190 protein-coding genes, 7 tRNA genes and 2 pseudogenes (2 of these 199 cut by a window edge) are annotated in these 230,686 nt (G+C 44.9%); 110 read left to right on the forward strand and 89 right to left on the reverse strand.

Annotated elements, in window-relative coordinates; translation table 11 throughout:
- The 4 genes from CUR83_RS01780 to CUR83_RS01795 all read left to right on the forward strand — a co-directional run.
- On the forward strand, positions 1-320 hold the end of the coding sequence (locus CUR83_RS01780; protein ID WP_284718935.1) for an acetyl-CoA carboxylase carboxyltransferase subunit alpha. 484 nt of this gene lie to the left of the window's left edge; the window shows 320 of its 804 coding nt (coding positions 485-804); its start codon lies off the left edge, out of view; its stop codon occupies positions 318-320.
- 134 nt (positions 321-454) lie between these two features.
- Complete coding sequence (gene tilS / locus CUR83_RS01785; protein ID WP_093067263.1) at positions 455-2,011, forward strand: tRNA lysidine(34) synthetase TilS; 1,557 nt, start codon at positions 455-457, stop codon at positions 2,009-2,011.
- A 323-nt stretch (positions 2,012-2,334) separates the two neighbouring features.
- On the forward strand, positions 2,335-3,168 hold the full coding sequence (gene proC / locus CUR83_RS01790; RefSeq protein WP_186475248.1) for a pyrroline-5-carboxylate reductase: 834 nt from the start codon (positions 2,335-2,337) through the stop codon (positions 3,166-3,168).
- A 151-nt stretch (positions 3,169-3,319) separates the two neighbouring features.
- Positions 3,320-3,880, forward strand: a complete 561-nt coding sequence (locus CUR83_RS01795; RefSeq protein WP_284718936.1) for a YggT family protein — start codon at positions 3,320-3,322, stop codon at positions 3,878-3,880.
- Between the two features lie 131 nt (positions 3,881-4,011).
- Here the strand turns inward: CUR83_RS01795 and CUR83_RS01800 are convergent, their stop codons facing one another.
- On the reverse strand, positions 4,012-4,806 hold the full coding sequence (locus CUR83_RS01800; protein WP_284718937.1) for a hydroxymethylpyrimidine/phosphomethylpyrimidine kinase: 795 nt from the start codon (positions 4,804-4,806) through the stop codon (positions 4,012-4,014).
- A 345-nt stretch (positions 4,807-5,151) separates the two neighbouring features.
- Between CUR83_RS01800 and CUR83_RS01805 the strand changes: the two genes are divergently transcribed.
- The 3 genes from CUR83_RS01805 (at position 5,152) to CUR83_RS01815 (ending at position 6,396) form a co-directional block, all read left to right on the forward strand.
- Positions 5,152-5,241: transfer RNA gene (locus CUR83_RS01805), tRNA-Ser, on the forward strand.
- A 183-nt stretch (positions 5,242-5,424) separates the two neighbouring features.
- Positions 5,425-5,501 (forward strand) — tRNA-Arg (locus CUR83_RS01810).
- 232 nt (positions 5,502-5,733) lie between these two features.
- A complete protein-coding gene (locus CUR83_RS01815; RefSeq protein ID WP_284718938.1) occupies positions 5,734-6,396 on the forward strand; it encodes an RDD family protein in 663 nt (220 codons plus the stop codon).
- A gap of 45 nt (positions 6,397-6,441) precedes the next feature.
- Here CUR83_RS01815 and CUR83_RS01820 read toward each other — a convergent pair whose 3' ends face one another.
- From CUR83_RS01820 to CUR83_RS01870, 11 genes are all read right to left on the reverse strand, one after another.
- Positions 6,442-7,416 (reverse strand): calcium/sodium antiporter, encoded by a 975-nt coding sequence (locus tag CUR83_RS01820; protein ID WP_284718939.1) that lies wholly within the window; start codon positions 7,414-7,416, stop codon positions 6,442-6,444.
- 188 nt (positions 7,417-7,604) lie between these two features.
- Positions 7,605-7,985, reverse strand: a complete 381-nt coding sequence (gene panD, locus CUR83_RS01825) for an aspartate 1-decarboxylase (RefSeq protein ID WP_010196068.1) — start codon at positions 7,983-7,985, stop codon at positions 7,605-7,607.
- A gap of 100 nt (positions 7,986-8,085) precedes the next feature.
- Positions 8,086-8,667, reverse strand: coding sequence for an aminoacyl-tRNA hydrolase (pth, locus tag CUR83_RS01830; protein WP_284718940.1), 582 nt, complete (start codon positions 8,665-8,667; stop codon positions 8,086-8,088).
- 177 nt (positions 8,668-8,844) lie between these two features.
- Complete coding sequence (locus CUR83_RS01835; RefSeq protein ID WP_071002496.1) at positions 8,845-9,534, reverse strand: 50S ribosomal protein L25/general stress protein Ctc; 690 nt, start codon at positions 9,532-9,534, stop codon at positions 8,845-8,847.
- 407 nt (positions 9,535-9,941) lie between these two features.
- Positions 9,942-10,889, reverse strand: a complete 948-nt coding sequence (locus CUR83_RS01840; protein ID WP_057758042.1) for a ribose-phosphate pyrophosphokinase — start codon at positions 10,887-10,889, stop codon at positions 9,942-9,944.
- Between the two features lie 110 nt (positions 10,890-10,999).
- Positions 11,000-11,075, reverse strand: a tRNA-Gln gene (locus CUR83_RS01845).
- Positions 11,076-11,279: 204 nt separating this feature from the next.
- Positions 11,280-11,355 (reverse strand) — tRNA-Gln (locus CUR83_RS01850).
- Positions 11,356-11,522: 167 nt separating this feature from the next.
- Complete coding sequence (locus CUR83_RS01855) at positions 11,523-12,107, reverse strand: hypothetical protein (protein WP_284718941.1); 585 nt, start codon at positions 12,105-12,107, stop codon at positions 11,523-11,525.
- A 1-nt stretch (position 12,108) separates the two neighbouring features.
- Positions 12,109-13,071, reverse strand: coding sequence for a 4-(cytidine 5'-diphospho)-2-C-methyl-D-erythritol kinase (gene ispE, locus CUR83_RS01860; RefSeq protein ID WP_284718942.1), 963 nt, complete (start codon positions 13,069-13,071; stop codon positions 12,109-12,111).
- 90 nt (positions 13,072-13,161) lie between these two features.
- Entirely contained in the window at positions 13,162-13,791 is a 630-nt protein-coding gene (lolB, locus tag CUR83_RS01865; RefSeq protein WP_284718943.1) for a lipoprotein insertase outer membrane protein LolB, read from the reverse strand.
- Between the two features lie 176 nt (positions 13,792-13,967).
- On the reverse strand, positions 13,968-15,905 hold the full coding sequence (locus CUR83_RS01870) for a tetratricopeptide repeat protein (protein WP_284718944.1): 1,938 nt from the start codon (positions 15,903-15,905) through the stop codon (positions 13,968-13,970).
- 550 nt (positions 15,906-16,455) lie between these two features.
- Here CUR83_RS01870 and hemA point away from each other — a divergent pair.
- The 4 genes from hemA to CUR83_RS01890 all read left to right on the forward strand — a co-directional run bounded on the left by hemA (position 16,456) and on the right by CUR83_RS01890 (position 20,645).
- Positions 16,456-17,847, forward strand: coding sequence for a glutamyl-tRNA reductase (gene hemA / locus CUR83_RS01875; RefSeq protein ID WP_284718945.1), 1,392 nt, complete (start codon positions 16,456-16,458; stop codon positions 17,845-17,847).
- A gap of 516 nt (positions 17,848-18,363) precedes the next feature.
- Positions 18,364-19,500: an aminotransferase class V-fold PLP-dependent enzyme gene (locus CUR83_RS01880; RefSeq protein ID WP_284718946.1), complete on the forward strand. Its 1,137-nt coding sequence runs from the start codon at positions 18,364-18,366 to the stop codon at positions 19,498-19,500.
- A 192-nt stretch (positions 19,501-19,692) separates the two neighbouring features.
- Positions 19,693-20,130 carry a YeeE/YedE family protein gene (locus CUR83_RS01885; protein ID WP_071002485.1) on the forward strand — a complete coding sequence of 146 codons (438 nt, stop codon included), beginning with the start codon at positions 19,693-19,695 and terminating at the stop codon, positions 20,128-20,130.
- A gap of 95 nt (positions 20,131-20,225) precedes the next feature.
- Positions 20,226-20,645: a DUF6691 family protein gene (locus CUR83_RS01890; RefSeq protein ID WP_071002483.1), complete on the forward strand. Its 420-nt coding sequence runs from the start codon at positions 20,226-20,228 to the stop codon at positions 20,643-20,645.
- 96 nt (positions 20,646-20,741) lie between these two features.
- On the opposite strand, the gene CUR83_RS01895 is transcribed toward CUR83_RS01890, so the two are convergent.
- Entirely contained in the window at positions 20,742-22,406 is a 1,665-nt protein-coding gene (locus CUR83_RS01895) for an AMP-binding protein (protein ID WP_284718947.1), read from the reverse strand.
- A gap of 407 nt (positions 22,407-22,813) precedes the next feature.
- Here CUR83_RS01895 and CUR83_RS01900 point away from each other — a divergent pair, with 407 nt between their 5' ends.
- Positions 22,814-24,949 carry an NADPH-dependent 2,4-dienoyl-CoA reductase gene (locus CUR83_RS01900; RefSeq protein WP_093067305.1) on the forward strand — a complete coding sequence of 712 codons (2,136 nt, stop codon included), beginning with the start codon at positions 22,814-22,816 and terminating at the stop codon, positions 24,947-24,949.
- Positions 24,950-25,099: 150 nt separating this feature from the next.
- Here CUR83_RS01900 and CUR83_RS01905 read toward each other — a convergent pair whose 3' ends face one another.
- The 3 genes from CUR83_RS01905 to CUR83_RS01915 form a co-directional block, all read right to left on the reverse strand.
- Complete coding sequence (locus CUR83_RS01905) at positions 25,100-25,795, reverse strand: hypothetical protein (RefSeq protein ID WP_186475240.1); 696 nt, start codon at positions 25,793-25,795, stop codon at positions 25,100-25,102.
- Between the two features lie 50 nt (positions 25,796-25,845).
- Entirely contained in the window at positions 25,846-26,853 is a 1,008-nt protein-coding gene (lplA, locus tag CUR83_RS01910; RefSeq protein ID WP_093067311.1) for a lipoate--protein ligase, read from the reverse strand.
- Positions 26,854-27,079: 226 nt separating this feature from the next.
- Positions 27,080-27,334: a hypothetical protein gene (locus CUR83_RS01915; protein WP_071002476.1), complete on the reverse strand. Its 255-nt coding sequence runs from the start codon at positions 27,332-27,334 to the stop codon at positions 27,080-27,082.
- 626 nt (positions 27,335-27,960) lie between these two features.
- Here CUR83_RS01915 and CUR83_RS01920 point away from each other — a divergent pair.
- Both CUR83_RS01920 and nemA read left to right on the forward strand, forming a co-directional pair.
- Positions 27,961-28,890 (forward strand): DMT family transporter, encoded by a 930-nt coding sequence (locus CUR83_RS01920; protein ID WP_071002474.1) that lies wholly within the window; start codon positions 27,961-27,963, stop codon positions 28,888-28,890.
- A 241-nt stretch (positions 28,891-29,131) separates the two neighbouring features.
- Entirely contained in the window at positions 29,132-30,238 is a 1,107-nt protein-coding gene (nemA, locus tag CUR83_RS01925; protein ID WP_071002472.1) for an alkene reductase, read from the forward strand.
- Positions 30,239-30,336: 98 nt separating this feature from the next.
- On the opposite strand, the gene CUR83_RS01930 is transcribed toward nemA, so the two are convergent.
- Positions 30,337-31,353 (reverse strand): pirin family protein, encoded by a 1,017-nt coding sequence (locus CUR83_RS01930; RefSeq protein ID WP_093067314.1) that lies wholly within the window; start codon positions 31,351-31,353, stop codon positions 30,337-30,339.
- A 115-nt stretch (positions 31,354-31,468) separates the two neighbouring features.
- Positions 31,469-32,752: a BaiN/RdsA family NAD(P)/FAD-dependent oxidoreductase gene (locus CUR83_RS01935; RefSeq protein WP_284718948.1), complete on the reverse strand. Its 1,284-nt coding sequence runs from the start codon at positions 32,750-32,752 to the stop codon at positions 31,469-31,471.
- Positions 32,753-33,189: 437 nt separating this feature from the next.
- Between CUR83_RS01935 and acs the strand changes: the two genes are divergently transcribed.
- The 3 genes from acs to pgsA all read left to right on the forward strand — a co-directional run bounded on the left by acs (position 33,190) and on the right by pgsA (position 37,697).
- Complete coding sequence (gene acs, locus CUR83_RS01940) at positions 33,190-35,151, forward strand: acetate--CoA ligase (protein WP_071002467.1); 1,962 nt, start codon at positions 33,190-33,192, stop codon at positions 35,149-35,151.
- Positions 35,152-35,410: 259 nt separating this feature from the next.
- Positions 35,411-36,568 carry an NAD(P)/FAD-dependent oxidoreductase gene (locus CUR83_RS01945; RefSeq protein ID WP_284718949.1) on the forward strand — a complete coding sequence of 386 codons (1,158 nt, stop codon included), beginning with the start codon at positions 35,411-35,413 and terminating at the stop codon, positions 36,566-36,568.
- Positions 36,569-37,016: 448 nt separating this feature from the next.
- On the forward strand, positions 37,017-37,697 hold the full coding sequence (gene pgsA / locus CUR83_RS01950) for a CDP-diacylglycerol--glycerol-3-phosphate 3-phosphatidyltransferase (protein ID WP_071003712.1): 681 nt from the start codon (positions 37,017-37,019) through the stop codon (positions 37,695-37,697).
- 98 nt (positions 37,698-37,795) lie between these two features.
- On the opposite strand, the gene CUR83_RS01955 is transcribed toward pgsA, so the two are convergent.
- Both CUR83_RS01955 and CUR83_RS01960 read right to left on the reverse strand, forming a co-directional pair.
- Positions 37,796-38,290 (reverse strand): pyridoxamine 5'-phosphate oxidase family protein, encoded by a 495-nt coding sequence (locus tag CUR83_RS01955; protein ID WP_071002464.1) that lies wholly within the window; start codon positions 38,288-38,290, stop codon positions 37,796-37,798.
- A 345-nt stretch (positions 38,291-38,635) separates the two neighbouring features.
- Positions 38,636-39,130, reverse strand: a complete 495-nt coding sequence (locus tag CUR83_RS01960) for a pyridoxamine 5'-phosphate oxidase family protein (protein WP_284718950.1) — start codon at positions 39,128-39,130, stop codon at positions 38,636-38,638.
- Positions 39,131-39,601: 471 nt separating this feature from the next.
- Here CUR83_RS01960 and purL point away from each other — a divergent pair, with 471 nt between their 5' ends.
- Positions 39,602-43,603 carry a phosphoribosylformylglycinamidine synthase gene (gene purL / locus CUR83_RS01965; protein WP_284718951.1) on the forward strand — a complete coding sequence of 1,334 codons (4,002 nt, stop codon included), beginning with the start codon at positions 39,602-39,604 and terminating at the stop codon, positions 43,601-43,603.
- Positions 43,604-43,676: 73 nt separating this feature from the next.
- Here the strand turns inward: purL and CUR83_RS01970 are convergent, their stop codons facing one another.
- Both CUR83_RS01970 and CUR83_RS01975 read right to left on the reverse strand, forming a co-directional pair.
- Positions 43,677-44,189, reverse strand: coding sequence for an IS630 family transposase (locus tag CUR83_RS01970; protein ID WP_227517133.1), 513 nt, complete (start codon positions 44,187-44,189; stop codon positions 43,677-43,679).
- Positions 44,170-44,526 (reverse strand): IS630 transposase-related protein, encoded by a 357-nt coding sequence (locus tag CUR83_RS01975; RefSeq protein ID WP_071002712.1) that lies wholly within the window; start codon positions 44,524-44,526, stop codon positions 44,170-44,172. The genes CUR83_RS01970 and CUR83_RS01975 overlap by 20 nt, the downstream gene beginning before the upstream one ends.
- Before the next feature lie 150 nt (positions 44,527-44,676).
- Between CUR83_RS01975 and CUR83_RS01980 the strand changes: the two genes are divergently transcribed.
- The 3 genes from CUR83_RS01980 to CUR83_RS01990 all read left to right on the forward strand — a co-directional run bounded on the left by CUR83_RS01980 (position 44,677) and on the right by CUR83_RS01990 (position 46,154).
- Positions 44,677-45,012 (forward strand): type II toxin-antitoxin system RelE/ParE family toxin, encoded by a 336-nt coding sequence (locus tag CUR83_RS01980; RefSeq protein ID WP_025643795.1) that lies wholly within the window; start codon positions 44,677-44,679, stop codon positions 45,010-45,012.
- On the forward strand, positions 45,002-45,283 hold the full coding sequence (gene nadS / locus CUR83_RS01985; protein WP_058024381.1) for a NadS family protein: 282 nt from the start codon (positions 45,002-45,004) through the stop codon (positions 45,281-45,283). The genes CUR83_RS01980 and nadS overlap by 11 nt, the downstream gene beginning before the upstream one ends.
- Before the next feature lie 475 nt (positions 45,284-45,758).
- Entirely contained in the window at positions 45,759-46,154 is a 396-nt protein-coding gene (locus CUR83_RS01990) for a hypothetical protein (RefSeq protein WP_284718952.1), read from the forward strand.
- Between the two features lie 201 nt (positions 46,155-46,355).
- Here CUR83_RS01990 and CUR83_RS01995 read toward each other — a convergent pair whose 3' ends face one another.
- From CUR83_RS01995 to CUR83_RS02035, 9 genes are all read right to left on the reverse strand, one after another.
- The gene (locus tag CUR83_RS01995) at positions 46,356-46,559 is read right to left on the reverse strand and encodes a hypothetical protein (RefSeq protein ID WP_284718953.1); all 204 of its coding nucleotides are present in this window, start codon (positions 46,557-46,559) and stop codon (positions 46,356-46,358) included.
- A gap of 15 nt (positions 46,560-46,574) precedes the next feature.
- Entirely contained in the window at positions 46,575-47,342 is a 768-nt protein-coding gene (locus CUR83_RS02000) for a type 1 glutamine amidotransferase (protein ID WP_284718954.1), read from the reverse strand.
- 25 nt (positions 47,343-47,367) lie between these two features.
- Positions 47,368-48,114 carry a pyridoxine 5'-phosphate synthase gene (locus tag CUR83_RS02005; RefSeq protein ID WP_284718955.1) on the reverse strand — a complete coding sequence of 249 codons (747 nt, stop codon included), beginning with the start codon at positions 48,112-48,114 and terminating at the stop codon, positions 47,368-47,370.
- A 171-nt stretch (positions 48,115-48,285) separates the two neighbouring features.
- On the reverse strand, positions 48,286-49,173 hold the full coding sequence (locus CUR83_RS02010; RefSeq protein WP_223334953.1) for an N-acetylmuramoyl-L-alanine amidase: 888 nt from the start codon (positions 49,171-49,173) through the stop codon (positions 48,286-48,288).
- 61 nt (positions 49,174-49,234) lie between these two features.
- On the reverse strand, positions 49,235-49,993 hold the full coding sequence (locus CUR83_RS02015) for an MOSC domain-containing protein (RefSeq protein ID WP_284718956.1): 759 nt from the start codon (positions 49,991-49,993) through the stop codon (positions 49,235-49,237).
- Between the two features lie 210 nt (positions 49,994-50,203).
- The gene (gene rsfS / locus CUR83_RS02020) at positions 50,204-50,617 is read right to left on the reverse strand and encodes a ribosome silencing factor (protein ID WP_071002442.1); all 414 of its coding nucleotides are present in this window, start codon (positions 50,615-50,617) and stop codon (positions 50,204-50,206) included.
- 131 nt (positions 50,618-50,748) lie between these two features.
- Complete coding sequence (locus CUR83_RS02025; protein ID WP_212563986.1) at positions 50,749-51,669, reverse strand: nicotinate-nicotinamide nucleotide adenylyltransferase; 921 nt, start codon at positions 51,667-51,669, stop codon at positions 50,749-50,751.
- A gap of 359 nt (positions 51,670-52,028) precedes the next feature.
- The gene (gene pta / locus CUR83_RS02030) at positions 52,029-54,176 is read right to left on the reverse strand and encodes a phosphate acetyltransferase (RefSeq protein WP_284718957.1); all 2,148 of its coding nucleotides are present in this window, start codon (positions 54,174-54,176) and stop codon (positions 52,029-52,031) included.
- A 134-nt stretch (positions 54,177-54,310) separates the two neighbouring features.
- On the reverse strand, positions 54,311-55,543 hold the full coding sequence (locus tag CUR83_RS02035; protein WP_284718958.1) for an acetate/propionate family kinase: 1,233 nt from the start codon (positions 55,541-55,543) through the stop codon (positions 54,311-54,313).
- Between the two features lie 722 nt (positions 55,544-56,265).
- Between CUR83_RS02035 and lptM the strand changes: the two genes are divergently transcribed.
- From lptM to CUR83_RS02055, 4 genes are all read left to right on the forward strand, one after another.
- Entirely contained in the window at positions 56,266-56,580 is a 315-nt protein-coding gene (lptM, locus tag CUR83_RS02040) for an LPS translocon maturation chaperone LptM (RefSeq protein ID WP_284718959.1), read from the forward strand.
- Between the two features lie 46 nt (positions 56,581-56,626).
- Complete coding sequence (gene lysA / locus CUR83_RS02045; RefSeq protein WP_284718960.1) at positions 56,627-58,003, forward strand: diaminopimelate decarboxylase; 1,377 nt, start codon at positions 56,627-56,629, stop codon at positions 58,001-58,003.
- Between the two features lie 213 nt (positions 58,004-58,216).
- Positions 58,217-59,104 (forward strand): diaminopimelate epimerase, encoded by an 888-nt coding sequence (gene dapF / locus CUR83_RS02050; protein WP_284718961.1) that lies wholly within the window; start codon positions 58,217-58,219, stop codon positions 59,102-59,104.
- A gap of 52 nt (positions 59,105-59,156) precedes the next feature.
- Positions 59,157-60,176, forward strand: coding sequence for a tyrosine recombinase XerC (locus CUR83_RS02055; RefSeq protein WP_284718962.1), 1,020 nt, complete (start codon positions 59,157-59,159; stop codon positions 60,174-60,176).
- Between the two features lie 42 nt (positions 60,177-60,218).
- Here CUR83_RS02055 and CUR83_RS02060 read toward each other — a convergent pair whose 3' ends face one another.
- Positions 60,219-61,118 (reverse strand): nitrilase-related carbon-nitrogen hydrolase, encoded by a 900-nt coding sequence (locus CUR83_RS02060; protein ID WP_284718963.1) that lies wholly within the window; start codon positions 61,116-61,118, stop codon positions 60,219-60,221.
- A 298-nt stretch (positions 61,119-61,416) separates the two neighbouring features.
- On the opposite strand from CUR83_RS02060, the gene rpoN reads away from it, so the two are divergent.
- Both rpoN and hpf read left to right on the forward strand, forming a co-directional pair.
- Positions 61,417-63,063 carry an RNA polymerase factor sigma-54 gene (gene rpoN, locus CUR83_RS02065; protein WP_186475211.1) on the forward strand — a complete coding sequence of 549 codons (1,647 nt, stop codon included), beginning with the start codon at positions 61,417-61,419 and terminating at the stop codon, positions 63,061-63,063.
- Between the two features lie 359 nt (positions 63,064-63,422).
- The gene (gene hpf, locus CUR83_RS02070; RefSeq protein WP_071002423.1) at positions 63,423-63,803 is read left to right on the forward strand and encodes a ribosome hibernation-promoting factor, HPF/YfiA family; all 381 of its coding nucleotides are present in this window, start codon (positions 63,423-63,425) and stop codon (positions 63,801-63,803) included.
- Between the two features lie 227 nt (positions 63,804-64,030).
- Here the strand turns inward: hpf and thiS are convergent, their stop codons facing one another.
- The 4 genes from thiS to CUR83_RS02090 form a co-directional block, all read right to left on the reverse strand.
- Positions 64,031-64,231 (reverse strand): sulfur carrier protein ThiS, encoded by a 201-nt coding sequence (thiS, locus tag CUR83_RS02075; RefSeq protein WP_058025626.1) that lies wholly within the window; start codon positions 64,229-64,231, stop codon positions 64,031-64,033.
- A 148-nt stretch (positions 64,232-64,379) separates the two neighbouring features.
- Positions 64,380-64,754, reverse strand: a complete 375-nt coding sequence (locus CUR83_RS02080) for a DUF423 domain-containing protein (protein WP_071002422.1) — start codon at positions 64,752-64,754, stop codon at positions 64,380-64,382.
- Between the two features lie 24 nt (positions 64,755-64,778).
- Positions 64,779-65,642: an RNA polymerase sigma factor RpoH gene (gene rpoH, locus CUR83_RS02085; protein WP_201587611.1), complete on the reverse strand. Its 864-nt coding sequence runs from the start codon at positions 65,640-65,642 to the stop codon at positions 64,779-64,781.
- A gap of 241 nt (positions 65,643-65,883) precedes the next feature.
- A complete protein-coding gene (locus CUR83_RS02090) occupies positions 65,884-66,351 on the reverse strand; it encodes a sulfurtransferase TusA family protein (protein WP_284718964.1) in 468 nt (155 codons plus the stop codon).
- 476 nt (positions 66,352-66,827) lie between these two features.
- On the opposite strand from CUR83_RS02090, the gene CUR83_RS02095 reads away from it, so the two are divergent.
- Complete coding sequence (locus CUR83_RS02095; RefSeq protein WP_284718965.1) at positions 66,828-68,366, forward strand: M48 family metalloprotease; 1,539 nt, start codon at positions 66,828-66,830, stop codon at positions 68,364-68,366.
- Between the two features lie 104 nt (positions 68,367-68,470).
- Here CUR83_RS02095 and CUR83_RS02100 read toward each other — a convergent pair whose 3' ends face one another.
- Both CUR83_RS02100 and rpsU read right to left on the reverse strand, forming a co-directional pair.
- A complete protein-coding gene (locus tag CUR83_RS02100; protein WP_058025631.1) occupies positions 68,471-68,920 on the reverse strand; it encodes a GatB/YqeY domain-containing protein in 450 nt (149 codons plus the stop codon).
- A gap of 206 nt (positions 68,921-69,126) precedes the next feature.
- A complete protein-coding gene (gene rpsU, locus CUR83_RS02105) occupies positions 69,127-69,342 on the reverse strand; it encodes a 30S ribosomal protein S21 (RefSeq protein WP_284718966.1) in 216 nt (71 codons plus the stop codon).
- A 370-nt stretch (positions 69,343-69,712) separates the two neighbouring features.
- Between rpsU and CUR83_RS02110 the strand changes: the two genes are divergently transcribed.
- The 4 genes from CUR83_RS02110 to crcB all read left to right on the forward strand — a co-directional run bounded on the left by CUR83_RS02110 (position 69,713) and on the right by crcB (position 72,358).
- Entirely contained in the window at positions 69,713-70,078 is a 366-nt protein-coding gene (locus CUR83_RS02110) for a hypothetical protein (RefSeq protein WP_284718967.1), read from the forward strand.
- A gap of 89 nt (positions 70,079-70,167) precedes the next feature.
- Positions 70,168-70,671: a c-type cytochrome gene (locus CUR83_RS02115; RefSeq protein WP_284718968.1), complete on the forward strand. Its 504-nt coding sequence runs from the start codon at positions 70,168-70,170 to the stop codon at positions 70,669-70,671.
- Between the two features lie 233 nt (positions 70,672-70,904).
- A complete protein-coding gene (gene tsaD, locus CUR83_RS02120) occupies positions 70,905-71,942 on the forward strand; it encodes a tRNA (adenosine(37)-N6)-threonylcarbamoyltransferase complex transferase subunit TsaD (RefSeq protein ID WP_284718969.1) in 1,038 nt (345 codons plus the stop codon).
- A gap of 44 nt (positions 71,943-71,986) precedes the next feature.
- Positions 71,987-72,358 (forward strand): fluoride efflux transporter CrcB, encoded by a 372-nt coding sequence (gene crcB / locus CUR83_RS02125; protein ID WP_284718970.1) that lies wholly within the window; start codon positions 71,987-71,989, stop codon positions 72,356-72,358.
- 200 nt (positions 72,359-72,558) lie between these two features.
- Here the strand turns inward: crcB and CUR83_RS13425 are convergent.
- The 7 genes and pseudogenes from CUR83_RS13425 to potA all read right to left on the reverse strand — a co-directional run.
- Positions 72,559-72,747 (reverse strand): annotated as a pseudogene (locus CUR83_RS13425) (DUF2247 family protein); the annotation flags it as partial.
- Positions 72,748-72,759: 12 nt separating this feature from the next.
- On the reverse strand, positions 72,760-73,080 hold the full coding sequence (locus tag CUR83_RS02130) for a hypothetical protein (protein ID WP_284718971.1): 321 nt from the start codon (positions 73,078-73,080) through the stop codon (positions 72,760-72,762).
- An 88-nt stretch (positions 73,081-73,168) separates the two neighbouring features.
- On the reverse strand, positions 73,169-73,621 hold the full coding sequence (locus tag CUR83_RS02135) for a PH domain-containing protein (RefSeq protein WP_071002413.1): 453 nt from the start codon (positions 73,619-73,621) through the stop codon (positions 73,169-73,171).
- Between the two features lie 226 nt (positions 73,622-73,847).
- Positions 73,848-74,738, reverse strand: a complete 891-nt coding sequence (locus tag CUR83_RS02140) for a LysR family transcriptional regulator (RefSeq protein WP_284718972.1) — start codon at positions 74,736-74,738, stop codon at positions 73,848-73,850.
- Positions 74,739-74,829: 91 nt separating this feature from the next.
- Positions 74,830-75,618: a spermidine/putrescine ABC transporter permease PotC gene (gene potC / locus CUR83_RS02145; protein ID WP_284718973.1), complete on the reverse strand. Its 789-nt coding sequence runs from the start codon at positions 75,616-75,618 to the stop codon at positions 74,830-74,832.
- Positions 75,618-76,496: a spermidine/putrescine ABC transporter permease PotB gene (potB, locus tag CUR83_RS02150; RefSeq protein ID WP_284718974.1), complete on the reverse strand. Its 879-nt coding sequence runs from the start codon at positions 76,494-76,496 to the stop codon at positions 75,618-75,620. Before potB ends, potC begins: the two co-directional genes overlap by 1 nt.
- Positions 76,496-77,737, reverse strand: coding sequence for a spermidine/putrescine ABC transporter ATP-binding protein PotA (gene potA, locus CUR83_RS02155; RefSeq protein ID WP_284718975.1), 1,242 nt, complete (start codon positions 77,735-77,737; stop codon positions 76,496-76,498). The genes potB and potA overlap by 1 nt, the downstream gene beginning before the upstream one ends.
- Before the next feature lie 431 nt (positions 77,738-78,168).
- On the opposite strand from potA, the gene CUR83_RS02160 reads away from it, so the two are divergent.
- From CUR83_RS02160 to CUR83_RS02170, 3 genes are all read left to right on the forward strand, one after another.
- Positions 78,169-78,807: a carbonic anhydrase gene (locus CUR83_RS02160; RefSeq protein ID WP_058025641.1), complete on the forward strand. Its 639-nt coding sequence runs from the start codon at positions 78,169-78,171 to the stop codon at positions 78,805-78,807.
- Between the two features lie 154 nt (positions 78,808-78,961).
- Complete coding sequence (gloA, locus tag CUR83_RS02165; RefSeq protein ID WP_284718976.1) at positions 78,962-79,519, forward strand: lactoylglutathione lyase; 558 nt, start codon at positions 78,962-78,964, stop codon at positions 79,517-79,519.
- 77 nt (positions 79,520-79,596) lie between these two features.
- Positions 79,597-80,568: a mechanosensitive ion channel family protein gene (locus CUR83_RS02170; RefSeq protein ID WP_284718977.1), complete on the forward strand. Its 972-nt coding sequence runs from the start codon at positions 79,597-79,599 to the stop codon at positions 80,566-80,568.
- A 270-nt stretch (positions 80,569-80,838) separates the two neighbouring features.
- Here the strand turns inward: CUR83_RS02170 and CUR83_RS02175 are convergent, their stop codons facing one another.
- The 3 genes from CUR83_RS02175 to ribA form a co-directional block, all read right to left on the reverse strand.
- On the reverse strand, positions 80,839-81,312 hold the full coding sequence (locus CUR83_RS02175) for a c-type cytochrome (RefSeq protein WP_186475199.1): 474 nt from the start codon (positions 81,310-81,312) through the stop codon (positions 80,839-80,841).
- A 290-nt stretch (positions 81,313-81,602) separates the two neighbouring features.
- Complete coding sequence (gene hemF, locus CUR83_RS02180; protein ID WP_252962664.1) at positions 81,603-82,601, reverse strand: oxygen-dependent coproporphyrinogen oxidase; 999 nt, start codon at positions 82,599-82,601, stop codon at positions 81,603-81,605.
- 7 nt (positions 82,602-82,608) lie between these two features.
- Positions 82,609-83,268, reverse strand: coding sequence for a GTP cyclohydrolase II (ribA, locus tag CUR83_RS02185; RefSeq protein WP_252962663.1), 660 nt, complete (start codon positions 83,266-83,268; stop codon positions 82,609-82,611).
- A gap of 533 nt (positions 83,269-83,801) precedes the next feature.
- Here ribA and dxs point away from each other — a divergent pair.
- Together dxs and CUR83_RS02195 are read left to right on the forward strand one after the other, a co-directional pair.
- Positions 83,802-85,859: a 1-deoxy-D-xylulose-5-phosphate synthase gene (gene dxs, locus CUR83_RS02190; RefSeq protein ID WP_284718978.1), complete on the forward strand. Its 2,058-nt coding sequence runs from the start codon at positions 83,802-83,804 to the stop codon at positions 85,857-85,859.
- Between the two features lie 353 nt (positions 85,860-86,212).
- Positions 86,213-87,040 carry an inositol monophosphatase family protein gene (locus tag CUR83_RS02195; RefSeq protein WP_071003709.1) on the forward strand — a complete coding sequence of 276 codons (828 nt, stop codon included), beginning with the start codon at positions 86,213-86,215 and terminating at the stop codon, positions 87,038-87,040.
- A gap of 57 nt (positions 87,041-87,097) precedes the next feature.
- Here the strand turns inward: CUR83_RS02195 and CUR83_RS02200 are convergent, their stop codons facing one another.
- Both CUR83_RS02200 and CUR83_RS02205 read right to left on the reverse strand, forming a co-directional pair.
- Positions 87,098-88,525, reverse strand: coding sequence for a WS/DGAT/MGAT family O-acyltransferase (locus CUR83_RS02200; RefSeq protein WP_212563973.1), 1,428 nt, complete (start codon positions 88,523-88,525; stop codon positions 87,098-87,100).
- 134 nt (positions 88,526-88,659) lie between these two features.
- Complete coding sequence (locus tag CUR83_RS02205) at positions 88,660-89,442, reverse strand: thiazole synthase (protein ID WP_201587609.1); 783 nt, start codon at positions 89,440-89,442, stop codon at positions 88,660-88,662.
- A gap of 384 nt (positions 89,443-89,826) precedes the next feature.
- Here CUR83_RS02205 and gspE point away from each other — a divergent pair, with 384 nt between their 5' ends.
- Entirely contained in the window at positions 89,827-91,380 is a 1,554-nt protein-coding gene (gene gspE / locus CUR83_RS02210; protein WP_284718979.1) for a type II secretion system ATPase GspE, read from the forward strand.
- 147 nt (positions 91,381-91,527) lie between these two features.
- Here gspE and CUR83_RS02215 read toward each other — a convergent pair whose 3' ends face one another.
- Entirely contained in the window at positions 91,528-92,004 is a 477-nt protein-coding gene (locus CUR83_RS02215; RefSeq protein WP_284718980.1) for a RidA family protein, read from the reverse strand.
- An 87-nt stretch (positions 92,005-92,091) separates the two neighbouring features.
- Positions 92,092-92,820 carry a DUF4442 domain-containing protein gene (locus CUR83_RS02220; RefSeq protein ID WP_212563970.1) on the reverse strand — a complete coding sequence of 243 codons (729 nt, stop codon included), beginning with the start codon at positions 92,818-92,820 and terminating at the stop codon, positions 92,092-92,094.
- 309 nt (positions 92,821-93,129) lie between these two features.
- Between CUR83_RS02220 and CUR83_RS02225 the strand changes: the two genes are divergently transcribed.
- The 22 genes from CUR83_RS02225 (at position 93,130) to CUR83_RS02330 (ending at position 117,501) form a co-directional block, all read left to right on the forward strand.
- Positions 93,130-94,593, forward strand: a complete 1,464-nt coding sequence (locus CUR83_RS02225; protein ID WP_212563969.1) for an McrB family protein — start codon at positions 93,130-93,132, stop codon at positions 94,591-94,593.
- Between the two features lie 12 nt (positions 94,594-94,605).
- Complete coding sequence (locus tag CUR83_RS02230) at positions 94,606-96,156, forward strand: McrC family protein (protein ID WP_284718981.1); 1,551 nt, start codon at positions 94,606-94,608, stop codon at positions 96,154-96,156.
- Between the two features lie 233 nt (positions 96,157-96,389).
- Positions 96,390-96,466 (forward strand) — tRNA-Pro (locus CUR83_RS02235).
- Positions 96,467-96,574: 108 nt separating this feature from the next.
- Positions 96,575-96,651 (forward strand) — tRNA-Arg (locus tag CUR83_RS02240).
- Positions 96,652-96,693: 42 nt separating this feature from the next.
- Positions 96,694-96,769, forward strand: a tRNA-His gene (locus CUR83_RS02245).
- 434 nt (positions 96,770-97,203) lie between these two features.
- Positions 97,204-98,139: an AraC family transcriptional regulator gene (locus tag CUR83_RS02250; RefSeq protein ID WP_212563968.1), complete on the forward strand. Its 936-nt coding sequence runs from the start codon at positions 97,204-97,206 to the stop codon at positions 98,137-98,139.
- A 291-nt stretch (positions 98,140-98,430) separates the two neighbouring features.
- Positions 98,431-99,486, forward strand: a complete 1,056-nt coding sequence (locus CUR83_RS02255; RefSeq protein WP_186475189.1) for a hypothetical protein — start codon at positions 98,431-98,433, stop codon at positions 99,484-99,486.
- A 228-nt stretch (positions 99,487-99,714) separates the two neighbouring features.
- Positions 99,715-100,917 (forward strand): type II secretion system inner membrane protein GspF, encoded by a 1,203-nt coding sequence (gene gspF, locus CUR83_RS02260; protein WP_071002395.1) that lies wholly within the window; start codon positions 99,715-99,717, stop codon positions 100,915-100,917.
- A 558-nt stretch (positions 100,918-101,475) separates the two neighbouring features.
- The gene (gene gspG, locus CUR83_RS02265) at positions 101,476-101,916 is read left to right on the forward strand and encodes a type II secretion system major pseudopilin GspG (RefSeq protein WP_058025683.1); all 441 of its coding nucleotides are present in this window, start codon (positions 101,476-101,478) and stop codon (positions 101,914-101,916) included.
- Positions 101,917-102,157: 241 nt separating this feature from the next.
- Entirely contained in the window at positions 102,158-102,724 is a 567-nt protein-coding gene (locus CUR83_RS02270) for a protein-disulfide reductase DsbD domain-containing protein (RefSeq protein ID WP_212563967.1), read from the forward strand.
- Between the two features lie 53 nt (positions 102,725-102,777).
- On the forward strand, positions 102,778-104,946 hold the full coding sequence (dsbD, locus tag CUR83_RS02275) for a protein-disulfide reductase DsbD (RefSeq protein WP_342213123.1): 2,169 nt from the start codon (positions 102,778-102,780) through the stop codon (positions 104,944-104,946).
- 369 nt (positions 104,947-105,315) lie between these two features.
- Positions 105,316-106,728, forward strand: a complete 1,413-nt coding sequence (locus CUR83_RS02280) for a phospholipase A (RefSeq protein ID WP_284718983.1) — start codon at positions 105,316-105,318, stop codon at positions 106,726-106,728.
- 40 nt (positions 106,729-106,768) lie between these two features.
- Entirely contained in the window at positions 106,769-107,605 is an 837-nt protein-coding gene (locus CUR83_RS02285; RefSeq protein ID WP_284718984.1) for a ComF family protein, read from the forward strand.
- 266 nt (positions 107,606-107,871) lie between these two features.
- Positions 107,872-108,357, forward strand: a complete 486-nt coding sequence (locus CUR83_RS02290) for a pilus assembly FimT family protein (protein ID WP_284718985.1) — start codon at positions 107,872-107,874, stop codon at positions 108,355-108,357.
- The gene (gene pilV, locus CUR83_RS02295; protein ID WP_284719795.1) at positions 108,357-108,932 is read left to right on the forward strand and encodes a type IV pilus modification protein PilV; all 576 of its coding nucleotides are present in this window, start codon (positions 108,357-108,359) and stop codon (positions 108,930-108,932) included. The genes CUR83_RS02290 and pilV overlap by 1 nt, the downstream gene beginning before the upstream one ends.
- Position 108,933: 1 nt before the next feature.
- Positions 108,934-110,061: a PilW family protein gene (locus CUR83_RS02300; RefSeq protein WP_284718986.1), complete on the forward strand. Its 1,128-nt coding sequence runs from the start codon at positions 108,934-108,936 to the stop codon at positions 110,059-110,061.
- Entirely contained in the window at positions 110,061-110,864 is an 804-nt protein-coding gene (locus tag CUR83_RS02305) for a PilX N-terminal domain-containing pilus assembly protein (RefSeq protein ID WP_284718987.1), read from the forward strand. Before CUR83_RS02300 ends, CUR83_RS02305 begins: the two co-directional genes overlap by 1 nt.
- Before the next feature lie 99 nt (positions 110,865-110,963).
- Positions 110,964-115,097: a pilus assembly protein gene (locus CUR83_RS02310; RefSeq protein WP_284718988.1), complete on the forward strand. Its 4,134-nt coding sequence runs from the start codon at positions 110,964-110,966 to the stop codon at positions 115,095-115,097.
- Position 115,098: 1 nt separating this feature from the next.
- Positions 115,099-115,608, forward strand: coding sequence for a type IV pilin protein (locus tag CUR83_RS02315; RefSeq protein ID WP_284718989.1), 510 nt, complete (start codon positions 115,099-115,101; stop codon positions 115,606-115,608).
- Positions 115,602-116,129, forward strand: coding sequence for a type IV pilin protein (locus tag CUR83_RS02320; protein WP_284718990.1), 528 nt, complete (start codon positions 115,602-115,604; stop codon positions 116,127-116,129). The genes CUR83_RS02315 and CUR83_RS02320 overlap by 7 nt, the downstream gene beginning before the upstream one ends.
- A gap of 305 nt (positions 116,130-116,434) precedes the next feature.
- On the forward strand, positions 116,435-116,938 hold the full coding sequence (locus CUR83_RS02325) for a pilin (RefSeq protein WP_284718991.1): 504 nt from the start codon (positions 116,435-116,437) through the stop codon (positions 116,936-116,938).
- Positions 116,939-117,099: 161 nt separating this feature from the next.
- The gene (locus CUR83_RS02330) at positions 117,100-117,501 is read left to right on the forward strand and encodes a prepilin-type N-terminal cleavage/methylation domain-containing protein (protein ID WP_284718992.1); all 402 of its coding nucleotides are present in this window, start codon (positions 117,100-117,102) and stop codon (positions 117,499-117,501) included.
- A gap of 125 nt (positions 117,502-117,626) precedes the next feature.
- Here the strand turns inward: CUR83_RS02330 and fdxA are convergent, their stop codons facing one another.
- A complete protein-coding gene (fdxA, locus tag CUR83_RS02335; RefSeq protein ID WP_131393371.1) occupies positions 117,627-117,950 on the reverse strand; it encodes a ferredoxin FdxA in 324 nt (107 codons plus the stop codon).
- 97 nt (positions 117,951-118,047) lie between these two features.
- Positions 118,048-121,131: a DNA mismatch repair protein MutS gene (gene mutS, locus CUR83_RS02340; protein ID WP_284718993.1), complete on the reverse strand. Its 3,084-nt coding sequence runs from the start codon at positions 121,129-121,131 to the stop codon at positions 118,048-118,050.
- 459 nt (positions 121,132-121,590) lie between these two features.
- Between mutS and secA the strand changes: the two genes are divergently transcribed.
- Together secA and CUR83_RS02350 are read left to right on the forward strand one after the other, a co-directional pair.
- Positions 121,591-124,383, forward strand: a complete 2,793-nt coding sequence (gene secA / locus CUR83_RS02345) for a preprotein translocase subunit SecA (RefSeq protein ID WP_284718994.1) — start codon at positions 121,591-121,593, stop codon at positions 124,381-124,383.
- Positions 124,384-124,615: 232 nt separating this feature from the next.
- Positions 124,616-125,146 (forward strand): hypothetical protein, encoded by a 531-nt coding sequence (locus CUR83_RS02350; RefSeq protein ID WP_284718995.1) that lies wholly within the window; start codon positions 124,616-124,618, stop codon positions 125,144-125,146.
- 98 nt (positions 125,147-125,244) lie between these two features.
- On the opposite strand, the gene CUR83_RS02355 is transcribed toward CUR83_RS02350, so the two are convergent.
- The 5 genes from CUR83_RS02355 to CUR83_RS02375 all read right to left on the reverse strand — a co-directional run bounded on the left by CUR83_RS02355 (position 125,245) and on the right by CUR83_RS02375 (position 131,289).
- Positions 125,245-125,811, reverse strand: coding sequence for a YsnF/AvaK domain-containing protein (locus tag CUR83_RS02355; RefSeq protein ID WP_284718996.1), 567 nt, complete (start codon positions 125,809-125,811; stop codon positions 125,245-125,247).
- Between the two features lie 242 nt (positions 125,812-126,053).
- On the reverse strand, positions 126,054-126,902 hold the full coding sequence (locus CUR83_RS02360; RefSeq protein ID WP_284718997.1) for a PRC and DUF2382 domain-containing protein: 849 nt from the start codon (positions 126,900-126,902) through the stop codon (positions 126,054-126,056).
- A gap of 456 nt (positions 126,903-127,358) precedes the next feature.
- The gene (locus tag CUR83_RS02365) at positions 127,359-128,540 is read right to left on the reverse strand and encodes a thiolase family protein (protein WP_284718998.1); all 1,182 of its coding nucleotides are present in this window, start codon (positions 128,538-128,540) and stop codon (positions 127,359-127,361) included.
- Between the two features lie 149 nt (positions 128,541-128,689).
- Positions 128,690-130,048, reverse strand: a complete 1,359-nt coding sequence (locus tag CUR83_RS02370) for a homoserine dehydrogenase (protein ID WP_240365856.1) — start codon at positions 130,046-130,048, stop codon at positions 128,690-128,692.
- 386 nt (positions 130,049-130,434) lie between these two features.
- Entirely contained in the window at positions 130,435-131,289 is an 855-nt protein-coding gene (locus CUR83_RS02375; protein ID WP_071002378.1) for a DsbC family protein, read from the reverse strand.
- Between the two features lie 420 nt (positions 131,290-131,709).
- Between CUR83_RS02375 and CUR83_RS02380 the strand changes: the two genes are divergently transcribed.
- Positions 131,710-132,639 carry a DUF808 domain-containing protein gene (locus CUR83_RS02380; RefSeq protein ID WP_284718999.1) on the forward strand — a complete coding sequence of 310 codons (930 nt, stop codon included), beginning with the start codon at positions 131,710-131,712 and terminating at the stop codon, positions 132,637-132,639.
- 125 nt (positions 132,640-132,764) lie between these two features.
- On the opposite strand, the gene CUR83_RS02385 is transcribed toward CUR83_RS02380, so the two are convergent.
- Entirely contained in the window at positions 132,765-136,946 is a 4,182-nt protein-coding gene (locus tag CUR83_RS02385) for an Rne/Rng family ribonuclease (protein WP_284719000.1), read from the reverse strand.
- A gap of 1,200 nt (positions 136,947-138,146) precedes the next feature.
- Between CUR83_RS02385 and CUR83_RS02390 the strand changes: the two genes are divergently transcribed.
- On the forward strand, positions 138,147-139,157 hold the full coding sequence (locus tag CUR83_RS02390) for an RluA family pseudouridine synthase (protein WP_284719001.1): 1,011 nt from the start codon (positions 138,147-138,149) through the stop codon (positions 139,155-139,157).
- A 139-nt stretch (positions 139,158-139,296) separates the two neighbouring features.
- Positions 139,297-140,010: an HAD family hydrolase gene (locus CUR83_RS02395; protein ID WP_284719002.1), complete on the forward strand. Its 714-nt coding sequence runs from the start codon at positions 139,297-139,299 to the stop codon at positions 140,008-140,010.
- An 85-nt stretch (positions 140,011-140,095) separates the two neighbouring features.
- Here the strand turns inward: CUR83_RS02395 and yihA are convergent, their stop codons facing one another.
- Complete coding sequence (yihA, locus tag CUR83_RS02400; protein ID WP_284719003.1) at positions 140,096-140,863, reverse strand: ribosome biogenesis GTP-binding protein YihA/YsxC; 768 nt, start codon at positions 140,861-140,863, stop codon at positions 140,096-140,098.
- Between the two features lie 391 nt (positions 140,864-141,254).
- On the opposite strand from yihA, the gene CUR83_RS02405 reads away from it, so the two are divergent.
- From CUR83_RS02405 to CUR83_RS02420, 4 genes are all read left to right on the forward strand, one after another.
- Positions 141,255-141,590, forward strand: a complete 336-nt coding sequence (locus tag CUR83_RS02405; RefSeq protein ID WP_058024226.1) for a c-type cytochrome — start codon at positions 141,255-141,257, stop codon at positions 141,588-141,590.
- Between the two features lie 318 nt (positions 141,591-141,908).
- The gene (locus CUR83_RS02410; RefSeq protein WP_212563949.1) at positions 141,909-142,577 is read left to right on the forward strand and encodes a c-type cytochrome; all 669 of its coding nucleotides are present in this window, start codon (positions 141,909-141,911) and stop codon (positions 142,575-142,577) included.
- 291 nt (positions 142,578-142,868) lie between these two features.
- Entirely contained in the window at positions 142,869-143,999 is a 1,131-nt protein-coding gene (locus tag CUR83_RS02415; protein WP_284719004.1) for a hypothetical protein, read from the forward strand.
- Entirely contained in the window at positions 143,987-144,352 is a 366-nt protein-coding gene (locus CUR83_RS02420; protein WP_284719005.1) for an RnfH family protein, read from the forward strand. The genes CUR83_RS02415 and CUR83_RS02420 overlap by 13 nt, the downstream gene beginning before the upstream one ends.
- A 50-nt stretch (positions 144,353-144,402) precedes the next feature.
- Here the strand turns inward: CUR83_RS02420 and CUR83_RS02425 are convergent, their stop codons facing one another.
- Positions 144,403-144,822: an outer membrane protein assembly factor BamE gene (locus CUR83_RS02425; RefSeq protein WP_284719006.1), complete on the reverse strand. Its 420-nt coding sequence runs from the start codon at positions 144,820-144,822 to the stop codon at positions 144,403-144,405.
- A gap of 327 nt (positions 144,823-145,149) precedes the next feature.
- Here CUR83_RS02425 and fur point away from each other — a divergent pair, with 327 nt between their 5' ends.
- On the forward strand, positions 145,150-145,584 hold the full coding sequence (gene fur, locus CUR83_RS02430) for a ferric iron uptake transcriptional regulator (RefSeq protein WP_284719007.1): 435 nt from the start codon (positions 145,150-145,152) through the stop codon (positions 145,582-145,584).
- Between the two features lie 136 nt (positions 145,585-145,720).
- Here the strand turns inward: fur and CUR83_RS02435 are convergent, their stop codons facing one another.
- Positions 145,721-146,842 carry a PilT/PilU family type 4a pilus ATPase gene (locus CUR83_RS02435; RefSeq protein WP_284719008.1) on the reverse strand — a complete coding sequence of 374 codons (1,122 nt, stop codon included), beginning with the start codon at positions 146,840-146,842 and terminating at the stop codon, positions 145,721-145,723.
- 119 nt (positions 146,843-146,961) lie between these two features.
- The gene (locus tag CUR83_RS02440) at positions 146,962-148,017 is read right to left on the reverse strand and encodes a type IV pilus twitching motility protein PilT (protein ID WP_058024233.1); all 1,056 of its coding nucleotides are present in this window, start codon (positions 148,015-148,017) and stop codon (positions 146,962-146,964) included.
- Positions 148,018-148,383: 366 nt separating this feature from the next.
- On the opposite strand from CUR83_RS02440, the gene CUR83_RS02445 reads away from it, so the two are divergent.
- Positions 148,384-149,112: a YggS family pyridoxal phosphate-dependent enzyme gene (locus tag CUR83_RS02445; protein WP_284719796.1), complete on the forward strand. Its 729-nt coding sequence runs from the start codon at positions 148,384-148,386 to the stop codon at positions 149,110-149,112.
- A 48-nt stretch (positions 149,113-149,160) separates the two neighbouring features.
- Here CUR83_RS02445 and paeA read toward each other — a convergent pair whose 3' ends face one another.
- Both paeA and CUR83_RS02455 read right to left on the reverse strand, forming a co-directional pair.
- Positions 149,161-150,435 (reverse strand): polyamine export protein PaeA, encoded by a 1,275-nt coding sequence (paeA, locus tag CUR83_RS02450; protein ID WP_093067574.1) that lies wholly within the window; start codon positions 150,433-150,435, stop codon positions 149,161-149,163.
- A 488-nt stretch (positions 150,436-150,923) separates the two neighbouring features.
- Positions 150,924-152,615, reverse strand: coding sequence for an NAD+ synthase (locus tag CUR83_RS02455; protein WP_284719009.1), 1,692 nt, complete (start codon positions 152,613-152,615; stop codon positions 150,924-150,926).
- Positions 152,616-153,440: 825 nt separating this feature from the next.
- Between CUR83_RS02455 and CUR83_RS02460 the strand changes: the two genes are divergently transcribed.
- The 3 genes from CUR83_RS02460 (at position 153,441) to epmA (ending at position 156,897) form a co-directional block, all read left to right on the forward strand.
- Entirely contained in the window at positions 153,441-154,598 is a 1,158-nt protein-coding gene (locus CUR83_RS02460) for an AI-2E family transporter (protein WP_058024236.1), read from the forward strand.
- Between the two features lie 77 nt (positions 154,599-154,675).
- Positions 154,676-155,794, forward strand: coding sequence for a 4-phosphoerythronate dehydrogenase (locus CUR83_RS02465; protein ID WP_284719797.1), 1,119 nt, complete (start codon positions 154,676-154,678; stop codon positions 155,792-155,794).
- Between the two features lie 86 nt (positions 155,795-155,880).
- Entirely contained in the window at positions 155,881-156,897 is a 1,017-nt protein-coding gene (gene epmA / locus CUR83_RS02470) for an EF-P lysine aminoacylase EpmA (protein WP_284719010.1), read from the forward strand.
- A 172-nt stretch (positions 156,898-157,069) separates the two neighbouring features.
- On the opposite strand, the gene CUR83_RS02475 is transcribed toward epmA, so the two are convergent.
- From CUR83_RS02475 to CUR83_RS02500, 6 genes are all read right to left on the reverse strand, one after another.
- Positions 157,070-157,711: an NAD(P)H-binding protein gene (locus tag CUR83_RS02475; protein WP_284719011.1), complete on the reverse strand. Its 642-nt coding sequence runs from the start codon at positions 157,709-157,711 to the stop codon at positions 157,070-157,072.
- Positions 157,712-157,942: 231 nt separating this feature from the next.
- A complete protein-coding gene (locus CUR83_RS02480) occupies positions 157,943-158,392 on the reverse strand; it encodes a YaiI/YqxD family protein (protein WP_093067583.1) in 450 nt (149 codons plus the stop codon).
- A complete protein-coding gene (locus CUR83_RS02485) occupies positions 158,392-159,720 on the reverse strand; it encodes a 5-(carboxyamino)imidazole ribonucleotide synthase (RefSeq protein ID WP_284719012.1) in 1,329 nt (442 codons plus the stop codon). The genes CUR83_RS02480 and CUR83_RS02485 overlap by 1 nt, the downstream gene beginning before the upstream one ends.
- Before the next feature lie 197 nt (positions 159,721-159,917).
- Positions 159,918-160,469 carry a 5-(carboxyamino)imidazole ribonucleotide mutase gene (gene purE / locus CUR83_RS02490; protein WP_058024241.1) on the reverse strand — a complete coding sequence of 184 codons (552 nt, stop codon included), beginning with the start codon at positions 160,467-160,469 and terminating at the stop codon, positions 159,918-159,920.
- Between the two features lie 99 nt (positions 160,470-160,568).
- Complete coding sequence (locus CUR83_RS02495; protein ID WP_071002360.1) at positions 160,569-161,534, reverse strand: metallophosphoesterase; 966 nt, start codon at positions 161,532-161,534, stop codon at positions 160,569-160,571.
- A gap of 83 nt (positions 161,535-161,617) precedes the next feature.
- The gene (locus tag CUR83_RS02500) at positions 161,618-162,226 is read right to left on the reverse strand and encodes a rhomboid family intramembrane serine protease (RefSeq protein ID WP_071002359.1); all 609 of its coding nucleotides are present in this window, start codon (positions 162,224-162,226) and stop codon (positions 161,618-161,620) included.
- A gap of 414 nt (positions 162,227-162,640) precedes the next feature.
- Here CUR83_RS02500 and CUR83_RS02505 point away from each other — a divergent pair, with 414 nt between their 5' ends.
- Together CUR83_RS02505 and CUR83_RS02510 are read left to right on the forward strand one after the other, a co-directional pair.
- A complete protein-coding gene (locus tag CUR83_RS02505) occupies positions 162,641-164,275 on the forward strand; it encodes a hypothetical protein (protein WP_284719013.1) in 1,635 nt (544 codons plus the stop codon).
- Positions 164,276-164,757: 482 nt separating this feature from the next.
- Entirely contained in the window at positions 164,758-166,350 is a 1,593-nt protein-coding gene (locus CUR83_RS02510; protein WP_284719014.1) for an OmpA family protein, read from the forward strand.
- Positions 166,351-166,505: 155 nt separating this feature from the next.
- On the opposite strand, the gene nagZ is transcribed toward CUR83_RS02510, so the two are convergent.
- Entirely contained in the window at positions 166,506-167,591 is a 1,086-nt protein-coding gene (nagZ, locus tag CUR83_RS02515; protein ID WP_284719015.1) for a beta-N-acetylhexosaminidase, read from the reverse strand.
- A 525-nt stretch (positions 167,592-168,116) separates the two neighbouring features.
- Here nagZ and CUR83_RS02520 point away from each other — a divergent pair.
- Positions 168,117-170,327, forward strand: a complete 2,211-nt coding sequence (locus CUR83_RS02520) for a carboxy terminal-processing peptidase (RefSeq protein WP_071002355.1) — start codon at positions 168,117-168,119, stop codon at positions 170,325-170,327.
- A gap of 558 nt (positions 170,328-170,885) precedes the next feature.
- On the opposite strand, the gene CUR83_RS02525 is transcribed toward CUR83_RS02520, so the two are convergent.
- A complete protein-coding gene (locus tag CUR83_RS02525) occupies positions 170,886-171,371 on the reverse strand; it encodes an FKBP-type peptidyl-prolyl cis-trans isomerase (RefSeq protein ID WP_071002354.1) in 486 nt (161 codons plus the stop codon).
- 323 nt (positions 171,372-171,694) lie between these two features.
- On the opposite strand from CUR83_RS02525, the gene CUR83_RS02530 reads away from it, so the two are divergent.
- Positions 171,695-173,707 (forward strand): M61 family metallopeptidase, encoded by a 2,013-nt coding sequence (locus tag CUR83_RS02530; protein WP_284719016.1) that lies wholly within the window; start codon positions 171,695-171,697, stop codon positions 173,705-173,707.
- Positions 173,708-173,835: 128 nt separating this feature from the next.
- On the opposite strand, the gene copM is transcribed toward CUR83_RS02530, so the two are convergent.
- Together copM and CUR83_RS02540 are read right to left on the reverse strand one after the other, a co-directional pair.
- On the reverse strand, positions 173,836-174,687 hold the full coding sequence (copM, locus tag CUR83_RS02535) for a CopM family metallochaperone (protein WP_071002352.1): 852 nt from the start codon (positions 174,685-174,687) through the stop codon (positions 173,836-173,838).
- Between the two features lie 287 nt (positions 174,688-174,974).
- Positions 174,975-175,589 carry a pseudouridine synthase gene (locus CUR83_RS02540; RefSeq protein WP_071002351.1) on the reverse strand — a complete coding sequence of 205 codons (615 nt, stop codon included), beginning with the start codon at positions 175,587-175,589 and terminating at the stop codon, positions 174,975-174,977.
- A 617-nt stretch (positions 175,590-176,206) separates the two neighbouring features.
- Between CUR83_RS02540 and icd the strand changes: the two genes are divergently transcribed.
- Positions 176,207-177,466, forward strand: coding sequence for an NADP-dependent isocitrate dehydrogenase (gene icd / locus CUR83_RS02545; protein WP_186475153.1), 1,260 nt, complete (start codon positions 176,207-176,209; stop codon positions 177,464-177,466).
- Positions 177,467-177,725: 259 nt separating this feature from the next.
- On the opposite strand, the gene CUR83_RS02550 is transcribed toward icd, so the two are convergent.
- On the reverse strand, positions 177,726-179,945 hold the full coding sequence (locus tag CUR83_RS02550) for an NADP-dependent isocitrate dehydrogenase (protein ID WP_071002348.1): 2,220 nt from the start codon (positions 179,943-179,945) through the stop codon (positions 177,726-177,728).
- Between the two features lie 620 nt (positions 179,946-180,565).
- Between CUR83_RS02550 and CUR83_RS02555 the strand changes: the two genes are divergently transcribed.
- From CUR83_RS02555 to CUR83_RS02570, 4 genes are all read left to right on the forward strand, one after another.
- Positions 180,566-181,876 (forward strand): GNAT family N-acetyltransferase, encoded by a 1,311-nt coding sequence (locus CUR83_RS02555; protein WP_284719798.1) that lies wholly within the window; start codon positions 180,566-180,568, stop codon positions 181,874-181,876.
- Positions 181,877-181,952: 76 nt separating this feature from the next.
- Positions 181,953-182,456 (forward strand): chorismate--pyruvate lyase family protein, encoded by a 504-nt coding sequence (locus tag CUR83_RS02560; RefSeq protein ID WP_284719017.1) that lies wholly within the window; start codon positions 181,953-181,955, stop codon positions 182,454-182,456.
- 728 nt (positions 182,457-183,184) lie between these two features.
- Entirely contained in the window at positions 183,185-184,441 is a 1,257-nt protein-coding gene (gene glyA / locus CUR83_RS02565) for a serine hydroxymethyltransferase (protein ID WP_093067631.1), read from the forward strand.
- 94 nt (positions 184,442-184,535) lie between these two features.
- A complete protein-coding gene (locus CUR83_RS02570; protein WP_284719018.1) occupies positions 184,536-184,994 on the forward strand; it encodes a hypothetical protein in 459 nt (152 codons plus the stop codon).
- Between the two features lie 175 nt (positions 184,995-185,169).
- Here the strand turns inward: CUR83_RS02570 and CUR83_RS02575 are convergent, their stop codons facing one another.
- The 5 genes and pseudogenes from CUR83_RS02575 to CUR83_RS02595 form a co-directional block, all read right to left on the reverse strand.
- The gene (locus CUR83_RS02575) at positions 185,170-185,868 is read right to left on the reverse strand and encodes a ZIP family metal transporter (protein WP_284719019.1); all 699 of its coding nucleotides are present in this window, start codon (positions 185,866-185,868) and stop codon (positions 185,170-185,172) included.
- 166 nt (positions 185,869-186,034) lie between these two features.
- A pseudogene (locus tag CUR83_RS02580) lies at positions 186,035-186,640 on the reverse strand (sodium/glutamate symporter); the annotation flags it as partial.
- A gap of 33 nt (positions 186,641-186,673) precedes the next feature.
- Positions 186,674-187,078, reverse strand: a complete 405-nt coding sequence (locus CUR83_RS02585) for a barstar family protein (protein WP_252962642.1) — start codon at positions 187,076-187,078, stop codon at positions 186,674-186,676.
- A gap of 1 nt (position 187,079) precedes the next feature.
- Complete coding sequence (locus CUR83_RS02590; protein ID WP_284719020.1) at positions 187,080-187,823, reverse strand: ribonuclease domain-containing protein; 744 nt, start codon at positions 187,821-187,823, stop codon at positions 187,080-187,082.
- A 122-nt stretch (positions 187,824-187,945) separates the two neighbouring features.
- Complete coding sequence (locus tag CUR83_RS02595) at positions 187,946-189,247, reverse strand: glutamate-5-semialdehyde dehydrogenase (RefSeq protein ID WP_071002341.1); 1,302 nt, start codon at positions 189,245-189,247, stop codon at positions 187,946-187,948.
- A 364-nt stretch (positions 189,248-189,611) separates the two neighbouring features.
- Here CUR83_RS02595 and CUR83_RS02600 point away from each other — a divergent pair, with 364 nt between their 5' ends.
- The 10 genes from CUR83_RS02600 to CUR83_RS02645 all read left to right on the forward strand — a co-directional run bounded on the left by CUR83_RS02600 (position 189,612) and on the right by CUR83_RS02645 (position 201,235).
- Positions 189,612-189,917 carry a hypothetical protein gene (locus tag CUR83_RS02600; protein ID WP_071002340.1) on the forward strand — a complete coding sequence of 102 codons (306 nt, stop codon included), beginning with the start codon at positions 189,612-189,614 and terminating at the stop codon, positions 189,915-189,917.
- Positions 189,918-190,255: 338 nt separating this feature from the next.
- Positions 190,256-191,053 carry an ABC transporter ATP-binding protein gene (locus tag CUR83_RS02605; RefSeq protein WP_071002339.1) on the forward strand — a complete coding sequence of 266 codons (798 nt, stop codon included), beginning with the start codon at positions 190,256-190,258 and terminating at the stop codon, positions 191,051-191,053.
- Positions 191,054-191,354: 301 nt separating this feature from the next.
- Positions 191,355-192,155, forward strand: coding sequence for a transporter substrate-binding domain-containing protein (locus CUR83_RS02610; protein ID WP_284719021.1), 801 nt, complete (start codon positions 191,355-191,357; stop codon positions 192,153-192,155).
- 143 nt (positions 192,156-192,298) lie between these two features.
- Positions 192,299-193,204 carry a transporter substrate-binding domain-containing protein gene (locus CUR83_RS02615; RefSeq protein WP_223335337.1) on the forward strand — a complete coding sequence of 302 codons (906 nt, stop codon included), beginning with the start codon at positions 192,299-192,301 and terminating at the stop codon, positions 193,202-193,204.
- Positions 193,205-193,272: 68 nt separating this feature from the next.
- Complete coding sequence (locus CUR83_RS02620) at positions 193,273-194,229, forward strand: ABC transporter substrate-binding protein (RefSeq protein WP_284719022.1); 957 nt, start codon at positions 193,273-193,275, stop codon at positions 194,227-194,229.
- 449 nt (positions 194,230-194,678) lie between these two features.
- A complete protein-coding gene (locus CUR83_RS02625; RefSeq protein ID WP_071002335.1) occupies positions 194,679-195,413 on the forward strand; it encodes an ABC transporter permease in 735 nt (244 codons plus the stop codon).
- Positions 195,414-195,425: 12 nt separating this feature from the next.
- The gene (locus tag CUR83_RS02630; protein ID WP_284719023.1) at positions 195,426-196,151 is read left to right on the forward strand and encodes an ABC transporter permease; all 726 of its coding nucleotides are present in this window, start codon (positions 195,426-195,428) and stop codon (positions 196,149-196,151) included.
- Between the two features lie 192 nt (positions 196,152-196,343).
- A complete protein-coding gene (locus tag CUR83_RS02635) occupies positions 196,344-196,973 on the forward strand; it encodes a fumarylacetoacetate hydrolase family protein (protein ID WP_425301319.1) in 630 nt (209 codons plus the stop codon).
- Positions 196,974-197,256: 283 nt separating this feature from the next.
- The gene (locus CUR83_RS02640) at positions 197,257-199,482 is read left to right on the forward strand and encodes a PhoX family protein (protein WP_284719024.1); all 2,226 of its coding nucleotides are present in this window, start codon (positions 197,257-197,259) and stop codon (positions 199,480-199,482) included.
- A gap of 259 nt (positions 199,483-199,741) precedes the next feature.
- Positions 199,742-201,235 carry an alpha/beta fold hydrolase gene (locus CUR83_RS02645; RefSeq protein WP_083328882.1) on the forward strand — a complete coding sequence of 498 codons (1,494 nt, stop codon included), beginning with the start codon at positions 199,742-199,744 and terminating at the stop codon, positions 201,233-201,235.
- Positions 201,236-201,270: 35 nt separating this feature from the next.
- On the opposite strand, the gene CUR83_RS02650 is transcribed toward CUR83_RS02645, so the two are convergent.
- The 3 genes from CUR83_RS02650 to hslO all read right to left on the reverse strand — a co-directional run bounded on the left by CUR83_RS02650 (position 201,271) and on the right by hslO (position 203,243).
- Positions 201,271-201,702, reverse strand: coding sequence for a hypothetical protein (locus CUR83_RS02650; protein WP_071002332.1), 432 nt, complete (start codon positions 201,700-201,702; stop codon positions 201,271-201,273).
- Positions 201,703-201,936: 234 nt separating this feature from the next.
- The gene (locus tag CUR83_RS02655; RefSeq protein ID WP_071002331.1) at positions 201,937-202,158 is read right to left on the reverse strand and encodes a hypothetical protein; all 222 of its coding nucleotides are present in this window, start codon (positions 202,156-202,158) and stop codon (positions 201,937-201,939) included.
- 104 nt (positions 202,159-202,262) lie between these two features.
- A complete protein-coding gene (gene hslO / locus CUR83_RS02660) occupies positions 202,263-203,243 on the reverse strand; it encodes an Hsp33 family molecular chaperone HslO (RefSeq protein ID WP_284719025.1) in 981 nt (326 codons plus the stop codon).
- A 407-nt stretch (positions 203,244-203,650) separates the two neighbouring features.
- On the opposite strand from hslO, the gene CUR83_RS02665 reads away from it, so the two are divergent.
- From CUR83_RS02665 to CUR83_RS02715, 11 genes are all read left to right on the forward strand, one after another.
- Positions 203,651-204,637 (forward strand): glutamate/aspartate ABC transporter substrate-binding protein, encoded by a 987-nt coding sequence (locus tag CUR83_RS02665; RefSeq protein ID WP_284719026.1) that lies wholly within the window; start codon positions 203,651-203,653, stop codon positions 204,635-204,637.
- 89 nt (positions 204,638-204,726) lie between these two features.
- Positions 204,727-205,473: an amino acid ABC transporter permease gene (locus CUR83_RS02670; protein ID WP_071002328.1), complete on the forward strand. Its 747-nt coding sequence runs from the start codon at positions 204,727-204,729 to the stop codon at positions 205,471-205,473.
- Entirely contained in the window at positions 205,470-206,141 is a 672-nt protein-coding gene (locus CUR83_RS02675) for an ABC transporter permease subunit (RefSeq protein ID WP_284719027.1), read from the forward strand. Before CUR83_RS02670 ends, CUR83_RS02675 begins: the two co-directional genes overlap by 4 nt.
- Before the next feature lie 174 nt (positions 206,142-206,315).
- Positions 206,316-207,047 (forward strand): amino acid ABC transporter ATP-binding protein, encoded by a 732-nt coding sequence (locus CUR83_RS02680; protein ID WP_071003697.1) that lies wholly within the window; start codon positions 206,316-206,318, stop codon positions 207,045-207,047.
- A gap of 330 nt (positions 207,048-207,377) precedes the next feature.
- Positions 207,378-208,637 carry an FAD-dependent oxidoreductase gene (locus CUR83_RS02685; RefSeq protein ID WP_284719028.1) on the forward strand — a complete coding sequence of 420 codons (1,260 nt, stop codon included), beginning with the start codon at positions 207,378-207,380 and terminating at the stop codon, positions 208,635-208,637.
- A 305-nt stretch (positions 208,638-208,942) separates the two neighbouring features.
- Entirely contained in the window at positions 208,943-210,721 is a 1,779-nt protein-coding gene (locus CUR83_RS02690) for an AMP-binding protein (RefSeq protein WP_284719029.1), read from the forward strand.
- A 126-nt stretch (positions 210,722-210,847) separates the two neighbouring features.
- A complete protein-coding gene (locus CUR83_RS02695) occupies positions 210,848-212,458 on the forward strand; it encodes a carboxyl transferase domain-containing protein (RefSeq protein ID WP_071002324.1) in 1,611 nt (536 codons plus the stop codon).
- A 171-nt stretch (positions 212,459-212,629) separates the two neighbouring features.
- Complete coding sequence (locus tag CUR83_RS02700) at positions 212,630-213,448, forward strand: enoyl-CoA hydratase/isomerase family protein (protein ID WP_240365886.1); 819 nt, start codon at positions 212,630-212,632, stop codon at positions 213,446-213,448.
- Positions 213,449-213,518: 70 nt separating this feature from the next.
- Positions 213,519-215,636 carry an acetyl/propionyl/methylcrotonyl-CoA carboxylase subunit alpha gene (locus tag CUR83_RS02705; protein ID WP_252962637.1) on the forward strand — a complete coding sequence of 706 codons (2,118 nt, stop codon included), beginning with the start codon at positions 213,519-213,521 and terminating at the stop codon, positions 215,634-215,636.
- Positions 215,637-215,651: 15 nt separating this feature from the next.
- Positions 215,652-216,572: a hydroxymethylglutaryl-CoA lyase gene (locus CUR83_RS02710; RefSeq protein ID WP_284719030.1), complete on the forward strand. Its 921-nt coding sequence runs from the start codon at positions 215,652-215,654 to the stop codon at positions 216,570-216,572.
- A gap of 148 nt (positions 216,573-216,720) precedes the next feature.
- The gene (locus tag CUR83_RS02715) at positions 216,721-217,908 is read left to right on the forward strand and encodes an isovaleryl-CoA dehydrogenase (RefSeq protein ID WP_284719031.1); all 1,188 of its coding nucleotides are present in this window, start codon (positions 216,721-216,723) and stop codon (positions 217,906-217,908) included.
- A gap of 135 nt (positions 217,909-218,043) precedes the next feature.
- Here the strand turns inward: CUR83_RS02715 and CUR83_RS02720 are convergent, their stop codons facing one another.
- Both CUR83_RS02720 and CUR83_RS02725 read right to left on the reverse strand, forming a co-directional pair.
- Positions 218,044-218,772 (reverse strand): pantothenate kinase, encoded by a 729-nt coding sequence (locus tag CUR83_RS02720; protein WP_071002319.1) that lies wholly within the window; start codon positions 218,770-218,772, stop codon positions 218,044-218,046.
- A 71-nt stretch (positions 218,773-218,843) separates the two neighbouring features.
- Positions 218,844-219,815: a biotin--[acetyl-CoA-carboxylase] ligase gene (locus CUR83_RS02725; protein WP_071002318.1), complete on the reverse strand. Its 972-nt coding sequence runs from the start codon at positions 219,813-219,815 to the stop codon at positions 218,844-218,846.
- Between the two features lie 458 nt (positions 219,816-220,273).
- Between CUR83_RS02725 and CUR83_RS02730 the strand changes: the two genes are divergently transcribed.
- Positions 220,274-221,077: a sulfite exporter TauE/SafE family protein gene (locus tag CUR83_RS02730; protein WP_284719799.1), complete on the forward strand. Its 804-nt coding sequence runs from the start codon at positions 220,274-220,276 to the stop codon at positions 221,075-221,077.
- A gap of 148 nt (positions 221,078-221,225) precedes the next feature.
- On the opposite strand, the gene CUR83_RS02735 is transcribed toward CUR83_RS02730, so the two are convergent.
- Together CUR83_RS02735 and CUR83_RS02740 are read right to left on the reverse strand one after the other, a co-directional pair.
- Positions 221,226-221,798 (reverse strand): IS630 family transposase, encoded by a 573-nt coding sequence (locus tag CUR83_RS02735; protein WP_156770979.1) that lies wholly within the window; start codon positions 221,796-221,798, stop codon positions 221,226-221,228.
- A complete protein-coding gene (locus CUR83_RS02740; RefSeq protein WP_071002316.1) occupies positions 221,746-222,075 on the reverse strand; it encodes an IS630 transposase-related protein in 330 nt (109 codons plus the stop codon). Before CUR83_RS02740 ends, CUR83_RS02735 begins: the two co-directional genes overlap by 53 nt.
- Positions 222,076-222,131: 56 nt before the next feature.
- On the opposite strand from CUR83_RS02740, the gene CUR83_RS02745 reads away from it, so the two are divergent.
- The 5 genes from CUR83_RS02745 to ligA all read left to right on the forward strand — a co-directional run.
- Positions 222,132-223,007 (forward strand): STM4504/CBY_0614 family protein, encoded by an 876-nt coding sequence (locus CUR83_RS02745; RefSeq protein WP_071002315.1) that lies wholly within the window; start codon positions 222,132-222,134, stop codon positions 223,005-223,007.
- A 12-nt stretch (positions 223,008-223,019) separates the two neighbouring features.
- Entirely contained in the window at positions 223,020-223,961 is a 942-nt protein-coding gene (locus CUR83_RS02750) for a hypothetical protein (RefSeq protein ID WP_284719032.1), read from the forward strand.
- 66 nt (positions 223,962-224,027) lie between these two features.
- Entirely contained in the window at positions 224,028-227,951 is a 3,924-nt protein-coding gene (locus tag CUR83_RS02755; RefSeq protein WP_284719033.1) for an AAA family ATPase, read from the forward strand.
- 214 nt (positions 227,952-228,165) lie between these two features.
- Positions 228,166-229,182 carry a cell division protein ZipA gene (locus CUR83_RS02760; protein ID WP_284719034.1) on the forward strand — a complete coding sequence of 339 codons (1,017 nt, stop codon included), beginning with the start codon at positions 228,166-228,168 and terminating at the stop codon, positions 229,180-229,182.
- Positions 229,183-229,480: 298 nt separating this feature from the next.
- Positions 229,481-230,686, forward strand: partial view of an NAD-dependent DNA ligase LigA gene (gene ligA, locus CUR83_RS02765; protein WP_284719035.1) — the 5' portion only. 909 nt of this gene lie beyond the right edge of the window; the window shows 1,206 of its 2,115 coding nt (coding positions 1-1,206); it begins with the start codon at positions 229,481-229,483; its stop codon lies off the right edge, out of view.

The following is a 230,686-nucleotide window of genomic DNA, read 5'->3' on the forward strand; positions in this document are numbered from 1 at the left end:
ACATGCTGCAAAACAGCATCTATTCGGTCATTTCTCCTGAAGGCTGTGCATCTATCTTATGGAAAACCGCTGAAAAAGCACCAGACGCTAGTGAAGCACTGAAATTAAATGCCATCAACCTTTACCAGCTAGGTTTGGTTGATGCCGTCATCGATGAAGGTGAGGGCGCACATGTGCAGCCACAACCCGTTATGGAAGCTCTAAAATCACTGATCACTGAGCAGCTCGATGAAATCAGAGATTTGGATCCTCAAGAGCGTTGTGAGCTCCGCTACGAAAAATTAAAGACGTTTAACTCAGAAGTGATGCTGCCTGCTTAATGCAAAGCATGTGTTAAGCTTTTCATATTCGAGACTGAGTCTTAATGCTAAAATAAAACGTGTCATTCAATGGCGCGTTTTTTTATGTCTATTAATTTGCTCATGAATTTATCTATCTAAAACTAAGGCTGATTATGACCAGCAGTGCCATCCTCACGCATCCTATTAGACCAATCAGTGATTTGCCGATTGATGAGACATTGGCAGATGCATTATTGGGCAGTATAAATGACTATAGGGAGCAGCTGCATGGTCGTCGGCTATGGCTGGCTTGTAGCGGTGGGCGTGATTCATTAGCGCTTGCAGCGTTATGTGTGCAGCTCTATCGGCAAGGCAGATTGCCATGTTTGCCGCAGCTGTTACATGTTGATCATGGTTTGCAAGCGCATAGTCGGCACTGGGCTAAGCACGTCGCTGATTGGGCGCAAGCACAGCAGATACCTTGTCATATCCTAAGAGCACAAGTGACAGGTCATGATGAGCAAGCCGCGCGGCAAGCCCGCTATAACGCCATGCGTGCGCATATCAACCAAGATGATGTACTGCTACTAGGACATCACGCCGACGACCAAGCCGAAACGGTACTGATGCGCTTGATCCAAGGCGCTGGGGTCAATGGTCTATCAGGTATGCAACCATGGCGAGTACAAACGCAGCATGGACGACGCCATGCATTGTGGCGACCTTGGCTCACGGTAAGGCGCGCCACGATTAGTAATTATGCCAAGCGCTTAGCGTTGCCTTATATCGATGACCCGACCAACGAGACGGGTGATAATGTCCGTAGCGGACTGCGCCGCGATATCATGCCTATACTGGCAACTTATAACCCCAATGTCATTGATAATATTGCTCGCAGTGCGCAGCTATTAGGCGATGCGCAAGCCACTGTCAATGTTCAGGCTGAGCAAGATATGCAGCAGACAGCTGATGAAAGCCTACAGCTACCAGCAGCACAGCGCATGCTCAATATCGATACATTGCAAGTATTGCCCATTTATCGCCAGCGGCAACTACTGCATCATTGGCTGGGTCAAGATGAGCCATTACCGCCTGCTAAGCAGCTGGTCGATGACGTATGGAATTTGACTCAGCGCAGCGACCATGATCACCAAACTGAGCTGTTTTGGCAAGCTCGTACGCGCTCCTATGTTGTTCGCCGCTATCGTCAGCAGCTCTATCGTCAAAGCAGTGAATGGTTGTCTTGGTTAAACGTGCCACTAATAGAGCAAGCGCAGCTTTTATCGCGTTTGGATTTGACAACAAATGACTCAGCAGACAGTGATTTTGCACTACTGACTGTTCGTCGCACTGAAGACTATATCTGGCAGTTGCAAGTGTATCCAGATGCGCTGGCAAGATTGATAGAAAGTCATATAGGCGCACTCAATGCAGTATTAAAGATAAAGCCATTAGATCGCAAACAGCGTGTGCAGACGGCATTGGCGACACGTTCACAATCAGGCAAAAAACTGTATCAAACGCTTGGTATTCCATTATGGCTGCGAGAAAGCTTGGTTGTGGTCAGTGTCGTACTCTTAGATAAAGAACACGCTAAAAATGAGATTCCTATCTTATTATTATCGCCTTTTGATAGGTGGATATTGAAAAATGACTTTTCGAGCAATACCAAAAGTCTAGGTAGTGATATCGACGATGTTTTTAAGAATGTTATAAGCGTAGTTGAGTAGATGAAACAAAACTATAGCGGCTATTATATCTTGCAATGAGGCTTTCATAAGTGTGCTGCCCATACCTTGAAGTCTTTTTGAACCGCCTTACGAATAAAAAACATATTTGACACCTCAAAATATTTTATAAAAATTATTTCTCAATCTAACAGCTAAACCATGTCATAGTCGACGTCAGTTGCGTGTTTTAACTAGGTTTAATGCGATTGTAGCTGACAGGAATTTATCAAACGGTTGTAGTGGCAGTATGCTAAACTGAGTGTCGTTTTATATATCAGTATGTTACGTTGAATACTTTTGAATTTTGTGACTAGGAGACAAGTATGTCGGTATTAGATAATAAGAAAATCAGTTTTATTGGTGGCGGAAATATGGCACAAGCGCTTATCAGCGGGCTTGTGGGCTGCGGCATCAAACCAAGTCTAATCACGGTCGCCGATCCTAGCAGCGATATCCGTGAGCAACTAGCCGCTAAAGGTCTAAACACCGTCGATCCAATGGCGGATGCCAAAGCAGCTGTGGTCGGTGCTGATATCGTGGTACTGGCAGTAAAACCACAAATGATGAAAGTGGTGGTTGGTGCTTTTGCTGAGGCATTGGACAATCAGTTGGTCATCTCGGTTGCTGCAGGTCTGTCAACTGACCTATTGTCTAGCATGCTGGGCGGCTATAGTAATATCGTGCGCGCCATGCCAAACACGCCTTCCATGATTCAGATGGGTGCAACCGGTCTCTATGGCACAGATAATATCTCAGCTGAACAAAAAGAGCTGGCAACCGCGGTGATGGAAGCCTCAGGACTGGTCATGTGGGTCGATGATGAAGAACATATGCATGCTGTGACTGCCGTGTCAGGCTCAGCGCCAGCGTATATGTTTTATTTCATCGAATCGATGGTCGATGGCGCAGTGGCATTAGGGCTTGATAAAGAACAAGCCTCAGTACTTGCCATGCAAACCATGCTTGGTGCGGCAAAAATGGCGATGAATAGTGAAGATACGCCTGCTGAGCTGCGCCGTAAAGTGACGTCTCCAAACGGTACCACTCAAGCCGCTGTTGAATCCATGCAAGCCAATGAGATTGGCCGCCAAATCGGTGAAGCCATGCAAGCGTGCTATGATCGTAGCCAAGCGCTTAGTGAAGAGATGAGTAAATAGTTATTGATTAGCAATTAAGTAAGTAACGACCCAAAAAGTAGGTCAGGCTCAACAGCTGACCTGCATTGTATGATGATTCGCATCTGATAATGACAGTTGTCATCCTAAAATCTGTCAACAATGTCCCATTGAGTAGCCCTTCATGAACAACATGTTATTTCAAGTTTTTGATCTGGTCACCACATTCGCTATGATGCTGGTGTTTATTCGTTTTATGCTGCAATTTGCAGGGATGGATGCGCGCAACCCGATGATTGCACCTGCCTATAAAGCGACCCATATCGTCGATGTGTTTGGGCGTATCTTCCCAACGGTCGGACAGGGACGTATTAGCATTGCTGCTATTGTCCTGATGTTTTTGATTCGTCTGATTGATATCTCTGGAAAAGCGGCCTTGACGCATCAAGGGATTGCGCCTGTGCCGCTATTCTTCACGGGTACGATCAGCTTGGTATTAGACTTTTTACGCATGTGTCGTTACCTAGTGATTGGGTCTATTATCGTCAGCTGGATCGTGGTGTTTACCCAATCCCAGCATCCTATTATTGGTATCATCATTCAGCTAGCAGAACCGATTTTGGCACCGTTCCGTCGTATTACGCCAAACTTAGGCATGCTTGATTTATCACCGATGATTGCTTTTTTTGTATTCTATCTGCTTGAGATCTTCATCGGCGGCTTGTCGGCAAACTTTATGCCAATGCTAGGATAATTGGTGTCTCTAAATCACAGAGAATAAATAACGCATCGCATGCCAAAAGGCGCACTATAAAATATAGAGCGCCTTTTTTATGTCTGCTATTGATGAACGTTATTACTTTATGTTGTTACTTTATAAAGACATTAAGAGTGGATAAAGCGATTGGGTATTAATTGCGCCTGAGCATCATCAGGGTGAGGGTCGTCAGCCGCGCGCAATGTCTGGTTAATCCAATTATCTGCGGATTTTACCGCATCAATCAAATCATCTTCCATGGCCAAACGCCCAGCAATAAAGCTGGCAAGCGAACATCCTGAGCCATGAAATTCACCCTCTAAGCGCGGTAAGATGCTCTTATGTACCATCTCGCCCTCTATATATAAATACTGCTCGATATCACCGCTATCAAAATCATGAGAGGTTTTTACCAACACCGCATGAACGCCTTGCGCGCATAGTTTTTTCGCACCACTGTGCAAATCCTGCTCGCCGCTCAGCGCGCGCAGTTCATGCGTATTGGGTGTGATCAAGGTGGCATAGGGTAGCAGCTGCCTAAACGCGCGCACCAGCGTTTTCTCATCGCCCAAACTGCCACCGCTATTGGCGACTAATACAGGGTCTAATACAAACGGGGTATCAGGGCTTATTATTTGCTCAGCAAACAACTGGGTTAGCATGGCGATATTGTCAGTGGTACCAAGCATACCTGACTTGATGGCTTTGACAGGTAAATCGCCAAGCACCGCAGTGGCCTGTGCTTGCACTAAGGAGGCAGCGCACGCCTCAAAGCCAAATACCTGCTGTGAGCTTTGAATCGTGACTGCCGTACAAGCAATGGCAGCATGCGCACCAGATTGACCGATGGCCTCAATGTCCGCTTGTAATCCAGCACCGCCTGAGGGATCCAGTCCAGAAAAACACAGTACGACAGGTCGCATAACCGCTCCTTTTAGGTATTTTATAATCAGTGATAAATACTATAGCCACCTAATGCCAAAAAATCTATCTCAGTCTAGTACCTATAGATTAAGTATAAAGTATCAAAACAAATGAGACTGTTCTGAATCATCAATTTAGCAATGGTATTTTTTTGCAATATGGCGTAATTTTAAGTATTAAAAGGCGAGAAAAGCATTTATATCGATAATTATGAGAAAAGCCTCATTAAATCGGCAGACAACGCTTGCAATTCGTTTTGGCTTTGTTATAATACTCGCCCACGACATAAGACGTATTGCTAGCATCAATACTGTGTTTATTTTTATAAATGTCTTGAATCGTTAGGTGAAGTGGGTGAGTGGCTGAAACCAGTTCCCTGCTAAGGAACCATACGTGTAAGCGTATCGAGGGTTCGAATCCCTCCTTCACCGCCATTTATTCAGTTATTATTAGAGTAGTAACGCAGCATATTGCGTTAAACATTCTTAATAATTAAATCAAAAAATATTTTGTTTTTAGTTAAAAAAGATGTTGACACAAGCGATATTATCTATATAATAGCCAACCTAATTTACTGAGATTGTTTTTAACAAGTCAGTAAATGATGTGCAAAATACGCGCCTGTAGCTCAGTTGGATAGAGCACTTGGCTACGAACTAAGGGGTCGGGAGTTCGAATCTCTCCAGGCGCACCATTTGCATCATCAACTAAATCAATCGCCTGTCTTATGACAATTGGCGATTTTTTTATGTCTGTCATTTTTTTAATCTATCACGGGGCTTGATGGCTTTGTACTGGTGACTTGCTGTCAATCGCTTTGCAACTATAGTCAATATGATTAGACGGCCATCTAGGATAATGTACGATAGACCAGTCATTTACGGTACAATAGCGTTATTATTCACTGCTTGCTATGAGCTCGTACCATGCCAAAAAGTTCCTCTAAACGCCCGTCAAAACCTGTCAATAAATCAAAGCCGCAACCGAGTGCTTTTGCGCAGCAAGATCCTAATGAAGCGCCCACCATTGCCAAACCCATGGTTCGTGTCGTGGCCATTCTGTATGATGGCATGTTGATTTTGGCATTGTTATTTTTGGTGGGTACGATATTGACCGTAGTTGGCACGCTGCTAACGATGGAGACGGGTACCGAGTCTTCACAGGCCCAGTCACTACCGCTTTGGTATCAAAACGCCATTATGACGCCATCATTTGTTCTGACACTGGTGGCATTCTATGGGATATTTTGGCGCCGTGGTGGTCAGACATTGGGGATGCAAACGTGGCGATTGAAAACCATCAATGACGCGGGTCAGTGGCTCACGTGGGGACAGTCGTTTAAGCGTATCTTGGCTGCTTGTCTGATGCCATTACTCTTTGGCATTATCGGTAGTCTTATTGATGGGTCACGCGCCGCCTTATTAGCCAGCGCGTTTCTTGGATTGGTATTCAACTATGTTTTTTGTCTGTTTAACCCTCGTGGTCTCGCAGTACAGGATATGCTATCCAACACCATTACCCTAAAAATGCCAAAAGTGGCACATGAAGGGTTATGGCGTGGTTTTAAAAATCGTAAGAAAAAGTCTTAGGATTATAAAATAGCCAGCAAGGCTCAAAACATACAAAAGTGAAAGTTATATATTAACGCTTTGAATCAGCCATGCAGTATAACCGACAAAGAAAAGCACCAACGTAGCGCCCGACGTACGACCGAACTGGCGCTTTTTTGTAAAGGCAAACACGCACAGTGCAACGAGTAATATCGTCAGTAGCCCCATTGCCATCACATCGCGCGATAAAATCACAGGATCAGCAGAGATAGGGGCAATCACCGTAGCTAGGCCTACGACCGCTAACGTATTAAAAACATTCGAACCAATGATATTACCTAGTGCCATATCGTGTTCGCCTTTACGCGCTGCTGACAAGCTTGATACCAGCTCAGGCAGTGATGTACCAACCGCCACAATCGTCAAGCCAATGATGAGCTCACTCATCCCCCAGAGCGTTGCCAATTCGACCGCTCCCCAAACGATCGCCCGCGAGCTAAGTACCAGCATCAGCATACCGAGCAGTAAGCTACCAAGTCCACGCGCGACGCTTGGCTCTGTCGCATCGGAATCTGCATTATCAATGTCCTCTTCATGCTCATGATAGCCTTCACGAATGCTCAATACGATCTGTAACCCCAATACCGCAATCAACAATACAAGCAATATCAGACCATCCACTTGGCTCAATATGCCATCACGTAGCTGCCAAGCGGCGATGACAGTGATTAGCAGTAGCAGCGGCAGGTCACGCTTTACGATACCTTTACGGATGATGATAGGGCTAATCAGTACGGTTGCACCCAGTACTAAAGCAATATTAATAATATTTGAGCCGTAAGCATTGCCTAAAGCCAGCTCAGGACTGCCTTCTAATGCAGCCAATACTGACACGACCATCTCAGGTGCTGATGTGCCGATGCCCAATATTAATACCCCAATTAAGAAGCTTGGCACACTAAACTTCTTTGCCAGTGCTGTTGCTCCGTCAATAAAAACATCAGCACTCCAAACCAAAATTGCTAACCCAATCAGTATTGCAATCACCGCCAACCACATCGGTATGTTTCCTTATATATGATGAAAAATATGAATTTAATAGAGAAAAATGGCATAAAAAAAGCCGAATCTTGATTTAGATTCAGCTTTCCTCATAGCATCGAGATTTTTAGTAATAATAGCAGGTAATTCAAAAATGTAACTTTGTGTTTATCTTAAATTTACCAAAACCTCACCATCCTGTCATATTAAGCAACTTGTACAGGAATGATATTTGCTGTGTCTTTAACTGTGTTGTCTTCGTTGCAATAGACCAGTTTTGGCTGATACGTCGATGCTTCAACTTCATCGAAATGCGCGTAAGCACAGATGATCACGATGTCGCCTAGGTCTGCCATGTGTGCTGCTGCACCGTTTAGCGAGATAATACCAGAGCCTGCCTCAGCACGGATAGCATAGGTACGAAAGCGCTTGCCATTGGTCACATTATAGATATCGATAGATTCGTTTTCACGTAGACCAGCTAGGTCTAGTAGATCACCATCGATACCGCATGAGCCTTCATAGTGAAGCTCAGCATGGGTAACGCGAGCACGGTGTAATTTGCATTTAAGCATATTAAGTAGCATAGGTTGCTTCCTTAGCGTAACTGATATTAAATAACTAAATCAAAAGGTTAATGGGGACAAACCTACCAAAATAAAAGGCTATTACTATAGAGGTAATATTTTATTCAGGCAATTTAAAGCCATTAATTTGTGAACGTGCTTTTTCGACCTCTCCATCTAGCAATAAGGGGAGCGCGTCAAAAGCCGCCGTCAATGCGCTGTCAATGGCGATTTGCTCATCGGGAGACGCTTTTGAGAGCACATGTCCACTGACTTTAGATTTGTGACCAGGATGGCCGATACCCACACGCAGACGATGAAAGTCATTACCGATATGCGGCGTAATATCACGCAGGCCATTGTGACCACCATGACCGCCGTCGGTTTTGAGTTTGATGCTGCCAGCTGGAATATCGAGCTCATCATGAACAATCAATAACTCGTCGTTTTTGATGCCATAAAAATTTACCATAGGCACGACTGACTGACCAGATTTATTCATAAACGTGAGCGGCATAAGTAAGCGCACATCAGAGCCATGAATGTGCCCACGTCCTGTCACCCCGTGGAATTTTTTGTCAGGGGAGAGCGTGATGTTGAATTGTTGCGCCAAGTGATGGACAAACCAAAATCCGGCATTATGACGCGTAAACATATACTGCTGACCAGGATTACCAAGACCGACAATAAGCTTTATGGCCATAAAAACACCCTGCTTAAATTTGATAAATAAGGATAAGGTTTGAAATGTTGATAGACAGTATATTCTCAAACCTTACTTACAAAAACAGCAGGAGATTTCAAATCGCCTGCTGTCTTCTTAACTAAACGAGTCTGTTACTAAGTAGCACAAAATAAAGTGCTACCTAGACATAATATATTACTCGTCGTCGTTGCTTTCTTCAGCATCAGCGCCGTCGTTTTGCTCAGTTGCTGGTACTTCATCAGCATCAACGTCGTCAGCATCTTCGTCAACTTCTTCAACCGTTGGTGGCTGCATGTTAACGATAGTGCGGTCATGGCCGTCTTCTAGCTCAAGCTCATGAATCACAACGCCTTCAGGAAGTTTGATGTCTGATAGACGGAACAAATCACCGATTTCCATACCAGATACATCTACTTCTAGATATTCAGGTAACTGTGATGGTAAGCAGATAACTTCGATATCAGATACTAGGGTAGATAGTACACCACCAGCAGCAGTACCTGGCGCTTCTTCACGACCAACAAAATGCACAGGAACGTTCATGTGGATTTTTTGACCTTTTACAACGCGCTGGAAGTCAGCATGCATTGGGAAGCCTTTAGCAGGATGACGCTGCAAGTCTTTGATAACGGCTTGATGCTCGGTACCGTCAACATTGATGGTCAAGATGTGTGAAAAGAATGCTTCAAACTCAAGTGCTTTTACTAGCTCGTTGATTTTGATAGAGATCGCTGTTGGCTGCTCACCACCACCATAGATGATAGCAGGAACTAGGTTCTGCTTACGTAGGCGGCGGCTCGCACCTTTACCTTGTAGGTCAGCAGAACGATCAGTAGCGTTTAGTTCAAAATGATTATTGCTCATGGATATAATCCTATAAAAAGAATGATGAAGTGTCTGGTCATAAAAAAGTGGATTTGCGACCAATCCACTAATACGTGATGAGAGCTAATATCTATCGTTGCGTATAAATGACACAACTATCGATGTTAGCCATTTGCTTATAATAATGATTTTTATGGTAATAACTACCACAATAGCCATTCTTATTTAGCATGATCAGCACTTTTAATAATGCCAACCTGATTGAATAAAACAAACGGTCAGCACAGGCGCGCATTATACGGGATTTTGTAGTAATAATAAAGACCTACGCAAAGTACGTACATAAAAATAGCGCCAAGTACTGATACTTGACGCTATTATTTTTATTACTAAATTTTTATTGTCACTATAATACTATTAAAATTTATAGCAATGACTCTCTAGCATTAGGCATCAAACATCGCACTAATAGATTCTTCATTATTAATGCGGCGTAAGCTCTCAGCCAGCATCGGTGCAATGCTTACCTGACGGATTTTGCTACACGCTTTTGCTTCAGCAGATAATGGAATCGTATCGGTCACGACGACTTCGTCTAGCGCAGATTCGCTGATGTTTTTGAGTGCATTACCCGATAGGACAGGGTGAGTGATGTATGCTAAAACGCGGCGTGCCCCATTCTCTTTTAGTGCTTCAGCGGCTTTACATAGCGTACCTGCGGTATCGACCATATCATCAACGATGACGCAATCACGGTCACGGACATCACCGATGATGTGCATGACTTGTGACTCATTGGCACGGGCACGGCGCTTGTCGATAATCGCCATGTCGGTATCGCCTAATTGCTTGGCCATCGCACGGGCACGAACCACACCGCCTACATCAGGTGAAACCACCATGATATTGTCATAATCTTGTTTTTGTAGGTCGTTTAGCAATACTGGCGTACCGTAGATGTTGTCTACAGGAATGTCAAAGAAACCCTGAATCTGATCTGAGTGCAAATCAACCGTCATTACGCGATCAATACTAACGATGTTCAGCATGTCAGCGACGACTTTTGCTGAGATAGGTACACGCGCTGAGCGCGGGCGACGATCCTGACGCGCATAACCAAAATATGGCATCACTGCTGTGATACGGCCCGCACTAGAGCGACGCAAAGCGTCAGCCATCATCATGATTTCCATCAAATTGTCGTTGGTCGGTGCACAAGTCGGCTGCATGATAAACACGTCTTTACCGCGCACGTGCTCTTTGATTTCCACGGCAATTTCGCCATCAGAAAAACGCGTGATGTCAGCTTTACCAAGAGGAATGTGTAGGTGGTCGGCGACGGTTTTCGCAAGTTCTGGATGGGCGTTGCCCGTAAAAATTGCCAAATAAGGCATGACTGAAGTCCTATTTATTGACTCAAGCAGCGACCACTAAGCAGTGTCTAACTGCCCAAATAAAGAAAAGAGTGGTGAAAGTAATTATAGACTACTAAGATAGTAAAAAATGGCAGGGGTAGCTGGACTCGAACCAACGGATGTCAGGATCAAAACCTGATGCCTTACCAACTTGGCTATACCCCTGTAATGTCTAGGCAGGACGAGCGCTGAATGCTAACAAAGTATTAGCTAGGCTTCGCTACCTATCAACCGTCTAAGACGGTGTTCCCTAGCGGTGTTCATTGCGAACTATACCGAAACTGGGATAACGTTGTCAATGACAATAGCATAAGAGGTTGTCTATAAACCGCTTATACTCAATGTATGTCTAACGCTTCTTACTAAAAATGGCAGGGGTAGCTGGACTCGAACCAACGGATGTCAGGATCAAAACCTGATGCCTTACCAACTTGGCTATACCCCTATTGTGGCGACCTATTATAAGTAAATTTTTAGATTTTGCAAGTCATTTGCGCCTTTTTCTGGTATTTATTCGAAACTAAGTGAATTAGCCTGAGTTGCATCGCTACTATTGTAGTGAATAGAGGTCTTTTTATTAAGCCTGTCAATCGTAAGCTAATGCTGTATGAGTTAATTTTGTACGAGAGGATTGACCACTCTACCACTCATAAATATTGCAGGTTCCGTCAAACAAGCTGTATTCTCTGGGTCTTCGATGACAATATCACCTTTTCGTAAATAGTAACTACCTATACGGTCTTTAATTTTGCCACTCGTAAGAACTTCCTCACCCAGTTTAACCTTGGTTCCCTTTAAAGAAATAGAGTTTTCATCCTCAAACAGAATGGCTCTATCTGGATAAAAAATAGGACTAAGATACTTATCATCGTTCTGAACAAAGTATAAGCAGTTATCTTTTATAACGTATTTGCCTTTCAAAACAAAATTGATTTCGCGCATTGAAAGAGCCGGTGCGTAAGTAAATAGTTCAGCAGGTGAACTGGTTTTACGGTGCTGCTCAGGAGTAGATATATTCTGAGAGTTATCTTTTAATTCAATTCTTAGCTGCGATGGTAAAATTACATTATCAGACAAACGCTTGGAATTAGGTTCATCATAAGACTTAGGTAGCGATGTACACCCAGTTAGACTCAATGACAAGCAAACAAAAACCGTACCTATTATTGAGCATTTTTTTAGATATAAAGCATTCACGTTACAAACTCCCCACCACATACCCCGAACAAGGCGCACTTTCAACCCACTTTGCCAATAGCTTTTTATCACTGGCAATACTCGCATTTAAGGGTAAAAACACCGCGCTACCAGAACCAGTCATGCGTGCTGTACCCATTGCTTGCGATTCTAACGCTTGCAAATAATGTAAGGCCTCTGCAACAGCAGGAGCGAGGATGGTGACTACTGGCGTAAAGACATTGTGATAAGGCGTATTCAAATTTTGAACATAATCATTGGATTGATTTTTAATCGTATCAATCGATAGAGGAGCGATATCTCGCTGTAGTTTGGGGTGGGCGAAAAGCTTAGCCGTGTTCACATGGGCGTTTGGGGTTAAGACTAAATATTGCTGGTCAGGTAAATTGATGGCAGTTAATTTTTCACCAATTCCCATGGCAATGGCATCTTGCCCAAAGATAAAGATGGGTACGTCTGCACCTACCTTTGTACCAATTTCTATAAGCTCATCGCAAGTAACGTTAAGCTGCCAAAGCTCATTAAGTACCAGCATAGTTGTTGCGGCATTGGATGAGCCACCGCCCAATCCTGCACCCATGGGCAAATGCTTGTCTAAAGTGACAGTGACTTGTGCCAATTCCCTAGGTAGAGTCTCTGACTGTATGGCAAAAGCGAGCAATGCGCGCGCCGCTTTGAAGATTAAGTTGTCTTCTATATTGGCAGTTATCGCCTCTGCACCAGCTAATACTAATAGCTGATGACAGAGGGTATTGGCATCTGCTTTATTATCAGCCGTTTGTATCACAACATCATCCATGAGTGAAAAATGCAAATAATCGCCCCAATCAAGCAGGCGAAACAGCGTTTGCAAATTATGATAACCGTCAGCACGCTTGCCTGTAATATGCAAAAATAGATTGATTTTTGCAGGGGATAAACGCGTAACAGTAGAGTCAGATGCTTCGGCTATGTTTTCAATCATGTTTTTTCATCATAAGGTACAGTCATAAACGACTATGGTAATGAGCAATAGGGGCTGATTTTTCAGTGGTGATATACTAGTAATGACGGACTAGTGATTAATCGTCATCACAACTTTATTGCCCTGTGGTTGTACAGCGCTGATCTTACTAGGGAGCTTGTCATTCCCTTTATAAGTAAAGCTGGCACTCCAGTCGCCATTGACTGATCTGATCAATCGGTTTTGAGCATCTAGCTGCGGAGCGCTATCTGAAGGCGCGGGGCGACCAGAAATCCAGTAAGGAATTTGCGAGATAGGCGCTTGCCAGCCAGTGGCTTTTTGTAATAGTTCCTCAGGGTCATCAGCGGTCAATGTACCTGTCTTTTCACTGACTAGCGTCGCGGTTTGACCATTGTACTCGATGTTGGTTTTACCAATGCCAAGCGCGCCGATGAGTTCAATAGCAAAACGATCGTTTTCTTGTCCCCATGCATAAAACGCACTACCGCCTTGGGTACCTGAGGTGTCATTAGCAGGTGTGGTCACCCCAATTTTACCCGTGATATTAAAGCTCTCTAGCTTTTTGGGCTGATCTGCGTTTTGAGCTTGCATCGTGGTTGGTTGATTGGTCGCGTTGGCTGTTTTTAGTGACTGACAGCCAGAGGTAATCACCATTGTAGTCGCTATCGCAGTAAGCAAAGCCAGTTTGTTTGGTTTATAAGACATCGTTGATGCTGACATAATGTGCTCTCAAAATGGGAAAATGGACAGGTTAACAAAGATATTAGCTTAAGGGCTATTTGTTGCTCAGTTATGCACGGCTGTTAGCTTCTTATACGTCCCTTGTAATTGATAAGTGCTTTGTAGTATCAAGTCTAATGGCATCACGCTGCAACAGTTATTTTGAAAAACCAATATCAATATAGCTGTATGCTGTCATTGATATTGTGTTGTCCAAAGGAGAAGCGCTGCTGCAAATCTGCGAGTAGTGCTTCGACTTTTTCGTTATTGCCAAGACCCTGATAAGCACGCAGTAATAGAGTGCCTGAGCGCAGAGTTGGGAGCACATCGTAAGGCGTTTGCAGATAATCGATGACTTGCTTATAGTTTTCTTTGGCCAGTGCATTACCCGCCAGTACATTGAGAGCTTGCAGATGAAGGTCATTATCATAGCGTGGGTCGTCATAGCGAATCTGAATAATTGCTGTGGCGAGTGCCAAACCTTGCTCAGAGCTACGCTCGTTGGCCAATAGCAACTGTGCATAACTGAGCTGATAGGATAAATTGGTAGGATCGAGCGCCTGCAAATGATTAAGAAGTGTACGTTTGACGACATAGTCGCTTTTGTCATCTAACAGTTGGACACGGGCAAAGAGTAACATCTCATTATCAGGGTATTTACGAGCGGCCCGCGTCAATAGACGTAAGGCTTCTTCTGATTCATTTTGCTGCCACAAAATATCGGCTTGCATCACAAAGGTGTCAGGGGCGAACACCGTAAAGTCTTTGCGTAGCTTTTCTAAAGTAGCAATGGCGGCGTCGACGTCGTCATTGAGCAATTCATATGCCACCACTTTTCGACGTGCTTCTAATACTAAGTCTTCTTGCATCACGGCATTGAGATAGTATTTGGCTTTATCAAACTGCTGCTGGCGCTCAGCACTGATACCGAGATAGTAATAAGCTTGGTCAAGGTAAGCGGGGTTTTTGGCAAGCATATTGAGTAGATCATCCGCACTCGCATATTCTTCGATATCCAAGCTCACTAGTGCTGCTAACAAGGTAATCTCAGCATCGTCGTTAAAGCGGCTGTGGGCTTCGAGCAATAGTTTCCAAGCTTGCTCGCTTTGTTTTAAGTCTAATAAGTAGCGAATCTCGTACAGGTACAAACTTTTGCTATCAGGATTGCGCAAGCGTGCTTGGCTTATATAGTTGACCACGGTTTCAGAGGTGACGATTTTGCGCAAGATGTCAGCCTTTAGGGTGATAAAAGGCACATAATCAGGCTGGCGCTCTAGCGCACGGTTGATATGCACGATAGCGATTTCGGGCTCATTAAATTGGTAAAGTAAACCAGCTTTTAATACGGACAGTGAAGCATTTTGCTCACTATCTAGTGGCTGCAAAGCGGCAAGCAGCTCGCGTTTGTCATCGTCATTATTGGGATAAATACCGATAAGGATTTCGCTCAAATCTGCACGCGGATCGTAACGCAAGATGCGGTTTAAGGTCTCGCCAGCTAAGATATAGTCGTGTGCCCGTAGTGCCAAATGCGCCACATAAAACCAAGCAGGTACATGATCAGGATTCTGGTCTTGCCATGATTTCGCAAAGGCTAATGAATCCTCAACCCTTTCATTACGCAATGATAGAGTTAGTGCCCTCTCAAATACCGCTGTGGCATCTTCTTTAAAAGATTGTTGCTTATAGATCGTAATCGCACGTTGTTTGTCATCACGATCCGCAGCAAACTCTGCATCTAATAGAGCATATAAACTGGGTTCGTTGAGTTCAGGCTGCCATAGGCTGGCTGGCGCTAGACCATCAATGTTGGTTACGCTATCTGTCCTTTGGCTGTTTTTATGAACAGTCGTGCTGATAGAGGTGCTAGAAGTAGCATTATTATTTGCCCCGTTATCGCTAGTAATGACTGCTGCTGGTGGCGTTTTTGCGGCCAATTCTGTATCAGCATGGCTGGCATGTGTAGGTACGGCAAGGCATAAACAGACGGCCAATGACAACGCTAGCTTATAACGCTGGCACAAACGATCAATAACGACCTGCAATAAAGCGCGGAGGCTAGATTGCTCGTTATAAAGAGGTTGTGCTCTAGATAATGATCCAAAAAACATCATAGATAGTCGTGTTCGCCCATGGTTTACCTACATAACTGAGGCAATTTATTTTAATCATTTCAAATCAAATAGTGGTAAAGAGTACCCATGACAAATATTATAAGAGCAGATGAACAGTATAAACAATAGTATCCGTGTTACTCATATCTGAGCAATCATCATTCTATTGATAGGCTATGACTCATACTTGTTTTAAGCATGAGTTATTTTGCTAGTACTTTTATACAAATAGCTATGCTGACCAGAATACTGTGGAAATATAACAAGTTAGGCGACACTAAGCGAATGATTTATGGCGATCTTAGCGACTATTTGCCAAAACACATCCATTGATTTTATCAATCATATCGGTAGTTGATTTGTTACATTTGCGACCAGATACAGAGATATCGCTATCATAGATGGGTGAGTGTTAATTAACGCCAGCAATAATGATATAATAAGCGGTTTTTAGGGTCTTCCTTTCAGCGCTGTCGTCAAAAACTGTCTTTTAAAAATAATAAGATAGCGTGAGTGAGCAGCTAGGCGTCATGTTTATGGTCTATCGATAATGAGATTAGTGGTCATTGGGGTCAATCACAAAACTGCACCAGTCGCTCTGCGAGAGCGCTTGGCGCTGGTGGGTGACGATGTGAATGTCGCGCTTGAGCAAATAGAATCCTTCACGGATGGCAGTGTGATTGTCTCCACTTGCAATCGAACTGAGATCTACGCGCTTGTGCCCCATACGTTGACCCCGCACCACTCACACTCATCAAGCTCGGCAGTCAATGAGCAGACAGATCACGCCATCTCTCATAATGATTTTAGTAGCAGTGCTCATGTCACATCAAGCATGATCAGCGCTCATATCCTCAAGATTAAGACGTGGCTTGCTGAATTCAAACAGCTGCCACTCGTAGATATCGATCCTTATCTCTATGTGCACCGCGACACGCACGCATTGACCCACTGGCTAAGAGTCGCAGCGGGGCTGGATTCTATGATACTGGGTGAGCCGCAAATACTTGGTCAAATCAAGCGCTCTGTGCATTTGGCACAAGAGCAAAAAGTATTGAGCAATCAGCTCGGTTGGATCGTTGATCAAGTATTTGCCGCTGCCAAACGAGTACGTAACGAGACGCAAGTTGGGGCGCAAGCGGTATCGCTGAGTTTTGCGGCGGCCAAATTGGTCACGCAGATATTTGATGACTTGCCGAGTCGTACGCTATTGGTCGTCGCGGCAGGTGAGATGAATCGCTTGGTTGCCACCCATATCGCAGGACTTGGCGTTGGGCGAGTGATTATTTGTAATCGTAATCCTGAGCGTGCTGAGGCATTGGCGGCTGAGTTACGTAGTCCCAATCGCCGTATAGACGTCAGACCCTTGCAAGATTTGCCGCAAGTATTGGCAGACGCCGATATTGTCAGCAGCTGTAGTGGCAGCATGGATTTATTGATTGATAAAACCATGACCATGCAAGCGCTTAAGCGTCGCCGTTATCAGCCGATGTTGATGATAGATTTGGCCGTACCACGTGATATTGACTCAACCATCAGTCGCATGGATGATGTCTATCTGTATTCTATCGATGATTTGCAGCATGTGATTGCTGGCAATATTGAGCAGCGTCGGCAAGCGGCGGTTGATGCAGAACTTTTAGTCAGTCAATTGGTCGTTGAAATAGATCGTCGCTTCCAAGTTCGTCAAGTGGGTAAAGACATCCAGCAGTATCGTACCTGTACTCAAAATCAAGTAGATAAGCTACTGCATGAGTCCATTGCCAAGCTGCAACAAGAAGATATCAGTCCAGAAGACATTCTCATTGAGCTGTCACGGCGCCTGACTCAAACACTGACGCACGCACCATCCAAGCTCATGCGTAAAGCGGCCCGCGAAGGCGACAGTGATTTGCTAGATTTTGTGGTGTCTGGGCTACAGGATGCCCATCGCGGGCGCTGATGTTCTCACAGCGTCGATCAACGAACACTTACCAATAAAACTCTAATCGCGCAAGCCATATCAGTGCCTGAGCGTATCGTTGTCAACCTCTAGTATCAGTGCTACTATCAAATCTTATGGATGATTTGGGTCAAGACAGTTTGGCTTAACATAGGGTGATGAGACTCGCTCATGTTGTGACTATAACGTGACTAGAAATAGTTTCGCCCCATGTTTATAGCCCTCATTAATGTGTATTAGAATCAGTGCGTTTGCATATCATGAATCTGAAGCATTGATATCAAAACAACACATGACCTCATCATTAAAGACAGTAGCGCTGGGTTAAAGGGTTATCTTGTCTATCCTATATCTTCTTCATTTTTGTTCGATATGAGTATTCGGTTGATACCAATCATCTATGGTACTTAACGATATTAGTATCTATATTATTTCCTATCCCTATATTATGGTATAAAAATAAGGTCCAAAAAATTAAGAAACAGTCATCATCTAATCATATACTAGGAGTGTTCCATGCCTGCATTACGTCAAGATATCGATCCAAACGGCTTATTAGAGTATTCAGTGGTCTACACTGATCGTGCGCTAAACCATATGTCAAAAGCCTTTCAGCAAGTGATGAATGACTTATCTAGTGATCTAAAATCTGTCTACAACGCGGATGCCGTGACGATCGTACCGGGTTCTGGTACTTATGGTATGGAAGCGGTCGCGCGTCAACTGGCAAATGACGAAGATTGCCTCATCATTCGTAATGGTTGGTTTAGTTATCGTTGGACGCAGATTTTAGAGAAGGGCAAAATTGCCAAATCGTCTACCGTACTCACTGCCAATCGTGCAGATGATAGCGAGTCACCAAAACCGTTTGCACCTGTGGATATCGACACGGCGGTAGCTAAAATCAAAGAAGAGCAGCCAGCAGTGGTATTTGCGCCGCACGTCGAGACTTCGTCTGGCATGATTTTGTCAGATGACTATATCAAAGCGTTGAGCGCGGCTGTGCATAGCGTCGGTGGATTGTTGGTTATCGACTGTATCGCGTCAGGCTGTGTCTGGTTAGACATGAAAAACTTGGGTATCGATGTGCTTATCAGCGCCCCGCAAAAAGGCTGGAGCAGTACACCAGGCGCTGGTCTTGTCATGCTAAGCGAGGCGGCGGTCAAAAAAGTAGACAGCACAGAGTCTGATAGCTTCAGTATTGATCTAAAGCAATGGCTAAATATCATGCGCGCTTACGAAAACGGCGGTCATGCCTACCATGCGACAATGCCGACAGACAGCTTACGCCAGTTCCGTGATGCGGTGAATGAAGCCAAAGCGGTTGGTTTTGATAAGCTATGTGAGGCGCAGTGGACGCTTGGCAAACGTATTCGTGAAGTACTAGAAGCCAAAGGCATCGAGAGCGTTGCGGCTGAAGGCTTTCAAGCGCCTGGCGTTGTGGTGTCTTATACCGATCGTGATGATATGCATAAAGGCAGCGCTTTTGCGGCAGCGGGTGTGCAAATCGCCGCTGGCGTACCCTTAAAAGTAGGTGAGCCTGGCAGCTTCAAGACGTTCCGTTTGGGTCTGTTTGGCTTGGACAAGCTGACCGATATCGATGGTACGGTCACGCGTTTTGAGTCCGCACTGGATGAAGTGTTAAGCCAGTAAGTCAATGATTAAGCGTTCTTATAAGTGGATATGCTTTGTAAGAGCACTTTTATCATCATAAAATACTGAGCCGTTATTATCATCATACGTGCTCAGTATTTTTTTACCCTTTTATTATATTTTATAATATAATGTATTTATATAAATCGAATGTTAAGCAAATACTTAATAAACCTAAATGGGTAGTCCGTTATGAGTATACAAATAGACTGGCAAGCATTTACACCGATCTCTTTAGTCGGTGGTCTGATGCTAGGGGTAGCGACAGTTATTTTGCTGCTCGGTATCGGCCGTATAGCGGGTATCAGTGGCATTTTTTCAAGCTTGCTAAAACCCAAGCGTGTAGAGATGTGGCAGATACTGTTTATACTGGGTTTGGTCATATCGCCCGTGCTGTACAGGCTGGCAAGACCGCTACCTAACGTAGAGATTAGCACTTCTTTGCCACTGTTAATTGCCGCAGGGTTACTGGTCGGATTTGGCACGCGTCTTGGCTCAGGCTGTACCAGTGGGCATGGTATTTGTGGTAATGCACGTCTATCTCCACGCTCACTGGCCGCGACCGTCACCTTTATGCTGTTGGGTATTGTGACCGTGTATATCGGTCGTCATGTCCTAGGGCTACTATAAATGCTCAATGGCAGATTGCCATGAGATTGCTAGTAGGACTAAAGCACGCACGACATATGATAGTTAATAGAAGATAATAATAGCGAGATACGACGATGCTAAAAAATATAATCGGATTGCTGGCAGGGTTACTGTTTGGGTTTGGGCTGCTGGTGTCAGGTATGACGGACCCTGTAAAAGTACAAGGGTTCTTGGATGTGTTTGGCGCATGGGATATCTCCCTTGCCCTGGTGATGGGTGGTGGGTTGTTCGTTGCATTTTTTGGTGTGCTGTTGGCCAAGCGTCAAGAGAATAGCTGGATTGGCACGCCCATTGACATGCCAAGCAAAACCGTCATCACCAAACAACTGATTATCGGTGCCATGTTGTTTGGTATCGGCTGGGGGCTGGTGGGTATTTGCCCGGGGCCAGGCATTGTCTTGCTCGGGACGGGTCAGTGGCAAGCGTATGTGTTTATCCCTGCGATGGTCGTAGGAATGCTGGTCTATCAGTGGTTTGAGCCAAAAATTGGCTAATTAAATAATGTGAACATTAAAAAAGGTCAGCCACGTATATGTGATTGACCTTTTTTATGAATGTTAGTTGATGACAGGATTTAATGTATTGTCAGATCACTTAGCACTCGCAGTGACTTTTGACGTTTCGTGCGCCAACGATTTGGCTGCTTGGCGTAGCTCAAACTTTTGTACTTTACCCGTACTGGTTTTTGGGATTTCGGCAAAGACGATATATTTGGGCACTTTAAAGCCTGCCAAGTGCTGACTACAATGCGCTATTACCGTATCGCGTTGCAAGGTGCTGCCCTCATGAATCTCGATAAAGGCGACGGGCACTTCGCCCCATTTATCATGTGGCGCGGCGACGACCGCACAGCTCTCAATGGCAGGGAGCTTGTATAAGACATTTTCGACCTCGATACTAGAGATGTTCTCACCGCCTGAGATGATGATATCCTTGAGTCTGTCCATGATTTTGATATAGCCATCAGGGTATTTGACACCCAAATCCCCCGTGCGGAACCAGCCATCAGTGAAGGCATCTTCAGTGGCTTTGCGGCTTTTTAGATAGCCTTTCATCACCATATTGCCACGTAGTGCCAGCTCACCCATCTCTTCGCCATCGGCGGCGACTGGCTCAGTCGTGCCTTGTTTAAATACCTCAAACGCTGTCATTAAGTGTGAGGTCACGCCTTGACGAGATTTTTTTTGGGCGCGGGTGGCGACATCAAGATCACTCCATTCTTCTTGCTCAGCGCAAACGGTCACTGGCCCATAGACTTCGGTGAGACCGTAGACGTGAGAGATATCAAAGCCCATCGCTTCCATTGCTGCCAGCATGGTTTCAGACGGCGGTGCCCCAGCGACCCAGCCTTTGACGGTATGCGTAATGGCTTCCTTGTACTCGGGTTTGCCGCCAGCAATCATATTATGGACGACGGGCGCAGAGCAGTAATGGGTCACTTGATGTTTGGCAATCAGCTGCAATATCAAATCCGCATCAATCTTACGCAAGCAGACATTGACCCCAGCGCGCTCAGCGATGCTCCACGGGAAGCACCAACCGTTACAATGGAACAGCGGCAACGTCCACAAGTAGGTCGGATGCTTTGGCATATCCCAATCCAAAATATTCGACACCGCATTGAGCGTAGCACCGCGATGATGATAAACGACGCCTTTTGGTTTGCCTGTTGTGCCAGAGGTGTAGTTCAGGGCAATGGCATCCCATTCATCCGCTGGCATCTCCCAATTATCCAAGCTGTCTGAACTGGCAACCAATGCTTCATAGCTCATCTGTCCAAACGGCTCGACATCGATAGCATGATCGGTCGCGTGAATGACAATGAGGTTTGGGAAGGTCTCATCGATAATCTCAGCGTGCTCCGCAAACTCGCTATCCAAGATCAGCACCTTGGCCTCTGAATGCTGCAAACAAAAAGTCAGGGCGTTGATATCAAGGCGCGTGTTCAACGTACAGAGTACGCCGCCTGACATGGGTACGCCAAAGGCGCATTCGACCATCGCTGGCGTGTTTGGCAGCATGACGGCGACCGTATCGTTTTTATCGATACCCAGTTTGCGTAAGCCATCTGCCAGTTGGCGGCAGCGCGTATAAGTCTGTTGCCACGTCTGAGTGAGATTGTTGTGTGCAAGGTCATCATAAATGATCGCAGTCTTATCGGGATAAACCTGAGCGCTACGGATAATAAAATCAATAGGGGTGAGTGGTTGATAATTGGCAGCGTTTTTGCCGAGGCCGGTATGAAAATCTGTCATGATGATAATCCTTTATCATATTTTTATAATTCGTCAATAGGGTAACGCAGCACCTTAATTTAACACAGAAAGAGGTTAGAATAGTCGATGTTTATCGATTAGTCTAATGGGCGGTGAGGAGAGAGTGATAAAATAGTTCTCTGATTATAAAAAAACATTGTCAACACTGGAGCGGGTTTTATCGTAACAACCTAACGATACGCCACCAGCCCGTGTGATAATTGGCACACTTCACGATCGTATTCTGATCGTCACCAAATAGTGCTCACTCATCAGTCGTTTGTCTGCATAGCTAGTGATAATAGCGGTGTGTTACGATACTGATAACGCTAAATCCCGTAGCACCACGATTTCTACAAAGCCATTTTTAAGAAGCCGTCTCAAAAAACATTCATAAGGAAAATGATATGACCGCCAGCCGTTCTGCTAATACGATCGATACCGCCAGCACCAATGAATACTATCCCCATTTATTTGAGCCATTAGATTTGGGTTTTACCACGCTAAAAAACCGCATGGTCATGGGCTCTATGCATACGGGGCTTGAAGACCGTTTTTATAACTACGGTAAGCTGGCGGCGTATTTTGCAGAACGTGCCAAAGGCGGCGTGGCAATGATGATCACTGGCGGCATCTCACCCAATCGCGAAGGTTGGTTGTTGCCTGCTGGCGGCACGATGAATACCAAAGCTGACGTCATCAATCACCAACGCCTCACTCGTGCTGTGCATAAGCATGACAGCAAAATCATCATGCAGATATTGCACAGTGGTCGCTATGGCTATCATCCTTTTGCGGTATCCTCCAGCCCAATCAAATCCCCAATCTCGCCGTTTAAACCGCGCAAGATGAGCATTAAAAACATCGAGCAGACAGTCAAAGATTATGCCCGCTCAGCGCGTCTTGCCAAGCAAGCGGGCTATGATGGTGTCGAAATCATGGGCTCTGAGGGCTACTTACTCAATCAGTTTTTATCGCGCCACGTCAATCAGCGTAGCGATCAATACGGCGGCGATATCAATGGCCGGATGAAGTTTGCCGTCGATGTGGTCAAAGCTGTTCGCGAAGCCGTGGGTGAAGATTTTATTATCCTATTCCGCTTGTCAGTGATTGATTTGGTCAAAGATGGTAACGTTATGGATGAAGTCATCACTGTCGCCAAAGCGCTAGAAGAAGCGGGCGTGACGATCATGAATACGGGCATCGGCTGGCATGAAGCGCGTGTCCCAACGATCGTCACCAGCGTACCACGCGCCGCTTTCGTTGATTTCACTGCTGAGATCAAAAAACACATCAATATCCCAATGATGGCGGCCAACCGCATCAACATGCCAGATACCGCAGAAAAAATCATCGCTGATGGTCAGGCAGATGTGATTCAAATGGCGCGTCCATTCTTGGCGGATGCAAACTGGGTCAACAAAGCCAAAAACGGTCAGACAGACCGCATCAATACCTGTATCGCCTGTAACCAAGCGTGTCTCGACCATACCTTTGAAAACAAACGCTCGACCTGTCTCGTCAATCCGCAAGCGTGCTATGAGACTGAGCTGGTCTACAAAAAAACCAAGAAACCGAAAAAAGTCGCCGTTATCGGTGGCGGGGTCGCTGGTATGTCAGCCGCTCATGTCGCCGCCTTACGTGGTCATGAAGTGACCTTGTTTGAAGCCAAAGATGTGTTGGGTGGACAGTTCAACTACGCCAAAGTCATCCCGGGTAAAGAAGAGTTCTTTGAGACTGTTCGCTACTATATCAACGAGCTTGAGCACTTAGGCGTCGAGATTAAACTCAATACTTTTGTAGATAAAGACATGCTGGAAAAAGCCAAGTTCCATCATGTTATCGTCGCCACTGGCGTTGTACCTAGAAGTCTCGCAGGTAAGCTTGAAGGGGCTGATCTGCCACAAGTCATCAGCTACGCTGAATTGCTCTCTGGTGAAAAAGCCGTGGGCAACACCGTGGCGGTCATCGGTGCTGGCGGTATTGGCTTTGATGTTAGTGAATATCTGACTGCCAATCACGGACAATCGCTGGATGAGATCGGCCCTGAAGGTCTAAAAGATCCAGATTATCGCCCTGAACCTCAGTCCATCAGCGAGTGGCGCGAGGAATGGGGCGTGACCAACGATACCGATTATCAAAGTGATGGCGGACTGGTCAGACCCAAAGCGATTAAGCCCATTCGTCAGGTCTATCTGATGCAGCGTAGCAAAGGCCGTCTGGGTAAAGGCCTCAACAAAACCTCTGGCTGGGTGCATCGTGCGCATATCAAATCGCATGGCGTCATCCAAGTCGCTGGCGTGCAGTACGACAAAATCACTAACGAGGGCATTTGGGTCACCAACGCCCAAGGTCAAAGCCAGCTACTCCGTGTCGATAGCGTCGTCGTCTGTGCTGGTCAAGAGTCAGTCGCCAGTCTGATGCCAAATGTCGGCGATGCGCCAGACGCGCAATACCATCTTATTGGCGGTGCCAAACTGGCAGCTGAGCTGGACGCCAAACGCGCCATTCGTGATGGCGCTGAGGTTGCGGCAGGGATTTAAGGATTATTTAGACTTTTCAAATAATCTATATTTGAAAAAATGAATGTTTTGACAAAGGCTGTTTTTCTTGAGAACAGCCTTTGCTTAAGTACATTAATTTGCTAAAGAAACTAATTCTTGAAATTATTAATGATTCTTTATCTAGCTTGATTAAGGGATATTAAGTATTTTTTTTACTATTTTGTCATATATTAATTCTTTATGTATGATATTGATATCACTTCGATGTATGTCAGCATGTTTTTTCAATACTATTACTGCTTCCAGAGAGACTTCCTTTTTTATACTGAAAAACGATCCCAAAAGAAAATAAAGCCCTAAAAACAGTAATACATACTGATTGTCTACAGAGACATAGATTTTTGATAAGTACTCATATTCTAAGAAATAAGATAGAAAACCTACAATGAAAAAAACCGAGAGCATATAGTAAAAATAAGAATATATTTTATTTAGTGTTTTTAATATAGGGTATGAATATCTATAAATTAAGCAGATATTTTCATTTTCGTAAGTAATATAGTTATTTGCTTTTCTAAAAGTCGATAACTCAATATCGCAAGAATTGTTGGAGATATCAATAATTTTTCTACGATAATATTTACTTATATTTAATTTATAAATCTTGTGGAACACCTCTCTTTCATAGGTAGTAACTAACTGTTCTCTGAGTTTGTTATCAACTTTTTCTGTTTCAAAAGCTTCTTTGAGCTTATCCAAGCTATAGTATCTATTCTCTTGGTAAGATTTACATACCTTTCCTATCTCAAAAAGTATTTTCAATGTTGCCATGATAATTGCGATTGGCCATAAACTGTCTAAAGATTCAAGATTTAAACCTAACATTTCTGACTTCTATGTGATAAAAAATTAAACTATACACTTTTAATCATAAATTAGTAACCTTCCATCTCACTAGTCAGCCACTCAGATACATCGTCTATCTGTGCTGCCAATTCAGGATGTGCTTTGCCCAGCTCAGCAAGCTTGGCATTAATCTCATGCTTATTATATTTCACACCAGTCAATGTCTCTTTGAGCAAATCAATCAGCTCAATATTTAACGCATCAGAGAAGATAACAACCTCCGTAATCACAGCTTGCTTGATATCCAAATGCACATCCATCATGCCCCAATCAAAGCGCGTCTCGATATGATGGCTAAACTCAGGCGTCTTGCCAAAGCGCCAATCCCAGTCCGCCATCTGCTGATAGTAAGCGTTTAGCGCCGGCTGCTTGGCAAGGCTGGCTTCATCCAACTGCTCAACTGGCGCAGTTTCTCCATAATACTCACAAAACGCCTCGATAATCGCCTCAGACAAGGTCTCATGATTGATGGCATCATTGAACGCTACCAAGTTTGCCACGCGCGCACGTACCGATTTGATGCCTTTTGCTTTGAGCTTTAAGGGATGCGGATTGAGATAATCGCCAAGCTTTTGCATATTGGCATTGACTAGCAGTGTCCCGTGATGAAAACTGCGATCGGCGGCGTGTTTGAAGGCGCTGCCTGATATTTTTCGATCGCCCACTTGCATATCATTACGACCAGACTGCTCAGCATCGATACCCAGCTTTTTTAGCGCATTGATGATAATGGTAAAGTTGGCCGTTTGGTCGTACGCGTGTTTTGGGGATAAAAAAGTAAAATTGGTATTGCCCAAGTCATGAAATACCGCACCGCCGCCACTTTGACGCCGCGCCAAAAAGACATCGTCTGCTGCCATCTTATCCGTCTTGCATTCTACCCATGGATTTTGTGAGCGACCAATGACCACGGTCTCAGAGTTGCGCCATAAGAAAAGCGTGTGCGAGTCGGGATTGAGCGTATTAAATATCCAATCCTCGGTGGCAAGATTGAACCAAGGATTGGTCACCGCAGACTTTAAGATGCGCAGTTTCATGATGGATCCTTTTTTAATCGTTTTTATAGGGAAGTGCTACAAATAGATACTGATATTCTTACTGATAAAAGATTGGGGTTCAATGATAGAGTGGTAGGGAGAGTAATTCGATGGAATATGTAAGCAATACTATAACGTAAAAAGTATTAAGTCTTGCTGCTAGTAGTGGAAAAGCTGAGCAATAAGCTCAGCTTTATGATGTATTAAATCTCAATAATATCTCACTCTATTCAGCACAAATCTCCCACTGCGACTTGGTACTAAGATAACACTGCATCACCGCTTTGCCAGACTGCGCATAGGCATCACTGACGATACGCTGATTGCTTGGCAAACGATATCTGATAATGGCTGGCTCATCATTGACGGTGGTCGTCCATCCAGTGATCTCATTACGGTCATTGTAGTTTGCTTGATTAGATGTGGCCATTTTGCCAAGTCCTGGCAGGTTATAAGAGACCTGCCTAAAGCTATAACTCATCGCTGCACCTTCAGCGCCCTCATACTGACAGTTTAGCTTTTTGTGTAATTTGTCATCTATTTTTGTATCGCCAGATACGAGCCAATACCTCTTAGATAGTAAATAGATAGTAAAAAATTAGCAAACAAATATCAATTATTATATTTTTAAGGAAACCTCCTACTGATTAGATGGCATTGCTTATACTTTGATATTATTAAGATTGTCTATCGATGAGTCTTATTGTTAGAAAGCTTCGATATCAAGATAGGTTCTATTCTTATACATACTGATGAGGGTAATGACTCAAGAGTGACTTTGGAGTTTGCCAGTATATAAATAATAAAGCGCTGAAATAGGCTAAAGTAGAAAAATTGTAGGGTAGCAGCGTCTACTGGCTTTTCGCTCGATAAAGTATTTTACCCAGTTATCTAAGATATAGAAAAGCTAGACATCGTGAAATGGCTTTAAATAAGACAGGTTAATCCATAAGAATGTGCGATGACACCTATAAAAAGCAATATACAAGGTGGTTATAGATTTACCATCATAGTGCCTTATTAGCACATTAACCTCCACCACATATCAGACGGTTATGACCGACACGAGTTGGCAAATGCAGTCTACGTGCTTAATAGGATTATCCGATGACCAACCGTGATCTCATCATCTTTGTGACCCTCTCTTTTATGTGGTCACTCTCTTTTGTGTTTTATCGGGTTGGCGTGCCTGAATTTGGTTCGTTGGCATTTGCCAGTTTGCGGGTGATTTTTGCAGGATTGGTCATGCTCGTATTTGTACTGCTAAAAAAGAAAAACAGAGTTGGTATCAAACAGCACTGGAAAATGCTGTCGCTGGTTGGCTTATTCTCTGCCGCATTGCCATTTGTGTTGTTTTCTTTTTCTGCGCAGTCAGTGAATGCAGGCGTACTCGCCGTACTAAACGCTTCCGTACCGATGATGAGCGGCTTTATCGCTCGCGTCTTCTTTAAAGACAGACTGTCCAAAAAACAAGCGCTTGGATTGGTGATTGGGGTAGTTGGGGTGATTATATTGATGAGCGAAAGCTTATTTGGTGGTGGCGATCAGGGTAAAGGCTTGGTCGAGGGATTATTACCGATGGGCTACGCGCTATTCGCTTGTGTGGGTTATGCGCTTGGCGCAAACATCACCAAAAACTACTTATACGATGTCTCGCCAGTTGCGATCACGGCAGGTTCACTCATCATCGGTAGCCTTATCATGCTGCCGGTGACTTTTACAGAGTTCCCTTATGGCAAAGCGATCAGCATAAAGGCATGGGTATCTGTAATATGTATCGGTGTGTTTTCAACCGCCATTGCCCTTATTTTTATGAATCAGTTGATCAAAAATATTGGGCCAACGCGTGCCACGAGTATCACGTTAGTCATTCCAATTTTTGCGATTATTTTGGGCTATCTATTGCTTGGCGAGGCGCTAAATATACAAGCCATCATTGGTTCGATTGTGATATTAATCGGCACATATCTGTCATTAGAGCTATCAATTAAGAAAATGCTAAAGCCAAAAGACAAGGCCCAGATGAACAGTATTTAAGGCTTAGTAAACAGTCTTCGTAGTAAACAAATACGAAGATTTGTATAGGTGAATATTGTTGTATCTGTTTGTAAATATTGCTTGGAATAATGAAATCTATCCCCTATAAATGTAGGCGCTAAACGTAGATTTACTAATGATATTATAAGTTTTTCTAAACAGCATTCGATAATAATCAGTATGAATGATGGTTGCTATAACTAAAGATCATAAATAGCGACAATAACCAATAGGACAGATTATGGCACACGATATTTTATTTGAGCCTGTAAAAATGGGCACACAAACGCTAAAAAACCGCATTATGATGGCTCCACTGACACGTCTGCGTGCCGTTGAGCCAGGCGATGTCCCTATCACATGGGCAGCAGAGTACTACTCGCAGCGTGCAGGGGCGGGCCTTGTCATCACTGAAGCGACGCAAGTATCGTTTCAAGCAAAAGGCTATGCAGGCGCACCAGGGCTACATACTCAAGATCAAGTCACTGCATGGAAAGCCATCGTTGACAATGTCCATGCCAAAGGTGGCAAGATTGTCGTCCAGCTATGGCACACAGGACTTGTCTCACATGAAAGCGTACAACCTGAGCGCCGTGCGCCAATTTCAGCCTCAGATGTCGATGTAGGTATCCGTACCTCATTGCGTGATAGTGACAACCAAGCCATTCGCGCGGATGCCACGCCGCCGCGCCCAGCCAGTCTTGATGAGATTCAGCAAGTGGTTACTGACTTTGCACATGCAACCAAGTGCGCGCAGGAAGCGGGGTTTGATGGTATTGAGATTCATGGCGCGCATGGTTATTTGCTGCATCAGTTTTGGGCCAAGCATACCAATCAGCGTGACGATGAGTACGGTGGCAGCCGCGAAAACCGCGCGCGTCTGACCTTGGACGTGATTGATGCTTGCGCAGAGGCATGGGATGCTGATCACGTGGGTATTCGTATTTCACCACTTGGCACGTTCAACAATGTTGAGGGAGGCTACGAAGAAGACGATAACATTTGGCTGATTGAGCAAATCAACAAGCGTGGTCTAATGTATTTGCATCTGTCAGAGCCAGACTGGGCAGGGGGTACGCCGTATAGCGATGAGTTCCGTCAGCGTGTCCGTGATGCGTTCGATCAGACCATCATCGCGGCGGGAGGCTATGATGCGGACAAAGCAGAAAAAAATATCAAGGCAGGTTATATCGACGCAGTAGCATTCGGTCGTGATTATCTTGCCAATCCTGATCTCGCTGAACGTATTCAAGAGGGTGCACCGCTCAACGAGCAGCATCCAGAGAGCTTCTATGGTGGCAGCACGGTTGGCTACACTGATTATCCGTTTATGGATCAGGCGCAATAGTTTATTTGTCGGTTCTGCTGACTAAATAGCTAAATTATGCTTCATAAAAGCCCTCTGACTATCGGTAGTCAGAGGGCTTTTTTGTGCTTCTATTTTCATTATGTACCAAAATTGCCTGTTTGATAATCACGGAACGTTTGTCGTAGCTCATCTTGGGTATTCATTACAAAGGGGCCGTGACCTGCGATAGGCTCACCGATAGGTTCACCACTTAACAACAGTAGTTTGGCAGGAGTGTGTTCATCGTTATCGGTAGAATAGGTGAGCTCAATAGTATCGGTAGCAGCATCAGATAAAGGTACAGGTTGAGAATCTACAGATGGTTCAATCGGCGCTGCAAACTGAATCAGATTGCCTGCACTGATAGATGTGCCATTGACCAGTACTCGGCCTTCTTGTACGAGAAGCAGGGTATTGTGCGTGCTAGGTACTTCGAGTATCGTTGTGCCTGCGGTATGCAGCGCGATATCCCATAGGTTAATGGGCGTAAAGGTTACCGCATTACCTGTGACGCCATGCCAGTCACCTGCAATGATGGCAACTTGACCGATGACCGTTTGTTTGTCAGCGCTTTGAGCAACAGCATCTTTAGTAAGATTATCTTGAGAGTCGGCATCGCGACTGTCCACCAATTCTATGATAGGCATCTCAGCACGTTTGATAAATTGATATTTAGGATCAGTCAGCTTGTGCGCGCTTGGCAGATTGACCCACATTTGCACCATACTAAACACACCACCGCGCTGCCCAAACGCCTCAGAATGGAACTCTTCGTGTAGAATGCCGCGACCAGCGGTCATCCATTGCACATCGCCTTCCAAAATATCCCCGCGTCCACCGATAGAGTCAGCATGACTGATTTCACCTGAGTACGCGAGGGTGACGGTCTCAAAACCTTTATGAGGGTGTTTGCCAATGCCATGTGGCTGCGTCTGATAATCAGGATTTGGTGCAAATGTCGTCGGCTCGCCATAATCAAATAGTAAAAATGGATCGGTATGACTGTAATTGAAGTCTGGTTGGTCATCGACATAATTGATCAATGTTTTCACAAAGAATCCGTCACCGACCCAATGTGGTGCTTTATCACCATGAATCTGTTTGATTGGACGCATGGATTACCTCATGATTTTATCTAGCATAAGTCATATTAGTTAATATTATACCGCAATTTCATAATAAAATGAACTTATGTCGTGTTTATTTTAAGCTATCAAATGCGACTGCTTCTTAAACGACCTCGCCACTCACAAAGCCACTGGCCCAAGCCCATTGGAAGTTATAACCACCAAGCCAGCCTGTTACATCGAGCACTTCGCCGATGAAATACAAGCCCTCTTGTAGATTGCTTTGCATGGTCTTTGAGGATACCTCATCGGTTTTTACGCCGCCGCGGGTGACCTCGGCCGTGCGATAGCCTTCAGTACCAGACGGCTTGAGCTGCCAGCCGTTGAGGGTAGCGCCAAGCTCACTCAGTCGCTCATCTTTGATATTGGCAAGCTCAGTATCTTTGATATCGTCCCAAAGCTGGGTCTGTAGTGCTGCCAATAGTTTTTTGGGTAGTGCGTTGTCTGTGTTTTCTGCCAATACAGTACGGATCAGTTGGCGTGGGTGTGACTTTTTGCGGGTGAGTAAAATATCGGTGACATCTACATCGGGCAGTAGGTTAATGCTGATCGTCTCACCACTGTGCCAATAGTTCGATAGCTGGAGCATGGCAGGGCCAGAGAGCCCGCGATGGGTAAACAGTACAGGCAGTTTAAAAGAGATACGCTCGTTACTGGCAATGACTGGTAGGCTGATGCCTGCTAAGCTACGAATCAGCTCGCCTGTTTTGTCCGTGAAGGTAAATGGTACGAGACTGGCATCGGTTGCTATCAAGGTATGCCCAAACTGCTGCGCTAGCTCGTAGCCAATGCCGCTTGCGCCCATCGTTGGAATAGACAAACCACCAGTGGCTACCACTAACGACTCACAACGATAGCGCGTCTGTGACGATTGACTCTCGCTTGCGACGTCTTTTTTGCCAAGCTTTTTGCTGGTTATTAGCTCAAACCGTTTTGCTTTATCATGGACAGTCGTCTGTACATGATTGATTTGGGTATTGAGCTTGATTTGCACACCGACAGCCGTACATTCATCAAGGAGCATAGTGAGGATATCTTGGGCAGAATCATCACAAAATAGCTGCCCGTGTTCACGCTCATGGTAGGGAATCTGATGCGCCTCTACCATGCCGATAAACTCCCAGCTTGGATAGCGACTCAGTGCCGACTTACAAAAGTGAGGATTGGCACCGATAAAATGCTCAGGCTCGACGAAGTAATTGGTAAAGTTGCAGCGGCCACCACCTGACATCAAAATCTTTTTGCCTGCTTTATTGGCGTGATCTATGACCAAAACGCGACGACCACGGCGACCGGCGGTGAGCGCACAATACAATCCTGAAGCGCCAGCGCCGACGATGATGACGTCATAGTGAGTAGAGGGGTGTGCATTGTGGTGATTAGTCATTGCGGTCTCGTAAAACAATCATTTAAAAAAAGGTGATAACAAAACCAATTGTATGTGTTAATAATACAGATCGGCGGTGTTGTCTAAAGCAGTATCGGTAGGGTAGCTATTGTCCATATTTCATTTGAGGTTACAAGGATTAAATGTGATATCCGATGAGCTGTGACATGGCATCTGCATATCAAGAGCACTCTTGATTGTGATGTTGCAATAATCCTTACTAATAATTCTTCAATAACCGCTGCTATCAATCACCAAGTATACAGATGTACAGCGAAATTGTTATGATTGACTGATGATGTCTTGCAACCGACACGCTTATTTGTCAAACTATCGCTGAGTGTCACGCATTATGGAAGATGACTCTTATTGCCTGCATGGTTAGTCGTTATAGACGACTTTCTATGTAAGTCATGATAATTAAAAGGACCAATACTATGACCCAGAAATCATTTCCAATCTCAGCCGAGTTTATGGCTGCTGCCAATACCACCCCTGAAAAGTATCTCGAAGACTACAATCAATCTATCGAATCAACCGAAGCAAATGATGCGTTTTGGGCGAAGCGTGCTGAGCTGATCGACTGGATAAAAAAACCGACCAAAGTCAGCAATGTCAATTATGACTTAGACGATTTCAGTATTAAATGGTTTGAAGATGGTGAGCTGAATATCTCCGTCAACTGTCTTGATCGTCACCTCGAAAAAGATCCATACAAGCCAGCTATTATTTGGGAAGGGGATCACCCTTCATTACACAAGATCATTTCTTTTAAAGAATTACATGAAGCAGTCTGTCGTCTGGGCAACTCGCTACGCAAGCTTGGCGTTGGCAAAGGCGATCGGGTCACGTTGTATATGCCGATGATACCAGAAGCCATGGTCTCGATGCTGGCATGTGCGCGTATTGGTGCGGTGCATTCAGTGGTATTTGGTGGGTTTTCTGCTGAGAGTCTAGGCAATCGTTTGATAGACAGCCGCTCAAAAGTCGTTATTACGGCTGATGAAGGTTTACGTGGCGGCAAACACACACCGCTCAAGGCCAATGTCGATCATGCTCTTGAGATGGATGGCACAGACAGTGTCGAAAAAGTCATCGTCGTCCACCGCACAGGCAACTCTATACCGATGAGCGGTCGCCGCGATGTCTGGTATCACAATCTCGTTGATGGGCAATCAGAGATCTGTGAGCCTGAAGTGATGAATGCCGAAGATCCATTATTCCTATTGTATACCTCTGGCTCAACGGGTAAACCCAAAGGCGTTGTGCATACCACAGGGGGTTATATCACTTATGCCTTGTCTACCTTCCGTGATGTCTTTGATGTCAAAGAAGATGACGTTTATTGGTGTACCGCAGATGTGGGCTGGATCACAGGTCATACCTACTCAACATATGCACCGCTCGCCAATGGCACCACGACAGTCATTTTTGAAGGGGTGCCAGAGTATCCAACATGGGCACGTATCGGACACATCATCGACAAGCACGACGTGACCATTTTATACACCGCCCCAACGGCGATTCGAGCAATGATGAAAGAGGGTGATGCCTTTGTACGTGAGTCAGATCGCTCAAGCCTGCGTTTGCTGGGTTCAGTCGGTGAGCCAATCAACCCAGAAGCGTGGGATTGGTACTATCATGTCGTTGGTGACAGCAAGTGTCCCATTGTCGATACGTGGTGGCAAACGGAGACAGGCGGTATTTTGATGGCACCGATTCCGGGAGCGGTCGATCTTAAGCCGGGTGCCGCGATGACGCCGCTGTATGGCATTAAACCTGAAGTCGTCAATGCTGAAGGCGCAATCATGGAAGGCGCTGCCGAAGGTAATTTGGTCATCAGTACTGGTTGGCCTGGGCAAATGCGTACAATCTACAATGACCATCCGCGCTTTTTGAAAACCTATTTTAGCGATTATCCCGGCTATTACTTCACAGGTGATGGTGCGCAGCGTGATGAAGACGGACATTATTGGATCACAGGCCGCGTGGATGACGTGCTAAACGTCTCAGGGCATCGCTTGGGTACGGCAGAGATTGAGAGTGCATTGGTTGCTCATCCGGCTACTGCCGAGGCCGCGATTGTTGGTATGCCGCATGAGATTCGCGGGACAGGTATCTGTGCCTTTATCATTCTAAAGTCTGGCGAAGAAAAAACAGACGATCTAAAAGCGGAGCTAAAACGTCATGTGCGTGCCGAGATTGGGCCGATTGCGACCTTAGATGCTATTTATATGGTGGATGCGCTACCAAAGACTCGCTCAGGAAAGATTATGCGTCGCATCCTGCGTAAGCTGGCAGAAGGTCAGTATGTCGGATTGGGCGACTTATCTACACTGGCCGATAGCTCAGTGATCAATGATTTGGTAGAAGAAGTCAAAGCGAGCCGCGGAGAGTAGTTGCGTTAGCCCGTCTATCGGGCACGCAAACGGTGCTATTTCAACTTTGATATCCGTTCAGCAACGTCAAATAAAAGCCATGTTATTGTGAATAGCATGGCTTTTTTACGCAGACGATATTGATATTGCGGCGTTTTGACGGTTCAATATCAATGGTCAATGAACATTGCTACCCACTAGTTGCCCGCCATATAAGAGATCGTTTTGCCATTTATAGATGGTAGCGACTCATAAATACTCGATAAGGTTTCCTGTCATTATGACTGATCATACTTTGCTCTCAACGGATAAATCCTCACCAAAAATCGCGATCATCGGTGGTGGTCTGACAGGACTGCTAACCGCGACACTACTAGAACGCGCCTCAAATCAGACACACGATCTATCCAATACACCGCAAATCACTATTTTTGAAAAGTCGCGTAGTGTTGGCCGGTTAGCGACGCGCTATCGTACCGACAGTGACACAGGTAAAAACTGGCAATGGGCATTTGGTGCACAGTTCTTTACGGCAAAGACTGATAGTTTTCAGCAGTTTATCGTCCCTTGGCTAGATACTGGGCTGCTACAGCCATGGTGTGCCAACGTGGTCGAGCTCACGCCCGCGAATGATAATGGTCAATCGCCTGATATCCAAAGTAAAGAGCAATGGGATACCGTGCATACGCGCTATATCAGCACACCAAAAATGAGCAGTTGGGGGCGTGAGTTAGCCGCTGGGCTCAGGCACACAAACATAGTGTTTAAGACGCGTGTGGCTCCGCTGGATGAGCATACCACTCACTCAAATAATAAAAAAACTGAGCTATTTGACGAGACAGGGGAGAGCCTCGGTTGGTTTGACTGGGTCATTTGTACTGCACCAAACGGTCAGGCAGTAGAGCTGATGGCAGACAGTGGGTTTAGTCAGCAAGTTAACATCACCCAGCCGCAGATGCAGGCCTGCTATACGTTGATGCTCGGTTGGGACAATGCCCAAGAATTACCTGAAACATTGAACTCTCAAACAGCACCGCAGTGGGATGTTGCTTATTTAAATAGTGAGGTACTCGATAGAATATTTATTGAGCATCATAAACCCGCTCGTGATGAGCTATTACCAAGCATCACCATTCATGCGCGTAATGACTGGTCACAAGTCCACGTCGATGATGATTTGGAGACAGTCAAAGCCGCGTTATTAATGGCAGCGCAGCAAGCCTTAAACTGGGACAAAGATAGTGCTCCAAGCCAAACAGATTGTCATCGCTGGCGCTATGCGGCTACTATAATAGATACAGACACTAAAGAGCTAGGTATCTTAGTCGATGAAACCAGACAGTGGATTGTCAGTGGTGACTGGTGCGCACACGGTAATATCGAAAGCTGCTATCAGGTAGCACAGCAAACCGTTGGGGCGATCTGTAAGAAAAGATAACGGTGCTGTGATGGTCTGTCAGCAGCGCTAGTTTACAAATAAGATTTAAAGATACTTTTTATTATATAGTTAGCTGAATGTAAAACTGTTATGGATTTAAACGCGCTACTGGTATAAATTTTACTTGTGTGCTGCGTTCCCAGAGGCTGCGCAAAATTCATCCCAGTAGCGCTATGACATTTTTGGAGTGTATCAACTATATTTAAGTAGTCAGTGATATACCAAGCTACCTAAGTAATACGCTATTAAATCAATGGTAACGTCTTAGTGTTTTTTACTATTAATCTCGATAAAAGCACTCAATGCTTTCAAGAAATTATATCGATATGACAAGAGACATCATGTTGATACCTTTGATGACTCAATTGCTGCAGAGATGGCATGACGGCTTGCCGGAAAAATGCTAAGCTATCTGCCATTATTATGTCTATATTAAACTGGGTTTGCCATGACTGAGAGCACGCATTTGCATACGCAGGAGCCGTCAAGTTCGCAAAATACTAAAAGTATTTTTAACTTGCCCAACAATCTTACGATTGCTCGTATCTTGATGATTCCGTTGTTTGTTGCGATTGCGTACTGGCCACCTGCTATGGGCATCGGTATGCCTGCAATCTCAGACAACGTCATTGCGCGAGTGGGGATGAGTGAGTTTAGCGATAGCCTATTGCGCCATTTATTATTAACCAGCGTTTTTATTATTGCAGCAATTACCGATTGGCTAGATGGTTACTTTGCTCGTAAGCTGAATGTCATGTCAGCGTTTGGGCGCTTTTTGGACCCAGTTGCTGACAAGCTGATGGTGGCGGCGGCCTTGATCGTTTTGGTGCAATGGCATCCCAATATTATTATGGCAATCGCTGCGATCGTCATCATCTCACGTGAGATCGCTGTATCCGCATTGCGCGAGTGGATGGCAGAGCTTGGCAACCGAACCAGTGTCGCTGTGTCCTATGTGGGCAAATTAAAAACGACCTTTCAGATGATAGCGATTACAGTACTGTTATTAAACTGGGAGTCGCTTGAGACGGTCGGTTATGCGCTGATGGTCGCCGCTGTTATATTGACGCTTTGGTCAATGATGATCTATCTCAAAGCTGCGTGGCCTTATTTGAAGCAAAGCGGCTAATAGTAAGACAAACAATCGTAACCTGCATAAAAAACGCCAGTGGCTCATGCGACTGGCGTTTTTATTTGTCTATTCTTACTGTTTTAAAGATTGAAACATTACAGCTCTATCGAAAAATTCTCACCCAAGCTTTTTTCAATGGCAGTGTCAGTGACTGCCGCCGCCGCCATTTTGACAGCACTAGTGATGGCATTACCATTTGCCCAGTACTCAGCGCCATGTGGGGTGACTTTGATTAGCTGAACGCGTGGGTCCTCTTTGCCTTTTTCAAAATACGCATTGTACATAGGCGACCACAGCTCATCTAACTTGTCTTTATCATCTACCAGCTCGGCTGTACCAGCGATAGACAGATATTGTTTGTTGTCTTGGCTGACATAGGCCAAATTGACTTGTGGATCGTTTTTAATGTTATCGATGGTCTCACAAGGGCTGTGACCGATAAACCAAATTTCTTTGGCACCAATACTGGTCTCGGTGGTATTCATGGGGCATGAGTGGAGATGGTTCTCACTGGTGCGCGTGGTCATCATCGTATATTTGATGTCTTTTACCATTTCTTGGATGGTGTCCATTTGTTGTTGCTTGCTCATCGTAGTTATCCTTTACTATTTAAAATTTGGAGTAAAAATTATTATTCGGTAAGAGTGATCTAGAGTACTGATAAGGTGGTCAATGACGCCTATTAACAGTTATCAATATAGCGATATCACCTAATAGAACGATACAGCTGGTCTGTAATACCCTGTGAAAGTTTGTAATTATCTGCGTGATTTTATTCAGTAGACGATTTATCAATCAAAAAATACTGTCTAAAAACAACCTTACCAAAAATAAGGCAATAAAAAACGCCAATAAACCGAGGCATATTGACGTTTTGGGCGACTCAGTAACCGTAGGCTTATCTGAGCCAAATGAAGTTATATATGGCTTCTAAACTATAACGATATTTCAAACTGCTCGCCGATATCTTCTGCGGTTTTGCCATCTTGTAGGGCTGCTGCTGCCATTTTGAACATATTAATAGTAGAGCTGCCACCTAACCAGCACTCAACGCCATGTGGAACGACCTTGATTAACTGTACGTTTGGATCTTCTTTACCATGTTCAAAAAACGCATTGTAGACTGGTGACCATAATTCTTCTAATTTGTTTTTATCTGTTGGTAACTCAGCATTGGCGCTGACAGAGACATAGTCTTTTTCATCTTTAGAAGCATAAGACAAGCCAACTTTTTGATTGTTCTGAATGTCTTTGACCACATCTGAGGTTTTATCACCGATGAACCAGATCTCTTTACCACCGATACTCGCTTCGCTGGTCGTCATTGGCCAAGCATGTACATCACCTTTACTGTTGACGGTGCTTAACATCGCAAATTTTACATCTTTAATAACGTCTTGAATTTTGTCGATTTGTTCTTGCTTATTCATAGGAATTTCCTTTTTTTTATAGTGATTAGAAAGTTAATTGTTTGTAGTAATCATTTTTATTCAAGGTAGATGTAATTCATCTTTTAAAAACATCGCCTTAACAACTGGAACTAGAATACCGAGTTATGCCTTTGCATTTATATAGGTGCCCAGTAATGCGATGTGAGTGTTTGTAAGGAGTATGAGGGTTAGGTAAAAATTGCGACGCCGAGTGTCGTCACTGTATTTGAATGCTATCTAAACATTCATGGGCTAAACATTCATGGGCTAAACATTCATGGGCTAAACACTCATGATCGGATTATTGAATTGATTGATTGTGTTATTGAGCATGTAGTTAGCAGCGACACCGTATCAGTTATCAGCAATTTATCTTGGTTTAAACCTGCTTATTATAGGTCTTCTTGTTATAATACCCAGACCATTTACTTAGCATGGCAGAGATGCCTTGATCTTACGGATTATGCCTTTATGATGACCATCGCCGGACAACCGTTTCTTACCGATTTTCAGACGCAGCAACTCATCAGTCAGTTCCAGCAAAAAACCAAGCTAAATGTTAGTCAAATAAGTACTCAGCAAGTGTATGTACTCTCACGCGAATTGAGCGGTGAGGAGCACAAAAAATCCTTAGACTTGTTTGGGATCAAAGAAGCGATCGCGCTTACCACGCCACAAGACAACCAACTGCAAGTGATCGTTGCGCCGCGCTTTGGCACCATCTCACCATGGGCGAGTAAAGCCACCGATATATTCAATAACTGTGAAATCAAAATCAACCGTGTTGAGCGTGTCGTGGTTTATACGTTAACCCTCGATGAAAAAACAGACGGTGACGCAGGCGAAAAACTACCAGCAGACGCTGAGCAGTTATTGTTTGACCGTATGACCCAGAGCTTGGTCTATGACTTGAGCGATGTCAGCAAGTTGTTTGATGATCAAGCACCAGCATCACTGAATCATATCGATGTCATCGGACAAGGTCAGTCAGCACTAGAGTCGGCCAATACCGAGTTCGGCTTTGCGTTATCCAGTGAAGATATCGACTATCTGATGAATGCGTATGTCAATGAATTAGGTCGCAATCCAACCGACGTTGAGCTGATGATGTTTGCACAGGCGAACTCAGAGCATTGCCGTCATAAGATATTTAATGCCCAGTGGACCGTTGATGGTGAGGTGCAGCCAAAATCACTATTCCAAATGATCAAAAACACCTATCAGTCGAACCCACAAGGCATCTTATCAGCCTATAAAGATAACGCCGCTGTGATGGCTGGGTCTGATGGCATGCGTTTTTATCCTATCCCAACGGACGCGATGGATGCCAATTCAATCCATCCTTATGGATTTCATCAAGAAGACATCGATATCTTGATGAAAGTTGAGACGCACAATCACCCAACGGCAATTGCTCCGTATTCAGGTGCAGCAACGGGTTCTGGCGGTGAGATTCGTGACGAAGGTGCGACAGGTCGTGGCGGTAAGCCAAAAGCGGGTCTAGCCGGTTTCCACGTGTCGCATCTACATATCCCAGAGCTGTCCGAGAAATGGGAGCAGTCAGGCCAACTGAGCACGCAAGCCTATGGTACGCCAGATCGTATGGCAACCAGCCTTGAGATTATGCTTGATGCCCCATTAGGTAGCGCCAACTTCTCAAACGAGTTTGGTCGTCCAAACCTATGCGGTTACTTCCGCAGCTTTCAGTTAGATACCTCTGCGGCAAAAGACGGTAGCGAGATGCGCGGCTATCATAAGCCCATCATGCTGGCAGGTGGTTACGGCAATATCAAACGCAATCTGATTGAAAAAAATGCGATTAAAAAAGGTGATTTGCTTATCGTCTTGGGTGGCCCTGCGATGCAAATCGGTCTTGGCGGCGGGGCAGCATCGTCAGTCGATAGTGGCGAGCTTGATGAAGGCTTGGACTTTGCTTCAGTCCAGCGCGATAACGCTGAGATGGAGCGTCGCTGTCAGGAAGTCATCGATCGCTGCTGGGCGCTTGCCGGAAACGATGCTGATGTTAGTATTGCCAGTCAAGACGGCAACCCCATCGTCTCTATTCATGATGTCGGCGCAGGCGGTCTGTCTAACGCCATGCCGGAGCTGGTCAATGACCATGAAATGGGCGCGCATCTGAACTTGCGTAAGATCCCATCGTTAGAAGCGGGCATGTCGCCAATGGCCATCTGGTCTAATGAGGCGCAAGAGCGTTATGTGCTGGCGATTCGCCCAGAGAGCAAAGATCAGTTCGATGCGATCTGTGCTCGTGAGCGCTGTCCATATGCCATCTTGGGCGAGGCGACGGATATCCGTCAGCTAATCGTTGATGATGAGCTATTGGACGAGCAACCAGTCGATATGCCGATGCAAGTACTGCTCGGCGGTACACCAAAAATGCAGCGCAGCTTTGAGCGTACTGATAGCACGTTACCAGCATTAGAGCTTGGTGAAGTTAATCTAGCCGAGTCAATTACCGATGTATTGCGTCACCCAACCGTGGCGAGCAAATCATTCTTGATTAGCATTGGTGACCGCTCTATCACCGGTATGGTCGTGCGTGATCAGTATGTGGGTCGCTATCAAGTGCCTGTATCAGATTGTGCGGTGACGGCGTCAGGCTTAGTGGCGCTAGATGGTCAGCCGATGACTGGTGAAGCCATGAGTGTCGGCGAGCGTACGCCTGTTGCCCTTATCAATCCAAAAGCCTCTGCGCGTCTAGCGGTCGGCGAAGCGATTACTAACATCGCGGGCGCGCGTATCGCTCAGTTGTCTGATATCACCATGTCAGCGAACTGGATGGCAGCATGCGGTGATGATGCAGAAGATGCGGCACTATTCGATGCAGTACATGCAATCGGCGAAGAGCTGTGCCCAGCACTCGGTATCGCCATCCCTGTTGGTAAAGACTCGCTATCTATGCGTGCTAACTGGACTGATGAAGAGGGCGCTGACAAATCAGTCGTCTCGCCAATGAGTTTGGTTGTGACTGCGTTTGCCCCTGTCGTTGACGTCGCAAAAACGCTAACCCCTGAGCTAATCAATGGTGACAGCGCGTTCTACCGTATTGACCTATCTAAAGGTAAATTGCGTCTAGGCGGTTCGATCCTTGCGCAAACGCTTAGCCAACTCGGTAACGACTGCCCAGATCTAGCGCAGCCAAGTGATTTGATCGACTTCTTTAACTTTGTGCAAGCGGGCAACGCGCAAGGCGTCATCAGCGCTTATCACGATATCGGTGATGGCGGTCTGCTTGCGACCATCGCAGAGATGCAGTTCACCAGCCGTCAAGGTATCAAGCTGTCATTAGATGATGACAACTTACTCGGTCAACTGTTCAGTGAGGAGCTGGGCGCAGTCATCCAAGTATTGCCAGAAAACGTCGCAGCGCTCATGCAGTTGGCAGAAGAATTTAACGTCAGCGATATGCTCAGCCTTGTTGGTCAAAGCTCAGAAGAAGACAACCTATTAATCCAAACGCCTTTGCACATGGGTGATGACACGCTACGCTTTAGCCGTACTAAATTGCAGCAAGCGTGGACGCAGGTCAGTTATCAAATCGCCCGCCTGCGTGATAATCCAGCATGCGTGCAACAAGAATATGACTTGATTGCCGATACTAATCATAAAGGTCTTATCGCTGCGCCAAACTTCGATCTCAATCAAAAGATCGAGACGCCATATCTGAACAGTCGTGAAGATAAGCCAAGAGTCGCAATCCTCCGCGAGCAAGGTGTCAATGGTCAGACGGAAATGGCAGCAGGCTTTACCCAAGCGGGCTTTGAAGCGGTCGATGTGCACATGAGCGACTTACTAGAAGGCCGTATCAATCTACGTGACTTCGATGGTCTGGTCGCTTGTGGCGGCTTTAGTTACGGTGACGTCCTCGGCGCAGGCTCTGGCTGGGCAAACTCTATCTTGTTCCATGATGAGCTACGCATGCAGTTCGTCCGCTTCTTCGCCCGTCCGAATACGTTCTCACTTGGCGTCTGTAATGGCTGTCAGATGATGGCGCAGCTTAAAGACCTCATTCCAGGTGCAGAAAACTTTCCACGCTTTATCGCAAATGAGTCGGCACGATTCGAAGCGCGTACGGTCAACGTCAAAGTTGAGCGCACCAAGTCCATCTTATTCAAAGGCATGCAAGACAGCATCTTGCCAATCGCTGTGGCGCATGGTGAGGGTCTTGCCACCCTAAACGCTACTGAGATCGATGGTATGGCGAAACATGGTCAGCTCGCCATGCGTTATGTCGATAGTCAAGGTCATCCGACCGAGACGTATCCGCTCAATCCAAACGGTTCGCTCGGCGGTGTCACGGGTCTGTGTAGCACCGATGGTCGCGTCACGATTATGATGCCGCACCCTGAGCGTAACCTAAAAGCGTATAACCATAGCTGGAAACCTGAGCAGTGGGATGAAGATGGTGCATGGATGCGGATGTTCCGTAATGCGCGGGCTTGGTTGCGTTAAGCTTAGATTCAAATCATGTTTAAACCTAGGAAAAGGTGGGCTTTGGCTCACCTTTTTTGTGTTTATGATATAGTCAGTTCAAAATAAAATTGTTATGGCTAGGACAAACATCATAAAACAATTTGGATAAGTCGTTTTCCATCCAGCCTTGGCGTAGAAACTTCACTTGAGCCCATTTCTTTTCGATAGGGTTTAGGTCTGGGCTGTACGGCGGCAACCAAAGAATACGATGCCCGTGCCTGTTTAGTAGCTTTTGAATGCGTTTGCTTTTATGAAATTTGGCGTTATCCATCACAATCACGCATTTTGTTTTAAGACTTGGGATTAGTTTGTGTTTGCACCAGTGATAGAAGACAATGCTGTTGATGTTTGTCTCAAAGTAATCAAGCGCAAACAGCATCTTTTCATACAGAGCACCAATAACGTTGGTTCGCCTTTTACCTTGCCAGTTGTAGCTATCGATACAAGGCTTACCAATCGGTGCATAACCATGAGAGCGAATGGTTTCAGACTCAAAGCCACTTTCATCCATATAAACGATGGGATAGCCTTGCTGCGTAAAGCTATTAAGCTTTCCCTGATACACCGCTCTTTTTATTGGGCAAGCTTTTGGATGCTCTAATGTCTTTTTTTTGACTGATGCCTAGGCGCTTTAGGGCATGATAAATGCCTGTTTTACTACAGTTTAGACGACGGGCTCGCTCATACTGGTAATCATCAGGATGTTCTTTAACATCATTAAGTAGCACGTCATCTGGTATTTTATAGGGTTTGGTTTGCCTGGTTGTTTTGCTATGAACACGCCGCTTCCAGTTTTGTATCGTGGTTGGGCTGAGGTTATAGAATTCAGCTGCCTCGGCAAAGGTCATACCCTCGTCTAAGCTTTTTAGCACTTGTTTGCGAAAATCTAGTGAGTAAGTCATGGTCTTTATAATAACAATTGGGTTTGATAATTAGTTTATAACATTTTTAAGTGGGATTGACTATATTTAGCTTAATTAGATCCAGAAAAAAACATATAGATAAGTACTTCAATGACGTATATAATAAGAGATAAAGATAAAGGATATTGAATGTTACATTTCATCGAAACGCCAATATTTACTAAGCAAGTACTGAAACTATTAGATGATGAAGCTTATAAAGAGCTACAGGAAAATCTAATCAATAATCCAGAACAAGGTGATTTGATTCAAGGTACAGGGGGCGTTCGAAAAACCAGATGGGCACTTAACCAAGGTAAGAGTGGCGGTATTCGGATTATCTATTATTTTGTGAATAGTCAAGGCATATTTTTTATGCTGCTCGCTTATCCTAAGAATAAACAAGCCTCTCTATCAAGCGAAGAGAAGTCTGGTTTATACAAACTGACTCAACAAATTAAAGAGGTGTATAGCCATGAGCAATGAATTTTACGATGATTTATCTACATCACTAAATCAAGCATTGGCGATTGCTAAAGGACAGGCTCAGCCTAGCCGCCAGTTTACCCATGACGTGCCTAGTATTAAGGAAATAAGAACTAAGACAGGGCTATCGCAACAGCAGTTTGCCGATAAACTTAATATCAGTTCGCGTACCTTACAAAATTGGGAGCAAGGTACTAGAAACCCAACAGGGGCTGCCGTCACATTAATGCGCTTATTGAATAAAAAGCCTGAGTTAATTACCGAAGCTTAATTGATCAAAAACAGTCAATCTTATCTTGGTCACGCACTCGGTGGGATTATGGATGTGTGTGAAAGCGATGACGCATGGATGCGTATGTTCCGTAACGCTTGTGCTTGGTTTAGATAGGCTAAGTTGGTTTAGAATATTATTGTAGATAACTGTTTTTTAGAATGAAAAGGTGGGCGTAATGCTCACCTTTTTTGTGTTTGGGTTTTGGTTCTATTGGGAGCTATTTCCCGCCTTCCGCTTGTATCTGCCAGTCTGGGCGTGGCGTTGGCTACGGTTTGGGTCGTCGCTTGCTTCGCGTCGACACCCCAAAACCTAGCCATCACAACTCGCCCAAACCAGCAGGTTACCGCTACAGTCGGGGCTAAAACGCGCTCCTGAATGACCGTTTTATGATAAATTAGTCTAAACTTTAATTTTAGTATTATTGGTGCGCTGGACGCATCCCACGAACTCATTGTTTTCTTTGGAGATTAGAATGGACAACCAATCTGAACCGAATAAAGTCGAAAACAAGCCACACGAAAAATCAGATGATAATTTACCGAAAAAATGTGGCATTGTAGTGCCTATTGCAAGTATGGAAGGCTATCCTGAATCTCATTGGAAAGATGTCAAAAGGATAATAGAGTCTGCTATTAAAGAAGCTAATTTTGAAGCTAGATTGGTGAGTGATGCGGATGATATAGGCGTTATTCACAAACGTATTGTTCAGAACTTATATGATAATCCGATGATAGTTTGCGATATAAGCGGTAGAAATCCAAATGTCATGTTTGAGCTAGGATTACGTCTAGCTTTCGACAAACCAGCAATCATTATAAAAGACGAAATAACACCTTATTCTTTTGATACATCAGCAGGATTAGGCTAATCTATAGAAGAGTTTGACCAGAGCTATTATAGATTACATGAAGATTTTTGAGAAATAAGTGATACTAAAGTAGCTCGAACAGATAGTTAGTCGTATAATTTATTAACTACAATGGGTTATTATGAGTCTGAAGAAAAGTTGATTTATGTTGAATAAATATGCTTCAATCAGAGTTTTGATTCAAAGCATTATGTTATATGATTATTTATCTTCTGACAGCTCTCTACCCTTTCTCTGAGCCTCAGCCATCAACTCCTTTACCCGAGCACTCTCCCTAAGCACACAAGCCTCATATTCAGACAGCGATTCACTTTCTTGTTGTTGCTGATTTTCCTGCTCTTCTTTAGCTTTGGCTTCTAGATACGCTTCAAGTTTTTGTTGTTCATCTTGCTGTGAATGACTCATCACTGACTCCTTATACTATTTATTTGCTGACGATGCTATTCGATTAAACGATGCTATTCGATTAAACATAGTGGCAAGTCTGGCGTTATTTTCTTCGATATATTTATCGCCTAGCGCTAATATCTCATCCGGTGCTTGTACCGTTTCGGGATAGTCTTTCAGTCCACTTTGGATAGCTTTATTACCGTTAGCGACCATGTTAGGTAAGCTCTCTTTGGTGACTTCAAAGTGACATTGCCAAGCGAGTACCCAAGTGCCACGCGCTTTATGTTTTGGCGTTTGATAGATAAAGCCTTGATTTGCCCAAGCCTGCGTCTTGGCAATAATGCTTGCGCCTTTGGGACAGTCAAAACCTTCGCCGCGCCAGTGAAACACCGTAAAGTCTTTGGGTAGATCTTGTAATAATGGATGCGCTTGACCTGCTTCGGTCAATTGCATAGGTAACCAGCCAATCTCTTTGACTCCAGACGGTTTCACCTCAGCGCCCAAACAATGCGCGATGATTTGCGCGCCTAAGCAAATGCCAATGACTGTTTTACCGGCATCAACGGCTTGTTTTATCAGCCGCTTTTCTTTAATGAGCCAAGAATATTTATCCTCATCATGAACGCTCATTGGCCCACCCATCACGATGAGCCAATCAAAGCTATCCAGCGTTGGCAGGTTGTCGTTATCGTAGGAGCGACTAACGGTGATCGGATGATTATGCGCGCGCGCCCACTGTTTGATAAAGCTTAGATCCGCATAATCGGTATGAAATAGCGCGTGAATACGTAAGCTCATAACGTACCTCTTTTATCAAAACGTTCTATCCACAAATCTGCAAATACTGACGCACGACGTTATCCATGCCTTGCTCTAGCGATTCAATAGTAAAGGCATGACCAATCGACACCTCCGCGATATCACCAAGGCTTAGCAAATCGGCTAAATTGTCTAAATTCAAATCGTGTCCGGCGTTGACGCGCATACCGTTTTCGCTAGCGAGGTTAATACAATCGCTAAAGCGTTGCTTGACCTCATCGAAATCAATATTGCCATCGTTCTTACCATTACTGTAGGCGCGCGCCCATTCTTCGGTATACATCTCTATCGTTTGTACGTCGCTAGCGATGACCGCTTTTATTTGCTCGATATCAGGATCGATAAATACCGCGCAGCGTGTGCCAAAGCCTTCAAGCTCATGGCTGAGTTTGGACAGCATGTCGCTGTATTTGATAATATCAAAGCCGTGGTCAGAGGTCAGCTGGTCTTCACTATCGGGTACGAGGGTACATTGATGCGGTTTGACCTCGCGAATGAGTTTTAAAAATTGTTCATTCGGATTGCCTTCGATATTAAATTCAATATCTTGATAATCTTTGAGATACTCACTGATATCATAAACATCTTGATAGCGGATATGACGCTCATCGGGCCGTGGGTGCACGGTAAAGCCTTTAACTCCTAGATCAATCAGCTTTTTTACAAAGTACAATAGATTAGGGTAGTCGGTGCCACGCGAGTTGCGGATTAAGGCGATTTTGTTTAAATTGACACTAAATAGGGTGCTCATAATATGTCCTTTTTCATTGTTGTTATGTCCGATAATAAAACATAGACCTTATGTTATCACGCTTGACTGGTATGAGTTTTCTGGCGTGCTGTGTCTACGCTGACAGAGGCTGCGAAAAATTCATGCCAGTCGCGCCAGTTATCTTTTTAAACTGCCTATATTTGTATCGCTTCAATAAAAATCATCCCGACTAGCATACTTCATATTGAGCGCCTGCAATATCGCATAGGTCTCGATATCCATGATGCCTGTTGGCTTTAGCGGCCGGAAATGCAATTGAAACGCATAGATGACATCGCGGCTGGGCTTGTCCCACTCGTCGCTATTATTGATTTGATAGCCGTATTTGCGAAAAGCTTGCTTGATCTCCTGCACGCTTGGCGTGACCAAGGTACGCCGATTCATAATTTCTTGCTTGTCCGCTTCATTATACCAAGCGCCAATACCGTACTCTTTATACAGTCGCTCCCACGGGAATTTTGCACCGGGGTCGATCTTGCGCGAGGGTGCCATATCTGCATGACCGATGATGTTTTTGGGTGAGATGTCATAGCGTCTAGCGATATCTTGCACCAGTTGGGCAACTTTTTTGATTTGTAACTCATTAAAATCAGCGTAGTGATCGTAAGGGTGATAGTCGAGCGTGTCATCTTTTAGCGCGTCTCGATATTCAGGCTTGATTCCTGCATTGACGATTTCGATGCCAATAGACGTATCATTGAGGATGGTTCGACCTGAAAAGCCACCTTCGCCTGCATGCCACGCGCGCTCAGACTCTGGCACGAGGTTATAGATTTTATCATCGTTCTTGTCCAAGATTAAGTAATGCGCGCTCACATTGCCCGTGGTCAATGTTTTGATTGAGCGCTCATTATCTGAGACTGTGTAGTGTAGGACAATGGTTTTGATACGCTGGCTTTTGCTAGTCGATTGATAGGTCTCGCTATCGATAACGAAGGATTCGGTCGTCGCCATTTGCGCTTTGGGAGTAGTGACACAGGCTATCAAGGGTAGCGATAAAAAGGTCGCTAACGCTAAAGCGGTAAAGTTTTTTGCCATGAATTGCTCGGTATAAAAGATAGGGTTTGATCATTTAACGATACTGATATTAAACTGACGATTATTGGACTGATGATTTTTTCATCTTCTTATTTAAAACCTTTTTCCAACTCGCCTCCAAACACTCAATCGCGAGCCACGGCTCAATCACCTCAGCGTCAAACTTTTCTTTTGAGTTAGACAACTGCCACAGTGTCTCAAGCGTAGCAAACGGATAAGGACGTTCTATCAAGTAGACTGGCAAATCAGCGTTAATGATGCCATCACGCACCACTTGAAAATACCAGCCTGAGATACCTTGCTTGCTGACCCATGCGGCAATATTGGGCACTTTGGTAAATTGGCCGATTTGGTCGTTGATTTTGTAGCACGGGCGGCGTGGTTGGACGATGCGCAGCTGCACGCTACCTTCACCGTTTATTTTGTCGTCGCCATACTGCCCACCATACTGATAAACGTCGCCAATACAGACGTTAGACTCATCCATCTCAGGCAAGCCATTGACGGCTTCAGTGGTAAGGTTTTCTCCGAGCGTACCGATGCGTACTTTTAGGTCAAACTCTGTATTGATTTTTTCATAAGTGGCCGTTGGCAGTTGATGTACGGCTTTGAGCGGGCCGCCATGATGTTTGCGGTCGGCTTGCTCGTCAGTGGTCAATCCCATAAAATTGACAGCGACAGGCGCGGCTATAGGCGCTTTGTCAATGGCACTCATCTCATCACGGGTAAAGGGCATGGCTTTGCCTGCGCGTACGCAGACTAAGTTAGCAACGTGCAAGGGTAGGTTAATCTCAGGGTTTGGGCGGTGAGTAGCAGACATGGACAATCCTTAATGAGCATTGAGATCAAAACAAAAATTGGGCAATGGTGATTGATAAAGATGATAGCAACCTCTGCAGCAATTATCTATTTAATCAGGCATTATCATGACGCGTATCCCCAAATATCGGCACAAAAAAAGACCAAAATAACGTTTCTGGTCTTTTGGTCTCATGCTTTTAGTATGACGCGATTATTGTACTCAATAATCTTATTTGTTCTTGTTGCGACGACCAGCGGTTTTCTTTTCACGCGGTGTGGCGACCAGTTCAGCCAATTGATCCGGTGATGACCATAGGCCTTCTAAGTCATAGAACTCACGCGCTTGCGGGGTCATGATATGAACGACAACCGCGCCCAAGTCAATCAGTGTCCAGTCAGAGTCGATACCCCCTTCACGGCCAAGCGGCATAAAGCCCGCTTGTTTGACTTCAGCGCCGACGCTATCCGCCATCGCGCGTACATGACGTTTTGAGGTACCATCAGCGATGACGATACGCTCGGTGACGTCAGTTAAGTCTTCTACATTCATTACAGTGATGTTCTTTGCTTTCATATCATCTAGCGCGCTTTGTACAATGTTCAAGCACACGGTTAAGCGTTCTTCGGTCATGGTGTTGATCATAAATTTTAATCTCTTCAATCGTAACTATTAAAAATAAAGGGGTAAAACGTCAATTTGTCTGATTCGACTGATCATATGTCGTCAGTCACGTATAGAGACAGGATAGGCAAAATGACATAGATAAGGCGATTTTAACGGAATTGAGCAGCAGAATATAGCTGATGGGCGATAATATAGTGATAAACGGCAGGATTGAGCCATTTAGCTAATGAATTGGGGTGAGTATTGCTCATAATATCATTTATTGCTGCGATAGATGCGACTTGCCTGTCAGGGACGGGCATTTTATTTGTTTCAGTCGCCAATATGTGTAGTTGTTCGCGTATTTGCGTGCTTGATACGGCAGTGATCGGTCGCGTATCTATATAAATGCGTCCTTTCATAGCGCTTTTCAAGTCAGTGCCATCTGTTTCTAAGCTATCTACCAAGCATCGAGCAATTGGAGTGAATAGCTCAATCGGTGAGTCGGTTACATGTGATTGTAAAGGTAGCGGCAGTTGCGATTGCAAGGTTGCTAGATATTGCGAGGTCGATATAGGGTTTTCAAATGATGTCGCCCTGTCAGAAACTCTACCATTAATATGATCGCTATCCTCACGATTAAAGATCCACAGATTGACATAATCAGTGAGTCCTAACCCGTCTTTCCATTTATCCAAACTGCGCGCGCTGTCCATACCCATGATAAATATTAAACAGTCATAAGGGTACTGTTGTCTGAGTGCGCGTACAGTGTCGATTGTATAGACAGGCGGCGCTTGCCATAGCTCAAGCTCATTGACTTGTATCAGTGTGTCTTGTACTGCCAGCTTTAGCATGGCTAAGCGGTGTTTAGGGTCAGTGCTCTGCGTTTTAAATGGCGAGCGCGCATTGGGTAATAATGAAACGTGCAAGGGGCGGTTTTGCTGCTTTGCGATTGGCAACAAGTCCTGATAGGCGTGTAGAGCCACTTCTAGGTGACCATTATGTACCGGATCAAACGAGCCGCCAAGATAGGCACGGATGGCAGGGGCAGAGATCTTTTCGTGAGAGTTATTGCTCGTATTTGGCATAAATAAATGCAAATAAAAGAATGAGGTGCACGCTGTTTTTGGTACCTCTCATTCTTTTATTAGCTAACCTTTTTATATTAACTGAATCATAGCGCTATTGTAGAGGGCGGGCGAGTATCTGTCACCACTATCTATCACCACCTATAGTCAGTGAAAATTAATACCGCTACATTAGGCACTGTTAAATCAATTTTTTTGCTTGCTGTGCTTGCGCAGACAGAGGCTGCAAAAATTGATATTGGCAGTACCGTATCGTTTTTGAGATACTTTGACTATACCACCACAGCACCAATAAAAAACCGACCATCATGATGATAGTCGGTGGTATAACAGACTTTGATTGGCAAATCGTATAGCGATTAAATCAAATCGCTATACGCTTGGATAGCAGTTAGCGCGATGGTATAGACGATATCATCAACGAGTGCGCCACGCGATAAGTCATTGACTGGCTTATTCAAACCTTGCAGCATCGGTCCAACGCTGATGACATTTGCGCTACGCTGCACCGCTTTATACGTGGTGTTACCAGTATTGAGATCAGGGAAAATAAAGACGTTGGCTTGACCTGCGACAGGAGAGTCAGGCGCTTTTTGTTTGCCCACACTCATGACCGAGGCGGCATCATATTGTAGTGGGCCGTCGACTTTGAGGTTCGGCGCACGCTCACGGACGATTTGGGTGGCACGAGCGACTTTTTCGACATCCGCGCCTGCGCCTGATGAGCCCGTAGAATAGCTGATCATCGCGACTTTTGGATCGATACCAAAGGCAGCAGCAGACTGTGCCGATTGAATGGCAATTTCTGCCAACTCTTCAGCATTCGGATCAGGATTGATCGCACAGTCACCATAGACAACCACTTGCTCAGGCAACAGCATAAAGAACACGGACGATACGAGCGAGTACTGCGGCGCGGTTTTGATTAATTGAAATGCTGGGCGTACGGTATTGGCAGTGGTATGAATCGCACCTGAAACCAGACCGTCGACCTCATCTAGCTGTAGCATGATGGTGCCAAGATACACCGTATCTTTTAGATATTCAGCGGCGACGTCTGCGCCAGTCTTGCCTTTACGGCGCTCAACGACAGCAGCGATATATTTGCTCATATCAAGGGTGTCAGGGTCGATGATTTCTAGACCTTCTGGCAACGTCAAATCGCGATTTTTGGCGACTTGTTCGACATCGCTACGCTTAGCTAGCAGTACGCAATCAGCGATACCGCGACTCTGACAGATACAGGCCGCTTCGACGGTACGTGGTTCAGAACCTTCTGGCAATACGATACGTTTTTTAGCGTGCTGTGATTTTTTGACCAACTGATGGCGAAACGCCGATGGGGACAAGCGCGGTTCATGATTACGGCTAAAGTATTCTTTAATCCAGCTCAAATCCAAATGGGCAGCGACATAACGCGCTACTTCTTCAGCGCGATCGGTGTCATCACTTGGAATCTCTGAGCTCATATGGACAAGGCTCTGTACCGTTTGATAGCTGTCACTCTCGACGCTCATGATAGGGATGCCCGTTTTGAGCGCCGACTGCCACAGCTCCGTTACGGTCTCGCCTGGTAGGATACCACCTGTCAAAACCAATCCTGCCAGCGGAATACCATTGATACAGGCCAATCCTGCGGCCAGTAGCAAGTCATCGCGGTCACCAGGGACCACCATCAACGTACCACGTTTGAACACTTGATTGACACGAGCGACTGAGCGCGCCGTTAGACTGATGCGATTGATACGACGTGTTTTTGCTTCACCAACGTTAAGCCAAGTGGCATCAAGCTCGGTGGCAATGTCCCAAGTGCGCGGTACAGACAATGAATCGCTAAAGGGCACCACGCCGATGAGGCGAAACGCGTCGGTATTGAACGAAGGCGATAGACGCTGCACTTCTTGCAAAAAGGTTGGATCTAAGCTGACGACCGCCTCACCCGGAGCGACTGGTTGATTTTCAAAGGTATTAGGCACGTCTTGTACCCGCATCAATATTACGCCTAATGTACGCGCATCCATGACACCGCCGAACTCGCGCGCATGCACATCAAGCTTGTCCGCCAACGCCGCTGGTTGACCGATATCAGCGGCACCAACAAATATGATCTTGGCATCTAAAGCATGGGCAAGCGCACGGTTGATTTGTGAAGCGTAAGAGGTCTCAGTGGTCGGCACCAGACCTTCACAGATGATGACGTCAGGGCCATCATCTATTGTGTGATAATTGGCAATCACTTCTTCCATCAAATCATCAAGGTTGCCATCGCCCAACATCCGCTCGACGTGCTGACGGCTGATCGATTTGGGCGGCTTTAGACCAAAGGCATGCATGGTCAATGCACTTGAGCTGTCTAAGCTGTGCTGCTTATCTAGGGTATCGTCTTGCAAAAACGGCTTCATAAAGCCCGCTTTGATACCGTTATAATCAAAGGCGCGAATCAGTCCAAGCGCGGCTGATGTCACACCGATACCGCGGCTAATGGGAACAAGTAAAATGGTCTGCATAGTGTATCCTACGGTTTATTTTATTATTAAGTTCAATTCATCCTTGGCAGAATGAGTAATGTGCTGAGTATGTACGCCATAGCCTTATAGCAAATGTTAATTATATAGATATGGCGTATCAAACACGCTCACGCTTATATTAAATTCAATGCCTGACGAGTCTCTTGAGCAATACGGCACTCTTCATCAGTTGGGACGACCCATAACTCGATACTGCTGTCATCTGCGTGGAAGCTGCCTTCTTTACCACGAACCAAACTGGCATTTTTGTCAGCATCTATTTTGATACCGAAATGACGCATCACTCCTAGGATTTTGGTACGTGTAATGTCGGAGTTTTCACCGATACCGCCAGTAAAGACAATACCGGTAAACTCTGGTAGCGCACAGCTAAGGCTGCCCAGATATTTACCAGCACGATAGCAGAACATCTCGATAGCGAGCTTGGCATCTTCGTGACCTTCACTGGCTGCTTGCTCGATGGTACGCAAGTCGTTAGACAGTCCTGAAATACCAAGTAGGCCGCTGTCATTATTAAGCATTTTGTCGGTCTCTTCTAAGCTCATACCGAGCTGACGCTTTAGGTGCATGTGCAAGCTAGGATCCACATCGCCACTACGCGTACCCATCATAAGGCCCTCAAGTGGGGTCAGACCCATGCTGGTATCGAGACTTTTGCCATCGTATACTGCGGCGGCTGAGCAACCATTGCCTAGATGTGCTGTTAGCCAGCCATGCGGGCCTTTTGCCTCAGTGATTTGGCTGGTGCGTTCTGAGACATAGGCGTGAGAGGTGCCATGAAAACCATAGCGACGGATTTTATGTTCTTCGTATAGATATTTGGGTAGCGCATAGCGAAAAGCAACGGGCGGCATGGTTTGGTGAAAAGCGGTGTCGAACACCACCACTTGCGGCATATCAGGATAGATCGCCTGAACCGCTTCGATACCCAGTGCGTTTGCAGGGTTGTGTAACGGAGCTAATATTTTGAGACGCTTCACTTCTTCTAACGCATGCTCATCAACGCGAACGGCTTTGGAGTATTCGCGGCCACCATGTACCACCCGGTGTCCAACGGCGATGAAATGGTACTGCTCTAGTAGCTCAAGGATTTTTTGTAGCGCCAGCTTATGGCGACCACCAGGAATAGAGATTTCAAGTTTTTCACCTTTTAAGGTCGTGTGCTTAATACGGGCGGTATCGAGACCTAGGTTTTCGGCAAGACCGGTGATACGAGTAGAGTTGTCATCACTAATCAACGCGTATTTGATGGAAGACGAGCCGCAGTTTAAAACCAAGGTTGGGCTGGTCAGGGTTGATGTTTCAGAGTTCTTATCATCAAAAGTGGTGGTTAGGCTGGCGCTCATACTCTATCCTTAGATTGGTTTTTATAGGTGGGTTTTTGTAGGTCGAAAATCATCATATCGTCAGATTACTATGATAAAAACGACACTGACATCGCATCGTGCTCATATTAAGGTGATGATAGATTGATCGTATTTAACACAAAATTAGCCATATCCATGCTGATCTATCAAACAAGTATATGATCGATCTTAGTCATACTGAGGCTGATGGTTGTATCTTATTACTATATAGCAGTACCGCTGAATCGTAGGCCTGAGCCTTAGCATAGCCGTAAGGCCGCGGTATAATGTAACATATTTTTGTAGCTATACCGCGATAATGGTAAGGTTTAAAATTGGTGTCTATCAAGCGTTCAAAATATTGGTACATCTGTTATAGCTAGTGGCTCTTAGGTACTTTAGCCATTGATTATTGGCTGTTGTAGAGCTGCCTTATGAATATCAAAAATTGTAAGAAATATTGTCCAAATTCCTATCAGACATGTTTTTATGCGCAAATTATCAAGCGATACCGTCAGTAAATTATGATGAAAGCATCAAACCAATCCCCACTATGAGCCAAATTTATTGGCCAATGCTGTTCAGTATGCGTACAGCTTTGTGTCATAATGCTATGATTAAAACTTTGATATTGGCCATTTTTGGGCTGCCTTTTTCGATCTTTATTTATTACGATTTTTAATCGCACTTACACCGCTACACGCTCACAGGTGATCCACTCTATGTCTACTATACTTCGCTCATCAGAAACTGGGCATATCGCCTTATGGAGACTTGCCAGTCGCCGCGCCATTATTACTTTAGTTATTGGCAGTGCGATGATGGTAGGGTTGTCAGGCTGCGGGCAAAAAGGCGCTTTGTACTTACCAAAGTCCAGTAGCCAAACGGTAGAGGGTAGCCCATCTGTACTAAATAGTACGAGCCATCCACAAGATGCCGCTTTTGCTGGTATTGATGATGATACCTATCAAAAAAATGACTATCTAGATGAACAGCAAATACTGCCCGAGCCGAGTACAGATCCTAACGATTATTAATGTTTATTCTTACCCTTGATACCCTGATTATATTAGAGATGTTTATATGAGTCATTCTGAACTACCTGCTGACGTAACCGATGTTGCTACTGGCGAATCTGTCACTATCCAAACTGAGCACGGTCTATATGTTGATCCTAAAGCGTTAAGCGCTCATCTGCCCGCGCTAAGCTATCGCGACGACGCGCTATATATGGAGCAGGTCAGTGTTGATGAGTTGGCAAAACAATATGGTACGCCATGCTATGTCTACTCAAAGCAGGCGATACTGGATGTTTATCAAGCCTATACCGATAGCTTTGCCAGTCTCGATCATCAGGTATGCTACGCGGTAAAAGCAAACTCGAATCTTGCGGTGCTTGGAGTGCTTGCGCAGGCAGGTGCTGGGTTTGACATCGTCTCTCGTGGTGAGCTGATGCGCGTACTGGCTGCAGGTGGCGCAGCGTCGCGCGTTGTATTCTCAGGTGTTGGCAAAACTTATGGAGATATCGAATACGCACTGACCCAAGGTATTGGCTGCTTTAACGTCGAGTCGATCAGTGAGCTGACCTTGATCAACGAGGTAGCGGTAGCACTGAATAAACGCGCGCCAATCTCATTACGCGTCAATCCAAATGTCGATGCCAAGACGCATCCGTATATCTCAACAGGTCTTAAAGACAACAAGTTTGGCATCACTCACGAAGACGCCTTAGCGGTCTATCAGCAAGCGGCGGATTTATCACATATTGATATCGTTGGTATTGATTGTCACATTGGCTCGCAGTTGACGGAAGTCGCGCCGTTTGTCGCCGCACTAGATAAAGTCATTGAGCTGATACATAGCCTGCGCGATCATGGTATTGAGCTGCGTCATATTGATTTGGGTGGCGGTCTAGGCGTGCGTTATATTGATGAGACGCCCGTGTCTATCGATGAGTTTGCCGAGGCTTTATTACCAAAGCTTAGCGAGCTTGGTTTGACCGTATTCTTTGAGCCAGGTCGTAGTATCGTTGCAAATGCTGGTGTGCTATTGACGCAAGTCGATGTACTTAAGCCGACTGAGCATAAGAACTTTGCGATTGTCGATGCTGCGATGAATGACCTGATTCGTCCTGCTTTATATCAAGCTGAAATGGCCGTGATTCCAAGTACATTACCGAGCGATGGTATTGATACAAATGGTACAAAGCCGTGGGACATCGTTGGCGCGATTTGTGAGACAGGGGATTTTTTAGCAAAAGACCGCTTACTGTCATTAGAGGCAGGAGCTGTCTTGGCAGTGACGGGCGCAGGGGCTTATGGCTTTACTATGAGTAGTAATTACAACTCGCGTCCGCGTGCCAGCGAAGTGATGGTATCAGGCAATAACCATCAGCTCATCCGCAAACGTGAAACGGTTGAAGCATTGTATGCTGACGAAATACTGTGGCAGGATAAATAAAGCCGCCAACACGCCAACACTGACACTGTTTTTGCATAATAAATAAAACCCACCGTGATAATAACGGTGGGTTTTTTATGGCAAACTCGAATGGGGTATATCGAGTTTGAGGTATAACAATAAGTTAGTATTTGATAGCGGTGATAATTATGATTGTATCTGACAGCGTGCTAATATAAGCCATACATAAAAATAGGATAGGACATCAAAGATATGCTAATAGAATTTACTAAAATGCATGGGCTGGGCAATGATTTTATGGTTATCGATTTGGTGACCCAGCGCTTAGATTTGAGCAAGGAGTTGGTAGCGTTATTGGGAGATCGCCACCTAGGTATTGGCTTTGATCAACTGCTTGTGGTCGAGCCACCGATGCGCCCCGATGTTGATTTTAGTTACCGTATTTTTAACACCGATGGCACCGAGGTGGAGCAATGCGGCAATGGTGCGCGCTGTTTTGCCCGTTTTGTCCAAGCACGTAAACTGTCATTTAAGCAGCGTCTACGAGTTGAGACGGCGAGCGGCATTATCTCTTTGACCACCGATCGGTTTGGTTGGGTAGAGGTTGATATGGGTAAGCCCAAGTTTGAGCCAAATGAGATTCCCTTTAGCCCAAGAGCCACGACCAAAATCCAAAACACTTATCACCTCGATGTCAATGGCACACCTGTACAGCTATATGTCGCCAATATGGGCAACCCACATGCCGTTATCATAGTTGATGACGTGCTTGACGCTGAGGTTGAGACGTTAGGCAAGGCCATTGAGTCCCATCCAGCGTTCCCAGATCGCGTCAACGTGGGCTTTATGCAAGTGATGAACCAGCGTCATATTCGTCTGCGTGTGTATGAGCGCGGCGTGGGCGAGACGCAAGCTTGCGGCACGGGCGCCTGTGCAGCAGTTGCAGTCGGTATAAGAGAGGGCTGGCTCGATGAAGGCGAAGAAGTGCGCGCGCAGCTCTATGGTGGCAGTTTGATCATCAAGTGGCAGCCTGGCTATTCAGTTATGATGACAGGTCCGACTGCTTTTGTTTATGAAGGAGTCTTTAGTCCAGATGGTTTGATGGCGCAAGCAGGTATTAAGCCAAGTTCTGAAGGCTGATATCTGTCGTTAGAAAAATGATATCAATAACATGGGTGCTTCTGATATGGTTATGTCCACTCATCAAGACGGTCAGACAACGCAAACGGCACCTTGGCTATCAGCTGAGCTGGCGGCGAATATAGAGTCAGATGCCGCGCTACGAGCGTTATTAGCACCTGTCCATCGTTGGCTCAATACGCTGTCTGTGCGTAATCACTCGCCGCATACGCTGACCGCTTATTTTGCTGGCTTAAACCAACTGGCACTGTTCTTACGCGGTAAGCGTCTGACGTGGACGCGTTGTGATAAGCGCCAACTGGCTCAGCATATTAGTCAGCGTCTCGATGAAGACAAGCTTGCGCTTGCTAGCGTTCAGCAAGAGCTGTCAGCGATTCGGCATTTTTATGGTTGGCTCATAGAGGAGGATTTGGCGCGTATCAATCCAACGACCGGCTATCAGCTCAAGCGTAGCCCTAGACCATTACCCTCTATCGCTGATGTGGATTTATTGACGCAGTTACTCGATCAACAAATCCCTGATACGCCAGAGCAGGCGCGCTTGTGGTTGCGTGATAAAGCCATGTTTGAGCTGCTCTATAGTAGTGGTCTACGTGTTGGCGAGTTGGTCGCACTCGATATGGCTGATGTGGACTTGTCTGATTTACGGGTGCGAGTCACTGGTAAGGGTAATAAAACCCGCTTAGTGCCATTAGGCACAAAAGCAGCAGAAGCGATTAAACGCTATCTACCGCATCGCAATCTATGGGTCGAACAGATGGACAGCGCCTTGTTCATTAGCGAAAAACTCGGCACCAGACTATCGACGCGAGCAGTACAGCAGCGTCTAAAAGTTGCGGCGACTCGCGCAGGTATTGCGCAAAACATGTATCCACATCTACTGCGTCATTGCTTTGCCTCACACATGCTGTCAGGTAGTGGTGACTTGCGTGCCGTGCAGGAGATGTTAGGACATAGCGATATCAGTACCACGCAAATTTACACCCACGTTGATTTTGCCAAATTAACACAAGTCTATGATCGCGCCCATCCACGAGCCACCCACACTCAAAATGATGAAAATCCTACCTAATTGAGTAATCTACGGTTTAAGCAATCTATGTTACTTCTTAAGTTATGCCAAACGATGACAATCAAAGATAGGTAATTTCTGTCGACCTTGCACTTGAGCTTGCTTGTCTAATGATGCCATGACGATGGCGTATCCTTTATCTATGTCAGATGTCGTAGACAGATTTAGCTCACTGCTATCATGGCTCGCAATAACGCTGCCATCAAAAGCAGTAATGGTAGTATGTCCCCACGTCTGGCGAGTATTGCCATCTTTATATGCATGATCGCCGCCCTGTGCTGCACCGATCACCATGCACTGACTGTCCAAAGCACGTGCCTGTAACAATAGCGACCAATGCGCCTGTCCCGTTAGATAAGTAAAAGCAGACGGTGCACTTAATATATCAGCACCTGCTTGACGTAAGCGCTGCGCTAAAGCAGGAAAGCGCAAATCAAAACAGACCATCATACCCAACTGATAGACAGCGCCTTCTGACTCAAGAGGCGCAACCACGGTCTGCGTGCCCGGCTCAAACGTCGCCGCTTCATTGTAGCTGCCTTGCTTATCAGCCACGGTCGCGGTAAACAGATGAATCTTATCGTAGCGCGCCACTCGCGTACCATCAGGTGCAAACAATTGACTGACTTGACGCAGCCGACCATCAGGAACGACCATGCCATCAGGCCGATAAGGGCAAGGCAGTGAGCCTGCCAGTAGATATATATTATGAGTGCGGGCATACTCTGCCATCGTCGCTGATAGCGCGTCAAAACGCTCTGCAGTCGCAAACTGCTGACCCATGCTACAGCAGTTTTCAGGTACGACAACGAGTTCAGCACCTTGCGATTTGGCATCAATGAGCGCCGCTTTTATATTCGCTAAATTGCTATCGATGTCTTGCTGGCTGTTCATCTGAATGGCAGCTGTGCTAAATTGAGAGGGCATTGTTGTGTCAGTCATGACAATATTCTCCGTGACGGGTAAGTCTTGATGGCTGCTCATGACAATTTTTTATGACGTTTTTTATTATAAAATGTTGATGACGCTGAACAAACCATTCATAGTTATCGGTTGGTTATTAAGGCAAACATGCTAAATTTGTATCACGAACATACCAATCGTATCTGGATAGGATATAAATTAACGTAGCAAAATTGTGATAAAAAATGCTATCGTCATGTCCTGTTAAGGTGACATTATCGCCTTAATTGGCAAAATAAATACAATATGACCAAGACTGGAGTGTAATAAGCCGCCCATGAGTATGTCATTCGGATTGGCGAGCACGCTAAGCACCTCACAAAAACTGACACCGCAAATGCAGCAAGCCATTAAATTGCTGCAGCTCTCTAGTCTTGAGCTTGCACAAGAGGTTCAAGCCAAACTGGATAGTAATCCGCTGCTTGAACGTATCGAAGAGGATGATGACGAGTACGAGAATAACCGTGACGATAGAGCAGATGAGCTAAGCGAGTCATTAACACTTGATAGCTGGAACCAAAGCAGCAGTGACGCATCTAGCGCAGGATCTGATAACCATACAGACTATGGTGACGATAGCACTGACAGCTGGGAGAAACTGCAGCAATCTCGTATTGATGATGGAGCGATGGATAGTGATAGCAGTTTTGAGACGGATAGCTTCGATGCCAGCAGCTTTGATACAGGTAACTATGCTTCTGCCTCCACAGGTTCTGGTAGCAGTAGAGCGGATGAGGATTTTGATAGTTATCAGGGCGGTACTTCGTCGACTATCCAAGATCACGTACGTTGGCAGCTCAACTTTAAGCGCCTATCAGAAGCGGACACCCTGATTGCAGAGTATTTGATGGACTCTATGGATGACATGGGATTCATACGAATTGATATCGATGAGCTGCTACAGAGCTTTGATACCATGGCCAACTTTTATCAGTGGGATGAACGCGTTGAGTACGACGAGGTCATGGCCGTATTGCGTATGATCCAATCTTGCGATCCGATTGGCGTTGGCGCACGTCATTTGAGTGAGTGCCTAGCGATTCAGTTATCCAAGCTAGACGCCAATACTGCATATCTCAAAGAAGCAAAAGCGTTGCTAACAGCCGGCGAGCTTTTGGTGAGTAACAATATCAAAGCGCTTACTGAACGGACAGGCCTTGCCCCTGAGAACATCACCCCTGCGCTTAACTTACTGCGCACCTTAAACCCTTCACCCGGATTACTCTTTCAGATCAACCAGCCTGATTATACCCAGCAGCCCGACAGTTACGACATTCCAGATGTATTAGTCACACCCATTAGGAGTCGTAAAGCCACTGCCAATACTGAGGCATTAGAAGACGGTTGGCATGTACGCCTCAATCCTGACACCTTGCCGAAGCTGCGAGTAAACCAAGAATATGCCAATTTAGTCAAACGCGGTGATGACAGTCCGGACAACCAATATCTGCGTGAAAACCTCACCGATGCGCGCCTCTTTATCCGCAGTATTGAGGAGCGCAATCAAAACCTATTAAAAGTAGCAACCAGTATTGTGCGTTATCAGCAGGAGTTTTTGCAACACGGTGCAACGGCCATGCAACCACTTATTCTAAAGGCAATCGCAGAAGAAGTAAATCTACACGAGTCCACCGTTTCACGTCTCACGACCAGTAAGACGATTTTGACACCGCAAGGACTATTTTCACTAAAGCACTTTTTTTCTTCTCACGTCAGCAGTTCGGATGGCGATATCTCATCAACGGCCATCAGTGCCATGATTAAAAAGCTCATCGCTGATGAAGATCCCAAAAAACCGCTATCGGATAGCCGTATTCAAAAAGAATTATTGGCAGACGGTATCGATATTGCCAGAAGAACTGTTGCCAAATATCGTGAAGCCATGAATATTGGCTCATCTACTCAGCGCAAACAGAAGTATTAATCGTTTAAATACAGCCATCTGCAACAATTTTGAGTAATCATTGATATTTCTGTGGCAAGATATAAAAAATAAAATTTTTTGATTATATAGAAACATGATGGAAACAACAGCTATTGTTACACTTAATTACAATTTAACGTCTTGCTACTATCCCTCTTTCATGACAAATTAGAGTCATACCAACAACGAAATCTAAGTGCCAATCTATAGTATTTACTTGTAATGAATAAAGGAGACGATAAAAGGATACGTCGAAATCTTACTAGAGGCATTAGATAGATTATTGGTAAGGCAGGATGATAAGAGCAGGAATGCGACTTCATCTGTTGAATGTAAGTTACAAATACAAGGACAATAATATGAATGTTTCTATCAGTGGTCACCATATCAGTGTTACCGAAGCTATGGACACAGCAGTTCGTGAAAAGCTTGAAAAAGTAGAGCGACACTTTGATCAGATACAGAGTATTAAAGTGATATTATCGTTAGACAATAGTGGCGCAAGTGATGGCGGTAAAAAAAGTCATAAAGCTGAAGCAATTATGCGCGTCTCAGGTCAAGAAATGTTTGTCCAAGCCTTAGAAGATGATATGTATAAAGCCATTAATGAGATGGCAGACAAACTTGATAGACAAGTACGTAAGTACAAGACCCGTCAAGAGCGCAAAAAGACTCAGGGTGCTGGGCGTGATGAGCGCTATCAAGACACCACGCCTGCTGAAGCAGTGCCAGCAGCTTAATCATAGGTTTGAATAACGTTGATTAAGTGGGCAATCAGATCATCAAGAGCGTCTGAACGAGCTAAAAAATAAGAAATTTGACAAACAGCTGTTTCATTCATTGGTGATCTATAAAAGAAAAAAGACCTCGAACGTTTGACACGTTGAGGTCTTTTTTAGTACGTCTCTAATGATGCGGTTAAGAGTTCATAATTAATAAAAACTAATGACAGACTGAAATATAAAAATTAGCCTCCGCCCACAGCCTGTACGACTTCTATATTCATACCTTCTACAATACGCAATTGAGCCAGCTCACTCTTTGGTGTTAGCTCACCATCTACTTCAACGGCATAGCGTCCTTGACTGAGTCCAAGTTCATTGATGACTAATTGCACTGTCTGATGAGTGGTTTGTAAGTTTTTACCATTAACACTAATGGTGCTCATATAAAATCCTCCTTAATAATTTGAGATTCCTTGTAGTAACGGTCCTATAAGTATTAGTCGCAATATAGGTGCTTTGAATCTTATAGGCGACTATTTGTATCTATACTCATAATATCAATCAATCTTCGGCAGGTATGAGTAGAATGGATTAATCCATTGAGTTCTCAAGTCGAAATGCAGAGATAGCAAGCCATAACCAACCTGCAATCATAAGAACCCCGCCAATGGGCGTAATCGCGCCAAACCAGCGCGGTGCTCCAAGCGTCATGGCATATAGACTACCGGCAAATATAATAATACCGGTTTGCAATAACCAAGCCGTAGCTTGAGTGGTATATTTTAAGCGTATCAGTAAGCCCACAACTAATAGACCCAGCGCATGTATGAACAAATACAGCGTCGCAGTATGCCACCATTCAAGTTGTTGCACATTTACGACGCCCTTCAAACCATGCGCACCAAATGCACCCAAAGCGACAGCGATGGCCATATTAATCGCGGCAATACCGATCCAATTTAACATGACAACACTCGTCTTTTTTTGATGCTATTGAATATCATCAGGTAAAATCACGCTATCAATGGTCATGGCATCGCGGATTTTGTCCATCGCGTTTTTTTCGATCTGACGGACACGTTCAGCGGATATAGAGTAAACCGCGGCCAGCTCGTGCAAAGTGGATTTTTGCTCAGAGAGCCAGCGCTGCTCGACGATATCACGTGAGCGATCGTCTAATGTCCCCATAGCCGCGATGAGGGCAGACGAGTTATTTTCTTCCCAGTCTTCTTCTTCTAGCTGCTCAGCTGGGTCAATGCCATCTTCCAAAAACAGCTGCGGTGCATAGCGACCGTCATCATCGTCGCTGGATTGCGCTTCAAATGAGGCGTCATAAGAGGTCAGACGCGACTCCATCTCGAGCACTTGCTTGCGCGTGACATTCAAATCTTTGGCAATCGCGTCTGCTTCTTCTAGCGTGAGCTGATTATTGGTTTTCTTTAAACTACGTAAATTAAAGAATAACTTGCGATGTGCTTTGGTGGTCGCGACTTTTACGATACGCCAGTTACGGATGACAAATTCGTGAATTTCAGCTTTGATCCAATGTACGGCAAAAGACACCAAGCGCACGCCTTTATTCGGATCAAACCGTTTGACCGCCTTCATCAATCCAAGATTACCTTCTTGGATTAAATCAGCTTGTGGCAGTCCATAACCTGAGTAGCTACGTGCAATATGAATGACAAAACGCAGATGCGACATCACCAGCAGACGTGCTGCTTCGACATCACCTTCATCATAATAGCGATGGGCAAGTTCTTGCTCTTGTACAGGCGTTAAGATCGGAATTTGATGCACAGTATTGATGTAGGCGCCCAGATTAACCCCCGGCGCTGCCAAATGGGTTGGCATTGCTGGCACCAAATCGCGCGTACTGGTATTGCCTAATGTACTGGCATCATAAGGTGGGCGCTGTGCAGCTGCCTTTAGTGCCGCATCGCGCGCATCGTTTTTTATAGGAGCTGTGCTGTCTTTTTTATTCGCATTCGCAGCATCAGAAGTAGTAGTAGCCATATTCTTGACCTTGGTTAAATAGTTAAGCAAACAGTCAGATAAAAATCTCTATAGTTGTAATTGTAAAGGACAGCAGCGTTTAGTTGCTATCAGTTTTGGTAATGATGAAGTGATATATTGTAGCGAAACGCTGCAATGATGTGCTATTGCCTGACAAATCAGTAACTTCGTTGACGATTAACGCTAAGTAGTCGCTCGTTTGTGTTTGCTGACTCTGACGACAAAACGCTGTGATATCAGCTTGTGAGTTGGGATCCGTCGCGACCACATATAATGAGTCACCAGAGGCTACATCGCGTAACGCAACCTTGGTTTTCAGCAGTGGCATTGGGCATGCAAGCCCGCGTCCGTCGACGAAACGCTTGATATTTAGTAAAGGTTGCTCTTCATCTATTTTCGTCTCAGTACCAACACCTGGGCCATCATTCTCTACTGGCAACAAATCTAACAGATGATTGATCTCTTGCTGTTCTGGATCGGATAAGCTCGCTGATAAGTAAATAGAGTGTGATGCACGTTTGATGGGTAATTGGCTATCAGCGGACATAATACAAACCTTACAAGTATCAGTATTTCGGTTTCTTTATCAAAAAAGGCTCTAACAATTATTTTTGAATATCGTCAATCTATTTACGGCAACCATGAGATTACTATTATTGTGTTTAACCATTATACCAAATAGCCGATGTATAATTGCATTTGAATATAATCAACGCCATGTTCGGTTCATTAGAATCACACAGTCATGTTGCACAATCGTGACGGGTGGCTGAGTGATTGGTAGCTAAGCACATAGTAGAATTGACCTTGTACAAACAAGCTCGTATAGTCAAAAAGACGTCGTCAACAATCTGATAGGATACGAATTTGTACCACGCTAATAGACCGACACGACTTATTAAAGCCGCCAGCCATTCGATGAATAAGCTGTCGGAAAGCTCGCTATCTAAACTATTTGGGCAAACAGATAGCCGCAACTCTGTGGTTTTATCTTTTTCAAATAGGATCAAAATCGGACTGTCAGTGACATTTCTGGTAATTGCTACAAGTGCTCATAGCAAGGATGGTGATGATAGCCAAGCTATGCCATTTGCCAATCATTCATGGCAAACAGTAGAGTCACAATCGTTAGAGCTACCCAATTTGCGCGGGCAAGGACTAAGCTTTGCTGAGCAGTATCAAAATAAAATGCTGGGTGAGTGGTCATTACAGAACATCAATGGTCGGGTCAAAATGGAGCACGACCCTTGGGTGCAAGAAACGGTAAAAGACATGACATGGCGATTGAATGCGCAAGCCCGTCAGCAAGCACCACTTGGCTTAGTTATTCTTGATAATCCCAGCATCAATGCTTTTGCGGCACCTGGTGGAGTCATCGGGATCAATACAGGGACGATATTGGCCGCCAAAAGTATGGATGAGCTGGCAAGTGTCATCGCCCATGAAGTCGCGCACATCAGTCAACGTCACTATGAGCACAGCGCAGACGAGCGCAAAAAAGCCTTACTGATGCAAGTAGGCGGTATGTTGGCTGCGATTGCCGCATCAGCAGTCGATGGTGATGCGGCGGCGGCTGTAATGGCGGGTAGCCAGACAGCTTCTATGAATAGCAGCATGGCTTTTAGCCGTAACAACGAGCGCGAGGCCGACCGAGTAGGGATGCAAATCATGACTCAGGCAGGCTATGACCCTCGGGCAATGCCACGGTTTTTTGCCACGATGAATCAACAAAGCCAGCTCAATCAGGTTGAAAATCGCTTTTTACCAAGCTTTGTGCGCTCGCACCCGCTCAGTGATGAGCGACTGAGTGAGTCGCAGAGCCGTGCTGGGCAGTATCCCACACTGTCATTGAGCCAGCAGCAGCGTCATCAAGCCTTGTTTGATTTGCTCTATTGGCGTGTACAAGCTACTGGCAAACATGCTTCTGAAGTGACGCTCACAACCGCTGCTAAAAATAGTCTGGGTGCCAAACTTGCCTTAGTGAGTTGGTACGGAGAACAGCAGCGCATCAAAGAGGCTAATGAGGTATTGGCACAGATTAATAAACTCCCAAATACGCAGCGTCAAAGCCTAGAACCTTTACTATCGATTACTCATAGCCAGCTTTTAAGTGAACAAGGCAAATGGCAACAAGCTGCAGATATTTTAGAGAGTCAGCAGCGTCTGTATCCTGAGCGCCGTGACTTGCGTCTGTATTTGGCGGAAGCACTGACCAATAGCAATCAGCCATTAAGGGCACAAGCACTGCTAAAACCACTCACAGAGCAACAACCAAGCGATCGCTATGCATGGCAAAGTTTGCAGCTTGCTAATGAAAAGCTCGCTAAAACCGCAACGTCACCACAACTGGCTAATATTGCAACGATCAACGCATTGCGTTATCGCAGTTATGATCAACTTTGGAATGGGCGCTATGAGAGTGCGTTGACATCACTGACGCAGGCCAAGCAATTGACTGAAAACCTGCAAGCCACAGCACAAAGCAATAGTGCGCGCCCATTGCTAGCCAATATCAACGCAGAAATCAAAGCAATAAAAACCGCCAAAGACTTTGAGCCTTAGGCGGTTTGTAAATAGTCAGTTTTTCGTACAACAACGGGTGCGCTTGACAACATCATTTTCAGTAGTAGCAGCTCATATGCCGGCTTGCTACCCAAAATGAAAAATTAGCCTTGTAGTGCATCTTTAACCATTTTAGAGATCAACGCAGGATCAGCACGACCAGCGGTCTTGTTTTTCAGTACACCCATCACGCTGCCCATATCACGCATAGAAGTGGCACCTTGCTCTGCGATTTCCGCGTTGACCAATGCCATGATTTCATCTTGATTCATTTGCTGTGGCATAAACTCATTGATAATATCAATTTCAAACTGCTCTTTGGCCGCCAAATCATCACGACCATTTTCAGTAAAAATAGTGAGCGACTCTTGACGTTGTTTGAGCTGCTTTTGTAGCACTTCTAATACTTGCGCGTCATCAAGCTCTGTCTGACGATCGATCTCGATCTGTTTGACGACTGATTGTACGTTGCGCAGTATTTTGACACGCTCAAGCTCACGAGCTTTCATAGAAGTTTTGATGTTGTCTGATAACGTCTGTTTAAGTTGGCTCACTGCTATTATCCTTATTCGTTTGTTAAATGCTATTTGTTGGGTATTGTTTAATAAGTTTTTTTGGGGTAAAACCTGCTGAGAGCGGGCTTTGATAAAAAATTGCGTCAGCAGTAACAACGAAAATTGTAGCATAAAAAACGCCACTGATATCGATGGATAACAGTGGCGTTAGTGTAGCACTTGTACTTAACTAATCAGATTATTGATTAGTACATACGAGTAGTACGAAGAGTTTCGCGTTGTAACTTCTTCTTATAACGCTTTACGGCAGCTGCTTTTTTGCGCTTACGTACTTGCGTTGGTTTTTCATAAAACTCACGCTTACGTACGTCTGATAATACACCAGCTTTTTCACAAGCGCGCTTGAAACGACGGATAGCGATATCAACTGGTTCGTTTTCTTTAACCTTAACTGCAGGCATGAAGACTCCTCGATTAGGATGAGATATAAGGGCATTAGTTTGGCTGTATATTAGTATTTAGCCGTAATATCTCAAGATTACTGGCATCAGCTCAAACTAGGACAATTCTCACGCATTGGCGTAAGGGCAGGTATTTTAATAAAAAATATCAACAAAGTCAATGATTTTAACAGTTTATTGTCTATTTATACTTTGTTTAAAATGTATCGAGGCCGAGCTGTCAGGTTTTAGGTGGAATTGGAGCACAAAGTTTAGTGTTAATAAAAAATCCTTACGGTCTATAACGGTTTAGTGGGAGTTTATGCTATGATATTTCCCATATTGTAGGGTCTATGAACCGTTTTGTGCGTATTTTATTGAGGATGTTGGAATGAAAAAAACAGTATTGAACACGGTGTTAAGCACAGCTTTTATCGTAGCTTTGGGTGCGGGCGTGAGTGCTTGTAGCGGCGGCGAAGAGCACGAAGAAGTATTGGCGATCGATATGGTAGATGAAGCGGCTGAGCTGGCACGCGCAAACGCCCCTGAAGCAGAAGACATGGAGTTTCCAGAGACGGCACCGATGCCAGCGGCGGATGCAACAGCTGTAGATGGGACAGAAGCTGATGCCACTGCTGAAGCAGGTACAGCGGATACAAGCATGGCAGACGCGACAACCCCAGCCACAGAGAGTGCTGATACTGCGGCTGCGCCTGCTGCCACTGACAGCGCCGATATGGCAACACCTGCTGAATAAGCTTTTAATTAGACTCGTAATATAATATTGTGAGTCTATGAACTGCTACAAAAAATTTGGCCACAGACGCATCAAATAAAGGTAAGGTCATGATCGATATACAGCAGCATATAAAAAGACTGAGCTTATCTGTTATCAGTCTGAGTGTGTTATTAGTATTGAGCGCTTGTAGTGGTGATAACGCGACTACGGAAGCGTCCAGCGCAGCCAACGAACCTGCTGCTACGAGTGTTGAAGAAACAGTTGCAACAGAATCTGAAACTACGGTGCCTGAGCCTATGGCTGAATCTGAGACTACCGACATTGTGGTTGAAGAAAAGACTGCTGTTGTCGCTGAGCCTGAAGTGCTCGCTGCAGATGCTGGTGCTAAACTTTACGAGTCAAACTGTAAAGTCTGCCATACAGCGGGTTTATTGAATGCACCGAAATATGGTGACACAGCTGCTTGGGCGACTCGTCTGACCAAAGATAAAGAGACACTATACATGCACTCCGCTAAGGGCTTTAATAAAATGCCAGCACAAGCGGTAAATGGTGTCAGTGAGGCACAAGTCAAAGCCGCTGTTGATTATATGCTCGCGTCAGTAAGCTGATATAGTATATATAGAGTATACCAGTCATTGAAATTTGTTAAACTGACCGTCATTGTGACTGACAATGGCGGTTTTTTTATGCGCGTTTTCTATTACTATCACTATTACTATCGATTTTAACAACATGACTGGCTGTGCGAAGCGGATTTGATTCGCTATTCAAAATTTTAAAGCGATATACAATAAAAACGCGGCAAAAAATAGTCCGAAAACAAAAGCATAAAGGCAAAAGTATGAAGGTATTGGGTTTAGAGACGTCTTGTGATGAGACAGGGCTGGCGATCTTTGATAGCGAGCAAATGGGTAGCGACAATCAAGGGTTGGTCGGGCAAGTACTGTACTCACAGATTGAGCTACATGCGCTCTATGGCGGCGTTGTACCTGAGCTTGCCAGTCGTGATCATATTCGTAAGCTCGTGCCCTTACTCAACGAGCTGCTTGAGCAGTGTGACATGAGTAAAAACGACATCGATGCGATTGCCTATACTAAAGGGCCAGGGCTGATCGGTGCGTTGATGACCGGCGCATTATTTGGCCGCAGTCTGGCGTATGGTTTGGATATTCCTGCCATTGGTATTCATCATATGGAAGGGCATTTGCTCGCGCCGCTTATGGGTGCCAATCCGCCCGCTTTTCCTTTTGTTTCGCTGTTGGTCTCTGGTGGTCACACTTTACTTATAGCCGCTCATGGTGTGGGACAGTATGAAATCTTGGGTGAGTCGATCGATGACGCGGCGGGTGAGTGCTTTGATAAAGCGGCTAAGATGCTAGGCTTACCTTATCCCGGTGGGCCTAATGTTGCCAAACTGGCAGAAGCTGGCAATCCTGATGCTTATGCGCTTCCAAGACCGATGCTACATCGAGGTTTGGACTTTTCGTTTAGCGGTATGAAAACAGCGGTACATAACTTGATCAAAGACACTGAGGGCTCTGATAGCGATCCGCAAATTCGCGCGGATATCGCCGCGAGCTTCCAATATGCAGTGGTCGATACGCTAGTAAAAAAATGCGTCAAAGCGCTTAAACAAGCGAATATGAGCAGACTCGTTATCGCGGGCGGCGTCAGTGCCAACACACATCTGCGCGAGACGCTGGAGACGGAGCTAGCAAAAATCAATGCTTCGGTACATTATGCACCGCCCGCGCTGTGTACGGACAATGGTGCGATGATTGCTTATGCCGGATTTGAGCGCCTGCAAGCTGGGCAGGCTGATGATCTAGCCGTCAGCTGCGTACCGCGTTGGCCAATGACAGAGTTGCCAGCCGTATAATTGAGCCTTTTGTCTACCAAACCTATTTGAACTAAGGACAGTCTATGCAGTGGCTTGCTATTGGTCTGGGAGCAGCATTCGGTGCTTGCCTGCGCGCGTGGCTATCGCGTTTCAATGCCTTGCACGGTTGGGTACCACTTGGGACTCTGAGCGCCAACATACTGGGCGGGCTTCTAATTGGGCTTGCGCTGGTGTGGTTTGAACGTATGGGAAGTAGTCTATCTGATCATGTGCGTGTCTTTGTGATTACCGGATTTTTGGGCGGGTTAACTACCTTTAGTACGTTTAGTGCAGAAGTATTTGGTTTTATTCATGATGGGCGGCTGCTAGCAGGCTTAGCGCTCATCGGTTTGCATGTTGGACTGACATTATTAGCAACCGCGCTTGGGTTTTATTTCTTTAAGTGCGTACTTTGAGCTTGTATCGATATCACCTGCTTAATGAGTGGTCTGATTTAAGTGGTTATCGAAATACAGTCTGTTTTAAATGGTCTGTTAATGAGTCTAGAGGGCATAATGACTGGTTCCGCTGGGGTATACCGCAACATTACAAGATGACTAGGTAACTAGGTTATATCTCTAGTTTTGACGGCATAGTTTGTGTCAATATGACAGTGTCAGGTTTTTAACAGATAGCTATACGTCTCTAGATAGCTCTGCCAGTGATTATATATTAGGTTGCTCCTTCCTTTATCGCCACTTTCTTTAGTAGGCATATAACTGATAAACCCTACCATATCAGAAGGATAGCCAAAATCATCATAAACGCTGTTTACCTTATTAAAGTCAGCATCACTGTTAAGTCTGTTCTTAAATAATCAAAGTAAGATAATATATCGCAATCTATCATTTACACGTTCATCATCTATAGTTATGGTGCCATTCTCTCTACTTACACCACTGTCATCTATCTCTAAATATTGAACATGAGGGTTCAGATAGCTGCCGTTCAATAAAATATCAAGAGCAATTTCAAGTAAGTATTTACTGTCAGGGTAGTTAATTAGGGAAACGTCAACTATCTTTCCTAAGTCTTGTAAATCTATTATCTTGCGACTGATAGCAGAATCGACTTCCTTCTCAGATAAGACAATATCGTTTTCTTTTAAAAAAGAAAATGGAATACTAATATTTTTCACGTTTAGTTTCTCTATATCTTGAATGATACTGGTTACGGCTGCCAGTGCGATGCCTGTATAGCGCACCGAACTATAGGCTAATTCTTTATTAATTCTTTATTAATCCATCATTACCATCATTCTTTAATGTAGGAACACGTTCTTGTATTGCATGATAAAACCCATCTTTGTCTTTTGGTGATATCACTATGCTACCCCCTTTATATATTATCTCAATCCTATCTAAGGACAGTGCTGGAGCAGATAACGTACTGTTGGTAGGAGTGATTTGGGTAATATCTTTCAATGAAATGCTTCGAGTAGAAAAACCATAATTCACTAACAGTTCGTCATCTGACAAACTGTACTTTACGCTGAAAAATATTAATAAGAGTAATATTGCACCTGGCATAGTAAAAAGACTAATAAATATTGTTCTTTTAATTGAACTATTGTTGTATATCCATTCTCCTACAGGCACCAAAATGAGTAATAAGCTAAAACCTAATATTAAAAAAGCTAACCAGAGATCGATCTTTGATGCAAATACAGTATTTATCATAATTTATTAGCAGAAAGCCCTTAGTTAATTTTATATTCGAAAAGCTCAGTTCATGTACACCATGAAGTACATTGTGACTGTTTCAGCGAGATAAAACATTGATACCAGTAGCCCACAGCCAAATATTTAAGTCCTCGCTAGGGAACCATTATTTACCATAACATTCATTACGATATGAAAAGGTAAATAATATTTCATCACTATAAAAAAGTAATTAGTAATGAAACTACAATGGCTTCACAATTCCATCAAGTAAACTCGCAAACCCCTGCATATAAGCCATATCTTGGCTCGCCGTGCGCGTTGCGGCATAAAGCTGACAATACACGCCGTCCCCCAATGGACGGGAGACCACCCAGCCTTTTTTCTCATATTCAGCCACCACCCAATCAGGCAATGCCGCTACGCCACGTTCACTGGCGACCAACTGAATCAGCATCGCGGTCAGTTCTGTGGTACGAACACTCTCAAAGCTCACTTGTGCTGGCGTCATAAAGTTGGCAATGATATCGAGGCGTTTGGCTTCTACCGGATAGGCAATCAATGTCTCGTTAACCAAATCATTAGGTTCAATAAATTCTTGCGTCGCTAAATCATGCGTTGGCGACAGTACCAAGCGACTCTCATATTCAAACAATGGTTGATAGCTAATACCGTCTATTGGTAAGTCACTGGTGGTAATGAGCAAGTCGATATCGCCTTCCATCAGCAGATGATGCGGCTCAGGCTCAAAGCCCGTGGCAAAATCCAACTCAACATCCGACCACTCGCGGCGATAGTGATTGAGTATCGGCATGAGCCAATCAAAACAGCTATGACATTCAGACGCTAAGCGCAGGCGACCGGCTTGCCCATGGGCAAGGCGCTTTAGGTTGGATTTGGTGCGGGTGACTTGCGGTAGGATGCTGTCGGCCAGTGCCAGCACTATCTTACCTGCTGGGGTAAAGCTCAGCGGGCGCGTGCGGCGATTGACGAGGCTGACATCATAATAGTTTTCCAGCTCTTTTAGCTGATGCGAGACGGCAGAGGCGGTGACATGCAGCTCATCGGCGGCCGCAGCCAGCGAGCCATGCGCCCGTAGCGCAGTTAAGGTATTAAGATGACGAAGCTCAAGCATGATAAGACCTAACCGCTAAAGTGAGAAAAACTCATTATAGTGGATACTGTGTTGATTTTCACTCATAGATGTTGTCAATGAGTGATTGCTGCTAGCGCTTGCGTAACAACAACTGTGAGATGACCACCAATACTAGCGAGGCGACCAGCAATAACGTACCTATCGCATTGACTTCTGGTTTGAGACCCACCCGCACCATCGAATAAATACGCAATGGCAAAATCTCATAACTAGGGCCTGTGACAAAGGTCGATACCACCACGTCATCAAGCGACAAGGTAAAGGCGAGTAACCAACCTGCCATGACCGCTGGCAAAATAACAGGAATCAGCACCGTACGGATCATCGTCGACTCAGATGCGCCCAAATCGCGCGCTGCCTCCATTAGCCGCTCATCTAAGCTGCTTAGGCGCGCAAACACGGTGATAACCACAAAGGGCAAGCAAAAGGTGATATGCGCTATCAGTAAAGACACAAAGCCTAACTGCAGACCAATTAATAAAAATAAGGCCAAGAGTGAAATCGCCAGCACAATCTCAGGCGACATCATCAGCACAAATAGCAGCCCGTTTAGCAAGCCTTTACCGCGAAAGTTATAGCGATGTAAGGCGAGGGCAGTGAGCGTCCCTATAAGAGTCGAAACGGTAGCCGCGACTAGCCCCAAGACAATAGAATGCCAAAACGCATCGAGCATCGCTTGGTTGTTAAACAGTGATTCGTACCACTTTAAGCTAAAGCCGCCCCAGTTGTAGCCGATTTTTGACCTGTTAAATGACATCACCACCAAAACAATAATGGGTAGATATAACAAAGTATAAATAAGACCGAGATAGCCTTTAGCCGCGATACTGCCAATCTTGAGCTTACGTGAATAAGACATTAGGCCACCTCGTTAAAATCGGTCTTGCCAATGCGGCGACTACTGGCACGGTAGGCTAGTAATAATACCGCCATTGCCACTGTCAATAAAACGCTAGCAGCAGCACCAAACGGCCAGTCACGGGCGTCTAAGAATTGGTTTTTGATGATATTACCAACGAGTAGGTTGCGAGAGCCGCCCAAAATATCCGCCACATAAAACATACCCATCGCAGGCAACAGCACGAGCAGTACGCCAGAGATAATCCCTGGCGTCGTCAGTGGTAGTACCACATGCCAAAAGGTCTGTGTTTTTGATGCACCCAAATCCTGAGAAGCCAATAGCATGTCATTGCGTAAATCGGTAAACACCGCATATAGCGGCAGTACCATAAATGGGAATAATAAGTAAGTTAGACCAGCAATGACCGCGCCTTGCGTATATAAAATATCGATAGGAGCATCAATGGCACCGATTGCCAGCAGTGCCTTATTAATCAAGCCATTATTCGCAAAGAGCAGTTTTAGCGCATAAGTACGTACCAAAGAGTTGGTCCAAAAGGGCAGGATCAACAGCAGCATGAGTAACGGCTGCCATCGCACTTTTACCTTGGACACGAGCCATGCAAAAGGATAGCCCAGCAGTAGACAGATAACCGTTGTGATACCTGCCATCCACAATGAATGAACGAACACCTCAAAATACAACGGATCAACCATGCGCACATAGCTGTCAATATTGACAGGTAAGCTAATAAAGGCGCTGCTATCACGGGTCAAAAAACTGACCGCGATGACCAATATGTTTGGTAATAGCGCAAATATCAGTAGCCAACCCCAGATCAGCCAGAGCGTTGCCGTACGAAACGGACTTTTGCTGCCTAAGTGGTTGCGGGCCATCAGCTACCATCCTTTTGTACAGTCGCCTTGTTTGTATGGTCAGCGTCTTCTGGCAATACCCACTCCCAGCCATCGACCCATGAGACCTTGACGCCTTCGTTTAGTTTGTAATCAAAGCTTGGGTCATCTTCATCAAAAAACTCAGAGGCCTTAATGATATGGCCATTTGCCAATTCAATAATCGAGTCTAACGTACTGCCTTTATAGTTACTTTCGATGACGCGCCCCAGTAGTCCGCTATGCTCATTATCTTTTGGATCATATATGCGTAAGTCTTCAGGACGAAGTAGTAAATTAACGATATCGCCCACTTGTACATCATTGGCAAAATTGGGTCGACGCAAGTTACGTAGCGTTGTTGGCCCTTCTTGCGCTTGAGCCTCACAGACTTCAACTTCGATGCGTCCATTGGTCACGTTGCCATCGCGATCGGGAAAGTTTGGATAGACACCCTTGACCTCAGCTCTAAACAGATTGGTCTCACCGATAAACTTGGCAGTAAACAAGTTGGCAGGAGTTTCATAAATCTCAATAGGCGTGCCGATTTGCTGGAACATGCCGTCTTTCATCACGGCAATGCGGTCTGACATCGACAGCGCTTCTTCTTGATCATGCGTGACAAATACAAAGGTAATGCCCAGCTCACGTTGCAGACGCTTGAGCTCAGATTGCATTTGCAAACGCAGTTTGTGATCAAGCGCGGATAGTGGCTCATCGAGTAGTAATAGCTTGGGGCGATTGATCACCGCACGGGCGATCGCCACGCGCTGCTGCTGCCCACCAGATAAATCTTGCGGTTTGCGATTGGCCAAATGCTCCAACTGCACCATGGCCAGCATCTCGCTGACGCGAGCTTGAATCTCAGCTTTTGGCACTTTTTTTAGCTTCAATCCATACGCGACATTTTGGGCGACGCTCATATGTGGAAACAACGCGTACTGCTGAAAGACGGTATTGACCGGACGTTTATCAGCGGATAAGCCTGCCATCTGTACGCCATCTAGATAGATTGTCCCCGCATTGGGCTGCTCAAAACCTGCAATCAAGCGCAGTAATGTCGTTTTGCCACAGCCTGAGGGCCCAAGCAGGGTCAAAAACTCTCCATGCTTGATATCAAGATTGATGTCTTTTAACACTTCAGTTTGATCGTAGGTTTTTTTGATACCATTTAATTGCAGCAACGTCTTGTCATTTTGAGGTGACGCAGAGGTTTTATGCGTGCTTGGCGATGGGTCGGTCATAATATCTGTTCCTAAGCGTCCAATAGATCAGAGCAGTAAATCAATGCAGCCATCAAGGTATCTCGATGTCATCAAAAAACTGGCAAGAGCGTAAGCACGATTTGATTGCTGCCTGATAGCTGTCTGATTGCTGCGTATTATAACAAACCCGTGATATAAATCAGTGCAAGTTCGTTATAAGTTACGCGAGTCGTACCGTCATAGCAGCGATGGTTACGGCTATATTTTTACAGTTATAGGTTGGTGTATAACGACATTTAAACAAAATTTTTTACCGTTTTTTGGCGTCTATTCCTATACAATCACGGTATGGCTGACAAACATAAGGCATCTGATGGGTGAGTATGAATAGTCATCTGCCCATTTATGTTTGCATACAAGTATATAAAGCCGTTTATAACTCTCATATTATTGATAATAAAGGATCTCTCATGCCTACTGATATACGTCCAACAACAGGTCAAGAAGCCCTTGAGCTTTTAAAAGAAGGTAATGCCCGTTACGTGGATAGTCTCACCAGTACCGATGAATATATGCAGCGTCGCCCAGAATTGGTCAAGGATCAAAATCCATTGGCCATTATTTTGGGCTGCTCGGATGCACGAGTACCTGTTGAGATTGTCTTTGATCAAGGCTTGGGAGATTTGTTTGTCATACGTGTGGCCGGCAACGTGGTGGCGCCATCACAGATTGGCTCAATCGAATTTGCCGCTGAAGCCTTTGGCACACAGTTGGTGGTAGTCCTTGGACATTCAAAATGCGGCGCGGTCACGGCCTGCGTTGAGACCTTGATCAATCCTGATCAGAACTATTCTCCTAATTTGCAATCGATCGTTGATCGCATTCGCCCAAGTGTTTATAACTTGCATGAGCTGGCAACGGCCAATGGTCAAGACGTCGATGCCGATGAGCTGGTTGATCGCTCTATCCGTGCCAATGTGCGCATGTCAGTGAGTCAGCTCAGACATGGTTCGCGGGCACTAGAGGACTTGACCAATAGTGGTCAACTGCTTGTTGTGGGCGCTGAGTATGACCTAGAGACAGGTAAGGTGAGGTTCTTAGACAGCTAATATATATCTAGACATGAACATACTTTGTTCACATTCTTACAAAACCCTATCAATTATTTTGCCATTTTTTATTATGATGAGAGACAGCAGTGAATCATGACAGTCGTGATTCGCTTATTTATAACACTCTTTTTTGAATAACCTTTGGATAACTATGTCTACTAACGATAATAATGCGACCATCGCACAGCCTGCGAACAGTATCAGTACAGATGGCGTCCAGTCAATCTCTACGCAAACGACAGGTTTTACGTTTAACCACACCATGCTCCGCGTCAAAGATCCTGCAAAATCATTGGCGTTTTATACTGGGGTTTTGGGTATGACGCTACTGGCGGTCAAAAAATTCCCTGATATGGAGTTTGATCTGTACTTCTTGGCGAAGCTAACTGAGAGCGAGCGTGAGAACCTGCCTGCTGGTGATGACTTAGAAATCTTTGCATTCCGTCAGCGCGGTATTTTGGAGCTGACCCATAATTACGGCACCGAGACAAAAGCTGACTTTAGCTACCATGATGGCAACCAAGAACCTCAAGGCTTTGGACACATTTGTTTTAATGTGCCCAATTTGGCAGACGCGGTGGCTTGGTTTGACAAAAACAATGTCGAATTTAAAAAACGTCCAGAAGACGGCAGCATGAAAAACATCGCCTTTATCAAGGATGTTGATGGCTACTGGATTGAAATCGTACAAGCTGATTTGATGTCATAACTGGCAAAACAGTAGTGAGATGTTCATTTATTTATCCCCTTAAACACGCGCTAAGACAGCAATAGGAGCAACCCTTTATGCCCACCCCTGACGTGAGCCGCCTATCGAACACGCTAACCGATGGTGTGACCGTCTATCAACAAGTGGTCTATACCACGCAAGACTTGGCAAGTGGCTTTATCGAGCGCATTCCATATTTTATAGCGGCGCTCATTGTATTGGGGATTTTTTGGCTGTTGTCGATTATTTTCAAAAAAGTCGTGCATAAAACCTTAGGCGCGCGCGTGCGTCATCAAAACTTGGTGAAGGTGTTTCAGCGCATAGGCGGGGCGCTTATTCTGTTTATTGGTTTTATGATCGCCATGGTTGTTGCTATTCCAGGATTTACACCAGCCAAATTAATCGGTGCGCTGGGTATTGGTTCGGTGGCGATTGGTTTTGCTTTTAAAGATATCTTTCAAAACCTACTCTCTGGTATTTTGTTGCTGATTTCAGAACCGTTTCGTATCGGTGATCAAATCGTCTCAGGGGACTACGAAGGAACGGTAGAAGATATCAAAATCCGTGCAACGACCATCAAGACTTATGATGGTCGGCAAGTAGTGATTCCAAACTCGGAGCTATATACCTCGGCATTGACCGTCAATACCGCCTACAAACAGCGCCGCTTACAAGTGGCGGTGGGCATTGGTTATGAAGACGATATCGAAACAGCAAAAGCTGAGATTCTACAAGCTTTGGATAAAGTTGAAAGCGTATCGAAAAAAGCGACACCGAGCGTGATTGCGACAGGGTTTGGCGGCTCTTCTATGGATCTGACAGTACGTTGGTTTATTGATAACGGCACTCAGGCTAATAAAGTCGCTTCTATTCATCAAGTCATCGTAGAAGTCAAAAAAGCGCTGGATGCAGCAGATATCAATATTCCATTCCCCATACGTACGATAGATCTAAGCGATCCTTCGGTGAAGTCTATTGTTAAGCAGATAAATAAGCAGCAAGATGACAATGTTAATGATGATAATGCCAAAAAAGCAGAGACAGAGTAATTTGCTTAGAGCGTTATTTCAAAGAGCTGTCTTCACGTGATGTTTTTTGAGCAATAAAAAACCGCCATATTCAATGATATGGCGGTTTTTTTGTCTTTCTACAAACTATAGTGAATTCAGTATAAAAACGATACAGTGGGACTGGGATAAATTTTTCGCAGCATCGAGCAGCGTAGGCACAGCACGTAAGGAAAATTTAGACCAGTTCCACCTTGATATATAATGTATCTGTTTTATTTAGGATTGATTATACTAGGCCAGTACAAAAAGTTAGTCATTCTTTGCTCTAAATTCGGTATGGCACGATTTACAGCTTGCACCCACTTCACCAAAGGCAGCCTGGACGTCTTCGACACTAGTAGCCGACTGTGCAGCAGCATTTAGCTCAGCCGTCACTTTTTGAAAGTTGTCCGCTTCAGCACTGAAACCATCAGCATTTGACCATACGGCTTCAGTCGCGTTGCCCATGGCTTCTTGGTTTTCAAAGTGACTCCAAGGGTTTGCCGCATCTTCTGCCAAGAATGATGCCTGCTCTTTGAAAACCGCCGCATCAAAGGTATCAGGGGCTTTGACCATATCACCCATGACGCCCATCGCATCGCCCCAGCTTTTCATGCTGTCTTGGCGCGCTTTGATATCAGGATCGTCACCTGCACCGCTACACGCTGTCAAACCCAGCGCCGCTGCCATTAAGGTGATGCTAAAAAAAGATTTCAAAGATTTTTTGGTATAAACCTGTGCCATATGACTTACTCCTTTAAACGTGGCTAATAGTAGGCATCGCTATCACGCTTGCCTTACCTCAAATATTATTATAAAAATATTTCTTAAGATTCTTTTGCGCACAGTGGCTGCGAAATAGTCTCTACTATTGTAGCGTTTATCGGCAGAATGGGAGCAATATAATGTTATATCCTCGTAATCATCGGATGATATAAAACCCCTTTAGCAAATCGTTTGTTAGATATAAAAAAGGCCAACGATAATCGCTGACCTACACTCTCAAACCTAACATTCTTGAGCTTTAAAAAAGCTTAGAGAGCCAACCAATCACGCGGCTTGAGATAATAATCAGTCAACTCAAACTCAGGTGTGCCCTCAGCCGGCTCAAACCGATAATGCCAGCTGGCAAGAGGTGGCATACTGACTAAGATCGACTCAATACGGCCGTTACTTTGTAAGCCAAATAAAGTCCCACGATCGTAGACCAGATTGTACTCTACATAACGGCCACGGCGATAGAGCTGAAACTCACGCTGTGCTTCGGTATAAGGCATATCTTTACGCTGCTCAAAAATCGGCATGATACCGTCAAGGTAACCATTGCCAACGGCCTTCATAAAGTTAAAGCAAGTCTCAAAGTCCCAGCCGCGACTCTCTGTACTGACGTCGTCATAAAACAAACCACCGATACCACGCTGCTCATCGCGGTGACGCAGATGAAAATACTCATCACACCACTGTTTGAAATCAGCATAAATATGGTCACCGAAAGGCGCGCATAGATCATGACAGACCTGATGCCAGTGTACACAATCAGCGAGTACGGGGTAGAAAGGCGTCAAATCAAAGCCGCCGCCAAACCACCAAATCGGCGCTTCGCCTTCTGCTTCTGCCACGAACAAACGTACGTTGGAGTGGCTGGTTGGGACATTTGGGTTTTTGGGATGTACCACTAAGGACACGCCCATGGCTTGCGCTTTGCGACCAGCGATATTGGGGTGGCGTGCAGTGGCAGAAGCAGGCAAATTGTGGACATGGATATGACTGAACATCACGCCTGCTTTTTCGATGACCGTGCCATCTGTCAATACGCACGAACGACCGCCGCCACCCTCTTTGCGCTCCCAATCGTCAGGGACGAAAGTTGCATTGCCGCCGCCATCGCGTTCTTGTGCCTCTAAGGCGTCGCAGATACGAGCCTGTAGGTCCACCAAAAACGCCCGTACGCGCAGGATGTCTTGACTGGTTGGCGTGGTCTCTGACGCTACGGTTGATAGGTCTGCTTGGTTATCTATATTTGAAATACTCATAAGACATCTATTTATTTAGGTGTATGGCTGTATTAAAATCTTTATCGAGCATGTGCCCCATACGATCGCGTTTGGTCGCTAGGTACTCAGCGTTCATATCGTTGACACCGACCAATAAAGGCACTCGCTCAACAACGTCAATACCGTGCTCCGTCAAATAAGCAACTTTGTTTGGATTGTTAGTGATGAGTCTGACAGCGTTGACACTGATATGGGCAAGCATCGGACCACACATATCATAGATACGCGCATCAGCAGGCAAGCCTAACATGAGATTGGCATCCAGCGTGTCGTGTCCCTGATCTTGGAGGGCATAAGCGCGAATCTTGTTGGTCAGACCGATACCGCGACCTTCTTGACGCAAATACAAAATCGCACCGCAACCTGACTCTTGGATGGCTTGCATGGCAGTATTGAGCTGTGGTCCGCAGTCACACTTTAATGAGCTAAACGCATCGCCTGTTAGGCACTCAGAATGAATCCGAACCAGCGGAATTGGTCTTTGCGACGACGTGTCATCTGAGCTAGGTGCTGTCGTTTGATCGACCACAGACAGACCGACGGTCAGCATGACATGCTCTTGGCCTTCGTCGTTTTCAAAGATATGAATATCAAACTCGCCATGACGAGTGGGTAGTTTGGCACTAGTGATAAATTGATATGACATTACTGTCCTGCATAAGCCTAAAGTCGTGGCGGTGAAGGGTTTGTGATAATGCTATTAAACCCGCGATAACATTCTAGCCTGAACGGTAAGGCCAAGATGATAGCAGTATAACCTTTTCATAAAGAACGCGTGCTTATTGTATTTATTATAAAAACACACAAAGTTCACAGACGACGCACGATGATTAAAGCGACAATTAAAAAAAAATGCTATTATGCCATACTATTTTGGTGGATACAGTGACAAGTCTTTATCCTTACATTACTATGTCGTCACTAACATCCGATATTGATGCAAAATAATAGGGCATAATAATAGTCCTTGGTATTAAAGCACGTAGTTTTGAGGCACGATCTACTGTGGTAGCGTGTTCATATGATACGTAGCGCAGCTATATACACGTAAAGTTGCATGAATAATTATATGGTCGATTACATCAATAATGATGTAGATATTATTGACGTCTCTCAATTGTAGCTATTGCTATATTGGAGACACGTCTTGTCAGCAGATTGGTAGGTATCGTACGGTTTATGCAGCAGTCACTTCATTCCCCAAAGTCTCAGTCCTCATCTGCATCAGTATCTGATTCTGCCGCCCAGCTATCGAGCTTACAGCAGACTTATACTGTGATTCCTCGCGTGCGTCCGCATACGCCATTGCTTGATGCCATTAACACACCTTCTGATATGAATACGCTTTCAACCACTCAGCTGATTACGCTGGCTGATGAACTGCGTCTTTTTTTGTTGTATTCAGCAGGACAAAGCGGTGGGCATTTTGGCGCCAATTTGGGTGTGATTGAGCTGACGATTGTATTGCATTACCTACTTGATGCTCCGCAGGATCAGATTGTATGGGATGTGGGTCATCAGGCCTATGCACACAAAGTCCTGACAGGTCGCCGTGAGCAGCTGGCAACGATCAGATCAAAAGATGGTCTGACTGCATTCCCAGAGCGTGCAGAGTCTATCTACGATACATTTGGCGTTGGGCATTCATCAACCTCTATCTCAGCCGGTTTGGGTATGAGCTTGGCGCTGCGCTATCAAGGCCTCGCGCAAACGGTTGCTTGTATCATTGGTGATGGTGCGATGACTGGTGGTATGGCTTTTGAGGCCATGAACGATGCAGTCCAACAAGATGCCGATCTACTAGTCATTTTGAACGACAACGATATGTCGATTTCTTGTTCTATCGGTGGTTTTTCGCGGCATTTAGCGATGCTTTGGGAGTCGGGCTACCAAGTCGATATCTCTGAGTCAGGTGAGCCTGTGCTTTGCCAGCGTCCTGATATGCAAGCATTTGATCGCCGCAAACGTCACAAAGAGATGCGTGATGTACCGCAATTAGAAGATAACTTATTCAAAGCGATTGGCTTTACCTATTTTGGTCCGTTTGATGGACACAATATCCCTGAGCTACTACGTGTGTTGTCAATTGCCAAGCAAGTCAAAGGGCCTGTTTTGGTACATATCTATACCACCAAAGGCAAAGGCTTTGCACCAGCAGAACTAGATCCGGTCGGCTATCACGCGATTAGTAAGCTACCAGCAGAGATTCATAATGAGTCTCAGAGTAAATCTGCAGAAGTATTAAAGCAAAACACAAAACCTGCGCTAAAATACTCGCAAGTATTTGGTAACTTCTTATGCGATAAAGCGGCTGAAGACGATAAGTTGCTCGCGATCACTCCTGCTATGGAAGAAGGCTCGGGCATGATTGACTTTGCTCGTCATTTTCCAACACGCTTTTTTGATGTGGCTATTGCCGAACAACATGCGGTCACGCTAGCGGCCGGTATGGCAACGCAAGGTGTCAAACCTATTGTGGCGATTTACTCGACGTTCTTACAGCGCGGATACGATCAGCTGATTCATGACGTGGCGCTACAGAATCTCGATGTCATGTTTGCAATTGACCGTGCAGGCCTCGTTGGTGAAGATGGTGCCACGCATGCAGGCGTGTTTGATTTTAGCTTTTTACGCTGCATTCCCAACATGGTGATTGCTGCGCCAAAAGATGAAAACGAATGCTATCATCTGCTCAATACTTGCTATGAGTATCAAGGTTGTACGGCGGTGCGTTATCCACGTGGTACCGGTACAGGCGCCGTTATCGAGCAGCCAGCACAGAATTATAAAATTGGTGAAGCCGTTGTTGAGTCAGTATTGGGCAGCAATGATGCGCCTTATAAGCTAGCACTATTGGCTTTTGGGACGATGGTTGCGACTGCTCAGCAAGCGGCCGAGAGCTTAACCAGTGATGATACAGCGTTAGAGTGTCAGGTACATGTGGTTAATATGCGCTGGGTAAAACCGTTAGATACAGCTATGCTTGAGAGTTTACTGGCGCAAGGGGTGACGCATATCGCAACCATAGAAGAACATATGGTTATGGGTGGCGCGGGTAGCGCAGTGAATGAATACTTGCTCAATGAATCGGCTGCTTTTAAACGTCAGCGTCCAGCTGTTGGCAACATCGGTATTGCTGATCGCTTTATTGCGCATGGCTCACAGGCAGAGCAGTGGGCGGATTGTGGTTTGGATGTTGCAGGTGTTATTAAGCAGCTTAAGCAACTTTTGTCGTAAATTTTACTTTTTAGATTTGCAGTATTATTTACAAATTATTGTTTTAAAAGCTATTACTGTAAACAGATACTCGCTCTTTAAACAGAGCAAACGCCTGCTAGCCGTAGGTGCCAACTTTTTTACAACTTGCGCAGTTTGTATGACCACCAAAATACTGGCTTGGTCAGCGTGACGGTTTTTTCGTTTTTATCGAACAATTTTAGTATAATGCGGGTGTCGTTTATAAGTTTTTATTTATAAAAGACACGTTTCTAATCGCATAGATGTGGTGTGATGCGGCGGCTGTTTGGCATGTTGTGGGCACAGAGTTGGTTTTATTTTTTATATTCATTCATCAAGCAAATAGGTTATTTATGGAACCCATGGTCGTCATCGCAGCGCGTACTGCTGAAAAAGTTGGTAAAGAGATTTTATATGCGCATCAAAACCGTCACAAAATCGAGTTAGATATCGAGTCTAAAGGACTTGATGGTCTGGTGACGCGCATCGATCGCTTTAGCGAAGAGCTCACGATTGAAACCCTAAAAGCCAGCTATCCGAATCATTCATTTTTGGGTGAAGAGTTTGGTATGCAAGAAGGTCGCGGCGAAGACGCCGACTGGTGCTGGATTATCGATCCGCTAGATGGTACTAAGAACTTCGTTCATGGTGTACCGCAGTTCTGCGTATCTATCGCTGTACAGCACAAAGGCGTGACGCAGCACGGTGTCATTTATGACCCAGTCCGTGACGAGATGTTCTCTGCTAGCCGCGGTAAAGGCGCACGTTTGAACCAACGCCGCATTAACGTCAGCGAACGCAAAACCATCGATGGTGGTTTCTTTACCACAGGGCATCCGCTTGAGCGTAAGCGTAATGGCGAAGTGATCTCTTATGCCAAGCAGCACTTTGAGAGCTTACAAAAGATCTCTGAAGCTGGTGGTCAGGTACGTCGTCTGGGTTCAGCGGCGCTTGATTTGTGTTATGTTGCTGCTGGACGCTTTGATGGCTATTTTGAGATGTCGATTAAGCCTTGGGACATCGCAGCAGGTGAGCTTATCGTCACTGAGGCACGCGGCGTGGTGGTCGATCATACTGGCGCGCACAACTCTATGACCTCAGGCTCTATCTTTGCTTGTAACGTCAAACTGCTCAAGCCATTGATGCAAACCGTCGTGCCAATTTGGGGCGATGTGCTCTAATTATAAAATAAGCAGGCTTAAACGCTGAGCGAGTCAAACATAAAAAAGCTGGTTCCGTTAAGGAGCCAGCTTTTTTGCTTTTTTAGCGCGTTTGTCTTCGACCGTAATACCTTGAAACGCCAACTCTTGACTGACAGTTTCTAACAACTGTAGCTCTTCTTCTATCAGCATGAGCATGTCTTGGACACGCGGTAATGCTTTACTGCAAGCAGTGATGCCAAACTCAATTCTATCTAAATAACTGGCCAAAGTAATATTCATGGCTTGACCGTTGAATACGATAGAAGCGGGATACAGTGATTGTAAGCGCGCGCCATTCCAATATAGCGGCTTCTTAGAACCAGGAACGTGAGAGATGATAAGGTTGAAGGCTTGTTTTTTGGGAAAGATACCAGTCGCCAAGTTGATACCTTGCCATGCATAGGCGATGACGCTGTAATTAATGACTTGCGCTTGATTCATACGGCGAAAGCGACGTTTGCCATTATTCATACTACGATGGATCAGCTCCAATCTGCGTAATGGGTTGTCCAAATGTGTGCCCAAATTCGCTAGTACAAATGACAGCTGATTGCCCGATATACTATCATCAGTACGCAGTGACATCGGTACAAACGCAATCAGCGGCTTGCTGGGTAGCGCATCCATTGAGATCAAATAACGACGAATAGCGCCAGCACAGACGGCTAATACCACATCGTTTCTACTGATTTTTAATCTTTCGGCAATTTTATTAAAGCGCTGTATGTCATAAGACTGCGCCGAGATACGACGCGATGCGGAAATGCGCCTGTTCAAAATGCTCATCGGCGCGTCAAACGTACCGACATAGCCTTCATCACCATAGTTTTTCAGATTGTCTATCAGTTCTGTAAATACCGGTTTGATGGTAGATATCTGCTCTTTCATGATGCGCCTGATAGATCTTTCGGCAGGCAAAATAGCATTCATTTGATTACGGTGACGCGCCATCAGTGACCATACTGGTAGCGAGACGGGTTCGGTAGGGGATTGTGATAAGGATTTTTTTACCAAACGCATGGCAGCGATACCATCAACGAGCGAGTGATGAATCTTAAAATACCAAGCAAAACGTTCAGGCCCACCTTCTACTTCTGGCTCAATTCCTTCTATGACATGGCATTCCCAGAGAGGCATCGCACGATCCAGCAGTCGCCCATGCTCTCTTGAGACATACATCAACAGCTCACGAATACGCCCAGGACTCGGTAGCGCCACGTGATGTAAATGATGCTCTACATCAAAATCTTTGTCTTTTTTCCAAAACACCAAATGCTCTAGCACCTGATTGAACGGAAAGCTCGGCGGTACATCGGATTCTTGCATTTGTTTTACTAGCTGATAAACAAAGTCGCTATCAGCGCCCTCGGGTAATTCAAATAAAAACAATCCGCCAACGTGCATTGGTTGTTTACGCGACTCAAGAAGTAAGAACAACTGGTCGACTGCTGTGAGAAGTCGCATAATAAATCCTTTTATGACGATAATGAATAAACGATAATGAATAAAAATGATAGCTGACGGCGTGCTGACCCAACCAGATTTCCGTCTTATTATTTTATAATCGGTTTTTTGTTAGGGCTGACCCGAGCAAGCGCTTACTGGAAAAAATAGCCCGTCTGCGGTGAGCTAGCAGTTGCCATCTTACGCATTGGCATACGACCTGCCAAAAATGCGGCGCGGCCTGCCCATACGGCATGTTTCATGGCATGTGCCATCATCACAGGGTTTTGTGCATGGGCAATTGCTGAGTTCATCAGAACGCCATCACAGCCAAGCTCCATGGCAATCGCAGCATCAGAGGCAGTACCGACACCTGCATCGACCAACACAGGTACTTTGGCGTTTTCGATGATGAGGCTGAGGGTGTGGCGATTAAGCAAACCAAGTCCCGAGCCAATCAAGCTACCAAGTGGCATAATAGCGACGCAGCCCATGCTCTCTAACTCTTGGGCGACGATAGGATCATCTGAGCTATAGACCATGACTTCAAAGCCATCATCGACCAGTACTTGCGCCGCTTTTAAGGTCTCAGTGATATTAGGATAAAGGGTTTTTTCATCGCCCAATACTTCAAGCTTAACCAGATTGTGCCCGTCCAATAACTCGCGCGCAAGTTTGCACGTACGAATGGCAGTTTCGGCATCGAAGCAGCCAGCCGTGTTCGGCAAAATCGTGTATTTGTCAGGGGAGATGACATCGAGCAAGTTTGGCTCGTCGCTGTTTTGTCCGATATTGGTACGGCGAATAGCGACGGTCACGATTTCTGCTGCCGAAGCGGCAATGGCTTCTCCAGTCTCGCTCAGGTCTTTATATTTGCCCGTACCGACCAGCAGGCGAGAGGAAAAGGTACGACTACCAACGGTAAAGGTATCTTGCAAAAGTGGTGTCGGGTGAGTAGCAGTGCTAACGGTCTCTGACATAACTAAAAATCCTAATGGCAAGCGGGCAAGGTGGACAGAAAAAATATAACGAGATTTCTAAGTAATATTAAAAAAGTGCAGTAGACAATAATAGCGCACTGTTAGCAAAATAAAAAATCGCATGATAAGTTGGCTATATATACCGTAAAAATAGGCGAGTGGCGATACATAAAAAACGCCGACCACATAAAATAATACGCGTCTAAAACAAAATGTTATTATAACAAACTCATGCAATCTTACTTGCAATCTTTTTGGGCTTGGTCAGTCAAGCTCAGTGTATTTACAGTGCTTTGGTGTGATTGTCTATTTGACACTATCTCTATTTATTAGGTTGTCTTTATGATGCAGTTGCCGTACAGCTTCGCGAAACGCCATCAGATTTTGGCCATACTCGCCATTGATCCTGAGTTGCCGCCAACTTTGGTATTGACGAAAGCCACCCCACTGTCTGCGATTAATGAAGCGGTGCGGTTTTTGCAGCAGCAAGGCAGTCGCGGCGTACCAACTTACGAAAGTGTCAGCTCGGATGATTTTGAAAAACGTATGAACGCGGCTTACGCTGGTAATACCGGAGAGTCGCAGCATATCGCTGCTGGGCTTGAGGATCATCCGGATCTTGATAGTTTAGCAGATAGCGTCCCTGAGACTGAAGATTTGATGGATCAGCAAGATGATGCGCCGATTATTCGTCTGATTAATGCGCTGTTGTCAGAAGCCATTCGCCTAAATGCCTCGGACATTCATATCGAAACTTTTGAAAAACGCTTGGTGGTTCGCTTTCGAGTCGATGGCGAGCTTAAAGAAATCATCACGCCAAAACGCCAACTCGCGCCGTTATTAGTCTCGCGTATCAAAGTCATGGCCAAGCTGGATATCGCTGAAAAGCGTGTACCGCAAGATGGGCGTATTAGCTTACGATTGGCAGGGCGAGAAGTTGATGTGCGTGTGTCGACACTGCCGTCGAGCTTTGGCGAGCGCGTGGTGATGCGTCTACTAGACAAGCAAGCGGGACGTCTTAACATGACGTATTTGGGGCTATCTGATAATGACTATACCGAGCTGAAGCGCTTGATTCATCGTCCGCATGGCATTATTTTGGTCACAGGGCCGACGGGGTCGGGTAAGACCACCACGCTATATTCGGCATTGACTGATTTGAATGACCAAACGCGCAATATCTTGACCGCCGAAGATCCCATTGAGTTCCAGCTCGACGGTATCGGACAGACACAGGTTAATAATAAGGTGGATATGACCTTTGCCAAAAGTCTGCGTGCGATGTTGCGTCAAGATCCAGATGTGGTGATGGTGGGTGAGATTCGCGATTTAGAGACGGCAGAGATCGCTGTACAGGCGTCTTTGACAGGGCATTTGGTTTTATCAACGCTGCATACCAACACCGCGATTGGCGCGGTCACTCGCTTGCAAGATATGGGTGTTGAGCCATTTTTATTATCGTCGTCACTGATCGGCGTGGTAGCACAGCGCTTGGTGCGTACTTTATGCTCACATTGTCATGGCTGGCAGGCAGCGGACACCGAACAAGCCAAGCTTTTTACCGAAATTGGTATTGAGAAAGTATTGGACAGCGATATTGAAAATGCAGCAAGTAAGGCGATTCGTCTACCCAAGCCAGTTGGCTGCGATAAATGCAATCAGTCAGGGTTTAAAGGACGTACGGCGATATATGAAGTCGTACCAGTTGATGATACGCTGCGCCGTATGATTCATAGTAATACCGCTGAGTATGAGTTAGAAGCGTATGCTCGCCAGCAGACACCATCGATTCGCGTGGATGGTCTACGTAAAGTGATAGAAGGGCGGACGACATTAGAAGAGGTGCTGAGAGTGACGAAAGAAAGCGCCCTAACGGATGATACGATACTGGTATAAATGCTTAGCTATAAACGATGAGAAACAGTATTTGGAGAACAGTGTCTAGAGAGCAATGTCTGAAAAGCAGAAAAAGATAACTGAGCGAAATAGCCAGTTATCTGATCTTTTTTTTCGAAATTAACAGGGTAACGTTTTCAACTGCTATTACTTGGCAGCGATGCACTCAATCTCAACGCTCGCTCCTGCGGCCAACTCCGATACGCCGAACGCTGAGCGTGCAGGATAAGGTTTGGACAGCTCTGCCTTATAGACTTTGTTAAAATCATCAAAGTCATCCATATCAGTCAGCATGGCTGTGCATTTTATCAGGTCGGATTTTTGATAACCGTATTTGGATAGCGTGTTCTGGATATTATCTAATGTTTGCTTGGTTTCAGCGTCGATACCGCCTTTGACCAACTTGCCCTCTTTAACACCAATTTGTCCCGACATATATAATGTATTGCCAACACGTACGGCTTCTGAGAAAGGGTAGGGACCGCCATCACCCAAAAAAGTTGGGCTAGATTTAATATTAGCGGCAGGAGCTATCGCTGGATTGGCGTTAGCACCAACAGCCAAGCCTAATGAGCACATAGCAACCAGTGGTACGATAGATAAATAGGTGCTAAGTTTGGACATCCTTGTCTCCTTATTAAATTGATGGATCATAAACATGCTAGATGCGCCACAAAATGCAGATAGCAAATGTTATGTCGGTTTAATCGATTATTTGTTATTAATAGTCTCGTCATCTGCAGAGAGTGCGTCGTCTTGCTCGTTATCTACTGTAGTATCCGTATTATTTTCTAAGGCATTTTCATGTGCTTTGCCTTGGCGGCGCGCCTCTAGTTCAGATTTTGGAATCCAAGCCCAAGTCATCTCCACTACAATCGGGTCGCGGTCACTATCAGATTCACGGTCATCAATGACGCAAGGGATAACCATTTCACCTTTTGGCGTATTTAAAATCTGTAAGCGCTGCTCATCAGATAGGCTGGCTACGGCTGCAATTTGACCTTTTTTGATCGGGCGATAAAAATTAACGGAATAAGATTTAATCAGTAGTACGCGATCAGAGGGTAAGTTTAACCCCAGAATGAAGCCTGTTGCTGTTTCAGCCAGTAAAGTAATGGCTACCGCATGGATTGAACCAATATGGTTCTGCACTGCTTTGACATTGTTTAGACTGACGATGACTTGATTGGGCTCAACCATTTCATAGTAAACGCCTGTTGTCCCTACGTAGGGTACAACTTTGCCAAAGGCTTTTGAGAGAATACTTGAGCGCGCACTGGCAGGTAGATATTTGGTCACAGACAACAGTTTGGTAAATTGATTACTGATTGGTTTTAGCGTGCTGCTGGGTTTTTCGATGGATGATCTTGTGCTGTTAGAGACTTTGGCTGGTTTTTTATTGGTCAGCTTGACGGGCAGTTTTTTTAATAATCCTGACATACAAATTTCCTTAACGTAGATAAATCGAATGTTGTTTTTGATAGTGGCAAACAGTCACTGTTAGCAAAGCCATTACAAACACTATGGTACATTAACCGCTGCTTTCCTACTATTATTAGCATGAACTGCTGCGCTTATAAAACAGCAGTCATCTATATTGTGTTGCTAGGATATAGTTTTAAATAATTAAAATGGCTCAATGGTGATGCACGGATCTGCTTAGTAGACAATCTCTTACGAGACCACCGCGCTATGATAGCGTGATGTTGGTACGTCTTATTTCATAAATTTTCAATACTGGATGATGCTATGTCTGATATGTCTACTCACGAGCCGACCAATATTATTTATACTGGCGTCGCGGGTACTGGCAAAACCTATCGATTGCTCCAAATCGCGAAGCAATATACCGATTACCTGCCTGAGACAAATAATGAAGCGCTACTTGGGCAGCTGTTGCAAAGCCTAAGCTGGCGCGAAGTTGTATGCTTGATATTTTTAGATCTTCAGTCAAAAAAGCAAGATTTGGTAAAAGTACCTGAATTGGTTAATCATATTTTCTTTGCTACAAAAGCACTGCAAAACGATCGAGAGAAAAACCTAAGCAATACCGCTTGGTCTGTATTGCAAATGCACAGTCCTACGACGTCAGATACAGTGAGTTATAAAAACCGTGCCAGCCAAGCGTATTTTGATAAAGATAACAGCGGCGCATGGTATTTACTGCCTGAGAGTATGGTGTTGCTAACAGAGTTGTCACAGCAATTGGCGGAGTTTCAGCAGGCACAGCGTGATAATCAGTCCAATCAAAATCAAAGTATGGGTCAGCAGCGTTTTAGTATGGTGAGCTTTCATCAGGCTTACGGTTATGAAGAGTTTGTCGAAGGTATTCGTCCTGTTATGAGCGGCTCTATCCATGCAAATAGTAGTCACTCGAGTAATACCCAGATGAGCTACGCCGTTCAAGATGGAGCGTTTTTAAAGCTATGTCAGCGTGCCGCGCGTGACCCTCAGCATCGTTACGCGATGTTGATTGATGAGATCAATCGTGCCAATGTGTCACGAGTATTTGGTGAGCTGCTCAGTTTGATCGAGCCAGACAAGCGCGCTGGCAAACCAAATGCGATGACGATTCATTTGGCGTATTCTGGGCGTGCGTTTAGTGTGCCTGCCAATGTTGATATCTACGCCACCATGAACACACAAGATCACTCCCTTGCGCCCCTTGATATGGCATTGCGTCGACGTTTCCGCTTTATTGATTGTCCACCGCAGCCTGAATTATTACCGATAATTGGTGATATCGCTAGCGCGACTGATCGTGCACAAGCAGACACGGTAGATTTAAGCAAATTGCTAACAGGCTTAAACATGCGTATCACACAGACGCTAGGAGCCGAGGCGCAGTTGGGGCATGCTTTTTTATTTTCAGTCGATGATTTAGCTCAATTACAAATGGTGTTGGTCGAACAGATCATTCCGCAGTTGGCGCAAGCTGCAGGCGGTCAAGTGGCTATATTGCAATATATTTTTAGAGATGAGCAGCAGCCGTTAAGCACCCAGTTTATCCACGACAGCCAAACAATGATAAATAATGATTTGTATGATCCGACGAGTAAGAACCATGCAACGACGCAACATCAAATGTTTGCAGAACAGGGCGCCTTTCTTGGTCAATCGATGAACGTAGGTGGCTATATGATGAATCCTGACCTTATTGCTAAGACTGGTGAGTTTGGCAAGCCCGCTATCTATCAGCGTTTGTACGAGTAAGGTGGCTGTTTAGTGAGAACTCATAATCAATACTATGCGCAAGGAAACTATATTAATGCAGATAATATTAATGCAGACAGTTTTTATGCTCGCATGCCTAACAGTCAGGCTCTCGTAGCAAATGTTATCACGGTATTTGAACATCAACGCCTCACAGCGTACGATTTCGCGCATGTCTCTGACTTTCATTGGCTAATGGCGCAAGAATTTGCCGTGTTTACCATCAAGCGTAAACAAGGACAGTGGCAACTCAAGGTTGGGCATCATATAGGAATTATCCTTTTGCCTAGTGGTATGACACTTGAGCTATTGCCAAAACTGAATCAATCCACTCGATATAATAATATTGCTCAGACTCGTCACTGGGTACAAGGCATGTTATCTGACTTAACTCGTCTTGATGCGCGTCAAAGTTGTAAGCTGCCTAGCATGAAAAACCTAGGTCAATTTAGTAGTCAGTCGATGGCGTTACCCATAGAGGCGCCGCCTTTGTCCGATTGGTTGGTGACGCAATTTTTACAGCGCTTGGTTCGTTATCAGCCAACCCAGCACTATCAGGCGCAGATCAATAACCAATCATCGCTACAAGGGCGCCTGCTCATCAAAGAGCAGCTACGACACAACAGCATGCAGCCGCATAAGTTTGTCTGTGAGCGTAGTGTGCTGAGCCAAGATATGTTGGCCAATCGCTTGATTAAAAGTGCGTTACTCTACTTGATGCCGCTATTGTCTCAGTCGTCTCAGTCGATGTGCTCAACTCTTTTGCAGCCATGGCGGCCGTTATCTGGGCTAAGTCGACAGGAAAGGCTGCGACTCTCCTCCATTTATACCCAAGCAAAGCGGCAACTAGATATTCAGCCACTTCAAAAACAAAAACTGCACGCCGCACAGCAGTTGGTAGACCTAGCTTATTGGCTGTTACAGCAGTCAAATGCAGCGACAGGTTATGGTATTGACCCCACTCGACCAAACCTACCTCAGCCAAGATTGTGTCTATTGATCGATATGAATCAGGCGTTTGAACAGTGGGCGAGTCAGCGTATCGCGTCGATGTTTCAGCAAGTGAGTAGCCATTATCGTGCTTTTTATCAAACCCAAAGTGTCTGGCTCAATGATAGCGAGGGTCAAGCATGCGTATCGATACGACCAGATTTGCTGATATATAAAGCGGCTGATAATGACCAAAATCAGAGTGACACCGCGGTTAGTAAAGAGACAGTAAACGGTTGCTATAGCCACGTCATCGATATCAAATGGAAATATCTGCCTCATGCTGGTGCCATTACTGCCAGTGATGCCTATCAGTTGACCAGTTATGCACAGGCCTATCAAGCAGAGCAAGTTTGGATGGTATATCCTGTATTAGGAGACAAGAGACGACCAGTGGCGCTTAAGCAGCAGATTTATAGTGACAATGGCGATAATAAAAGTAACATTAGCAGTGACATTAGCGATGGTACTAAAAGTAACCACTCAAACCATGCGGATTTATGGCTAATACCGTTTGATGTGCTGACAGGTATGGTCAACGGTGATTTACCTGCGAATTTGAATGAGAAATAATGATTTTATTAATGATAAGAATCATAATTAACGAAGGTTTTTAAAGAGACTATTTTTATAAGAATGCCTTTTTTGAAAGAATTTAGAGATTATTTAAAATTAATCGAAAATAGGTGTTGACACAATCGCCTTTACCCCTTAATATGTGCACCTCGATAGCGAGGAACATTAACAAGTTAGTGGCATTGCCAACAACGAGTTAATTGACAAACTATCGTGATAATAGAGAATTTCGGAGTGTGGCGCAGTTTGGTAGCGCATCTGGTTTGGGACCAGAGGGTCGTAGGTTCGAATCCTATCACTCCGACCATCTATTTTAAGAGCCTTACAGGCTTTTTTTTATGTATAACGATTTAGTTTCTGATACAGTAAATACTGTATGGGAAGTCTAAATTAAGTATATAAAAGTCCTCTAAGAGCGCCTGTAGCTCAGCTGGATAGAGCATCTCCCTTCTAAGGAGGTGGTCGCAGGTTCGAATCCTGCCAGGCGCGCCATTTAGCCTGCAAATCTTGCCTATTCTTTTGGCAATAGTTATGGCGGTTGTAGCTCAGTTGGTAGAGCCCCGGGTTGTGATCTCGGTTGTCGTGGGTTCGAGTCCCATCAGTCGCCCCATTTTATTTTGCATTGTCTGCATATAAATTCTATCTTTATACTAAACCTTATCGAATAAATAGCACTCGCCACTGTTGGCGTTTTTTTGTGCCTGCTTGATTTCTATTTCTCTGTATTATCCTATAATATTAAACGGTTAAAGCTTTCTGAACTTTTGATTGTTTAACGATTCACTGACTTCTTATTCATATCAATTTTGCGATAGGTTTTTCTTCAAAAACCTAAACTGACTGTGTCTACTCTACTATTTATTAGTACTGCTTATGAGTAAATAGACATCATGTTTTAAATCGGGCATTATGCTTAGGTCTTGATACATCCTGCTGATTGAGACATCGTATTGGCTAGATCTAAAAAATTTAAAGCATTTTGGATACACACCCGCCTTTTTAAGATTTGTTGTTATTGACCCTGTATTATTGAGGAACTGATTGATGGACGCATTGAGCGTATTGCTACAGAATGTGCACCTATTTGAGACCAAGTATTATCGTTTGAATGGTGCTGGCAATTGGTCTTATTCTATGAGTAGAAAAGACACCATTTTATTTTACTTGGTGATGTCTGGTGGTTTTTGTATAGACGTTGGCAATAGCCTACGCGAAGCTCGTGCTGGTGATATGATTATGATCCCGAACGCGCATAAGCACGTAAGCTATGCACTCAATCATCATGGTGACGTGGCTGAACCCCTCGATGAATTACTGACCAACTGTCAAGATCGCACGCTTGAGATTGATGGCAATGGCGATCCTAATTCCTCATTGATTTTGATTGAATGTAAATACGATAAAGAGATGATTAGCCCTCTACTATCTGTGTTACCACCGATATTGCCTGAGCTCAATGATGCGGCTGATGGTCGGTTTGAGGTAATTGATGTGGAAATCAAGCTTTTGACCTTGGAGTCTGAGCGCGAACGCATGGGCAAAACGGCTGTGATCAATCATTGGGCAAGCATCATGATGATTGAATGTTTGCGCGTTTATATTGAAAGCTTACCTGAGGCGACTGAGAATTGGCTAAAGGCCATGAAAGATCCGTTTTTGACCAAGGCGCTTGCAGCGATGCATGAGGCACCAAGTCAAAGCTGGACCATTCATAAGCTTGCAGAGGTGGCAGGTATGTCGCGCTCGAGCTTTGCCCAGCGCTTTAAAGATACGGTAGGGATGCCGCCGCTCACTTATTTGATTGATTATCGCTTGCGTTTGGCAGCACGTTATTTGCGCTTACAGCAAAATAGTATCAGCCGTATCAGTGATATGGTGGGCTATGCGTCAGATTCAACTTTTAGTCAGGCGTTCAAACGCGTTTATGGTGTCTCACCAAAAGCGTACCGTAAACAGTATCAACAACAAAAGCTTGCATAAGTTAATATTTTAACGTCCTCAGTGTTCATTTATTAAAAGCGTTAAGGCGACCAAGGTATCCTTAACGCTTTTTTTGATTGATATATATCTAGCATTTGCCTAGGTAAAATACTTGGCAGTCAACTGGCGCTATTTTGGCTAGGCAAGGCTGACAATACGCTTGTGTTCAGGTACTATGGAATAATGAATCGTCGAGGTGTGAGCGTTCATATTTGACGCATGATATGTGACTGTATATCCGTTGCATAAAAGGATCGAGACGATGTTTATTTTTGCTGCTGATGGTATGTTATGACTGAACCGACCGCAAAGCCAAGTACAGAAGCCAATAGCCACCAAGGTACTACTGCAACTGCTAAAAAAGAACAGAAATCTGATAAAGCTAATGCGCAAGATAACGTGCATGCTAGCAAAACGATGTTAGCTAATACGGCTGAGATGCCTGATAAAGCGGCATTATTAACGCTATTTACTTTGTCAGATACCAAGGAGAGCATTGATGAAGTAGGCGCTAGCGAACAGCCTGACACCGATACATCAACCATACAGCCTACTGCCAATGAGTCAAACGTGGCTGCGCAGCGTGTGGCTCTTTATCATACCCAGCACGAGCGCACTCGACTGCTATATATGGCATCCGCCAATACGCGCCCCACGTATTTAGTACAAACCCTCAAATCACAATTTGCAGAATATCAGCAGTATTTGCTTGCTCAGCAGCTTGATAAGCGTGGTTTGATGGATACAGAAATGCTTGAACGACTTTGGCAGCAGCTGCATGTGGTCGATGATATTATTGCAGATATCGTGCATCATATGCCCGCTCAGCAGCCAGCAGGTTGGCAGCTTACCACGCAGGATGGGCGCAACCCGCTGTGTTTTGCCACTGTCGGTAAGCTAAAACATGGCAAGCCAATCCGCGATCAAGGCAGTCTCAATAGCTACGTGCTAGGTCACTTTGGCGTGAGCAGCTTTACCTATGATCGCGGTTATTATATCGGTCACGTGGTTGGGTATTTATTCAGCTGTTATTTCTGCGCGCACTTATCTATCAGTTATGGTGTGGCAGCGCTGGGTCAGCAAGTCGTTGCTGATTATGACTATGCTAGTCTTGAGACGCCGCACATGGTCAGGCTGTTACAAGGTCTGGATGGATATTGTAAAAAACGTGTCTATCAATTGGCAGTGATTTGTGCGCGCTTGAGTGTGTTTGCAAGTGATAAACGCATTGAGAGAATGCTGATCGCTGAGGTCAATGACTTTGATAAAAAGTTACAGCAGCAGCATTTGGATGTTTTATTATTACAAGGCTTGATGCCTGACAGTAATGACTCAACGCCGCTTTGATATAGTCAATCCTAAATAAAACAGATACATTATATATCAAGGTGGAACTGGTTTAAATTTTCCTTGCGCGCTGTGCCTATGCTGCTCGATGCTGCGAAAAATTTATCCCAGTCCCACTATATCGTTTTTATACTGAATTCACTATAGATAGTTTTTATAGACATTACCCTTTTTGTTAAGCCATACATCCAAACCCCTACCTGTGACTTTTTTAGGATATCTGCCGCTATGCCCGCTTATCATTTTAAAGCGCTTGACGACCAAGGTAGTGTCCAAAAAGGCTTACTAGAAGGGGATTCTGCTCGGCAAGTTCGGCAGCAGCTGCGTGATAAGCAGTGGACACCAGTCGAAGTCAGTGCGGTCAATGACAGACAAAGCCAAAACAAAAGCCGCTATAAAAAACCATCTGCTTATGAGCTTGCATTACTCACACGCCAGTTATCTGTGTTACTAGCGGCCGGTATTCCACTTGAAGAAACTTTGGCTGCTGTCGCTAAACAATCGCCAAAGACGCATATCAAATCTCTGATGCTGGCGGTACGCTCACATGTCCTCGAAGGTTTAAGCTTAGCACGAGCATTACAGCAGGCCGCGAGCTTCCCACCGTTATATATTGCCACGATTGCCGCAGGCGAAAAATCTGGTCACTTGGATTTAATCCTTAATCAGCTAGCCGACTACACTGAAAACCGCTTTGCCCTTCAAAAGAAAATCCAAGGGGCGATGGTCTATCCGATTGTACTGATGGTTATGGCAATTGGCGTGATCATGGGGCTGATGAGTTTTGTGGTGCCCAAAATTGTCAAAGTCTTTGAGCAGTCCGAACAGGCCTTGCCATTGATTACTCAAGTCGTTCTGACGTTATCAAATATCATTACGCAGTGGTGGTGGTTAATGCTGCTGGTATTGGCAGGTACTGCGTTTTTGTTTTACCGTTTTGCCCAAACGCAGGCTGGGAAACTGGCAATAGATAGTATGGTACTCAGGCTACCGATATTAGCCAGATTGTCTAAGGGATTGAATGCGGCACGTTTTGCTAGTACGCTTGCGATTTTGGTGCGTTCAGGGGTGCCGTTGATTGAGGCGCTACATATTGGTGCGGCAGTGACGACCAATCTGCACATCAAGCAAACGATCATGAGCGCTGCTGATAGGGTCACAGAAGGCTCAAGTTTATCCAGCCAACTCGAAAAATCCACTTACTTTCCGCCCATGATGGTACAAATGATCAAAAGCGGTGAGAACTCAGGCGAGCTTGAAAGTATGCTCAGTCGTGCCGCCACAATGCAAGAAGCGGAGGCCACCAATTTTATCAGTACCTTACTATCATTACTTGAGCCTTTGATGTTGGTTTTGATGGGTGTGGTGGTGATGATTATCGTGATGGCAGTGATGCTACCAATCGTTAATATGAATGACTTGGCAGGCTAGTCAATAGTTAACTGACTAGCTGAAAAACAACCGATATGCTCTTCTCAAATTATCAACTATCTGTATTTTTATCCTCTCTTAATCCCCTATCTTGCTAAACCCTACGTTAGCTTTCTTAAGATTTGCTTACTGTTGTATATTGTTGACCAAGCAAGATTTTTGCTATGGTAAACCTAAGCACCACGTTATAGTGAAAGCGGGTCAAAACGATAGTGATAAATATCGATGATTATTTGGTGACGGCTACTTGCTGCTGATTACTTGTTGCTGATGGTTACTTGGTATTGACTGTAATGACAATCTGAGCACAGCGCTGGATAAAAATAAAACCATGGTTTATAGTGACAATGATTTAGGGTTTTATTGATAAGCTCCTAAATGCACGAGTGCTACTAGAACGCCACTTTTACTATTTACATAACCGTGATGACCAAAGCAATGACTATGACTGACACCCTTCAAGTAAATATTAGCCCAAAAAGTGCCAATACCAAAGATGACAATAATAATATTCAAGCCCATGGTGGCATTGTAAATGACCATCAGAGAGTCCATTCAATGACACATCGCAGCTTGATAGGTAAGTCTAGACAATCGGGATTTACGCTTATTGAGATTATGGTCGTTATCGTTATCTTGGCTATTCTTGCAGGCTTGGTCGTCCCAAAAGTAGTCGGGCAAAGTGACAAAGCGCGTGTCAAAACCACTGAAACCGCGCTCGCTACCGTCTCCAACGCGTTAGACATGTATAAAGTCGACAATTCACGCTATCCGACGACAGCGCAAGGGTTAGAGGCGCTTACCACACCGCCAAGTGACGCCAAAAACTATCCTGAAGGCGGCTATATAAAAGGTGGCTATCCAACAGATGGTTGGGAGAATGAATTGCAATATGTGTCGCCAGGTAGTGAAGGGCGAGCTTATGACTTGTTTTCCTTAGGTGCAGATGGACAGCAAGGTGGTGAAGGTCAGGATGCGGATCTTTATGCTCAGCTATAGAATTTAGCTTTGTCTGCATCTAAAAAATCTATACCAATAAAATATCGTTAAACGCACTTGTTATCGTGCAATTAACGACCTATCAATATCAACCAATATCTTTTTATTGGTTGATATTTTTTATCGATACGTAAAATAAATACCATCTGATATGAACCTTGTATTGAGGGTCAGTAGTTTTATCAGTAGGTGTGTGTCCGTACTGCCAGTCACTGGAAGCTAACATCAAAGGTAATAACTTATGTCAATAAAAATACCAACACTACAATCAGTCGCTATCAATAAACGCGCTACTAAGTTCCATGTGCTTGCGTTTACTGTTGCAATCACCTCGTTGATGACAGCTTTATCAATGACATCAATCAGCGCACAGGCGGCAGGATTGAACGACTTATTTAATAGTAGTAGCGCATCCCAATCAAAATTTTTACCAGTGGATGAAGCTTTCCAAGTGACTAGCAGCACCAAAGCCATATCTAAGGGCACGCGTTTATCCATCACGTTTGATATCACGCCAGGACATTATGTCTATAAAGAGCAGCTCGCGTTAAGCTTTCCCAAAGGAATAAATGCGACACCATTTACCTTTAATCAGACACCAGTGTCCATTGATGATCCAACCTTTGGTAAAGTTCCTGTATTTACGCAAAGGAGTGTTGTTGCCACCACGATGCTGACGACCAATAATGGTAAAGGTGCAAAAAATGCCCCGATTATCATTGGTTGGCAAGGCTGTGCAAAAGCTGGGCTATGCTACCCACCCGAAAAGATCAAAACTAAGGTAAATATTGCTGCGACACGTAGATAAGTATTGAGAAGTTTGATTCAAATATTGGTAATAACAGGTAGCTATTCATGCTCATGAAGATATCACAACAATCGGCATCATTGACTGCAAATACACATGCAAAAAAAGCGTATATCTTAGCATGTGTGATTGCTAGCGGCTCGCTATTGACAGGGTTGTTAGCGACCTCAACGACAGCGCAAGCGGCAGGATTGGGTGATCTATTCGGCAGCAGTCAAAATACAGCGCAATCGAAATTTTTGCCAGTAGATGAAGCCTTTCAGGTGAGTAGCAGTAGTGCCTCTACCAAGTCAGGTACGCGTCTATCTATTAATTTTGATATCACGCCTGAGCATTATGTCTATAAAAATCAAATCAAACTAACGCTACCTGCGGGCGTGACGGCGGCACCTTTTACCTTTAACCAAAAGCCATATTCAATCGACGATCCGACATTTGGTAAAGTATTGGTGTTTGATCAAGCCAATATGGTCGCAACTACCACATTGACCAGTAACAACGGCAAAAGCATCGATGAAGCAGCGATTGTCATTGGCTGGCAAGGCTGTGCCAAAGCGGGATTGTGTTATCCCCCTGAAAAAATCAAAACCACTGTCAATATCACAGCAGCATCGTCACAGAGCGCGACAAGTAATGCCAACACTGAGGCAGAACGTGCGTCTGTTGGCGAGACGGCTGCGAGCGACAATCTGACTGATGCGACGATATCTGCTGGGAATACTGAAACGACATTTGCAACGACTGGTACTAGTAGCACCACGGCGCAAGCAGAACAAGCGCTGATGGATGATGAGGTTATTGATTATGATCTAATCGATGATAGTACTTTGGAGTACGACTCTTTAGATGGTAGCACTGCAACGACCACGATTTCTGGAGCAAACGCCAATGTATCAAGTGACGCGACCAATAGCGAGAATGTAAATGCTAGCAACCTTGTTGATGGTGATCCCTTTGGTTTGGCGTCTCATCCTTGGCTCGCATTGGTATTGCTATTCTTAGCAGGTCTAGGTTTGGCCTTGACGCCGTGTGTCCTACCGATGCTGCCCATCGTTGCCAATATTGTCGCCCGCGAGCAAGACCCAACGGTCAAACGCGGCGTCATCCTAACCACCAGTTACGCGATTGGTGTGGCGACTGCCTATGGTATTTTGGGCGCTGTGATTGCGGTATTTGGCGAGTCATTAGGTATTATTGGCTGGTTGCAAAATCCTATTATTTTGATTGGCTTTGCGATTGTTTTTGTCTTGTTAGCGCTATACATGCTGGATGCTTTTACCATACGTTTACCGCAAGCACTCAGCCGAAAAATGCAAGGGCTTAGCCAAGCAGGTGACAGCAAGCTTGGTAGTACAGGCGGTAGTTTGATTGCTGGATTTTTATCTGCATTAGTCGTATCTCCTTGCGTCTCTGCGCCATTATTCGGTGCGCTACTGGCAGTCTCTACCATTGGTAGTCCGCTCTTGGGTTTCGCCGCCTTATTTATGCTGGGCTTTGGCCTATCAGCACCGCTTATTTTAATTGGTGCTACTCAAGGCAAGATCATGCCAAAGGCAGGGGAGTGGATGAACTGGGTCAAGCAGGGCTTTGCGCTACTATTATTCGCGGTAGCATTGCTATTAGTTGAGCGCGTGTTTATATCGCCAGTGATGCTTATGGTATGGGCATTATGGTTTATGGTGGTGGCGACATGGGCGTGGAGCTGGATTGGCAAAAGACGCATGTTAACCCAAGCCATGAGTCTGATCGCTGGTATTTGGGCGGCTTGTTTGATAGTGGGTGCAGCACTAGGAAACGATGACAGCTTGCATCCATTAGCCTCGTTGAGTGCCGCGCCGATGATGGTACCATCCACGGCTGGTCAGCCATTGGGTAACGATAATATGGCGACAGATGAGACCATTACTACATTGGCAGAGCTAGACGCCATTGTCGCTGACAACTCTAAAGTGATTGTCGATTTAACAGCAGACTGGTGCGTTGAGTGCCGTATTATGGACAAAAATTTATTCCATAATCGCCCCGCACAAATGCAAGATTGGCAGTTAGTAAGGCTTGATATTACCGAGACCACTGACGACTCCAAAGCCGTTTTGTCACGCTACAAGCTGTTTGGCCCGCCAGCATTACTCTATTATCAAGATGGTCAATTGGTTAATCAGCAAGTGGGCGAAATCGGTCGCGTGGAGTTCGAACAAACCTTAACGACGCTAAATAACTGATGGCTCACAACCCGTACTTAATAACCTGAGTAATTCTTTTGCTAAAGCTTAATAATGAAAAAAAGCCAGCGTACGCCAATAATGGTACGCTGACTTTTTTCATCCCATAAAATTATTTTAATAATATCTTCTAAACGTTTGGTTTTACACACAATATGTCTTTTTAAGCAGATTTAATATATCGATAACGCTAGTATAGTGATTATATTTTCATTACAATAAAGTAACAATACTGAAGGGGTATATCAGTTTGTCATAACTGCTTCTGATGTTCTCATTTTTTCTAGTTTTTTAGCGGCGACGCTAACAGTTATATTAATTAACTCACATACTCTGCTGGCGATAATGCTGGTTAGATAAAGGACATTTATGTTTGCCCACATCACCACTCAGCGTCAATTACAACGTACTCATGTAATCAGTCGTAACGCCAGTAGTCGCACGATACATACTCATTTGAGTATCGCAGTCGCTATCGCGTTGAGTTGTACGGCGGTACAAGTACAAGCAGCTGACAATAGCCAAACTTATAACGAACTGCCAGTACCAGAAGCGGCGTTTGAATATGAAACCGTTGAGATGCCGCAGAGCGTAACCACACAGAGCGGTAAAGTAATCAGCAAAGAATTTATTGCTCAACAAGCGAAGCTGTTTTCTGAATGTACGCAAGTGCAGAGCAGTGCCGCTCGTTTGGCTTGTTTTGATAAGGTAGCTGAACAAGGTAAAACACCAAGCTACACCACGACCAAACAACCAGTTGATTTGGCAAAAACATTCAAGACGACTATTTCGGGTAATCCACAAGTTGTTTTTGTGGAAGAGAACTCGACCAGTACTTTTAGTGATGAGAGCGCAACTGCTAATCAACAGTCTGCTACTAATAGTTTGGATACGGTCACAGACAATCAGCAAGAAGCACAAGTTCTAGAAAATGTGGGTGTCACTCAAGCAGATATTGAAAAATACACACCACTCAGTTTGGCATATGATCTCGATCAAAACAGTGAGCGCGGTACTTGGACGGTAAGACCATACCGTCCGACTTATCTGCTGCCATTGTTTTACACTTTTGATCCTAATTTAAGCCCAAGCACCCCTTCTCAAGAAATTGAACCTTTTGACTCTAATGACATACGTGAGACGGAGCTAAAATTTCAGTTGTCTCTAAAGAGTAAAGTCGCAGAGGATTTATTCGATACCAGCGCTGATCTGTGGTTTGGTTATACCCAAGAGTCACATTGGCAGGTGTATAACGAAGACAATTCACGACCATTTCGTGCTACCGACTATCAACCTGAAATATTTTTGACTCAGCCTGTGACGGCAGATCTACCTTTCGGTGGACGTTTACGCATGTTAGGTGCGGGCGCTGTGCACCATTCTAATGGACAGGATGATCCATTATCACGTTCGTGGAACCGTGCTTATTTAATGGCAGGGGCCGAGTGGGGTAAGCTGTCAGTCATACCGCGTCTATGGGCTCGAGTAAATGGTAATAGCAGTAGCGACGATGACAACCCAGATATCGAAGATTACATGGGTTATGGCGATATCAAGTTCTTATATGATTTGCCTGCTGAGCAGAGCATTAGCGGTACCTTGCGCTACAATCCAAGCACCAATAAAGGCGCTGCCCAAATCGACTATATCTATCCATTGTCAGAAAACGTCAATGGTATGGTGCAGCTATTCCAAGGTTATGGCGAGTCCATTGTTGATTATAATCATGAGAATACCTCTATTGGTTTCGGTATCGTGCTGAATGACTGGAAAGGCCTCTAATATAAGCGAGTCTTACCATATTTATGATAATCAATAGTCTATGCACCGCTTAGTGCCTTATCAAACCGGACTGTGGCTGGCAGAGTATTTAAATGTACGCTGCCAGCTGTGTCGTATGTATAGAAGTACATCACAATCTCAGCTATTGACGCAGCATTCACAGGCTAATAGTAATGACGCATCGAGCGAACATTCTGAATTTTCCCTTTCAAGCAATCCATCCTCGTTTGCTCATATTTTTCATCAAATCAATCACCGCTTAAATAGAGGTCTACTCTGCACTTATTGTCACAATAGTATCGCATGGCTGCCACAGCCTTTTGATGTTGACATTGCTGCTGGCAGGTCCTTATCTATCCAAGTATCTACCTATTATGAATATCCAATCCGTCAAGCGATTCGGGCGTTTAAGCATCATGAAGACATGACAAAATTGCCATTGTTGTTACATGCATTACGCCAGCTACCACGGCCACATGGCTGTCATCGTAATAATAGCGTGATTGTTGCCATGCCAACGACCAATCAGCGGCTAGTAAAACGAGGGTTTGATCCTGTCAGTATTTTATCAGCACAACTGTCAAAGCATTGGCAAATTCCTTTATGGCACGGTGTGGAGCGCATTGATGATACGGTCAGTCAGCAAGGGCTCACACGCGCTGAACGTCTAAGCAACCTAGATAACGCTTTTGCACTGACCGAAAAGCCTCCGGTAAAACGCTTACTATTGTTCGATGATGTCGCGACGACAGGCGCAAGCTTGCAAGCATTGGCACGTGCATTCATCTCATCTGAGCAAACAGTGACAATAAACGCTCAAAGCCATAACAATTATCATATTTCTGCCTATGCGTTAGCTCATGGCAGTCAGCCCTAAAAATCATCTATCTAATTGAAATTATTAATATATTGCTTATGTATCATCGTAACGCTATATTATTAAATACATATATTTACTGGTCTATCAAGTATGTATTATTGTTCATCCGTATATAACGTGAACAGAATGTTGTGGAACAAAAATTGCATATTATTAGTTAAGCTAATTATAAAACTATTAGCAAAACTGACACCAGATTTTAGTTATTTTAAAACAAAGACTGATCAGAGACAGACATTAGCAGTGCTAAATAGGGATTTGATGTGAACGCATCTATGAATAGTCTACCGACCTCGCTAAGAACAGCCAGTTTAGGGTTTACCTTGATTGAGCTGATGGTCACGATTGCTGTGCTCGCTATTATTATAAGTATTGCTGCACCTAGTATTAGCACACAGCTTGCCAATCAGCGTGTTAAGTCGACGGCTGCGACGCTTGAGAATGCGTTAAAAGAGGCGAAGGTTGAGAGTGTTATTCGTCGTCAATCTATGGAACTCAGTATCGATAATAATAATCATGCTTTGGCAATAGTAAGTGAAAATTCGGATGACATTGCAAGCTATAGCTATAGTACTGACAATACGATAGAAGTAGATGATAGTGATAATATGACCATAGTGTTCAGACCAAATAAGCATGCTGATGCTGTCACTTATACAGTTTGCGATAGCAAAAACTCATCTACCTCAATACAGGTTATCGTTACTGCAACTGCTAGTATAAGTACGATAGGGGGAGGGACTTGTTAGTGACTAATTTGAGTAATCAGCGAGGGGTAGGCTTAATTGAAGTGATGGTCGCATTACTATTATTGACAGTAGCAGTCCTAGGTTATACTGCCTTGCAAGGGAAAGCGATTCAAGCTACTAATGAATCATTTGAGCGTTCTCAGTCATTGGTAATGATGCGAAACATAGCAGAAAAAATTCATGCCAATCCTTCTGCTATCGAAATATATGAAGAAAATCTTAATAAATCGTATGCTTCGTCAAGCGCTCCGAGTGAAAAATGCGGTTTAGAGGGGGTAGCTGCAGATTTTTGCAGTCCAGAACAGCTAGCGGTGGCAGAAAGCTACAACCTTAAAACCAAATTACAGAATTATGATTTTCAAATTCAGATGCATCCTTGCCCTAATACTGGGGGAACAGGTACAGATGCAGCAGACAACATTATGTTCTCTTATTGTCTCATTTCTGCGTGGGGTGAAACCACACCTACTATCGGTACAGATGATGAGAGTGACTGTTTGACCGAAAGAGTAGTCGGTGAAGCAGCTGGCGGAAATTATCATCCCAAAGCGACATGTATGATGATGGAGATATGATATGAATGCAAAAATTTATCAGCCGATCTTGTCGCATACTGTTAGCTTACCTTATAAAAGCTTACCAATCTCTAAAAAACATGAAGGTTATACTTTAGTTGAGCTAATGATTGCGTTGGTCTTGGGTCTTCTTATTTCGGCTGCTGCATTACAAGTATTCTATACCAGTTCAGTCAACAGTCGTAGACAAGAAGCCAGCTCTCAGATTCAAGATAATGCTATTTTTGGCTTTTCTCAAATGCAGCAACACTTGAGACGTACTAACTATGGTGCCAAATCAACAGGGGCTTTTAATGAGTTTTTTATGAATCATTTGACCCCGCAGGGCGGAGTGGTACTCACAGCGCCAACGGGGGTCGCTCCTGTTACTACTCCTCCTACACCAGTCAGTTGGTTACAAGGTAATTTATCTGGATTGACACTAGATGGTGCCGCTATTCCAGTAGCTTTGTTATCTAGCAATGCCTCTGCTAACAGTACTAGCAATCTAAAAGGTATCGCCAATAGCGATCAGCTAACGATTCAATATCGATCGGATAGAGCAGGTACTTTTGACTGTGAAGGTGATGCAATACCACAAGGGTTTTATGTCATTGAGCGCTATTTCGTGCGAGATGCAGGACTGGCCTGTGCTTCTGCAATCTATGAATATGATGAGGATACTGCTGGAAGTCCAACGGGGCTTGATATAGCCAGTTACACAGTTCCAGCCGTACCTGCAACACCAACTGCACCAGCTGTAGCAGCAAGTGTAAAAAATAATAATTTGGCAGGTACAGGCACTATCATTATTCCTAATGTTGATTATTTTAGAGCAACGCTAGGGATATCCTCTAGCAGAGACTTTGCTACTGATCCTGAAAATTTAGCCATTGCTTATGTGCCGATTCCCGCAGCTTCAAATCTAGCAACAGTACTCGACACTAGGCGTATTGTCAGCTTGCAGATAGGTATATTAGCGCGTTCAAATAATCCAACCGCGACTGCGCAGAATAACAGTGATGTGCAGTTCACCGTTTTGGACAAAGTAGATGCAGAGCTTAGTGATACGGTAGCAGCGGGGCCAACCTACTTACGTAATATTTACGAGACAACTATTTTATTACGTAATGCTAGAGGAGGTCTATAATGAAACCTAAAACTATGAACCCTCCTAAAGTGTCCACAAGTTTGCATGATCAATCTGGTGTCGCGCTAATTGTAGTTCTACTGGTATTGATTTTGATTATGATAGTAGGAGCAATCGCGGTTAGGCAGAGTACTACTGATCTCAAAGTGGCAACTGCTGATCAGGTTAATAAGTTACTGTTTCAAGCCAATGATGCTGCTCTATTGAAAGTTGAAAAAGAAGATCGTATCTTGAGTGCTGCTAGCCGCGAAAAAAATGACACTCTTAAAGGCTATATATCGAGTAGTGAGCGTGAAGGTCATAAGATCAGCTTTTGTGTTAGACCGCGTAGTACTAAGCTATTTAGTATTCTTGAGATTAGCGAGCTCAATGAAAGTAATGCTTTATTGACGGACAAAAATAATGGCTATTGCAACCCTGATGATAGTAATGACTATGTTAGTGAAGGTCGGGTGATTACTCAGATGACCTTTGTGCGACCTGAGAGCAGTGGTATTTTCTCTCAGGAAGGCTCAGGCACCTCGTCTAACAATGTTGAGCCTGCGACAACTGGGGTAAATGCCGCTATTGGCTGCACTACTTTTATCGGTTATGTTACCTCAGTTATACCAGCACTCTCTAGCGCACCATTGGGTAATGCGAGTAGCAATGATACTACTTCTATCGCGGGCTGCTTTAAGCAGATGCGTACAGAGCCTACTACTGTAGACAGTTGTCTAACCGCACTGAGCGTGCCGTATCAGACGCAACAGCAGACTTATATCAACCAGCCGGTTGGAGTGACTTGTGTTTCTGGAAACTAGGATTATTTAAGCTGTTGCTATTTTTAGCATGTCAGCTTAGAAGTAATAGATGACTAGCAATTTATTTGTAACAGCAATCAATATTTAGGGATGGTTACTATGAAAGTATCAAGCAGAATCAAAACTGATAGAGTCCGTCCTATTATGAAAGGCTGGCCTATCAAGTTATTATCAACAGTAGTTTTGACTTGTATGGCAACGAGTGCTGGTCATACTAGTGATTTAGAAATCTATCAGGGTGCGACAGGTGGTAAAGCCTCAATCCTGATGATGTTAGACAATTCGGGGAGTATGGCTGAACAAACCATTAGGCATATTCAAGACGATTATCCAGGTGTCACTCTCAGTAATATTTTATATGCTGATAACGAACCTGTAGATATCTATAATGATGCTGGTAACGCCGTTGTTGATAATACTTTAACCTATAGAGTAATTTATAGATTAGATGGCTCTGGAAATAGATATTATGACCGTATATCACGCTTAAAACGGGCACTTATTCCATTATTTGCCAATCCCAAAAGCACCTCAGGGTTCGGTCCAGATCTTGACTTGAATAAATATAAAATCGGTTTGGGTAGCTTTTTTGGAGGAAGCGGTACAGGTGGTGGAAAAATAGATACGCCAGCAGCAGATCTGACGCTTGCAAATAGGAAAGTGCTTATCAATAAGATTATTGCATTGAGCCCAACGACATATACTCCGATAGCGAATGCTTATGCTGAAGCTGGCGCGTATATGCTAGGGACAACCACAATCAGTCAGTCAACCCAGACCGAAATACGATACGAAGCAGTTGGTGCTTCTGTTGCTGAGTCTGGAAACAGAGATAGTTTATACAAGTGTAATAACGTGAGTTCAGAAGTCTCTACTATTGGTAGTAATAAATTCTATGAGTGTAGTGGGAATTACACTATTGTCAGCGGTCAATATCGGACTAGAAACCTAGATCCTTCTGTACTGAGTAGTAGTACGGTTTATTCCCGTCCAAGTGGAAACTTCACTCTTTATTACAAGCAAATTGAGGTACCAGTAGAAGAAGCCAACCCCGCAAGTGGTTTTTTGCTCTCAGATAGTAGCACTAAAACAACTAGTGGATTAAAGTATGATTCACCCATGCCTAATGTTGCAAATCAATGTGATGGTTACGGTATCTACTATTTGACTGATGGTGAGCCCAATAGTGTTTATTCAGAGCCAAACACTAAAAGCATAATGAATACAAGTCTAGCGGGAAGCTCGCTATCCGTTAATAGTATCAGTGATCCTAAGCTTACCTCTGTAGGAAGCGCTTACGAGTCAGGTAGAATTCCTCTATTTACAATTGATTTTGGTAAGCCTGGATGGGAGTTGATTGGAGAGTATGCAAAAAAATTGAACAATGACAATAACGCTAAGAGCGATAACATCATTACGGGGACAGCAGGTTTAGGAAATGTCTATAGGGAGTTGTCGATAATTGGAAGAAACTCCTCTTTTGAAGGAAAGCCTGTCTATGACTGTGATGATGCTAGGATCACTAGTGTAGACGCTAAGAACCTATGTAAGCTTGGTGAAAGAGGTCAAGGCTACGGTGAGGGTGGGTTTGATTATGTTTCAGGATCGGTAGATATTGCTGAGAGTGTAAAGAAGTTCGTTGAAGCGGCAGGCGCAACTGAGATTGATCCAATATCAGCAGGCACGATGTCAGTGCCGCTTGACAGCCTAGGGGGACTAGAGTCGCGTCAATTTGCTTATTTACCTATACTCGAACCTGTTCCTGGATCATCCAGACTATGGAACGGCAATCTAAAAAAATACAAGGTTAGAAATGCCACTTTGCTCGGTGGTAATAATAATTTTGTCTTCTCTGATAACAGTGGTCTGTTTGCAACGAACACTTATGATTTATGGAATACTGTTGCTGCCTCAAGACCTGACCGAGGTTTGCCGCAAGTGGGTGGTGCTTACCAAAAGGTATTTGAAAATACAGTTGCAACCGCATCAGGCAGTCGCAATCTGTTCGTAAATAATGGCAGTAGTTTAGTCAATCTAAAAGTCACCGCAGACAAGAAACCTCAAAACTTTGATACTTTGACGACGGCCAATGGATATACCAACCCCAAAAAAATCGCGCTACTAAATTTTATGGGATATGGTGAATCTACAAGCACGACAGTAACGGATGGCACCGCAATAACTGCCTCATTAAATACTGATCTGAAGAATGTCGGTGGTGTGCTGCATTCTATACCGCAGCTGATCACCAAAAAAGTAGCTGTCGATGCTACGGGCAAGTTTGATACTAGTCAACGTGAAGATTACGTAATATATGGTTCTATGGATGGTGCGCTGCATATGCTCGATGATAGTACGGGTAAAGAAGTTTTTACTTTTGTACCCAAGCAGATTCTTGACTTACAACCCAAAGCGCTCGCTGGCAATGGTACTGCCGAAGACGGCAGTTATCCTTATGGTGTCGATGCCCCTTGGCTGACTTACGCCTCTTATACCACCAAGGCGACTACGACAGGTACAGGCGATGCAGCAACTACTGTCAATACTTATGAGGCTGATCAAAGCTTTGCATTAGGTGGCCTACGCATGGGCGGCTCTATGTATTATGCCCTAGATGTCTCAACTCCTAGTACTCCTAAGATGATATATAGCGTCGGTTCTAACTATGCCAATCGCCAAAAGGGTGATAACACAGTAGCATTGAGCGGCAATAAAAATGGTGTCATCAATAACACATCACCTGACCAAAAAGCCTATGCACGTATGGGGCAGACATGGGGCAAGCCTGCTCTAGGCTACGTTAAAAGCGGCGGTAAACGCGTCATGGTGAGCTTCTTACCTGGTGGTTATGATACCTGCTACGAAGATCCAAAGTTTAAGCTTGGTTCTACTGTCACAACCAATACAGTCACAGGCTGTAACGGTAAAACGACAGCTCAAGGTAATGGCGTCTATATGGTGCAGATGGGTGAAGTTGAAACCAAAGCCAATAACGAAGAAAAAGTAAATGTCTCAACTGGTAATGGCAAGTTGTTATGGTGGGCTAATAATAGTGGTACTAGTGTTACCGCTGCCTCTACTGCTACTAGTGCCTCATTACAGTATTCAAAAGCAGACGATCTCAAGCATAGCGTTGTGACCCAGATTAGAACCTTAGACCGCAACTATGATGGTCTGACTGATCATATTTATTTTGCTGATTTAGGCGGACAAGTTTGGCGCGCTGATATCAATAACAATGCAGATACCAATAACTTTAAAGTAGATCGAGTCGTTAAAGTGCTCGATGTCAGTGACCAAGTGGGTACTGATACTAATACTAATACTATTGATGCACCGCCACGTATTTATGAGCGCCCGCTAATCACTTTTTATAATGGCAGGTACGGTTATATCGATGCGGACAATCAGTCAGGCACTGCTAGTGGTGTACAAGCTATGGTGACAGTAGGCACAGGAGATCGTAGTAATCCAGTAACTGCAACAAGGAGTGTTCCTAATGCGCTATACAGCGTCATCGATAAGGACGTGTCTCGTAGTGATCTATTCTTCTATGGAACAGGAACAGCGCCGACGATAAGTTTACGCACACCTGTATCTGTAAACGGAGTTGGGATAGCATCTAACGTTAGTAATAAATTACAAAAACTGACATTTTCTGCCGCTGATATTAGTGCAGCAGCGGTAACAGGAGGCGCACCTGCTAGGGCAGGCATTAAAGAAAACATGGAGAGAGGTATTGTCCAAGGCTGGTATATGCCGTTTGATACTTGGTTAAATGAGGCAAAGCAGACTACAGGCCCTTACAAGATGAAAATGTTCAATGAGCCTGATGCACTAGCTGGTATATTAGTGTCCTCTTCGTATAACCCTGATAAAGGTCAAGCTGTTCAAGCCTGTAGCGCTGGTGTCAAAGGTGCGACTCAACGCGAACGCACTTGTTTGCCCTTCGGTACTTGCTTAGATAGTAGTGGTAATGCAGTAGTAACTGCTCGCTCTACCTTCAATGCAGGTTCAGGTATTGTCGACAATATTGTCACCCAGTTTAATGATACCAGTATATTTAGTGGCCTCGTCAATCGCTGTGAAGGTGCGGCTTGTACCCCCAAACTTATCTGTCCAAATGGTGACTGTGATCCTGTGCCGCCTACGTGTACGGGACCTACTTGTGATCCTCTAGCTGGCTTTAATACGGACAAACGCATCAACCCGTTAAGCTGGATTGAGCATTGATATGTCTAAACTATCGAACGATAAAATGATACGACAAATAGGCTTTACGCTTGTAGAGCTGATGATTACTGTCGCCATACTCGCTATATTGGCTGCTATCGCTATACCAAGCTATCGCGCCTATATCATTCGCAATGCGGAAGCAGATGTACAGCGCAAGATGCTAGCACTGAGTAACGAGCTTGAGCAATGGCGAGCAAAAGCACTGACCTATAAAGGTTTTAAGCCTCAGTCAGATAATATCGCCGACGCTACAGGCGCGATCAATCAACCAGCGACCAATCCGCGCTACACTGTCACGTTAGGTCATCTAATAGGCAATCCACCCTCAGCAACTTTCAGTACTCTACACGAAGGCAGCGGGCGCGCTACCAATTGGATAATGGTGGCAACACCCGTTGATCTAGTAGGGGCGGATAGTTTCTTATTATCAAGTCAAGGGTTACGCTGTGCAAGTAATAGCAGTTTTGATGTTACAGATGCAGATTGTACAGGAGCGACAACATGGTAGATGCGGCATCATTAGAGAATGTATCAGTTGAGCCTGTTAATCAGAAAGGATTTACACTGATAGAGCTGATGATAGTCGTAGCTATCATCGGTGTTTTGGCAGCTATTGCTTACCCGAGTTATCAAGGATACATTGAGCGAACCAATCGTGCGGATATGATGAGTGAAATGCATCAAATAGCCAGTCGCATCGAGTCAAATAAGATCAACTATAAGCGCTATGATAGAGTGCCACTTTCCTCTATATTTTCATCTACTGTTGCTACTGATGGTAGTACAAATTTTCCTGTTTCGGGAGCTGCGTTATATACAGTGACAGTAGGTACAGGGTCATGGGGAGAGGCAGACTGGACTACAAGCACGGGTACATTAGGAGGCCGTGACTGGACGATTATAGCCACACCAGTGACAGGTCAGCGTATGGCAAGTGATGGTAGATTGACCTTGGATAGTGAGGGCGAGAAATGTCGTATAGTAGACTCCATCAAAAAATGCGGCAGTAGCGATGAATGGAATAAGTGATAAAAGACCTAAATGAATGTGCTGACAAAAATTGTCATAGCCAGTTACCTTTTGTTGTTAAAGACAAACATGATTGACAATTTTCAGCAGACTAAGGGTAACATTGAGCGCTATTAACGATAAAAAAAGACATTAAATGGTTTCAAAAACAAATTGCAGCGTTTGTAGGGTGTTTTTCAAATAAAACAATGCTGATTTGGATGTTGGCACACTATCTGCAGTATATATAGTAAGAAAAACATTATATTTATAGCTGGCAACTAGACAGTAATTCTATTGCCATATTATCCAAAAAGGACATGTCTATGAACGCTCAAAAAGGTTTTACCTTAATCGAACTAATGATCGTTGTTGCTATTATCGGTATCTTGGCTGCGATTGCTATTCCTCAGTATCAGAATTATACTGCACGTGCGCAAGCAACAGAAGCAGTAACATTGCTAGGAGGTTTGAAAACTCCTATTGTAGAAGGTATTTCATCTAACGGTCTGGATGCTTGTAGTAATGCAGCACCAGTACCTGCAGTAGTAGCTACCGATGGAACGATAACTACTCCTGCCAAAGAACCTGGTGCTTTGTATGAAATTACTAAGACTGGTAAATATGTTGGTAGCGTTACAGCTACACCTACCGCAGATGCAACAAACGGTAACACGTGTGCAGTACAAGCAACTTTCAATACTGATGGTTTGAGTTCACAAGTTGCTGGTAAAACTGTCACTTACACTTACAATGAAAAAACTGGTACTTGGAACTGTAAGTCTAATTTAGACCAACGTGTACGTCCTAAGACATGTGAAGCTGCATAAATTAGTAGAGTAGAATCTTATTCTCAGTTTTATAGTTTTATATAAAAAAAGCCAAACATTTTGTTTGGCTTTTTTATGTTTAATAACTGGCTAATCGCCGCAAACCTAACTGGCATACTCTCTGCACCATAGCAATTATCACATTAATTGATAATAATGCTATGAAGTATCAACATAATACTGCCGTAAATCGTCATCTGACACAATCCGGCAGCGCGCAATCTGGCTATACCTTGATAGAGCTAATGATCGCCGTCGCTATCATCAGTATCTTGGCAGCGATTGCAATTCCCAGTTATAACCAACATATCGCGGAAGCCCAGCAGGGCGCATGTATGTCTGAGGTGAAGTCCTATAGCAACCACATCTATTATCTGCTCAACGACCAAGACGATAACACTGTCGCCACCGCACCAACACCTAGTGCCTGTCTCAGTATCACTGATGCAGCAGGCTGGACTACCGACACCGTGCAGCCTATCATTGCTGTTGCAAAATCGCCATCCAATGCTCGTATCGAATGTGATATTCCTAATGGCTCGCCTTGTCGCGTATTACCTTAATCGGCTTATACTGTAGCAGCATTATTAAAATAAAGTTTCAAATAAAAAACCACCGAACAGACTCTGCCGCTCGGTGGTTTTTTATTGACGGGGTTTATCCACGCATCAAAGTGCGATCAGGCTGCCTACCTCTCTAAATATTGAATCTTACCCTCGACGCCGTCCCATTTGGCGGCTTCTGGCATCTGCTCTTTCATCTCTGTGATGTTTGGCCATTTTTGTGCCAGCTCTTCATTGAGCTGAGTGAACATCTCTTGTCCTTTGGGTACTTCATCTTCTGAGAAGATCGCATTGGCGGGACATTCAGGCTCACATAGTGCGCAATCGATACACTCATCAGGGTCGATGACAAGGAAGTTTGGTCCTTCATAAAAGCAGTCCACAGGACAGACTTCTACACAGTCGGTGTATTTGCAAAGAATGCAGTTATCTGTAACGACAAAGGTCATAGTAATGTCTACCTGTTATTGATTTGGCTTTTGGCTAAATAGAATAGTCGAAAATAAAGCGTATTTTAGCGCCTTTACTACGATTTGACAATTCCCTTTAGTGACCAATGATTTTTTTCAAATGATAGATCAAATCGTGCGCTTGTTTGGGTGTCAGACTATCAGGATCAATGGCGCTGAGTTCGTCTTCTATGCTAAACAACTGATTTTGCTTTAGATTATCCGCTATATTTGGTGATTGTACCGTGTAACTACTTTGTGGTTCTAGAACAACATCGCTGTTAGACTCTCGCTGTTTATCCGTTACTGAATTAGCTAATTCATTTTTATCATCAATAGTTTTTTCATTTTCTGTTTTTAGATTGTCTATCAAGTAACGTTTGGCATCATTTAATACTTGAGTGGGGATACCCGCCATTTTGGCGACATGCAATCCAAAGCTTGAGCTTGCAGCGCCCTCACAGATCTGATGAAGGAGAAGTAGCTGACCGTCGACTTCACTGGCGGCGACGTGGACGTTACGAATATCGTCACTTGTCTGTCCCAATTGCGTCAGCTCAAAATAATGAGTGGCAAATAACGTCAGGCAGCCAATATCGACTAGACGGTTGACACAGGCATGAGCGATGGCTAGACCATCAGTGGTGGCGGTACCGCGTCCGACTTCATCCATTAATACCAGTGATTTATGGGTCGCTTGATTTAATATATTGGCCGTCTCTATCATCTCAACCATAAAGGTAGATTTGCCGCCCGCCAAATCATCAGCCGAGCCTATACGGGTAAATATTCGGTCAATATCGCCAATATGTGCATGCTCGGCGGGCACAAAGCTGCCGCAATGAGCAAGCAAAACAATCAGCGCCGTTTGACGCATATAGGTAGACTTACCACCCATATTAGGGCCAGTGATGAGGAGCAGTCTTTCAGGATGTCCTTCATCAGTATTGGCGCTACCCAGCACGCAGTCGTTCGCGACAAAATAATTTGTACTTGATGCAGCACCGTTCCGATTGTTCGCGTTCGCTTGATTTAACGCCGCTTCGACCACGACATGACGACCTTGGCGGATATCAATATGGGTCTGATTTTTGGCTATAGATTTATTTTGATTTTCTGAAACTCCTCCCATAACTGGGCGTTGCCAATGGTAAGTCGTCGCAAGCTGCCCCCAATTACTCAGGACATCTATTTGGGCAATAGCAGCGCTCAGTTGTTGTAGCTCAGCCAAGTTCTCGTTTAGTTGGTTGAGCAGCGCTTGGTACAGCGTTTTCTCACGAGCCAATGCCAAAGATTGCGCACTCAGATATTCTGTCTCGACCTCTTTTAACTCATCAGTGATAAAACGCTCACTACTCTTGAGCGTTTGCCGACGGATAAAGTGGGCTGGGGCATTTTTCGCTTGCATCTTGGGCAATTCAAAGTAAAAGCCACTGACTTTATTAAAGCCGACTTTTAGACTCGGTAATTGATTGTCTTGACGCGCTCGCTCTACCATGTCGTCCAATGTCACTTGGATATTGTCGTGAAGATGGGTGAGGCGATCGAACTCTTCATCATAACCGGCAGCTATCATACCGCCATCACGGATATGTGCAGGTGGTTCAATGACAATGGCACGCTCGATTAACTCAGCCACCGCTTGAACGGCTGGCAGCCTGGCAGGCAATTGCTGCATCAACATCGGCAATAGACCAGCGTCTTCATGGCTGATACCTGACGCTGTCAGTAGAGTGGTAAGCTGGGCGCTACTCGCGATGCCGTCAGCAAGCTTGCGTAGGTCACGAGGTTTGGCACTCATCAGCCCGATGCGACTGCTGATTCGCTCTATATCGCCAATGGTATTCAGTGTTTCTCGTAAACGTGTCACCAGTGAGCTATTTTCTGAATTTTGATTCGAATTATCATCCGCATTCAATAGGGACGTTATCGCGTCTAGACGCATATCGATGCGCGCATGCTGACGCAGTGGACGCTTCATTTGCTGTACGAGCAGTCGCTTGCCCATTGGGGTTTGACAATGGTTAAGGACGGATATTAGGGAAGTACCGCTACTACTGACTGGACTAAATAACTCAAGGTTTTGCTGACTATTGGCATCAATAATCAAATAATCATCGCTGTATTCAACGATCAGCTGATTGACTTGTGGCACATGGCGCTGCTGCGTTTGCTGTGCATAGTGAATTAGCGCAGCACAGCTCGTTTGCGCCAGCAGGTTATCTGCGATACCCAAACCATCAAGACGTTGCACCTCAAACTGCTGACAAAGCGTGTCGCTCGCGTGCGTACGGTGAAAGTCATTGGCCGCGACTTCTATAATAGGGCAGTCCAGATGTTGCCGTAACCACAGCATCCACTCTGCATCAGTGCCATCAGTGCCGCCAATGCTATCGCTGAGTGCTTCACTAATGATACATTCACTAGGCGCAAAACGAGCAAGTACCGTCAGCATTTGAGTTTGCAATCCATCTATATCGTTTTTATCTGCTATTAGCGTCTGAGTAGTCAATGTACCTGCAGCTAGATCCATTTGGCTAACAGCTGCTTGTAACGTCTGGCTATTATCTTGCGTTTTTAAATGAGCAATATCGATGGCGACGACAGTCGGTGTATGGTTTGGTGCGATCAATGCATCATCAGTAATAGTACCTGCTGTCAGCGTTTTGACCACTTCACGGCGCATGATGCTACCAGCCGCCGATTTACTTTTGTCTTTTTTTTGCTTGTCGCCCATCGCAGGGATATTGGCCTTATTGTTACCACTGCCAGCATTGGTCGTTGTCGACTCGTCAATTTGTTCACACACGACGACCGTTTGCCCAGCCGCGATTAGGCGTGCCATATAGCTATCGGCTGCATGAAAAGGAACGCCCGCCATCGCTATCGGCTTGCCCGCTTTATCCGTACCACGACGCGTTAGAGTGATGTCTAATATTTGCGCCGCCCGCTTAGCATCATCAAAGAACAGCTCATAAAAATCCCCCATCCGGTATAGCAGCAATGCTTGTGGATAGTTGGCTTTCATGGTTAGATATTGCACCATCATTGGCGTATGATCTGCTAAGTTATAGACGGTATCGCCGATGCTTAAACAGTCAGATGTATTTGGTTTTGATAAGGCATTATCTGATTGAGTAGAAATAGATGAATGATTTTGGACGGACGGCTTTACGGTCATGCAGAGTCTCTTATTATGTTTCGATAGATTTTTATTAAACAGTATTTGCAGCAGCTGGTTTCGGATTAGCGCCAGTTTTATAGATTGTTTTGGTACGATAGAGTTGATATAACAAATGCGCCTGGTACGTACCGAAGAAGGATATAACGATTAGATTTAGGCTAGATTATATCGACAGCGCCATATGACAGCTACCTTATAGCTATCACATACAGGCACCAAAAAAGCTAAGAAATTTAATAAAGTAAGCGCTATTTTAACACGTCCTGCTCGGTTTTTGCCTTGGCAAATATCTACTCACCGCCCTTGTATCCATCAGCGCCATAACCATATATAATGACGGCACACTTAATTGGGCGCTACTAAATTAGGTAGTACTTAGTCGGGTAATGACAAGGCCGCGAGCTAAGCTTTGGCTAATGCGCACTAATTATCGAATATTCCATAGGTCAAAAAATTATGTTATCAAAGATTGTAGGCAGTGTGGTTGGCACCAAAAATGACCGCGAACTAAAACGCATGCGTAAAGTGGTCAGCAAGATCAACGCACAAGAGGCTGAAATACAAGCCCTGTCTGATGAGCAACTACAACAAAAAACGGCAGAGTTCAAAGCACGTCATCAAAAAGGCGAAAGCTTAGATTCACTATTACCAGAGGCATTTGCCGTCTGCCGCGAAGCCTCATTGCGTGTCAATGGTATGCGCCATTATGACGTACAGCTGATCGGTGGTATCACCTTGCACGAAGGCAAAATCGCTGAGATGAAAACGGGCGAAGGTAAAACCCTAATGGGCACCTTGGCGATGTATCTCAATGCCATCAGTGGTAAAGGCGTGCATTTGGTCACGGTCAACGACTATCTTGCGGCGCGTGATGCGGAGCTCAACCGTCCGCTCTTTAACTTTTTGGGCATGACTGTCGGCGTGATTTACTCACAGCAGCCGCCACAAGAAAAAATCGACGCCTATCAAGCTGATATCACGTATGGTACCAACAACGAGTACGGTTTTGATTATTTGCGTGACAACATGGTCTTTAGTCTAAAAGAGAAAAAACAGCGTCCGCTAAACTTCTGTATTATCGATGAAATCGACTCGATCTTGATTGATGAAGCTCGTACGCCGCTTATCATTTCGGGTCAAGCCGAAGATTCATCGCGCATGTATGCGCTGATTAATACCATCATTCCACGGCTTAAGCGCTCAAAAGACGAAGAAGCCAATAAAAACAACGAAGATGAAGATTTCTGGATTGATGAAAAAAATCGTCAAATTGAAATCAGTGAAAAGGGTTACGAAAAAATTGAGCGCTTCTTAGTCGAAGTGGGCGAGCTGGGTGAAAACGAAAGCTTATATAGTCCAAGCCGCTTGCCGTTATTGGCTCACGTCCAAGCTGCCATTCGTGCGCATCATGTATTTGTCAAAAACGTCCACTACATCGTCGATGAAGGCGAGGTGGTTATCGTTGATGAAAACACAGGCCGTACTATGCCTGGTCGCCGCTGGTCAGAAGGGCTGCATCAAGCAGTAGAAGCCAAAGAAAATGTTGAAATCCAAGCAGAAAACCAAACACTTGCAACCACCACATTCCAAAACTACTTCCGTCTATATGACAAGCTGTCTGGTATGACGGGTACCGCTGATACTGAAGCGGCAGAATTTAAATCTACTTATGATCTAGATGTCATCGTCATTCCAACGCATGAGCCGATTGCTCGTATCGATATGGATGATCAGATTTTCTTAACCAAGCTAGGCAAATACAAGGGCATTATCCGCGAGATCAAAGACATTCAAGCCAAAGGTGCACCTGTGCTGGTCGGTACAGCGACCATTGAAGCCAGTGAAGAGCTGTCTTATTTGCTCGATCAAGAAGGCGTGAAGCATAACGTCCTAAACGCCAAGCAGCATGAGCGTGAAGCTGAGATTATCGCACAGGCTGGTAGCCCAAAATCAGTGACGATCGCCACCAACATGGCAGGTCGTGGTACGGATATTATCCTTGGTGGTAATTGGCAGTCATTTATCGAAGATGTCGATTCGGTCAGTCCAGAGGAGATGCAGCGCCTAAAGTCTCAGTGGCAGGTGAAGCATGACCAAGTGGTAGCGGCGGGTGGTTTGCATATCATTGGCTCTGAGCGTCATGAATCACGCCGTATCGATAACCAGTTACGTGGTCGTGCTGGTCGTCAGGGTGACCCTGGGATGTCGCGCTTTTTCTTATCGCTCGAAGATGATTTGATGCGTATCTTCGCAGGCGATCGCGTGGTCAATATGATGCGTGCCATGGGTCTAAAAGAAGACGAAGCCATCGAGCACAAGATGGTGTCAAAATCGATCGAAAACGCGCAAGGTAAAGTTGAGAGCCGCGATTTTGATGCACGTAAGAATCTGTTGAAATACGATGACGTTGCCAACGAGCAGCGTAAAGTGATTTATGGTCAGCGTGATGATTTGCTTGCCGAAATGGACTTATTAGAAGCCATTGAAGTGATGCATCATGAAGTCTATAACGCCATGATCAACCAGTTCATTCCGCCTGGTTCTATCGACGATCAGTGGAACATTGACGGATTAGAAGATGAGCTTGAGGACGAGTTTAAAGTCACGATGCCGATCAACGATTGGCTAGATGAAGACCGCCGTCTAGATGAAGAAGGACTGCGTGCTAAAATTATCCAAACAGCCATAGACCGTTATCACAGCCGCCGTGAGCAAATGGGTGAGCAAGACGCCGCCCAGCTTGAGCGTCATTTTATGCTACAGAGTCTAGACAAGCACTGGAAAGAGCATTTGACACAGATGGATCAGCTGCGTAAAGGTATCCATCTACGCGGCTATGCGCAGAAAAACCCTGAGCAGGAATACAAGCGTGAATCATTTGAATTGTTCCAAATGATGCTTGGGGCGATTAAGTCTGAAACGGTACAAGATTTATCACGTGTTCATATCCCAACCAAAGAAGAGCTAGAGGCGTTGGAAGCTCAGCAGCGTGAGAATGCTGCGCATATGCAAATGCAGTTTGAACATGATGACGTAGATAATTTAGATAGCAACGTAAACAGTGCAGCCGCTCAGCCGCAACCACAAAACCGCAGCCTTAGTGGTACGGCAGCAGCTGGCGCTGCTATGGCAGCCAGTGGTAGCAACGCCAATGAGCCAAACCCGTATGCTGGTATGAATATTAGCCGTAATGCCCCTTGTCCTTGTGGTTCAGGGCTCAAGTACAAACAGTGCCACGGCAAAATCTAATCAGTATGGTCTTTTAATCATTAGCAACTATGATTAAAGTCTGTAGACTGCTAAATAGCAAGCCCTTATCTCAACCAGATAGGGGCTTTTTTATATCTTATCAAGGCTGCTTGTTCTATAATTTACCGTTGTATAGCAGATGAACACTTTGTATTGATTGCTTACAAATTCAGCATAGGCGTGAATTTATGGACACGCTATAGTGTTTAGCATATTTATTTGGGAGAGCGTTATGAGTTTAGAATTATTAAAAAAATTGCGTACCTCAGTCGCATTGACGGGGTTGCTCGCTGGCGCCTTAACGATCAGTGCCTGTCAGCAGCAATCAGAGCCAGAGTCAAGTATGGAAGATGGTGTCAATGCTGAAGAATCTGTACCAATGTCAGCCGAGCCTGCTGAGCCAAGTGATGTCGTTGTAAATACTGAAGATGCTTCACTTAATGAAGTAGAAGGTGATACGGTGGCATCGGTAAACAGCGGTGTGACGCAGGTATCGTATCTGTGTTCGCCTGAGCTAAAAGTTGAAGCGACTTATAAAGAAGATGCCAATCAAGTGGTCGTTGCCACTGATATGGGAACAGTAACACTGAATCAGACCAATGAAGGCAGTAATCCAGAAGTGTTCGAAGTTGCCACAGGGTTAGATGGCGGTCAAGGGTTTACTCAGTGGCGTGTGGCGCATGAAGAACGTGAAACTGGTGTCATGCGTACGGCGGGTGCGGATGAGTCAACCGTGAATACGTTTGAATGTAATAAAGTATAAAAGTTTGATTACTACGTACCACACAAAAAAAGCAACGCGAGATTAGCGTTGCTTTTTTATGTCAGTAATTTATATGCTTGCTATCAACGCCAAAGGGTTTATTTTGGTCGAGTAGCATTGGCCTCATGTGCCAAAAACCCTTCTTCAGTGACATCGAGCTCTTCATGTTTCAACTCTACTGGGATATTATCGGTATGAATATGGGTACTCTTATTGACATCAATTTCTTGGACGGCATAAGTGTCTTTGGTAATAGTCGCTACTTGGCGTGATAGAACGATTTCAATCGGATCATCGCCAATCTCTATTTGTTTACCATTGACGGTCACAACGGCTTTACTATCTAGTGAGGGTTCAACATGACGCAATATATCTCTGTCATCATAGTTACCTGACAGTAATTCTTGACTCTCTGCATCATGATACTCAGTGCGAATGGTAATGTATTCTTCTATAAGCTCGATAGGGACGTCGATAGTTTTGGTGCGGGCATGCTTGGTAACAGTCACTTTACCAACGTCTAGGCGCTCTTTATTGATGACAGGTCGCTCTTCTAATAGCTCCAAATGCCCAACATTGACGACATTGGAGGTTTCATCAGCTAGTGTGCTTTTTTGGCTTTCCAAATCGTCTTGGTATAAGTTTTTTGTATGGTCAGTAGTCATTTTTATTTCCTTATAATTATAAAATGATGAATCGGGCAAAATGCAATGTTAACGAATGATATTGAATTTATTACTATCATTAATCATTACTATAATAACTCACGTCCCCATATTATCGATACAAAAAAGACCAGAGACATGCTCTGGCCTTAATCTGCTAAGTCAAAATGCTTAGCTACCTGTTATTATCACATCTCATAATGAAATCACAATGTCATTAAAAGACGCAAAGTATCAGGGTATTACATTCCACGAGCGCGGCGTACATCATCTGCTGTGATGTCATTACGGTCAACTAAGTTGCCTTCACGGTCGACCACATTACCGTCATTATTAACGTCTAGCTCTTCGCGCTGGATAGTCTCAACGATAGTTTCAGTATGACGCTCTGTTGTTTTACCAACATTAACTTCTTCAGACACATAAGTATCTTTACCAACACGAGCACGTTCTGCTTCTAGCTCAACTTCAACGGTATCATTAACGTCCATATCACCGATACGGCGGTCTGTTGGGCGATCAACGCTAGTGCGCTGAATATCAGCATGTTCTTCTTCTAGCTCAACCTCGACATTACGCTCTTCAGTCACAACATGTTTGCCAACTTTTACAAGACCTGCAACAATACGGTCTTTATTGACAGTCAAACGCTCTTCTAAAAGCTCTAGTGTATTTGGTGCATCATAAGAATGGTCTGCGATGTCTACGCGCTCTTCAGCTGGAACGGTATCAGCAGTAAACGCTTGACGATCTTTTTCGTATTGCTCTTTATAGCTGTACTGATAGTCGTGGTCATATACTTCCATGGCTTCTACTTGAGACTTGGTCAAGCTATCGAAGAAAACATCATCACCAACAATACGAGCAAGACCCGCTGGTACTAATACCTCTTTTGAGCTAAACCAGCCACCTGCATCAACGATTAGGTAACGAATACGGCCAGTAGTGTCTTCTACTAACGCACCTTCAATTTTACCGATTTTTTCTTCATTAACGCCGTAAGCAGTTTTGTCTGTTGGATCATAATAGTCATCACCGATTAGGTCACGATGAGTGGCTTGAATATCTTTTAAACGGATTAGTTGGCTCATTATTGTCTTCCTTTTTTATGAGTTAGTATTTGTAAAAATTATTTTATAAATGGATATTCTTAAAATTGCTGATGAATACTTATTTTAAATTCTAGGCAAAAATTACTTCAATAATCGAATTTCAATAAGTAAGTTAAGAGATATATCACAACATCTCTGCATCAACTTGTAGCCATCCTAACACTATGATTTTGGATGAAATACATGAGCAAGGTAGCAAAATGTGCGCTTGGGGTAATTACATGTAATAGGCTGTAAGTGGTATAACATAGGTGGGGTACAACTTAACGAGTCTTAACACAAAGAAATGTTTGAAGTTAACGTTGAATCAATAGACACAAAAAAACCGCAGAGCAATGAGCAATGCGGTTCTTGAACAAAAGATAAATACCAATAAATGCGTGAAGTTAAATGTTACGTATTATCTGAACAAAGACACGCTAGTATTACTTTTACTTAAGGAAGCTCAATAGCAACGGCAACTGCTTCGCCGCCACCAATACAAAGTGTCGCAACGCCTTTTTTGCCGCCGGTACGCTTGAGAGAATTGATGAGTGTCACTAGGATTCGTGCACCTGAACAGCCTACTGGATGACCAAGCGCACAAGCGCCGCCTTCAACGTTAACTTTGGCGTGGTCAATGTTTAGCTCGTCCATAGCCGCCATAGTGACCATCGCAAAAGCTTCGTTAATTTCCCATAGATCCACATCAGCGACTGACCAGCCAGCATTTGCTAGTACTTTTTCGATGGCACCGATCGGAGCGATGGTGAATTCGCTTGGGTGACGAGAGTTTGAAGCAGTGGCAACGATGCGAGCTTGATAATCCAGACCTTCAGCCTTTGCTTGTGACTCTTTCATGACGACGACAGCAGCAGCACCGTCTGAGATTGAGCTGGCATTGGCTGCAGTGATCGTACCGTCTTTTGCAAATGCTGGGCGTAAGCTTGGGATACGATCAGCATTCGCTAGGCCTGGTTGCTCATCAGTATCGACCGTTTGCTCGCCTTTACGAGTTTCAAACGTCACAGGCTCAATTTCATCTTTGAAGTGATTGTCTTTGATAGCGGTTAGCGCGCGATTGAGTGATTCGATGGCAAACTCATCCATCTTTTCACGTGTATAGCCTTTTTTATCCGCCATTTCTTGAGCGAACATACCCATGAGCTTACCAGTCTCAGCATCTTCTAGGCCGTCTAAGAACATATGATCTTTGACTTCTTTGTGACCCATGCGGTAGCCACCACGCGACCCTGGCATCAGATACGGTGCATTGGTCATTGACTCCATACCACCAGCTACAGCAACATTGAAGCTACCAGCTTTGATGCCATCATGTGCTTGCATGACGGCTTTTAGACCTGAGCCGCATAGCTTGTTGATGGTGACCGCGCCAGTCGCGTCAGACAATCCAGCTTTGCGCATGGCTTGACGGGCAGGGCCTTGACCCAAACCTGCAGTCAAGATACAACCCATGATTACTTCATCAATATCATCGACACTAACGCCTGAGCGTTCGACAGCGGCTTTGATTGCAGCAGCGCCCAAATCGCTAGCACTCATGTCTTTTAGTATGCCTTGGAAGCCGCCCATTGGTGTACGTGCGCCGTTTAAGATTACAATTGCATCATTTGACATCGTTATTATTCCTTATTTACGTATTTTAAATGAAAGTGCCTCATAGAGAGGTAGAGGTAAGGGCTGGTTCGCTGTTACTCTTTATCAGTTAGCACTTGCCTGGTTCACTGATAAAGGGAGTGATAAGCGTGGCTTGCTAAAATTATGTTTTAAGCCAGCTCATCTAAGCGAATGCGTACTACTTTATCAGTAATGGTCTCTAATTTTTCAATTTTTTCGATAGCGAGATTCATCTGACTCTCGACCACAGGTAGGGTTAAGATAATGACAGGTACTTGACCAACTTTATGCGCAGGTTTCTGTAGAATGGCATCGATATTGATACCTGCATCGCTTAGGATGCGAGTGATGTCCGCTAAAACACCTGGGCTATCATAAGCATGTACACGTAAGTAGTAACCAGTAATCATCTGCTCAGCACGTAATATTGGTGTGTCTGAGAGTTGCTCAGGGATAAATGCTAAGTGCGGTACATGGTGTCCACGATTGTTTTGCTCGCTGCTGTTTTGCTCGTCGCCACTTTTGCTACCTAATACACGGACGAGATCCATGACGTCGGCCATCACTGCCGAAGCAGTAGCACCAGCACCAGCGCCATCACCGCAGTAGAGTGTTTGCCCAAGTGGATGTGAGTTGACCAATACCGCGTTTTTTACGCCGTTGACATTGGCAAGCAACGCATCTTGTGGAATAAGCGTTGGATGTACACGCAACTCAACGCCAGCATCATCACTGTTGCCTTGACCATCACGGCGTACTGCAAATCCTAAATGTTTGATGCGATAGCCAAGCTCTTCGGCGTAGTTGACATCTTGTAGTGTGATACCAGTGATGCCTTCACAGTAGACTTTGTCAAACTGTAGCGGGATACCAAAGGCAATCGAGGCAAGCAAGGCTAGTTTGTGCGCCGCGTCGATGCCTTCCACATCAAAAGTTGGATCTGCTTCTGCATAACCCAGCTCTTGCGCCTCCTCTAGTACGTCGGCAAATGGGCGACCTTTGTCACGCATTTCGGTCATGATAAAGTTGCCAGTACCGTTAATGATACCTGCGAGCCAATCAACTTTATTGGCAGCAAGCGCTTCGCGCATCACTTTGATAATTGGGATACCGCCTGCCACCGCTGCTTCATAAGCAACATGGACATTATTTTCTTCAGCAAAGGCAAAAATCTCATTACCGTGTTCAGCCAATAGCGCTTTATTTGCAGTTACGACATGCTTACCGTTTTTAATAGCTTGCATGATGACGTCTTTAGCCAAGGTCGTACCACCAATCACTTCGATAACGATATCGACATTGTCGCTTGCCGCAATTGCCATCAAGTCACTGTTTTGCATGATGCTGGTATCAATATCATCACGCTGACGGCGCGTACCCACTTCGGTAATAATAATATCGCGTCCACTACGGCGTTTTAGCTCATCTAAATTGTCATTGATTAGGTTGATCACACCTGTTCCGACGGTGCCTAAACCAAGTATCGCTAGTTTGATGGAATTGCTCACAGTATCCTCAAGAGGTTAAATATAATGAAGCGGGCATAACGCTGGGGCAATAGCAAATGAGTCTGCGGCATAACACCGGCAGTCTATAGGCATTTTCTAGTGCTACTTTGCATACATACTTCATTATAGTTGAATAAAAAATGCTCAGATAAAAGGGTATTGCTAATTTTGCATCGCGCTTTATCGTATCATACCGACAAGCAGTTGTGACGTCTACACAATGTCGATAAGGTTATATAGGGTATAGATTATAGAATAACTATCGTGCTCATCTGTACTTGGCATACTCAGATATTGCTCAAGCGGTGCTGTCTTATATTTAAATCCATTCATATAAACGGTAGATATTAGAATATATTAAAAATATCACATGTTAGGATTAAGTATTAGTTTGCACCGACAGCTTGCGCCAGTTGTGCTGCAGGTAAATAGCCACCTACTTGCTCGCCTGCTTCAGTAAAGATGGCAGGGGTACCGCGTACACCCAGTCTTGATCCTAGAGCCATATGCGCTTGCACAGGGGTAGCACAGCTAGGCGCTTGCACATTGGCACCCATTTTTGCTTGATCCATCGCTGCGTTACGATCCTGACTACACCAAATCGCTTCCATCTTTGGCACAGACTCTTGACTGCGTGGCCATGCGAGATATCGCACTTCGATACCGCGCGCATTGATATCATCCATTTCTGAATGTAGTTTACGGCAGTAGCCACAGTCGGCATCAGTAAAGGCATAGACGACCGCTTTGGTCTCACCTTTTGCTGGATAAATGATCATCTCTTTTTTATCAACAGCTTGTAACGCTTCTTGCGCGGTACTGGCCGCCAAAGCAGCACTGATATCAACTGGCGTATCACCACCAACGGCAACGATCTGTCCTTGGATAATATGCTTACCCGACTTATCGGTAAAGAAAGAGGGTAGCCCTTCAGCAGTCACCCAATAAATACCGTCCATATCTGTTGGTACCGCTGAGACGATCGTTTCTTCGATACCAGAGGCCTTTAGGTTTGCTTGTAATGCACTAACTACTGCAGAGTCATTATCAGCTGACGCTTTGGCTGGTGCATCCTTGGTCTGCGCCGCGTTGACAACACTGGTATTACCGGTTGCATCCGCTGCATTGTTTGAGCAGCCAGCAGCAACACCTACTAGCAAGGCACTCATCACAAAACGAGATAGGGTAGTACGAGAGAAAAAATTATTCGTCGTGGTATTTTTGCTAATGGATGACGGCATATGGATTTCCTATAGGCATCGCGCCTAGACATGAGTTCGTTATATACAAAGCGTTGTGGATTACAATATATAGTAAGGTGTCTGTATAGTGTTTTAAAGGTTTAATTTTACAGAAGTTTTTATAAATGATTGATAGTAAAGATAAGCGGTAAAATCGCTATATTAGCATATTTATGGATAATGACAGCTCAAATGCACTGTCTAATAAATGCAAATAATCCCAACTTTTAAGAATAGCTGACAACACAAATTCAAAAAATAAGATACATTTGTACTATGTAATATATGGACGTGCCCTTGTAGTCTACTGCTAACAGCATTGTTATTATAAGAATTGTTTTTATAAGAACTCTAATAAAAAACTTTGTTTTAATGATTTCAGTAGTACTTACTTCAACAAATTTGCTTTAAGGAGCACACATGGCAGGTGCCAGTTTATTAACCTTACTTGATGATATCAGTGTGATATTGGATGACGTCTCCGTCATGACCAAAGTCGCTGCCAAAAAAACCGCTGGGGTATTGGGCGATGATTTGGCGTTGAATGCTGAGCAAGTTACTGGTGTCAAAGCCAACCGCGAACTACCTGTTGTCTGGGCAGTTGCTAAGGGCTCGTTCATCAATAAGCTCATTTTGGTACCAGCAGCGTTATTGATTAGTGCGATTTATCCACCGCTTGTCACGTTTTTATTGATGTGTGGCGGTCTGTTCTTGGTTTATGAGGGGGCTGAAAAAGTCATACATCGGTTTTGGCCACATGCATTGCCACATGATGAAGAACAAAATGCTCGCCGAAAAGCCAATGCCGATGAAACAGTCGATTTAGTGGCATTTGAAAAAGAAAAAATCAAAGGGGCCATACGTACAGATTTTATCTTATCCGCTGAGATTATCGTGATTGCACTAGGCGCAACGGCAAGTGCTACTTTGCTAGAACGCAGTTTAGTATTGTCCATCTTGGCAATTGGTATTACGATTGGTATTTATGGTTTGGTCGCTGGTATTGTCAAAATAGATGATGCAGGCCTACATCTGATGGAGCAAGAAAGCACGTTTAAGCAAAAAGTAGGTAAGGTGATGTTTGCCGCCGCGCCAAAGCTCATGAAGTTTTTATCCATTGCAGGGACGTTGGCTATGTTCTTAGTGGGTGGCGGTATCTTAGTACATGGTATTGGCTTTTTGCATCACGGTGTAGAGGATATCGCACATCTCACTGGTATTTTTGAAGGAGTAACAACCACCGTATTAAATGGTGTTATTGGTTTTATTATCGGTGTGGCAGTTGTGGCATTGCTTACCATTATTGATAAAGTTCGCGGCAAAGATGATAAGGCTTCTTCTACTCATTAAGCTGGTTTGTGGTTTTATCTTATGTCCAATTTTATTCTAAATAGATAATTAAACAAAAACCTATTAAAGCAAAAGCCCCAAAGCTATTAGTAGCTTTGGGGCTTTTATATTTCTGCTTCTATATATTAGCTTTCGCTATCGGTATCATCAGACGCAAGCTTCTCAGCTTGGGTCGGTTTTTTATGATCCGTTTTGGGCTTGCGACTGCGTGCCTTTGGCACCTTCGGCGTCGTCAGGTTAAACATGCCGGTCTGTGGCAGCAATTGCTCAGCCACATTCTCGATCATGTTTTTATAGCTGGCGATGGTGGTCTTAGATTTAGCTGCTTGACTGTCATCTTTGCTCGTTTCTTTAGCAGATTCTTCTACTTTAGATTCGGTTGTTTGCTCAGCCTCTTCTGCATCAGACTTTTCTACATCTGCCTGTGTTGCATCAGCTTCCGTCGTATTGACTCCTTGTGCTTCACTGGCTTGAGCTTCTACACTGTTAGCAGCTGATTGCGCTTGCTCGACTTCTAGCAATTTCTCACTATCAGCGCTGACATGGTCAGCCTGAGCTTGATTGGCCAGTGCTGTCGCTTCAACGTTATGTGCATCCACTTCCCTATTGTTTTGCTTAGTATTTACTAGCGATGCTTCATTGCTCGAAGTCTGCTTTGTAGGAACACTCAACACAGCTGGCTCTTGGTAGTCAGGATGCTGACCGCGTGGATCATTGCTGGCACGCTTGCCAATGGCACGTGGTTCAACGGCGGTTTTGCCTTGAGCTACTGCAAATTGACTGACTGCTTGAGTCATCGCTGCGAAGCGTGCCAAGTAATCGGCTGCTAATGGCTGGTAGCCATAGTTGCTAAAGTCAAAGCGCTGACTGGCCATATTGTTGCTATGGTTGTCATCGACAGCATTCTCAACGTTGGTGCTATTATCTGCAGATTGCGCTTGCTCGTTATACAAGGCAATTGTCTCGATAAAGCAGCTGATAACGCCATTTTCTGCTAAGCGAGTTTGCGCGTCTGGCAGCGTCGCACGAATAAACTCACCAACGGTGCCACGTATCGCTGCTACACTTACAGTAGTAGCTTCGACCTGAGGTGTTGCTTTTGCTTGCTGAGCACGTACCACACGTGGGTCGTTGCTAGCTTGACCAAACTTCTCAGCAGTCACGTAACGTTCACCAAACAGTGATTCGTGTGTTAACTCAAGTGCTGAGTTACTCATGCCTTTATCATTGGCACCACTGTCATTAGCTGGAACTTTTTTAGCTTCTTCAGCTTTACTGACAGTATCAGTGCTCTCAGCTTTCTGATGCTCGGGTTTGGCTTTGGCCTGATCTGCATCAGCCGTTTTTGTACTAACTGACTGACTGTCTACGTCGCCAGCAGAGGCTGGTTGGTCGCTAGAAGATGCTGGTTGCGCTTGTTCTGACTGATTTTTATTATCAGTGCTCTGCTTACGATCAGGTGCATTGTTTTGCACCTTAGCGTTAGTAGTCGCCTCTTGGTTGTTTTGAGTCTGATTCTCAGACGTTTCTACCGTCCCCTTGTTATTGTCACCTTTTTGGTCAGTATTTTTCTCACTGTTACTAGGCTTGTTGGCAGCTTGCTGAGTAGCGTGATCTTTTGTGCTCTCGTTCTTTGCCGTGCCGTTTGTTGAGCGTTGTTTATCGCTAGATTGAGGCTTAGCAGGCTTGGACTTGCTATCATCTAAAGATAAGTGTACAACTTCTGACGCCTTTAGCTTGGTCGCTGCTTCATTGACTTGTAGCACGACTTCATTAGGGTCCTGACTACGACGTGTGCCAGATTGGTTTTTACCATTGGCATCGTCGCTATTTTTATCATTTTGCTGCTTGTTTTGCTTAACATCGTCAGCCGTTAGCGTCTCACCGCGCTCTAGCTTTCCGCGTGAGCCACGTTGGCTATGCGATTTACGCTTAGCGCGGACTTGCTCATCAGCTTTTTGGCCAGTTACGTTGTCTGCGTCATGACGATCGTTTGCTTTTTGGTCATTGTCTTGACGATTGCTGTTGTCTTGACGGTTATTACGATTGCGATCGTTAGTACGTCTGTTTTCCTGTTGACGCTTGTCTTGCTGTTGTTGGCCTTGCGTGTCAGACGATTTCTCATCAGCGCCGCTATTGGTATGGTCAGTCGTCTCGTCAGTCGCTTCTTTTCTTTGACGCGGCTTTGAGTTTCTTGACTTACGCGGCTTACGTCTTCTTCTGTCTTCGTTATTGCTGTCATCAGTATCGCTGTCGTTAGTACGGCGTGTCTGTTGACGATTAGCGTTGCTATCTGATGGTTGGTTGTCGTTTTTCTGATGATTGTTTTGTTGAGTTGGCTGCTCACTATTTGAAGCGGCACTATTCAATGCATTGCTATCAACTTGGCCAAATGAGCCTAAGCTTTGTGCGCCAGTATTTACCAAGGCCTCGATCGCTTCAGCGGCATCGCGACTACTGACACTAGGTGTGGTGGTGGCTTGCGGTGCTTGCGCAAACAGATTTGATAACCAAGCGACTGCTTTTGGTTGAGCAGTGGCTTCCACATTTTGAGTCTGCGCTGCGACTGGCGCTACAACGTTTTTAGGTTGACTGGCTTGTGGTGCGCGCGCTGGCGCAGCGTCATTAGCATTTTTATGATTACGGCGATCATTGCTATGATTGACGGTATCGTTCTGCGTAGCTGTGCTCTGCTTGTTGTTATCATTTGACGGTTTACGAGGCTGGCGAGTAGGCTGCTGCTCAGGGCGCTCTTTTTCAGCCGTTTGCCAGTCGACATTGTAGCCAAGGTCACTGTGCTCTTGTTGCTGAGTATCAGTGATACGCTCGTAGCTCGATGGGGCAAAGCCATCGCGGTTAAAGTGCAGCTTAAAGTTTGGTGACTCTAAATGGGCGTGCGGCAAAATCGTGATACGAGTGCCACTGTCTTGCTCAAGATAAACCAAGCTGTCACGCTTTTCATTTAGCAAAAATGCTGCGATGTCGGTTGGAACTTCCGCTTGTACTTCACCTTGGCGTTCTTTGAGCGCAATTTGTTCAATTTGACGCATAATAGAGAGCGACAATGAACGCAGGTCACGAATCATACCGTTACCATGGCAACGTGGGCAGATATAACCAGTTGATTCTTCTAATGATGGACGTAGACGCTGACGGCTCATTTCCATCAGACCAAATTTAGAGATATCACCAAACTGGACGCGAGCACGATCGTATTTGGTCGCATCAATTAGACGCTTTTCGACTTCTTTTTGATGCTTATTGTCATTCATGTCAATAAAGTCAATAACGATCAAACCACCCATATCACGCAAACGCAGCTGACGGGCAATCTCGTCGGCCGCTTCTATGTTGGTATGATAAGCAGTCTCAGCAACGTCTGAACCTTTGGTCGACTTAGCTGAGTTGATGTCGATAGAGACCAAGGCTTCTGTTTGGTCGATGACGATTGAGCCACCTGATGGTAGACGCACCTCACGCTGATAGGCCGTTTCGATTTGTTTTTCGATATTAAAGCGCGAAAACATTGGTTCATAATCGGTATATTTGCGTAGCTTTTCGGCTTGTTTTGGCATCACTGCATCAATAAAGCCTGCTGCTTCAATATAAGCGTTTTCGTTATCAATCCAAATCTCAGCGATATCATCACGCAAATAGTCACGGACAGCACGGGTAACGACACCTGCTTCTTGATGGACGAGGCGTGGTGACGGATATTTTTGGTTTTGTTCTTGGATGGCCTGCCAGATATTAAGCAAATGGTTAAGGTCATGTTGCAAGTCTTCTTGCGTCTTGCCGATACCCGCGGTACGAATGATAACGCTCATGCCTTTTGGCAAATCAAGATTGCTCAGCATACGTTTCATGTCTTCGCGCAGCTTGCCTGAGATTTGACGTGAGATACCGCCGCCACGAGGGTTGTTTGGCATAAGTACCAGATAGCGACCAGCCAAAGAGACATACGTCGATAGGGCAGCGCCTTTGTTACCGCGCTCTTCTTTTTCGACTTGGACGATGAGCTCGTCGCCTTCTTTGATCAGTTTTTTGATGTTTTCATCACGTGGGTTACCGCTTAGGTATTCGGCAGAGATTTCACGAATCGGCAAAAAACCTTGGCGCTGAGAGCCGTATTCGACAAATACCGCTTCGAGCGATGGCTCAACACGGGTTACATGGCCTTTATAAATGTTAGATTTTTTTTGCTCGCGGGTACGATTTTCTAGGTCGAAATCGTATAGATGATTGCCTGTACATAAGGCGACACGAATCTCTTCGTTTTGAGTTGCGTTGATCAAAATGCGTTTCATATTTATATCCTATGAGTACGCATAACAACGATGAGACAGTCTTTAAAAGATAGTGGCAAGTGTGGCTAATATGACATTAGCATTTGTAGATATCAGTGAACAGTAGAACGTAAATCGTGGGTTTCGTAAAGCACGTGGGCTTTTTCAATGGCTCTTTTACCTGAACTTATGAGCGGTGCTCACATTAATATAAATAATATAGGGTGTAAGGCTATGATACTTATATTCTATTATCAATAAACTTGGTACATATATGAATATGTCAGCGAATAAAAACTCTCTTAATGTCAGTACGTTCTATTGGTAGTGATGTTGGCGCACGTTGTAAGCGTGGGCGACGGTCAGTTACGGGTCTAAAAAATACTGATATTAAAAAGGCATATTGCGGTAGCCATTCATCCTTCAAAGTCTAGCAATAATATCGCGGTCGTGATTGCTACTATATATCGTAGCGTCATCAGTCAGCGGTTATCTATTCAGGCAAAGCGATTGGTTACTCTTTATTTATCGTTCTTTATATATCGTCAATAATATCTTGGGTGTCTCAAGGTTAGGTATCACAGCTTTGGTTATCAGCGGGGCGTACTTGGCAAACAGAGTAATGGACCAGCTTGTCAGCATGGTATCGTATTTACCTCTTTATCGTCATCTGTTTGACCACCAATACTCAGGCAGCTATCGAACTATTTTTCGATCCTAACGCTAACCGACCCATACTTGCTCAACTATGCTGTCATAAAGGACCATCAGATAAGTAATCATTAAATAATAAATAGTTATCAAAAAAAGTCGTTGTCATGCAGTTAGTGAGTCAATGTGGTGTTGTCATCCGTTAATAAATAGACTGATCGTCAAAGTTATTAACGCGATGGTATTTAGTGTCACTATTTGTTTTATGGTACCGAGTAAAATTCGATACAGTGTTTTAATTTATAGGGCTGTGTTTGGTAACGAATACCTTTAAATGCTAATGCCTCTAAACGACTGGCCCTACAATTAGATGAAACGTTTCATAGCAGCAGGGTAAATAGCATTGACCTCTTTACTAGCAATCAGTAAACACTGGAAAGTAATAAAACGGTGACCAGCTATCTGAAACAACAATGATTATTGCTGTCGCCTCTGCTTAATTGTCGCTCAACATGCTAAACTATAACAAATCTTTGTGTAAATACCTAACTAAAAATGACAAACTCAAAAATGACTGACGACGCTCCTACCCATGAAGCCCCTGCTATTTTCAATAGTAAAACCCGCCCACAAAGCGCTGACGATGAGATTAGCAACTTTGGCAAGGTAAACTACCTTGAAGTGACGCGACATCAACATGACCAGCGTTTGGATAACTTTTTGCTCAATCGCTTGAAGGGTTTGCCAAAATCGCACATCTATAAAATGATTCGCTCAGATGAAGTGCGCGTCAACAATAAACGCTGTAAGGCACATGATAGATTGCAGCGTGAAGACGTTGTACGTATCGCACCTGTGGAGTTGGCAACGCGCGAAAAACCCATCATCAGTACTGAGTTTGCCAAAAGCTTGCTGGCACGTGTGGTCTATGAAGATGAAGGCTTGATCGTACTAAACAAGCCTTTTGGCATTGCAGTGCATGGCGGTAGCGGCTTGGACTTCGGCGTCATCGAAGCCATGCGTGAAGTGACGGGTAAAAAGTATCTAGAGCTGATTCACCGCATCGACAAAGATACCTCAGGTCTGTTGATGATCTCCAAAAAACGCTCAACACTCAAAGTATTGCAGCAGCATTTGGTAGACAAGACTATTCAAAAGCACTATCTATGCCTTGCCAAAGGACAGCCTGCGCTGAATGAGCAACGTATCAATGCACCATTATTGCGTTACACCCTTGCTAATGGTGAGCGCCGTGTCAAGGTAGATAGCCAAGACCCGCAAGCGAAAGAAAGCCAAACAGACATTATCGTTCATGATCGCTTTATGATTAATAGTCAGCCAGTTAGCCTAATCGAAGCCAAGCCACTAACTGGCCGCACGCATCAAATCCGTGTGCATTTGGCTCACATTGGTCATGCTATCTTGGGTGATGATAAGTATAACGTGCATGATAAATCAGGCGTTCATCGTCTGTGCTTGCATGCGTGGCGCTTAGATATTCCGGGTTATGACGCTATTACTGCACCATTGCCAGACGACATGGCAGATTGGCTACCAGAGACAGCCAAGTTGCCTGAATAAGTCTAAATATAATCATTTTGGTCTAAAAATGTAGACCTTTATAGAAACATGAAAACGTCACGATACCTTATTTAATCAATAAGCCGCCGTGACGTTTTCGTATCTGCTACTTACTATTGTTATTCGTTAAGGTGAATCCATGACTGCATTATGTACCACTGATACGCCAAAACTTACTCAACACTCTCAGCCAGCAGATGAGCATCGTCTATCTGATAAGACACTAATTATTTTTGACTGGGATGGCACGCTGATGGATTCTATCGGCTTAATTGTGGATTCTATGCATGTGGCTGGAGAGGCGCATGGATTCAAGACGACTGATAAAGCGGTGAAAGACATCATTGGTCTGAGTTTAATGAATGGTATCGAGATTTTATATCCTTATGCAGATGAGTCGCAGACGCTCGCCATTCAGCAGACTTATGCAGAGTACTATATTGCTAATAGCCACTGCACGCCACTCTTTGAGCCGATAGAGGATATGTTGCAGACTCTGCAGGAGCAGGGCAAAAAGCTTGCTGTTGCAACTGGTAAAAAAAGAAAAGGGCTAGATCGTGTATTGGATGCCTCTGATAGTCGCGATTATTTTGTCATGACACGCTGTGCTGATGAGTCAGGCTCAAAGCCTGATCCGCAGATGTTGACTGATATCTTGGATTACACGCAGCAGCAAATATCTGATGCCGTGTTCATCGGTGACAGTATCTATGATATTCAAATGGCAACCAAACTGGGTATGACCAGTATCGCGGTCAACTATGGCACGGCAACAAGTGCAGAGCTTGCAGAGCAAAATCCGACATATCAGGTTGACACGCCGCAAGCATTGGCTAAGCTATTGTGTGCTTAAATAAAAGCCTTTTTAACTTACATAAAAAAAGGGTTTATCGTTAATATCGACAAACCCCTTTTTTGATGCCTGGCAAAGACAATATTTATTCAGCATCTTTTGGTGCGTCTGTCACTGAGTTAGCTGCCAGTTGTTCACTAGCATCATTAGCAGTATCATTTTGTGTCAGATTACTCTCAATGATTTTGTCATTATCCAGTTGATAATCGTACCATCTACCCATGACACCAGCCAGCTCATCCAGACCTTCTTTTCTCAAGGCTGAAAACAACTGGATAGTACAGTTTAAGCCGAGTTTTTTGAGTCTTTTGCGGGTATTGAGTAGGGCATTTTTGGACGCGCCATATTTTAGCTTGTCAGCTTTGGTGAGCAAAATATGGACAGGTAGCTCGCCATCTTTTGCCCAATGTAGCATCTGCTCGTCAAAGAACTTGAGTGGGTGACGAATGTCCGTCATCAGCACTAGGCCAGCAAGGCTTGAGCGCGACACCAAGTATTCTTCTAGCTCGACCTGCCATTCTTTTTTCATCTCAAGTGGTACAGCGGCATAGCCGTAACCTGGCAAATCAACCAGTCGTCTATCAGTGTTACCGATACTAAAAAAGTTAATCATTTGCGTGCGTCCAGGCGTTTTGGACGAGCGTGCAAGCTGGCGCTGATTGGTCAAAGCGTTGATAGCTGAGGATTTACCAGCGTTCGAGCGTCCTGCAAAGGCAACTTCTAATCCCATATCAGGTGGGCATAGCTTAAAGGTGGGCGCTGAGGTCATAAATTCAGTCTGCTGAATTTTCTGACGGGATTTGGTGTTAAACAGCGCATGTTCGGCAGCAACATCGGTAAACGGGGTATTCATAAATGGCTCATTAATCTTAAAAAATTAGATACGGGTATAAAATTTCGGTTAGCTGGTGGTTGGTTTAAGCCATGACTTCAATTTAGCAAATATGCAAAAAGTGGAAAGAGGCTCTTCTTTATCAGCGCTTACACCTTGTAAAGTTAGCGATTTGATATTATCCGCTATTCTATACTATTACCTGTCTTACTTATTGAAATAACTGCGATTAGCATCATATAAATAGTAGGATAACATTAAAGTTAATTGTTGATTAGAATAAGTTTTTAGTATTAACAAAGCTGAATATAATTTATCTATGTTTGCATGACATATATTGTTACAATGTTTAATAAAAGACATTTAATAAAACGATTGATGTGACACGTGAAATCTCACGAGGAGGTGCTCTATGTTTTCAATCAATAGACTTCTTAGTAAGGGCTATCATGCTCTAACAGTTGGCAGTGCTGCCTTACTGCTAAGTGGCATCATGATCAGTAGCGCAGGTGCGGCTGATATTGCTACTACTTATGATAACTCATGTGCAGCCTGTCATGATAGTGGCGCACTAAATGCTATCAAAAAAGGCGATAGTGCCAAATGGCAGAAACTTATTGAGCAAAAGGGCATGCCGACACTCATTAAATCTGTCAAAAGTGGCATGATTCAAATGCCAGCAGGCGGTCTTTGTAACACCTGTAGCGATGATGACTACCGTAAGCTTATCGAGTATATGAGCAAGTAGTCCATTTAGACATGAAGCTTGAAGCGATAAAATAGAGCGCTGGGTTTACAACCTGAATGCGCTTTTTATTTTTGCCCTATACTTTAGGCTTGTTCATCAGAAAACTGATGAATACTACGATTAAGTAGGCAAATGATACAAAGTCTTGCTATAATAATCGAAAATAAACCCTGATGTTAGTAAGTACTTTCAGACTGCTTGTGTCCAAGACCTCAAAATATATGCCACGCCTATGATTAAAGAGGCGACTATATTAGGTATCTTATCCGTGCAATCACTCTAAATAATGCTTACGCCGAGCTAGTAGGATTTGTATCAATGAAAAAGTTAATCGCTGCTGCCAGCTTATGCGTTGCAAGTTTCAGCGTACAAGCTGCTATTATTGTTCCTGAGTATGACGTCGATGCAGGTCAGAAAATTGCAGAAACCGTTTGTGCTGCTTGTCATGGTCTTAATGGGGTCAGTATTGTTCCTGCGCAGCCAAACCTTGGCGGCCAAAATGTAAAATATCTTTATAAACAGTTAGTTAACTTTAAAGCAGGTTATCGCAAAAACGGTATCATGCAGTCACAGGTTGCTAACTTGTCTCAGCAAGATCTAGCCAACGTGGCAGGTTACTACTCTAGCCAAGCGCCTTGGGGTGTTGGATACGGCAACCCTGCAACGAACCAAGAAGCCACCAAACTATTCTTGGGTGGCGATAAATCACGCGGTGTGATTGGTTGTGCTGGTTGTCATGGTCCGGATGGTGCAGGTAACCCTTGGGCAGCGTTTCCAAAATTAGGCGGACAGCATGCTCAATACATTGCCACTCAGCTAAAACTATTCCGTGCCGCTGGACGTGCTGATGATATCGATAGCGATGATCAAAAACGTGTCAATGATGCTGCGAAAGAAGGTGAGATGGGTATGATGCAAACCGTTGCATCGAAATTATCAGATCGTGACATTCGTATCTTGTCAGACTATGTGAGTGCTATTCACTAATTAAACGGCACTGATGATCACTATCTGATACGCACGTTGTAGATAGAATTATTGATCATGTCTGAATGACTAAACCCCGATTTCGGGGTTTTTTTATAACTGTTTGTCCCTTATATTGAAAAGACAGTGTACAGCTGAATTGCTTTACAGAGGCAACTCATTGCTCTGTATAATTATAAATTACCGTTATTCACTTTATACCATACTCAAAAATGCGATTAGCTGTATCGAACTCGTTTTGCTTGCTACTGTCGTTTTTGTGAATGGTATTAGATCGTTTGGATTGAGATTATGATGATCCGTTATGCTTCTTATTTTATCGCGGTATTGTTACCGTTGTTATTATTTCGCTGGTTTGCCCCTGCTTCAATCGGTGAGATCGATTTTTGGTTATTATGGCTGCTAGCAATGGTGTTGGTCGCGTTGCCAGTTGTTTATGCTGAGATAGCTTTGGCTTATCGTAGTGTCGAGGGACCTTTGGCCGGTATGCAAAAGCTCACTCGCGAATCAGATGCAAGCCCAATATGGCGAAGCTTTGGTTGGCTGGCTGCATTGGTTTCTATTGTGATTGCAGCATTGATCATATCAGGTGCCAGTACAGGGATATTAACCGCTTTGACTGAGCTTAATAGTACCCCTGATGTACCAAGTTTTGCGGTTGCCGCAGGGTTGATGGTTATTACTGTGCTATTAAGTCTGCTTGGGACCGCGCCTTTGCCTATTGGCCTCGGATTGATGGTCATTGGATTAATACTGAGCATCGCAAATGGTGTACCTAATATTAGTTTTGCTATGACCGATATCAGCTTGGTTGAATGGGCGCGGGCAGTGGCGCTAGCATTGGTCAGTGTTGGTGCGGGTACAGGGTTGTACTGGTTCGGGCAAAACTTGGTCAGTAAGCAGACGGTCACTGCCGTGGAAGCAAACAGCCAACAGGCACAAAGTAGGGCTGCTCGTGATTATCGTGCCACTAAATTGGTATTGCCTATTTGGATTTTGCAGCTATTGGTAGGGGTTGTCGCGTTATTTATTAGTGGTATGTCGTTACCACCGATCGGGCAGCTACTCTATTGGGCAGGTGTTCTATTTGTCGCCAGCTATTTGCTGCATTACAGTACTCAGCAGTTAGCGCATAAGTTTGGGCTGTTAGTCAGCTTGATAATAACTTTTGTTTTAGCGTTGCTACTGGTGATTGCGATTCCGACGACTTGGCTGGTAGGCATTCTAGTTATAGTGAGTAGCATAGCGGTACTACTATTATCGGTATTTGCAGGATGGCAGATGAAGATCAGTCATTTACGCAAATCATTGAACTTTAGCAGCGAAGCATTCTATAACTTATGGCGAGTCGCGATACGTCTCGTCGTACCGCTGGCATTGCTATTGGCGTTAATAGGTTGGGTGATACAGTGGTTGAGCTAACAGGTGATGGCAGTAAGCATAGTAATGCGCTGCAATCGGAGTTAATAACAGTCTATCTGGCGTATGCGGAAGATGAGCAGCGCCAGCATTATCTGGCGTTAGAGGTTAGACAAGGTACGAGTCTGTATGAGGCCCTAGGCAAAGCTGGCTGGCTTGAAAGGTTTGCTGAGCTGGCAAAATGGTGTGAGCAAGCAGTAGACATTACAACGCCAACCGCTAAACGTTGGCATGTGGGCATCTATGCACAAAAACAGCCGCTGAATTATCTATTGCAGCCTTTTGACCGTATCGAGGTATATCGCAGTTTAAGCGCTGATCCAATGTCTCAGCGCAAAAATAAATCTCGCGGTTAAGTTATTATTTATTTTAACTGTTAGTCATTCGAGCTGATAAGTCGTACAGATTACGATGCTGGTAAGCTCTCGATACCTTCGATGCGAGTGACCAAACCATTATCATCAAAGTAAACGACTAAGTGTTGGCTTGCATTTTTAACATCAGCAATGCCTTTGCGGCGGCCTTCGGTGCCTGCTTGGTAATCGTAAATGTAATCCCAGCGCTTAGGCTCAAGGGTATCTCTAATCGCAGGACTGCCAAGGATATAAAGTACTTGGTTCTGATTCATCCCTACTTTTAGTTTTTGTGCTTGGGTTTGAGTAATCGCTGTGCCTTGAGGCAAATCAATCTTATAAACGCTCAATAGTGAGCAGCCAGACGTAGCGACAGTAGCGCTCAGCATACTGGTGATAACAATGTTACGTAGTACGCTGGCATGGCTTAACGGACGAAAATTTAATGTCTTTATCATGGTAAGATGACTCATAAGAAATGAATTAGGCGCGGCCAAAGTTAGATGGTGCGAGTCTGACCGACAATCTTGGACAAATGATACGTCATTTACTTGCAATTGCCTACCACTTACGACATTATTTACCAAACACCACCTGAATGGTTTTATTATTTATATTTTAAATTCATAGGCTTGCACTGCGGTTATTCAGGGAATTATAAAGCAGTCCGTCACCTCATCAGCACTGTTTTGAGGGTGTTAAAACCACTTATATTTAATAAAGAATAATCAGCAACGATTATTTATCTCATATTTTTTAGTTTTTCATTTGCTAAGACTGTCACAGTCAAAAGGGATATTATGGCTTCTTTTACCAATCAAGATTTACGTAGAGCAGGATTGAAGGTTACGTTACCTCGTATTAAGATTTTAGAGCTGCTAGAAAGCGCCGAGTTACACCACATGAGTGCAGAAGAAATATACAAAGCGCTCATCGAACAAGGTGAAGATGTTGGTCTTGCCACGGTTTATCGTGTACTCACCCAATTTGAGCAGGCGGGCATTGTAGAGCGTCATAACTTTGAAAATAACTTGTCAGTGTTTGAAATTACCCAAGAAGAGCATCACGATCACTTGGTTTGCAATGTTTGTGGCAAAATCATTGAATTCCATAACGAGATGATCGAGGAAGAGCAGCTGAAAGTCGCAGAAAAGCACGGCTTTAAACTATCAGGTCACTCGTTAGTCTTATATGGTATCTGTGCTGACCAAGCTTGCAGAGACAGTGCCAAGTAAAGACCTTGGTTATCAATTAAAGCTTTATTTTTATAAATGACGCTAAGATCTCTTATATTAAAAAGCCCTCATTATCAATAATGAGGGCTTTTTTGAGTTTAATTTTTCAGTATGTACTGACATCACTCTCAATAGCTTAACTGATGTCTAACGATAAACTATCGGCACCTTCATCTAAATTAGCCTTACCGTTTTTGCTACTGAGCTTAATTTTTAGGCGTAAGTCGTTAGGGGAGTCAGCATGCAAAATTGCTTCTTTATAAGTGATCTCTCCTTGTTCATACAAGTCAAAAAGCGCTTGATCAAAGGTTTGCATACCGCTGTCTCGAGAGCGTGTCATGACGTCTTTGATTTCATGCACCTCACCTTTACGGATATAGTCGCTAATTAGCTGTGAGTTTAATAAAATCTCAATAGCAGCACGGCGTCCTCTGCCATCAGGGGTTGGAATGAGCTGCTGAGCGATAATGGCCTGCAAGTTCAGCGACAAATCCATAAATAGCTGATTATGACGACTGGTTTCAAAGAAATGAATAATACGGTCAATCGCTTGGTTGGCATTATTGGCATGCAAGGTTGCAAATACCAGATGCCCTGTCTCAGCGTACTGGATCGCGTAGCTCATGACCTCGCGGTTACGAATCTCACCAATCAAGATGACATCTGGTGCTTGGCGTAGCGTATTTTTTAGTCCTGCTTCAAATGAGTGCGTATCGATACCGACTTCACGCTGAGTGATGATACAACCACGATGTTTATGGACAAACTCGATAGGGTCTTCTATGGTAATGATATGCCCATGAGAGTTTTGGTTACGATGTCCAATCATAGCCGCGAGCGTAGAGGATTTACCTGTGCCGGTCGCGCCGACCAGCAAGATAATGCCGCGCTTTTTCATGGCCAGTTCTTTGAGCGCTGGCGGCAAGCGTAGTTCCTCAACAGTTGGGATCTTATTCTCAATTTTCCGTAAAATCATTCCTGCCATATCGCGCTGTATGAATGCACTGACCCGAAAACGTGCTTGCTGTGCTTCATCAGATATAGCAAATTGACACTCGTTCGTCTCTTTAAATTCTTTTTGCTGGCTAGGGGTCATCACTCCTTTGACTAACATCATGGTTTGATCAGCGGTCAAAGGGGTTTTACCGACAGGTAAAATTTTTCCATTTACTTTCATGGAAGGCGCTACATCAGCAGTAATAAAAAGGTCAGAGCCATTTTTATTAATCATCAACTGCAATAATTTATCAATGTCCATATCGTACCTGCATTCGATGTAAGTCGATTAAAAGTTATTTAGAGTAGTGTATTAAAGGTCATTCATAGAGACCAATAACAATTTAGCACCATTCACGCTTTTTTGTGATTTGGCTGAGACTATAAAAATGCCTCAGGTTGCTTGGCATAAGGGCGAGCCACATCTTTACTGATGGTGCCTTTGCCAACCAAGTTTTTTAGCGTTTGATCAAGCGTAATCATGCCTTCGCCTGCACCCGTTTGGATGGCAGAATACATCTGAGCAATTTTGTTTTCACGTATTAAGTTACGGATAGCGGGTGTGCCTAGCATGATTTCATGAGCTGCCACACGTCCACCAGCTTGACGACGCAATAGGGTTTGTGAAATAACGGCTTGTAGTGACTCCGATAGCATGGCACGAATCATATCTTTTTCGGCGGCAGGGAATACGTCGATGACACGGTCAATCGTCTTAGCGGCTGAGCTAGTATGCAGAGTGCCGAATACTAAATGTCCTGTTTCGGCCGCAGTCAGTGCCAAACGAATGGTCTCAAGGTCACGTAACTCACCAACCAAGATGACATCTGGATCTTCTCGCAATGCTGAACGTAATGCAGGCTCAAAACCTAAGGTATCGCGGTGCACTTCACGCTGGTTAATCAGGCTTTTTTTCGATTCATGGACAAATTCAATCGGATCTTCAATTGTTAAAATATGCTCTTTACGACTTTCGTTAATATAATCAATCATGGCCGCTAGCGTCGTCGATTTACCCGAACCAGTTGGGCCGGTAACTAACACCACGCCACGTTTGAAGTCTGAGACACGTTTGAACACGTCGCCCATCCCTAAGTCTTCCATGGTCAATACTTTAGAAGGGATGGTACGAAATACCGCGCCTGCGCCGCGATTTTGATTGAATGCATTGACTCGAAAACGTGCCAAGTTTGGAATCTCAAAAGAAAAGTCTGTCTCAAAGAACTCTTCAAAATCAGCGCGCTGCTTGTCGTTCATAATGTCATAAATGAGCTGATGAACCACTTGGTGCGTCATCGCAGGCATATTGATGCGTGTCATCTCACCATCGGTACGAATCATCGCAGGCATGCCAGCTGAAATATGTAAATCCGATGCTTTATGTTTGACCGTAAAACGTAGCAAGTCTTCGATACTTAAGGTGTTTTTTTCAGCCATAATCCGATATTCCTATCAATTAGTCAGGGTAAGACAAAAGAGCATAAAGGCACGTGGTAAACTATCCATCAATCGCTTTGTTCAAGCGTAAAATATTGAAGAGTGAACCAGCATGCCGTCTTTACCACCGCTATCATATTCAGTAGCATATGTTAAAGCATGTAACAATATCATAACAAGACTGTGAGTATTTAACCATCTACTCCTTTAAGAAAATATGAAATTAGTCATTTTTCAGCTAATTTTATATATGGGCGATAAATAATTTTTTATTAAAAATATTTAAATTAAGCAGTCTCAGCCATAAACTTTTTATAAAACCTATTAAAAATTAAGTAAATTTTGAGAGCCTTATATATGACTGATATGAAAGAGACAAATCAAAGTGTTGATAATCAGACGCTTGTCGCTAATTGGCAGCAAGTCAAAGAGCAAATGACCCAAGCCTATGAGCAGGCATCTGAGCGAGATAGTAGATCTGCCAATACTACCATTTTGCTAGCCGTGTCAAAAACCAAGCCTGCCAATATGATTGCTACTTTGGCGAATGAGGGACAGCAGCACTTTGGCGAAAACTATCTACAAGAAGCCATTGAAAAAATAAATACGCTAAAATCGAATCCTGCATGCGCAGATATCGTCTGGCATTATATCGGCAGTATTCAGCGTAATAAAACACGCGATATTGCCGAGCATTTTGATTGGGTGCAAACCCTTGAGCGCGATATCATTGCCAAACGTTTAAACGATCAACGCCCAGATGAGCTCCCAGCATTGAACGTATTAATTCAGGTAAATATTGATAACGAAGACAGCAAGTCAGGTTGCCTACCAGCAGAACTGCCAGCATTGATCATAGCGATTAAAGGCTATGAGCGCTTGCAACTGCGCGGGTTGATGATTATCCCTGCCAAAGCAGATACAAACGCTTTTGCACGAACCAAGGCATTGTTTGACGATATAAAAGCCAGCCATCCAGAGTTGGATGCTTGGGATACGCTTAGCATGGGGATGAGTGGTGATATGGCAGAGGCGATAGACAATGGCTCTACCATGGTGCGTGTTGGTACGGCTATCTTTGGTGCGCGAGATTAGAATGCTGCGTCCTAGGCCAATCGAATAAATGATTAATTGGCCAATCAATCAAACCGTATCTTCTCGTTTGGTCACTAGCATTTGCGTGATTTTTAGATTGTCCGTTGCAATGATTTCAAACCGATAATTGGCATACTCGATGGTATCGGTCTTCTTAGGAATTTTGCGCAGCATATACATCATAAAGCCACTGATGGTCTCATAGTTCTCACTGCGCGGTAAATCGACGATATCTAATGCACGAATGACATCTTCAATAGGGGTCATTCCATCAATCAGCCATGAGTTGTCTGTACGCTGAACAATAGGCTGTTCCTCAAGTGTTACCAGCTCACCCATCACAATGCTCATCACGTCTTTGAGTGTGATAACACCAACCACAAGCCCATATTCATTCACGATGACAGCGAAGTCTGCGCCAGTCGATTTGAACATCTCTAATACTTCAAACAAAGACAAGGTGTCCGGTACAAATAGTGCCGGTTTTAATAGAGATTTGTCTGTCAGATTGACCTCTTGCTGATTTAAAACCAAGGCCAGAAAGCTACGAGACTCTACATAACCCACGATATGTTCTAGGTCGTCATCATGGCAGACCAAAAACTTATTGTGCGGCTGCTCAATCATGATATTTACGACTTCTTCGGTACTGGTTTTGGTATCAAAATAAACGATATTTTCGCGTGGGTTCATCACTGAGGTGACGGTACGCTCCTGCATATCAAAGATATTTTCTATCAGATGATGCTCTTGTTTTTTTAGCACGCCTGCTTCAGCGCCTGCATCCATGACGGCATAGATATCTTCTGGGGTCATATCGTCTTGGCGGATGGTTGAGATACCAAAGGATTTAAAAAGGATATTTGCAGCGCCATCGAACACCCAGATAATGGGTTTTAATACAAAAATCAAGAGAATCATTGGGCGTACAAGGCGGACCGCTATCGCCTCAGCACTCGACATTGCCAAGCGTCTGGGCATCAGATCTGCAAGTAATGAAAACAGACTGGTGATGAGTGCAAACGATATCACTGAAGCCACCGCTTCACTATTAAACATCTGCTCCAGATAAGGACTAATGGCTGACTCGCCTACAGCACCCGCCGAGATAGCAACCGCATTCAGTACTATCTGTACGACCGTGATAAAGCTCCCAGGGTGATCCTGCATATTGAGGACATCAAGTGCGCGAACATCGCCTTCTTTGGCCATGATTTGCAATTTGATTTTGCGCCCTGCGGCAATCGCAATTTCAGCAGCAGAGACAAAGGTACTCAAGGCAAGTAGAAGGAGAAGAAAAACACTGGCAGTTAGCAAGCTCATGACATACTCGAAAAGAAGTAAAGAGGAATTGGGTCAAAAATAATCAGTAGGTAAAGGGAGAAGATCAGAAGGTGGACGGTAAATTTGTTCATGTATAAAAACCAAAAAAGCTGGGCAAGCACCCAGCTAATAGGAAAAATTCGACGTTTTGTCAAACGATCTGACTTGCACCTTTCAACTCATAAATTCGTAAATCATCTAGGGCGTGTTGAACATTCGACTATGGCACTGACAGCGACTATTTTTTAGGCGATTCGATGTTAAAAATAATAAGTTTAGTCATTCTAAGCGCTTATTTTTAACGATGAAGCGGCAAAAAAGAGTCCTGTCCCTGCGGGCTGATGCTAAAATTGCCCCATACTGCGTTACAAATCTCGCTAAGGCATCTCCATTATCGTCGCTTTGTGCCTTGTCTGGAACAATTTTAGCGATCAGCAGTGCCTATTTGCGAATGTTCAACACGCCCTAAGCTGAAAGGCAAGCGCGATTTAGCCTTTGATTGACCACTTATTGACCAACGGATAGCGGCGTTCACGTCCAAAAGCTTTGTGGCTGATCTTTGTACCGATGGGCGATTGCAAGCGTTTATACTCGCTATTGTCTACCATCTTGATGACTTTTGCGACCATCTCAGCATCAAAGCCTTTATCGATAATTTCCTGATAGCCCATATCTTCATCGATATAAGACATCAAGATATCGTCCAATACATCATAATCAGGCAAGCTGTCTTGATCTTTTTGATCTGGACGTAGCTCAGCAGATGGCGGACGAGTAATAACGCGCTCAGGGATGACAGGCGTATCTTCTAGGCGATTGCGGTAGCTCGCCAATTTGTAGACTTGTGATTTATACACGTCTTTTAGTACGTCAAAGCCGCCAGCCATATCGCCATACAATGTTGAGTAACCAACTGCTAATTCTGATTTGTTACCTGTCGTGATGACCAAATGACCAAACTTGTTGGACAGTGCCATCAACACAACACCGCGAGCACGGGCTTGGATGTTCTCTTCGGTTGTATCCGCTGGTGACTTGTTAAATAGAGGCGCTAGTGTATGACGAATACCTTCGACGGCATCGAAAATAGGACACACAGTATAAGAGACATTTAAGCGACGTGCCTGAGCCTGTGCATCTTCTAGACTGATCTGAGAGGTATATTCATACGGCATCATGACGGCATAGACCTTGTCAGCGCCCAACGCATCAACCGCGATACAGAGTGTCAGTGCTGAATCAATACCACCTGACAATCCAACAATAATGCCAGAGAATCCTGAGTGATTGACATAGTCGCGTAGACCGACGACCAATGCCTGATACATCTCAGACTCACGGCTTAGAGACAAAGGTGCTTTGGCTTGATTATTGAATTTAGCCGTGTTGACATCTAAAGTGGCCAATAATAACTGGTTCATAAAGCGCGGTGCTTCATGGGCCACGCTGCCATCGGCTTGCACAGCCATAGAGCCGCCATCAAATACAAGATCGTCTTGACCGCCAACTGCATTGACATAGACGATAGGTAAATTGTTTTCACGGCTGCGCTTGGCAAGCATGGCTTTGCGGTTGTTTTGTTTTTCAATCTCAAAAGGTGAGGCGTTTAAGCTAACAATGAGGTCAGCACCTTGTTTTTTGAGTTCAGCAATCGGGTTTTTGTCCCACAAATCTTCACAAATGAGCAGGCCAATGGTAATGCCTTTATAGTCAAATAAGACTTGATTGCGACCTTTATCAAAATAACGGCGCTCATCAAAGACGCCATAGTTTGGCAACATCTGCTTGTGATAGAAGCCCTTTTGATGACCATTATGTAAGATAGCAGCGGAGTTAAAAGTACCGTGATGATCGACATGCGGATAGCCGACAATCATGACGATATCGTCGATATCACTCAAGGTAGATAAGGCGCTTTTGACACGGCCTGATAGGCTTGGGCGTAGCAATAAATCTTGCGGAGGATAGCCTAGTAGTGCCAGCTCTGGAAATACGATAACGTCAGCACCTTGTTCGCGTGCTTGTAATGCAAGCGTGCGCATTTTTTCAACGTTGGTTGCGATATCGCCTACCAAAAAATGTGACTGCGCTAAAGCAAAAGTGACCGTATCTTGTGGTTTGTTGGTCTTGCTGGCTTCATGTGAGGGGTTAAGATTGGGATTATCAGTGTCTTTTGACATTGTTATTGTTCCTATCGATATATTATTAAAATTTGGTGAGTCTGTATTGATTTAAAATAAAATCAAAGTAAGTCCGAAATTCATTCAAAACTGCGTGCTCGCTTATCAAGCTCGAATGTTGAGTTGATATGACAAGCCTAAATCCTACATAATCGCTTAGACAATGCTTAAAAGCATAATTGCTTATGCCTCCTATCCCAAATGATCGTGCCATCCTAAAATGAGATCTTATGATAGTCTAGAAGAAGACGATACAAGAGGGTCTGGAATCTGCCTTGATAGATGCGATGTTTATGCAACGACAAAAATAAAAGCGTACAAATGCACTTAACTATATTGAAAAGCTTAAAATAATTGCTTTAGTATAACATCAATTGTCGTGACAAATAGAACGCACCAGTGAATTCCCTGATAAGATTGCAGTTTAATAGCTGAATATAAAAGCAGCTGCGATGGCACTGTTTTTCACAGTAAATCCATGCATTATGCGCTAGTCATTCCGGTCATCATCTAGTAAGCTTGCATAGACAAAGTTGTAAGTAAAGATTACAACATAGCGTTATATAATTATCATAATCTATTGCATAATGGAGCGTAATAGCTGCGTTTTTCGCGATGTTATTTATCAGAGTGATAGTTTGTAAATACGCAGTATTGCCATGTGATTTAATGGGTTTGACACCGTTTTTTCTTTATATACTTATAATCTACCATCCTCTCTAATGGATACAGTTTATGGACAGCGTCTATAAGCTGATGTTTATCACACATTTATAAACTTGCCAGCAAAGTTATCGTTTGCTGTCCGCTCTTGGTTTATACGCTATGATTGAAAATTGGACAAAAGAATTTATTATCCAGCGCTTGCTTGCGATTACTTTGCTGGTTGCGCTGTTCGTATTATGCTTTAAAGTGGTGCAGTTTTTTATTGTACCGGCATTGTGGGCGGCAATTTTGGCGTATGTGACGTTCCCTATTTATGAGTTTTTTCACGAAAAAGTTAAACTGAGTCCAGATTTTAGCGCTGCCATTATGACCGTGAGCATCTCCTTGATAATAGGTGTGCCATTGGTTATTGGTGTGTTTATTTTGCAGCAAGAAGCGTTGAGCTTAATCAGTAATTTGGTCTATCGTATTAAAGTGGGCTATTTGGATGTGCCTGACTCATTTAAAGACTTGCCGATTATCGGTCAGCAAATCAAAGACGTACTGTGGCGAATCAATAAAAACCCAGAAGGCACGCTAGAAGCCTTCCGTCTTTGGGTTCAGTCGCACTTGTATTATGGCAAGGTAGCATTTGACGTGGTGTTCAGTGGTCTGGCTAAGCTGGGTATGGCGCTGATGACACTATTCTTTTTTTATCGTGATGGTACTAGTCTGGTTCGTCAGATTCGCCAAGCGCTGCGTAACATCATCGGCAATCGCATCGATGGCTATATCGATTCTGTAGGTACAACCACGCGTGCGGTGGTATACGGCATCGGGCTGACGGCATTGGCTCAGGCGCTATTGGCTGGTATCGGCTATTACTTCGCTGGTGCGCCAAGCCCTATCTTATTGACCATTGTCACGTTTATTATTGCGTTGATTCCCTTTGGTACGCCATTTGTTTGGGGCGGTGTGTCTGTCTGGCTCTTGAGCCAAGGACATACTGCAGAAGGGATTGGTTTGGCACTATGGGGCGTGTTTGTTATTAGCTGGGTGGATAATCTCATTCGACCTATTGTTATAAGTGGTGCGACCAAAATCCCATTTATTATTATTTTTATCGGTGTGTTGGGCGGTCTAACCGCATTTGGGTTTGTTGGATTGTTCATCGGCCCTGTGGTACTGGCTATCGGTCTTGCCGTATGGCGCGAGTGGATATCGCAGCACAAAAATGAGATATTTGCGCCACAAGACGTCACGCTCTCTGACTCAAATGCCATAGCGCCAGTACATAATCCAGCACAAGACACAGTCAGTGGAAATGAGTCTACATAGAAAACCCTTATCGATAGAGAAAATTGCCAATGACAAACAATGATATTGCAGATGCTATGGACAATAAGATAAACCAGATGGCCAAAGGTATCACGATCGTTGCTGATAGCAATATTGCTAGCCTGAATGATTTTTTTAATCACGCTACATTAGGTCAGTTGTCTGGGCAAACAGTCAAAATTATACCGGTCGCTGGTCGTGATATTGACGCAAAGCTGCTGTCTGAAGTACAGCCAGATATTTTGTTAATACGCTCGGTCACGCAAGTCAATGAGGCGCTGTTGGCTGAAAATCACAGTGTGCAATTTGTTGGCTCAGCGACTATCGGTACAGATCATGTCGACCAAGACTATTTAGCGATGCGCGATATTACTTTTGCCAATGCCGCTGGTTGTAGCAAGCACTCGGTGGCTCAGTATGTACTGACGGCTATCTTGACCATACGTCCAAACTACTGGCAGCAGCCTGTGACACTCGGTATCATCGGCCTTGGCAATATTGGCAGTACGCTTGCTCAGTATGCCAATGACTTGGGCTGGCAGGTGCTTGGATACGATCCATTATTACCAAGCTCTACTATTAATAATGCCAGCCTTGAGCAGGTGCTTTCTCAAAGTAACGCGGTGAGTTTGCATGTGCCCCTGACAAGTGAGAAAGTTGATAGTGATGCTAAAGGCAGTGACTATCCAACGCGTCATCTCATCAATGCAGAGACATTGGCCATGATGCCTGCTGATAACATATTGATTAATAGCGCGCGCGGCCCTGTGGTCAATGAAAATGATCTCAAGAACGATATTGCTCATACTGGGCGGCAAGTGGTTTTGGATGTGTTTGAGCATGAGCCAACGGTTGCTGACAGCCTACTAGCTAAGCTCACAATCGCCACACCGCATATCGCTGGCTATACATTAGAGGGCAAGCTACGTGGTACACAAATCATCTATGATGCCTTATGTGAGAAGCTAGCGATCATACCTGCCCAGTCTATGTCCAACCTGCTACCGCTTAACCTGTTTTTGTGGTCTGAGTTAAAAGCAAACCCAGACAGATTGTCAAAGTTTTATGACATTATGCAAGATGATGCCTTGTTGCGAAGCAAAATATCTGATGAAAATCCTGACAAACAAGTGAATGGCGCAGATTTTGACGGTCTGAGGCGTGATTACCACTTGCGCCGTGAGTGGCAATCCTAATCTAGCAATTTAAAAATACTATTCTTAAAAACATAAATAATCTACGTCATGGAAGCATTATTATTTGTGAATCACGGTAGACAGTCATGAGCCAATCAAGCAGTACCTTTAGTCATCAACCTAACTACGCACCCACCATAACACTGGCAATGGCACAGCAGCGTGCCAAGTTTATCGGTGATATTCGCCAGTTTTTTACCAGTCGTCAGGTACTGGAAGTACAGACGCCGCTTTTATCGCAAGCAGGGAACACCGACACTTTTTTGCAATCAGTGGCAGCGCACGTAACCTATCAAGATCGTCCTCGTACCTATTATTTGCATACGTCTCCTGAGTTTGCGATGAAGCGTTTACTGGCGAGCTGGCAAGTGCCTATTTATCAAATTTGTCCTGTGTTTCGAGATAATGAAATAGGCGTGCGTCATAATATCGAATTTACAATGTTAGAGTGGTATCAGCCCAATTACAGCCTCGATGATATGGCAGGTGAGCTTAATGAGTTGCTTACGGCGCTGTATGGTCATCCAATGGTGATGAGCCACTATCGCTATGTCGATGCTTTTATGGATTTTGTTGGTATACACCCACTGACAGCGAGCCTATCTGCGCTCCAAGCGGTAGCAGAAGATAGAGGGTTGATAGGATTTGATTTTAATGATGCTGATGATAGCGAAGCAAATCGTCGCCAGAGCTGGTTAGACTTACTATTTAGTCATGCAGTAGAGCCAAATTTGGGACATGATTTGCCGACACTGATCATAGAATATCCACCTGCGACAGCTGCATTGGCAAAGACAGCGCTAGATAAAGAAGGCAATAAAATAGCGAAACGCTTTGAGCTTTACATCAATGGCATTGAGATTGCCAACGCTTATGATGAGCTGGCAGATGGTCCAGCATTGCGAGCACGTTTTGAGCAAGACAATCAATTACGTCATCGTCATGGGTTGCCGAAAATGCCCATTGATGAGCATTTAGTTGCTGCATCTGATGATTTGATCCCTTGTAGCGGTATCGCGGTCGGTGTTGATCGATTGCTCATGGTGATAACGGGCGCAAAAACTTTAGAGGAAGTGATTGCTTTTCCGAGTGGTCAAGCATAACCAACAGATAGTTTTTATTCATAGCAGCAAGAAAAAAGGTCGTTACCGACTGACCAATTGAGTATTGGCGAATCGATAACGACCTTTTTTATAATCTGATTCAGTGATTTGACTTACGTAGTTGTAGGTGTAGTTATAGCTTGGCGGTCAGATCTATCTAAATAGTGACGGTTTATACTGTAGCAATGGCTTCATTGATGTCGATATCACCATTATGCAAGTTGAATACTTTTCCAATAGTATTATCGGCGGTTAGGACAGCTGCCAGCGTCGTTGAGACATCTTCAATAGCATTTTCACCAGAGTTGGTATCATTGATAGTGATTTTGCCTGTACCGTCACGTTCTTTCAGTGCACCCGGCTGTACGATTGTATAGTCGAGTGAGCTATTATTCACGAGCCAATGATCAGCGTAATGCTTAGAGATATAGTAGTCTTTTAGATCTGCAATGTTAGGGTTGTTATCCCATTTCTCAGTCTCTAGCGAGAATACAGAGCTAAGCATAATATAGCGTTTGATACCTTTGTCTTGCGCGGCTTGCATGGTCTTTACTGCACCGTGTAAGTCGACTTCTAGTACATTTTTACCACCAGATCCTGCGACAAAATAGACAGCATCAATATCTTGATCCAGTTGTTTCTCGATAGACTTTTTGCTGGCGGTAATATCCAAATCTAGCTGAGTATAGTTGTCATTGTCAAACAGCTTTTTTTCTTGGCGAGTCGTACCAATGACTTGATGTTCGTCAGCTAATAATTGCTTAACCAATTCACCACCGACACGACCACTGGCACCAATAACTAAAATCTTCATAATCATTCCTATTTTTATTTGAGTTCTGTTATTTGAGTGATTCAGTGAATGTGTTTATCTCAAAAACTGACTGTATCGTAACAAAAATAATCCGCACGCTTCGTTATAAAGCGTGCGGATTGGATAGGAGTTGGTTATAGAGTGTATACGGTTTGCAAGAAAGCAATATTTGCCAAGCAAGATTCGCTATCTAGAGGATAGTACTTTAATGAGATTAGAAGGGTAACAGCGCTAACGTACTAAGCGATTCAGACCGTCGGCAAAAGCTTTTTTATCGCGGTCGCCGTAGGGTTTTTGACCGCTCATCTCTTGCAGCTCTAGGACACCAGTACCGCGCATGGTGTCCATAAAATCGCGCATATTAAGCTTTTGCTTGATGTTATTTTTGTCATAGACCACGCCGCGTGTGGTTAGCACCAAGCCGCCTTTGTCCAAAATATCATTGGCTAAAGGTATGTCGCTCGTAATCGCCAAGTCGCCTGCCTGTATTTGCTCGACGATATAATCATCAGCCTTGTCAAACCCTGATGGCACAACCGTCATGACGAGCAGAGGAGATTTGCGTAGTTTGATTGGCTGGTTGGCGACGAATATCGCCATCGTTTTGGTACGTTCAGCCGTTTTGATAATCAAATCTTTGGCAATCAATGGCACCGAGTCAGCATCCACCCAAATTTGCATTATTTCTTCGCCTTTGCTGTCTTTGGCGACAATTCTGCCAGACTGTCTGCTTCACCACTGTTATCTTCTAAGACGTCGTTTTTAGCTTTGGCATCTGCGGTATTAGAGTGAGTATCGATATTTCCATACTCTTTGTCCAAACCTACTTTATTTGGCAATACGGCAACCAGCTTTGCCATAGCGGATTCTAAGTCAGTCACGTCATTGGGCATCAAGGTAATATGAGCAATCTTGCGATCATCACGCTCGGCTTTATGATAGCTATGATAGTGAGCGCCATCGATATTTAGCACGGCACTGATATCAGGATATTGGCCGAGTACGTTGACCATAATCGCTGGATGGACGTTGTCCGTATCACCGAGTGGTAAGTTGACCACAGCACGGATATGGTTTTCAAACTGGCTAGTAACCGCGCCTTCGATGCTCCAGTGGCCAGAGTTGTGTACACGCGGGGCAATCTCATTGGCCAGTATCGTGGTATGACCGCGAGCATCTTTGTTGACAAACAATTCAAGTGCCATGACGCCCACATAGTCTAGATGGTTCATGATCTTTGTGATGGCGTCTGTTGCCTGCTGGAGCAGGTGGCTGGTACCGACCGCAGGAGCTTGAGTTTTTGCCAAAATACCGTGATGATGATGGTTTTCGACCAAATCATAACAGCGTATCTGACCATTTTGCGCTCTTGCTGCAATGATAGAGACTTCACGATTAAAGTTAATGAAACCTTCAGCAATCAGTGGCGCAGGTGTTGGCGTGAGTGACCCTTTGCCACTAACAGCGTCTTTTAGCGCAAGCCAAGCAGTTTTAATGTCACTCTCTTGTTTGATAACAAACTGACCTTTGCCATCGTAGCCACCGCGGCTGGTTTTCAAAACGATAGGCAGGCCTAACGCTTCACAAGCTTGTTTTAACTCAGCTTCAGAATGAACAGCCATAAATGGCACGGTGGCAATATCGAGCGTATTGAACATCTGCTTTTCTTTTAGACGGTCTTGGGCGATATCAAGCGCAATCAGTGGTGGGAACATACCTTGCTTGCTGCCAGATTTTGACACGCTCGTTAATTGCTCGACCGTAGACGTTGGTGTGTTCTCGAACTCTAAGGTAAAGACATCAGCGGCTGCCATAAAGTCGACTAATTGATCGCTATGAAACACGTGACCGTATAGGCTGGCAGGGCATTCTGGATTGTCTTCTAAAAACACGCATTGGTAACCGAGTGGCATCGCGGCTTCGGCAAGCATCATACCAAGCTGACCACCGCCTAAAATACCGATGGTACGAATGGTTTGGGTAACAGGATAAGCGTTTGCTGTAGTCATGAAAGGCTCTTTGAATAAAAGTGAATGAGGTCTGTGTTGTATTAAAATTTAAAACGCAATGGGTGAAAATAGGAAAAGGTGCACTATAGGCACCTTATATCTAGTATGACGTACTGAAAAATAAAATGTGGTAGCTCTTGTTTTTAGGCGATCAATACAAAATACTATGCTAAAAAAGCTAGTCACTCTATATTTATTTAAGAATTAATAATACCGGGTGTTGGGCTAGCGAGAATGGTCTCGGTTTGCGTCTGACGCATCTCATCCAGCTTAGTAGCAATCGTTTCATCATGCAAGGCTAAGACTTGAATCGCAAGTAGGGCAGCGTTATAAGCGCCAGCGGTACCAATCGCCAATGTCCCAACAGCAACGCCTTTGGGCATTTGCACGATAGACAACAGACTGTCCCAACCACTTAGCATAGAGGATTTTACAGGGACGCCAAATACAGGTAGTGGTGTTTGGCTCGCACACATACCAGGCAGATGAGCGGCACCGCCTGCACCCGCGATAATCACTTGTAGACCATTGTCTTTTGCGCTTTTGGCGTAATCAAATAGCCTGTCAGGTGTACGGTGAGCAGAAACCACTTCACACTCAAAGGCAACATCAAAGTCTGCTAGCAATTGTGCTGCGGCACTCATGGTCGCCCAATCAGATTGCGAACCCATAATAATGCCGACTTTTGGTTGACCAGCAGGGGAGGTGATTGGACCGTTCTGGTTAGCCGCAGTATTGGTGGTGCTCATGATTGGATATCCTCAAAAAGACCATCATACAAAAATTTTGCTACACTCGTAAAGCCAAGTTTGACTTTTAATAATGATATGGTGTTAATAGCATTTATATCACTGGTTTATCTCTATTCTTTTGTCGTGATAATGCTGCACAAAGCGAGAAGCTGTCAGTGGTAATGGCTGTTCGGTATCCAGCTGATAGCAAGTCAAGTAGCCACTATCTACCGCTGCCGAATAATCAGTACAGGCGACTTGTGGACTGAGTGGCTCAGGTGTACCAGTGAGCCAATAGTGACCGACAAAAACAGGTTTATGTGTTTGAATCGCAAAGTCAATATTTTCAGCCAGTGCATCAGGCGGTATTTGTGCCAATGCGGAGGACGGTGCACGAGCGACCTCACGAAGCGTGCGCTGATTCAACGCATCAAGCCACCAACGCACCCGTACTCGTCTGCGTTCAGTGCCTTCTTTATCTACCATCACAATACCATCAGGCAAGCCCGTCTCGACCCCTTTTAGTACACGCTCTAAGGCATCAAAAGCGATAGTATCTTCTTTAGCGGTTGCGATTAGACCTTCAGAGGTTAGGCAGTTATTATCCGTCAGCAGGGGCTCTAGAACCGCCATGCTATCTACATCCCAGCAAGCATGGACGAAACAGGCATAATCTGTCTCAATCCACAGAGGTATCTCGTACAAGCGCTGCAACCAGTATTCGTGCTGCTCTGAGCCGAAAGGTATCTCTGCCAAGAATGCTTCATGTTGGCGTTTATGTACCGCATTATGTGAGCGCAGATACTGGCTAGAATCCTCAGGATCGAGCGTAGCATAAGCCAAGGCATTATATTCATGATTGCCCATCACCGCATCGGCCACGTCCGCGTCTAACATCGCAAAGACAATCTCTAATGTGGCCAGTTGCTGCGACCCACGGTCAATCAAATCGCCAATGAATAATGCCCTGTGACCTGCCGGTGGCACAAAATGCTGACCGTTATGCTCGTATCCTAATTGGTTTAACAAACCAACGAGCTTGTCTGCATAACCATGAATATCACCGATAATATCTATAATCATAATGAAATATTAAATCTCAAACGTAAAAGTAAGCAACTTGCTTAATTGTCCTGATTCAAAGAATTTCTATTTGAGAAAACAGTTTAAAAACCAGGCGACAATAAAGCATTTATAAAATGGGGTAGTACTTTAGGCTCTAAAATAATCGTAGCAATGACGCCAAATGCGCCGCCCCACATATGTGCCATATGATTGATTTTTGAGCCACCGCGTTTGTCCGCGTAAATACTATAAAATACATAAGCGACGGCAAACAGTATCGCAGGAATAGGAACAATGGCAAATAAGTAAATTCGCTCCCACGGTGCTAGCAAAATAAAGGCAAATAAGACTGCCGATACACCGCCTGATGCCCCAAGACTTAAGTAACTGGCATTGTCTTTATTTTTAAGGTAGCTTGGAATCATGGCAACAACAATAGCCAACACATAAAAAACCACAAAACCATAGCCGAACAAAAATGAACGATATAGCCCTTCAATAGCTCGGCCAAAAAAGTATAACGTAAACATGTTGAATAGCAGATGCATACTGTCGGCATGAATAAAGCCATGCGTGACAAAACGATCCCATTGTCCGTTATTTACAGCGGGTGGATAAAAGATAAGACGGTTGAGTAATTTCTTGTTTTGCCATGCTAATAAGCTGACAATAACAGTAATGATGATAATAAGGGTCGTATGGTTTAACAAAGGAAAATCCTTAGGTCGCGCCTGATAGGTGACAATGCAATAAATGGCAATGCGATAAATGACAATGTTCAAAGCCTAAGCGTTAGGGCTGAGTAAAAACAAATATGACCATTAATTAATATATTCATACTAAGTTAATATATTGATACTAAGTTCAAGTTACTCGTAACGTAATTAGTTAATACTAACAGCAGTTATGCTGATACAAATATCTATTATGTGACAAAACGATGCATTTTTATGCTTTTATAGTGAGTAATGTAGCAGTGTATCATGTGAGATAAGTGAAACCGCTATATAGACGTCGATGCTGCTAAAGAACGCTTGACAGTTTCAGGGCAAGTAGCCGTATATACAACGAACAATAAGTGCTTAATTTTTGCGGATTCAAAAAGTCGAGAGAGGCAGTGATCCATGAGTATTATCGATCAATTAGAACAGACCGTCACCCCCGCTATATTGGGCGAGCATAATCGCAGTGATAGCGTGGCTTATATCAGCTTGCTTGAGCAGTTTTATGCCATTTTAGCCACGCGCTTAGCGGTGCCACAGGTCTACTCGCAACTACTTCGTAACGATCAGGTGATGGCTAATGACAGTATTGCCGAGCGGCCTTTATTTGAGCAGCTATGGCAAGACCAAGTACTACAAAAAACGATTATCCAAGAGCTGTCAGCCGCGCATCATATTGATGAGTCGATCACTGCTCAATTGCTAATTAATGCAGCATCCTTAGCCTATCGTGAGCTAAAGGTTTTGGCCAATGGACAGTTTTTGCCAGCATTCTTGCAAGGAGAGCAGTCGATGCTGCGCCCATATTTACCTATATGGTCAGCGTCCGTTATTACTGCTACTCAAGGCGCTGGACACGAATCAATGTCAAACTTTGTCGCAGATGTCGCAGATAATGGTATCGTGCCATCAAGTGATACCGTACCGAATAAACTTAGCAAGCCTGATCTAAGTACTGACGCAGTCGCTGCAACGACAGCTACTACAGCCGCTTATGTAGAAAACGTTAATATAAGCGCTACTGACGCATTAAATGACGATGGGCATTTTGGTGACAGTAATGACGCTATCCATGCCAGTCCAGCAGCTCATCACTTGGCAGAAAATAGCAACATCAAGCAAGAGCGCGTGCGCACTCGCAATCAGCGAAACGACCTACTGATGCGAGTATTTTTATTGATAGTTGCACTGGCTGCGATGGCACTGGCTGCTTGGGCATTATTAATAAAACCCAAAAGTGACCTACCAGTAGAACCGGTCGCTGTCGCGCCTGTGGTTACTCCAGCACCGCCACCAGCACCAACGATGACTCCCATCGAGTTCATCGTTGGCGTAGATGATAGTGGCAACCTCTATACTTGTAGCGCGACGGTCGGTGATGCAGCGCTACAAAGCTCTTTACAACAGGCACTCAATACGAGCTTTGGTGAGCAGGCGAGTATATGTGAATTTACCGTACAGGATGGAATGGCAACTACTATCGCAAACATGCCTGCGGAGATATTGCCCAATGTCCTGACCATGCTCAGATCGACACCGTTCGCCCGTCTACACTTACAAAACGATCGTCTGACAGTAGAGGCGCCGGATGACATGCTATTACAACAATTGGTCACAAACGTACGTAGTTTAGCACCAACCATGGCAGTCGATAGTACTGCGCCATTGCCACTGCCTAACAACAGTAATGGTGATACGACATATGGTATGGCTGGCACTAATGGCATGAACAATCAACTCGGCGATGGAACAGGCGCTAATAACCAATACAGTAATGACGGTATGAGCAATGGTACTGGAGAATATCAAGCCGCTGATGATGACACAGGTGATCGCGTGATACCTGCGCCACTACCTAACAATAATGATGGATTTAATAATAATTCCAACAACGTACCTGCCAATGTTTCAAGTAATATTCCTAGCAACGTCCCTTCTAGTAATAGACCGAGCAGACCATCAGGCCCTATTTCTGAGTCAGAAGTAGATGACATGGCGAGCAGTGTCATCGTTGCTGAACCAGCACAAGTCAGGTAGTGAGTCGTATAAAGTACATTCAAATCGACTCAGTTCGAATGTACTTTCAGAACTTTTAGAAATAGTTCAAAAGTTAAGCAAGGAAGCGGTATGAGTTTGTCATACCGCCTTTTTGATTTTAGCTGTTGCTTAGCGTACGTATTTAGGATCTGAGCATCAAAAATGGTGCTACTTTACCAAAAAAGTAGATTCGCAGAGCTGAGTATCGAATTCTATTAATTTGTACTCAAGTGCCTGTTGGGTTATGAGTGTATAGTTACGCGCACCAACTAAAACATTACTTAACGTATCATTTGCACAACAACGCGGTGACTGTAAATACAGACTTAACAATTTTATAATGCTTATGAATAAATATACTTATCAGGTAAAAAAGGTTCTTACAAAGACATTTTCTGAATTAAATAAACGCAGAATATTAAATAATTTTATAGGTTAAGCCATTGAATGCTATCAATAAAATTTAATAGGAGAATTATATTATGGATATTATCAGTCATTTGACACGCACAGTCAGCCCAGCCGTATTAGCAGACGATCATAGTCCTGCTAAGCAAAATCTACTTGAGCAATTTTACGCAATTTTTGCTGCTCGCCTCGCGAATAATGATACCTATAGCCGTTTTGCTAATGAGAATATCGCTCGTGATGATAGCTCTTTTTATGATCGTGTATGGACAGAAGGGGCTCACCGTGACCAAATCTCTCGTGAGCTCGCTAATGCACATGGTGTCGATGAGACAGCTTCTCGTGGTCTGATTGCTATGGCAGCGCCGCTTGCTTTTCACGAAATCAAAAGCTTGGCTGGTACTACCCCTGTACCGCAATTTCTCAATGACAATCTCAACAGTTATCAGCATCATATCCCTGCATGGGCAGGGGCTATCTTACCTGCGAGTGCCATTGCAGCCACTCCTGCTGCGGCGCCTATATCCGATACGGTCAGTACCGCGCCACTACAGAAAGAAAAAGAGCCACAAGGCAGCTTTATGAAAGCCCTATTACCGATTATCGGTTTGATTATTTTGGGTGCATTGGCTTGGGCTTTATTAAGAGGCTGTCAGGAGAACCCTGAGCCTGTTGCTACGCCGATGGCTACCGCGCAGCAAGACGAGCAAGGTAATGAGCAAGCAGTAGTAGCAACTGACATCGAGCCTGCCTCACTCCGTATCGCCACTGGCGAAAATGGTGAGCTATACGCTTGCCGCATGAGCGTAGGCAACGAGACGCTACAGACCAATGTAATGAATGCACTAACTGGCGCATTCGGCGATGAAGCCAATAAGTGCCGCGCTGATGTCGATGATAATTTTGCCATAGATATGCCAGCCGCTGCACAGCTTACTACGATATTGCCAATCGTTAAAAATGTACCGAATGCTAGCATGGTGATTAAAGGAGATACCATCACGGTCAATGCACCTGATGATGCGGTATTGGCCCAATTGGTGTCTGATCTACAAGCCGCTGCACCAGCGATGATGGTAGAGGCTGAAGGTCCATTAGATCTGCAAGGTGAGATTGACGAGAGTGTTGCTGCTGCAGATGTTGCTATGACCAATCTTGGTGACGATCCAGACCCACGTGATGTCGCGCGTGCTCTGAGCCTTCAAGTTATCAACTTCCAAGTGGATGAAGCTGTCATCCCTGATGTCAATAAAGCCATACTTGATCGTGCTGCAAAAATCATCAATGAAGTGCCTGACATGAACCTGATGATTATCGGTCATACAGATAGCCAAGCATCGGATGCTTACAACATGGAGTTGTCTCGTGAGCGTGCTGAGTCAGTAAAAGAGTATCTGGTGGCTCAAGGTGTTGATGCGAGCAAACTTAGTACAAAAGGTATGGGTGAAACAGATCCTATCGCTGATAACTCAACTGAACAGGGGCGTTTCCGTAATCGCCGGATTGAGTTTATGGTCAATGACAAAATGGTCGATCCAAATAATGGCATGATCATCAACAGCGACTCGCTTGACCCAGATTTGAATCCGCTAGACAGCAATAATGATGATTTGTTGCCTGATGGCGATGATGCGACTCAAGGTACTGCGGTAGATCCAACGAATTGATCAAAAATCATCTAATTTAATAGTAGTTAAGTCTAAAAAGCCGCACCTTAACGTGAACCGACCCCCGTAAGTTGTGTCCAACTTATGGGGGGCAGTTCATAACGATGCGGTTTTTTATTTGCCAAATTTTTCAACGGTTTCGTATGAATACAAAGCTACTTATAATCAGTAGGGTCTTTTGATTCATTGGCAGGTTTATCAACTTGTGTATCAGTCTCAACGTTAAAAAAGCTCTGAGTGACATTGTTCTTTGCTTGTTGCCAATAATCAAACTGTTGGCAAGTAGACTCAAGATCACCTTGCCACTTTGGTATATTGCCGCACATGGTTTTGATACGCTTCTGGTTAGGATAGGGTAGTTCTTGCGCTACCGTCGCCGCTTCATGAGCGGCAACACGATCGTTACACACCAGTGCAATATCGCAACCAGCTTCAATGGCAGCTTTTACGCGCGCGCTGACATCGCCAGCAGCCTTTGCACCAGCCATTGATAAATCATCAGAAAAAAGCACACCATCGAACGCGAGCTGATCACGAATAATGTCTTTTAGCCAAATTTTAGAAAATCCAGCGGGCCGATTATCTACTTGCGAAAAAATTACATGGGCGGGCATCAGTGCGTCAAGCAGTGACAGCGTTTGTGTAAAGGGTTGCATATCACTATTGATGATGTCGTCCAAGCTACGTGTATCGATGGCCTCTGATACATGCGAGTCAGGAGCGATAGCGCCGTGACCGGGGAAATGCTTGCCAGTTGTAGCCATGCCAGCCGCTTTCATGCCGCGCATAAACTGCGTGGCGAGTGCAGCAATCGCCTGTGGCTCATGATGGAAACTTCGATCACCAATCACTTGACTGATACCATCTCTATCCAGCACAGGCGCAAAGCTCAAATCAATACCTACTGCCATCACTTCGGCTGCCATCAGATAGCCACAGTCGTATGCGCAGCTGAGCGCACGGCTTGGATCGTGATTGAATAACTCACCAAGCCTACCCATAGCAGGTAGCGGTGTGAACCCTTCACGCAGCCGTGCGACTCGTCCGCCTTCTTGATCGACACCGATTAATATATCTGGGTTGTGGTACCGGATATCGTCACATAATGCGCGTACTTGGGCCGCATCAGCGACGTTGCGTCCAAACAATATGACCCCGCCAATCTGTGCTTGTTTGATCAAGCTGACGTCTTCTGCGGTCAGTGCGGTATTATCGATATCAATCATTAAAACGCCGTACATTGCGTCATCCTTATTTTTTTGTGTATTGTTATATTATGGGGTTGACCGATCATCGATGTCCAATCGCTTAGCAGTCATTACTCATGCACTTTATTATGACAGTTATTATCAATTGAGCCTAATGTGGCAGATTATTGGCATCAAATCAATTTGTGGGTAGTCGGCGAATTAATGCTAATAGCCTTAAGTCGCTATGTGTGATAAAAGTGAGAGAAAGTTTGGTATGTGCAGGCGTTGCGTGTAAGATTGCTTATACAGTTTGAGACAGTTCAGTATTTATGCACATGATAATATTGATTTTTGACTATATATCAGGATTCGATAATAAGCGTCAGAATCTATATATAAAGGCGACGGAATAATAAAGCTATAGCGTTGTAAGCTCATAGTAATAAGTAAGCTAAGGCAAAGTAAGACAGACATTGAGCAAAAACAGACGACAGTCATGGGCAATAATACATTCAGCAGTTTTTAATTTTTATAACACAAATAATATCACTAACTTCAAATAACTAGGTACATATGATGAAAAAACAACCAGCACAGTGGTTACTCAGTGCAGCGTCAGTGGGCATCGCCGGTATTATCCTGACACAAAGCTACGGTACTGCCGTAGCAGAAACCAATACGGGAAGTTTTGTTCAGACACCTGAGCAAAAGGTCACTACTCGCCAAGTTGCCGCTTTGCTGGATCGCAGTCATTACCTTAATCAGCCATTAGATAGTAAAAAAGGTCGCGAAATCTTATCAATGTATATTGATAGTCTCGATCCAAACCATACCTTATTTTTGCAATCTGATGTCGATGAGCTGAAGAAAAAGCACGCCGATGATTTTGGCACGCGCCTCAAGCAAGGCGACCTATCTGCAGGGGTAGAAGTCTTTGATCGTTATCGCAAACGCTCAAACGAATACTTTGCCATGGCAACCAAGATGCTCAAGAAAGATATTGATTTGACCGGTGATGACACTATCATTCTTGATCGTGAAAATCTCGGACATTTCAAAACCAAAAAAGAGCAGCGTGACTATTGGGAACGTCAGCTAAAGTTTCAGCTGATGAGTATTACGCTGGGACAAGAAGACGAAAAAGCCAAAGAAAAAGTGTTTTTGAGCAATCCAGATATCACTCGTGGACAGGACTTGGTACGCAACGATGAACGTACGCCAAATGAGATTTTGCAAAATCGTTTGTCGCGTCAGCAAGAGCAGTTTAAGCGTCTCAAAGATGATGAAATCATGGAGACGATTCTAAACACCGCCATGCTGACCTATGATCCGCACAGTAACTACTATGCGCCGATTCAGGCAACTGAGCTGCAGATTCAGTCGAGTTTGCAGCTAGAGGGTATCGGTGTTTCTATCCGTCCTGATCGTAAAAATCCAGATTACACCCGTATCGTGACCTTAGTCGATGGTGGTCCAGCGGCCAAATCTGGCCAAATCAAGCCCAATGACTTGATCGTGGGTATCGCAAAAGATGGCGAAACCATGACGGACGTGGTTGGCTGGTCAACGCGTGAGATCGTCAGCTTGATTCGCGGTAAGCGCGGTACGTCTGTCACGCTCAAGCTGCGTCAGCCTAATACGCCAGATGCCAGTGCCCGTACAGTCACCGTTGTGCGTGATATTATCCAGCAAGAAGAGTCAGGCGTGACTCAGCGAGTGGTCGAGGTGCAGCGTCCTAATATCGACAAAACACCAAAACGCATTGGCGTTCTTGAGATACCGAGCTTTTATCTGAACTATCGTGCCCGCCGTAATGGCGAGGACTACCGTAGTGTCAGTATCGATACTGAAAAAGCGTTAAAAAAATTGAACGAAGAAAATATCGATGGGCTCGTGGTGGATTTGCGCAACAACCCTGGTGGCTCGTTAGATGAAGTTGCCAAAATGCTAGGATTCTTTATTAAAAGCGGTCCATTGGTACAGATTCGTGATAACCGCGGCAATGTCCAAGTGTACCGCGATAATGATGGCGGCGAGCAGCTCTATGACGGCAAAATGGTCGTCCTAACCAACCTAGCATCGGCCTCAGCCAGTGAAATTTTTGCCGCTGCTATTCAGGATTATGGTCGTGGATTGGTGGTTGGTAGCACAACGACAGGTAAAGGCTCTGCGCAGATTCAACTGGATAGCTTGGCGTTAGGCTCTGCAACTTTAACTCAGCGTAAGTTCTACCGTATCACAGGTGGTAGTACGCAGAATAAAGGCGTGGTACCTGATGTTGAATTGGTCAATATCTATGATGATGCGACCTTTGGCGAACGCGCCCAGAAAAAAGCCTTGCCTTGGGATACCATCAGAACGGCGCCTTATAAGCCTGAAGGGAAGTTTACCAATGACACTTTAGCGACGCTCAATCAGCAGTCTAAAATTCGCCAAGAGAAAAATCCGCAGTTTGTGTATCTATCAACGCTGAATGATATTCGTAATATGGATGATGAGAAAAAACCAGTTCGTTTAGATATTAACAGCCGCCGAGCCAAAATGCAGCTGATTGAAAAGCGTTCGCTAGAAGCCGAAAACAGACGTCTGATCGCTACTGGTGAACGCCCCTATTCTAATTGGAATACGTATCAGGCCGCGATGGATGCAAAGTTTGAAGAGCGTAGCCGTATGAAAGCTGCTGAGCGTCCAGAGCTGCCAGAAGATGAAGCCTTTATTAATGAAGCGGCCTACCTAATGCTAAGTGCTGAACCCAAGACCTTACTCAGTCCTGAAGAGAAACTATAAGGGGTTAGGGGTTATACGATAGCTAGTATTACCATGTAAGCATATGCTTACATGGATTGACGTTTAGACCACTTACTAGTGATAGGACAATCTGCGATTATAACTGTACGGCACGATTCATTGATACTAGGGATTGGTATCTTAAGGTCGCATCAGGGATAAGTGGTTTGCTGATTAGGGATGATAAGGCTGGATGCCTGTCAGTTATGAGATACCCCGGGATTAGGTATCACATAACGCTAACATGGATGGTTGGTAATAAAAGCCGCATGACGCTTGTCGTTATGCGGCTTTGTTATGTCTGGATCTAAGAATTATTTCTGGCGCTAGCTTACGCTTCTTTGATAGATTTGTGAGAATGGCTATTGAGCTTAAGGATGCTCACAGAAGCGCAATGAATGCTTCATTGTTAGAACGCTCTTTTATCTACATCTAATCAATCAGCACTTATGACAGACATAAAAAAAGGCCAGTAGACAGTGCTACTGGCCTTTTTGATGAGAAGATAAGCTCAAATATAACCTATTCTCTAACCGTCTCACGATACTCTAGGAGAGATTAGTGCTCAACGCCACCTGCGCCATGTATATGGCCGTGGTTTAGTTCGTCTTCAGTTGCTGCACGTACTTCTTGAATTTCAACATCAAACGTCAAACGCTTCCCAGCCAACGGATGGTTGGCATCAACAGTTACTTCTTGGTCGTTTACGTCAGTGACTGTCACTAGCATCACTTGGCCACCAGCTTCTGACTGGAACTGCATACCAGGCTGGATATCATCAACGCCTTGGAAGTTTTCGCGTGGTACGCGCTGTACCGCTTGCTTTTGATACTCGCCATAGCCATCAGCAGGCTCAACCACTGCGTTGACTTTTTCGCCAGCAGATTTGCCTTCTAATTGTGATTCTAGGCCTGGGATGATGTTGCTGTGACCGTGTAGATAAGCAAGTGGCTGACCTTCTGGAGACTGGTCAAGGATATTGCCTTCGTCGTCTTTTAATGTGTAATTGAATTTGACGGCAGTGTCTTTTGCGATAGTAGTCATAAAATATCCTAAGTATATCTATGTAAAAAATTAAATACGGTTGCAATAAACCTAAAAAAGCCAATCAGCAAGCCAAATAGCCACAGTATTAGTCAATTATCATCAGTTTATTAAAGTAACTTTAGCAGTTAGCATCTTTAATTGAGATGGCGTATATAAGTTTCAAGGCAAAAAACATAAAAAATGCCAATTAATGCCACAATTTATCATAATAACTGCTATTTTCTATAGTTAATCGATAACTACTGGCCACTCAGGGTTTGGGAGTTGCGTTTTTTGGGAAGGACTCCTAACATAACAATAAAATAAGGATGAGAGATACTATGACTGCATTTGCCGATAATACTAATAACCAGCTAACGAGCGACGTTTCAATCAGCCATGATGATATCAATAATACGGCTGATATCAGCTACCAATTCGATTTTGCCCGTTTTTCTGAGCATTTGGTGGATGTGTCACTGTCCTTTACGGCAACAGCTAATACCCCTCAGCTCTGGCTACCAGCATGGATACCAGGCAGTTATCTGATGCGCGAGTTTGCTCGCAATATCACCGCTGTACATTATCGAGTAACAGACAGCCAAATAAAAGAAGGTGACGAGTTTTCTGAAACTTATCGTGCACAAAAGGTAGATAAACATACGTGGCAACTCCCCACTATCACAGCAGGACAAAGGGTAGTCGTCGAATACGAAGTCTACTGCTACGACCTATCGGTACGTACTGCCTATGTCGATCAGCAGCGTCTGTATGGTAATTTTACCTCACTTGCACTCGCGGTCGACGGGCAAGAGCAGATTCCTGTACAAGTCAGCTTGATTGTTCCGGAGTCGTTTTTGTTAGATAAAGAAGAAAGTCATGTAATCTTGGCATGTGGTTTGGCATCTACGCATCTGCGCGTTGATGGTCAGAGCGAAGATAAACGGCACTGTTATCAATTACGGGCAGATAATTATCATGAGCTGATTGATTACCCTTTTGAGATTGCAGCACAGAATAAATTTGATTTTATTATTCATGACAGTCAGCATCAGACGCTTCATCACAGTTTTTATCTCTCAGGCAAGCATAGTGCCAATATGGGCAGGCTACAGCAAGACGTCACTCAGATTTGTCAGACTTATCTAGACTGGCTGGGGGATGCACCCTTTCATGATTACACCTTTATGACGTTTGCCAGTGGTCAGGATTACGGCGGACTTGAGCATATCAATTCTACTAGTCTGATTACCCCGCGCCGTGACTTACCAAATGCTGATGAGCCAAAAATACCGAGCACGGATTATCAGCGGTTTTTGGGCTTGTGCAGTCATGAGTACTTTCACTCGTGGTGGGTCAAAACCGTGCGCCCTGATGTCATGGTTGATGTTGATCTACGCCGTGAAGCGTTCACGCCGATGCTTTGGGTATTTGAAGGATTTACGTCTTATATCGATGATTTTATGCTGCAAGCATCTGGCGTGATCGATAAGTCAGACTATCTCAGGTTACTAGCGGAACAAATCAATCGCTACTATCAAACGCCTGGACGCGATAACCAAAGTGTCGCAGAGTCAAGCTTTGATGCGTGGATTAAGCTGTACCGTAGCGATGAAAATACGGGCAATGCTGGTATCAGTTACTACAATAAAGGCGCATTGGTGGCCTTGTGTCTGGATTTGATATTGCTAAAAAATACCAATAATCGCTATCGTCTATTCGATGTGGTCAAAGCGTTCTATACCCAAGCAAAGCAAAATGACAGCAAGCGTATCGGCATCAATAGCGCGGATATGGGCGACGTGATTGGGCAGTTTATGCCGATAGCGGAATGGGAGGATTTTGAACGCCGTTACGTCAACGGCGTAGAGGAACTGCCAATTGAGGCGCTGCTGCTCGCAAACGGTATCAAAATGCAGGTCAATACCAAAGAGACTGCGGATAAGCATGTCCCATGGGGTATGCGCTGCAATGAGACACCCGCTGGACTCAAAATCAATCGGGTGAACCGCGGTAGTGTGGCTGCCAAAGCAGGTATCTCAGCCCATGACATCATTATCGCGATTGATGGCATCAAGGCGGATAGTAAGCAGCTAGCATCGCTGAGTAATGCAGCGCGCACTGTTGAGTGTCATCTGTTTCGCCGCGATGAGCTGATGTGTGTGCAAGTGCAACCTGAGGCACTGCCACAAGCTGACGGGGATGACAGTGATATGCCTGAAAAAGCATTTCCTCATAAGGTCAGTCTGCGCTTAGTAAAAGGTGCTCCAACGTTAGCAGATCATAGCGATCCTAAGCAAGCAGAATCCGCTTGGGAGCCATGGCTGGATGTGATGAAGCGTCAGTCAGCATAGTGACATCGAGAGATAGTAGTGACATCGAGAGATATAAGTAAGCAAAGCAAAACCCCCTAATAAGCAAATATGGTTATTAGGGGGTTCAAGTAATAGCTGAAAGGTTTTTTGGTATGCTGAATGGCTAGCTACTCTTCCTTGGTTTTAGTATCAGGGTCCTCACTGGCAGACTTCTCGTTTGCAGTAGTGTCGCCGTTAGGCTCGCCAACCTCAGCATTATCGTTTTCAACATCGCTCGTCGCTTTAAGCGCGACAATCCAGTTTTGCATGAGCTCAATATCTACTTGCTGAGTATCGATGATATGCTGTGCCAATTGACGCATTTCTTCATCAGTACCGTATTCGAGCTCGATTTTTGCCATATCTACGGCGCCAATATGGTGTGGTAGCATGCCACGTGCAAATGCCATATCCGGCATAGGATCAGCAATACCCAATGTCATCTCACCATGCATGCTTTCCATGCCCTTAGCGTAGGCCTGTTGCATAGCAGCGGTATTGGGCTTAGGTTTGGCTGCGTCAGGATGGCTGGCAAGCCATTTGTTTAGGATATCAATCTCAGCTTGCTGCGCCGTGATGATATCTTGAGCAAGCTGGCGCATGGCATCATCTGTACCGTACTTTAGCTGAATTTTTGCCATATCTATCGCGCCGCGATGATGCCCAAGCATGCCTTTGGCAAACGCGGTATCAGGATCGTTATAACCCATACCGATCATCATCTCATCATGCATACTGGTCATGGACTTTGTGTAGTCTTTGAGCATATCCGTCATCTGAGTGTCATCTGTGGCGTTTTCGCTATCTACCGATGTATCGTGGCTCATATTCTCATGCTCAGCATGAGTCATGTCAGTCATTGGCGGGGTGGCTTCTTCTACAGGCGCTGATTGACTATCTGCTGCTGGCTGACACGCACCTAATAGCAGTGCAGTAGAAATGCTGGTGGCCAACAGAACAAAACGATGAGAAGCAATCATGATATATCCCTACTATAAGAAGACCAAATGATAAATAAATGAGGTCTATTTTACATAAATAATGACGTGCTGAATCTTAACAGATAAACCTTACCCATTCGAGACGCTATGTTTAACAAGAAGTAATATATTTACTTTAAATGAAAATATATGTCGGTATAGTCGAACCACTATTAAAGTGTTACAGCGTTAGACTCGTTTAGCCTACTACTGTAGTACTTGCAATCGTCTGCCTTGTACCACTTTTAATATTGATTGACTATAGCTAAGCGTTTAGACGGGACAAATTAATAGCTGATACCCAATTGCTGATAGTGCTGACTAGTTAAGTGAATGCGCACAAACTCGCCAACTGCTATGTCACCTAATTCAAACCCTGCCACCGACCAACGTATCAAACGTAGGCAGGGCAGACCAACATGCGCGGTCATTCGTCTGACTTGACGGTTTTTACCTTCATAAATTGTCAGCATCAACCATGAGTCCGGTACGCTTTTACGCTCACGTATCGGCGGATGACGTTGCCAGAGCGCCATCGGTAGCTCATCTTCACTGACGTGTTTAACCTCAGCAGGCAGAGTTTTGCCATCTTTGAGCGTCACGCCACGTTTGAGCTGATTGAGTTGCTCAGCAGTAGGAATGCCCTCAACCTGTACCAAATAAGTCTTACCTTGCTTACGTCCAGCATTGGCTTTTGGCGGATGGGTAATTGCTTTATTGACTCGGCCATCATCGGTCAGAATAAGTAACCCTTCGGACGTTGCATCAAGCCTACCAGCAACTCGCAAAGACTTATCAGTAAAGTACTGCGATAGGGTGACATGGTCATTGTTACTATCGTCTCTGAACTGACTTTGCACCCCATAAGGCTTATTGAACAAGATGAGACTAGAAGTCGGCATAAAGTGATATTTCCTGAAGGTAAATGAGTGATTAGCAGTCTTGGCTTATGTTTAATCAAGCAAAGTCAGTACTAAAAAATAAGAACAGAGGTATTGTGTTTGATATACGCTGTGCGATGTATTTTGCTACAAAAGTAGGACAGCAACCACGCAAATTTACTGCTATTCTAAATCCATATTTTTATAGGGGTATTTATATTTTTGATAGTAATAAACCTATCACCTACAAGATAAAATGATTGTCCAGCTCTTTGTTCTATTACTATCAACAAGATAATGTATTATAACCCTTTAAAGATTATAAATTTATAGATGCTGCATTTTATTAATAATTTATAAATTGTATATGTGATATTTCTTATTAATTAGCCAATAACACTGAATTTAATGATAAGCAGTTTCTATGCACAGTTTTAGTTTGTATTTACATCAATGCATATATGTTTAATTTGAAGCTATTTTTTAGTATCGTTCAATCCAATGCCGCAAGTATCTCATACATCAGACTTTGTTTAGCTAATAAGCGTCTAGAGCGCAACCATTATAATAGAAAAGCCAGCATAACAACGTGTTCAGTTCGCTTGCGATGTATAACTTACCACTAAGGAGTTTTATCCATGTCATATGATAAGGTCATCGTACCAAGAGACGGCGAAAAAGTAACCGTGAATGCTGATTTGTCGCTAAATGTGCCCAATCATCCGACTATTCCGTTCATTGAAGGTGACGGTATTGGGGTGGATATCACACCTGTCATGATAAAGGTGGTCAATGCAGCGGTCGATAAAGCCTACCACGGTAAAAAATCAATTATCTGGATGGAAGCTTACTTGGGCGAAAAAGCGGCCAAAATATATGACGGTGAATATTTACCCAGTGAGACATTAGAGATTTTAAAAGACTACGTCATCAGTATCAAGGGACCGTTGACCACGCCGGTGGGTGGTGGCTTTAGTTCGTTGAATGTGGCTGTACGTCAAAATCTTGATCTGTATGTCTGTCAGCGACCAGTACGCTGGTTTAAAGGCGTGCCAAGCCCAGTACAGCATCCTGAGCTGACCAATATGGTGATCTTTCGTGAAAATACAGAAGATATCTATACAGGTATCGAGTGGAAGGCAGGCAGTGATGATGCCAAAAAAGTCATCAATTTCTTAAGAGAAGAGATGGGTGTGACCAGCATTCGCTTCCCTGAAGACTGCGGCATCGGTATCAAGCCTGTCTCAAAAGAAGGCTCGCAGCGCCTAGTTCGTAAAGCCATTCAGCATGCTATCGATAATGACTTGCCAAACGTGACCCTCGTGCATAAAGGCAATATTATGAAATTTACGGAAGGCGCGTTTAAAGATTGGGGGTATGAGCTGGCAGCAGAGCGTTTTGATGCTGAGCCATTAGATGGTGGTCCATGGATGACGATGAAAAATCCCAAAACGGGTAATGACATCATCATCAAAGATGTGATCGCTGATGCATTCTTGCAGCAGATTCTGATGCGTCCGGCAGATTACTCCGTAGTAGCAACACTCAACCTGAACGGTGACTATATCTCTGACGCGCTAGCGGCGGAAGTAGGCGGTATCGGTATTGCCCCAGGTGCTAACAAAGGCGGCGCAATCGCTGTTTATGAAGCGACGCACGGTACTGCGCCTAAGTATGCTGGTCAGAATAAAGTAAACCCAGGCTCATTGATATTGTCTGCGGAAATGATGCTGCGTGATATGGGTTGGTGTGAGGCGGCGGATCTCATCATCAGTGGTATCCAAGGCGCGATCGCCAATAAGACGGTTACTTATGACTTTGAGCGTTTGATGCCAGATGCTATCTTGCTCAGTACTTCTGAGTTTGGCAAAGCCATTATCAAGCACATGGATGCGTAATCGCATTAATGCCTAGAGCGTTAAACTTTATTATATTTATTCAAGGCCACTTACTGATGTAGGTGGTTTTTTTATGTGTTTGAAATGGATAGACATAGGCAAGTTGTTTATTATCATTTTGAGATAGGCACAAAAAAACACCTCAACGTTCTAAGACGGCTGAGGTGTTTTGTTTGCTAATACTTAAACTTACCTAATCGATCTGTGTATAAAAACCAGAGCGATTAGGATTAATGTTTCAAGATCAATTGCTTATTACTTATAGCGATGCCAAGGCTTCGTTAAACAAAGCGCTTGGACGCATGGCTTTTTTCGCAAGCTCCTCATCAGCATAGTAGTAGCCTTTGATATCGACTGGCTTACCTTGAACGTCGTTAAGTTCTTTGACAATCGCGTCTTCGTTTTCTGCCAGCTTTTGCGCCAATGGCGTGAACTGTGCTTTTAACTCGCTATCTTGATCCTGCGCCGCCAGCTCTTCAGCCCAATATAGCGCTAGATAGAAGTGACTACCACGGTTATCAAGCTCACCAGTTTTACGTGATGGTGATTTGTCATTCAGCAGCAGTTTTTCGGTCGCGGTATCGAGCGTATCGGCCAAGACTTGAGCTTTAGCATTGTTGTCGTTGCTTGCCAAATGCTCCAAAGAGACGTTCAAGGCCAAGAACTCACCAAGTGAATCCCAACGTAGATGGTTTTCTTCGGTGAGCTGCTCAACATGCTTTGGTGCAGAACCGCCAGCACCTGTCTCGAACAAGCCGCCGCCTTTCATGAGTGGCACAACCGATAGCATCTTAGCACTGGTACCAAGCTCTAGGATTGGGAACAAGTCAGTTAAGTAATCACGTAAGATGTTACCAGTCGCAGAGATCGTATCGAGGCCACGAGCGACACGCTCTAGGGTATAACGCATGGCGCGAACCTGAGACATGATTTCGATGTGTAAACCGTCAGTATCATGATCTTTTAGATACATTTTAACTTTTTTGATGAGCTCGTTCTCATGTGGACGGTATGGGTCGAGCCAGAAGATAACAGGCGTATTTGATTCACGGGCACGGCGTACAGCAAGCTTGACCCAATCTTGGATAGGGGCATCTTTGGTCTGACACATGCGCCAGATATCGCCTTTTTCAACGCGTTTTTCGAGCAAGACTTCATCGGTCTCCACGTCGACGATACGCGCAATACCAGCATCGCTAGATTCAAAGGTCTTGTCATGAGAGCCGTATTCTTCTGCTTTTTGTGCCATTAGGCCGACATTTGGTACGGTACCCATGGTCGTTGGGTCAAAGTTGCCATGCCATTTGCAGAAGTTAATCATTTCTTGATAAATACGAGCAAAGGTAGACTCTGGCATGACGGCTTTACAGTCATACATTTTGCCATCAGCGCCCCACATTTTACCACCTGAACGAATCATCGCAGGCATTGAGGCATCCACGATCACATCACTTGGTGAATGGAAGTTGGTGATACCTTTGGCCGAATCAACCATGGCCAGACGTGGACGATGCTCCTGACAAGCATGTAGGTCGCGCTCAATTTCTTCACGCGTTGAGGTTGGCAAAGTAGCAATCTTATCGTATAAATCTGCCATACCGTTGTTGACGTTGATGCCAAGCTCATCAAAGAGTTCGCCGTGTTTTTCAAACGCATCTTTGTAGTAAATGCGGACCGCATGACCAAACACGATGGGGTGTGAGACTTTCATCATGGTGGCTTTGACGTGTAGTGAGAACAAGATACCCGCTTCGCGGCAATCTTCCATTTCACGCTCATAGAATTCAAGCAAGGCTTTTTTGCTCATGACCATCAAATCGATAACTTCTTTGTCTAGTAGGTCGATTTTAGGTTTCAATACTTTTTTGGTGCCGTCGTCTAGCAATAGCTCCATGCGAACCGTGCGCGCCTTATCTAGGGTCATAGATTGCTCGCCATCATAGAAGTCGCCGCCATGCATGTGCGATACATGTGTGCTTGACCATTGTTTCCATTCACCCATTGAATGTGGATGCTTGCGTGCATAGTTTTTGACGGCTTTTGGTGCGCGGCGGTCTGAGTTACCTTCACGTAGTACAGGGTTTACGGCACTGCCTAAGCTCTTACCATAGCGCTTACGTAGCTCTTTTTCTTCATCCGTTTGTGGATCATCTGGAAAGTCAGGGATGGCATAGCCTTTACCTTGCAGCTCTTTGATAGCTGCTTTGAGCTGCTGTACAGAGGCACTGATATTTGGCAGTTTGATGATGTTGGTGTTGGGGTCTTGAGTCAGGCGACCAAGCTCAGCTAGGTTGTCAGGAACACGTTGCTCTTCGGTCAAGTATTCAGGGAATTCAGCCAATATACGTGCCGCAACAGAGATGTCACTAGTTTCAACTTCGACACCTGCGGTCTTAGTGAACGCTTCTACAATAGGTAAAAAAGATAGTGTCGCAAGCGCTGGGGCTTCGTCAGTTTTTGTATAAATAATTTTTGACATTTTATTTGAATCTTCCTTTAGTTGTCGTTAATAATAAAGCTCGAATATAATGTTGAATATGGGTCAATGATACTATGCAATGCTCAATGATATCGTTCGAACAAGTACGTCGTATGTAGCTGCTTAGCAATATTTAAGTTAGAGATATTCAAGTTTGATAAAACATTTTCTTTTACTGATGTTCACTACAAGGGCGTTCTCAGATGGCACGTTGACTGCCCCGTAAAACTGCCAGACAGCAAGTCGCTGACGGTATATTATAATAAACCCACTATAAATTCGAGAGGATGTCAATCACATACCATGAACTAAGTATACTGTTTTCGCTCATATCTTAGGGTTTCAAATTATACTAAGCTGGTAGTAACCTTATTCTAACAGTCATTTGTTGCGATATCATCTTTTCAATAATATGACGGTGTTTTATTGACCTTTATATTATTCTTGAGAGGACATAAGGATAATCCTAAAAACCACCAATGTCACGATTGGTGGTTTTTTATTGCGTCTCAAAAAAACTTTGCAAATTGTGACAGCAAAACCGCAAAAATTTGCTAGGCTAGGTCATCAACAGATTGGTTATCGATAAATATATAGCGATTATAAGAGTGACGGTGAGTATGAGTTTAGAGTATGCGCTGATGAATGATACTAGCTGGCAGAGCCAGACCGATTGGCAAACGCCAGACACGCCTTTTATGTCATTTGCTTTTTGGCAGGCGCTTGCTGAGACAGGCGCGATTGGCGAGCGGGCAGGGTGGCTACCGATATTTATTTTGGTGCATCGTGTCAATGATGATACTAAGGATGCTGCTCTGCAACCAGTTGCGGTAATGCCAGTCTTTATAAAAGGCCATCATCGCGGTGAGTTCGTGTTCGATCATTCATGGGCAGAGGCGTATGCGCGCTATGGTCTCGACTATTATCCAAGATTGGTCACTAGTGTGCCGTATACGCCGATTACGGGTCAGCGGCTTTGGCTGGCAAAAGGGGAAAGACTCAATGAAGAGATAATCAAAACAGCCATCGCAGGTGTCGATGATATCGCTCAGCAAGTCGGCGCCTCAAGCTGGCATGGGCTATTTGTGACGCCTAATCTAGCCTCTATTGCGACCACGTCTATGCCGACCGAAATTGATATAGAGCGTGCGCTAGCAGCACAAGAGCGCGGCGTAGAGTCCGCACCGATTGCGATGCCGATATTTGAGCGCCAAGGTTGTCAGTTCTTATGGCAAAACAAAGACCTGCTCAATGACAGTCAGCCCTTTGCAGACTTTGATGCGTTTTTGATGACGCTAAAAGCTAAAAAGCGCAAAACCATCCGTGCGGAGCGTCGTAAAGTGGCTGAGCAAGGTATCATCTGCCAGCGTAAGTGCGGCGATGCTATCAGCGATGCAGATTGGAAGGCTTTTTATCACTGTTACGTGATGACTTATGCGGTACGCGGACAGCAGCCTTATCTGACGTTAGACTTTTTTATGGCATTGGCAGCGAGTATGTCTGAGCATATTATGCTCGCGCAAGCACTCGATGCCAGTGGTGAGATTATCGCCAGTAGCCTATTCTTATATGATACACCTAATAGTGGTAGTGTTGATAATAGTGCGACTTTGTACGGTCGATACTGGGGTGCGCTTGGTGAGTATGACAGCTTGCATTTTGAGCTGTGCTATTACCAAGGTATTGAATTTGCCATTGAGCAAGGGCTAGCGTCCTTTGATCCGGGTACGCAAGGGGAGCATAAGCTGGTTCGTGGATTTATCCCAACGACCACGCACTCGCTTCACCGCATTTATGACCCGCGTTTTGTCCCTGCGATTGGCGATTTTTGTGCCAGAGATCGGATGCATATGGCACAATATCGCAAGCAAGCCCATGAGGCACTACCGTTTAACGCGGACAATATGCCAGCCTTTGATACGCTTCATTGATATACACCATTAATGTCCATTATTAATAATAGCCTGCAGGCCTTTACTTTACACATTTCACGATTAGCCGTTAACTATGTCCACAAACTCTATTGCTAGTATTGCTACCTCTCTGCCTCCTATTGAACTCGTATCGTGGCTCAATGCTGAAGGTTCGCTCACAGCCATGCTAGAAGATAAGGCAGGGCAGCCGTTACGAGTGGAGCGCACCTTTGAAGGCTATCGGCTATTGACGCTGCAACAAAAGCGACAATTGGGTCTGCAAGGCTCAGCGCTAAATCGTCCACTGCTGGCGTGGATACGTGAAGTACTGCTATACGGCAATGACGAGCAGCCATGGGTCGGTGCGCAAAGCATCTTTCCGCTATCAAGCCTAAAAGGTAACGCTCGACGCTTGCAGCAGCTAAAAGGTACGCCCATCGGTTATGTGTTATTTAAACGTCGGCGCACAGTGCCAAACCAGCGATTTGTGCGACAGACGAGCGAGGGCTGGCAACGGCAAACGCGCTATGACTGGTATGGTCGCTTACTACTTATCAGCGAAACCTTTTTGCCGGCATTTTTGTCCAGTGATACTTAAAAACGTTTTATTCTTATATACACAAAGAAAAGACTAGGGTCAAAAATTTGCATTGAGTAAAACCTTTAGGGCGTGTTGAACATTCGCAAATAGGCATTGCTGATCGCTAAAATTGTTCCAGACAAGGCTCAAAGCGACGATAATGCAGATGCCTTAGCGAGATTTGTAACGCAGTATGGGGCAATTTTAGCATCAGCCCCAACGATAAAAAGCAGGGGACAGGACTCTTTTTTGCCGCTTCATCGTTAAAAATAAGCGCTTAGAGTGACTAAACTTATTATTTTTAACATCGAATCGCCTAAAAAATAGTCGCTGTCAGTGTCATGGTCGAATGTTCAACACGCCCTATTTAATTGGCTATTTATCTGTGTTATATCGCCATTTAATTTGCTCATCTTCAGGCAGGCTTTTTTGCGCTCATCGCACAATTTTTCATGTTACACTTACGCTTTCGCAATGCTATCGATGCCGCTGTATATCGATTTTATTGACGGATCGGTCAAGTTAATGCAGGCCAACTGCCTGTGTTTATTCTTATGTTAATTTTTACTGATAGTCGCCATTCACAATCATGGTCATACCATAAAACAGCTGGCAAAAGAGCAGCGTGCACAAGTACCTAGCATACTTTGAGCAACGTCGATGCAGTGTTCGTTTGGTTGTGGGCAAGCTATCAGCTTCTTTTCAATGATACTTTTTTAATGACAGTCACTACTTAGGACATTATTATGTTTAAAGACATTTCTATCAAAGAGTTTGATCCGACCCTTGCTGAAGCGATGGCCGCAGAAAGCGTTCGTCAAGAAAATCACATCGAGTTGATTGCCTCTGAAAACTACTGCTCACAAGCAGTGATGGAAGCACAAGGCACTGATTTGACCAACAAATACGCTGAAGGCTATCCTGGCAAGCGTTATTATGGTGGTTGTGAGCATGTCGATGTCATTGAACAATTGGCCATTGACCGTGCAAAAGAGCTGTTCGGTGCTGAGTACGTCAACGTCCAGCCACATTCAGGCAGTCAAGCAAACGCTGCCGTATTTTTAGCGTTGCTAGAAGCCAATGACACGGTACTTGGCATGAGTCTAGACGCTGGTGGTCACTTGACGCATGGCGCGCACATCAACTTCTCAGGTCTGAACTACAATGCCGTACAGTACGGATTGGTCGATGGCACTGGCCTTATTGATTATGATCAAGTAGAGAGCTTGGCACGTGAGCACAAGCCAAAAATGATCATTGCAGGTTTTTCAGCGTATTCACAAGTCGTTGATTGGCAGCGTTTCCGTGACATCGCTGATGAAGTAGGTGCGTATCTATTGGTAGATATGGCACACGTTGCTGGTCTTGTTGCGGGCGGCGTCTATCCAAGCCCAATACCTTTCGCGGATGTGGCCACCACCACCACACACAAAACCCTACGTGGCCCGCGTTCAGGTATGATCTTGTCGCGTGATGAGAAACTTGCTAAAAAGCTAAACTCTGCCGTATTCCCAGGCAACCAAGGTGGCCCGCTCATGCACGTCATCGCGGCAAAAGCGGTTTGCTTTAAAGAAGCGCTAGAAGACAACTTCAAAACTTATCAGCAGCAAGTCGTGAAAAACGCACAAGCCATGGCAAAAGTCATTCAAGAGCGTGGCTATGAGATCATCTCTGGTGGTACTGAAAACCATCTCATGCTGATTAGCCTAGTGAAGCAAGAAATGACCGGTAAAGAAGCCGACAAATGGCTTGGTGATGCACATATCACGGTCAACAAAAACGCCGTACCAAATGATCCAAAATCACCATTCGTCACCTCTGGTATCCGTATCGGTACCCCAGCGATTACTACTCGCGGCTTCAACGAAGCACAAGCGGGTGATTTGGCAGGCTGGATCTGTGACGTGCTAGACAGCCGCGGTGATGAAGCGGTTGCAGCTGAAGTACGCGGTAAGGTAGAAGCCATCTGCAAAGAGCTACCAGTGTACGAAAAAAACCAGTAAGTATTAATTGACTCTATTTGAGAGTTGTATAACAAAAAACCGCTTAGCGTTTGCTAGGCGGTTTTTATTTTTAATAACAGTTAAGGAAGATACGATGTCTATTTCAACAACTATGTCATTTTGCTTTTGTAGTGTTCGCGAGGAAAATTTAACCAGCATACTTGTTGGTGATATGACACTGGATGAGCTAAGAGAAAATCGCGATAACCGATACTTAGATGTGAGACAAGCGTCTCTTGAACATTATACGGAAGAACTGGTTGAGTTATTGGGAGAGGGGCATTATGCCTTGTGCAATTTGTTGTTTTTGGCAAACAATAGCACCCCGTTGCATGAGCAGCATGACGGTTTATTATACAATGTGGCCGTCGTACCTGAGATCGTCAAAGCGTTTGCCGCGACAGACTTAAAAAAATTGGTACACGATATCGGCTACCACGAAGCAGAGAGCCAAGAAGGTTTGAATACATTTCGTGAGAATTTAAATCACGTTCACGAGTTATTTAAGTTTGCAGAAGAGAACAAGCTCAATGTGATTGGGTTTACGCTTTAGTGAGTCGATCATGTTGCTGCATGACGCCGCACCTAGACATATTTGAACCGAATGTCAGATAAATAAAAACCGCCCAACATTATTGCTGGGTGGTTTTATTCATTCAAATAATTGTGCGATAAGAGCATGCTCATGCAATAAGGGGCAAATTTAAACCCTACGAATATTTAGAATCTCAGCCACCGAGTTGATTGAGTCCTAATGCCAGCACCAAACCAATAGCAGTGCTGATACCCGCCCAATGGTTGCCATCTTTAAATGCAGACGGAAAAACTTCTGTTGCTAATGAAGCAATCACCGCCCCTGCGGCAAAACAGTCAATTGCACTAATTACTGCATCATCGACATCTTTGAGAAGCGTTTTGCCAATAATAGCTGCTAATGATAATAAAATAGCTGCACCAATCCATAGCATGAGTATTTTTTTGTGACTGCTACCACCATCACGCATTTGTTTGGCACCGCCTGCGGCTTCTGGGAGATTTGATAATAAAATAGACCCTGCTAGTGCCGCGACTTGTAAAGCGTTACCACCAATTAGCGCGACGCCAAGCGCTAAGTTTTCTGGGATGCCATCAAGTGTAATAGCAGCAAGCAAACCTGCCCCGCCTTTGTTTTGCATTTTTTCATCAATCAGATAGTCAATAGCTGTAAAGACCACTGCGCCTAACACGGTAAAGGCGACAGTCGTCCACAAACCACTCTCGCCAATCGCAGGTTGAATCATCTCAAGTACCACTGAGCTCATGAGTGCACCACCTGCCAGCGCAAGCAGATTGCCTTGTATCCAGTCAGGCATGTAGCCGTATAGACCCCACAATGCACCAATAACGAGTGCGCCTGAAACCACAAGAATAATGGCAAATACCAACATAAAATGCCTCGATACTTTTAATAAGTTTTAATCATTCTGAGTAATGTATGTTGATACGATGAATGGCAGTGAGATCACATCGTATTTGATAATAATGCTATCACACGATGTGACCCATGCAATCTCCTCAAGATTAATCACGGCTTAAATACGCTCAGACGTAGTATTACATAAACGGCAACTTGGTGAATAGTTGCAATATCGTGGCATTGACGATATCGACAAAGAACGCACCAACCATTGGCACGATTAAGAAGGCTTTCGGCGGGGGGAGATAGCGATCCGTGACAGCTTGCATATTGGCAATCGCTGTCGGGGTAGCTCCCATACCAAAACCGCAATGTCCTGCTGAGAGTACTGCCGCGTCATAGTCTTTGCCCATGACTTTAAAGGTAATGAGGTAGACGTAGATAATCATGATGATGGTCTGTACGATCAATATGACCAATACAGGCCCTGCCAAATCCGTCAACTGCCACAGCTTCAATGACAGTAACGCCATTGCCAAAAACAGACTCAAAGACGCATTACCAAATACATCAATCGAGCGATCAAACATCTCAAAATTGAAGACCATCGTTAACACATTGCGAATGATAACGCCGCCTGCCAGTGCCCAGACGAACGTCGGTAGCTCAAACCATGTGCCCTCAGCCACGAGCGTCATCCCATCGGTAAAAGCCAATGCCCCTGCAAATAGCGCTAATGTCTCGATAGTAGAGGATGCCGTGATAAAGCGCATGCTATCGGGTCTCTCAAAGATGTCTTTATTGCTCCCTGCAGTTTCCTCGTCATTTTTTCACCGCTAAGTGTCATTCTCAAAGGGCACAATAATCCATAGTTGCGGCTTACCAAAGTCGCTATAAGCATCTTCGATAATGCTTTTAAAAATATTGAAGTCTTCGGTGTTTATCTTTTTTATTACCGTCAAATCAAGCACTAAGTGCTGCACATCGCTGTCTGTCAGACAATCCCATGCACTGTCCCAATTGTGTGAAAAATAGCTGGGGAAGTGGCAGGCACGCGCCAGACTCGTCAATAGCGTGGTTTTGTCCAGTGTGTCACACGCAGGTATGGTAACAGCCTGAGTAGGAATGACGGCAGGTAGCGCTGTACCGTTTTGGTTAATGGGGTCTTGACTGACATAGTGGATGGCTTGGCTCGTATCTTTCTGATTCATGGCTTCTTGATTCATATTCGCTTGTTTCATGTTAGTGCACCTCAAGCTTTTGAAAACTGTCATAATGATCGACGGTTAAGTAATAAACAGTGGGCGGGCGACCACCTGTGACGATACGCCTTGCACCGCGATGGGAGACGCCAGGGGTGGGTACGGTGTATTCGCGGTAGTAGCCTTGCGACTGGGCGGGTAGCCTGCCTTCACGGTTATAAAACGTCGTGCCATCTTTATTGGGATAAGGATATGGCCCGCCTTGTTGAATCAGCGCAATTGTCTTATCGACTTGTGCATCACCTGTGATGCTAGTGGTCGTGGTGCCAGTTGTGGCGACTTGACTGGTATTGTCAGACGTATACTGAGATAACGTCGAGCCTAAATCAGCAAAGAAGTAGACAGCGACAGCGATAATGGCAATGAGGCTAAATAGGGTACTGCCTAGGCTTCTCTTGTTGCGAGAGCTATTTTGACGAGTGTTTTGATGGTTGCGATTTGAGGGCCGGCTGTGATTATCTCGTTTGCTATTATTGGGCATCTGCCTTGGTGTATTTGGTGCAGTATCTGGTTCAATGCTGAGTACGGCTGACGTCACTTTGGTGGCACGCAATTGGTTTTTATCATTACGACTACTCGTGAAATAGACACGTCGACCAACCGCTATCGGCTCCGCCAAACTTACTTTGCTAATATGAAAAAACACGTCTTCATCTTGATCATCGACATCGATAAAGCCATAGCCTTTTTCGTGATTCCAATGTTTAATCTTGCCGCTTTGCATGGTGGCACCGCTCCTTATTGTTTAGATGTCCGTAATATAGATAGCTATGATTATCATAAAAAAACGCCAGCACAATGGCCGACGTTCTCAAACGCTCGATTCAATCATGAATACAGATTTAGTTATGCACGTACTTCACCATGACCATAGACGATCCATTTTTGCGAGGTCAGTCCTTCAAGACCCACTGGGCCACGCGCATGGATTTTGTCCGTTGAAATACCAATCTCAGCACCAAGACCATATTCAAAGCCATCAGCAAAACGGCTAGAAGCGTTAATCATCACGCTTGCTGAGTCCACTTCACGAATGAAGCGTTGCGACTTGGTATAGTTGTCCGTGATGATGACATCGGTATGATGGCTGCCATGTGTATTGATATGTTCAATCGCCTCATCGATACCGTCGACGACTTTTACCGCAAGAATAGGGGCAAGATATTCTGTATCCCAGTCCTCAGAGGTAGCAGCAGACAAGTGACCGTTTAAGGTGATCACATCGGCCAAGATACTCTCAGCACTTTCGTCAACACGCAGTTGCATGGCATCATCGGCCTCGATAATGGCAGTGGCAATCTTTGGTAATAAATCTTTGGCGATAGAGGCATCAATCAGCAGCGTCTCCATCGTGTTGCACGTACCATAACGATGGGTTTTGGCATTGACACTGACTTTGATGGCAATCTCAGGATCCGCATCGCTATCGATAAAGGTATGGCAGTTACCATCTAGATGCTTGATCACAGGGACGCGGGCGTCGTTGCTAATACGCTCAATCAGACCTTTGCCGCCACGCGGTACGATGACGTCCACATATTCAGTCATGGTGATCAGCTCACCAACGGCAGCTCGATCGGTCGTTTGCAATACTTGAACGCTGTGCTCAGAGAGATCCGTCTGACTGAGACCTTTTATGATGCATTTGGCAATCGCTTGATTGGATTCAAACGCTTCAGAGCCACCGCGTAAGATGATGGCGTTGCCTGATTTTAGTGCCAGTGAAGCAGCTTCTAAGGTTACGTTAGGACGCGATTCATAAATCATGCCAACGACGCCCAGTGGCACACGCATTTTGCCCAAATGAATCCCTGATGGCTGATAAGTCATATCCGTCACTTCGCCGATTGGATCAGGCAGGCTCGCCACGTCTTTTAGGCCTTGGAGCATAGCGTTGAATCGTGCTTCGTTTAATTCCAAGCGATCGAGCAGAGCGCTATCAAGCTCGTTTTTGTGACCGTTGTCCATATCGATTTTATTGGCTGCCAAAATATCTGGCTTGGCATTGACTAGCTCATCATGAATGGCCATGAGTGCTGAGTTTTTGTCGCCTGTGTTGGCTGCCGCGAGCGCACGAGAAGCGGCTCTGGCTTGCTTGCCAACAGACTGCATGTAGGTGGTAATATCCGTCGTATTTGCTTGACTCATCAATTATTCTCCTTATGTGATATCAGTTTTATATAAATAAAAGCGCCTAAAAAGGCGAAAATTTAGCAAAAAATCAGTTTTGAATGCCTATTTAGCGGTCCATAGGTCATTATGCTATTTAACATAGAGGAGATTGCGGCGATAGTAAAGATGATTTTGTGAACAGAACCCGCTTTACAAAGCATCAAAGTGACTTTACAAAGGGTTGCTTCAAATATTTTGTGAGCTGTGTTTACGTGCCTTTAACAGAACTGCGCTGTAAATACTAAGGTAGCTGCGATGTATCATCAGTATAGTAGGCACTAAGAAAACGGCACTATCAATAAATGACGCTGAATCATATGACAAGTAATGGAGAATAACGATGACGATTAAAAACACGACATACAAAAACTGGATGACGGTTGGCTTGGTTGCAGGGGTGCTTGCGCTCAGTGCTTGTAGCAAAGACGAGACACCAATGGAGACGCAAGCGGATACAAGCGTTGACGCTCAAACCAGCGTTGAAGAGAATGCAACCGCAACTGCGAGTAGCTCTGATGACATCGCCGTTGCTAGCGCCGATGACGGTATGGCTGTCAGTACAGGGGATGATGTGGCTGTGGCAACCGCAGATGATGCAGAAGTACTGGATGGCACCGAAGATTCAGAGCATGTATCGACGTACTAAGTTTTATGGCGCGCCAAACGCTATGATAGTGTGTTGGTCAATATAGCATTATCAGATAAAACAACGCCTGGCACGCGAAAGTGATAAAATAAAGCCCAGAGCGATAAATATGGTCTGGGCTTTTTTGTGCCAGTCAGTTATCCAGTACTGATTAACTGACTGGTTAAACACAAGATTTGCCTTTTTACTGTGTAATAAGAGACAATATGGCATTTTTCTCTTGGCCTGCTCAGGCGTAGCATTAGCATAATAATGCTATAGATACTTATACTATATATACGGCTCTTATTTATTTTTATTCGTGTTTTCACTCATATTTATTGGAAGTCTGCTGAACCATGCTTGATACTGCAAAAAAACCAACTCGGCCTATCGCCCTAGACTTACAAGACATCCATAAAAGTTATGGCTCATTAGAGGTGCTCAAGGGAGTGTCTCTGACGGCCTATGATGGTGATGTCATCTCTATTTTGGGCTCATCTGGCTCAGGTAAATCGACATTGCTGCGCTGTATTAACTTGCTCGAAAATCCCAATCAAGGTCGTATCCTGATCGGTAACGAAGAGCTGATGCTAAAACCTGCCAGATCAGGTGAGCTGCAAGCGGCGGATGTGAAGCAGTTAGAGAGCTTGCGTGCTCGCGTTGGGTTCGTCTTCCAAAACTTTAATTTGTGGCCACATAAGACGATCCTACAAAACATTATTGAGGGGCCAACGCAGGTTCTCAAGATCAAAAAAGCCCAAGCGATTAGCGATGCCGAAAAACTGCTCGACAAAGTCGGTTTGCTCGATAAAAAAGACGCTTATCCAGCGAACTTATCTGGTGGTCAGCGTCAGCGGGTTGCCATTGCGCGCGCGCTTGCCATGCAGCCGCAAGTGCTATTATTTGATGAGCCAACCTCGGCGCTAGACCCTGAGTTGGTCAATGAAGTACTGGCTGTGATGCGAGAGCTGGCAGAAGAGGGTCGCACTATGCTGATCGTCACTCATGAAATGCGCTTTGCCCGTGAAGTATCAAGCAAAGTGGTCTTCCTGCACCAAGGGGTGGTTGAGGAGATCGGCACACCTGAGCAAGTCTTTGACAATCCTACCTCCGAGCGCGTCAAAGATTTTATGGCCTCGCATCGTCCGCACTAATCCTGTCCAAGCTATAAATCAGATGGTGGTAGCGCCCTACCGACTTTACCGCCATCGAATCCTATCAAATATAAAAATCACTATACCGTAACTATTGTTTATCCTTTATTGCCCAATAGTCACGGTGAGTATGCAAAACGTTTGTTTTTGATTTTTTACTCAGGTATTATCAAAAGGTTTATAGTCGGTCAATTTTAACGGCTGTCCATTATTCTGCTATCTATATTGCTTGTCTGTCAGGGACGTCAGAGAACAAAGTATCAGAACCCCATATCCATACCCATCAGAATTTAAGGAACATATGATGTCGAACGCTCGTCTATTTTGGTCATCGATGACCGTCTCTGCTGCGCTCATGCTAAGCGCTTGTAGCCAACCTGCCGATGAAACTACCGAAGCCAATGCCGATGCACCTGCCGCAGAAACGACTGGCAAAACCATCCGCATTGCAACCGAAGGCGCTTATCCTCCGTTTAACTATACCAATGCTGATGGTAGCTTGAGCGGTTTTGATGTCGATGTTGCCAATGCCTTGTGTGAGCAGATGCAAGCCAACTGTGAAATCGTGGCGCAGGATTGGGACGGTATTATCCCAGGTCTATTGGCACAAAAATATGATGCCGTTATCGCAGGTATGTCAATCACGGCTGAGCGTCAAGAAAAAGTCGATTTCAGCGAGCCGTATTTTGCCAATACGATGGTATGGCTCAGCAACACTGATGGCAGCTTTGATCCAATGGCGATCCAAAACGTCACGCTTGGCGGTCAGCGTTCTACCACGCCAGGCGCTTATCTACAAGATAACTACGAAGGCAAAGATGGCAATACCGTGCAGCTATATGACAACTATGACAATGCTTACTTGGATCTAAAGTCTGGTCGTAGCGATGCAGTATTGGCCGAAAAAGTCTCTGCCAAATCATGGCTCGCTGACAATAAAGAAGGCTTCGGTATCGTTGGTGATGAGATAGACAATAATGACAATATTGCCATTGCCGTGCGTAAAGGTGATGGACTCAAAGCGGAGTTTGATAAAGCATTGAGCGAGATCCGTAGCAACGGTGAGCTTGCCCGTCTTGAGCAGCAAAACTTTGGTCAATAATGACTCACTAAAGACGGCTGCGAATACGCGCGCGCCACTGACAAGTACTGAGTAAGTGGCGCTCAATAAGGCATCAAGCAGCACGTAATAAGTGACGATATGGCTGGTAACTATATTAAGGAATAATAAGTATGACACTTTCAATGACATCACTAATGACCTCATCAATGAGCAAAAAAGCCTTGTTGCTAGCACCGCTTAGCGCCGCGATGCTAATGCTAACAGGTTGTAACAACAGCTCAGCACCAGCAGAAAATGCTGAAGCTGATACCGCGTCTGAAGCACCTATGAATATCAAAATCGCAACAGAATCAAGCTATAAGCCATTTAGCTATACAGATGCTGATGGCAAACTGATCGGCTACGAGATTGAGTTGGTTGACGCATTATGTGCACAAATGAAAGCAGAATGTGAAGTCATATCTCAAGATTGGGATGGTTTGATTCCAGGGCTTAACGCACAGAAATTTGATGCCGCCATCGCTGGTATGTCAATCACCCCTGAACGTAAAGAAGTAGTGGATTTTAGTGACCCTTACTTCCATAGTGGTATCATCTTGATTGGTAAAAAAGGCGACGATATCAGCATCGATTCGCTCAAAGGTCAGCCAATCGCTTCACAGCGCTCTACCGTGGCCTCACAGTATCTACAGGACGAGCACGCGGATGCTGATATCAAGCTATATGATACTCAAGACAATGCCTACCTAGATCTAACCTCAGGTCGTGTGCGCGGTATGATGTCTGATAAAGTCACTGGCACTGATTGGCTAAAAACAGAAGCGGGTAGCGGCTACGAGATTAAAGGTCAAGAAATCAGCAGCGACGACGATGCAATGGGTATTGCATTCCGTAAAGGCGATCCATTGGTTGCTAAATTTAATGCGGCATTGGCTGAGCTAAAAGACAACGGCACTTATGATCAAATCACAGGCAGTTACTTTGGTACCAGCTCGACCGCTGCGGCACAAAAAGCAGTCGTGACTGATGGCGTTGATGAAGTCATAGTCGTTGAAGAAGACGCACCAGCTGAAGCGGCAACGAACTAAGACGACGTCTTCTGCATAGACCGTTATTTTGAAAAGTGTTGTTTACCCAAGAAAACCCAAGGATGATCATGAGCAATCACTGTGTTCCAGTCCGTGCTACGACTGGCAAATCTATTATTAGCGCTATGACGAGCAGTCGTCTATCTGTGTCATTGCTCGCACTGGCGACTATTTTTACCATCTCTGGCTGTAGCAATAGCCAAGAGAATGCGGCCGATACCAGTTCTGATACGACCGAAACAAAGGCAACTAAGGATGACGTACTTCGTATTGGTACGGAAGGGGCGTATGCACCTTTTAACTATACCAACGCCGATGGGACACTGGGTGGTTTTGACGTTGAGATAGCCAATGCCATCTGTGCCGATATGCAGGTAACTTGTGAGATTATGGCGCAAGATTGGGACGGTATTATTCCTGGTCTAAAAGCCGGTAAGTATGATGCGATTGTCGCGGCGATGTCCGTTACGCCAGAGCGTGCAGAGCAGGTTAGCTTCACTGATCCATACTTTAGCAATACCTTGGTTTTTTTGGCCAAAAAAGACAGCAGTTTTGACCCTAGTAACCAAAGCGACATCGACGCTCACTCGATTGCCGCGCAGCGCTCGACCATCTCATCACAGTGGTTCGAAGACAAGTATCCAAACGCTGACATGAAGCTTTATGATACGCTGAGCAATGCGTTTTTGGATCTAGGATCAAACCGCGTCGATGCGATGATCTCTGATAAGTTGCCTGCGATAGAGTGGCTGAGCTCTCCTGCTGGTAGTAAATATGCACTAAAAGGCGACGAGATTGATATCAATGATAACTTTGCGATAGCAGTACGCCCAGGCGATCCGCTACAAGCAAAGATCAATCAATCTTTAGCCAATATTAAAGCCAACGGTACTTACGATAAAATCAATCAAAAGTACTTTGCGGTGCCAGTATCTGCAACGAGTACAGTTAATGAGGACGCAAATACAGGCGAAGATACAGATGCAGATATTAGCAAGCAACCAGCGACAGAAAACGTTAGTTAATAGCTAACAGTAGTTAAAGATAGCAGTCAAAAATATTGTTTTGATTAATAAAAGGATATTGCCATGATGGTGATGTCCTTTTTTATTATTCCATAAACGTATCGTATGGTCATGGCATAGTCATCGTTATTCACCATTCGCTTTACTCAAATTTAGTCAGTTCGTTTCACGCGTATTTGCCCAAGTGTCTGTTTAAGTACGGTTTAGACACAGCTTTTACGCGTCAGGATTAACATCACGGCGAGCGAATATGATAAAATCAGCGCTCATTTCTACTGTGTCAATTATCGCAGCGCCAACCGTATTGCTCTGACGTCATTTTTTTTGACGACGACCATCTGTATTAAGGTGGTATAAAATACGGTGATGGACTGCGTTCAGCTATTGATGCTGATTCTTTTAACTCATATTTTGCAAATTGCTAATATAAAGAGACTGAGTGGATAATCGTGTTTGACTTACAAGGATTTGGCGCGCTTTTATTAAGCGGCGCTACCGTCACCATACAGCTTGCCGTGACCAGTTTAATCATTGGTCTGGCCTTAGGCTTGCTCGGCGCAACCGCAAAGATGTCCAATATCTGGTTGCTGCGTAAGCTTGCGACTGTCTATACTGCGACGATGCGCGGTATTCCTGAGTTGCTATTGGTGCTCTTTATTTATTATGGCGGCTCAATCTTATTGATGAGCATCCTCAAAAAGTTCGGCTACAACGACTATGTCGAGATTAGCGCTTTTTGGGGCGGCGTTATGGCGCTGTCGATCGCGTTTGGGGCGTATGCGACTGAGATTTTTCGCATGTCGATTCAAGAGATTCCGATAGGGCAACGAGAAGCGTCGCAAGCGATTGGTATGCGTCCTTTTCAGACCTTTTATCGCATTACGTTGCCTCAGGTATGGCAGATTGCATTGCCAGGTTTGGGCAATTTATTTTTGGTACTGCTCAAAGACACGGCGCTGGTGTCTGTGGTGGGTCTCAAAGACATCATGTATCAGTCGTCGCGTGCTGCGCAGTCAACACAGCAGCCGTTTACCTTTTATATGGCAGCAGCGATTATTTATTTGGGTCTGACCATGTTGATTACTGGCTTTATGATGTGGCTTGAGTGGCGCGCCAATCCAGCGGCACGCTATGCCAAAAAGATAAGCCGTCAATCCACTCACAGTCAATCGACCATAGGATAGAGGAGGGATACTATGGATTGGAATTGGCAGGTCATTTTTGATCATATACCTGATTTAATGGGCGGTGCGGTACTGACTATACAGCTGGTCGTGATCTCAGGTATTGTCGGATTGTTTTTTGGTTTGATTCTAGCGCTGCTGCGCTTGTCGAAGAGCTGGTTAGTACAGATATTGCCATTTCTTTATATTTTCTTTTTCCGCGGTACGCCGCTGCTGGTGCAGATATTCCTGATTTACTATGGTCTTGGTCAGTTCGGGGCGGTGCGTGAGTCGTTTTTATGGGAGCCGGTGCTCAGTCAAGCATACTGGTGTGCGATCATCGCCTTTACCCTAAATACCAGTGCATATCTGGCAGAGATTATACGCGGTGCGATTCAGACGATACCTGTCGGTGAGCTTGAGGCGGCCGATGCGCTTGGTATGTCAAAATGGCAGAAGCTGACACGTGTAACGTTGCCGCGTGCGTTTGGTATTGTGATCCCAGCCTACAGTAATGAAGTTATCTTTATGCTAAAGGGCAGTGCGCTCGCATCGACCATCGCGTTGATGGATATTACGGGGGTGGCTCGTACGATCAGTGCGCGTACCTATACGCTGATGGAGCTGTTCTTTGCCGCGGGTATCGTTTATCTTGTGCTGTCATGGGTTATCTTGTTTAGCTTTAGACTGTTTGAAAAACGTATGAACCGACACGCCAGCTATGTGCCACCAGATGTGGTGACCAACACGATTCCATAGAGAGTCACTGGTCATGAATGGTCGCCAAGATGACAATAAAGGTGACGGTAGACAATATAGTAGGGATTGCTGAAAAATATTTATCATTTATAGGGAGAGTCTAGTATGAGCCAATCGCCACATATGTCATTAGCAAATGCCATCACCGCTGGGGTCAGTGAAGAACAAAGCATTGATAACCACAATGAGCGTCTGCGTAGCTCTATTGGCAAAGTCGTCTGCGTGGGGCGTAACTATGCGGCGCATGCAGAAGAGCTTGGCAATGAGGTGCCATCATCACCCATATTGTTTATGAAGCCCGCCTCTTCTGTGGTATCTACTCGCCATGATGTGATCCGTCCCAATCCAGAGATATTTGGCGGGACGCATTACGAGGCTGAGCTATGTATTCAGCTGTCATCTGACCTGTCGATGGCAACGATTGAAGAGGCACAGCAGGCGATTGGCGGGATGACCTTGGGGCTGGATTTGACCTTGCGTGATTTGCAGAGCACCCTTAAAGAAAAAGGTCATCCATGGGAGCGTGCCAAGTGTTTTGATGGGGCCTGTGTGCTTGCTGACTGGATCGACCCACAAGCCTTTGGCAATCTTCAGAATGTACATTATCAGCTCATCATCAATGATAAGCTGGCGCAAGACGGTGATAGTGCTTTGATGCTGTTCCCTGTCTATGAGCTGCTGGTCAACATCAGCCATGCTTTTAGCTTACAGGCAGGTGATGTGATTATGACTGGCACACCAAGCGGCGTGGGTGTACTACAAGCAGGCGATAAGCTCAAACTAACATTGGGTGCTCATGAATGGGTAACACAAGTGCAGTAAGCTTGCTAAATGAACCAGTACTAGTCGTCATAAATATTAAAAAGCCTTGAGCCATTGCTTGGGGCTTTTATTTTTTAGACTTTATATATTTTTTCAAAATTTTTTAATACTTATATCTCTCAATAATTGTTTGTACAGTTATTTGTCATCAGTTTGTCATCTATCGTTCAGCGTGCTGTCATAAAGAGTCAGTAGACTTAAGCGGAATTCGTATTTTTGTGGTTGTAATGTGACGCCGCGACCCACTCTCCGCCAATCTAGCCCAATAGCAAGGTGACTGATAATGACATTATTGAATAAAGAACTAGAGCTCGCTCACGAAATCGTTGAAGATTCAAACCCTACTAATAATACTGATTTTCAGACAGTTATTAATCGCCGTCTGAATCGCCGTAGTATTCTAAAAGGTGGTACAGGGTTGACGGCAGCAGCGTTTTTTGGCGCGCTACCTTTGGTTGGTTGTAGTGATGACGATGACAATATCAGCAGTCCTATTGTCGAAGATGGCAATGATGCTGCTATTCCTGCGCAGGGTGATTTGAAGCGTCCTGAAACCTTAAAGTTTAAGGCCGTAGCGCACTCAACTGCTGAGACGATGACGGTGGCAGAAGGTTACAAGGCAGAGATGATACTGCCGCTTGGCACACCGCTGATGCCTGGCCTTGACGACTGGAAAGACAATCGAGAGCAGTCGGCAGAATCATTTGAATGGCGCATGGGCGATAACCATGATGGCATGTGGTTCTTTGGCAAAAACAGCAATGCCTACGATGCCAAAGCCTCAGAGAATGGCCTACTGGTTATGAATCACGAATACGTCAATAGTGAGGAGCTAAGCCCGTTTGGCTATTATGTCATCGAAGATAAAGATGCTGCGCCTTTATTCCAACGCCGCCGCCTTGCCAGCGATGTGCGCCGTGAAGTCAACTGCCATGGTGTGGCCGTGGTTGAGATGAAGCGCCGCGCAAATGGCATGGGCTATGAGATGGTGCCAAACTCCAAATACAATCGACGTATCACCAGTAGTACGACTGCACAGTTGGCAGGCCCTGTGGCAGGTTCTGATTTGGTCAAAACCAAGTTTGACCCAACAGGTTTTCAGACGCGCGGCATTAATAATAACTGCGGTGCAGGCTTGTCACCTTGGGGCACTTACCTGACCACAGAAGAGAACTTCTTGGGTGTGTTTGCGCGCGGACAAGATGCCAGTCAGTTAAGCGCCAGTGATAACTATGGTCGCGAGCGTTACGGTGCACCAGAAAACTCTCCAGGCTCTCGATATCTATGGCACACGCCTGACGCCAAAGACGCCATCATCACAGACGAGTTTTCACGTTGGGATATGACCGCTGTTGGTGCTAGTGCTGCTGATGATTATCGTAATGGTTTCAATACCTTTGGCTATATCACTGAGATTGATCCGTTTGACCAAAACTCTACACCGCAAAAACGTACCGCCATGGGTCGATTTGCCCATGAAAACTGTGCCTATGCACCCGTTAAGCAAGGCAAACCTGTGGTATTTTATATGGGTGATGACGCTCGAGGCGAGTATATTTATAAGTTCGTCTCCAAAGCGATGTGGTCAAATGCGGATATCGGTGGCGGGCTCAAAGCTGGTGACAAATACCTGAATGATGGTACGCTATATGTTGCCATATTTAATGAAGATGGCAGCGGTGAGTGGAAAGCACTTGTTCAAGGTCAAAATGGACTAGATGCCTTCAATAGTGCGTTACCATTTAATAGCCAAGATGAAGTGCTGGTCTATGCTCGCGCTGCTGGCGATGCCGCTGGCGCTACCAAGATGGATCGACCAGAATGGGTATCGGTCAGTCCTATGACGGGCGATGTCTATGTGACATTGACCAACAATAAATATCGCGGTGTGCGTGAGGACCAACCTTTATCAGCTGCTAACCCGCGTAGCTATCAAGTCAATGGCAAACCAAGTGGTAATGACAACGGTCATATCATTCGCTGGGCAGAGACGGGCGGCGATCATGCCGCAACCAGTTTTGAGTGGGATATCTATCTGTTTGGTGCACCAAGTAACTTGTCCGCAGAGAATTTATCGCAGTTAAGTGCTAGCAATGATCTGTCTTCTCCTGATGGTTTGTATTTTGATCCACGTGGTGTGTTATGGATTCAAACGGATGATGGTGCGTATACCGACACTACCAGCTGTATGCTGCTTGCGGCATTACCGGGCAAAGTCAGCGATGGTACTACCATCACGACGTCAGCAGGACAGCAAACACGCATTGGCATGCCGGCTAGTAACGACAATATCAAACGCTTCTTTGTCGGCCCTGAAGGCTGCGAAGTCACCGGTATTACCATGACACCAGATTTCAAAACACTGTTTATCAACATTCAGCATCCAGGTAATACATGGGGTGCGGTCGCTGGCGGTAGTACTCCGCGCTCAGCAACAGTCATGATTACCAAAGAAGACGGCGATGTCATATTGGCGGAATCATTTGAGTCGGCAGCCAGTCCGGCATAGCTCGGTAAGCGCTAGATGACAAAATAGTAGAAATGGCAGAAAGGCGTATTCACTAAATAAAAATCCCAAGTTTCGGCTTGGGATTTTTTCTTTTGATGCATGTAGTAGTTAATGCTTTAACAATAATAAAGATACCGTTTATCATCCATACATCTCTTTTGGTCACAAACGAACGCTAAAACTAAATTATTCGCTTCTATTTGCGACTGTTAAAGGATAGTATAGAAAAACACCCTTTTTCGCTAAACGTGCCAATACTATGAGCAGTCAAAATTTGTTTTATAACAACCGTATTAGTGACAGTAGCGCTCAGAATGATAGCAGTTATACGCGTAATCGCCATGAGCTTGATGCCCATTTTTTCTCAGCTGATAGCGTGCCACGGCATGGTGATTTGTATGAGCAGATAGATCAACTCGAAGCCATCGATATGGATGAGCTGGTCAAATTATTGGCAGACGCAGAAGACAATGAGGAAGCGACCAAAACCCCTGTCTCTTTGGCGGATTTTTTTGAAGGGTTGGCGCAGCTTGCGACCATGGGAGTGGTTGAGATGACTGAAATCGTCGAGTCCATTCATCGTGAAGTCATCTTGCGTCCCTTAGGCCGGTTCAATGATAAGCACCTAAATAAATGGCAGCGCGGTTTCACTGGGCGCACCTATGGTACGATACGTCATATCATGCTCATGGTCGGTAACAATCTGGCCTCGGTACTACGAATATACAAAAACTTCATCGTGCAAAAAACAGCTCAGCCACTACCTGACTCACTAAAAAAGCTGGTCAACGTCATCAATGGTGTCATGGGTGATCATCTGGTCAACAATCAAAATGCGCTCGCAATTCCGATGATGTTATACACCAAAGAAGGCAAGCCCCAAAATGAGCGGCTATCAGGGCGGATTGTCATTTTGTGCCATGGCTTGTGCATGAGTCACTTAAGCTGGCAGTCGCAAGAAGGCAATAATCTGGGCGAGGCGATTCATATCAGCCAGCCTGATACCACCGTTCTGTACTTAGATTACAATACAGGTCGACGTATCTCACGCAGTGGTCGTAAATTCTCTCAATTACTACAGGACGTGGTCGATAATAACCCAAATATTACTCAGATAGATTTGGTGGGTCATAGCATGGGCGGCTTGGTGGCGCGCAGTGCGCTGTTTTATGGTGAGCAAGAGCGCCTAGATTGGATAAAGCGCGTGGGCAATCTCATCACCTTAGGTTCACCGCATCATGGGGCAGTGCTTGAGCGTATCGGTAATTATGTGCAAGACATCATCGCCAAGTTGCCATTTGCAGGCTCACTTGCAAAGCTCGGTGATATGAGGAGTGCGGGTATCATTGATCTGCGTCATGGCAGTATTCGTGACGCTGACTGGAAAGCCTTAGAGGGACGCAGCGTATTACCACAAGACTTTCGTCATCCTGCGCGCCTGCCAAGTGGTATCAAAACTTACTTTGTCGCCAGTGCATTGATTGAGACACATTACGAATCTAAGATGACGGATTTGCTAGGAGACAGCTTGGTATCGGTCGCATCCGCGTTAGGTGAAGATGATGCCGAGCATGCGTTGTTTGTACCAGATGGTCATAAAGCGGTGTTTTATGGCGTCAATCATCTTAACTTAATCTATAGCAGACGAGTGCGTGAGCAAGTCGTTGAATGGCTGCTCGATAATGGTCTAAGCGACTATGCTGGACGTCCGCGCATACATTCTTACCCTAGAAGTTTGTCTGTGGCGGTGTAAGCTGGTGTTATTTAGCATTAAATGTATTAGTAGTTTTAAAGGTAAGTATGGTTGATTTTCTTATTAAGCTTTAAGGAGTCACTTTTTATTTGCTCTAAAACCTCATTTAACTGGTCTATATTCTTTAGAAGCAAGTTACCTTGAATATTTTGCAGCCCTGTCTTTTCTTTATATGAATTTTTCTCACTTTCTGCAAGAAGATTTTTGATTTGCCCATTATTGTTGGTAGCTTGCGATAAAAAGGCTTCTCCCATAATATTGAGAGTTTTGTCTAAATTTTCTTTATTATATAAATCAAATTCTGTTCTGTAATGTACAAGCCAAATTAGAAATTTTTTGGAAAGGTCTGGGCTTATGACCGTAATATTTTTTGAAATGCTTTTATCTATAGCCAAATATGTTGTAGATAACTCAGTATAAAGCCCTGACATTAAAAACCAATGACCTATCTTACTTTCTGTAGTCATTTCATTCCAGTTAGGAAATTTTGGGTGAGTTAGCTTTTCAAATGTAATAGTTAAGCTTAATAGTTCATCATAAACTGCTATTTTTCGATCAAATAACTTTTAATATAGTGAATTCAGTATAAAAACGATACAGTGGGACTGGGATAAATTTTTCGCAGCATCGAGCAGCGTAGGCACAGCACGCAAGGAAGATTTAGACCAGTTCCACCTTGATATATAATGTATCTGTTTTATTTAGGATTGACTATATGTTTGCTGTGATATTTGATGAAAATGCTCATTTTTAGTGAGTAGTTTTTCATGATCTTGTTCAAGTCGTTTTAAACGCTCATCAATAGCTGCTTGCTCTTTTCGTCCAATTCTTTCAAGGTAAATTTTACCGAGGTAGATTATAAGCCCACCTAAAACAGCATTGCCACCCAAATTGATAATCAATTCTTGCCAAAAACTACTCATAGCAACTACCCATACTTTAAAGACTTAGTATAGAACAAAAAACCCCCCAAGCATCACACTTGAGGGTTTTTTTATGAACAATGGCTTACGGTGACAAAGCAAAACTACTCAGCAAATACCGCTGCTACGTCGTCTTTGTTGAATTTATAGACTTCACCGCAGAATCCGCAGTCCATCTCAAACGTACCGCCTTGCTCATCAACGATATCTAACGCTTCTGCTTCGCCGATTTGCTCGATGGCCATCTCACATTTCTCGCGTGAGCACGTGCAACCAAACGTTAGGGGAACAGGCTCAGGGGCGACAACGTTTTCTTCGTGATACAAGCGATACAGAATCTCATTGGCATCCAATGTCGTCAGCTCTTCTGCCTTGACCGTGCGCGTCAACACGCTTAGACGTGTCCATAGATCATCGTCGATACCTGCATCTTGGTTTTGCTCAACTTCAGACGTTTCTTCTGCAGTACGCGGTAACATCTGTACCAAGATTCCACCCGCTTGCAAGCCATCAGATGCTAGGTTAATGAGCGTTGGAATCTGTGCTGATTGCTTTTGATAATGCGCCAAGCAATCTGCCAGATTGTCATGGCTACGCTCAACGATACCTTGGTACGCTTCGCCACCTTCAGGGTGAATATTAATGAACAATACCCCTTGTCCCATAGCACCCAGCTCAGCAAAGGCATCTTTGGCATGGATCATATTGTCCCAAGCCTGCAATTGCTCATCCGTCTCGCCTTTCCAGCTGGCAAGCGCACGGATGATACCGTCTTGATCGCATTCTGCCATCGCCCAATTCAGCAAGCTATCGCTGTCTGATGACTGCAATTGGATAGAGAGACGACCGTTAATTTTGACGGTACTGATAAGTAAACTCGCTGCCGTCAGCATCTCGCCCAATAAGCGTTTGATGGCTTCAGGGTAGGGCTTTTGCGCAATTGTACTGGCGTAACTGCGTGATAGGCGTACCACATCGCCGCGCACGGGCGAGTCTTCAATAAAAAAACGTTGGCGTATGTCGTTGTCGCTATGAGTGCCAGCAGTTTGGCTGTCCGTGTTAGGGACTTGAGTATCTTGTGTCATAAGTCATTTGTAGTATTAAGAAGTTGTTAGCTTTATGGGGACTATGGACAATTTATCAATCGTAGCAACCACAATATTATGATTACAATGTTTTCTTGATTACATGTATCAATGAGGGACAAATCTAGGTATGAATGAGTCAGCTATCTGTCTATTTCTATAGTGATGTAGTAATTGGGAACCAGCGGCTTTTAGGTAAAAAATAAATATATTCCAAAATATCACCTCCTTCAAAAAAAACTTACCATCTAACACAAATTTGTTGTACAGTAACATTGAGTTGCATTGTGACAAACAACAGCAACAACTGTACGGATGCGGGGCAATGAGATCGGTCAATCAGACTCGTGTCTTCAAAGCACTCATTCAATCTTGTGTTAAAAGCTTGTGATAAAAGGATGTATTCCATGACCCACTTATTTTCTAAACCGTTGACTTTGGCGGCCTTTATGGCGTTGGGCTTAGTTGGTTGTAACAACAGTAGCCAGACCACAGCCGAAGCGCCAGCTGCAGATGATGCCACCACGACAGAAGCTGCTGCCACGGATACCAACGGCACGCTACAAAAAATCAAAGACTCTGGCACCATCGTCGTCGGTCACCGTGACTCCTCTATTCCATTTTCTTATATCGCTGATGATCCTAATCAGCCTATCGGCTATGCCCACGATTTAGAAATGAAAGTCGTTGAAGCCGTTAAGCAAAAGCTAAACATGCCAGATCTCAACGTCCGTTATAACTTAATCACCTCACAAACGCGTATCCCATTGGTACAAAACGGCACGGTGGATTTTGAGTGTGGCTCAACCACCAACAACGAAGAGCGCCAAAAACAGGTGGCATTCTCTAATGGTTTCTTTGAGATTGGTACGCGTCTATTGACCAACAAAGACTCTGGTATTCAGAATTTTGAAGACCTAAAAGGTAAAACCCTTGTCACCACGGCAGGTACGACCTCAGAGCGTTATATCCGTCAGTACAATGATGACAACAAAATGGATATGAACATCATCTCAGCAAAAGACCACGGCGAAGCCTTTTTGATGTTAGAAAATGGTCGTGCTGATGCCTTTATGATGGATGATGTGTTGCTCGCGGGCGAAAAAGCCAAAGCAAAAAATCCTGATGAATGGGTTATCGTTGGTGAGCCACAATCGTTTGAGATTTATGGCTGTATGATGCGTAAAGACGATCCTGAATTCAAAGCTGTGGTCAATGAAGCGTTAAATAATGTCTTTAGCTCAGGCGAAATCAATGGCATTTATGACAAATGGTTCTTGAACCCTGTCCCACCGAAAAACGTCAATCTAAACTTTGAGATGTCTGACAACTTAAAAGCGTTGATTGCCAATCCGCATGACGGTGCTCAGCCAAAAGCGGCGACCGCTCAATAAGCTCTTTGTCCCTCAATATGGCTTGTCTATAGGTCAGATATTATGTTTCTGACCTATAGGCTTATGAATCGCTGCTCGGAGAGACAACCATGAATTATAGCTGGAACTGGGGTGTGCTCTTTGAGCAAACTGGTATCGGTAACGAGCTTTATATCCATTGGATGATTACAGGTCTTGGCTGGCTGCTATTGATCGGCAGTATCGCATGGGCCATCGCCATGGTCGTCGGTACCATCTTAGGCATCATGCGCACGCTGCCGAGCAAGACGGCGCGAGCGATTGGTACCGCCTATGTGACATTCTTTCGCAATATTCCACTGCTGGTACAATTGTTCTTTTGGTTTTACATCGCACCCGGCTGGCTGACGCCAGCAATACAGGAGTGGTGGTATAAGGACTTGTCGCCGAATACCTCAGCAATGCTATCGGCAAGTATCGGTCTTGGCTTATTTACCGCTGCTCGTATCGTTGAGCAAGTTCGTACAGGGATTGAATCCCTACCTGATGGACAGACCAATGCCGCATATGCACTGGGTTTTAGTATTCCGCAAGTCTACAAAGAAGTGCTGCTACCACAAGCCTTTCGTATTATCTTGCCGCCGCTCAGCTCGGAGCTGACCAACTGCTTCAAAAACGCCTCTGTCGCCTCGCTCGTTGGGGTAATGGAGCTGATCAGTCAAACCAAAACCATCAGTGAATACACGCAGAACAGTATTGAGATTTATACCTACGCGACGATTATTTACCTCGTTTTCAATTTATCATTGATTGCTCTGATGGGGCTTATCGAGCGTAAATTGCGTGTGCCTGGGCTGATTGCAGGAGGTCAGAAATGAGTATGATGACCGAATTGGCAACAGCCTATCCTGGTTTGATGGGCGGTATGATCATCACCTTAAAAGTGCTGTTCTTGGCAATTATTGGTGGTATCAGCCTAGGCACGATACTAGCATTGATGCGCTTGTCTGGTATCAAAGCGCTTGAAGTACCTTCGAGGCTATACGTCAACTATTTCCGCTCAGTGCCGCTGCTCTTGGTACTACTGTGGTTTTATTTTGCTGTACCGATGATTTATTTTTGGATAGCAGGCAAGTATCTACAAATCAATGCCGCTTTTGCCTCTTGTGTGGTGGCCTTCATGATGTTTGAGGCTGCCTACTTTTCAGAAGTGGTGCGTGCAGGTATTCAATCGATCGGTAGTGGACAGGTCAATGCTGCCAAAGCGCTTGGCATGACTTACGGGCAGACCATGCGTCTGGTCATCTTGCCGCAAGCCTTTCGCAAAATGCTACCGCTAATTTTGCAGCAGTGTATTATCTTATTCCAAGATACGACACTGGTATTCGCCATTGGTTTGACGGATTTTTTCCGCGCCGCCTACGTCCGCGGTGAGCTCATGGGCTTACTTACCCCTTATATCTTAGGGGCGGGTGCTATCTACTTTGTGATTAGCTTAAGTGCGTCTATGGGCGTGCAGCAGCTACAAAAACGCTTGCGGTTTTAATAGATGTCTCGCTTAGGATTTTGAGCGTTAAGATTGTGGTTTGGTATTTTGATTTAATTTTTAAACGACGGTTATCGATAATAATGTGGTTAGGAGCCAGTGATGAGCAATGCTGATACATACATAAATTCCTTTGGTGGACTGGTGACTAACAATGGCCATGCGACGGATGAGATGGTCATTCAAATGTCCAATGTCAGCAAATGGTACGGCGACTTTCAAGTACTAACTGATTGTACTGCCCACGTGCATAAAGGGGATGTGGTCGTCGTTTGTGGCCCTTCAGGTAGTGGTAAATCGACGCTGATTAAGACCGTTAACGGGCTTGAGCCTTTTCAAAAAGGTGAGATCATGGTCAACGGCATCTCTGTCGGTGATTCAAAGACAAATCTGCCTAAGCTGCGTAGCCGTGTCGGCATGGTGTTTCAGCATTTTGAATTGTTTCCGCATTTGACCATTATTGATAATTTAACGGTTGCCCAAATCAAAGTATTGGGGCGTAAAGAAAGTGAGGCCAAGCAAAAGGCCATGGCGTATCTAGACCGCGTTGGTCTGACGGTACAAGCGGCAAAATACCCAGCCGAGCTCTCTGGCGGTCAGCAGCAGCGTGTGGCGATTGCCCGTGCGCTTGCCATGGATCCTGTGGCGATGCTGTTTGATGAGCCAACCTCAGCGCTCGATCCTGAGATGATTCAAGAGGTGCTTGACGTCATGGTCGAGCTGGCGCGTGAGGGCATGACCATGATGTGCGTGACCCATGAGATGGGTTTTGCCAGTCAGGTTGCCAATCGTATTATCTTTATGGATGAAGGGCATATCGTTGAGAACTGTAGTAAAGACGAATTCTTTGAAGGGGCGAAAAGTGATCGTGCGCAGATGTTCTTATCGAAGATTTTGAATCATTAATCACCTTAGCTGTATTGATGCTAGTGCTTCAAACATAAATGAAATCATCAATAAAGAGCGTCTATTAATAGGCGCTTTTTTATGGGCGTTAATCTAGAAATTTGGTTTATAGTCAACCAATATTAAAAGTGGTACAAGGCAGACGAGTGCAAGTACTACAGTAGTAGGCTAAACGGGTCTAACGCTGTAACGCTTTAATAGTGGTTCGACTATAGATGAATATGTGATTGGTTATACGGTTAGATAGGTGAGTGCATGTCTGTTTACTGATACAATGGCTGCCATTCTTGTTGATAATTAGAATAATTCATAAACCATATTGGAGTTTTTATGAGCGTAGACAATCTATCCGTAGCATCGGCAACCTCATCAAAAAATGGCGTTGTCATCATTGGCGCAGGCTTGGCAGGCTGGCATGTGATTGATGCGATTCGTGCAAAAGATGCAGAGATTCCGATTACCTTGATCACCTCCGATAGTGGCGATCGTTATCACAAGCCGATGCTGACCATGGCGATCAGCCAAAACAAGCGCGCATCAGACCTAGTACGAGCAACAGGTAGCGACGCAGCAAAAACCGCAGGCGTGACGTTGCTGGCTGACACACAGGTCACAGATATTGATACGGCAACCCAACAGTTACAGCTTATCTCTGCTAATAGACCAGATCCCGCCCACACGGATTATGCGACGATCAATTATGGTAAGTTGGTGCTAGCGATGGGTGCGCATCCTATTTTCCCCAAAAGCTTGCCAGAGGATTTGGTATGGCATGTCAATCACATTGAGCAATTCGGTCAGCTACAAGAGAAGCTGGCAACCGGTAGTCAGCACGTTGCCATCGTTGGCGCTGGTATGGTCGGGACAGAAATCGCGGAAGACTTGCTAAAAGCAGGTCATCAAGTGACTTTAATTGATTTGAACGATGCGCCATTATCACAAATGCTACCAGCCAAAGCGACGGCACGTATTGCCAAAGCAATTGAGTCACAAGGTATTCAGTTTTTGGGCGGCTCTCAAGTCTCTGCTGTTACCCGCGTGAGTGGCAATGACGACAGTAGCGATAGCGAAAAGCTAAGAGTAGACTACGCAGCGCTCGCCTCAGCCGAAGGCAGTACCGATGCAGAGCAACCTGAGCCATTGATCGTAGACCATGTGATTGCCAGTACAGGTCTGACCGTCGATGGGCAATTACCAGCGGCAGCGGGCGTTACGTTTGACCGTCGTACGGGTATTGTGGTTGATGAATCGACATTGCGCACCGACACTGCACACATCTATGCCATTGGTGATTGTATGTCTATCAATGGGGTTGCCTGTCGTTATGTTGCGCCATTACGCGCACAGGCTGCGACCATCGCTGATGATATCTTAGGGCACGAGCACAGCGGTTATGATCATAAGCCACCGATGATTCGCCTAAAGAACAAAGCGATTTCGGTGATGGTAACGGGTGTGCCAAACGCGGCTGGGAATTGGCAAGTGAAGACGGAAAGCGATGATGAACTCATCATGGATTTGCTGGATGACACTGACGCAGTGAGCGCAACGGTGACAATCAAAGCGCCTGCCACTCCCAAAGCCTCCTGATAGACTTGTTTAAAAAGCAAGTTTAAAAGATCACGTTACTGGTTGAGCCAGCCCATTCCTTATGATGTGGCTGGCTTTTTTATGTCAAAAACCTGCCATATTTTTACGGTATCTTTTTTTAATCAAGGTCTTTAAATAATCAATTAAATGATACATACCGTATTGATATTGTTGACATGCTTTCATTTATAGCGTTATAGTAGTTGAATGCTATATCAAACCGAATCAAGGAAGAAGGTTTGCTCGCCAGCGATTAATCAGCACCATCTATAAATACTATAAAAAGTAAAACGAAAGGACTCGTTATGACTCAAAACTCTAATTTCGATGAGACTCACGTTGATTCCGACGCTATTTTAGATAATATCCCTAGTATCAATATGGGCGCACGCTCAGCAAATGCGCCGCTCACCCAAAGCTATGATAAAGGGCCTGATGTACCGCTGATTGAAGCGACCATCGGTGACTTTTTTGATGCTATTGTGTCCAAATATCCTGAGCGCGAAGCGCTGGTCGTCTGTCATCAAAATATTCGCTGGACATATCGTGAGCTACAGCAGCAGGTCAATCAGCTAGCCAGTAGCATGATTGAGATGGGGCTTGAGATTGGCGATCGCATCGGGATTTGGTCACACAACAATGCTGAATGGTTGCTGATGCAACTCGCCACCGCCAAAGTCGGCGTTATCCTTGTCAATATCAACCCTGCCTACCGCACCTTTGAGCTGCAATATGCCTTAAATAAACTCGGCTGCTCAGCACTGGTGCTTATGCGTCATTTTAAAACCAGTGACTATGCCAGCTTGATTCGTGAGCTCTGTCCTGAGATTTACCATAAAAATTATACCCAGCTTGATTTGGTTGAGATTCCAACGATTGAACGTATCATTTGGATTGATGAGCCAGACTCTGATGAGGCCTTTGGTTTCATGCAAAAGTTCTCTGCATGGATGGCGGAAGGCGACGCCAACGATCCACGCGTGGCCGAGCGTCAAGCTCAACTCAAAAATACTGATGCTATCAACGTGCAGTTCACTAGTGGCACGACAGGCACACCAAAAGGCGCGACGCTGAGCCATCGCAATATTCTTAATAACGGCTACTTCATTGGTGAGGCCATGAATCTCACGGAAGCCGATAGACTGTGCATTCCAGTACCGTTGTATCATTGCTTTGGCATGGTGCTTGGTAACCTCGCGATTCTCACGCACGGCGGTTGTATTGTCTATCCAAACGATGGCTTTGAGCCGTTGACGGTATTAAAAGCGGTTGAAGAAGAGAAATGTACCGGTCTACATGGCGTGCCCACGATGTTTATCGCCGAGCTTGACCATCCTGAGTTTGAAAACTTTGATTTGTCTACCCTGCGTACGGGCATCATGGCAGGTTCCAGCTGTCCGATTGAGGTCATGCGCCGCGTCATCGACAAGATGCACATGAGTGAAGTCACTATCGCTTATGGTATGACCGAGACCAGTCCAGTCTCTTGCCAGACCAATGAGCATACGCCACTGGATAAACAAGTCTCGACCGTAGGATTGGTACAGCCTGCACTTGAGGTAAAAGTGATCGACACCGAGACGGGCGAAATTGTGCCTATCGGCGAGACTGGCGAGCTACTCACGCGTGGTTATTCAGTGATGAAAGGCTATTGGGGTAGCCGTTTTAAAACGCGAGAAGCCATTCAAGATGGTTGGATGCACACGGGTGATTTGGCAACGATGGATGAAGACGGCTATGTGAAAATCGTCGGCCGGAGTAAAGACATGGTGATTCGCGGTGGCGAAAATATCTATCCGGTTGAGATCGAAAACTACCTTTATCGTCATCCCAAGATTCGCGATGTACAAATCGTTGGGATACCCGACGAGCGTTATGGTGAAGTGCTCGCAGCGTGGATTATTCCTAAAGAGCCTGGCTGCTTGACGGAAGAGGAAGTCCGTGAATTCTGCAGCGAGCACATCGCTCATTATAAAGTGCCTGCTTACTATCGCTTCGTCACTGAGTATCCAATGACCATCACGGGCAAGATTCAAAAGTATAAAATTATTGAGCAAATGAAAGAAGAGTTGGGTTTGTCGTAAGCTTATTTATCAGCTCTAAAACACTAAAAATGAATTATGTGAGTCATACTTAAAAAATAGCAGTTGGATCATTCATATAAAAGCTACTCGCATTTACGTATCTATGTATCAAAGAAAAGGGATATCATGAGCGCTATCATAACCAGTAAACTGAGTCCAAACTCAAGCGACTTTCAGCAAAACAGTGCGGCGATGCAAGCGATCGTCGATGATTTGTATGTACACTTGCGTAAAGTCGCCCAAGGTGGCTCAGAGCGCGCCCGTGCCAAGCATCTAGCACGTGGCAAGCTACTACCACGCGAGCGAGTTGAGCGTTTGCTTGATGTGGGTACGCCGTTTTTGGAAGTAGCACCGATGGCAGCGCATGACATGTATGGCGAGGAGATTCCAGCGGCTGGCGTGATTGCCGGTATTGGTCGTATCAATGGTATTGAGTGTATGATTGTCTGTAATGATGCCACGGTAAAAGGCGGCACCTACTACCCAATGACAGTCAAAAAGCATTTGCGCGCTCAAGAGATTGCGCAAGAAAATCATTTGCCGTGTGTTTATTTGGTTGATTCAGGTGGTGCTAATTTACCCAACCAAGATGACGTATTCCCTGATAAAGAGCACTTTGGCCGTATCTTTTTTAACCAAGCAAACCTCAGTGCGGCAGGTATTCCGCAAATCGCGGTGGTCATGGGTAGCTGTACGGCTGGTGGTGCGTACGTGCCTGCCATGAGCGATGAATCTATCATTGTCAAAGAGCAAGGCACGATATTTTTGGGTGGTCCGCCACTGGTAAAAGCTGCAACGGGTGAAGAGGTGAGTGCAGAGGATTTGGGCGGCGGTGATGTGCATACGCGGCTATCAGGCGTGGTCGATCACTTAGCGCAAAACGACACGCATGCGTTATCAATCGCCCGTAACATCGTCAGTCATTTGAATCGCCCTGCCAAACACATTCCTAATCAAATCACACCGCGACCACCACGTTATGACGCCAAAGAGCTGTACGGCGTTATTCCAACGGACAAGCGCAAGCCATTTGATATCAAAGAAATCATCGCCCGTATCGTTGATGACAGTGCCTTTGATGAATTCAAAGCGCGCTTTGGCACGACATTGGTTTGTGGATTTGCTCATATCGAAGGGATGCCTGTGGGTATCATTGCTAATAACGGCATTCTATTTAGTGAGTCGGCGCAAAAAGGCACGCATTTCATCGAGCTGTGCTGTAAGCGCAAAATTCCATTGGTATTTTTGCAGAATATCACAGGCTTTATGGTTGGGCGCAAATACGAAAACGAAGGCATTGCTCGTCACGGTGCCAAGATGGTGATGGCAGTTGCCAATGCCAAAGTACCGAAATTCACCGTCATCGTTGGTGGCTCGTTTGGCGCGGGTAACTACGGTATGTGTGGCCGTGCTTACAGTCCGCGCTTTTTGTGGATGTGGCCAAATGCCCGTATCTCTGTCATGGGCGGTGAGCAAGCAGCGTCAGTACTGGCAACGGTCAAACGTGATAACTTTGATCGCAAGGGTGAGGCGTGGAGTGAGGAAGATGAAGCGGCATTTAAAGCACCAATTCGTGAAATGTATGAAGCGCAAGGTCATCCCTATTATGCCACCGCGCGCCTGTGGGACGATGGCGTGATTGATCCTGCTGATACCCGTCATGTATTGGCATTGGGACTGAGCGCTGCCTATAACGCACCGATTGAAGAGACGACTTTTGGTGTCTTTAGAATGTAAGCGCTAAGGTCTGCTCGTGATGAGAGAGTGGTGCGACAATCTTTTTAAATACGATTCTACCGCAACATCGGGTTTTGACATCTTACTTTCTTATATGAGCATTATGATGGATGACCCAAACGTTGGGCTAAGTATTTACATAGACATATAAATAGGAACATAGAGAAAGTTATGAAAGAAGCAAAATCAAAAAATAGTAATCATTATAAAAGTCTATTAGTCGATATAAAACAACACGTCGCTACCGTGACGTTAAATCGTCCCGAGATACGCAATGCCTTTAATGACGAGATGATCGCCGAGCTGACAGAGGCTTTCACTGTGCTTGGTGCTGACGATGACGTACGTGTCATTGTGTTAGCCGCTGCTGGCAAAGCGTTCTGTGCAGGCGCTGATCTTAATTGGATGCGCGCCATGGCGGATTATAGCTATGAAGAGAATCTAGCGGATGCGGATAAATTGGCGCAAATGCTTAAGACAATTTATGAGTGTCCTAAGCCGACGATTGCGGCAATACAAGGCGATGTCTATGCAGGTGGTATGGGTCTCGTTGCCGTCTGTGATGTGGCCATCGCTGTGAAGATTGCCAACTTTTGCCTGAGCGAAGTGCGCTTGGGCTTGGCACCTGCGACCATCAGTCCTTATGTCATCCGAGCGATGGGCGCTAGAGCTGCGCAGCGTTACTTCTTAAGTGCTGAGGTGTTTGATGCCAAAAAAGCACGTCAGCTTGGCTTTATCCATGAGCGCGTGAGCGAAGAATGGTTAGATGATGAGGTCACGACACTTTGTGCCAAAATGGTTAAAAACAGCCCCGATGCGGTCAAAACCTGCAAGCAGCTATTACACGATGTTGCTGGCGCGCCCATCACTGATGAGCTGATTGCTGATACGGTAAAAGGTATTGCGGATATTCGCGCATCAACACAAGGAAAGGAGGGCGTGCAAGCATTTTTGCAAAAGCGCAAGCCTGATTGGTTGACAGCAAACTAACGATAAACGAATAGATAAACGGACAAATAGACAAGACGTCAAATAATAATGACAAGATACAGGGATAGTTATGTTTTCTAAAATTCTAATTGCCAACCGTGGTGAAATTGCTTGCCGAGTGGCCGCAACTGCCAAGCGTCTTGGCGTCAGTACCGTCGCGGTGTATTCTGATGCTGATCGCGAAGCCAAGCACGTGGCGGTTTGTGATGAAGCGATCTATCTAGGCGGTTCGGCACCGAAAGACAGCTATCTCAAAGGTGATGCCATTATTGCCATCGCCAAGCAAACAGGTGCTGAGGCCATCCACCCAGGCTATGGGTTTTTGAGTGAAAACGCCGATTTTGCACAGGCCTGCCAAGAGGCTGGTTTGGTGTTTATCGGACCCTCTGCTGAGGCGATTCGCGCCATGGGCGGCAAATCTGAGTCCAAGCGCTTGATGGAGGCCGCTGGCGTGCCGCTGATACCCGGCTATCATGGTGACAATCAAGACGCCCAGTTTTTGCAGCAGCAAGCAGATGATATTGGCTATCCTGTCTTAATCAAAGCGAGTGCAGGCGGCGGCGGCAAAGGCATGCGTATCGTTGAGCAAAGCAGTGATTTTATTGACTTGCTTGACTCGTGCCGCCGTGAAGCAATTACCAGTTTTGGCAATGATCAAGTGTTGATCGAAAAATATGCGCTCAAACCACGCCATATCGAAATCCAAGTATTTGGCGATACGCATGGCAATTATGTGCATCTGTTTGAGCGGGATTGCTCCGTGCAGCGTCGCCATCAAAAAGTATTGGAAGAAGCGCCAGCACCGGGTGTCGATAGGGCCATGCGTGAAGCGATGGGTACGGCTGCAATTGAGGCGGCGCGTGCGGTTAATTATGTCGGCGCTGGCACGGTTGAGTTTATTGTGGAGCAGCGCGAAGGCACGATGAATTTTTATTTCATGGAGATGAACACGCGCTTGCAAGTTGAACATCCGGTCAGCGAAGCCATTACTGGTGTGGATTTGGTCGAGTGGCAACTGTTGGTCGCTGCGGGTCAGCCATTGCCAAAATCGCAAGACGATTTGACGATCAATGGTCATGCGATCGAAGCGCGTATCTGTGCTGAAAACCCTGACAATAATTTTTTACCAGCGACGGGAACGTTGTTTACCTATCAGAAGCCTGAGCACAGCACCTTTGTCATTGATAAAAACGGCGCTGATGTGCGTATCGATGATGGCGTACGCGAGGGTGATGTCATCAGTCCCTTCTACGATTCTATGATTGCCAAGCTTATCGTCCACGCACCCACACGCGAGCAAGCGTTGGCGAGACTCGATCGTGCATTGGCGCAGACGCGTATCGTCGGTCTACCAAATAATGTGGCATTTTTGCGTTATATCTTAAATACCGACTCATTTAACAACGCCAATCTTGATACGGCGCTGATAGAGCGCGAGCAGGACAAGCTATTTGATCAGCATCCGCTTGGATTATCGACGCTTGTGGTGACGGCTATTACGCAGCAGCTTGCGAGTGAAGCCGTATTACAAAAGATCGACAACGACCCCTTTAGCAAACCGACAGGATTCCGTGCTTATAGCGATTACACTCGCTCATTTAGCCTCATTTATAATGAGCAGTCCTATTATGCTCGTATCAGTAACTGGCACAATGTGAGTGGCGCTGAACGCAAAAAGGGCGGTGACAATCTCAGTAGCTTTGCGCTTGTCATTGGTAAAGAAGTCGCGAACACGCAGGATGATAGCAATATCAATGTCGCCGCTCAGACTGAAACGGTTTATGAAGGCCAAGTCAGCTATGATAGCAGTGATGCGCACAATCATACCTTATGGTTAGAGGGTGCACGTATCAGTGCGCAGAGCTGGGTTAGTAATGAGACAGTTTATGTGTTCACAGATAGCGGATGCGATGAGATTACCTTAATTGATGTGATGGCGCATGTGGGTGAAGACACAGCAGCAGTCGGCAGCCTAAAATCACCGATGCCAGGGCAAGTCGTTGCATTCAAAGTAGCTGTTGGCGATACTGTGAAAAAAGGCGAACCACTTGCGGTCATCGAAGCCATGAAGATCGAACATACCATTACCGCACCAAATGATGGTGTGGTAGCAGAACTATTATTTGCAGCAGGTGATTTGGTCGCTGATGGTGATGAGCTACTGCGTATCGATAGTGAAAGCGAATAGAAAAGGACAATAAGCATGAGCCACTCGTATCCAAGCCATGTCACCATCGTCGATGTCAGTCCGCGTGATGGATTGCAAAACGAATCCATGACGGTACCGACCGAGGTTAAACAAGCCTTAATCAATGATTTAATTGACGCAGGGATTAAAAAACTGGAAGCGACCAGTTTTGTCTCGCCAAAGTGGGTGCCACAAATGGGCGATAACAGCGCATTGCTGGATGCGCTTGCGCCAACGCGGCAGAAGGACGTTTGTTACTCAGTACTCGTGCCCAATATGCGCGGCTTTGACAATGCGATTGCCTACCGTCCTGATGAAATTGTTATTTTTGGCTCAGCCAGCGAAACCTTTAGCCAAAAAAATATCAACTGCAGTATCGATGAGAGTATTGAGCGTTTCGGGCCCGTTGCCGCTGCGGCAAAAGCGCAAGGTATCAAAGTACGCGGCGTTATCTCTTGTACCGTTGGTTGTCCTTATGAAGGCGAGATTGACCCTAGCCAAGTCGCTTATGTCACCAAGCGGTTGATTGAGATTGGTTCAGAGCAGATTGGCATTGCTGATACCATTGGTGTGGGTACACCCCTCAAAGTGCAGCGCGCCCTACAAGCAGCCCTTGAGTATGCTGATATTGCCATGTTATCAGGTCACTTTCATGATACTTACGGTCAAGCACTCAGCAATACCTTGGCTGCCTTACAAATGGGTGTCGGCGAATTTGATACCTCAGTCGCAGGCCTCGGTGGCTGTCCTTATGCCAAAGGCGCAATGGGCAATGTCGCGACCGAAGATGTGGTATATATGCTGCATGGTATGGGTATTAGCACGGGTATCGATTTGGAAAAATTGGTCGTGGCAGGCGAGCGTATTAGTGGGTTTTTAAAGCGTCCAAATGGCTCAAATGTGGCACGGGCTTTGATTAATAAACGTCAGTCTTAAAAAATTATCGTAAAAATGAAATATAGTCGAACCACTATTAAAGTGTTACAGCGTTAGACTCGTTTAGCCTACTACTGTAGTACTTACACTCGTCTGCTTTGTACCACTTTTAATATTGATTGACTATACTAAAAAACAAGGAATGGTTATGAGTTTACCCGGATTGAATTTTCAGCTTGGCGAAGATATTGACGCGCTACGTGATGTCGTACAGCAGTTTGCGGCCAATGAGATTGCCCCGCGTGCAAGCGAGATCGACAGCAGTGATAAGTTCCCTATGGATCTGTGGCAAAAGATGGGCGATCTGGGTCTACATGGCATTACCGTCCCTGAAGAGTATGGCGGCTCCAACATGGGCTATGTCGCTCATATGGTGGCGATGGAAGAGATTAGCCGAGCGTCGGCATCGGTGGCGCTTAGCTATGGTGCGCATTCTAATTTGTGCATTAACCAAATCAAACGCAACGGCTCTGAAGCACAAAAACAAAAATATCTGCCAAAACTCATCAGCGGCGAGTTCATCGGTGCCTTAGCAATGAGTGAGACCGGTGCTGGTTCAGATGTCGTCAGCATGAAGCTCAAAGCCGAAGAAAAAGACGGCAATTACATCTTGAACGGTAGCAAAATGTGGATCACCAATGGCCCTGATGCGGATGTGATGGTGGTCTATGCCAAGACCAATCCTGAGATGGGTGCCAAAGGTATGACTGCCTTTATCGTAGAAAAAGGTATGGAAGGGTTTGGTACCGCGCAAAAGCTCGACAAGCTTGGCATGCGTGGTAGCCATACGGGTGAGATGACTTTTAACAATGTGACAGTACCAAGCGACAATATCTTGGGCGGTCTCAATGAAGGCGTTAAGGTACTCATGAGTGGCCTAGATTATGAGCGTGCCGTATTAGCCGCAGGTCCTATAGGTATCATGCAGGCGGTGATGGACAATGTCGTCCCTTATATCCATGAGCGCAAGCAGTTTGGTCAAGCAATTGGTGAATTTCAATTAATCCAAGGCAAAGTGGCTGATATGTATACTATTTTGCAGGCAGGTCGTAGCTTCTTATACACCGTGGGTAAAAACCTCGATATGCTAGACGCGCACGGCGCAGGACACAGCCGAGAAGTGCGTAAAGACTGTGCCAGCGTGATTCTATGGTGCGCCGAAAAAGCCACATGGATGGCAGGTGAGGGCATTCAGATATTTGGCGGTAATGGGTATACCAACGAGTATCCACTCGGTCGCTACTGGCGCGATGCTAAGCTGTATGAGATTGGCGCAGGTACTAGCGAGATTCGTCGTATGCTGGTCGGTCGTGAGCTGTTTAACGAGACCAAATAAAAAAGGGTTAGGGCAGTAGCTAGCAAAGCTTCGACCTTATAAAAGAGAAAAGTATCTAATAAAAAAGCAGCACGCTTTAAACGTGCTGCTTTTTTTGTCAGTGTGACAGTATGATATTGGCTTATCTATGATGGATTATGACTTATTACGATAATCAAAATACCGTGCCAGACCATTTAATAATAAATCATCGCGCAAGCGTACAGGGCGATTGACATGCTGCGAGATAGTGGCCGCATCGCCGCCTGTCATGATCACTTCAAAGTTTGGGTGACGACGACTAATCTCATTTATTGCACCAACGATAGAGAGCAAGATGCCACGGTGCACCGCGTCTTGGGTGGTCATGCCTTGGCTAACACTATCAAACGTGCCGTTAGAGATGGTGATTTGCTTGGTTCCAGAAAACAGAGACTCGCGTTGTAGGTAAATACTGGGGAAGATATAACCACCCAAATGCTCAGCGTGATCAATCAAGTCAATGGTCACTGCCGTACCGCAGCCGATCACGCATTGGCGTTTTTTCTTATCGACGGCTCCTAGCATCTGTAGCCAGCGATCACAGCCGAGCTGCTGGTCATTATAAGCACTTTTCATAAGCGCATGCGCGGCATCAACATGGACAAACTCAAATGGAATGTTCAAACGACTGAGCGTCTCTGATACTTGGGCATTGAGCGCATCGCCCAGTACGGATGAGATACCAATAAAATCGGGCGCATAACGCTCAAAGCGGTCAGTCAGACCCATGAGTAATTCAGCGGGTGCTTGCAGATGCTGCTTGGCATCATGTGAGACTATCTGCCCGATATCGTCGGTTAGCCAGTATTTTAGGCGGGTATTGCCAAGATCAAGCCAGAGCATAAAAATCCCTTTATATAGCGCTCGTTAATGATGGTGCTCGTCAGTGTTATGATTAAGCCTAGGGCGTGTCCCTAATAAATAACGTCAATACGTCCAGTAAAAAGCGTAGAAATCTTACCGTTATCTTGCTGTAATTGCAAACACCCATGAGTGTCGACACCGCAAGCGACTCCCGTCATGACTTTTTTCTCATTATTATAGTCTTGGGTAACACGTAAACGCAGACCGGCTAGCGCATCCATCGCAGCAAACTGCTGCAAAAATCCATCTAAATAATAGGTATGCCCCGTTGGTTTTTCGATGGCCAAATGCTCAAAGCGAGTCATCGCTGCCATCAGTGCCGTCGTCATTTGCTGATACAATGTTTGTAAGTCTGGCAGGCGAGTGGCTTGTGTTGCTGGCTGCAGCACTGCATAGATATCTTGGAGGCTGATGGCCTGATAACTCATCCCCTCAGAGGTTTGAGCGGTGAGTGTTGGCGCAGCTTTTACATTTAACCCAATGCCTAGCACCACACCAACCAGCTTACCTGATTTGGTCACAGGTTCTATCAAGATGCCAGCGAGCTTTTGAAAGGGCAATGTGCGCTGAAGTGAGATGGCGCTGTCTAAAGCTGAACCATCGGGTGCAGAGTGCGCCAATTCAGAATGATGACTGGCTTGATTCTGATAAAACCCCAAATCATTTGCCCATTTCACCCCAATTGGCGTCAGACCTTGCGCTTGTAGTTGCCCATTTACGGTTTGGATAACAGGCATTTTTGCCAGCTCAAGACCAATAATCAAAGACAGTAGCCCACTAACTGGCATATGTACGGGGTGATATAGCGACAGGTAGACATTGCCGCGTGGTGACTGCCACGAGCGCCCATGTTGACCACGTCCCGCGCTCTGAGTCTCTGCGGTCAAGACGTGTACGGTAGTAGCATCTAGCGTGCCATCTTGCAGCGCTGCGATCAGCTCGCTATTGGTCGAGGCGCTACTGGCAACGTGACGGTGGTTAAGCTCGGATAAAGCGGGAGAGAAATTGGTGAGTGGTGGCATAAGTTTAATCGATGTGGTTAAAGGAAACTTTGATATACTAAGCGGTTACCAAAGACAGCATACCAAAGACAGAATAAAGGTCGCGTTGAGATTTGGCAAATACAGTTAAGTGCGCTAAGAAACCAGTAAGTAGGCAATAAAATTAATACTAGGGCGTGTTGAACATTCGCAAATAGGCACTGCTGATCGCTAAAATTGTTCCAAACAAGGCACAAAGCGACGATAATGCAGATGCCTTAGCGAGATTTGTAACGCAGTATGGGGCAATTTTAGCATCAGCCCCAACGATAAAAGCAGGGGACAGGACTCTTTTTTGCCGCCTCATCGTTAAAAATAAGCGCTTAGAGTGACTAAACTTATTATTTTTAACATCGAATCGCCTAAAAATAGTCGCTGTCAGTGCCATGGTCGAATGTTCAACACGCCCTAGGCCAGTATTATAAAAGGCTTGTTCTATGATGTTATATGTGTGGTTTGTGATTGCAGGGGCGTTTGCAGGTGTCAGTGCAGGCTTGTTTGGCGTGGGCGGCGGCATGATTATCGTTCCTGCACTGGTCTGGATTTTTACCGCGTATGACTTTTCGCCAGAGGTGGTGACACACCTAGCTATTGGTACGTCTCTTGCGACCATTGTTGTGACCTCGATCAGCTCACTGACGGCTCACAATAAACGCGGCGGTGTCCGCTGGGAAGTATGGCGCAAGATGGCGCTTGGTTTGGTTGTGGGGAGTTTGGTCGGCGCTGGTATCGCAGATATGATTGATGGTCAGGCGCTACAAGCCATCATTGGGGTCGGTGCGCTATTGGTTGCGCTAAAAATGCTGTTCTTTTCTAACAAAGAGCAAGTGGGTAAGCCGATGCCACCTGCTGGGGTACAGTTTGGCGCTGGTACGGGCATTGGCATGGCGTCCTCTATCTTTGGGATTGGCGGTGGCAGTTTGACCGTACCGTTTTTGAACTGGGCGGGGCTGCCGATGAAGCAATCGGTCGGTACGTCAGCGGCGTGCGGTCTGCCCATTGCTCTGGCTGGCGCGGCTGGATTTGCCTGGTTTGGTCAAGATGTGGTCAATCTGCCTGAGGGCACCATCGGATTTGTCCATGTCATAGGATTTTTGTGTATTTCGGTGGCGAGCTTTGCAATGGCAAAAGTGGGTGCCAAACTTGCTCATGTATTGCCTGCCTTGATGCTCAAGCGCGCGTTTGGCGTATTATTGATATTTGCAGGAGGGCAGTTGTTATTAAGTGGATTGGGTGTGATTTAGTTTTGGTGTAGTGAATTAGTTACTAATAATAAATTGAGGGTTCAATATGGCTATTACCGAATTATTCCATAAAAGACAGAAAAGAATTCGAGGCGAATATCCTGACGTTTACCAGTACGAAGAATTGCCTAACAAATTAAAAGTATAGTCAGTTCAAAATAAAATTGTTATGGTTAGGACAAACATCATAAAACAACTTGGATAAGTCGTTTTCCAACCAGCCTTGGCGTAGAAACTTTACTTGTGCCCATTTCTTTTCAATAGGGTTCAAATCAGGGCTGTACGGTGGCAGCCATAGAATACGATGACCATGCCTATTCAGTAGCTTTTGAATGCGCTTCTTCTTATGAAATCGAGCGTTATCCATCACAATCACGCATTTGGTTTTAAGACTTGGGATTAGGGTTTGTTTGCACCAGTTGTAGAATATGCTGCTGTTAATGTTGTGCTTAAAGTAATCTAGTGCAAACAGCATCTTTTCATAGAGAGCACCGATAACGTTGGTTCGCTTTTTACCTTGCCAATTGTAGCTATCAATACAAGGTGTACCAATTAATGTGTACCCATGAGAGCGAATAGTCTCGTACTCAAAGCCGCTTTCATCCATGTAAACAATGGGATAGCCTTGTTGTTTAAAGATATCAAGCTTACTGTGATATATCGCTCTTTTAATCGGACAGGCTTTTGGATGTTCTAAGGTCTTTTTTTTGACTGATACCAAGCCGTTTTAGGGCATGATGAATGCCTGTTTTACTACAGTTCAAACGACGTGCTCGCTCATACTGGTAATCGTCGGGATGTTCTTTGACATCATTAAGTAGCACGTCATCTGGTATTTTATAGGGTTTGGTTTGCCTGGTTGTTTTGCTATGAATACGCCGCTTCCAGTTCTGTATGGTGGTTGGGCTCAGATTATAAAACTCAGCCGCCTCGGCAAAGGTCATACCCTCGTCTAAGCTTTTTAGTACTTGCATACGAAAATCTAGTGAGTAAGTCATGGTCTTTATAATAACAATTGAATTTGATAATTAGTTTATAACACTTTTAGGTGGAATTGACTATACAAATTGTTCATATTTGGAACGAAACAATAGGTCAAGATCAATCTGGTATTAATTGGAGTCAATTAACCCTAAATCGTGAATACTTAAAAAATTGCTACAAAATATTATGCAAGGAAACTGGTGTTTTTAAGTTGAATGAAGATGATAGCAACGTAGAAGGGCTGATTATTTATTTTGAAAGTATTTATAAATATTTTTTGGAGGAAGAGTGTGCGGAAAAGGCATTAAGTGTAGTAGAACTGATGATGAAAACAATATCAAAATTCTCTAAAGAAAATAGACGTGAAGTCAACATAAATTTAGATGACACTATAAATGAATTAAATCATAGATTTCTTGAAAACGGTGTAGGTTATCAATATGAAAACGGTCAAATCGTTAGAGTGGACTCTGAGTTTATTCATGCTGAAGCGGTCAAACCCGCTTTACAGTTATTAAGTAACCCTACATACAGAGGTGCTCAAGAAGAGTTTTTAAACGCCCACGAACATTATCGTCATGGTCGTTACGATGCCGCTCTAACAGATTGTCTTAAAGCATTTGAAAGTACCATGAAAATCATACTAGATAAACATGATTGGGAATATGGCAAAAAAGATACTTCAAAGAGGCTTATTGATTGTTGTCTAGCTAATGAACTGATACCAAAATTTTGGACTGATCATTTTAATTCATTAGGTAATATGCTTATCTCAAGCATAGGTACACCTCGAAATAAACTTAGTGGTCATGGCAAAGGTAATGATGAGATAGAAGTTCCTGAACACCTTATTCAGTATGTGCTACACATGACAGCGTCTACGATTGTATTTTTAATCAAAGCAGAAGAAAGGTTAAATAGAATAAACCTAGTATGTAAACCATGAGACATTATTAGTATGAAAGCAGCAGAAAAATATCGCCGTGTCTTTGGCTCGGTGAGTCACTTGAAAGACCAGATATCATGGACGACTGGTCTTACCAATATGGTAGAGTTTTTGGCGTGGGAGCCCAAGCAAATTCTTGGTATCACCAAAAAGCAATATGTACGCCAAATCATTGAGTGGGCTACCCAGCCTGAGCTAGCAGGCAAAAGTGTAGAAGAGATTGAACACGCCATTATCAAAAAGCTCAACGCAAAAATGCATGACACGGAGCAATTAGGAACCTATTCATCCCAAAGAGTTGGCATCTGTCATCCTAGAGAAGCTGTGCGCCGCGTAAAATTCTTTTCTGAAGAGTATCTAAATAAAGAGTTTGATATCTTTTTAAGTTTATGTAGTGATGTCTACTTAGACTCATTTTATCAGCAATTCATCGCCTTTGAACCAAATGGATCATGGTCGACACATGGTAACAGCGGATTGTTTGAGGCAAGCACCGAGCTAAAAGCGATGTATATGGACAACTTGGCCTACAACCATCAGGCGAATGTGCTGGTAGCAAACGAATTAAAATTTAATGGTCGAAAAAACCCAGATCAGCTGCTCAAGTACTGCGTGATGTATGAGCATTTGCTCGAAAAAGGCTTTATCGATAAAGGTGCCAAGTTTTTGTTGTTGTTCATCGGTGGCAGTGAGCTAGAGCACAATAAGCAGCGCTTAGCCGACCGAGAGCTGGCGCTGTGTCACAAAAGACCCAAAAAATATCAGCATCTATTAAGACCAGAGCTGTTAGACATCGTCGATCATCTGCAAGTGGCCAGTATCACGTGGTCAGCATTGATTGCGTTCAATCAGCGCTACTTAGCAGAAAACGAGGTCAGCCAAGTGGAGCAAAAACTATTACGAGGGTTTCATCAAAGCCTGAAGGCAAAATCGTTTATGCATTTAGGCGTTTAATCCTAAAAACTCACGACAATTTCAGGTAGAATAGCCGCCTGTTTTCGCCACATCTATTGACTATTCATGCGTTTAAAATCCCTAAAGCTGGCAGGTTTTAAGTCCTTTGCCAACCCAACGACCTTTACCTTTCGCCATGGTATCACCGCCATTGTCGGGCCAAACGGCTGCGGCAAATCCAATGTGATTGATGCCATACGCTGGGTGCTGGGTGAGACCTCTGCCAAGCAGCTGCGCGGCGGGGCGATGAGCGATGTTATCTTTGCTGGTACGCAAGACAAAACGGCTAAGAGTGTGGCGAGTGTCGAGCTGACCTTTGAGCATACCCAAGATGAGCAAACGGGCATTCGCCATGAGCTTAACTTGTACCAAGAGCTGTCCGTTCGCCGTCAGGTCAATAAAGACGGCCGCTCAGATTACTTTATCAATGGTACGCGCTGTCGTCGCCGCGATGTGGTCGATGTGTTCTTGGGAACAGGGTTGGGCGCGCGTAGTTATGCGGTCATTGAGCAAGGTATGATTGGGCGGATTGTTGAGTCAAGTCCTTTGCAGCTGCGTGAGTTTATCGAAGAAGCGGCTGGGGTGTCGCGCTATCAGGCGCGGCGTGAAGAAACGCAAAAAAAGCTTGAGAAGACAAGAGACAATCTGGCGCGTCTGCACGATATGCAAAGCGAGCTGCTCCGCCAACAAAAGACACTGTCCAAACAGGCAGCGAGCGCGCAGCGTTATGAGGAAATCTCACTAAGCTTGGCTGATATTGAGCAGCAGCTTGCCATTCAGCAGCTCTACCAAGCCAAGCACAATCAGCAGCAGCAAAAAATCATACATGAGCGCAGTACGGCTGAAGTATCGACATTGCAAGCGGATTATGACACGCTAAAAGCGCAACAAGACAAGCTCACCGCTCGTATTAACCAAGAGCAATGGCTCAAAGATGATGCCCAAAGCGCGCATTACGAGCAGCAGCTGAGTTACCAAACTGCCGAGCATCAACTGAGTGATGCCACTGCACAGCTGGCAGCCATTGAGCAGCAACTGTCTCACTTAGCGCAGCAGCGTGAGCAATCACTCGCTGATATCGAGCGGCTTAACACTGAACAAGCTGAGCAGCAGCAAGCATTAGAGAGGTTACGCCCACAGCTCGCTGAGCTGAGCGACAAGCGTGATAACCACAAGCGTCATGAGCAGCCATTGCAGCGCGCGTGGCATGATGCGCAAAACCAGCTGTCACGCTTGCAAGATAAGGCTCGGACGCTTGAGCAGCAGCAGGCGATTAATACCCAAGCACAAAAGCGTCACCAGCAAAGCGATGATAAGTGGCAACGCCGCGCGCAAAATTGGCAAAACCTCTGGCAGCAATTACAGCAGTCTATAGCCCCATCTGCCAGTGCTGTTAGTGCCAGTGCTGATGCAAGTCAGGCAGCGGACGAGCAAGACTTGCATCAGGTGCTAGAAGAGCAAGTCGCTAAGCTGAGCAAACAGCTACAGCAGATTGAGCGTCAGCAAGAAGGGGTGGATGAACGTCTGTCTGAGATACAGCCGCAAGCGCATCATTTGCAGCAGCGACTGAACACGCAGCAACGCGAGCTGAGCGATGATGAAAAACGTCATGCGTTACTGGCAGGTGAATACGACACTTTGCATCAGATATTGCATCCAAAACCTATATCAAACTCTCAAAACAAAGCAGCTGCAACAAATAACACCGATAGTGGCGCTGTAAATACGCAGCAATTGGCTATTACGACGCTGCGTGAACAGATTGAGCTGAGCGCGACAGGCCAAGCGCACGCACAGCTACTCGATAGTGTTTTAGCGTTATGGCTAGATAGCCATGTATTAATTGCAAGCCGTGCTGACCATGTGAATGATGCGGATCAAAAAGCCAATAGTTTGAGTTCGTGGCAAGCACTTGAAGATGACATTACTGATTTAATTACTTATCAAACCATACAAAACACCTCAGCCAGTACAAAAGAAAAAACACTAGCAACGGGTCATAGCCTATGGTTGCCTGCGAAGCAAAATAAAACCAGAGACAGTGCCTTTATCAGCGATTTGCCAGAGAGCTTAACTGATAAAGTATTGCCATTATCACAGCTGATTGCGCAGCCTGTGCTTGCGCTATGGCAGCAGTGTTATCTATACACAGCGCAGTTTGAGTCTACTAGTGAGCATGATATTAACGTGTTTGCCGATGTCTTAAAGTCATTACCGTCATCAGCGCTTCTACTGACTGCTGATGGTTGGGTCATTAGTTGTCAAGGCACGCTTAATTTGAGTAAGCTTGCGGGCGCGCAAGACGATCAAAGCGAGGGCAGCAGTCAGTTTCTCACCCAGCGTTTGGCGCAGCGCACGCGTTTGCAAACGCTAGAGGACCTGCTCGGTGAGCTAGAGTTGAGCATCGACAATCAGCAAAAATCCATCGCAAAACACCAGCGCGATTATGATGCGTTGATAGTCAGTTTGGAAGAAACGCGCGCCCAAGCTGAGCAATTAACCCGTGATAAGCATAAATACCAGCAGCAACTGACGACCGATCGCGCCAACGCTGAGCGCTTGCAAGCAGACAGCCAACGCCTAAATGCTGACAAAGTGACGCTTGAGCAAGAAAAGCAAGAGCTTGCGCATGAGGCGCAGACACTTCTTCATGAGCAGCAGGATATCGAACGCGAGATCGCCACACTCACGCCGCAAATAGCAGAGGCACGAGCGACCAATCAGCAATTACAATCTGAGCGCAGCGAGCTAAACCGCGCACGTCAAGCCGTCGATGAGGCTTGGCAGGCGTTACAGCTACGTATTCAGCAGCATGAGATGCGCCTAGAGCATAGCGTTAGCAGTCTGGCTCGTGCAACCGAGCAATATGATAAGTCATTAGAGAATGAGCAGAGTCTACAGGCGCGCCATGATAAGCAGCAGAGCACATTACCAACGTTGCAAGCCGCATTGCATAGCGCACAGACAACGCGCGATGAGCAGCAAGCGTTATTGAGTGAGCGTGATAGCGCGCTCACGGCACTAAAACAAGCGTATGCTGAGCAGCAGACGGCATTTGATACGTTGCAAAATACCTTGCAGAAGCAGCAAAGCGAACTTGCACAGCATGCAACTGAGTTAGCATTAAGTGCCGCGCGTTTGGAGGATGCCAGTTCACATACACAAAGCGCTCTAGATGCTTATACTCAAGTGAGTGAGAAGTACAAAACGAAAGCAGAACAGCCTCAACAAACCATGAGTGTCTCAAACTTGCTGGCAGACTTTATCGCTCATGATCGCCGTGTGCGCCCAGACAAAATCGCTGAGCTTGCGTCCGAGCGCGCCAAGCTTGCGCAGCAATTAAGTAAGATTGGCGCTGTCAATCTTGCTGCTGTCGCGGAGTTGGCCGAGGTCAATGAGCGCTTGGAGCCACTTGCGCAGCAGACCACCGATATCGCCGCCAGTATGCAGACATTGACTGAAGCGATTGCTTCGATCGATGAGACGACCAAGACGCTATTTATGCAGACGCTCGATGCGGTCAATAATGAGCTGGCCAATTTGTTTGCCAAAGTCTTTGGCGGCGGGCAAGCCAGTCTGACGTTGAACACAGACGAGATGCCAGCCAATACGCCAAAGTCGGAGCAATGGCGGGCAGGGCTTACCTTGATGGCGCAGCCAAAAGGCAAGCGCAATAGCCGCTTAGCCGTACTCTCTGGCGGTGAAAAAACGCTGACCGCATTGAGCCTGATTTTTGCGATATTTAAGCAGCATCCTGCTCCGTTCTGCGTGCTTGATGAGGTCGATGCGCCGCTTGATGATGCCAATGTTGCGCGTTTTACTAGCCTCATTCATGAGTTGGCAGATGACTTGCAGTTTATCTTTATCAGTCATAATAAACTCACGATGCAGATTGCCGATGAGCTAAAAGGCATCACCATGCCAAGCGCCGGTATTTCTACCCTAGTCAGTGTGTCGCTCGATGAAGCCGCGCGTTATGTAGAGAGCTAAGACCAAAAAAGCCAAATTAAAAGCGCTATGAGAATCAAAGCGATGCAAATATAATCAATCCATCGGCATAAATACAAATATGCTTGACCTCAGTCCAGCATACTGGTTATAAAGTACACAATGTGGTGACGACATGGGTCAGCCATGCTAGAATATTGCCATTTATGCTCGTTTGTGTATTCCCTTTTGTTATATATACTAGGATGTATTTATCATGACCGCTATTCAGTTTGTATTGATTGCCATTGCCGCGTTTATCGTGCTCGCAGGGCTGTTTATGGTCATTCGCAGTTTTAAGCGCCGTAATGGTGCTGAAGCTGCTGCGGTCAATTATGATAAAAACGGTATTCCCATCATACCGCGTCATGAGCGCAATATCGTTGATCAGCCAGACTTTGATGATACGGTTGCTGGCGAGACGAGCATTGGCCCTGACCGCACTTATCTGAATGCTGTCGTTGAAGAAGAGCCATTGACGCAGACTCATACTAACGTTGATGCCCAGCTGACTGCTGAGCGTGACACTATGGCAGATGAAGATCATGACGTCGTCGACAATGAGGACTATGCGCGCTGGCAAGAAGAGCAAGGTCGCGCTGATAACGCTGAGTTTTTAGAGGCGGCTGAGCAGATGCATATCGAGCAAGAGCCTGATGCATTCTCTAGCCTCATGTCGGCAACAGATAGTTTGATGCCATCGATTGACACGGTAGAAGAACCAAGCTTTGACAACAACAGCCCGATACTTGATCAGCATTTATCAGAATCAGGTGATGACGCGCAAAACGGTCCTTTGATCAATGCCAAAGACAACATCAACATCACCATCTTGCCGCACCAATATCGCGATCGCCCAACCGCGATTATCCGTGGTCATGATCTGCTAGCATTGATTGATAAATATGGTCTACGCTATGGCGCGATGAATATGTTCCATCGCTATGAGCAAAAAGACGGCACGGGTATGCTGTGGTTTAGTATGATGGGTATCACCGACAATGGTATCGCGCCCTTTGATCCGCATAGTGTCGCGACCAACACGTATAACGGCATCGTTATGTTTTTATCATTGCCACATCCTCAAGCCGTGCGCAGCTTCGATAGCATGATGAGCATTGCTTATATGATGGCAAGCGATCTTGACGCGATTATGCTCGATGAAGAGAACCAACCAATCACGCCTGAATACAAGCAGCAGCTACGTAATCAAGTTCGTGATTATGAAGGCTAAAAGCTTAAAGGCGAATAGCTCGAAGGCTAAGTAAATCAACTGCTAAAAACAATTATAGAGTGTTAAAAAGGCAAATAGCGATTCACGTTATTTGCCTTTTTTAATGGGCTATAGTTTCTGAAAAGATCTAGAGTCGGTTCAAGATAATTTAGATACGAGGAAGGTGAGTGAAAGTACTACACATAGTAGACTGAGCGAGCCTGACACAGTAGCTGATTTATATAGGATTGGCTATATCCGAGCCTCCTGTAAACTTGTTATCATATCGTCATCTTGAATGACAAAAAAGACACCGACTATGACTGACGCCACCTCACCAAATAATTCTAAAAACCTATCTGCTCAAGTACAAAGTGCAACATCCAGTATAGCCAGTTCGGCCAATGACGGCACAAATAATAATGCAGAAATTGTCTCGCAAATGCGCACGCTTATCGAGTCGATAAAAACGCACAACTACGCCTACTATGTACTAGATAATCCAATCTTAGAAGACAGCGAATACGATCAATTGCGCCGCTCGCTGCTTGAAATCGAAGAAGAATATCCAGATTTGGTTCAGCCAGATAGCCCAATCAATCAAGTCGGCGATATGCCGCTATCGGCCTTTACCCAAGTCACGCATGACATCCCGATGCTATCGCTGGGCAATGTCTTTGAATACGATGATTTGCGTGACTTTATGCGCCGTGTCAATGATCGTCTTAGCGACTCGCAGCAAAACCCTGAATATGAAATGGAGCTAAAACTCGATGGATTGGCCGTTTCATTAAAATATGAGCACGGCAAATTCGTCCAAGCGGTCACGCGCGGCGATGGGCAGACGGGTGAAGACATCACTCAAAATGCCAAAACCATTCGCAATTTGCCATTATGGATAGCGGATGCGGCTGATATCGAGCTATTAGAAGTGCGCGGCGAAGTACTGATGCCCAAGGCAGGGTTTGAGCGTCTCAATCGATTGGCAGAAGAGAATGAGGGCAAAACCTTTGCCAATCCACGTAATGCCGCCGCTGGTAGCTTACGTCAGCTAGATCCCGCCATAGCCGCCAGTCGTCCACTGGCCTTTTACGGTTATTCGGTCAATCAAGGACTGCCTGAAAATATCGACACCCAATCAGGGGCGCTGGTATGGCTCACCGAGCTTGGCTTCACCGTCAGCGCTGTAGAAGTGGTCGCCAATCCACGCGCCGCGCAGACTTATTATGAGTCAGTGATAGAAAGTCGTGCCGATTTGCCATTTGAGATTGATGGTATGGTGATTAAGGTCAATAGCCTTGCATTACAGCAGCAGCTCGGCTTCTTATCCCGTGAGCCGCGCTGGGCAACCGCTTATAAGTTCCCTGCCGAAACCGTCATGACGCGTCTCAACGATATCGAATGGCAAGTCGGACGGACAGGGCAAATCACCCCAGTCGGTAAGCTTGAACCTGTCAAAGTCGGCGGCGTCACCGTCAGCAATGTCACCTTGCATAACTTTGGTGAGATTCAGCGTCTGGACGTG

This window comes from Psychrobacter pocilloporae, assembly GCF_029872915.1.
GTDB classification, from domain to species: domain Bacteria; phylum Pseudomonadota; class Gammaproteobacteria; order Pseudomonadales; family Moraxellaceae; genus Psychrobacter; species Psychrobacter pacificensis.

What these genes read in the sequence shown, in the direction of transcription:
- tilS (WP_093067263.1), top strand. Translation starts at nt 455, where the DNA reads ATGACCAGCAGTGCCATCCTCACGCATCCTATTAGACCAATCAGTGAT.
- proC (WP_186475248.1), top strand. Translation starts at nt 2,335, where the DNA reads ATGTCGGTATTAGATAATAAGAAAATCAGTTTTATTGGTGGCGGAAAT.
- CUR83_RS01795 (WP_284718936.1), top strand. Translation starts at nt 3,320, where the DNA reads ATGTTATTTCAAGTTTTTGATCTGGTCACCACATTCGCTATGATGCTG.
- CUR83_RS01800 (WP_284718937.1), bottom strand. Translation starts at nt 4,806, where the DNA reads ATGCGACCTGTCGTACTGTGTTTTTCTGGACTGGATCCCTCAGGCGGT.
- CUR83_RS01815 (WP_284718938.1), top strand. Translation starts at nt 5,734, where the DNA reads ATGCCAAAAAGTTCCTCTAAACGCCCGTCAAAACCTGTCAATAAATCA.
- CUR83_RS01820 (WP_284718939.1), bottom strand. Translation starts at nt 7,416, where the DNA reads ATGTGGTTGGCGGTGATTGCAATACTGATTGGGTTAGCAATTTTGGTT.
- panD (WP_010196068.1), bottom strand. Translation starts at nt 7,985, where the DNA reads ATGCTACTTAATATGCTTAAATGCAAATTACACCGTGCTCGCGTTACC.
- pth (WP_284718940.1), bottom strand. Translation starts at nt 8,667, where the DNA reads ATGGCCATAAAGCTTATTGTCGGTCTTGGTAATCCTGGTCAGCAGTAT.
- CUR83_RS01835 (WP_071002496.1), bottom strand. Translation starts at nt 9,534, where the DNA reads ATGAGCAATAATCATTTTGAACTAAACGCTACTGATCGTTCTGCTGAC.
- CUR83_RS01840 (WP_057758042.1), bottom strand. Translation starts at nt 10,889, where the DNA reads ATGCCTTATTTGGCAATTTTTACGGGCAACGCCCATCCAGAACTTGCG.
- ispE (WP_284718942.1), bottom strand. Translation starts at nt 13,071, where the DNA reads ATGATTGAAAACATAGCCGAAGCATCTGACTCTACTGTTACGCGTTTA.
- lolB (WP_284718943.1), bottom strand. Translation starts at nt 13,791, where the DNA reads ATGTCAGCATCAACGATGTCTTATAAACCAAACAAACTGGCTTTGCTT.
- CUR83_RS01870 (WP_284718944.1), bottom strand. Translation starts at nt 15,905, where the DNA reads ATGATGTTTTTTGGATCATTATCTAGAGCACAACCTCTTTATAACGAG.
- hemA (WP_284718945.1), top strand. Translation starts at nt 16,456, where the DNA reads ATGAGATTAGTGGTCATTGGGGTCAATCACAAAACTGCACCAGTCGCT.
- CUR83_RS01880 (WP_284718946.1), top strand. Translation starts at nt 18,364, where the DNA reads ATGCCTGCATTACGTCAAGATATCGATCCAAACGGCTTATTAGAGTAT.
- CUR83_RS01885 (WP_071002485.1), top strand. Translation starts at nt 19,693, where the DNA reads ATGAGTATACAAATAGACTGGCAAGCATTTACACCGATCTCTTTAGTC.
- CUR83_RS01890 (WP_071002483.1), top strand. Translation starts at nt 20,226, where the DNA reads ATGCTAAAAAATATAATCGGATTGCTGGCAGGGTTACTGTTTGGGTTT.
- CUR83_RS01895 (WP_284718947.1), bottom strand. Translation starts at nt 22,406, where the DNA reads ATGACAGATTTTCATACCGGCCTCGGCAAAAACGCTGCCAATTATCAA.
- CUR83_RS01900 (WP_093067305.1), top strand. Translation starts at nt 22,814, where the DNA reads ATGACCGCCAGCCGTTCTGCTAATACGATCGATACCGCCAGCACCAAT.
- CUR83_RS01905 (WP_186475240.1), bottom strand. Translation starts at nt 25,795, where the DNA reads ATGTTAGGTTTAAATCTTGAATCTTTAGACAGTTTATGGCCAATCGCA.
- lplA (WP_093067311.1), bottom strand. Translation starts at nt 26,853, where the DNA reads ATGAAACTGCGCATCTTAAAGTCTGCGGTGACCAATCCTTGGTTCAAT.
- CUR83_RS01915 (WP_071002476.1), bottom strand. Translation starts at nt 27,334, where the DNA reads ATGAGTTATAGCTTTAGGCAGGTCTCTTATAACCTGCCAGGACTTGGC.
- CUR83_RS01920 (WP_071002474.1), top strand. Translation starts at nt 27,961, where the DNA reads ATGACCAACCGTGATCTCATCATCTTTGTGACCCTCTCTTTTATGTGG.
- nemA (WP_071002472.1), top strand. Translation starts at nt 29,132, where the DNA reads ATGGCACACGATATTTTATTTGAGCCTGTAAAAATGGGCACACAAACG.
- CUR83_RS01930 (WP_093067314.1), bottom strand. Translation starts at nt 31,353, where the DNA reads ATGCGTCCAATCAAACAGATTCATGGTGATAAAGCACCACATTGGGTC.
- CUR83_RS01935 (WP_284718948.1), bottom strand. Translation starts at nt 32,752, where the DNA reads ATGACTAATCACCACAATGCACACCCCTCTACTCACTATGACGTCATC.
- acs (WP_071002467.1), top strand. Translation starts at nt 33,190, where the DNA reads ATGACCCAGAAATCATTTCCAATCTCAGCCGAGTTTATGGCTGCTGCC.
- CUR83_RS01945 (WP_284718949.1), top strand. Translation starts at nt 35,411, where the DNA reads ATGACTGATCATACTTTGCTCTCAACGGATAAATCCTCACCAAAAATC.
- pgsA (WP_071003712.1), top strand. Translation starts at nt 37,017, where the DNA reads ATGACTGAGAGCACGCATTTGCATACGCAGGAGCCGTCAAGTTCGCAA.
- CUR83_RS01955 (WP_071002464.1), bottom strand. Translation starts at nt 38,290, where the DNA reads ATGAGCAAGCAACAACAAATGGACACCATCCAAGAAATGGTAAAAGAC.
- CUR83_RS01960 (WP_284718950.1), bottom strand. Translation starts at nt 39,130, where the DNA reads ATGAATAAGCAAGAACAAATCGACAAAATTCAAGACGTTATTAAAGAT.
- purL (WP_284718951.1), top strand. Translation starts at nt 39,602, where the DNA reads ATGATGACCATCGCCGGACAACCGTTTCTTACCGATTTTCAGACGCAG.
- CUR83_RS01975 (WP_071002712.1), bottom strand. Translation starts at nt 44,526, where the DNA reads ATGACTTACTCACTAGATTTTCGCAAACAAGTGCTAAAAAGCTTAGAC.
- CUR83_RS01980 (WP_025643795.1), top strand. Translation starts at nt 44,677, where the DNA reads ATGTTACATTTCATCGAAACGCCAATATTTACTAAGCAAGTACTGAAA.
- nadS (WP_058024381.1), top strand. Translation starts at nt 45,002, where the DNA reads ATGAGCAATGAATTTTACGATGATTTATCTACATCACTAAATCAAGCA.
- CUR83_RS01990 (WP_284718952.1), top strand. Translation starts at nt 45,759, where the DNA reads ATGGACAACCAATCTGAACCGAATAAAGTCGAAAACAAGCCACACGAA.
- CUR83_RS01995 (WP_284718953.1), bottom strand. Translation starts at nt 46,559, where the DNA reads ATGAGTCATTCACAGCAAGATGAACAACAAAAACTTGAAGCGTATCTA.
- CUR83_RS02000 (WP_284718954.1), bottom strand. Translation starts at nt 47,342, where the DNA reads ATGAGCTTACGTATTCACGCGCTATTTCATACCGATTATGCGGATCTA.
- CUR83_RS02005 (WP_284718955.1), bottom strand. Translation starts at nt 48,114, where the DNA reads ATGAGCACCCTATTTAGTGTCAATTTAAACAAAATCGCCTTAATCCGC.
- CUR83_RS02010 (WP_223334953.1), bottom strand. Translation starts at nt 49,173, where the DNA reads ATGGCAAAAAACTTTACCGCTTTAGCGTTAGCGACCTTTTTATCGCTA.
- CUR83_RS02015 (WP_284718956.1), bottom strand. Translation starts at nt 49,993, where the DNA reads ATGTCTGCTACTCACCGCCCAAACCCTGAGATTAACCTACCCTTGCAC.
- rsfS (WP_071002442.1), bottom strand. Translation starts at nt 50,617, where the DNA reads ATGATCAACACCATGACCGAAGAACGCTTAACCGTGTGCTTGAACATT.
- CUR83_RS02025 (WP_212563986.1), bottom strand. Translation starts at nt 51,669, where the DNA reads ATGCCAAATACGAGCAATAACTCTCACGAAAAGATCTCTGCCCCTGCC.
- pta (WP_284718957.1), bottom strand. Translation starts at nt 54,176, where the DNA reads ATGCAGACCATTTTACTTGTTCCCATTAGCCGCGGTATCGGTGTGACA.
- CUR83_RS02035 (WP_284718958.1), bottom strand. Translation starts at nt 55,543, where the DNA reads ATGAGCGCCAGCCTAACCACCACTTTTGATGATAAGAACTCTGAAACA.
- lptM (WP_284718959.1), top strand. Translation starts at nt 56,266, where the DNA reads ATGTCTACTATACTTCGCTCATCAGAAACTGGGCATATCGCCTTATGG.
- lysA (WP_284718960.1), top strand. Translation starts at nt 56,627, where the DNA reads ATGAGTCATTCTGAACTACCTGCTGACGTAACCGATGTTGCTACTGGC.
- dapF (WP_284718961.1), top strand. Translation starts at nt 58,217, where the DNA reads ATGCTAATAGAATTTACTAAAATGCATGGGCTGGGCAATGATTTTATG.
- CUR83_RS02055 (WP_284718962.1), top strand. Translation starts at nt 59,157, where the DNA reads ATGTCCACTCATCAAGACGGTCAGACAACGCAAACGGCACCTTGGCTA.
- CUR83_RS02060 (WP_284718963.1), bottom strand. Translation starts at nt 61,118, where the DNA reads ATGACTGACACAACAATGCCCTCTCAATTTAGCACAGCTGCCATTCAG.
- rpoN (WP_186475211.1), top strand. Translation starts at nt 61,417, where the DNA reads ATGAGTATGTCATTCGGATTGGCGAGCACGCTAAGCACCTCACAAAAA.
- hpf (WP_071002423.1), top strand. Translation starts at nt 63,423, where the DNA reads ATGAATGTTTCTATCAGTGGTCACCATATCAGTGTTACCGAAGCTATG.
- thiS (WP_058025626.1), bottom strand. Translation starts at nt 64,231, where the DNA reads ATGAGCACCATTAGTGTTAATGGTAAAAACTTACAAACCACTCATCAG.
- CUR83_RS02080 (WP_071002422.1), bottom strand. Translation starts at nt 64,754, where the DNA reads ATGTTAAATTGGATCGGTATTGCCGCGATTAATATGGCCATCGCTGTC.
- rpoH (WP_201587611.1), bottom strand. Translation starts at nt 65,642, where the DNA reads ATGCCAACCCATTTGGCAGCGCCGGGGGTTAATCTGGGCGCCTACATC.
- CUR83_RS02090 (WP_284718964.1), bottom strand. Translation starts at nt 66,351, where the DNA reads ATGTCCGCTGATAGCCAATTACCCATCAAACGTGCATCACACTCTATT.
- rpsU (WP_284718966.1), bottom strand. Translation starts at nt 69,342, where the DNA reads ATGCCTGCAGTTAAGGTTAAAGAAAACGAACCAGTTGATATCGCTATC.
- CUR83_RS02110 (WP_284718967.1), top strand. Translation starts at nt 69,713, where the DNA reads ATGAAAAAAACAGTATTGAACACGGTGTTAAGCACAGCTTTTATCGTA.
- CUR83_RS02115 (WP_284718968.1), top strand. Translation starts at nt 70,168, where the DNA reads ATGATCGATATACAGCAGCATATAAAAAGACTGAGCTTATCTGTTATC.
- tsaD (WP_284718969.1), top strand. Translation starts at nt 70,905, where the DNA reads ATGAAGGTATTGGGTTTAGAGACGTCTTGTGATGAGACAGGGCTGGCG.
- crcB (WP_284718970.1), top strand. Translation starts at nt 71,987, where the DNA reads ATGCAGTGGCTTGCTATTGGTCTGGGAGCAGCATTCGGTGCTTGCCTG.
- CUR83_RS02135 (WP_071002413.1), bottom strand. Translation starts at nt 73,621, where the DNA reads ATGATAAATACTGTATTTGCATCAAAGATCGATCTCTGGTTAGCTTTT.
- CUR83_RS02140 (WP_284718972.1), bottom strand. Translation starts at nt 74,738, where the DNA reads ATGCTTGAGCTTCGTCATCTTAATACCTTAACTGCGCTACGGGCGCAT.
- potC (WP_284718973.1), bottom strand. Translation starts at nt 75,618, where the DNA reads ATGTCTTATTCACGTAAGCTCAAGATTGGCAGTATCGCGGCTAAAGGC.
- potB (WP_284718974.1), bottom strand. Translation starts at nt 76,496, where the DNA reads ATGGCCCGCAACCACTTAGGCAGCAAAAGTCCGTTTCGTACGGCAACG.
- potA (WP_284718975.1), bottom strand. Translation starts at nt 77,737, where the DNA reads ATGACCGACCCATCGCCAAGCACGCATAAAACCTCTGCGTCACCTCAA.
- CUR83_RS02160 (WP_058025641.1), top strand. Translation starts at nt 78,169, where the DNA reads ATGCCTACTGATATACGTCCAACAACAGGTCAAGAAGCCCTTGAGCTT.
- gloA (WP_284718976.1), top strand. Translation starts at nt 78,962, where the DNA reads ATGTCTACTAACGATAATAATGCGACCATCGCACAGCCTGCGAACAGT.
- CUR83_RS02170 (WP_284718977.1), top strand. Translation starts at nt 79,597, where the DNA reads ATGCCCACCCCTGACGTGAGCCGCCTATCGAACACGCTAACCGATGGT.
- CUR83_RS02175 (WP_186475199.1), bottom strand. Translation starts at nt 81,312, where the DNA reads ATGGCACAGGTTTATACCAAAAAATCTTTGAAATCTTTTTTTAGCATC.
- hemF (WP_252962664.1), bottom strand. Translation starts at nt 82,601, where the DNA reads ATGAGTATTTCAAATATAGATAACCAAGCAGACCTATCAACCGTAGCG.
- ribA (WP_252962663.1), bottom strand. Translation starts at nt 83,268, where the DNA reads ATGTCATATCAATTTATCACTAGTGCCAAACTACCCACTCGTCATGGC.
- dxs (WP_284718978.1), top strand. Translation starts at nt 83,802, where the DNA reads ATGCAGCAGTCACTTCATTCCCCAAAGTCTCAGTCCTCATCTGCATCA.
- CUR83_RS02195 (WP_071003709.1), top strand. Translation starts at nt 86,213, where the DNA reads ATGGAACCCATGGTCGTCATCGCAGCGCGTACTGCTGAAAAAGTTGGT.
- CUR83_RS02200 (WP_212563973.1), bottom strand. Translation starts at nt 88,525, where the DNA reads ATGCGACTTCTCACAGCAGTCGACCAGTTGTTCTTACTTCTTGAGTCG.
- gspE (WP_284718979.1), top strand. Translation starts at nt 89,827, where the DNA reads ATGATGCAGTTGCCGTACAGCTTCGCGAAACGCCATCAGATTTTGGCC.
- CUR83_RS02215 (WP_284718980.1), bottom strand. Translation starts at nt 92,004, where the DNA reads ATGTCCAAACTTAGCACCTATTTATCTATCGTACCACTGGTTGCTATG.
- CUR83_RS02220 (WP_212563970.1), bottom strand. Translation starts at nt 92,820, where the DNA reads ATGTCAGGATTATTAAAAAAACTGCCCGTCAAGCTGACCAATAAAAAA.
- CUR83_RS02225 (WP_212563969.1), top strand. Translation starts at nt 93,130, where the DNA reads ATGTCTGATATGTCTACTCACGAGCCGACCAATATTATTTATACTGGC.
- CUR83_RS02250 (WP_212563968.1), top strand. Translation starts at nt 97,204, where the DNA reads ATGGACGCATTGAGCGTATTGCTACAGAATGTGCACCTATTTGAGACC.
- CUR83_RS02255 (WP_186475189.1), top strand. Translation starts at nt 98,431, where the DNA reads ATGACTGAACCGACCGCAAAGCCAAGTACAGAAGCCAATAGCCACCAA.
- gspF (WP_071002395.1), top strand. Translation starts at nt 99,715, where the DNA reads ATGCCCGCTTATCATTTTAAAGCGCTTGACGACCAAGGTAGTGTCCAA.
- gspG (WP_058025683.1), top strand. Translation starts at nt 101,476, where the DNA reads ATGACACATCGCAGCTTGATAGGTAAGTCTAGACAATCGGGATTTACG.
- CUR83_RS02270 (WP_212563967.1), top strand. Translation starts at nt 102,158, where the DNA reads ATGTCAATAAAAATACCAACACTACAATCAGTCGCTATCAATAAACGC.
- dsbD (WP_342213123.1), top strand. Translation starts at nt 102,778, where the DNA reads ATGAAGATATCACAACAATCGGCATCATTGACTGCAAATACACATGCA.
- CUR83_RS02280 (WP_284718983.1), top strand. Translation starts at nt 105,316, where the DNA reads ATGTTTGCCCACATCACCACTCAGCGTCAATTACAACGTACTCATGTA.
- CUR83_RS02285 (WP_284718984.1), top strand. Translation starts at nt 106,769, where the DNA reads ATGCACCGCTTAGTGCCTTATCAAACCGGACTGTGGCTGGCAGAGTAT.
- CUR83_RS02300 (WP_284718986.1), top strand. Translation starts at nt 108,934, where the DNA reads ATGAATGCAAAAATTTATCAGCCGATCTTGTCGCATACTGTTAGCTTA.
- CUR83_RS02305 (WP_284718987.1), top strand. Translation starts at nt 110,061, where the DNA reads ATGAAACCTAAAACTATGAACCCTCCTAAAGTGTCCACAAGTTTGCAT.
- CUR83_RS02310 (WP_284718988.1), top strand. Translation starts at nt 110,964, where the DNA reads ATGAAAGTATCAAGCAGAATCAAAACTGATAGAGTCCGTCCTATTATG.
- CUR83_RS02315 (WP_284718989.1), top strand. Translation starts at nt 115,099, where the DNA reads ATGTCTAAACTATCGAACGATAAAATGATACGACAAATAGGCTTTACG.
- CUR83_RS02320 (WP_284718990.1), top strand. Translation starts at nt 115,602, where the DNA reads ATGGTAGATGCGGCATCATTAGAGAATGTATCAGTTGAGCCTGTTAAT.
- CUR83_RS02325 (WP_284718991.1), top strand. Translation starts at nt 116,435, where the DNA reads ATGAACGCTCAAAAAGGTTTTACCTTAATCGAACTAATGATCGTTGTT.
- CUR83_RS02330 (WP_284718992.1), top strand. Translation starts at nt 117,100, where the DNA reads ATGAAGTATCAACATAATACTGCCGTAAATCGTCATCTGACACAATCC.
- fdxA (WP_131393371.1), bottom strand. Translation starts at nt 117,950, where the DNA reads ATGACCTTTGTCGTTACAGATAACTGCATTCTTTGCAAATACACCGAC.
- mutS (WP_284718993.1), bottom strand. Translation starts at nt 121,131, where the DNA reads ATGACCGTAAAGCCGTCCGTCCAAAATCATTCATCTATTTCTACTCAA.
- secA (WP_284718994.1), top strand. Translation starts at nt 121,591, where the DNA reads ATGTTATCAAAGATTGTAGGCAGTGTGGTTGGCACCAAAAATGACCGC.
- CUR83_RS02350 (WP_284718995.1), top strand. Translation starts at nt 124,616, where the DNA reads ATGAGTTTAGAATTATTAAAAAAATTGCGTACCTCAGTCGCATTGACG.
- CUR83_RS02355 (WP_284718996.1), bottom strand. Translation starts at nt 125,811, where the DNA reads ATGACTACTGACCATACAAAAAACTTATACCAAGACGATTTGGAAAGC.
- CUR83_RS02360 (WP_284718997.1), bottom strand. Translation starts at nt 126,902, where the DNA reads ATGAGCCAACTAATCCGTTTAAAAGATATTCAAGCCACTCATCGTGAC.
- CUR83_RS02365 (WP_284718998.1), bottom strand. Translation starts at nt 128,540, where the DNA reads ATGTCAAATGATGCAATTGTAATCTTAAACGGCGCACGTACACCAATG.
- CUR83_RS02375 (WP_071002378.1), bottom strand. Translation starts at nt 131,289, where the DNA reads ATGCCGTCATCCATTAGCAAAAATACCACGACGAATAATTTTTTCTCT.
- CUR83_RS02380 (WP_284718999.1), top strand. Translation starts at nt 131,710, where the DNA reads ATGGCAGGTGCCAGTTTATTAACCTTACTTGATGATATCAGTGTGATA.
- CUR83_RS02385 (WP_284719000.1), bottom strand. Translation starts at nt 136,946, where the DNA reads ATGAAACGCATTTTGATCAACGCAACTCAAAACGAAGAGATTCGTGTC.
- CUR83_RS02390 (WP_284719001.1), top strand. Translation starts at nt 138,147, where the DNA reads ATGACTGACGACGCTCCTACCCATGAAGCCCCTGCTATTTTCAATAGT.
- CUR83_RS02395 (WP_284719002.1), top strand. Translation starts at nt 139,297, where the DNA reads ATGACTGCATTATGTACCACTGATACGCCAAAACTTACTCAACACTCT.
- yihA (WP_284719003.1), bottom strand. Translation starts at nt 140,863, where the DNA reads ATGAATACCCCGTTTACCGATGTTGCTGCCGAACATGCGCTGTTTAAC.
- CUR83_RS02405 (WP_058024226.1), top strand. Translation starts at nt 141,255, where the DNA reads ATGTTTTCAATCAATAGACTTCTTAGTAAGGGCTATCATGCTCTAACA.
- CUR83_RS02410 (WP_212563949.1), top strand. Translation starts at nt 141,909, where the DNA reads ATGAAAAAGTTAATCGCTGCTGCCAGCTTATGCGTTGCAAGTTTCAGC.
- CUR83_RS02415 (WP_284719004.1), top strand. Translation starts at nt 142,869, where the DNA reads ATGATGATCCGTTATGCTTCTTATTTTATCGCGGTATTGTTACCGTTG.
- CUR83_RS02425 (WP_284719006.1), bottom strand. Translation starts at nt 144,822, where the DNA reads ATGAGTCATCTTACCATGATAAAGACATTAAATTTTCGTCCGTTAAGC.
- fur (WP_284719007.1), top strand. Translation starts at nt 145,150, where the DNA reads ATGGCTTCTTTTACCAATCAAGATTTACGTAGAGCAGGATTGAAGGTT.
- CUR83_RS02435 (WP_284719008.1), bottom strand. Translation starts at nt 146,842, where the DNA reads ATGGACATTGATAAATTATTGCAGTTGATGATTAATAAAAATGGCTCT.
- CUR83_RS02440 (WP_058024233.1), bottom strand. Translation starts at nt 148,017, where the DNA reads ATGGCTGAAAAAAACACCTTAAGTATCGAAGACTTGCTACGTTTTACG.
- CUR83_RS02445 (WP_284719796.1), top strand. Translation starts at nt 148,384, where the DNA reads ATGAAAGAGACAAATCAAAGTGTTGATAATCAGACGCTTGTCGCTAAT.
- paeA (WP_093067574.1), bottom strand. Translation starts at nt 150,435, where the DNA reads ATGAGCTTGCTAACTGCCAGTGTTTTTCTTCTCCTTCTACTTGCCTTG.
- CUR83_RS02455 (WP_284719009.1), bottom strand. Translation starts at nt 152,615, where the DNA reads ATGTCAAAAGACACTGATAATCCCAATCTTAACCCCTCACATGAAGCC.
- CUR83_RS02460 (WP_058024236.1), top strand. Translation starts at nt 153,441, where the DNA reads ATGATTGAAAATTGGACAAAAGAATTTATTATCCAGCGCTTGCTTGCG.
- CUR83_RS02465 (WP_284719797.1), top strand. Translation starts at nt 154,676, where the DNA reads ATGGCCAAAGGTATCACGATCGTTGCTGATAGCAATATTGCTAGCCTG.
- epmA (WP_284719010.1), top strand. Translation starts at nt 155,881, where the DNA reads ATGAGCCAATCAAGCAGTACCTTTAGTCATCAACCTAACTACGCACCC.
- CUR83_RS02475 (WP_284719011.1), bottom strand. Translation starts at nt 157,711, where the DNA reads ATGAAGATTTTAGTTATTGGTGCCAGTGGTCGTGTCGGTGGTGAATTG.
- CUR83_RS02480 (WP_093067583.1), bottom strand. Translation starts at nt 158,392, where the DNA reads ATGCAAATTTGGGTGGATGCTGACTCGGTGCCATTGATTGCCAAAGAT.
- CUR83_RS02485 (WP_284719012.1), bottom strand. Translation starts at nt 159,720, where the DNA reads ATGACTACAGCAAACGCTTATCCTGTTACCCAAACCATTCGTACCATC.
- purE (WP_058024241.1), bottom strand. Translation starts at nt 160,469, where the DNA reads ATGAGCACCACCAATACTGCGGCTAACCAGAACGGTCCAATCACCTCC.
- CUR83_RS02495 (WP_071002360.1), bottom strand. Translation starts at nt 161,534, where the DNA reads ATGATTATAGATATTATCGGTGATATTCATGGTTATGCAGACAAGCTC.
- CUR83_RS02505 (WP_284719013.1), top strand. Translation starts at nt 162,641, where the DNA reads ATGAGTATTATCGATCAATTAGAACAGACCGTCACCCCCGCTATATTG.
- CUR83_RS02510 (WP_284719014.1), top strand. Translation starts at nt 164,758, where the DNA reads ATGGATATTATCAGTCATTTGACACGCACAGTCAGCCCAGCCGTATTA.
- nagZ (WP_284719015.1), bottom strand. Translation starts at nt 167,591, where the DNA reads ATGTACGGCGTTTTAATGATTGATATCGATAATACCGCACTGACCGCA.
- CUR83_RS02520 (WP_071002355.1), top strand. Translation starts at nt 168,117, where the DNA reads ATGAAAAAACAACCAGCACAGTGGTTACTCAGTGCAGCGTCAGTGGGC.
- CUR83_RS02525 (WP_071002354.1), bottom strand. Translation starts at nt 171,371, where the DNA reads ATGACTACTATCGCAAAAGACACTGCCGTCAAATTCAATTACACATTA.
- CUR83_RS02530 (WP_284719016.1), top strand. Translation starts at nt 171,695, where the DNA reads ATGACTGCATTTGCCGATAATACTAATAACCAGCTAACGAGCGACGTT.
- copM (WP_071002352.1), bottom strand. Translation starts at nt 174,687, where the DNA reads ATGATTGCTTCTCATCGTTTTGTTCTGTTGGCCACCAGCATTTCTACT.
- CUR83_RS02540 (WP_071002351.1), bottom strand. Translation starts at nt 175,589, where the DNA reads ATGCCGACTTCTAGTCTCATCTTGTTCAATAAGCCTTATGGGGTGCAA.
- icd (WP_186475153.1), top strand. Translation starts at nt 176,207, where the DNA reads ATGTCATATGATAAGGTCATCGTACCAAGAGACGGCGAAAAAGTAACC.
- CUR83_RS02550 (WP_071002348.1), bottom strand. Translation starts at nt 179,945, where the DNA reads ATGTCAAAAATTATTTATACAAAAACTGACGAAGCCCCAGCGCTTGCG.
- CUR83_RS02555 (WP_284719798.1), top strand. Translation starts at nt 180,566, where the DNA reads ATGAGTTTAGAGTATGCGCTGATGAATGATACTAGCTGGCAGAGCCAG.
- CUR83_RS02560 (WP_284719017.1), top strand. Translation starts at nt 181,953, where the DNA reads ATGTCCACAAACTCTATTGCTAGTATTGCTACCTCTCTGCCTCCTATT.
- glyA (WP_093067631.1), top strand. Translation starts at nt 183,185, where the DNA reads ATGTTTAAAGACATTTCTATCAAAGAGTTTGATCCGACCCTTGCTGAA.
- CUR83_RS02570 (WP_284719018.1), top strand. Translation starts at nt 184,536, where the DNA reads ATGTCTATTTCAACAACTATGTCATTTTGCTTTTGTAGTGTTCGCGAG.
- CUR83_RS02575 (WP_284719019.1), bottom strand. Translation starts at nt 185,868, where the DNA reads ATGTTGGTATTTGCCATTATTCTTGTGGTTTCAGGCGCACTCGTTATT.
- CUR83_RS02585 (WP_252962642.1), bottom strand. Translation starts at nt 187,078, where the DNA reads ATGAAACAAGCGAATATGAATCAAGAAGCCATGAATCAGAAAGATACG.
- CUR83_RS02590 (WP_284719020.1), bottom strand. Translation starts at nt 187,823, where the DNA reads ATGCAAAGCGGCAAGATTAAACATTGGAATCACGAAAAAGGCTATGGC.
- CUR83_RS02595 (WP_071002341.1), bottom strand. Translation starts at nt 189,247, where the DNA reads ATGAGTCAAGCAAATACGACGGATATTACCACCTACATGCAGTCTGTT.
- CUR83_RS02600 (WP_071002340.1), top strand. Translation starts at nt 189,612, where the DNA reads ATGACGATTAAAAACACGACATACAAAAACTGGATGACGGTTGGCTTG.
- CUR83_RS02605 (WP_071002339.1), top strand. Translation starts at nt 190,256, where the DNA reads ATGCTTGATACTGCAAAAAAACCAACTCGGCCTATCGCCCTAGACTTA.
- CUR83_RS02610 (WP_284719021.1), top strand. Translation starts at nt 191,355, where the DNA reads ATGATGTCGAACGCTCGTCTATTTTGGTCATCGATGACCGTCTCTGCT.
- CUR83_RS02615 (WP_223335337.1), top strand. Translation starts at nt 192,299, where the DNA reads ATGACATCACTAATGACCTCATCAATGAGCAAAAAAGCCTTGTTGCTA.
- CUR83_RS02620 (WP_284719022.1), top strand. Translation starts at nt 193,273, where the DNA reads ATGAGCAATCACTGTGTTCCAGTCCGTGCTACGACTGGCAAATCTATT.
- CUR83_RS02630 (WP_284719023.1), top strand. Translation starts at nt 195,426, where the DNA reads ATGGATTGGAATTGGCAGGTCATTTTTGATCATATACCTGATTTAATG.
- CUR83_RS02640 (WP_284719024.1), top strand. Translation starts at nt 197,257, where the DNA reads ATGACATTATTGAATAAAGAACTAGAGCTCGCTCACGAAATCGTTGAA.
- CUR83_RS02645 (WP_083328882.1), top strand. Translation starts at nt 199,742, where the DNA reads ATGAGCAGTCAAAATTTGTTTTATAACAACCGTATTAGTGACAGTAGC.
- CUR83_RS02650 (WP_071002332.1), bottom strand. Translation starts at nt 201,702, where the DNA reads ATGACTACAGAAAGTAAGATAGGTCATTGGTTTTTAATGTCAGGGCTT.
- CUR83_RS02655 (WP_071002331.1), bottom strand. Translation starts at nt 202,158, where the DNA reads ATGAGTAGTTTTTGGCAAGAATTGATTATCAATTTGGGTGGCAATGCT.
- hslO (WP_284719025.1), bottom strand. Translation starts at nt 203,243, where the DNA reads ATGACACAAGATACTCAAGTCCCTAACACGGACAGCCAAACTGCTGGC.
- CUR83_RS02665 (WP_284719026.1), top strand. Translation starts at nt 203,651, where the DNA reads ATGACCCACTTATTTTCTAAACCGTTGACTTTGGCGGCCTTTATGGCG.
- CUR83_RS02670 (WP_071002328.1), top strand. Translation starts at nt 204,727, where the DNA reads ATGAATTATAGCTGGAACTGGGGTGTGCTCTTTGAGCAAACTGGTATC.
- CUR83_RS02675 (WP_284719027.1), top strand. Translation starts at nt 205,470, where the DNA reads ATGAGTATGATGACCGAATTGGCAACAGCCTATCCTGGTTTGATGGGC.
- CUR83_RS02680 (WP_071003697.1), top strand. Translation starts at nt 206,316, where the DNA reads ATGGTCATTCAAATGTCCAATGTCAGCAAATGGTACGGCGACTTTCAA.
- CUR83_RS02685 (WP_284719028.1), top strand. Translation starts at nt 207,378, where the DNA reads ATGAGCGTAGACAATCTATCCGTAGCATCGGCAACCTCATCAAAAAAT.
- CUR83_RS02690 (WP_284719029.1), top strand. Translation starts at nt 208,943, where the DNA reads ATGACTCAAAACTCTAATTTCGATGAGACTCACGTTGATTCCGACGCT.
- CUR83_RS02695 (WP_071002324.1), top strand. Translation starts at nt 210,848, where the DNA reads ATGAGCGCTATCATAACCAGTAAACTGAGTCCAAACTCAAGCGACTTT.
- CUR83_RS02700 (WP_240365886.1), top strand. Translation starts at nt 212,630, where the DNA reads ATGAAAGAAGCAAAATCAAAAAATAGTAATCATTATAAAAGTCTATTA.
- CUR83_RS02705 (WP_252962637.1), top strand. Translation starts at nt 213,519, where the DNA reads ATGTTTTCTAAAATTCTAATTGCCAACCGTGGTGAAATTGCTTGCCGA.
- CUR83_RS02710 (WP_284719030.1), top strand. Translation starts at nt 215,652, where the DNA reads ATGAGCCACTCGTATCCAAGCCATGTCACCATCGTCGATGTCAGTCCG.
- CUR83_RS02715 (WP_284719031.1), top strand. Translation starts at nt 216,721, where the DNA reads ATGAGTTTACCCGGATTGAATTTTCAGCTTGGCGAAGATATTGACGCG.
- CUR83_RS02720 (WP_071002319.1), bottom strand. Translation starts at nt 218,772, where the DNA reads ATGCTCTGGCTTGATCTTGGCAATACCCGCCTAAAATACTGGCTAACC.
- CUR83_RS02725 (WP_071002318.1), bottom strand. Translation starts at nt 219,815, where the DNA reads ATGCCACCACTCACCAATTTCTCTCCCGCTTTATCCGAGCTTAACCAC.
- CUR83_RS02730 (WP_284719799.1), top strand. Translation starts at nt 220,274, where the DNA reads ATGTTATATGTGTGGTTTGTGATTGCAGGGGCGTTTGCAGGTGTCAGT.
- CUR83_RS02740 (WP_071002316.1), bottom strand. Translation starts at nt 222,075, where the DNA reads ATGACTTACTCACTAGATTTTCGTATGCAAGTACTAAAAAGCTTAGAC.
- CUR83_RS02750 (WP_284719032.1), top strand. Translation starts at nt 223,020, where the DNA reads ATGAAAGCAGCAGAAAAATATCGCCGTGTCTTTGGCTCGGTGAGTCAC.
- CUR83_RS02755 (WP_284719033.1), top strand. Translation starts at nt 224,028, where the DNA reads ATGCGTTTAAAATCCCTAAAGCTGGCAGGTTTTAAGTCCTTTGCCAAC.
- CUR83_RS02760 (WP_284719034.1), top strand. Translation starts at nt 228,166, where the DNA reads ATGACCGCTATTCAGTTTGTATTGATTGCCATTGCCGCGTTTATCGTG.